At 69.7% G+C, this 168,846-nt stretch carries 172 protein-coding genes, 4 tRNA genes, 1 pseudogene and 1 riboswitch; of the genes and pseudogenes, 56 read left to right on the plus strand and 121 right to left on the minus strand.

Translation table 11 applies throughout. The features are described from left to right. Nucleotides 1-208: 208 nt before the first annotated feature. Both M8J74_RS04095 and M8J74_RS04100 read right to left on the minus strand, forming a co-directional pair. On the minus strand, nt 209-1,681 hold the full coding sequence (locus M8J74_RS04095; protein WP_249835115.1) for an NAD(P)H-hydrate dehydratase: 1,473 nt from the start codon (nt 1,679-1,681) through the stop codon (nt 209-211). A gap of 53 nt (nt 1,682-1,734) precedes the next feature. Further along, nucleotides 1,735-2,106: a holo-ACP synthase gene (locus M8J74_RS04100; protein ID WP_058923746.1), complete on the minus strand. Its 372-nt coding sequence runs from the start codon at nt 2,104-2,106 to the stop codon at nt 1,735-1,737. 189 nt (nt 2,107-2,295) lie between these two features. Here M8J74_RS04100 and M8J74_RS04105 point away from each other — a divergent pair, with 189 nt between their 5' ends. Both M8J74_RS04105 and M8J74_RS04110 read left to right on the plus strand, forming a co-directional pair. After that, on the plus strand, nt 2,296-3,231 hold the full coding sequence (locus M8J74_RS04105) for a hypothetical protein (RefSeq protein ID WP_249835116.1): 936 nt from the start codon (nt 2,296-2,298) through the stop codon (nt 3,229-3,231). Nucleotides 3,232-3,247: 16 nt separating this feature from the next. After that, nucleotides 3,248-5,065: a M16 family metallopeptidase gene (locus M8J74_RS04110; RefSeq protein ID WP_249835117.1), complete on the plus strand. Its 1,818-nt coding sequence runs from the start codon at nt 3,248-3,250 to the stop codon at nt 5,063-5,065. Between the two features lie 7 nt (nt 5,066-5,072). Here the strand turns inward: M8J74_RS04110 and glmS are convergent, their stop codons facing one another. Further along, nucleotides 5,073-6,920: a glutamine--fructose-6-phosphate transaminase (isomerizing) gene (gene glmS, locus M8J74_RS04115; RefSeq protein ID WP_249835118.1), complete on the minus strand. Its 1,848-nt coding sequence runs from the start codon at nt 6,918-6,920 to the stop codon at nt 5,073-5,075. Nucleotides 6,921-7,086: 166 nt separating this feature from the next. On the opposite strand from glmS, the gene coaA reads away from it, so the two are divergent. Next, on the plus strand, nt 7,087-8,055 hold the full coding sequence (gene coaA / locus M8J74_RS04120; RefSeq protein ID WP_249835119.1) for a type I pantothenate kinase: 969 nt from the start codon (nt 7,087-7,089) through the stop codon (nt 8,053-8,055). 16 nt (nt 8,056-8,071) lie between these two features. Further along, on the plus strand, nt 8,072-9,010 hold the full coding sequence (locus M8J74_RS04125) for a DUF389 domain-containing protein (protein WP_249835120.1): 939 nt from the start codon (nt 8,072-8,074) through the stop codon (nt 9,008-9,010). 109 nt (nt 9,011-9,119) lie between these two features. On the opposite strand, the gene glmM is transcribed toward M8J74_RS04125, so the two are convergent. The 3 genes from glmM to rplM all read right to left on the minus strand — a co-directional run bounded on the left by glmM (nt 9,120) and on the right by rplM (nt 11,659). Then, a complete protein-coding gene (gene glmM / locus M8J74_RS04130; RefSeq protein WP_249835121.1) occupies nt 9,120-10,478 on the minus strand; it encodes a phosphoglucosamine mutase in 1,359 nt (452 codons plus the stop codon). Nucleotides 10,479-10,661: 183 nt separating this feature from the next. Then, on the minus strand, nt 10,662-11,174 hold the full coding sequence (gene rpsI / locus M8J74_RS04135) for a 30S ribosomal protein S9 (RefSeq protein WP_058923751.1): 513 nt from the start codon (nt 11,172-11,174) through the stop codon (nt 10,662-10,664). Between the two features lie 41 nt (nt 11,175-11,215). Continuing rightward, nucleotides 11,216-11,659 carry a 50S ribosomal protein L13 gene (gene rplM / locus M8J74_RS04140; RefSeq protein ID WP_058923752.1) on the minus strand — a complete coding sequence of 148 codons (444 nt, stop codon included), beginning with the start codon at nt 11,657-11,659 and terminating at the stop codon, nt 11,216-11,218. Nucleotides 11,660-11,984: 325 nt separating this feature from the next. Here rplM and M8J74_RS04145 point away from each other — a divergent pair, with 325 nt between their 5' ends. Further along, nucleotides 11,985-12,866, plus strand: a complete 882-nt coding sequence (locus M8J74_RS04145) for a hypothetical protein (RefSeq protein ID WP_249835122.1) — start codon at nt 11,985-11,987, stop codon at nt 12,864-12,866. A 24-nt stretch (nt 12,867-12,890) separates the two neighbouring features. Here the strand turns inward: M8J74_RS04145 and truA are convergent, their stop codons facing one another. The 31 genes from truA to rpsJ all read right to left on the minus strand — a co-directional run bounded on the left by truA (nt 12,891) and on the right by rpsJ (nt 30,643). Further along, nucleotides 12,891-13,748, minus strand: a complete 858-nt coding sequence (gene truA, locus M8J74_RS04150) for a tRNA pseudouridine(38-40) synthase TruA (protein ID WP_249835123.1) — start codon at nt 13,746-13,748, stop codon at nt 12,891-12,893. Between the two features lie 151 nt (nt 13,749-13,899). Next, a complete protein-coding gene (gene rplQ / locus M8J74_RS04155; protein ID WP_058923754.1) occupies nt 13,900-14,394 on the minus strand; it encodes a 50S ribosomal protein L17 in 495 nt (164 codons plus the stop codon). A gap of 117 nt (nt 14,395-14,511) precedes the next feature. Beyond that, entirely contained in the window at nt 14,512-15,534 is a 1,023-nt protein-coding gene (locus M8J74_RS04160) for a DNA-directed RNA polymerase subunit alpha (RefSeq protein ID WP_003966937.1), read from the minus strand. A 349-nt stretch (nt 15,535-15,883) separates the two neighbouring features. Beyond that, entirely contained in the window at nt 15,884-16,288 is a 405-nt protein-coding gene (rpsK, locus tag M8J74_RS04165) for a 30S ribosomal protein S11 (RefSeq protein ID WP_003956432.1), read from the minus strand. A 70-nt stretch (nt 16,289-16,358) separates the two neighbouring features. Next, the gene (gene rpsM, locus M8J74_RS04170; protein WP_020135802.1) at nt 16,359-16,739 is read right to left on the minus strand and encodes a 30S ribosomal protein S13; all 381 of its coding nucleotides are present in this window, start codon (nt 16,737-16,739) and stop codon (nt 16,359-16,361) included. Nucleotides 16,740-16,933: 194 nt separating this feature from the next. Further along, complete coding sequence (rpmJ, locus tag M8J74_RS04175) at nt 16,934-17,047, minus strand: 50S ribosomal protein L36 (protein WP_003998809.1); 114 nt, start codon at nt 17,045-17,047, stop codon at nt 16,934-16,936. A gap of 59 nt (nt 17,048-17,106) precedes the next feature. Beyond that, nucleotides 17,107-17,328 (minus strand): translation initiation factor IF-1, encoded by a 222-nt coding sequence (gene infA / locus M8J74_RS04180; protein ID WP_003948620.1) that lies wholly within the window; start codon nt 17,326-17,328, stop codon nt 17,107-17,109. Nucleotides 17,329-17,588: 260 nt separating this feature from the next. Next, complete coding sequence (gene map, locus M8J74_RS04185; protein WP_249835124.1) at nt 17,589-18,425, minus strand: type I methionyl aminopeptidase; 837 nt, start codon at nt 18,423-18,425, stop codon at nt 17,589-17,591. 98 nt (nt 18,426-18,523) lie between these two features. Beyond that, a complete protein-coding gene (locus tag M8J74_RS04190) occupies nt 18,524-19,186 on the minus strand; it encodes an adenylate kinase (protein ID WP_249835125.1) in 663 nt (220 codons plus the stop codon). Next, on the minus strand, nt 19,186-20,499 hold the full coding sequence (gene secY / locus M8J74_RS04195; protein ID WP_249835126.1) for a preprotein translocase subunit SecY: 1,314 nt from the start codon (nt 20,497-20,499) through the stop codon (nt 19,186-19,188). The genes M8J74_RS04190 and secY overlap by 1 nt, the downstream gene beginning before the upstream one ends. A 362-nt stretch (nt 20,500-20,861) precedes the next feature. Further along, nucleotides 20,862-21,317: a 50S ribosomal protein L15 gene (rplO, locus tag M8J74_RS04200; RefSeq protein ID WP_003974249.1), complete on the minus strand. Its 456-nt coding sequence runs from the start codon at nt 21,315-21,317 to the stop codon at nt 20,862-20,864. A 2-nt stretch (nt 21,318-21,319) separates the two neighbouring features. Beyond that, a complete protein-coding gene (gene rpmD, locus M8J74_RS04205) occupies nt 21,320-21,502 on the minus strand; it encodes a 50S ribosomal protein L30 (RefSeq protein WP_003974250.1) in 183 nt (60 codons plus the stop codon). A gap of 2 nt (nt 21,503-21,504) precedes the next feature. Then, nucleotides 21,505-22,110, minus strand: a complete 606-nt coding sequence (rpsE, locus tag M8J74_RS04210) for a 30S ribosomal protein S5 (RefSeq protein WP_058923758.1) — start codon at nt 22,108-22,110, stop codon at nt 21,505-21,507. A gap of 36 nt (nt 22,111-22,146) precedes the next feature. Next, nucleotides 22,147-22,530 (minus strand): 50S ribosomal protein L18, encoded by a 384-nt coding sequence (gene rplR / locus M8J74_RS04215; RefSeq protein ID WP_030745253.1) that lies wholly within the window; start codon nt 22,528-22,530, stop codon nt 22,147-22,149. Between the two features lie 3 nt (nt 22,531-22,533). Further along, nucleotides 22,534-23,073, minus strand: coding sequence for a 50S ribosomal protein L6 (gene rplF / locus M8J74_RS04220; RefSeq protein ID WP_058923759.1), 540 nt, complete (start codon nt 23,071-23,073; stop codon nt 22,534-22,536). 24 nt (nt 23,074-23,097) lie between these two features. After that, nucleotides 23,098-23,496, minus strand: a complete 399-nt coding sequence (gene rpsH / locus M8J74_RS04225) for a 30S ribosomal protein S8 (protein ID WP_014674378.1) — start codon at nt 23,494-23,496, stop codon at nt 23,098-23,100. A 213-nt stretch (nt 23,497-23,709) separates the two neighbouring features. Beyond that, entirely contained in the window at nt 23,710-23,895 is a 186-nt protein-coding gene (locus tag M8J74_RS04230) for a type Z 30S ribosomal protein S14 (RefSeq protein WP_003948630.1), read from the minus strand. Between the two features lie 5 nt (nt 23,896-23,900). Continuing rightward, nucleotides 23,901-24,458, minus strand: coding sequence for a 50S ribosomal protein L5 (gene rplE / locus M8J74_RS04235; RefSeq protein ID WP_007494758.1), 558 nt, complete (start codon nt 24,456-24,458; stop codon nt 23,901-23,903). Next, nucleotides 24,458-24,781: a 50S ribosomal protein L24 gene (gene rplX / locus M8J74_RS04240; RefSeq protein WP_058923760.1), complete on the minus strand. Its 324-nt coding sequence runs from the start codon at nt 24,779-24,781 to the stop codon at nt 24,458-24,460. Before rplX ends, rplE begins: the two co-directional genes overlap by 1 nt. Before the next feature lie 2 nt (nt 24,782-24,783). Continuing rightward, the gene (gene rplN / locus M8J74_RS04245) at nt 24,784-25,152 is read right to left on the minus strand and encodes a 50S ribosomal protein L14 (protein WP_003998823.1); all 369 of its coding nucleotides are present in this window, start codon (nt 25,150-25,152) and stop codon (nt 24,784-24,786) included. A gap of 124 nt (nt 25,153-25,276) precedes the next feature. After that, entirely contained in the window at nt 25,277-25,561 is a 285-nt protein-coding gene (gene rpsQ, locus M8J74_RS04250; RefSeq protein ID WP_058923761.1) for a 30S ribosomal protein S17, read from the minus strand. Then, nucleotides 25,558-25,782, minus strand: coding sequence for a 50S ribosomal protein L29 (gene rpmC, locus M8J74_RS04255; RefSeq protein ID WP_030221001.1), 225 nt, complete (start codon nt 25,780-25,782; stop codon nt 25,558-25,560). Before rpmC ends, rpsQ begins: the two co-directional genes overlap by 4 nt. Beyond that, nucleotides 25,782-26,201, minus strand: coding sequence for a 50S ribosomal protein L16 (gene rplP, locus M8J74_RS04260; RefSeq protein ID WP_007494765.1), 420 nt, complete (start codon nt 26,199-26,201; stop codon nt 25,782-25,784). Before rplP ends, rpmC begins: the two co-directional genes overlap by 1 nt. A gap of 5 nt (nt 26,202-26,206) precedes the next feature. Further along, nucleotides 26,207-27,028 carry a 30S ribosomal protein S3 gene (rpsC, locus tag M8J74_RS04265; RefSeq protein ID WP_003998826.1) on the minus strand — a complete coding sequence of 274 codons (822 nt, stop codon included), beginning with the start codon at nt 27,026-27,028 and terminating at the stop codon, nt 26,207-26,209. Continuing rightward, nucleotides 27,028-27,375, minus strand: a complete 348-nt coding sequence (rplV, locus tag M8J74_RS04270) for a 50S ribosomal protein L22 (protein ID WP_003974262.1) — start codon at nt 27,373-27,375, stop codon at nt 27,028-27,030. Before rplV ends, rpsC begins: the two co-directional genes overlap by 1 nt. A gap of 45 nt (nt 27,376-27,420) precedes the next feature. Further along, a complete protein-coding gene (gene rpsS, locus M8J74_RS04275) occupies nt 27,421-27,702 on the minus strand; it encodes a 30S ribosomal protein S19 (RefSeq protein ID WP_058923762.1) in 282 nt (93 codons plus the stop codon). Nucleotides 27,703-27,714: 12 nt separating this feature from the next. Then, entirely contained in the window at nt 27,715-28,551 is an 837-nt protein-coding gene (rplB, locus tag M8J74_RS04280; RefSeq protein WP_058923763.1) for a 50S ribosomal protein L2, read from the minus strand. A gap of 38 nt (nt 28,552-28,589) precedes the next feature. Then, nucleotides 28,590-29,009 carry a 50S ribosomal protein L23 gene (gene rplW, locus M8J74_RS04285; protein ID WP_058923764.1) on the minus strand — a complete coding sequence of 140 codons (420 nt, stop codon included), beginning with the start codon at nt 29,007-29,009 and terminating at the stop codon, nt 28,590-28,592. Beyond that, nucleotides 29,009-29,665 carry a 50S ribosomal protein L4 gene (gene rplD, locus M8J74_RS04290; protein ID WP_142141938.1) on the minus strand — a complete coding sequence of 219 codons (657 nt, stop codon included), beginning with the start codon at nt 29,663-29,665 and terminating at the stop codon, nt 29,009-29,011. The genes rplW and rplD overlap by 1 nt, the downstream gene beginning before the upstream one ends. A gap of 7 nt (nt 29,666-29,672) precedes the next feature. Beyond that, nucleotides 29,673-30,317, minus strand: coding sequence for a 50S ribosomal protein L3 (gene rplC, locus M8J74_RS04295; protein WP_005481233.1), 645 nt, complete (start codon nt 30,315-30,317; stop codon nt 29,673-29,675). A gap of 17 nt (nt 30,318-30,334) precedes the next feature. After that, the gene (gene rpsJ, locus M8J74_RS04300) at nt 30,335-30,643 is read right to left on the minus strand and encodes a 30S ribosomal protein S10 (RefSeq protein WP_003948644.1); all 309 of its coding nucleotides are present in this window, start codon (nt 30,641-30,643) and stop codon (nt 30,335-30,337) included. Nucleotides 30,644-31,111: 468 nt separating this feature from the next. Here rpsJ and M8J74_RS04305 point away from each other — a divergent pair, with 468 nt between their 5' ends. Next, nucleotides 31,112-33,427, plus strand: a complete 2,316-nt coding sequence (locus M8J74_RS04305; RefSeq protein WP_249835127.1) for a hypothetical protein — start codon at nt 31,112-31,114, stop codon at nt 33,425-33,427. Nucleotides 33,428-33,458: 31 nt separating this feature from the next. Here M8J74_RS04305 and M8J74_RS04310 read toward each other — a convergent pair whose 3' ends face one another. From M8J74_RS04310 to M8J74_RS04335, 6 genes are all read right to left on the minus strand, one after another. Continuing rightward, a complete protein-coding gene (locus tag M8J74_RS04310; RefSeq protein ID WP_249835128.1) occupies nt 33,459-34,568 on the minus strand; it encodes an acyltransferase family protein in 1,110 nt (369 codons plus the stop codon). Between the two features lie 221 nt (nt 34,569-34,789). After that, on the minus strand, nt 34,790-35,983 hold the full coding sequence (tuf, locus tag M8J74_RS04315; protein WP_242772530.1) for an elongation factor Tu: 1,194 nt from the start codon (nt 35,981-35,983) through the stop codon (nt 34,790-34,792). A gap of 156 nt (nt 35,984-36,139) precedes the next feature. After that, nucleotides 36,140-38,266 carry an elongation factor G gene (gene fusA / locus M8J74_RS04320; protein ID WP_249835129.1) on the minus strand — a complete coding sequence of 709 codons (2,127 nt, stop codon included), beginning with the start codon at nt 38,264-38,266 and terminating at the stop codon, nt 36,140-36,142. Between the two features lie 39 nt (nt 38,267-38,305). Further along, nucleotides 38,306-38,776: a 30S ribosomal protein S7 gene (rpsG, locus tag M8J74_RS04325; RefSeq protein ID WP_003992340.1), complete on the minus strand. Its 471-nt coding sequence runs from the start codon at nt 38,774-38,776 to the stop codon at nt 38,306-38,308. Nucleotides 38,777-38,778: 2 nt separating this feature from the next. Beyond that, on the minus strand, nt 38,779-39,150 hold the full coding sequence (gene rpsL, locus M8J74_RS04330; RefSeq protein WP_003948652.1) for a 30S ribosomal protein S12: 372 nt from the start codon (nt 39,148-39,150) through the stop codon (nt 38,779-38,781). A 340-nt stretch (nt 39,151-39,490) separates the two neighbouring features. Beyond that, entirely contained in the window at nt 39,491-40,078 is a 588-nt protein-coding gene (locus M8J74_RS04335; RefSeq protein WP_372500110.1) for a DUF1707 and DUF4190 domain-containing protein, read from the minus strand. 173 nt (nt 40,079-40,251) lie between these two features. On the opposite strand from M8J74_RS04335, the gene M8J74_RS04340 reads away from it, so the two are divergent. Then, on the plus strand, nt 40,252-41,289 hold the full coding sequence (locus M8J74_RS04340) for a hypothetical protein (protein WP_249835131.1): 1,038 nt from the start codon (nt 40,252-40,254) through the stop codon (nt 41,287-41,289). 24 nt (nt 41,290-41,313) lie between these two features. Here M8J74_RS04340 and M8J74_RS04345 read toward each other — a convergent pair whose 3' ends face one another. The 11 genes from M8J74_RS04345 to M8J74_RS04395 form a co-directional block, all read right to left on the minus strand. After that, nucleotides 41,314-45,213 (minus strand): DNA-directed RNA polymerase subunit beta', encoded by a 3,900-nt coding sequence (locus M8J74_RS04345; RefSeq protein ID WP_249835132.1) that lies wholly within the window; start codon nt 45,211-45,213, stop codon nt 41,314-41,316. 101 nt (nt 45,214-45,314) lie between these two features. Further along, a complete protein-coding gene (gene rpoB / locus M8J74_RS04350; RefSeq protein WP_249835133.1) occupies nt 45,315-48,800 on the minus strand; it encodes a DNA-directed RNA polymerase subunit beta in 3,486 nt (1,161 codons plus the stop codon). Nucleotides 48,801-49,325: 525 nt separating this feature from the next. Beyond that, nucleotides 49,326-49,709, minus strand: coding sequence for a 50S ribosomal protein L7/L12 (gene rplL / locus M8J74_RS04355; protein ID WP_093499670.1), 384 nt, complete (start codon nt 49,707-49,709; stop codon nt 49,326-49,328). Nucleotides 49,710-49,832: 123 nt separating this feature from the next. Then, entirely contained in the window at nt 49,833-50,363 is a 531-nt protein-coding gene (rplJ, locus tag M8J74_RS04360) for a 50S ribosomal protein L10 (protein ID WP_058923775.1), read from the minus strand. Nucleotides 50,364-50,641: 278 nt separating this feature from the next. Then, a complete protein-coding gene (locus M8J74_RS04365; RefSeq protein ID WP_249835134.1) occupies nt 50,642-51,496 on the minus strand; it encodes an SCO4651 family lipoprotein in 855 nt (284 codons plus the stop codon). Between the two features lie 124 nt (nt 51,497-51,620). Continuing rightward, on the minus strand, nt 51,621-52,559 hold the full coding sequence (locus M8J74_RS04370; protein ID WP_249835135.1) for an SCO4651 family lipoprotein: 939 nt from the start codon (nt 52,557-52,559) through the stop codon (nt 51,621-51,623). Nucleotides 52,560-52,751: 192 nt separating this feature from the next. Then, nucleotides 52,752-53,477: a 50S ribosomal protein L1 gene (gene rplA, locus M8J74_RS04375; protein ID WP_058923778.1), complete on the minus strand. Its 726-nt coding sequence runs from the start codon at nt 53,475-53,477 to the stop codon at nt 52,752-52,754. Nucleotides 53,478-53,560: 83 nt separating this feature from the next. After that, nucleotides 53,561-53,995, minus strand: coding sequence for a 50S ribosomal protein L11 (gene rplK / locus M8J74_RS04380; RefSeq protein ID WP_055515278.1), 435 nt, complete (start codon nt 53,993-53,995; stop codon nt 53,561-53,563). A 169-nt stretch (nt 53,996-54,164) separates the two neighbouring features. Next, a complete protein-coding gene (nusG, locus tag M8J74_RS04385; RefSeq protein ID WP_249835136.1) occupies nt 54,165-55,019 on the minus strand; it encodes a transcription termination/antitermination protein NusG in 855 nt (284 codons plus the stop codon). An 80-nt stretch (nt 55,020-55,099) separates the two neighbouring features. Continuing rightward, nucleotides 55,100-55,387 carry a preprotein translocase subunit SecE gene (gene secE / locus M8J74_RS04390; protein WP_058923780.1) on the minus strand — a complete coding sequence of 96 codons (288 nt, stop codon included), beginning with the start codon at nt 55,385-55,387 and terminating at the stop codon, nt 55,100-55,102. 105 nt (nt 55,388-55,492) lie between these two features. After that, nucleotides 55,493-55,565: transfer RNA gene (locus M8J74_RS04395), tRNA-Trp, on the minus strand. Nucleotides 55,566-55,849: 284 nt separating this feature from the next. On the opposite strand from M8J74_RS04395, the gene M8J74_RS04400 reads away from it, so the two are divergent. Then, nucleotides 55,850-57,076 carry a pyridoxal phosphate-dependent aminotransferase gene (locus M8J74_RS04400; RefSeq protein WP_058923781.1) on the plus strand — a complete coding sequence of 409 codons (1,227 nt, stop codon included), beginning with the start codon at nt 55,850-55,852 and terminating at the stop codon, nt 57,074-57,076. A 150-nt stretch (nt 57,077-57,226) separates the two neighbouring features. Then, a complete protein-coding gene (locus tag M8J74_RS04405; protein WP_058923782.1) occupies nt 57,227-58,258 on the plus strand; it encodes an adenosine deaminase in 1,032 nt (343 codons plus the stop codon). A gap of 18 nt (nt 58,259-58,276) precedes the next feature. Here M8J74_RS04405 and M8J74_RS04410 read toward each other — a convergent pair whose 3' ends face one another. The 8 genes from M8J74_RS04410 to M8J74_RS04445 all read right to left on the minus strand — a co-directional run bounded on the left by M8J74_RS04410 (nt 58,277) and on the right by M8J74_RS04445 (nt 63,424). After that, on the minus strand, nt 58,277-59,332 hold the full coding sequence (locus tag M8J74_RS04410) for a UDP-N-acetylmuramate dehydrogenase (RefSeq protein WP_249835137.1): 1,056 nt from the start codon (nt 59,330-59,332) through the stop codon (nt 58,277-58,279). A gap of 412 nt (nt 59,333-59,744) precedes the next feature. Continuing rightward, entirely contained in the window at nt 59,745-61,187 is a 1,443-nt protein-coding gene (locus tag M8J74_RS04415; RefSeq protein WP_249835138.1) for a DHA2 family efflux MFS transporter permease subunit, read from the minus strand. 112 nt (nt 61,188-61,299) lie between these two features. After that, nucleotides 61,300-61,869 (minus strand): TetR/AcrR family transcriptional regulator, encoded by a 570-nt coding sequence (locus M8J74_RS04420; protein WP_249835139.1) that lies wholly within the window; start codon nt 61,867-61,869, stop codon nt 61,300-61,302. Between the two features lie 116 nt (nt 61,870-61,985). After that, nucleotides 61,986-62,414 carry a MaoC family dehydratase gene (locus tag M8J74_RS04425; RefSeq protein WP_249835140.1) on the minus strand — a complete coding sequence of 143 codons (429 nt, stop codon included), beginning with the start codon at nt 62,412-62,414 and terminating at the stop codon, nt 61,986-61,988. 8 nt (nt 62,415-62,422) lie between these two features. Then, nucleotides 62,423-62,875 carry a MaoC family dehydratase N-terminal domain-containing protein gene (locus M8J74_RS04430; protein WP_249835141.1) on the minus strand — a complete coding sequence of 151 codons (453 nt, stop codon included), beginning with the start codon at nt 62,873-62,875 and terminating at the stop codon, nt 62,423-62,425. A 103-nt stretch (nt 62,876-62,978) separates the two neighbouring features. Further along, a complete protein-coding gene (gene rpmG / locus M8J74_RS04435) occupies nt 62,979-63,143 on the minus strand; it encodes a 50S ribosomal protein L33 (RefSeq protein WP_003948671.1) in 165 nt (54 codons plus the stop codon). Between the two features lie 89 nt (nt 63,144-63,232). Then, nucleotides 63,233-63,305: transfer RNA gene (locus M8J74_RS04440), tRNA-Met, on the minus strand. Nucleotides 63,306-63,351: 46 nt separating this feature from the next. After that, a tRNA-Thr gene (locus M8J74_RS04445) sits at nt 63,352-63,424 on the minus strand. Nucleotides 63,425-63,667: 243 nt separating this feature from the next. Between M8J74_RS04445 and M8J74_RS04450 the strand changes: the two genes are divergently transcribed. Continuing rightward, on the plus strand, nt 63,668-64,939 hold the full coding sequence (locus M8J74_RS04450) for an amidohydrolase family protein (protein ID WP_249835142.1): 1,272 nt from the start codon (nt 63,668-63,670) through the stop codon (nt 64,937-64,939). 145 nt (nt 64,940-65,084) lie between these two features. Beyond that, nucleotides 65,085-65,741, plus strand: a complete 657-nt coding sequence (locus tag M8J74_RS04455; RefSeq protein ID WP_249835143.1) for an NAD(P)H-binding protein — start codon at nt 65,085-65,087, stop codon at nt 65,739-65,741. A gap of 30 nt (nt 65,742-65,771) precedes the next feature. Here the strand turns inward: M8J74_RS04455 and M8J74_RS04460 are convergent, their stop codons facing one another. Next, entirely contained in the window at nt 65,772-65,984 is a 213-nt protein-coding gene (locus tag M8J74_RS04460) for a hypothetical protein (RefSeq protein ID WP_058923789.1), read from the minus strand. A 235-nt stretch (nt 65,985-66,219) separates the two neighbouring features. On the opposite strand from M8J74_RS04460, the gene M8J74_RS04465 reads away from it, so the two are divergent. The 5 genes from M8J74_RS04465 to M8J74_RS04480 all read left to right on the plus strand — a co-directional run bounded on the left by M8J74_RS04465 (nt 66,220) and on the right by M8J74_RS04480 (nt 70,926). Next, nucleotides 66,220-66,762, plus strand: coding sequence for an MFS transporter (locus M8J74_RS04465; protein WP_249835144.1), 543 nt, complete (start codon nt 66,220-66,222; stop codon nt 66,760-66,762). 447 nt (nt 66,763-67,209) lie between these two features. Continuing rightward, nucleotides 67,210-68,013 (plus strand): 5'-methylthioadenosine/S-adenosylhomocysteine nucleosidase family protein, encoded by an 804-nt coding sequence (locus tag M8J74_RS04470; RefSeq protein ID WP_249835145.1) that lies wholly within the window; start codon nt 67,210-67,212, stop codon nt 68,011-68,013. Beyond that, the gene (locus tag M8J74_RS04475) at nt 68,010-69,956 is read left to right on the plus strand and encodes an NACHT domain-containing protein (RefSeq protein WP_249835146.1); all 1,947 of its coding nucleotides are present in this window, start codon (nt 68,010-68,012) and stop codon (nt 69,954-69,956) included. The genes M8J74_RS04470 and M8J74_RS04475 overlap by 4 nt, the downstream gene beginning before the upstream one ends. Then, nucleotides 69,949-70,344 (plus strand): cytidine deaminase family protein, encoded by a 396-nt coding sequence (locus M8J74_RS44960; RefSeq protein ID WP_372500106.1) that lies wholly within the window; start codon nt 69,949-69,951, stop codon nt 70,342-70,344. Before M8J74_RS04475 ends, M8J74_RS44960 begins: the two co-directional genes overlap by 8 nt. Before the next feature lie 48 nt (nt 70,345-70,392). Beyond that, the gene (locus tag M8J74_RS04480; RefSeq protein ID WP_249835147.1) at nt 70,393-70,926 is read left to right on the plus strand and encodes a hypothetical protein; all 534 of its coding nucleotides are present in this window, start codon (nt 70,393-70,395) and stop codon (nt 70,924-70,926) included. 46 nt (nt 70,927-70,972) lie between these two features. Here the strand turns inward: M8J74_RS04480 and M8J74_RS04485 are convergent, their stop codons facing one another. Next, complete coding sequence (locus M8J74_RS04485; RefSeq protein ID WP_249835148.1) at nt 70,973-71,644, minus strand: P-loop nucleotide/nucleoside kinase family protein; 672 nt, start codon at nt 71,642-71,644, stop codon at nt 70,973-70,975. Further along, on the minus strand, nt 71,641-72,399 hold the full coding sequence (locus M8J74_RS04490; protein WP_249835149.1) for a GntR family transcriptional regulator: 759 nt from the start codon (nt 72,397-72,399) through the stop codon (nt 71,641-71,643). Before M8J74_RS04490 ends, M8J74_RS04485 begins: the two co-directional genes overlap by 4 nt. A gap of 806 nt (nt 72,400-73,205) precedes the next feature. Between M8J74_RS04490 and M8J74_RS04495 the strand changes: the two genes are divergently transcribed. The 8 genes from M8J74_RS04495 to M8J74_RS04530 all read left to right on the plus strand — a co-directional run bounded on the left by M8J74_RS04495 (nt 73,206) and on the right by M8J74_RS04530 (nt 78,519). Next, on the plus strand, nt 73,206-73,469 hold the full coding sequence (locus M8J74_RS04495) for a DUF6284 family protein (RefSeq protein WP_249835150.1): 264 nt from the start codon (nt 73,206-73,208) through the stop codon (nt 73,467-73,469). After that, nucleotides 73,466-73,912, plus strand: a complete 447-nt coding sequence (locus M8J74_RS04500) for a Pycsar system effector family protein (RefSeq protein ID WP_249835151.1) — start codon at nt 73,466-73,468, stop codon at nt 73,910-73,912. The genes M8J74_RS04495 and M8J74_RS04500 overlap by 4 nt, the downstream gene beginning before the upstream one ends. Further along, nucleotides 73,909-74,775, plus strand: coding sequence for a protein spdB (locus M8J74_RS04505; protein ID WP_249835152.1), 867 nt, complete (start codon nt 73,909-73,911; stop codon nt 74,773-74,775). The genes M8J74_RS04500 and M8J74_RS04505 overlap by 4 nt, the downstream gene beginning before the upstream one ends. A 53-nt stretch (nt 74,776-74,828) precedes the next feature. Beyond that, nucleotides 74,829-75,146, plus strand: coding sequence for a hypothetical protein (locus M8J74_RS04510; protein WP_249835153.1), 318 nt, complete (start codon nt 74,829-74,831; stop codon nt 75,144-75,146). A gap of 2 nt (nt 75,147-75,148) precedes the next feature. Then, entirely contained in the window at nt 75,149-75,325 is a 177-nt protein-coding gene (locus M8J74_RS04515; RefSeq protein WP_249835154.1) for a pRL2-8, read from the plus strand. Nucleotides 75,326-75,327: 2 nt separating this feature from the next. Then, nucleotides 75,328-75,627, plus strand: coding sequence for a hypothetical protein (locus tag M8J74_RS04520; RefSeq protein WP_249835155.1), 300 nt, complete (start codon nt 75,328-75,330; stop codon nt 75,625-75,627). A gap of 96 nt (nt 75,628-75,723) precedes the next feature. Beyond that, nucleotides 75,724-77,847 carry an FtsK/SpoIIIE domain-containing protein gene (locus tag M8J74_RS04525; RefSeq protein ID WP_249835156.1) on the plus strand — a complete coding sequence of 708 codons (2,124 nt, stop codon included), beginning with the start codon at nt 75,724-75,726 and terminating at the stop codon, nt 77,845-77,847. A 204-nt stretch (nt 77,848-78,051) separates the two neighbouring features. Continuing rightward, complete coding sequence (locus M8J74_RS04530) at nt 78,052-78,519, plus strand: hypothetical protein (RefSeq protein WP_249835157.1); 468 nt, start codon at nt 78,052-78,054, stop codon at nt 78,517-78,519. A gap of 11 nt (nt 78,520-78,530) precedes the next feature. Here M8J74_RS04530 and M8J74_RS04535 read toward each other — a convergent pair whose 3' ends face one another. After that, the gene (locus M8J74_RS04535; RefSeq protein WP_249835158.1) at nt 78,531-79,085 is read right to left on the minus strand and encodes a hypothetical protein; all 555 of its coding nucleotides are present in this window, start codon (nt 79,083-79,085) and stop codon (nt 78,531-78,533) included. A 129-nt stretch (nt 79,086-79,214) separates the two neighbouring features. On the opposite strand from M8J74_RS04535, the pseudogene M8J74_RS04540 reads away from it, so the two are divergent. The 8 genes and pseudogenes from M8J74_RS04540 to M8J74_RS04575 form a co-directional block, all read left to right on the plus strand. Beyond that, nucleotides 79,215-79,700 (plus strand): annotated as a pseudogene (locus M8J74_RS04540) (DNA cytosine methyltransferase); the annotation flags it as partial. A gap of 136 nt (nt 79,701-79,836) precedes the next feature. After that, on the plus strand, nt 79,837-80,262 hold the full coding sequence (locus M8J74_RS04545; protein WP_249835224.1) for a hypothetical protein: 426 nt from the start codon (nt 79,837-79,839) through the stop codon (nt 80,260-80,262). Between the two features lie 23 nt (nt 80,263-80,285). Further along, nucleotides 80,286-80,444: a hypothetical protein gene (locus tag M8J74_RS04550; protein ID WP_249835225.1), complete on the plus strand. Its 159-nt coding sequence runs from the start codon at nt 80,286-80,288 to the stop codon at nt 80,442-80,444. A 93-nt stretch (nt 80,445-80,537) separates the two neighbouring features. Beyond that, entirely contained in the window at nt 80,538-81,443 is a 906-nt protein-coding gene (locus M8J74_RS04555) for a bifunctional DNA primase/polymerase (protein ID WP_249835159.1), read from the plus strand. Next, complete coding sequence (locus M8J74_RS04560) at nt 81,440-81,799, plus strand: hypothetical protein (RefSeq protein WP_249835160.1); 360 nt, start codon at nt 81,440-81,442, stop codon at nt 81,797-81,799. Before M8J74_RS04555 ends, M8J74_RS04560 begins: the two co-directional genes overlap by 4 nt. Further along, nucleotides 81,796-83,253, plus strand: coding sequence for a DNA primase family protein (locus M8J74_RS04565; protein WP_249835161.1), 1,458 nt, complete (start codon nt 81,796-81,798; stop codon nt 83,251-83,253). Before M8J74_RS04560 ends, M8J74_RS04565 begins: the two co-directional genes overlap by 4 nt. Nucleotides 83,254-83,328: 75 nt before the next feature. Continuing rightward, entirely contained in the window at nt 83,329-83,517 is a 189-nt protein-coding gene (locus M8J74_RS04570) for a helix-turn-helix transcriptional regulator (RefSeq protein WP_249835162.1), read from the plus strand. Nucleotides 83,518-83,578: 61 nt separating this feature from the next. Continuing rightward, nucleotides 83,579-84,958, plus strand: a complete 1,380-nt coding sequence (locus tag M8J74_RS04575; protein WP_249835163.1) for a tyrosine-type recombinase/integrase — start codon at nt 83,579-83,581, stop codon at nt 84,956-84,958. A 176-nt stretch (nt 84,959-85,134) separates the two neighbouring features. Here M8J74_RS04575 and M8J74_RS04580 read toward each other — a convergent pair. Further along, nucleotides 85,135-85,216, minus strand: a tRNA-Tyr gene (locus tag M8J74_RS04580). Nucleotides 85,217-85,441: 225 nt separating this feature from the next. On the opposite strand from M8J74_RS04580, the gene M8J74_RS04585 reads away from it, so the two are divergent. Continuing rightward, nucleotides 85,442-85,930: a YajQ family cyclic di-GMP-binding protein gene (locus tag M8J74_RS04585; protein WP_058923827.1), complete on the plus strand. Its 489-nt coding sequence runs from the start codon at nt 85,442-85,444 to the stop codon at nt 85,928-85,930. A 140-nt stretch (nt 85,931-86,070) separates the two neighbouring features. Here M8J74_RS04585 and M8J74_RS04590 read toward each other — a convergent pair whose 3' ends face one another. Next, nucleotides 86,071-86,337: a GlsB/YeaQ/YmgE family stress response membrane protein gene (locus M8J74_RS04590; protein ID WP_058923828.1), complete on the minus strand. Its 267-nt coding sequence runs from the start codon at nt 86,335-86,337 to the stop codon at nt 86,071-86,073. A 223-nt stretch (nt 86,338-86,560) separates the two neighbouring features. Between M8J74_RS04590 and M8J74_RS04595 the strand changes: the two genes are divergently transcribed. Next, nucleotides 86,561-87,823 (plus strand): APC family permease, encoded by a 1,263-nt coding sequence (locus tag M8J74_RS04595; RefSeq protein ID WP_249835164.1) that lies wholly within the window; start codon nt 86,561-86,563, stop codon nt 87,821-87,823. Between the two features lie 111 nt (nt 87,824-87,934). Here M8J74_RS04595 and M8J74_RS04600 read toward each other — a convergent pair whose 3' ends face one another. The 13 genes from M8J74_RS04600 to M8J74_RS04660 form a co-directional block, all read right to left on the minus strand. Beyond that, nucleotides 87,935-88,501 carry an SMI1/KNR4 family protein gene (locus M8J74_RS04600; protein WP_249835165.1) on the minus strand — a complete coding sequence of 189 codons (567 nt, stop codon included), beginning with the start codon at nt 88,499-88,501 and terminating at the stop codon, nt 87,935-87,937. A 188-nt stretch (nt 88,502-88,689) separates the two neighbouring features. After that, nucleotides 88,690-89,082 (minus strand): YccF domain-containing protein, encoded by a 393-nt coding sequence (locus M8J74_RS04605; protein WP_249835166.1) that lies wholly within the window; start codon nt 89,080-89,082, stop codon nt 88,690-88,692. Continuing rightward, a complete protein-coding gene (htpX, locus tag M8J74_RS04610) occupies nt 89,079-89,942 on the minus strand; it encodes a zinc metalloprotease HtpX (protein WP_058923832.1) in 864 nt (287 codons plus the stop codon). Before htpX ends, M8J74_RS04605 begins: the two co-directional genes overlap by 4 nt. A 195-nt stretch (nt 89,943-90,137) precedes the next feature. Next, nucleotides 90,138-91,658 (minus strand): NADH-quinone oxidoreductase subunit N, encoded by a 1,521-nt coding sequence (locus M8J74_RS04615; protein ID WP_058923833.1) that lies wholly within the window; start codon nt 91,656-91,658, stop codon nt 90,138-90,140. Then, nucleotides 91,655-93,229 (minus strand): NADH-quinone oxidoreductase subunit M, encoded by a 1,575-nt coding sequence (locus tag M8J74_RS04620; protein ID WP_249835167.1) that lies wholly within the window; start codon nt 93,227-93,229, stop codon nt 91,655-91,657. Before M8J74_RS04620 ends, M8J74_RS04615 begins: the two co-directional genes overlap by 4 nt. Nucleotides 93,230-93,235: 6 nt before the next feature. Continuing rightward, nucleotides 93,236-95,230, minus strand: a complete 1,995-nt coding sequence (locus M8J74_RS04625) for an NADH-quinone oxidoreductase subunit 5 family protein (RefSeq protein ID WP_249835168.1) — start codon at nt 95,228-95,230, stop codon at nt 93,236-93,238. Next, nucleotides 95,227-95,625, minus strand: a complete 399-nt coding sequence (gene nuoK / locus M8J74_RS04630) for an NADH-quinone oxidoreductase subunit NuoK (protein ID WP_058923836.1) — start codon at nt 95,623-95,625, stop codon at nt 95,227-95,229. Before nuoK (M8J74_RS04630) ends, M8J74_RS04625 begins: the two co-directional genes overlap by 4 nt. After that, nucleotides 95,625-96,317, minus strand: a complete 693-nt coding sequence (locus M8J74_RS04635; protein ID WP_249835222.1) for an NADH-quinone oxidoreductase subunit J family protein — start codon at nt 96,315-96,317, stop codon at nt 95,625-95,627. The genes nuoK (M8J74_RS04630) and M8J74_RS04635 overlap by 1 nt, the downstream gene beginning before the upstream one ends. A gap of 32 nt (nt 96,318-96,349) precedes the next feature. After that, a complete protein-coding gene (locus M8J74_RS04640; RefSeq protein WP_058923837.1) occupies nt 96,350-96,910 on the minus strand; it encodes a NuoI/complex I 23 kDa subunit family protein in 561 nt (186 codons plus the stop codon). Between the two features lie 2 nt (nt 96,911-96,912). After that, nucleotides 96,913-97,881: a complex I subunit 1/NuoH family protein gene (locus M8J74_RS04645; protein WP_249835169.1), complete on the minus strand. Its 969-nt coding sequence runs from the start codon at nt 97,879-97,881 to the stop codon at nt 96,913-96,915. Next, entirely contained in the window at nt 97,878-99,251 is a 1,374-nt protein-coding gene (locus M8J74_RS04650) for an NADH-quinone oxidoreductase subunit C (RefSeq protein ID WP_249835170.1), read from the minus strand. The genes M8J74_RS04645 and M8J74_RS04650 overlap by 4 nt, the downstream gene beginning before the upstream one ends. After that, nucleotides 99,248-99,979: an NADH-quinone oxidoreductase subunit B gene (locus M8J74_RS04655; RefSeq protein WP_249835171.1), complete on the minus strand. Its 732-nt coding sequence runs from the start codon at nt 99,977-99,979 to the stop codon at nt 99,248-99,250. Before M8J74_RS04655 ends, M8J74_RS04650 begins: the two co-directional genes overlap by 4 nt. Continuing rightward, nucleotides 99,970-100,365: an NADH-quinone oxidoreductase subunit A gene (locus tag M8J74_RS04660; RefSeq protein WP_058923840.1), complete on the minus strand. Its 396-nt coding sequence runs from the start codon at nt 100,363-100,365 to the stop codon at nt 99,970-99,972. Before M8J74_RS04660 ends, M8J74_RS04655 begins: the two co-directional genes overlap by 10 nt. Before the next feature lie 218 nt (nt 100,366-100,583). On the opposite strand from M8J74_RS04660, the gene M8J74_RS04665 reads away from it, so the two are divergent. The 5 genes from M8J74_RS04665 to M8J74_RS04685 all read left to right on the plus strand — a co-directional run bounded on the left by M8J74_RS04665 (nt 100,584) and on the right by M8J74_RS04685 (nt 107,542). Then, the gene (locus M8J74_RS04665; protein WP_249835172.1) at nt 100,584-101,783 is read left to right on the plus strand and encodes a sensor histidine kinase; all 1,200 of its coding nucleotides are present in this window, start codon (nt 100,584-100,586) and stop codon (nt 101,781-101,783) included. A 158-nt stretch (nt 101,784-101,941) separates the two neighbouring features. After that, nucleotides 101,942-103,345 (plus strand): sensor histidine kinase, encoded by a 1,404-nt coding sequence (locus M8J74_RS04670; RefSeq protein ID WP_249835223.1) that lies wholly within the window; start codon nt 101,942-101,944, stop codon nt 103,343-103,345. A gap of 241 nt (nt 103,346-103,586) precedes the next feature. Continuing rightward, a complete protein-coding gene (locus M8J74_RS04675; RefSeq protein WP_308406001.1) occupies nt 103,587-104,246 on the plus strand; it encodes a LuxR C-terminal-related transcriptional regulator in 660 nt (219 codons plus the stop codon). A 298-nt stretch (nt 104,247-104,544) separates the two neighbouring features. Further along, a complete protein-coding gene (locus M8J74_RS04680) occupies nt 104,545-106,470 on the plus strand; it encodes a 2-oxoacid:acceptor oxidoreductase subunit alpha (RefSeq protein WP_249835173.1) in 1,926 nt (641 codons plus the stop codon). Beyond that, the gene (locus tag M8J74_RS04685; protein ID WP_249835174.1) at nt 106,463-107,542 is read left to right on the plus strand and encodes a 2-oxoacid:ferredoxin oxidoreductase subunit beta; all 1,080 of its coding nucleotides are present in this window, start codon (nt 106,463-106,465) and stop codon (nt 107,540-107,542) included. The genes M8J74_RS04680 and M8J74_RS04685 overlap by 8 nt, the downstream gene beginning before the upstream one ends. Before the next feature lie 61 nt (nt 107,543-107,603). Here M8J74_RS04685 and M8J74_RS04690 read toward each other — a convergent pair whose 3' ends face one another. From M8J74_RS04690 to M8J74_RS04700, 3 genes are all read right to left on the minus strand, one after another. Continuing rightward, complete coding sequence (locus M8J74_RS04690; RefSeq protein WP_249835175.1) at nt 107,604-107,861, minus strand: hypothetical protein; 258 nt, start codon at nt 107,859-107,861, stop codon at nt 107,604-107,606. A gap of 225 nt (nt 107,862-108,086) precedes the next feature. Continuing rightward, a complete protein-coding gene (locus tag M8J74_RS04695; protein WP_249835176.1) occupies nt 108,087-108,602 on the minus strand; it encodes a DUF6082 family protein in 516 nt (171 codons plus the stop codon). Between the two features lie 240 nt (nt 108,603-108,842). Continuing rightward, the gene (locus M8J74_RS04700) at nt 108,843-109,265 is read right to left on the minus strand and encodes a winged helix-turn-helix transcriptional regulator (RefSeq protein WP_249835177.1); all 423 of its coding nucleotides are present in this window, start codon (nt 109,263-109,265) and stop codon (nt 108,843-108,845) included. Between the two features lie 90 nt (nt 109,266-109,355). Here M8J74_RS04700 and M8J74_RS04705 point away from each other — a divergent pair, with 90 nt between their 5' ends. The 4 genes from M8J74_RS04705 (at nt 109,356) to M8J74_RS04720 (ending at nt 112,964) form a co-directional block, all read left to right on the plus strand. Continuing rightward, nucleotides 109,356-110,210: an SDR family oxidoreductase gene (locus M8J74_RS04705; RefSeq protein WP_249835178.1), complete on the plus strand. Its 855-nt coding sequence runs from the start codon at nt 109,356-109,358 to the stop codon at nt 110,208-110,210. A gap of 137 nt (nt 110,211-110,347) precedes the next feature. Continuing rightward, nucleotides 110,348-111,304, plus strand: coding sequence for an EamA family transporter RarD (rarD, locus tag M8J74_RS04710; protein ID WP_249835179.1), 957 nt, complete (start codon nt 110,348-110,350; stop codon nt 111,302-111,304). 70 nt (nt 111,305-111,374) lie between these two features. Continuing rightward, complete coding sequence (locus M8J74_RS04715; protein ID WP_249835180.1) at nt 111,375-111,851, plus strand: VOC family protein; 477 nt, start codon at nt 111,375-111,377, stop codon at nt 111,849-111,851. Nucleotides 111,852-111,998: 147 nt separating this feature from the next. Beyond that, nucleotides 111,999-112,964: a M28 family metallopeptidase gene (locus M8J74_RS04720; RefSeq protein WP_249835181.1), complete on the plus strand. Its 966-nt coding sequence runs from the start codon at nt 111,999-112,001 to the stop codon at nt 112,962-112,964. A gap of 16 nt (nt 112,965-112,980) precedes the next feature. Here the strand turns inward: M8J74_RS04720 and M8J74_RS04725 are convergent, their stop codons facing one another. After that, nucleotides 112,981-114,534 (minus strand): tetratricopeptide repeat protein, encoded by a 1,554-nt coding sequence (locus tag M8J74_RS04725; RefSeq protein WP_249835182.1) that lies wholly within the window; start codon nt 114,532-114,534, stop codon nt 112,981-112,983. A gap of 238 nt (nt 114,535-114,772) precedes the next feature. Between M8J74_RS04725 and M8J74_RS04730 the strand changes: the two genes are divergently transcribed. Beyond that, nucleotides 114,773-115,360: a flavodoxin family protein gene (locus tag M8J74_RS04730; protein WP_249835183.1), complete on the plus strand. Its 588-nt coding sequence runs from the start codon at nt 114,773-114,775 to the stop codon at nt 115,358-115,360. Nucleotides 115,361-115,372: 12 nt separating this feature from the next. Here M8J74_RS04730 and M8J74_RS04735 read toward each other — a convergent pair whose 3' ends face one another. The 5 genes from M8J74_RS04735 to M8J74_RS04755 all read right to left on the minus strand — a co-directional run bounded on the left by M8J74_RS04735 (nt 115,373) and on the right by M8J74_RS04755 (nt 120,984). Next, nucleotides 115,373-116,278 (minus strand): ABC transporter permease, encoded by a 906-nt coding sequence (locus M8J74_RS04735; protein ID WP_249835184.1) that lies wholly within the window; start codon nt 116,276-116,278, stop codon nt 115,373-115,375. Then, nucleotides 116,265-117,239 carry an ABC transporter ATP-binding protein gene (locus M8J74_RS04740; protein WP_249835185.1) on the minus strand — a complete coding sequence of 325 codons (975 nt, stop codon included), beginning with the start codon at nt 117,237-117,239 and terminating at the stop codon, nt 116,265-116,267. Before M8J74_RS04740 ends, M8J74_RS04735 begins: the two co-directional genes overlap by 14 nt. Nucleotides 117,240-117,303: 64 nt before the next feature. Further along, complete coding sequence (locus tag M8J74_RS04745; RefSeq protein ID WP_249835186.1) at nt 117,304-118,557, minus strand: LolA family protein; 1,254 nt, start codon at nt 118,555-118,557, stop codon at nt 117,304-117,306. A gap of 305 nt (nt 118,558-118,862) precedes the next feature. After that, entirely contained in the window at nt 118,863-119,816 is a 954-nt protein-coding gene (locus M8J74_RS04750) for a CHRD domain-containing protein (RefSeq protein ID WP_249835187.1), read from the minus strand. A 157-nt stretch (nt 119,817-119,973) separates the two neighbouring features. Continuing rightward, the gene (locus tag M8J74_RS04755; protein WP_058923856.1) at nt 119,974-120,984 is read right to left on the minus strand and encodes a polyprenyl synthetase family protein; all 1,011 of its coding nucleotides are present in this window, start codon (nt 120,982-120,984) and stop codon (nt 119,974-119,976) included. 836 nt (nt 120,985-121,820) lie between these two features. Continuing rightward, nucleotides 121,821-121,999: riboswitch (cyclic di-AMP (ydaO/yuaA leader) on the plus strand. A 5-nt stretch (nt 122,000-122,004) separates the two neighbouring features. Between M8J74_RS04755 and M8J74_RS04760 the strand changes: the two genes are divergently transcribed. After that, a complete protein-coding gene (locus M8J74_RS04760; protein WP_249835188.1) occupies nt 122,005-122,487 on the plus strand; it encodes a transglycosylase SLT domain-containing protein in 483 nt (160 codons plus the stop codon). On the opposite strand, the gene M8J74_RS04765 is transcribed toward M8J74_RS04760, so the two are convergent. From M8J74_RS04765 to M8J74_RS04775, 3 genes are all read right to left on the minus strand, one after another. Next, entirely contained in the window at nt 122,484-123,311 is an 828-nt protein-coding gene (locus M8J74_RS04765; RefSeq protein WP_249835189.1) for an HAD family hydrolase, read from the minus strand. The two genes, M8J74_RS04760 and M8J74_RS04765, sit on opposite strands and share 4 nt — an antisense overlap. Nucleotides 123,312-123,487: 176 nt before the next feature. After that, nucleotides 123,488-124,690, minus strand: coding sequence for an FAD-dependent oxidoreductase (locus tag M8J74_RS04770; protein ID WP_249835190.1), 1,203 nt, complete (start codon nt 124,688-124,690; stop codon nt 123,488-123,490). A gap of 66 nt (nt 124,691-124,756) precedes the next feature. Continuing rightward, nucleotides 124,757-126,004: a carboxylate--amine ligase gene (locus tag M8J74_RS04775; RefSeq protein ID WP_249835191.1), complete on the minus strand. Its 1,248-nt coding sequence runs from the start codon at nt 126,002-126,004 to the stop codon at nt 124,757-124,759. Nucleotides 126,005-126,243: 239 nt separating this feature from the next. Here M8J74_RS04775 and fahA point away from each other — a divergent pair, with 239 nt between their 5' ends. Both fahA and M8J74_RS04785 read left to right on the plus strand, forming a co-directional pair. Then, nucleotides 126,244-127,464, plus strand: coding sequence for a fumarylacetoacetase (fahA, locus tag M8J74_RS04780; RefSeq protein ID WP_249835192.1), 1,221 nt, complete (start codon nt 126,244-126,246; stop codon nt 127,462-127,464). Nucleotides 127,465-127,679: 215 nt separating this feature from the next. Next, nucleotides 127,680-128,621, plus strand: coding sequence for a M56 family metallopeptidase (locus M8J74_RS04785; protein ID WP_249835193.1), 942 nt, complete (start codon nt 127,680-127,682; stop codon nt 128,619-128,621). A 39-nt stretch (nt 128,622-128,660) separates the two neighbouring features. Here the strand turns inward: M8J74_RS04785 and recQ are convergent, their stop codons facing one another. Then, nucleotides 128,661-130,661 (minus strand): DNA helicase RecQ, encoded by a 2,001-nt coding sequence (gene recQ / locus M8J74_RS04790; protein ID WP_249835194.1) that lies wholly within the window; start codon nt 130,659-130,661, stop codon nt 128,661-128,663. 208 nt (nt 130,662-130,869) lie between these two features. Here recQ and M8J74_RS04795 point away from each other — a divergent pair, with 208 nt between their 5' ends. Then, nucleotides 130,870-131,391, plus strand: a complete 522-nt coding sequence (locus tag M8J74_RS04795; RefSeq protein WP_249835195.1) for a hypothetical protein — start codon at nt 130,870-130,872, stop codon at nt 131,389-131,391. A gap of 66 nt (nt 131,392-131,457) precedes the next feature. On the opposite strand, the gene nuoN is transcribed toward M8J74_RS04795, so the two are convergent. Genes nuoN through M8J74_RS04865 form a run of 14 tightly spaced genes read right to left on the minus strand, consistent with a single transcriptional unit; the run spans nt 131,458 to nt 147,531 of the window. Then, the gene (nuoN, locus tag M8J74_RS04800; protein WP_249835196.1) at nt 131,458-133,116 is read right to left on the minus strand and encodes an NADH-quinone oxidoreductase subunit NuoN; all 1,659 of its coding nucleotides are present in this window, start codon (nt 133,114-133,116) and stop codon (nt 131,458-131,460) included. Beyond that, nucleotides 133,113-134,687 carry an NADH-quinone oxidoreductase subunit M gene (locus tag M8J74_RS04805; RefSeq protein ID WP_249835197.1) on the minus strand — a complete coding sequence of 525 codons (1,575 nt, stop codon included), beginning with the start codon at nt 134,685-134,687 and terminating at the stop codon, nt 133,113-133,115. Before M8J74_RS04805 ends, nuoN begins: the two co-directional genes overlap by 4 nt. A 5-nt stretch (nt 134,688-134,692) precedes the next feature. Beyond that, on the minus strand, nt 134,693-136,639 hold the full coding sequence (nuoL, locus tag M8J74_RS04810) for an NADH-quinone oxidoreductase subunit L (RefSeq protein WP_249835198.1): 1,947 nt from the start codon (nt 136,637-136,639) through the stop codon (nt 134,693-134,695). A gap of 16 nt (nt 136,640-136,655) precedes the next feature. Further along, nucleotides 136,656-136,955 (minus strand): NADH-quinone oxidoreductase subunit NuoK, encoded by a 300-nt coding sequence (nuoK, locus tag M8J74_RS04815; protein ID WP_071384283.1) that lies wholly within the window; start codon nt 136,953-136,955, stop codon nt 136,656-136,658. Further along, on the minus strand, nt 136,952-137,791 hold the full coding sequence (locus M8J74_RS04820) for an NADH-quinone oxidoreductase subunit J (protein ID WP_249835199.1): 840 nt from the start codon (nt 137,789-137,791) through the stop codon (nt 136,952-136,954). Before M8J74_RS04820 ends, nuoK (M8J74_RS04815) begins: the two co-directional genes overlap by 4 nt. Next, nucleotides 137,788-138,429: an NADH-quinone oxidoreductase subunit NuoI gene (gene nuoI, locus M8J74_RS04825; protein WP_249835200.1), complete on the minus strand. Its 642-nt coding sequence runs from the start codon at nt 138,427-138,429 to the stop codon at nt 137,788-137,790. The genes M8J74_RS04820 and nuoI overlap by 4 nt, the downstream gene beginning before the upstream one ends. Then, entirely contained in the window at nt 138,422-139,786 is a 1,365-nt protein-coding gene (gene nuoH / locus M8J74_RS04830) for an NADH-quinone oxidoreductase subunit NuoH (RefSeq protein ID WP_058923868.1), read from the minus strand. The genes nuoI and nuoH overlap by 8 nt, the downstream gene beginning before the upstream one ends. Next, nucleotides 139,783-142,287: an NADH-quinone oxidoreductase subunit G gene (locus M8J74_RS04835; protein WP_249835201.1), complete on the minus strand. Its 2,505-nt coding sequence runs from the start codon at nt 142,285-142,287 to the stop codon at nt 139,783-139,785. The genes nuoH and M8J74_RS04835 overlap by 4 nt, the downstream gene beginning before the upstream one ends. Beyond that, nucleotides 142,284-143,630, minus strand: coding sequence for an NADH-quinone oxidoreductase subunit NuoF (nuoF, locus tag M8J74_RS04840; protein WP_283947773.1), 1,347 nt, complete (start codon nt 143,628-143,630; stop codon nt 142,284-142,286). The genes M8J74_RS04835 and nuoF overlap by 4 nt, the downstream gene beginning before the upstream one ends. Next, nucleotides 143,630-144,502 carry an NADH-quinone oxidoreductase subunit NuoE gene (nuoE, locus tag M8J74_RS04845; protein ID WP_249835203.1) on the minus strand — a complete coding sequence of 291 codons (873 nt, stop codon included), beginning with the start codon at nt 144,500-144,502 and terminating at the stop codon, nt 143,630-143,632. Before nuoE ends, nuoF begins: the two co-directional genes overlap by 1 nt. Next, nucleotides 144,499-145,815, minus strand: coding sequence for an NADH-quinone oxidoreductase subunit D (locus M8J74_RS04850; protein WP_249835204.1), 1,317 nt, complete (start codon nt 145,813-145,815; stop codon nt 144,499-144,501). The genes nuoE and M8J74_RS04850 overlap by 4 nt, the downstream gene beginning before the upstream one ends. A 55-nt stretch (nt 145,816-145,870) precedes the next feature. Beyond that, nucleotides 145,871-146,605, minus strand: coding sequence for an NADH-quinone oxidoreductase subunit C (locus tag M8J74_RS04855; protein ID WP_249835205.1), 735 nt, complete (start codon nt 146,603-146,605; stop codon nt 145,871-145,873). Next, nucleotides 146,602-147,156, minus strand: a complete 555-nt coding sequence (locus M8J74_RS04860; protein ID WP_058923874.1) for a NuoB/complex I 20 kDa subunit family protein — start codon at nt 147,154-147,156, stop codon at nt 146,602-146,604. Before M8J74_RS04860 ends, M8J74_RS04855 begins: the two co-directional genes overlap by 4 nt. Nucleotides 147,157-147,171: 15 nt before the next feature. Then, nucleotides 147,172-147,531 carry an NADH-quinone oxidoreductase subunit A gene (locus M8J74_RS04865; protein WP_003992243.1) on the minus strand — a complete coding sequence of 120 codons (360 nt, stop codon included), beginning with the start codon at nt 147,529-147,531 and terminating at the stop codon, nt 147,172-147,174. A 764-nt stretch (nt 147,532-148,295) separates the two neighbouring features. Here M8J74_RS04865 and M8J74_RS04870 point away from each other — a divergent pair. After that, the gene (locus tag M8J74_RS04870) at nt 148,296-149,096 is read left to right on the plus strand and encodes a C40 family peptidase (RefSeq protein WP_058923875.1); all 801 of its coding nucleotides are present in this window, start codon (nt 148,296-148,298) and stop codon (nt 149,094-149,096) included. 212 nt (nt 149,097-149,308) lie between these two features. Here M8J74_RS04870 and M8J74_RS04875 read toward each other — a convergent pair whose 3' ends face one another. Continuing rightward, nucleotides 149,309-150,643 (minus strand): geranylgeranyl reductase family protein, encoded by a 1,335-nt coding sequence (locus M8J74_RS04875; RefSeq protein ID WP_249835206.1) that lies wholly within the window; start codon nt 150,641-150,643, stop codon nt 149,309-149,311. Nucleotides 150,644-150,690: 47 nt separating this feature from the next. Here M8J74_RS04875 and M8J74_RS04880 point away from each other — a divergent pair, with 47 nt between their 5' ends. Next, entirely contained in the window at nt 150,691-151,203 is a 513-nt protein-coding gene (locus M8J74_RS04880; protein ID WP_249835207.1) for a GNAT family N-acetyltransferase, read from the plus strand. Between the two features lie 96 nt (nt 151,204-151,299). Beyond that, on the plus strand, nt 151,300-151,635 hold the full coding sequence (locus M8J74_RS04885) for a PASTA domain-containing protein (protein ID WP_107416110.1): 336 nt from the start codon (nt 151,300-151,302) through the stop codon (nt 151,633-151,635). Here the strand turns inward: M8J74_RS04885 and M8J74_RS04890 are convergent. From M8J74_RS04890 to M8J74_RS04920, 7 genes are all read right to left on the minus strand, one after another. Beyond that, nucleotides 151,622-152,317 (minus strand): demethylmenaquinone methyltransferase, encoded by a 696-nt coding sequence (locus M8J74_RS04890; protein ID WP_058928248.1) that lies wholly within the window; start codon nt 152,315-152,317, stop codon nt 151,622-151,624. The two genes, M8J74_RS04885 and M8J74_RS04890, sit on opposite strands and share 14 nt — an antisense overlap. Before the next feature lie 90 nt (nt 152,318-152,407). Next, a complete protein-coding gene (locus M8J74_RS04895; RefSeq protein WP_249835208.1) occupies nt 152,408-152,854 on the minus strand; it encodes an imidazolonepropionase-like domain-containing protein in 447 nt (148 codons plus the stop codon). Between the two features lie 7 nt (nt 152,855-152,861). Beyond that, nucleotides 152,862-154,076: a cyclic dehypoxanthinyl futalosine synthase gene (mqnC, locus tag M8J74_RS04900; protein ID WP_249835209.1), complete on the minus strand. Its 1,215-nt coding sequence runs from the start codon at nt 154,074-154,076 to the stop codon at nt 152,862-152,864. A gap of 78 nt (nt 154,077-154,154) precedes the next feature. Continuing rightward, the gene (locus M8J74_RS04905; RefSeq protein ID WP_249835210.1) at nt 154,155-154,937 is read right to left on the minus strand and encodes a prepilin peptidase; all 783 of its coding nucleotides are present in this window, start codon (nt 154,935-154,937) and stop codon (nt 154,155-154,157) included. 45 nt (nt 154,938-154,982) lie between these two features. Beyond that, a complete protein-coding gene (locus M8J74_RS04910) occupies nt 154,983-155,396 on the minus strand; it encodes an SsgA family sporulation/cell division regulator (protein ID WP_058923881.1) in 414 nt (137 codons plus the stop codon). A 236-nt stretch (nt 155,397-155,632) separates the two neighbouring features. After that, nucleotides 155,633-157,381, minus strand: a complete 1,749-nt coding sequence (locus M8J74_RS04915; protein ID WP_249835211.1) for a serine/threonine-protein kinase — start codon at nt 157,379-157,381, stop codon at nt 155,633-155,635. 67 nt (nt 157,382-157,448) lie between these two features. Then, on the minus strand, nt 157,449-158,297 hold the full coding sequence (locus tag M8J74_RS04920) for a menaquinone biosynthetic enzyme MqnA/MqnD family protein (protein ID WP_249835212.1): 849 nt from the start codon (nt 158,295-158,297) through the stop codon (nt 157,449-157,451). A 279-nt stretch (nt 158,298-158,576) separates the two neighbouring features. Between M8J74_RS04920 and M8J74_RS04925 the strand changes: the two genes are divergently transcribed. Next, nucleotides 158,577-158,780 carry a cold-shock protein gene (locus tag M8J74_RS04925; RefSeq protein WP_003992177.1) on the plus strand — a complete coding sequence of 68 codons (204 nt, stop codon included), beginning with the start codon at nt 158,577-158,579 and terminating at the stop codon, nt 158,778-158,780. A gap of 89 nt (nt 158,781-158,869) precedes the next feature. Here M8J74_RS04925 and M8J74_RS04930 read toward each other — a convergent pair whose 3' ends face one another. Continuing rightward, entirely contained in the window at nt 158,870-159,442 is a 573-nt protein-coding gene (locus tag M8J74_RS04930) for a helix-turn-helix domain-containing protein (protein ID WP_249835213.1), read from the minus strand. Between the two features lie 68 nt (nt 159,443-159,510). Here M8J74_RS04930 and M8J74_RS04935 point away from each other — a divergent pair, with 68 nt between their 5' ends. Genes M8J74_RS04935 through M8J74_RS04945 form a run of 3 tightly spaced genes read left to right on the plus strand, consistent with a single transcriptional unit; the run spans nt 159,511 to nt 161,273 of the window. After that, nucleotides 159,511-160,212 (plus strand): AzlC family ABC transporter permease, encoded by a 702-nt coding sequence (locus M8J74_RS04935; protein WP_249835214.1) that lies wholly within the window; start codon nt 159,511-159,513, stop codon nt 160,210-160,212. Then, nucleotides 160,209-160,523, plus strand: a complete 315-nt coding sequence (locus M8J74_RS04940) for an AzlD domain-containing protein (protein WP_249835215.1) — start codon at nt 160,209-160,211, stop codon at nt 160,521-160,523. Before M8J74_RS04935 ends, M8J74_RS04940 begins: the two co-directional genes overlap by 4 nt. A 48-nt stretch (nt 160,524-160,571) precedes the next feature. Continuing rightward, complete coding sequence (locus tag M8J74_RS04945) at nt 160,572-161,273, plus strand: class I SAM-dependent methyltransferase (RefSeq protein WP_249835216.1); 702 nt, start codon at nt 160,572-160,574, stop codon at nt 161,271-161,273. Nucleotides 161,274-161,292: 19 nt separating this feature from the next. On the opposite strand, the gene kstD is transcribed toward M8J74_RS04945, so the two are convergent. After that, a complete protein-coding gene (gene kstD, locus M8J74_RS04950) occupies nt 161,293-163,083 on the minus strand; it encodes a 3-oxosteroid 1-dehydrogenase (RefSeq protein WP_283947775.1) in 1,791 nt (596 codons plus the stop codon). Nucleotides 163,084-163,174: 91 nt separating this feature from the next. After that, on the minus strand, nt 163,175-163,735 hold the full coding sequence (locus M8J74_RS04955; protein ID WP_249835218.1) for a DUF6817 domain-containing protein: 561 nt from the start codon (nt 163,733-163,735) through the stop codon (nt 163,175-163,177). A 148-nt stretch (nt 163,736-163,883) separates the two neighbouring features. Here M8J74_RS04955 and M8J74_RS04960 point away from each other — a divergent pair, with 148 nt between their 5' ends. Next, on the plus strand, nt 163,884-164,849 hold the full coding sequence (locus M8J74_RS04960; protein ID WP_249835219.1) for a LysR family transcriptional regulator: 966 nt from the start codon (nt 163,884-163,886) through the stop codon (nt 164,847-164,849). 251 nt (nt 164,850-165,100) lie between these two features. Here M8J74_RS04960 and M8J74_RS04965 read toward each other — a convergent pair whose 3' ends face one another. Continuing rightward, on the minus strand, nt 165,101-167,017 hold the full coding sequence (locus tag M8J74_RS04965) for an AMP-dependent synthetase/ligase (RefSeq protein ID WP_249835220.1): 1,917 nt from the start codon (nt 167,015-167,017) through the stop codon (nt 165,101-165,103). 208 nt (nt 167,018-167,225) lie between these two features. After that, nucleotides 167,226-168,846: AMP-dependent synthetase/ligase (locus tag M8J74_RS04970; RefSeq protein WP_249835221.1), on the minus strand; the 1,621-nt coding region annotated here is incomplete at its 5' end.

Raw genomic sequence — 168,846 nt, forward strand, 5'->3', positions numbered from 1 at the left:
CGGCAGCGGCGGGGAGGCCGGCGCCGACGGACAGGGCGGTGGCCGCGATGAGCAGCACCGCGACGCCTCGGTGGGCGATTCGTCGTCTGATCATCCCATCAGAGAAACGCGGCGATACGGCCGATCGGGGATGCCGCGCGGCCGGGTCACCCTTATTGCGGAGCCGTGCCGCCGGGGCCGCCCTCGCGCTTCCCCGCGGCGCACCGGGTCACCTGCGGACGTCCCGCCAGGCCGCCGGGATCGCCTCCGCGACGTCGTGCGCCCCCGCCGGCGCGCCGTCCGCCGCGAACCGCCCGGCCAGGCCGTGCAGGTACGCCGCCACGCTGCCCGCGTCCAGCGCCGACAGCCCCGAGGCCAGCAGCGACCCGGCGAGTCCCGACAGCACGTCCCCGCTGCCGGCGGTGGCCAGCCAGGACGTGCCGGTCGCGTTGACCCGTACGGGCGCACCCCCCGGGGCGGCGACGAGCGTGGTCGACCCCTTCAGCAGCACGGTCGCCCGGTACTTCGCCGCGAGCTCCCGCACCCACTTCAGCCGGGCCCCCTCGACCTCCTCGCGCGCGACACCGAGCAGGGCGGCGGCCTCCCCGGCGTGCGGGGTCATGAGCGTGGGCGCACGCCGTTCCCGTACGACGTCCAGGTCGGCGAGCCGCAGCCCGTCCGCGTCGATCAGCACCGGCACGTCGGCCTCCAGCACCTCGGCGACGGTCCCGGCGTCGTCCCCGGCGCCGGGTCCGACCACCCACGCCTGCACCCGGCCGGCCTTGTGCGGCCCCTGGTCCGACACGAGCGTCTCGGGGAACCGGGAGACGACGGCGTTCCCGGCGGGCCCGACGTACCGGACGGCGCCCGCGCCGCCGCGCAGCGCACCGGAGACGGCGAGGACGGCGGCGCCCGGATACCGGGCCGACCCGGCGGCGATCCCCACCACTCCGCGCCGGTACTTGTCGCTCTCGGCGCCAGGCGCCGGCAGCAGCGCGGCCACGTCGGCGTGCTGCAAAGCCTCCAGTTCGGGCCGCGCGGGCAGCACAGCGTCCAGTCCGATGTCGACGAGCCGCACGGAACCGGCGTACTCGCGCGCGGGATCGATGAGCAGGCCGGGCTTGTGCGTGCCGAAGGTGACGGTGAGGTCGGCGCGGAGGGCGGCGCCCGGCACCTCCCCGGTGTCGGCGTCGACACCGCTGGGCAGGTCGACGGCGACGACGGACGCCCCGGACTCGGCGACGACCCCGGCCAGCCGCTCCGCCTCCGGCCGCAGTCCGCCCGTGCCGCCGATGCCCACGATGCCGTCGAGGACGAGGTCCGCGCGCAGGACCGCCTCCTCCACCCGGTCGACGCCCGCGGCCGCGGCGGACCCGGTGCCGCTCCCGGCTCCCACGACCCGGCCGCCGGCCCGCCGCAACGCCGCGAGCCCTCCGGCGTGCACACGCTCGGGCGTCAGCAGTACGGCCGCGACCGCCGCCCCGCGCCGGGCGAGCCGCGCACCGGCGTACAGGGTGTCGCCCCCGTTGTCCCCGCTCCCGACGAGCAGCACGACCCGGCTGCCGTAGACCCGCCCGAGCAGTTCGGCCGACGCGGCGGCGAGCCCCGCCGCGGCCCGCTGCATCAACGCGCCTTCCGCAACCCGGGCCATGAGCTCCCGCTCGGCACCCCTGACCGTCTCCACGCAGTACGCAGTACGCATACGCCGAGTCTGCCCCGAACCCCCCACCACCCGCACTCGCCCCCGGGACAGTCCTAGCCCTCCGCGATCACCACCGCCGACGCCACCCCCGCGTCATGGCTCAACGACACGTGCCAGGACCGCACGCCCAGTTCCGCCGCCTTCGCCGCCACGCTCCCCTTCACCCGCAGCCGCGGCCGCCCGCTGTCCTCGACGTACACCTCGGCGTCGGTCCACAGCAGGCCGGCCGGCGCGCCGAGGGCCTTGGCGAGGGCCTCCTTGGCGGCGAACCGGGCGGCGAGCGAGGCGACCCCGCGGCGCTCCCCGCTCGGCAACAGCAACTCGTCCCGCAGGAAAAGCCGTTCGGCCATCCCGGGCGTACGCTTCAGCGACGCCTCGAACCGCTCGATCTCGGCCACGTCGATACCGACCCCGATGATGCTCATGCCGAGCACATTAAGGCGCCGGGCGGCCCGCGCCGGACCACGTCAACTCGAGCCGTCCGAAAGGCCGTAGCGGCTGCGCGAAATCCCGGTCCCCTCCTGTCACACCCCCCTGCTAGCCTGCGAAGCCTCTCGCGCGCCTGGGGGCCGGTTCGCGCGCTCTTTTCATCGATCCGTCAAGGGGGCGCCCGTATGGGCGAAAGCACGGTGAGTGATCCGTTCGACGCGTTGCCCGGGCTGGCGCCGTTGCGGGCCGCCGCGTGGGACGACGACTGGGCGGCCACGCAGGACTTCTTCGCCGGGATCGGGGACAGTGCCGCCGACGTCTCGTTCGCCGCGGGACTCCTCGCGGGCGTGGAGCGCACGGAGGCGTATCTGGAACGGGCAGCGAAGGCGCTGCCCGCCGACCCCCTCCCCCGCACCCTCCTCGCGGAGCGGTACGTCCGCATCGGCTGGCGCATCCGCAGCGGCGCCCGGGCCGAGCGGGTCTCGCGGGACCAGTTCGCCCAGTTCCACGACTGGCTGCGCAAGGCCGAACTGCTGCTGATCGAGGTGTGCGCGCAGCACCCGGAGTACGGCCCCGCCTGGACCGCCCGGCTGCTGACCGCCCGCGGCCTGGAGCTGGGGCAGTCGGAGGCGCGGCGGCGTTACGACCGGCTGGCGGAGCACCATCCGCACCTCTTCCGGGCGCAGTCGCAGCTGTTGCAGCAGCTGTGCCCCAAGTGGAGCGGCTCCTGGGAGGCCGCGCACGGTTTCGCCAGGGACACGGCGGCGGCCGCGCCTCCCGGCTCCCCCGCAGGAGCCCTGATCGCCGAGGCCCACATCGAGCACTGGCTCGACCTGGGCGGCGCCGCGGCCACCGAGTACCTGCGCGACGTGGCGGTCCGCAACGAACTGCGCGAGGCCGCCGGAATGTCCGTACTGCATCCCGGCCACCGGCCGGGATGGCACTCGCTAGGCGGCCACAGCGCCTTCGCGCTCGCCTTCTCGCTCGGCGGTCATCTCCGGGACGCGGCACGGCACTTCACCGCCCTGGGCGACACGGTCTCCGAGTCGTTCTGGCAGTACCTGCCCGACTGGAAGAACCGTTTCGCGACCTACCGCACGGCCGCGTCGGCGACGCTCTGAGGACGGGGACGACGACATGACCACCCAGGACATGACCGCACAGGACACGAGCGCGCCCGACGTGCCCCACGCGCCCGACGCCACGGCGCAGCCGGACCTCGCCGCGCTCGACGGCCTCGTCGGTCACACCACCGTGGACGGCATCCCGGCCCTGTTCGCGCCCCGCCCCGGCCCCCTGACCGCCGGTCTCCTCTTCCGGGTGGGCCGGGCCGACGAGACCCTGCCCACCACCGGCGTCACCCACCTCGTCGAGCACCTCGCCCTGCACCGCCTGGGCCTGTCCGACCTGCACTACAACGGCGCCACGGCGGACGCGTACACCCTCTTCCACGTCACCGGCGACGAGGACGAGGTCGTCACCTACCTCAACGGCGTCCGCGCGGCCCTGCGCGACCTCCCGCTGGAGCGGCTGGAGACCGAGAAGGAGATCCTCCGCACGGAGGCGGGCAGCCGCGGCAACGGCCCGCTGTCACAGATGCCGCTGTGGCGCTACGGCGCCCAGGGCTACGGCCTCGCGAGCTACGACGAACTCGGCACCCGGAGTCTGACGGCCGACCAGGTGCGGCACTGGGCCGAGACCCGCTTCACCCGGGACAACGCCGTGCTGTGGCTCACCGGCGACCGGCTGCCCGAGGGCCTGGACCTCACCCTGCCCGCCGGCCGCCGCTTCCCCGCCCCGGCCGCCACCGACGCGCTGCCCGTCACACCCGCCTACATCCGCGGCGACGACGGCCACGTCGTCTTCACCTCCGTGGTGCGCCGCTCCACCGCCGCCGCCGTGTTCGCCGAGGTCCTGGGCCGCGCCCTCTTCAAGGACCTGCGTCAGCAGGGCGGCTACTCCTACTCCGCGGAGGCCGACTACACCCCGCGGGACGCCGACTTCGCCACCCTCACCGCGTACGCCGACGCGCTGCCGCAGAAGCAGGACGCGGCACTCGGCGGCTTCGTCGACGTCTTCGCCCGGCTGCGCGCGGGCCGCGTCGAGCAAGCCGAACTGGACTCCGCGCGCGGCAAGTTGCGGAGGCGCTACGAGGTGCCCGACCTCGGCGCGGCCCTGCTGCCGTCGTACGCGCACAGCCTGCTGCTCGGCCACCGGCTGCTGACCCCCGAACGGCACCGGGCCGAGCTGGAGGCGGTCACCGTGGAGGACCTGTGCGAGGTGGCCCGCGCGGCCTGGGACGGCGGGCTGCTCCAGGTGCCGACGCGCGGCGCCGAGTGGGCGGGCCCGACCCCGGCCCCGCAGTACTCGGAGACCGGGGTGTCCGGCACCCTGCACCCCTCGCTGGACGACGACGACGTCACTTTGGTCATCGGGGACACCGGTGTGACGCTGTCCCTGCCCGCCGGCCTGGTGACCGTCCGGTACGACGCCTGCGCCGCGATGACCACCCGTCCCGACGGGGCCCGGTACCTCACCGGCCTCGACGGCTTCCGCGTGGCCGTGGAACCGACCCTGTACGGCGATGTCACGCCCGAGCGGATCGCGGTCCTGGACGCGGCCGTGCCCGACGAGGCGGTGGTCCCGCTGCCGGCCCGCAGGGAGGAGGAGATCCCGCGGCCGCGGGAGCGGAGGGCCACTGCGCCGGCCGCCGGCACCGAGACCCCGGCGGCGAAGGAGAAGAGGGCGTGGAAGTGGTCCCTCGGGCTCCTGCTGATACTGGGCGTGGACGCGTTGTTCGGGGCAGGCGTACTGCTCACCGCCGTCCAGCTGGCCGAGTCCGCCGCACCGCGTTGGAGCCGTCTTCTGCCGGCGGTCGTTCCGGGCATCCTGCTCCTGCGCATCACGTACCGGACGTACCTGAGCGCGCAGGGCGCCGCCGAACGGCGCACCTGAACCGCGCCTACTCCACCGTCACCGACTTCGCCAGGTTGCGCGGCTGGTCCACCTCGTTGCCGCGGGCCGTGGCCAGTTCGCAGGCGAAGACCTGCAGGGGGACCGTCGCCACCAGGGGCTGCAGCAGCGTCGGGGTGACCGGGATGCGGATGAGGTGGTCGGCGTACGGCACCACGGCCTCGTCGCCCTCCTCCGCGATGACGATGGTCCGCGCGCCGCGGGCCCGGATCTCCTGGATGTTGGAGACGATCTTGTCGTGGAGGACGGAACGCCCGCGCGGCGAGGGCACGACCACCACCACCGGCAGGTCCTCCTCGATGAGGGCGATCGGGCCGTGCTTCAGCTCCCCCGCCGCGAACCCCTCCGCGTGCATGTAGGCGAGCTCCTTCAGCTTCAGCGCGCCCTCCAGCGCCACCGGGTAGCCCACGTGCCGCCCCAGGAACAGCACCGTGTTCTTGTGGGCCAGGCCGCGCGCCAGCGCCCGCACCGGCTCCATGGTCTCCAGCACCCGCTCGACCTCGCCGGAGATCTGGGACAGGTCCCGGATGACGGCGGTGATCTCGTCGCCCCACTTGGTGCCGCGCACCTGCCCCAGGTACAGCGCCACCAGATAGCAGGCCACCAGCTGGGTCAGGAACGCCTTGGTCGAGGCGACCGCCACCTCCGGACCGGCGTGCGTGTACAGCACCGCGTCCGACTCCCGCGGAATCGTCGAGCCGTTGGTGTTGCAGATCGCCAGCACCTTGGACCCCTGCTGCCGCGCGTGCCGCAGCGCCATCAGCGTGTCCATGGTCTCCCCGGACTGCGAGATGGCGATCACCAGCGAGCGCGCGCCCAGGATCGGGTCCCGGTACCGGAACTCGCTCGCCAGCTCCACCTCGCACGGGATGCGCGTCCAGTGCTCGATGGCGTACTTGGCGATCAGCCCGGCGTGGAAGGCCGTACCGCACGCGACGATGACGACCTTGTCGACCTCGCGCAGCTCGGCGTCGGAGATCCGCACCTCGTCCAGGGTCAGCGAGCCCGCGGCGTCGATGCGCCCCAGCAGTGTGTCGGCGACCGCCTTGGGCTGCTCGGCGATCTCCTTGAGCATGAAGTAGTCGTAGCCACCCTTCTCGGCGGCCGACGCGTCCCAGTCGACGTGGTACGAGCGCACCTCGGCCGGACGCCCGTCGAAGCCGGTCACCGTCACCCCGTCGCGGCGCAGCTCCACGACCTGGTCCTGGCCCAGCTCGATCGCGGAGCGCGTGTGCGCGATGAACGCGGCGACGTCGGAGGCCAGGAACGCCTCGCCCTCGCCGACGCCGACCACCAGCGGGGAGTTCCGCCGCGCCCCCACCACCATGTCCGGCTCGTCGGCGTGCACCGCGACCAGCGTGAACGCCCCCTCCAGGCGCCGGCACACCAGCCGCATCGCCTCCGCCAGGTCCGCGCAGGAGGAGAACTCCTCCGCCAGCAGATGCGCGACCACCTCGGTGTCGGTCTCGGAGGCCAGCTCGTGGCCCCGCTCCTCCAGCTCGGCCCGCAGCACCGCGAAGTTCTCGATGATCCCGTTGTGGACGACGGACACCCGGCCCGCGTTGTCGAGATGGGGGTGGGCGTTGGCGTCGGTCGGTCCGCCGTGCGTGGCCCAGCGGGTGTGCCCGATGCCGGTGGAACCCGTCGGCAGCGGCCGGTCGACCAGCTCCTTCTCCAGGTTCACCAGCTTCCCGGCCCTCTTCGCGGCCGCCAGCCCGCCGTCCGCCAGCACGGCGACACCGGCCGAGTCGTACCCCCGGTACTCCAGCCGCTTCAGTCCGGCCATCACGACATCCAGCGCCGACTGCGACCCCACGTATCCCACGATTCCGCACATGGGCGGCAGCCTACGGGCGAACCGGCGCCCGAAAGAGGCTCAGCGTGCCCGGATTCGGAAATTACCACGGCCATACGAACCCCCGGCGGGAAAAGCGTGACGCACCCCACCCGCCATCGCGTTCAAACTCCGTTAACAATGGACTGTGATCTCTCCGGTCAACTCGATGCCCCGGAGCGCCCACCGGCGAGGGCCGGAGGCGACTCCCTACGTCGACCTCACCCGTTCCGAGTGGAGCGCGTTGCGGGACAAGACGCCGCTGCCGCTGACCGCCGAGGAGGTCGAGAAACTACGCGGCCTCGGTGACGTCATCGACCTCGACGAGGTGCGGGACATCTACCTCCCGCTGTCCCGCCTGCTCAACCTGTACGTGGGCGCCACCGACGGCCTCAGAGGCGCCCTGAACACCTTCCTCGGCGAGCAGGGCTCCCAGTCCGGCACCCCCTTCGTGATAGGGATCGCCGGCTCGGTGGCCTGCGGCAAGTCGACCGTCGCCCGGCTGCTGCAGGCCCTGCTCTCCCGCTGGCCCGAGCACCCGCGCGTCGAGCGCGTCACCACGGACGGCTTCCTGCTGCCGACCCGGGAGCTCCAAGCCCGCGGGCTGATGTCGAGGAAGGGGTTCCCCGAGTCCTACGACCGCCGGGCCCTGACCCGGTTCGTCGCCGACGTCAAGGCGGGCAAGGACGAGGTCACCGCGCCCGTCTACTCCCACCTCATCTACGACATCGTCCCGGGCGAGAAGCTCGTCGTGCGCCGGCCCGACATCCTGATCGTCGAGGGCCTGAACGTCCTCCAGCCCGCCCTGCCCGGCAAGGACGGCCGCACCCGCGTCGGCCTCGCCGACTACTTCGACTTCAGCGTGTACGTCGACGCGAGCGCCGAGGACGTCGAGAGCTGGTACCTCAACCGCTTCAAGAAGCTGCGCCAGACCGCCTTCCAGGACCCCAACTCGTACTTCCGCAAGTACACCCAGGTCTCCGAGGAGGAGGCCCTCGACTACGCCCGCACGCAGTGGCGCACCATCAACAAGCCCAACCTGGTGGAGAACATCGCCCCCACCCGCGGCCGCGCCACCCTGGTGCTGCGCAAGGGCCCGGACCACACGGTGCAGCGGCTGCGACTGCGCAAGCTCTGACCGTTAGTCTGCGCCCATGCTGCACCTGCGCCTGATCACACCGTCCGACACGACGGACGACGTGGTCCGCCTGATCGAGAAGACGGTCGGCACCACCCACCTCGTCGTCGTCCCCGGCGCCGCCCGCAACCCCGCCGGGGACGTCGTGATGTGCGACGTGGCCCGGGAGGCCGGCGACGAACTCCTCAGCGGGCTGCAGAAACTGGGCCTGGACAACACCGGTTCGATCGCCGTGGAGAACATCGACCTGTCGCTGTCGAGGCGGGCCGACAAGGCGGAGGCGGAGGCCCCGGGCGAGGGCGCGGACGCCGTCCTGTGGGAGCACCTGACCGACGCCACCCACGAGGAGTCGACGCTCTCCGCCACCTACCTCGCGTTCATCACGCTCGCCACGATGATCGCGGCCTGCGGTGTCGTCCTGGACAACGCGATCCTCATCGTGGGCGCGATGGCGGTCGGCCCGGAGTTCGGGCCCCTCGCCGGCATCTGCACGGCGATCGTGCAGCGCGCCCCGCGCCTGGCGCTGCGGTCACTCATAGCGCTGCTGGCGGGCTTCGCCGCGGCGATGCTGCTGACGGTCGGCTTCAGCCTGTTCATGGACGCGGTCGGCCTGTTCAGCAAGGCCCAACTGGAGGCGGACCGGCCCAACACGGACTTCATCTACGCCCCGGACTGGTTCTCGTTCGTGGTCGCGGTCCTGGCCGGCGCGGCGGGCACCCTCTCCCTGACCTCCGCCAAGTCGGGCGCCCTGGTCGGCGTCGCCATCTCGGTGACGACGGTCCCGGCCGCCGCCAACGCGGCGGTGGCCCTGATCTACAGCGACACCAACCAGGCGGTGCGCTCCTCGGAACAGCTCCTGCTGAACCTTCTGGGCATCGTCCTGGCAGGCACCCTGACCCTGCTCACCCAGAAGTGGCTGTGGTCCACACAACGCGGGAAGCGCAACGCCGTTTAGGGACGCGGGGCTCTGCTCGATGTGCGGCTCCGCCGCGCGGGCGCGATCAACCACGACCGCGCAGCAGCCCGCGAGGACAGCACCCCCACCCCGAACCCGCCGAACGCCCTTACCCCAGCGCCGACTTCACCGCGTCAGCCAGCCGCCCCGCCACAGACCGAGCCTGCTCGATGTCCGCGGCCTCCACCATCACCCGCACCAGCGGCTCGGTCCCCGACGGCCGCAGCAGCACCCGCCCGGTGGACCCGAGCTCCCGCTCGGCCTCGGCGACGGCGGACGCCAGCTCGGCCGACGTACCGACCCGGGACCTGTCCACGTCCGGCACATTGATCAGTACCTGCGGCAGCCGCTCCATCACGGACGCGAGCTCCTGCAGCGACCGCCCGGTCCGGGCGACCCGAGCGGCGAGCATCAGCCCGGTCAGCGTCCCGTCGCCGGTCGTCGCGTGGTCGAGGATGATCACGTGCCCGGACTGCTCGCCGCCGAGCGCGTACCCGTGCTGCTTCATCTCCTCCAGGACGTAGCGGTCCCCCACCGCCGTCTGGATGAGCTTGAGCCCCTCCCGCTCCAGCGCCAGCTTGAAGCCGAGGTTGGACATGACGGTCGCGACGACCGTGTCGGACCGCAGCACCGAGCGCTCCCGCATGTCGAGCGCGAGCACGGCGAGAATCTGGTCGCCGTCGACCTCGGCCCCCGTGTGGTCCACGGCCAGGCACCGGTCGGCGTCACCGTCGTGGGCGATGCCCAGCGCGGCCCCGTGCTCGACGACGGCCGCCTTCAGCTTGTCCAGGTGGGTGGAGCCGCAGCCGTCGTTGATGTTCAGCCCGTCCGGCTCGGCGCCGATCGTGACGACCTCGGCCCCGGCCCGCGAGAACGCCTCGGGCGACACCCGGGCAGCGGCGCCGTGCGCCTCGTCGAGGACGATCCGCAGCCCGTCCAGCCGGTTCGGCAGTACGGCGATGAGATGGGCGACGTACTGGTCGAACCCCTCGTCGTAACTCCGCACCCGCCCCACGCCCGCGCCGGTCGGCCGCTCCCAGGGCTCACCGTGCCGGTGGGCGTCGTACACCGCCTCGATCCGGTCCTCCAGCTCGTCGGCGAGCTTGTGGCCGCCGCGGGCGAAGAACTTGACGCCGTTGTCGGGCATGGCGTTGTGGCTGGCGGACAGCATGACGCCCAGGTCGGCGCCGAGCGCGCCGGTCAGGTACGCGACGGCGGGCGTGGGCAGCACTCCGACCCGCAGCACGTCGACGCCGGCGCTCGCGAGACCCGCGACCACCGCGGCCTCCAGGAACTCCCCGGACGCACGCGGATCGCGTCCGACGACCGCCGTCGGCCGGTGGCCCTCGAACGTACCCGCCTCGGCCAGCACGTGCGCCGCCGCCACCGACAGACCGAGTGCCATCTCGGCGGTCAGATCCGCGTTGGCGACGCCCCGCACGCCGTCCGTGCCGAAGAGTCGTCCCACTTGTCCTCCTGAGAAAGCGTCAGCTGTTGCAGGCGTACCGGCAGCCCGACATTCCGGCATCCGATCACACAAGCCTCTGAGCATCTTGTGCCGTTATACGCCCACGACGGTGATAAACGAACGCCCCGGTCGGCACTGTGGCGTGCCGCCGGGGCGTTCGGAGTACGTGCAGGCAGCTGGTGATTAGCGCTTGCTGTACTGCGGGGCCTTGCGGGCCTTCTTCAGACCGGCCTTCTTACGCTCGACCGCACGGTCGTCGCGGCGGAGGAAGCCGGCCTTCTTGAGCGGGCCGCGGTTGTTGTCGACGTCGGCCTCGTTCAGCGCGCGGGCGACACCGAGACGGAGCGCACCGGCCTGGCCGGAGACACCGCCACCGGCGATGCGGGCGATGACGTCGTAGCGACCCTCGAGCTCGAGCACCTTGAAGGGCTCGTTGACTTCCTGCTGGTGCACCTTGTTCGGGAAGTAGTCCTCGAGGGTGCGACCGTTGATCTTCCACTTGCCGGAGCCCGGGACGATCCGGACGCGGGCGATGGCGTTCTTGCGACGGCCCAGGCCGGCGGCCGGCTGCGGGTCGCCGAAGCGGGAGGCCATGGACTCGGAGGTGTACTCGCCCTCGACGGGGACGTCCGACTCCGTGGTGTAGCTGTCGATGTCAAGCTCTTCGAGCGGCTGCTCGGCAGTGGTCTCGGCCACGATTCTCCTCAGATTCTCTTCAGGCTTTGGGGTGGCCGGACTTACTGCGCGACCTGGGTGATCTCGAACGGCTGCGGCTGCTGCGCGCCGTGCGGGTGCTGGTCACCCTTGTAGACCTTCAGCTTCGAGAGCATCTGACGGCCCAGCGTGTTCTTGGGGAGCATGCCCTTGACGGCCTTCTCGATGGCCTTCTCGGGGTTCTTGTCCAGCAGCTCGTCGTAACGGACGGAGCGCAGACCACCCGGGTAGCCGGAGTGGCGGTACGCCATCTTCTGGGTCCGCTTGTTGCCGGAGAGGTGCACCTTGTCGGCGTTGATGATGATGACGAAGTCACCGGTGTCGACGTGGGGCGCGTAGATCGGCTTGTGCTTGCCGCGGAGAAGAGACGCGGCGGTCGTGGCCAGACGGCCCAGGACGACGTCCTGAGCGTCGATGACGTGCCACTGGCGAGTCACATCGCCAGGCTTGGGGCTGTATGTACGCACTTCGCAGCCTTAATCTTCAGTGGATGGGTGCTGACACATGGCATCACTGAAGCGATCGTGCAGCTGGGGACGACAATGGCCGGGGACGCTGCCCGTATGCCGCCCACTGGTAACTGCTCCAGGGAACCTAGGTACCGGTCTCTCGCGTGAGAACGAGCGAGCCAATACACAACGAAGATGCAGGATACCGGGGCGCCCCCGGACGGGTCAAAACGAGGCCGCGCCACCCTCGTGCGGCCGAGATGTGCACCCCTGTCGCAAAGGTCCCCGGGAGCCTCGCCGGAGCCACACCGGCCCCCTCCGTACCCCGTCTAAGATGCGCCCCATGAGCTTTGGGCAGCAGGGGGGTCCCCAGTCTCAATGGGATCCCTGGAAACCGAACTCCCAGCAGCCGTGGAGCAGCGGCGGTGACGGCCAGACACCGGACTGGGCGGCGCTCGCGGAGGCGTCCGAGACGCGCAACAAGCGGCGCCGGCTGCTGTTCATCGGCGGCGGGGCACTGGCCACCCTCGCGATAGGCACCGCCGTCGCGATGGCCGTGGTGTCCGCGAACGGCGACAACAAGGCCTCCGGCGACCCGTCGAACCTGCCGGCCAGCGCGTCCATCCCGGGCAGCACCGCCACCGCCCCCTCCTTCGCGCCGACCAGCGCGCCGCCGCCGCTGGACCCGAAGGAGTTCATCTCCAGCAAGGCCAAGGACACGGCGCCGCTCAGCGCGGCCCTGCTCTTCCCGGGCGCCCGGCTGACCATGGGCTCGACGGTCTACCAGAAGGGCGCCACGGCCGACACCAACAACTGCGCCTCGGCCGTCCAGGGCACCTACGTGAATCTCCTCACGGCCGGCAAGTGCACCCGTCTGATGCGCGTGACGTACCAGAAGGACGGCGTCGCGGTGACGGTCGGCGTGGCCGTGTTCGACACGGAGGCCCAGGCGACCAAGGTGAAGGGCACGGCGGACAAGAAGGGCTTCGTCAAGCCGCTCGCGGGCGACGGCGTTAAGGCCTTCTGCAACGCCGCGACCTGCCGCACGACGGTCAACTCCTACGGCCGGTACGCCTACTTCACCACCGGCGGCTTCCTGAACGGCAAGGACGTCACGAACAAGGACACGAAGGTGTTCTCGACCGGCGACGACCTGCAGACGTTCACGTTCCGCCAGATCCGCAGGCGCGGCGAGGCCCAGGCGTCGGCCGCGGCGACCGAGTAGCACGCGAGGCTCCCGGCGCCGCGGTCAGCAGCAGGCCGCCCCCGGGAGCGTCCGCCTGTTGCGGGCCTCCTTGTTCCGGGCGGCCAGCAGCTCGTCGGCCGGATAGCCGACCTCCTCCAGCGTCAGCCCGTGCGGTCGTACGACATGGACGGCCGAGTCCCTGACGCCCGCGGCCAGCACCTTGCCCGGCCACTCCGGGCCCCGGTGCCCGTCGCCGACGAACAGCAGCGCCCCGATCAGCGAGCGCACCATGTTGTGGCAGAAGGCGTCGGCCCGCACGGTGGCGGTGATGATCCCGTCCTCGCCCCGCTCCAGGCTCAGCTTCTGCAGCGTGCGGATGGTGGTCGCGCCCTCCCGCTTCTTGCAGTACGCGGCGAAGTCGTGCTCGCCGAGCAGCCGCAGGGCCGCCTCGTTCATGGCGTCGACGTCGAGCGGCCAGTCGTGCCACAGGACGTGGTTGCGCAGCAGCGGATCGACGCCGCCGGGGTTGTCCGTCACCCGGTACGCGTAGCGCCGCCAGACGGCCGAGAAGCGGGCGTTGAAGCCGCTGGGCGCCTCTCTGAGGGCCCAGACGCGTACGTCCCTGGGCAGCCGCCCGGCGAGCCGCTTGAGCAGCTTCTGGTGGTGTTCACGCCAGACCGGCTCCGGCAGGTCGACGTGCGCCACCTGTCCCCGGGCGTGCACCCCGGCGTCCGTCCGCCCGGCGACGGTCAGCTCGTACGTCGTCTCCCCCGACCGCGTCACCGTCCGCAGGGCGCCCTCGATCTCCCCCTGCACGGTCCGCCGCCCGCCGGCCTGCTTGGCCCAGCCGGAGAAGTCGGTGCCGTCGTAGGACAAGTCGAGGCGTACACGTACGTAACCGGGCTGCACTTCGTCACTCACACGGAGATCCTCTCAGGAACAGCGAGTGGGCCCGTCCCAGAAAGGAACGGGCCCACTGTCGCGCCCCTTCAGGGGCGCGGGGCTGTGCTCATATGCGGCTACCGCCGCGCGAGCGCGACCAGCCACTACGGACCGGCAGCCCCAGGACGGCTTACGCCTCCTCGGCCTCCGGCTTCGCGTCCTCGACGACCTCGTCGGCCTTGGTGTCCTCGGCCTTGGCCTCCTCGGACTCCTTGACCGCACGCTTCGTCGCGGCCTCGGCCTCGCCGGTCGCCTGCTGTGCCACCGTCAGCGCCTCGACCAGCTCGATGACAGCCATGGGCGCGTTGTCGCCACGGCGGTTACCGATCTTGGTGATGCGGGTGTAGCCACCGGGACGGTTCTCGTAGCGCGGGCCGATCTCGGTGAAGAGCGTGTGCACGATGCTCTTGTCCGTGATCACCTGGAGCACCTGACGGCGGTTGTGAAGGTCGCCCTTCTTCGCCTTGGTGACCAGACGCTCGGCGTACGGGCGCAGCTTGCGCGCCTTCGCCTCGGTGGTGGTGATACGGCCGTGCTCGAAGAGCGACTTCGCGAGGTTCGCGAGGAGCAGCTTCTCGTGCGCGGCACTGCCGCCCAGACGGGCACCCTTGGTGGGCTTCGGCATTGTTCTTCTCCTGTGTGTCTGCCCCGGCCGTGTCAGGTACCGGGGTCAGGAACCCGATGAGCGGATGCTCACCGGCATCGACCGATCAAGCACTGATCAGCGCTGATCAGCACTGACTCAGTACTGCTCGGTCTCCACGAAACCCGCGTCCGCGTCGTCGTCGGCGCCGAAGGCGTCGGCGGCGGCCGTGGGGTCGAATCCGGGCGGGCTGTCCTTGAGGGCCAGGCCCATGCCGGCCAGCTTCGCCTTGACCTCGTCGATGGACTTCGCACCGAAGTTGCGGATGTCCAGGAGGTCGGCCTCGGAACGCGCCACGAGCTCACCCACGGAGTGGATGCCCTCGCGCTTGAGGCAGTTGTAGGAGCGGACCGTGAGCTCCAGCTCCTCGATCGGCAGCGCCAGGTCGGCGGCAAGAGCGGCGTCCGTGGGGGACGGGCCCATGTCGATGCCCTCGGCGTCGATGTTCAGCTCGCGGGCGAGACCGAACAGCTCGACCAGGGTCTTGCCGGCGGAGGCCATGGCGTCACGGGGACGCATCGCCTGCTTGGTCTCGACGTCGACGATCAGCTTGTCGAAGTCGGTGCGCTGCTCGACACGGGTCGCCTCGACCTTGTACGTGACCTTCAGCACGGGGCTGTAGATGGAGTCGACCGGGATACGGCCGATCTCCTGGCCCACCTGCTTGTTCTGCACGGCGGAGACGTAACCGCGGCCGCGCTCGACCGTGAGCTCCATCTCCAGCTTGCCCTTGCCGTTGAGCGTGGCGAGGACCAGGTCGGGGTTGTGCACCTCGACACCGGCCGGGGGCGCGATGTCGGCGGCGGTGACCAGACCCGGGCCCTGCTTGCGCAGGTACATCACGACCGGCTCGTCGTGCTCCGAGGAGACGACCAGCTGCTTGATGTTGAGGATCAGGTCGGTGACGTCCTCCTTGACGCCCGGCACGGTGGTGAACTCGTGCAGGACGCCGTCGATGCGGATGCTGGTGACAGCGGCACCGGGGATCGACGACAGGAGGGTGCGGCGGAGGGAGTTGCCGAGGGTGTAGCCGAAGCCCGGCTCCAGCGGCTCGATCACGAACCGGGAGCGGAACTCGTCGACGACCTCTTCGGTCAACGAGGGACGCTGAGCGATCAGCATGTGTGGATCAGATCCTTCTTTCGTGGACGCCCGCTATTTGACGCCCGACGGAAACCGCGCCCGTGAAAAGCGCGGGTACTGCAAGGGTACGGGCGATACCGCCCCTTTACGGAGCCGTACCGCCCGAATCCTGAAAGCGACCGTGCGTCAGACGCGGCGGCGCTTCGGCGGACGGCAGCCGTGCTGCGACTTGTGGGGGACGACCCCCACACCCCCAGCCGACAGCCGAGCCACCGTGAGCCTGCGCGTCAGACGCGGCGGCGCTTCGGCGGACGGCAGCCGTGCTGCGACTTGTGGGGGACGACCCCCACACCCCCAGCCGACAGCCGAGCCACCGTGAGCCTGCGCGTCAGACGCGGCGGCGCTTCGGCGGACGGCAGCCGTTGTGCGGGGTCGGGGTGACGTCCTGGATGGAGCCGACCTCGAGGCCCGTGGCCTGCAGGGAGCGGATCGCGGTCTCACGACCGGAGCCCGGGCCCTTGACGAACACGTCGACCTTGCGCATGCCGTGCTCCTGGGCGCGGCGGGCAGCCGACTCGGCGGCCATCTGCGCGGCGAACGGCGTGGACTTCCGGGAGCCCTTGAAGCCGACGTGGCCGGCGGAGGCCCAGGAGATCACGTTGCCGGACGGGTCCGTGATGGAGACGATCGTGTTGTTGAACGTGCTCTTGATGTGCGCGTGGCCGTGAGCGACGTTCTTCTTTTCCTTGCGGCGCACCTTCTTGGCAGCGCCCTGACGACCCTTGGGGGGCATCTACAAACTCCTACGGGGAGGTGGTCGGTCCTACAGCGAAGACCGCTGATGAAGCGTTGTCCGCTGAGGACTACTTCTTGCCCGGCTTCTTCTTGCCGGCGATGGCGCGACGCGGGCCCTTGCGGGTGCGGGCGTTGGTGCTGGTGCGCTGACCGCGGACGGGCAGACCACGACGGTGACGGAGACCCTGGTAGCAGCCGATCTCGACCTTGCGGCGGATGTCGGCCTGGATCTCGCGACGGAGGTCACCCTCGGTCTTGATGTTGTTGTCCACGTACTCGCGGATCGCGACGAGCTGCTCTTCGCTCAGGTCACGAACTCGGGTGTTCGGGTCGATACCCGTCTCCGCAAGCGTCTGCTGCGAAAGGGTCCGGCCGATGCCGAACACGTAGGTGAGGGCGACCTCCACGCGCTTTTCGCGCGGGATGTCAACACCGGAAACGCGTGCCACTTCAATGGCTCCTGGTGATCTTCGGAGGTCTTCCGCAGAACCGGTTCCCGGCCGCCGTATCAGGTACGAACCGGGTCCCCGGCCTCCGAACCGGGGGTGTCAGGCCGTGTCGGCCTGGGTCCTGCGTATGAACAATTCAGCTCGCGTCGCGCGAATCCCTGCGATGTCGATGCAGAGGGACGGTCGATCGTGCGTCAGCCCTGGCGCTGCTTGTGGCGCGGGTTCTCGCAGATGACCATGACCCGACCGTGACGGCGGATCACCCTGCACTTGTCGCAGATCTTCTTGACGCTCGGCTTGACCTTCATGGGATTGAGGTTCTCCGGGTCAGTGCCACCACCCCGCCGAAGCGGGATGCGGGCAAGATCTACTTGTAGCGGTAGACGATCCGGCCACGCGTCAGGTCGTACGGAGACAGCTCCACCACGACCCGGTCGTCAGGGAGGATGCGGATGTAGTGCATACGCATCTTGCCGCTGATGTGTGCCAGGACCTGGTGGCCGTTCTGGAGCTCGACCTTGAACATGGCGTTCGGAAGAGACTCGACGACAGTGCCCTCGATCTCGATGGCACCTTGCTTCTTGGCCACGCTTCGCCCTTCGAATCGACTACCTTGATCGACTCTCCTGCTTTTCCCCTGAGGGCGCATGCGGACATGCGGGTGCACGAGAGCCGACGAGTCAGTCTACGTCAGCGCCCCCCGAAAGACGAATCGAGGAAGGATGCCCCAAGGGGGAGATCCTTAAGCGCGCCGGGCTGTGGCGCCCCGTAGGGGCGCGGGGAACTGCGCGACGAGCCACGACGGGCCGGCGGCCGCCGACGCACGGCGCACCCCGGCACGGGCAGCGCTCAGCCCAGCGGGTCCGGCGCGGCCGTGACCCCGTGCTCGGCCAGCTTGGCCTTGCCCCCGTCGGGGGCCGTGAGGACCAGCGGGCCCTCCTCGGTCAGCGCGACCGAGTGCTCCCAGTGCGAGGACCAGGTGCCGTCGGTGGTGATGACCGTCCAGTCGTCGGAGAGGACCTCGGTCCTGGGCGTGCCCAGGGACACCATCGGCTCGATGGCCAGGCAGAAGCCGGGGACCAGCTTCGGCCCCTTGCCCCGCCGGCGGTCGACGTAGTTCAGCAGGTGCGGGTCCATGTGCATCTCGGTGCCGATGCCGTGGCCGCCGTAGTCCTCGATGATCCCGTACTTGCCGCCGCCCGGCTTCGGCTGGCGGCGGATGTACGTCTCGATGGCCCGCGAGACGTCGACGAGCCGGTTGCCCTGCTTCATGGCCGCGATGCCGGCCCACATCGACTCCTCCGTGACCCGGGAGAGCTCGATCAGCTCAGGGGCGTGGCCGGAGCCCACGAAGGCCGTGTACGCGGCGTCTCCGTGCCAGCCGTCGATGATGGCGCCGCAGTCGATGGAGATGATGTCGCCGTCCTTGAGGACGACGTCGTCGGAGGGGATGCCGTGGACGACGACCTCGTTGACGGAGGTGCAGATCGTCGCGGGGAAGCCGCCGTAGCCGAGGAAGTTGGGCTTGGCGTTGTGCTCGGCGAGGACCTTGCGGGCGACCTCGTCCAGGTCCTTGGTGGTGGCTCCGGGCACCGCCGCCTCACGGGTGGCCGCGTGGATGGCGGCCACGACCAGGCCCGCCTCACGCATCTTGGCGATCTGCTCGGGGGTCTTGATCTGCACCATGGGGGCCTGCGCTCTCCGTCACTCACGTCGTCCGATTACGTACACAACAGTACGGCCGTGACGCCCGAACGGGTGCCACGGCCGTACCGGACGGGCGTCTACTTGCCGTCGTCCTCGCGCTTGAGCGCCTCCAGGGCGCGCTGCGTGATCTCGTCCACCGGGCCCAGGGAGGAGATCGTCACGACCAGACCCTGTGCCTTGTAGTAGTCGATGATCGGCTCGGTCTGCGTGTGGTAGACCTCGAGCCGCTTGCGCACGGTCTCCTCGGAGTCGTCGTCACGCTGGTACAGCTCGCCGCCGCAGACGTCGCAGACGCCTTCCTTCTTGGCGGGGCTGTAGGAGACGTGGAAGACGTGCGCCGAGTCGTTGCGGCAGATGCGCCGGCCGGCGATCCGCTTCACGACCTCTTCCTCGGGGACTTCGAGGTCGAGGACCGCGTCCAGCTTGATGGTCTCGGTCTTGAGCAGCTCGTCGAGCGCCTCGGCCTGCGAGACGTTGCGCGGGAAACCGTCCAGCAGGAAGCCGTTCTCGGCGTCCGGCTGCTCCATGCGGTCCTTCGCCATCGCGATGGTGACCTCGTCCGGCACCAGGTTGCCGGCGTCCATGTAGGACTTCGCGAGTTTCCCGAGCTCCGTCTGCCGGCTGATGTTGGCGCGGAACAGATCGCCCGTGGAGATGTGCGGGATCGAGAGCTTCCCGGCGAGGCGGGTGGCCTGCGTGCCCTTTCCGGCACCGGGCGGCCCGACGAGGACGATTCGCATCAGCGGAGGAACCCTTCGTAATTGCGCTGCTGGAGCTGGCTCTCGATCTGCTTCACCGTCTCGAGACCGACACCCACGATGATCAGGATGCTGGTCCCGCCGAACGGGAAGTTCTGGCTTGCCCCAAAGCCCACCAACGCCATCGTCGGCACGAGAGCGATCAGTCCCAGATACAGCGAACCCGGCCAGGTGATCCGGTTGAGCACGTAACTGAGGTACTCAGCGGTCGGTCGGCCAGCCCGGATGCCCGGGATGAAGCCACCATACTTCTTCATGTTGTCCGCGACTTCCTCGGGGTTGAAGGAGATCGCCACGTAGAAGAACGCGAAGAACACGATGAGCAAGAAGTACGAAACGATGTAAATCGGGTGGTCGCCCTTGGTCAGATTCTGCTCGACCCAGGTCTTCCAGCCCGACTTGCTGCTGGAGAACTGCGCGACCAGCGCCGGAATGTAGAGCAGCGACGACGCGAAGATGACGGGAATCACACCCGCCTGGTTCACCTTCAGCGGGATGTACGTGGACGTACCGCCGTAGGACCGGCGGCCGATCATGCGCTTCGCGTACTGCACCGGGATGCGGCGCTGGGCCTGCTCGACGAAGACGACCAGGCCGACCATGACCAGGCCGACGAGGATGACGGTGCTGAACTCGATCCAGCCGTCGGCCAGCTTGCCCTGCTTCTTGATGGCCCACAGCGCGGACGGGAAGGTCGCGGCGATCGAGATGAACATCAGGATCGACATGCCGTTGCCGATGCCGCGGTCGGTGATCAGCTCGCCGAGCCACATGACGACGGCGGTGCCGGCGGTCATGCAGATGACCATCGTGATGGTGCTGAAGATCGAGCGGTCCGGCACGATCTGGCCGGCGACCTGGCAGCCGCTGAACAGCGCGCCGCTGCGCGCGGTGGCGACCAGACCGGTGCCCTGCAGGATGGCGAGCGCCACGGTCAGATAACGGGTGTACTGCGTGATCTTCGCGGTACCGGCCTGACCCTCCTTCTTGAGGGCTTCCAGGCGCGGGATGACCACGGTCAGCAGCTGCAGGATGATGCTCGCCGTGATGTAGGGCATGATGCCGAGGGCGAAGACGGTGACCTGGAGCAGCGCGCCACCGCTGAACATGTTGATCATGCCGAAGAGGCCCTGGTTGCCCGAGGCCTCCTTCACGCACTCCTGGACGGCCGTGTAGGACACGCCCGGGATCGGGATGTGGGTACCTACGCGGTAGACCACGATGATGCCCAGCGTGAAGAGCAGCTTCTTGCGCAGGTCGGGCGTCTTGAACGCCCGGGCGAACGCGGTGAGCACGGTTCCTCCTGCGACCCCCGCGCCGCGCGCGGCAGGGACTAGTCGTCTGACATGGCCCAGAGGGCCGAACGATGTTTTCTACCACCCCGACACCGAACGGCATACCTCGCGCGGGCACAGGTGGACTTACGGACTCTAACAGCGCCTGCGCAGCCAGGTGAAGTTCGTGCGGAGGACGGCAGGTCAAGGGTGAGTCAGTTACGGGCCGGTGGAGATCCGCATCATCACCCGGGTGTGGTCACAGCACGTTGACACCCGGGCCTCCGACCGTATGTTTCCGGCCACTTTCTACGGCAGAGGCCGGGCAGCTCCCCGTGGAGAACTGCCCGGCCTCTGTACGTGTGCGACGGTGTCGCCGGAACTCAGACGAGCTCGGTGACCGTACCGCCGGCGGCGGTGATCTTCTCCTTGGCGGAGCCGGAGACGGCGTCGACCGTCACCTGCAGCGCCACGGAGATCTCACCCTGGCCGAGGACCTTGACGAGGCTGTTCTTGCGAACGGCACCCTTGGCCACCAGACCCTCGACGGTGACCTCGCCACCCTCGGGGTAGAGCGCGGCCAGCTTGTCGAGGTTCACGACCTGGAACTCGGTCTTGAACGGGTTCTTGAAGCCCTTCAGCTTCGGAAGACGCATGTGGAGGGGCATCTGGCCACCCTCGAAGCGCTCCGGAACCTGGTAGCGGGCCTTGGTGCCCTTGGTACCACGACCGGCCGTCTTACCCTTCGACGCCTCACCACGACCGACACGGGTCTTGGCGGTCTTGGCGCCCGGGGCGGGACGGAGGTTGTGGATCTTGAGCGGGTTGTTCTCCGCCATGATCAGTCGACCTCCTCGACCGTCACGAGGTGGCGGACGGTGTGCACCATGCCGCGGAACTCGGGGCGGTCCTCCTTGACGACCTGCGTGTTGATGCCCTTGAGACCAAGGGAACGCAGGGTGTCACGGTGGTTCTGCTTGCTGCCGATGTAGGACTTGACCTGCGTGATCTTGAGCTGAGCCATGATCACACACCCGCCCCGGCACGAGCGCGCAGCAGAGCCGCGGGGGCGACGTCCTCCAGCGGCAGACCGCGGCGGGCCGCGATCTCCTCGGGACGCTGCAGACCCTTCAGGGCCTCCACGGTCGCGTGCACGATGTTGATCGCGTTGTCGGAGCCGAGCGACTTCGACAGCACGTCGTGGATACCGGCGCACTCGAGCACGGCGCGCACCGGACCACCGGCGATAACACCGGTACCCGGGGACGCGGGCTTGAGCAGCACGACGCCGGCAGCCTTCTCACCCTGGATGGGGTGCGGGATGGTGCCCTGGATACGGGGGACCTTGAAGAAGTGCTTCTTGGCCTCCTCAACACCCTTGGCGATGGCGGCCGGCACCTCCTTGGCCTTGCCGTAACCGACACCCACGGTGCCGTCACCGTCGCCCACCACGACCAGCGCGGTGAAGCTGAAGCGACGACCACCCTTCACAACCTTGGCGACGCGGTTGATCGCGACGACGCGCTCAACGTACGCGGTCTTCTCGGCGGCAGCAGCGCCGCCGTCACGGCCCTTCCGGTCCCGCCGCTCGCCGCCACCGGCACCGCTTCCGCGGCGCTGGGGTCCAGCCATTGGATTACCTCTCTCTTTCCGCTAGCTACAAGCGGCTCAGAACTTGAGCCCGGCCTCGCGGGCGGCGTCCGCCAGGGCGGCGATGCGCCCGGCGTACTGGTTGCCACCACGGTCGAACACCACGGCCTCGACACCGGCGGCCTTGGCACGCTCGGCGACCAGGGCGCCGACCTGCTTGGCCTGCGCGGACTTGTCGCCCTCGCCACCGCGGATCGAGCTGTCCAGCGTGGACGCCGAAGCCAGGGTGTGGCCCTTCAGGTCGTCGATCACCTGCGCCACGATGTGGCGGTTGGAGCGGGTCACGACCAGACGCGGACGCTCCGCCGTACCGGAGAGGTTCTTGCGAATCCGGATGTGGCGGCGCTTGATCGCGGCGCGCTTGTAGGCGTCGCCCTTGAGGATCTTCTGTCCGTATGCCATGGCTTACTTACCCGCCTTTCCGACCTTGCGGCGGATGACTTCGCCCTCGTACTTGACGCCCTTGGCCTTGTACGGGTCGGGCTTGCGCAGCTTGCGGATGTTGGCCGCAACCTCGCCGACCTTCTGCTTGTCGATGCCCTCGACCTGGAAGCGGGTCGGGGTCTCCACCTTGAAGGTGATTCCCTCGGGCGCCTCGACGGTGATCGGGTGGCTGTAGCCGAGAGCGAACTCGAGGTTCGAACCCTTGGCGGTCACGCGGTAACCGACACCGCTGATCTCGAGCTTCTTCACGTAACCCTGGGTCACGCCGGTGATCATGTTCGCCACCAGCGTGCGGGACAGGCCGTGCAGGGCCTTGCTCTGACGCTCGTCGTTGGGGCGGGTGACGTTCAGAACGCCGTCCTCACCCTTGGCGATCTCGATCGGCGCCACGACGGTGTGGGTCAGCGTGCCCTTGGGGCCCTTGACCGAGACCGTCTGGCCGTCGATGGTGACGTCCACGCCGGCGGGAACCGTGATGGGGAGCTTGCCAATACGCGACATAGCTGTTTCCTCCGTTCCCTTCCGCTACCAGACGTAGGCGAGGACTTCCCCACCCACGCCCTTCTTGCCGGCCTGCTTGTCGGTGAGGAGCCCGTGCGACGTGGAGATGATCGCCACGCCGAGGCCGCCGAGCACCTTCGGCAGGTTGGTGGACTTCGCGTACACCCGGAGACCGGGCTTGGAGATCCGCTTGATGCCCGCGATGGAGCGCTCACGGTTCGGGCCGAACTTCAGCTCGAGGACGAGGTTCTTGCCGACCTCGGCGTCCTCGACCTTCCAGCCCGTGATGAAGCCCTCCTGCTGGAGGATCTCCGCGATGTGGGACTTGATCTTGGAGTGCGGCATCGACACCGAGTCGTGGTACGCCGAGTTCGCATTCCGCAGACGCGTAAGCATGTCTGCGATCGGATCAGTCATGGTCATGAATTGGCCTTCGGCCTCTCTCGCCGGGGTTTCCTGGTGCGCCATCCCTCTCCCCGATCCGAGACGGGACGGGTGCGGCGCGGTGGACCTACGGCGTAGTAAGTCGTACGGGCGGCGACAGACGCCCAACCCCACAAGCCTAAGGCATGCGGAGGTGGGCGTCTGACCGCCCAGTCTGCTTACCGAGAGCTTCAGGAATCCCGAACTACGGGATTACCAGGAGCTCTTGGTCACGCCCGGCAGCTCGCCACGGTGAGCCATCTCACGAAGGCACACGCGGCACAGGCCGAACTTGCGGTACACGGAGTGGGGACGGCCGCAGCGCTGGCAGCGCGTGTAGCCACGCACGCCGAACTTGGGCTTGCGAGCAGCCTTCGCGATCAGAGCCTTCTTCGCCATCTCGCTCACGCCTCCTTGAAGGGGAAGCCGAGGTGACGAAGGAGCGCGCGGCCCTCAGCGTCGTTGGTCGCCGTGGTGACCACGGTGATGTCCATACCCCGGACGCGGTCGATCTTGTCCTGGTCGATCTCGTGGAACATGACCTGCTCCGTGAGACCGAAGGTGTAGTTGCCACGGCCGTCGAACTGCTTGGGGGACAGGCCGCGGAAGTCGCGGATGCGCGGGAGCGCGAGCGACAGGGTGCGGTCCAGGAACTCCCACATGCGGTCGCCACGGAGCGTGACGTGGGCACCGATCGGCTGGCCCTCACGCAGCTTGAACTGCGCGATGGACTTGCGGGCCTTGGTGACGGCCGGCTTCTGACCGGTGATGGTGGTCAGGTCGCGGATCGCGCCCTCGATCAGCTTCGAGTCACGGGCGGCGTCGCCGACACCCATGTTGACCACGATCTTCACGAGGCCGGGGATCTGCATGACGTTCTCGTACTTGAACTCGTCACGCAGCTTGCCCGCGATCTCCTCGCGGTACTTCGTCTTGAGACGCGGAGTGGTGGTGGTAGCCATCAGATGTCCTCACCCGTCCGCTTGGCAACGCGGATCTTGTTGCCCTCGTCGTCGAAGCGGTAACCGACACGCGTGACGACCTTGTTGCCGTCCTTCTCAACGACCAGCTGGACGTTGGAGACGTGGATCGGCGCCTCGGTCGTGACGATGCCGCCGGCCTGCGAACCGCTGGCGGTCGGGCCGGCCTTGGTGTGCTTCTTGACCCGGTTGACACCCTCGACCAGGACGCGCTCCTCGCGCGGGAAAGCGGCAATGACCTTGCCCTGCTTGCCCTTGTCCTTGCCGGTGATGACCTGGACCAGGTCGCCCTTCTTGATCTTCATGCTTACAGCACCTCCGGAGCCAGCGAGATGATCTTCATGAACTTCTTCTCGCGCAGCTCACGCCCGACCGGGCCGAAGATGCGGGTGCCGCGAGGGTCGCCGTCGTTCTTCAGAATGACGGCGGCGTTCTCGTCGAAGCGGATGTACGAGCCGTCCGGACGGCGGCGCTCCTTGACGGTGCGAACGATGACCGCCTTGACGACGTCACCCTTCTTCACGTTGCCACCGGGGATCGCGTCCTTGACGGTGGCGACGATGACGTCACCGATGCCCGCGTAGCGGCGACCGGAGCCACCGAGCACACGGATGCAAAGGATTTCCTTCGCACCAGTGTTGTCGGCGACACGCAGTCGCGACTCCTGCTGGATCACGTCTATCTCCTGATCGTCTGCCGGTTCCCCGGGGGCCGTTCTTCAACGGCCCCCGGAGCCTGGCGGAACTGTCCTGCGGGGTACCCCGCAGGCGTACTTGTTGGAATTCCCTTGCGGGAATTACCTACTTGGCCTTCTCGAGGATCTCGACGACGCGCCAGCGCTTCGTCGCGGACAGCGGCCGGGTCTCCGCGAGGAGGACACGGTCGCCGACACCCGCGGCGTTCTGCTCGTCGTGGGCCTTGAGCTTGTTCGTACGGCGGATGACCTTGCCGTACAGCGCGTGCTTCACGCGGTCCTCGACGGCGACGACGACGGTCTTGTCCATCTTGTCGCTGACGACGAGACCCTCGCGGGTCTTGCGGAAGCCACGGGCCTCTGCGTTCTCAGTCACGTTGCTCTCGCTCATGCGTTCTCCACCGTTTCGATGCCCAGCTCACGCTCGCGCATCAGGGTGTAGATCCGCGCGATGTCCTTACGGACGGCCTTCAGCCGACCGTGGTTTTCGAGCTGACCCGTGGCCGCCTGGAAGCGGAGGTTGAACAGCTCTTCCTTGGCTTCGCGGAGCTTCCCCAGAAGCTCCTCGTCACCCAGTTCGCGCAGCTCGGACGCCTTGGTACCGGCCGACATCACGCTTCACCTGCCTCGCGCTTGACGATCCGGCACTTCATCGGCAGCTTGTGGGCCGCACGGGTCAGCGCCTCACGGGCGATCTTCTCGTTGGGGTACGACAGCTCGAACATCACGCGTCCGGGCTTGACGTTGGCGATCCACCACTCCGGAGAACCCTTACCGGAACCCATGCGGGTCTCGGCGGGCTTCTTGGTGAGGGGACGGTCCGGGTAGATGTTGATCCAGACCTTGCCACCACGCTTGATGTGACGCGTCATGGCGATACGAGCGGCCTCGATCTGACGGTTCGTCACGTACGCCGGGGTGAGCGCCTGGATGCCGTACTCGCCGAACGCAACCGTCGTGCCACCCTTGGCAGCGCCGCTGCGTCCGGGGTGGTGCTGCTTGCGGTGCTTGACCCTACGGGGGATCAGCATGTCGGTCAGGCCTCCGTTCCGGTGCTCTCAGCCGGAGCGGACGCGGGAGCCTCGGCCTTGGGGGCCTCGGCGCCGGCAGCCTGCTGCGGCTTGCGACCGCGCCGCTCGCCACCACGGCCACCACGGGCCGGGCGGTCGGCACCGCCACGGGCCGGGCGGTTACCCGCACGGGCCGCAGCGTTCTCGGCGCGGACCTCGGCGATGTTCTTGACGTCGCCCTTGTAGATCCAGACCTTCACGCCGATGCGGCCGAAGGTCGTCTTGGCCTCGAAGAAGCCGTAGTCCACGTTCGCGCGGAGCGTGTGCAGGGGCACGCGGCCCTCGCGGTAGAACTCCGAGCGGGACATCTCGGCGCCGCCGAGGCGGCCACCGCACTGGATCTTGATGCCCTTGGCGCCGGCCTTCATCGCCGACTGCATGCTCTTACGCATGGCACGACGGAAGGAGACGCGGGAGGAGAGCTGCTCGGCGACGGCCTGAGCGACCAGCTGAGCGTCCGTCTCGGGGTTCTTGACCTCGAGGATGTTCAGCTGGACCTGCTTGCCCGTGAGCTTCTCGAGGTCGCCGCGGATGCGGTCGGCCTCGGCGCCACGGCGGCCGATGACGATGCCCGGACGAGCGGTGTGGATGTCCACACGCACGCGGTCACGGGTGCGCTCGATCTCGACCTTGGAGATGCCGGCGCGCTCCATGCCGGACGTCATCATCCGACGGATGGCGACGTCTTCCTTGACGTAGTCCTTGTACAGCTTGTCGGCGTACCACCGGGACTTGAAGTCCGTGGTGACACCGAGCCGGAACCCATGCGGGTTAACCTTCTGGCCCATTACCGGGTTCCTTCCTTGCTGCTGACGACCACGGTGATGTGGCTGGTCCGCTTGCGGATCCGGTAGGCACGGCCCTGGGCGCGCGGCCGGAACCGCTTCAGGGTCGGGCCCTCGTCGACGTACGCCTCGGAGATGAAGAGGCTGTCGGCGTCGGTGTGGTCGTAGTTGTGCGCGGCGTTGGCAATGGCGCTGTCCAGCACCTTGCCGACCGGAACCGAGGCTGCCTGCGGAGCGAATCGCAGAACAGCCTGGGCCTCCGTGGCGTCCATGCCACGGATGAGGTCCACCACACGGCGGGCCTTCATGGGCGTGACGCGGATGTACCGCGCCTGGGCCCTGGCTTCCATGGTTGTCCCTTCAGAGTTACTTACGTGTCTGAATGCGATCCGCTGTTAGCGGCGCTTCGACTTCCGGTCTTCCTTGACGTGACCCCGGAAGGTGCGCGTCGGCGAGAACTCGCCGAGCTTGTGGCCGACCATCGACTCGGTGACGAACACCGGGATGTGGGTCTTGCCGTTGTGCACCGCGATCGTGTGGCCCAGCATGGCCGGGACGATCATGGAGCGACGGGACCAGGTCTTGATGACGTTCTTGGTGCCGGCTTCGTTCTGGGCGTCCACCTTCTTGATGAGGTGTCCGTCGACGAAGGGCCCCTTCTTGAGACTGCGCGGCATCTAAACCCGCTCCTAGCGCTTCTTGTTCGTCTTGCGGCGGCGGACGATGTACTTGTTCGACGCCTTCTTGGGCGAACGAGTACGACCTTCCTTCTGGCCCCAGGGGCTGACCGGGTGGCGACCACCGGAGGTCTTGCCCTCACCACCACCGTGGGGGTGGTCAACCGGGTTCATCGCCACACCGCGAACGGTCGGGCGGACGCCCAGCCAGCGCTTGCGGCCGGCCTTGCCCCAGTTGATGTTGCTCTGCTCGGCGTTGCCGACCTCGCCGACCGTGGCGCGGCAGCGCTGGTCGACCAGGCGGATCTCACCGGAGGGCATGCGGAGGTGGGCCATCGTGCCCTCCTTCGCGAGCAGCTGCACCGAGGCACCGGCGGAGCGGGCGAACTTGGCGCCGCCGCCCGGACGAAGCTCCACGGAGTGGATCGTCGTACCGACGGGGATGTTGCGCAGCGCCAGGTTGTTGCCGGGCTTGATGTCCGCGCCCGGGCCGTTCTCGATCCGGTCGCCCTGGGTCAGGCCCTTGGGCGCCAGGATGTAGCGCTTCTCGCCGTCCGCGTAGTGGAGCAGCGCGATGCGCGCGGTGCGGTTGGGGTCGTACTCGATGTGCGCGACCTTCGCCGGCACGCCGTCCTTGTCGTGACGACGGAAGTCGATCACTCGGTAGGCGCGCTTGTGTCCGCCACCCTGGTGGCGAACGGTCACACGACCGGCGTTGTTACGGCCGCCCTTGCTGTGCAGCGGGCGGACCAGCGACTTCTCCGGCGTGGACCGCGTGACCTCGACGAAGTCGGCGACGCTGGAACCACGACGGCCCGGCGTAGTCGGCTTGTACTTGCGGATTCCCATTTCTCAGTCCTCGTCCGATATCGGACGATCCGACCCGCTTACGCGGTCGGACCGCCGAAGATGTCGATACGGTCGCCCTCGGCGAGGGTCACGATCGCGCGCTTGGTCGCCGCACGCTGGCCGAAGCCGGTGCGGGTCCGCTTGCGCTTGCCGATGCGGTTGATCGTGTTGACCCCGGTGACCTTGACCGAGAAGACCGCCTGGACGGCCTCCTTGATCTGGGTCTTGTTGGCGCGCGGGTCGACGATGAACGTGTACTTGTTCTCGTCCAGGAGCGCGTAGCTCTTCTCGGAGACGACCGGCTTCAGCAGCACGTCACGGGGGTCCGTGTACGACTTGCTGAGCGGGGTCTCGACCGTGTTCTTGCCCTCGGTGGCGTGGCGACGCGCCTTGGCGACGCGCGCGGCCTTGGCGGCCTTCGCAGCCTTGGAGGCAATGCTCGGGTGACGCGTAGCCATCAGGCCTCGCTCCCTTCGGTGTCGTTGGCCTTCGGGCCGGCGACGAAGGACTCGAGAGCGGCCTGGGTGAAGACCACGTCGTCCGAGACGATCACGTCGTACGTGTTCAGCTGGCCCGGCTCCAGGATGTGGACCTGGGGCAGGTTGCGGGCGGACAGCCACGCGGCCTCGTCGGCGCGCTCGACGACCAGGAGCAGGTTCTTGCGCTCCGAGATCTTGCCGAACAGCGTGCGAGCGGCCTTGGTGCTGGGGGTCTCGCCCTCGATCACGCCGGAGACGACGTGGATGCGGTTGTGGCGGGCCCGGTCGGTGAGGGCGTGACGCAGGGCGGCAGCCTTCATCTTCTTCGGGGTCCGCTGCGAGTAGTCGCGCGGCACGGGACCGTGCACGACGCCACCACCGGCGAACTGGGGCGCGCGGGTCGAGCCCTGACGGGCGCGGCCGGTGCCCTTCTGGCGGTACGGCTTCTTGCCGCCACCGCGAACCTCGCCACGGGTCTTGGTCTTGTGCGTGCCCTGACGGGCAGCGGCGTTCTGCGCGACGACGACCTGGTGGATCAGCGGGATGCTGACCTTCTCCACGCCGAAGATCTCCGCGGGGAGCTCGACGCTACCGGTCTTCTCGCCGGCAGGCGAAAGGATGTCAACAGTGCTCATCGGTACCTCAGGCCCCCTTGGCCGCGGTGCGGACCAGGACGAGGCCGCCGTTCGGACCGGGAACCGCGCCCTTGATGAGCAGCAGACCCTTCTCCGCGTCAACGGCGTGGACGGTCAGGTTCTGGGTGGTGACGCGCTCGTTGCCCATGCGACCCGCCATGCGGAGGCCCTTGAACACACGGCCCGGGGTGGCGCAGCCACCGATGGAACCGGGAGAGCGGTGCTTGCGCTGGGTGCCGTGTCCGGCGCCGAGGCCCTTGAAGTTGTGACGCTTCATGACACCGGCGAAGCCCTTGCCCTTGCTCTTGCCGGTCACGTCCACCTTGACGCCCGCCTCGAAGACCTCAGCGGAGATCTCCTGGCCCAGCGTGTACTCGGAGGCGTCCGCGGTGCGGATCTCGACGAGGTGGCGGCGGGGGGTGACGTCGGCCTTGGCGAAGTGGCCCTTGAGGGGCTTGTTCACCTTGCGCGGGTCGATCTCGCCGAACGCGATCTGGACGGACTCGTAGCCGTCGACGTCGTTCGTGCGGACCTGGGTGACGACGTTGGGGCCGGCCTTGACGACGGTGACCGGAACAACGCGGTTGTTCTCGTCCCACACCTGCGTCATGCCGAGCTTCTCGCCCAGGATGCCCTTGATCTGCTTAGCCATTCTCAGATCACCAGCCCTCAGAGCTTGATCTCGATGTCGACACCGGCCGGGAGGTCGAGTCGCATCAGAGAGTCAACGGTCTTGGGGGTCGGGTCGAGAATGTCGATCAGGCGCTTGTGCGTGCGCATCTCGAAGTGCTCGCGCGAGTCCTTGTACTTGTGCGGCGACTTGATGACGCAGTACACGTTCTTCTCAGTGGGCAGCGGCACCGGGCCCGCGACCGACGCACCAGTACGCGTCACCGTCTCGACGATCTTCTTCGCCGAGCTGTCGATGACCTCGTGGTCGTAGGCCTTGAGCCGGATGCGGATCTTCTGTCCCGCCATGGCTACTCAGTAGTCCTGTCTCTCTACAGCTCTGGTACCTGGTGTCCTCTTGACACTTTCTCCGACCCACGCGGTCGGGCGTGTCGCGCTTCCACTGACACAGATGTCCCTTGTTCGAACATCCCTGATCTTGGGAAAGAGGTTCACCGGGTGCCTGGCCGGTGCCGCACCACACTTCCCGGAAGATTCCCGTACGTCCGCCCCAGCGCTGCCCGAAGGCAGTTAGGGCGACGAGTACTGTGGGACTCGCTTCCGGTCCCCCCGGCGGGAGGCGCGCAGCATCAACACTCGACCGAGCAACTCCGACAGTCTGCCATATGGGGCAGGGGCCTGGCCAATCGGAGCCGGAGACAATACCCCGAGAGTGACGTAGGTCAAACACGGGTGCCCTTCGCACCCACGTGGCGGCGGACGGCAGCGGGGGCTCGCGCTCTGGACCTCTTCGGCACGCGGTGCTGTCATGGCCGTATGCGGACAAGGGGGGCCCGCCGGAGCGGCTGGTTGCTGCTCGTCGCCGTCGCCGTCGGGGCGTCGGTCCTCTCGGCACTGGGCCGGCTGCTGCCGGGTGTGGTGGGCGGAACCCTGCTCGCCGTGGTCGGGGCGCTCGGTGCGGCCCTCTCACAGCGAGGCCAGCAGCTGATCGACCAGGACACGAGACGCGGCCAGGAGACCAGGCGCGCGTTGCTGACGGACGGGCGTGGACGTCTCCACAGGGTCCGCGACATGACCGATCCTCTCCTGGTCGGCGTCCACCCGGCCGCGCCGGAGGGCGATGCCGGCTCGGAAGGGGCGCGGGTTCCTCCGTTCGTACGCCGCGATCGCAGCGGCGACATCGAGGAAGCCCTCCGTACATACCCATTCGTGCTGGTCGTCGGCGAGTCCACGTCCGGCAAGACGCGCGCGGCCTTCGAGGCGGTACGCGCTGTGCTGCCCGACGCTGCCTTCATCGCCCCCGACCCCACCCGTGCCGGAGCGCTGGCGGCGGCGGAAGCCGCGCTCCGACGCGAACGCGACGCGGTCGTGTGGCTGGACGACATCGAGCGCTACCTGGGCGCGGGCGGACTGACCCCTTATCTGCTGCACCTCCACACCTCTGCGCGCGACGGGCACAGGACTGTGGTGGTGGGAACGATCAGGGTGCAGGAGCGGGCTCGCTACACGGACGTCCAGGGTCTGGGCCCGGACGCGGGAGACGCCGCGGGCCGCCGCACCGCACGGGACGTGCTGGCACTGGCGCACGAGATCCGACTCGACCGACGCTGGCACGAGACCGAGCTGGCGAGGGCGCGACGGATGGAAGGGGACCGACGGCTGGCCCAGGCGGTCGTTCAGGCCGACCGGTTCGGAGTGGCCGAGTACCTCGCCGCCGGACCGCAACTGTTCATGGTCTGGCAGGACGCCTGGGCGCCCGAAGGGACGCACGTGCGCGGCGCCGCTCTGGTCGCCGCCGCGGTGGAGGCCCGCCGCGCCGGCTGGCTGCGGCCACTGCCGATCGGCCTTCTGCGGGAACTGCACGAGGAGCAGCTCACCCGGCACGGAGGCCTCGCGCTGCGCCCCGAGAGCTGGGAGGAGGCACTCGCCTGGGCTACGACCCCCTGGTACGCCACGAGCAGCCTGCTCCTTGTCCATGCCTCACAGCCGGACGGCTACCACGTCTTCGACTACTTGCCCGACACGCTGGATGAGGATGCCAGGAACGCCCCTATCGCCGCAGATACCTGGTCCCGGCTGATCACCGCAGCCGATCCGCAGATCTGCGAGGACATCGGATGGTCGGCCCTTCTGCACACCAGGCGCACCGCCGCCAGGGATGCCTTCCAGAAGGCTCTGGACAGCGGAGTCCTCACCGGGGCCATCGGGCTGGCGCTGCTCCTCGGAGAAGAGCTGAGGACAGAGGAAGCCTCCCGGATCCTGCGCGCTGCCCTTCGCCAGGCACCGGTCGACGCGGACCCGGAGACCACCTTCGCGCTGCGCAGGGCCTTGTCCTGGTGGCACGGCGGCTCCGGCCACGCCGAGGAGTCCCTCGCGCTCACGGCGGCTCTCCTCGCGGAGGCTCGACTCAGGTATGGCGACGATCACCAGGAGACCATCAACATCACATTGGACGTCGCCCGCTGGACCGATCACACCGGCAAGCCGGCGGAAGCCCTGGCCCTGGCGCGCGCCGCGTTGGAGCGCTCCGTCCGGCTCTTCGGCCCCGCGTCTCTCACGACTCTCAGCTGCCGGTTCGAGGTCGCGGGGGCAACAGCCTCCAACGGCTCAGCCGAAGCCACCCGGCTCTGGAGCCAGTTGGCGGTCGATGGGGACAGGATGCTGGGTGCGCATCACCCGTTCACCGTCGACGCCCTTTGGAACCAGGCCCACGCGGTCTTCCACGGCGGCGACACCCGGCAGGGGCTGCGACTTCTCTGCACGGTCATCGACGGACGTACCGCCCTCTACGGCAGCGATCACCCGCGAACCTTCGCCTGCCGTCTCCAGCTGACCGGCTGGACCGGGGAGTGCGGCCGGTACGACGAAGCGCTTTCGCTCCTGCTCGACCTGGTTCAGGACATCACGCGGGCCCTCGGTCCTCATCACGTGCTGACTCTGGCCGGGCGGCACCAGCAGGCCATGTGGACCTCCTGCTCGGGTCGAGTCGACCAGGCGAGGACCGCGTTCGCGACGCTGCTGGACGAGTGCGAGCGGCATCTGGGGACGGCGCACGAGCTGGCCGAGGACTGCCGGGCACGGCTCACTCGCCCGGACCGGCCCATCTGGCGTTACCGCGAACCGTCCTGGTGACAGCGACGCGTCGCCGTCACAGCCTGCGGGCTCAGGCCTCGGCCCTCCGCATCCGCCCGAACGCCCCCTCCAACCCCCTCTTCAGCACCCTCGCCACCGGCCGCTCCACGAACCGGTGCACCAGCCAGCTCAGCAGCAGGAAGCCTGCGATGACGGTGGCCACCAGCAGGCGGGCGTCCATGGTGCCCTGCAGGCGGTTGATGACGGTCGTACCGGCGACGTAGTGCAGGAGGTAGAGGGGGTAGGTGAGGCTGCCCGCCGTCGCCAGCCATCTCCAGCGGAGGCGGTCCGTCGCGCCCAGCGCGATCGCGACCATGACCAGCAGGAACCCCGTGAACAGCACGACACTCCCCCGCCAGCCCGACACATGCTCGAAGTCGTCGATCCGGACGCCCAGTTGGCGTTGCCCCATCAGCCACGCCATGGCGAGGATCCCCCACAGCAGCAGGTCCTGGCCGAAGCGGTGCATCAGGTAGAGGGCGAGTCCCGCGATGAAGAACCAGGCGCCCTCGGGGTTCGCAGCGAGGGTCAGCGGGCCGAAGTGCGCCGCCGGCGCGAGCATCGCCGCCGCGCTCCACGCGCAGCAGAAGACCACCACCTTGCGGTAGGTGAGCCCCGTGGCGACGACGGCCAGGAAGAGCAGGTAGAACCGCAGCTCGGACCAGAGCGTCCAGTACACCCCGTCGACGCTGTCCACACCCGAACCGGACTGCAGCATCGTGAAGTTGAGCAGGATGTCGCGGGCCTCCAGACGGTCCCAGACGCCGGGCAGCGCCACCACCACGGCCGTGGTGAAGACGATGGCGAACCAGTACGCCGGGTACAGGCGGATCACCCGCGAGACGAAGAACTCGCGCGGGCCGCGGCCCCAGCAGGACATGCAGATCACGAAGCCGCTGATCACGAAGAAGATCTCGACGCCGATCCAGCCGTAGGCCGCGAGGCGGAACACCGTCGGCATCACCTCCGACACCGGCCGGCCCCACACCGCGTTGCCCGGCTGGTCGACCCGCCGGCTGCCGGCGTAGTGGTGCACGGCGACCATCAGGGCGGCGACGAGACGGATGCCGTCGACGGCGTACAGCCGCGGGCGTTCGCGGCGCGGCGGGGGTCTGTGAGGGTGGACCCGCGCCGTTCGCATCGCTTGCGTCGGTCGGTCGACCACCACGGACATCGACGATCATCCCCTGCCTGGCTGCGCGGACCCCCTCACGCTAGGAGGTCGGAAAGGCCGCGAAGAGGACAGAAAGGGGCAGTTGGGTGGAGGCGTCCCGCAGAGTTCGCCCAGCCTTCACAGGACGTGCGAAAGGGCCCGTACGACCGAAGTCGTACGGGCCCTCTCAGAGGCCTAGCGGCTCAGAGTCACTTGTTGATCTTGGTGACCTGGCCGGCGCCGACCGTCCGGCCACCCTCACGGATGGCGAACTTCAGGCCCTCTTCCATGGCGATGGGCTGGATGAGCTCCACCTTCATCTCGGTGTTGTCACCCGGCATGACCATCTCGGTGCCCTCGGGGAGGGTCACCACGCCGGTCACGTCCGTCGTACGGAAGTAGAACTGCGGACGGTAGTTGTTGAAGAACGGCGTGTGGCGGCCACCCTCGTCCTTGGACAGGATGTAGGCCTGCGCCTCGAACTCGGTGTGCGGGGTGACCGAGCCCGGCTTGATGATGACCTGGCCGCGCTCGACGTCCTCGCGCTTGATGCCGCGGAGCAGCAGACCGACGTTCTCACCGGCCTGGCCCTCGTCGAGCAGCTTGCGGAACATCTCGATGCCGGTGACCGTGGTGGTGGTCTTCTCCGGCTTGATGCCGATGATGTCCACGGTCTCGTTGACCTTGAGGACACCACGCTCGATACGGCCGGTGACGACCGTACCGCGACCGGTGATCGTGAAGACGTCCTCGATCGGCATGAGGAACGGCTTGTCGACGTCGCGCTCCGGCTCCGGGATCGCGGTGTCGACGGCGGCCATCAGGTCCAGGACCGACTGGCCCCACTCCTTGTCGCCCTCGAGCGCCTTGAGCGCGGAGACCTTGACGACCGGAACGTCGTCGCCCGGGAACTCGTACTCGGAGAGCAGCTCACGGACCTCGAGCTCGACGAGCTCCAGGATCTCCTCGTCGTCCACCATGTCGGCCTTGTTCAGGGCGACGACGATGTACGGAACGCCGACCTGGCGGGCCAGGAGCACGTGCTCCTTGGTCTGCGGCATCGGGCCGTCGGTGGCGGCGACAACGAGGATGGCGCCGTCCATCTGCGCCGCACCCGTGATCATGTTCTTGATGTAGTCCGCGTGACCGGGGCAGTCGACGTGGGCGTAGTGACGGGTCTCCGTCTGGTACTCGACGTGCGCGATGGAGATGGTGATACCGCGCTGGCGCTCTTCGGGAGCCTTGTCGATCTGGTCGAACGCCGAGGCCTCGTTCAGGTCCGGGAACGCGTCGTGCAGCACCTTGGTAATGGCGGCCGTGAGGGTCGTCTTACCGTGGTCGATGTGACCGATGGTGCCGATGTTGACGTGCGGCTTAGTCCGCTCGAACTTCGCCTTCGCCACTGGGGTCCTCCTGTGGAGTGGTTCTGAACGCCTTGCTTCATCGGCGCCAGGTGATCTTTGCTGGATGGCCCGGATCCCCGGGGCATTCCTCCGCTCTTGCGGCGGAATGCCCCGTGAGGCTCCGGAGTCAAGCCTACGGCGTGTGAACGCGGTGCGTTACTCGCCCTTGGCCTTCGCGATGATCTCCTCGGCGACGTTCCGCGGAACCTCGGCGTAGGAGTCGAACTGCATGGAGTAGCTGGCACGGCCGGACGTCTTGCTGCGCAGGTCGCCGACGTAGCCGAACATCTCCGAAAGGGGCACGAGGCCCTTCACGACGCGGGCACCGGCCCGCTCCTCCATGGCCTGGATCTGGCCACGGCGGGAGTTGATGTCGCCGATGACCTCGCCCATGTAGTCCTCGGGCGTGGTGACCTCGACGGCCATCATCGGCTCGAGGAGCACGGGGCTGGCCTTGCGCGCGGCCTCCTTGAAGGCCTGCGAGCCGGCGATCTTGAAGGCGAGCTCGGAGGAGTCGACCTCGTGGTAGCCACCGTCGTGCAGGATCACACGGACACCGGTCATCTCGTAACCGGCCAGGATGCCGAACTGCATGGCCTCCTGCGCACCCGCGTCCACCGAAGGGATGTACTCCTTGGGGATACGGCCACCGGTCACCTTGTTGATGAACTCGTACGAGGCGTCGCCGCCCTCGATCGGCTCGATGCCGATCTGGACCTTGGCGAACTGACCCGTACCACCGGTCTGCTTCTTGTGCGTGTAGTCGACGCGCTCGACGGCCTTGCGGATCGTCTCGCGGTACGCGACCTGCGGCTTGCCGACGTTGGCCTCGACCTTGAACTCACGGCGCATACGGTCGACCAGCACCTCGAGGTGCAGCTCGCCCATACCACCGATGATGGTCTGGCCCGTCTCCTCGTCCGAGTGGACCTGGAACGACGGGTCCTCCTCGGCCAGGCGCTGGATCGCGACGCCCAGCTTCTCCTGGTCGCCCTTCGACTTGGGCTCGATGGCGACCTGGATGACCGGCGCCGGGAAGTCCATGGACTCCAGGATCACCGGCTGCTTGTCGTCGCACAGCGTCTCACCGGTCGTGGTCTGCTTCAGACCCATGACGGCGATGATGTCGCCGGCGCCCACCGAGTCGATCTCCTCACGCTTGTTCGCGTGCATGCGGTAGATCTTGCCGATGCGCTCCTTCTTGCCCTTGACGGAGTTCAGCACCGAGGTGCCGGACTCCAGGCGGCCCGAGTAGACCCGGACGAAGGTGAGCTTGCCGAGGTGCGGGTCGCTCATGATCTTGAACGCGAGGGCCGACAGCGGCTCGTCCTCGGACGGCTTGCGCTTGACCACGACCTCCGGGTCCTTCACGTCGTGGCCCTCGATGGCCTCGACGTCCAGGGGGGAGGGGAGGTAGCGCACGACCGCGTCGAGCAGGGGCTGGACGCCCTTGTTCTTGAACGCGGTGCCGCAGAACACCGGGGTGACGGTGGTGTCCTTGGACTTGCCGGACGCGATGGTGATGCGACGGATCGCGGCGTACAGCTGCTCCTCGGTGGGCTCGGTGCCCTCGAGGTACAGCTCCATGATCTCCTCGTCGTTCTCGGCCACGGCCTCCAGAAGCTTGCCGCGGTACTCCTCGGCAGCCTCGGCGTGCGTGTCCGGGATGTCGACGACGTCGTACATCTCGCCCTTGGTGGCCTCGGCGGACCAGACCAGGGCCTTCATCGTCACGAGGTCGACGACGCCCTTGAAGTCGGCCTCGGCACCGATCGGGAGCTGCATGACGATCGGCTGCGCGCCCAGGCGGTCCGAGATCATGTCCACACAGCGGTGGAACTCGGCGCCCGTGCGGTCGAGCTTGTTGACGAAGCAGATACGCGGGACGCCGTAGCGGTCCGCCTGACGCCACACGGTCTCGGACTGGGGCTCGACACCGGCGACGCCGTCGAACACCGTCACGGCACCGTCGAGCACGCGCAGCGAACGCTCCACCTCGACGGTGAAGTCGACGTGGCCCGGCGTGTCGATGATGTTGATGGTGTGATCGACGTCTTCCAGCGGCCAGTGACAGGTGGTGGCAGCAGAGGTGATCGTGATGCCACGCTCCTGCTCCTGCTCCATCCAGTCCATGGTGGCAGCGCCGTCGTGGACCTCACCGATCTTGTAAGACACACCGGTGTAGAACAGGATCCGCTCTGTGGTGGTCGTCTTGCCCGCGTCGATGTGGGCCATGATGCCGATGTTGCGCACCTTGGCCAGGTCAAGTGAAGTGGTAGCCATAAGGCTTCAGTCTTCTCTCGGTCTCGATGTGGGTAGCGACTACCAGCGGTAGTGCGCGAAGGCCTTGTTGGACTCGGCCATCTTGTGGGTGTCCTCGCGCTTCTTCACAGCGGCACCGAGGCCGTTGGACGCGTCGAGAAGCTCGTTGAGCAGACGCTCGGTCATGGTCTTCTCGCGACGGGCGCGGGAGTAACCAACCAGCCAGCGCAGCGCGAGCGTGTTGGCACGACCGGGCTTGACCTCGATCGGAACCTGGTACGTCGCACCACCGACACGGCGGGACTTGACCTCGAGGGTCGGCTTGATGTTCTCCAGTGCGCGCTTCAGCGTGATGATCGGGTCGTTGCCCGTCTTCTCACGCAGACCCTCCATGGCACCGTAGACGATGCGCTCGGCGGTGGAGCGCTTGCCGTTCAGCAGCACCTTGTTGATGAGGGAGGTCACCAGAGGAGAACCGTAGACCGGGTCGATGATGACCGGGCGCTTCGGGGCGGGGCCCTTACGAGGCATTCTTACTTCTCCTTCTTGGCGCCGTAACGGCTGCGAGCCTGCTTGCGGTTCTTGACACCCTGGGTGTCGAGCGAGCCGCGGATGATCTTGTAGCGAACACCCGGCAGGTCCTTCACACGGCCGCCGCGCACGAGCACGATGGAGTGCTCCTGCAGGTTGTGTCCCTCACCCGGAATGTAAGCGGTGACCTCGATCCCGCTGGTCAGACGCACACGCGCGACCTTACGCAGGGCCGAGTTCGGCTTCTTCGGGGTGGTCGTGAACACACGCGTGCAGACGCCACGACGCTGAGGGGAACCCTCGAGTGCGGGCGTCTTGTTCTTCTCGACCTTGTCCTGCCGGCCCTTACGGACCAGCTGCTGGATCGTAGGCACTACTTCTCCGGTTTCTGTGTGCCGAATGGTGAAGCTAACCTGGAACTTCGCCGACCCACGCGGTCGGGTGTGTCGAATCCGGCGGACTCCCGCCGCGAGGCGAAAACAGCGCAGATTACGGTGGCCGGTCTTGACTCGCTATGCGGTTGATGACACGCACAAGAGCCAGGGCACACCCCAGGCACAAGGTCTGAGCGTACCTACCTCAAACGCTACGGTCAAAACAAATGGGCCTCACCCGCATCGCCATGCGGAGCATGTCAAGACCCTGCACCGTGGTTGATCTTCGATTCCACGCCCCGGACCCCTGCCGCGGCCACGTCACCGCAGCTCAAGCCTCTTATGCCCCGGCGACCGCCGCCGCGATGAGGATCGTGATCATGAGCGCCCATCCGGCGACCGACAACCAGCCCAGCGCCAGCCCGGTCACCGCCATCCCGTCGCCGCGCTCGCCGGTGCGCTGCATCTCACTGCGGGCGGTGTGCCCGAGGATGACCGCGGGAAGCCCGGTGAGCCCGGCCGTGAAGAACGTGAGCACCCCGCAGACCAGGGAACCGACGGCCTTGGCGTTCGTGGGCGCCGGGGCCGGCAGGAAGGTGTGGGGCACGGGTCCGACGGGCGGACTGTTGACCGGCATGGGCCCCTGCGGCAGGTCGGCCACCAGCAGCGCCAGCTCCCCCACCGTGCGCGCCTCGTAGGCCCGCGCGACCCGCCGCTCGAACTCGGCGTGCTGCAACCGCCCCTCGCCGTACCCGGCTCTGAGCACGTCGACGGCCCGCTCCCGCTCCGCGTGCGAGGCGAGCATGGAGGGAGTGGCCTGGGCCTGCCACGGCTGCGGAACGCCTTGTCCCGACTGCCACGGCTGCCATGGCGTCGGCTGTGACTGCGACACGTGCGCCTCCCCCCAAAAGCGAATCAACGCCTCCATCATCCTCTAACGCGCTGTTTCCGGCACCGGTTCCCGGACGGACGCATCTCCTTCGGGCCGTTGCCGGAGCCCGGCAACAAGCACCTACCCGATGTGGTACGCCTCACCCCTGACACGCACCCCGGTGCCCGCCCCACGATGGTCCGAGGCAACACACGGGGTGGGGGGGAAAGATGGCCGCAGGCGGAGCTTCGTGGGGACGGTCCCTGGGCTACGGACTGCTCAGCGGGACGGCCGTCTTCGCCCTGCTCGTCCTCGTCCTCGGCCTGCTGCCGGTCGGCGACGGCGGGGTCGCGCTCCTCCTGTACGTCGCCCTGGTGGTGCCGCCGGCCCTGGCGGCCCGCCGCTTCGCCCCCGCGCCGAAACGCGCCCCGGCCCTGCCGAGGACGCCCCTGGAGAAGCGGCCCACCGCCGCTCAGGCCGCCGACCGGGCCGTCACGTCGTACGGCGAGCTCCTCCGCCTGGAGACCTACCGGCCCGGCCCCGGAGCCGACCCCGACGACCTCACCGCCTACCGCACCGCCCTCGACGTGTACGACGAGGCGAAGCGCAGCGCCCCCGCCCGGGTGCCGGAGCTGCTGGAACGCGGCCGGGCCGCCCTGGACCGCCTGGACGCCGCCCGCCTCGCGGGCACCGACATCACCTGGATCCGCGGCACAGGCGACACCCGGGTGCAGGTGCCCGCCCCGGGCGAGGGCCCGGCACTGCTGGTCTTCGAGACCGACGACCGGCACGGCGGCTTCCGCGTGTACGAGGGCGGCGGCCGGGGCGTACGCCCGCGGGAACTGCTCGCTGTCGGGTACGAGGAGTGGGGCCCCGCACCGGGGAAGGCCCGGCTGCTGGTGCCCGGCCGGCGCGGCGGGCGGCTGCTGCTGCTGCTGGACGTCCGCGCGCCGGGCCCCTGGCGGCTCGCCCTGCGCCCGCCCGGCGAGATCCGGCGGCTGGAGAAGGGGCTGCCGCTGAGCGGACAGGGCATCGAGACGGTGCTCAAGGACGAGGGCTGCCGCCTGGTCGAGTTCGAGCACCGCGCCAGGGGCCCGTTCACGCTCCACGCCCTCACCCGCACCCACCGCCCCGGCCCCCTGCTCGCCGAGGGCCACGACAGCGCCCGCCTGACGGTGGCAGTGCCGCAGTCCTGCTCCGCGCTCCGAGTGGACGCCACCGGCGAATGGCGGCTGCGCACGCCGAAGGGCGGCCACCCCACGGGGTGACCGCCCTTCGTGTTGACCTACGCCTTACTGGTTGTACGGACCGTAGTCGTAGTCCTCCAGCGGGACGGCCTGGCCGGAGCCGGTGCCGAACGGCGAGTAGTCGATGTCGTCGTAGCCGACGGCCGAGTACATCGCGGCCTTGGCCTCCTCGGTCGGCTCGACCCGGATGTTGCGGTAGCGGGACAGGCCCGTACCGGCCGGGATGAGCTTACCGATGATGACGTTCTCCTTGAGGCCGATGAGGCTGTCGGACTTGGCGTTGATCGCCGCGTCCGTCAGGACTCGGGTCGTCTCCTGGAAGGAGGCGGCCGACAGCCAGGATTCCGTCGCCAGCGAGGCCTTGGTGATACCCATCAGCTGCGGACGACCGGAGGCCGGGTGACCGCCCTCCTGGACCACACGACGGTTCTCGGTCTCGAACTTCGAGCGCTCGACCAGCTCGCCGGGCAGCAGCTCGGCGTCGCCGGACTCGATGATCGTCACACGGCGCAGCATCTGCCGGATGATGATCTCGATGTGCTTGTCGTGGATCGACACACCCTGCGAGTTGTAGACCTTCTGGACCTCGCCGACCAGGTGGACCTGGACGGCACGCTGGCCCAGGATGCGCAGCACGTCGTGCGGGTTGGTGGCACCCACGGTGAGCTTCTGGCCCACCTCGACGTGCTCGCCCTCGCTGACCAGGAGTCGGGCGCGCTTCGAGATCGGGTACGCCGTCTCGTCGCTGCCGTCGTCCGGCGTGATGACGATCTTCTTGGTCTTCTCGGTCTCCTCGATCCGGACACGGCCGGAGGCCTCGGAGATCGGGGCGACACCCTTCGGAGTACGGGCCTCGAAGAGCTCGACGACACGCGGCAGACCCTGGGTGATGTCGTCACCGGCCACACCACCGGTGTGGAAGGTACGCATCGTCAGCTGGGTACCGGGCTCACCGATGGACTGGGCGGCGATGATGCCGACCGCCTCACCGATGTCGACCAGCTTGCCGGTGGCCAGGGAGCGGCCGTAGCACATGGCGCAGGTGCCGACCTGGGACTCACAGGTCAGGATCGAGCGGGTCTTGACCTCCTCGACACCGTGGTGCACGAGCTGGTCGATGAGCACGTCGCCCAGGTCCACGTTGGCCGGCGCGATCACCTTGCCGTCGATGACGACGTCCTCGGCGAGCATGCGGGCGTAGACGCTGGTCTCGACGTCGTCCGCCTTGCGCAGCACACCGTCGGCGCCGCGGTTGGCGATCCGCAGCTTCAGACCGCGCTCGGTGCCGCAGTCCTCCTCGCGGATGATGACGTCCTGCGAGACGTCCACCAGACGACGGGTCAGGTAACCCGAGTCGGCGGTACGCAGGGCGGTGTCCGCCAGACCCTTACGGGCACCGTGCGTGGAGATGAAGTACTCCAGCACGGACAGGCCCTCACGGAAGGACGCCTTGATCGGACGCGGGATGGTCTCGTTCTTCGCGTTCGACACCAGACCACGCATACCGGCGATCTGCCGCATCTGCATCATGTTTCCTCGGGCACCCGAGTCAACCATCATGAAGATGGGGTTCGTCTTGGGGAAGTTCTCGTTCATCGCCTCGGCGACCTCGTTGGTCGCCTTGGTCCAGATCGCGATGAGCTCCTGCGTGCGCTCTTCCTTGGTGATCAGACCGCGCTCGTACTGCTTCTGGACCTTCTCGTCCTGCGCCTCGTAGCCCTTGACGATCTCCTTCTTCGCCTCGGGAACGACGACGTCGGAGATGGCCACGGTGACGCCGGAACGGGTCGCCCAGTAGAAGCCGGCCGCCTTCAGGTTGTCGAGCGTCGCCGCCACGATGACCTTGGGGTAGCGCTCGGCCAGGTCGTTGACGATCTCGGAGAGCTGCTTCTTGCCCACCGAGTAGTCGACGAACGGGTAGTCCTCGGGCAGCAGCTCGTTGAAGAGCGCGCGGCCCAGGGTGGTGCGCAGGCGGAAGGTGTCCCCCTGCTGCCACTCCGGCTCGCCCTCCTCCTGCGCCGGCGGGGTCCAGCCGCGCGGCGGGATGGTGCCCACCGGGAAGCGGATGTCCACGGCCGACTGCAGCGCGAGCTCGCCGGCGTCGAACGCCATGATCGCCTCGGCCGTGGAGCCGAAGGACCGGCCCTCGCCCTTGGTGTCGCGCAGCTCGCCGTCGGTGGTGAGGAAGAACAGACCGAGGACCATGTCCTGGGTCGGCATCGTCACCGGACGGCCGTCGGCGGGCTTGAGGATGTTGTTCGAGGACAGCATCAGGATGCGGGCCTCGGCCTGCGCCTCCGCGGACAGCGGCAGGTGCACGGCCATCTGGTCACCGTCGAAGTCCGCGTTGAACGCGGTGCAGACGAGCGGGTGGATCTGGATGGCCTTGCCCTCGACCAGCTGCGGCTCGAAGGCCTGGATGCCGAGGCGGTGCAGGGTGGGAGCACGGTTCAGCAGAACCGGGTGCTCGGCGATGACCTCTTCGAGGACGTCGTACACGACCGTGCGGCCGCGCTCCACCATGCGCTTGGCGCTCTTGATGTTCTGCGCGTGGTTCAGGTCGACCAGGCGCTTCATCACGAACGGCTTGAAGAGCTCCAGGGCCATGGCCTTGGGCAGACCGCACTGGTGCAGCTTCAGCTGCGGGCCGACGACGATGACGGAACGCGCCGAGTAGTCGACTCGCTTGCCGAGCAGGTTCTGACGGAATCGGCCCTGCTTGCCCTTCAGCATGTCGCTGAGGGACTTCAGCGGACGGTTGCCGGGGCCCGTCACCGGGCGACCACGACGGCCGTTGTCGAAGAGGGCGTCGACCGCCTCCTGGAGCATGCGCTTCTCGTTGTTGACGATGATCTCGGGGGCACCGAGGTCGAGAAGGCGCTTCAGGCGGTTGTTGCGGTTGATCACGCGGCGGTACAGGTCGTTCAGGTCGGAGGTCGCGAAGCGGCCACCGTCCAGCTGCACCATCGGGCGAAGGTCCGGCGGGATGACCGGCACGCAGTCGAGCACCATGCCCTTGGGGCTGTTGCTGGTCTGCAGGAACGCGGAGACGACCTTCAGGCGCTTGAGCGCACGGGTCTTCTTCTGGCCCTTGCCGGTACGGATGATCTCGCGGAGGCGCTCGGCCTCCTCGTCCAGGTCGAAGGACTCCAGGCGCTTCTGCAGCGCCGCGGCACCCATCGAGCCGTCGAAGTACGTGCCGAAGCGGTCACGCAGCTCGCGGTAGAGGAGCTCGTCGCCCTCCAGGTCCTGGACCTTGAGGTTCTTGAACCGGGTCCACACCTCGTCGAGACGGTCGATCTCGCGCTGCGAACGGTCGCGCAGCTGCTTCATCTCGCGCTCGGCACCCTCGCGCACCTTGCGGCGCACGTCGGCCTTGGCGCCCTCGGCCTCGAGCTCGGCCAGGTCGGACTCGAGCTTCTTGGCGCGGGCCTCCAGGTCGGAGTCGCGGCGGTTCTCGATCTGCTGCCGCTCGACCGAGACGTGCGCCTCCAGGGAGGGCAGGTCGCGGGTACGGCGCTCCTCGTCGACGTACGTGATCATGTACGCCGCGAAGTAGATGACCTTCTCCAGGTCCTTCGGGGCCAGGTCGAGCAGGTAGCCCAGACGCGACGGGACGCCCTTGAAGTACCAGATGTGCGTGACGGGGGCGGCCAGTTCGATGTGGCCCATCCGCTCGCGGCGCACCTTGGCGCGAGTCACCTCGACGCCGCAGCGCTCACAGATGATGCCCTTGAACCGGACACGCTTGTACTTGCCGCAGTAGCACTCCCAGTCCCGGGTCGGACCGAAGATCTTCTCGCAGAAGAGTCCGTCCTTTTCCGGCTTGAGGGTGCGGTAGTTGATGGTCTCGGGCTTCTTGACCTCGCCGTGGCTCCACTGACGGATGTCGTCAGCCGTGGCCAGACCGATCCGGAGCTCATCGAAGAAGTTGACGTCGAGCACTATGCGTCAATCCCTCTCAGGGTTGTAAGTCTTGGGGTCTGAAACGGGGGTCCTGGGGCCGGCCGGAGGTTCCTCACCAGTTCCTCCGGCCGAAACTCCCGTCAGACCTCTTCGACGCTGCTCGGCTCGCGCCGGGACAGGTCGATGCCGAGCTCCTCCGCAGCGCGGAAGACGTCCTCGTCGGTGTCACGCATCTCGATGGACATACCGTCGCTGGACAGCACCTCCACGTTCAGGCAGAGCGACTGCATCTCCTTGATGAGCACCTTGAAGGACTCGGGGATGCCGGGCTCGGGGATGTTCTCGCCCTTGACGATGGCCTCGTAGACCTTCACGCGGCCGGTGACGTCGTCGGACTTGATGGTCAGCAGTTCCTGGAGGGCGTACGCGGCGCCGTAAGCCTCCAGCGCCCACACCTCCATCTCACCGAAGCGCTGGCCACCGAACTGCGCCTTACCACCCAGCGGCTGCTGGGTGATCATCGAGTACGGGCCGGTCGAGCGGGCGTGCAGCTTGTCGTCGACCAGGTGGTGCAGCTTCAGGATGTACATGTAGCCGATCGAGATCGGGTCCGGGAACGGCTCACCGCTACGGCCGTCGAACAGCCGCGCCTTGCCGGTCGGCTGCACCATGCGCTCGCCGTCGCGGTTCGGGATGGTGTGCTGCAGCAGACCCGCGAGCTCGTCCTCGCGCGCACCGTCGAAGACGGGGGTCGCGACGTTCGTGCCCGGGTCGACCTGGTCGGCGCCGATCGCCTGGAGGCGCTGCGCCCACTCCTCGCCGAGGCCGGAGACGTCCCAGCCGCGGCTGGCGAGCCAGCCGAGGTGGATCTCCAGGACCTGTCCCGGGTTCATTCGGGACGGGACACCCAGCGGGTTGAGGATGATGTCGACCGGGGTGCCGTCCTCCAGGAACGGCATGTCCTCGATCGGCAGGATCTTGGAGATGACACCCTTGTTGCCGTGACGGCCGGCGAGCTTGTCACCGTCGGTGATCTTGCGCTTCTGCGCGACGTAGACACGCACCAGCTGGTTCACACCGGGGGGAAGCTCGTCGCCCTCCTCGCGGTCGAAGACGCGGACGCCGATGACCTTGCCGGTCTCGCCGTGCGGCACCTTCAGCGAGGTGTCACGGACCTCACGGGCCTTCTCACCGAAGATCGCGCGCAGCAGGCGCTCCTCCGGCGTCAGCTCGGTCTCACCCTTGGGCGTGACCTTGCCGACGAGGATGTCGCCGGCGATGACCTCGGCGCCGATGCGGATGATGCCGCGCTCGTCGAGGTCGGCGAGGACCTCCTCGGAGACGTTCGGGATGTCCCGGGTGATCTCCTCGGGGCCGAGCTTGGTGTCACGGGCGTCGACCTCGTGCTCCTCGATGTGGATCGAGGAGAGGACGTCGTCCTGCACGAGGCGCTGCGACAGGATGATCGCGTCCTCGTAGTTGTGACCCTCCCACGGCATGAACGCGACCAGCAGGTTCTTGCCGAGGGCCATCTCGCCGTTCTGCGTGGCGGGACCGTCGGCGAGGACCTGGCCGGTGATGATCCGGTCGCCCTCGTTGACGATGACCTTCTGGTTGACCGAGGTGCCCTGGTTGGAGCGCGAGAACTTCGCCAGGCGGTACGTGATGTACGTGCCGTCGTCGTTGGCGGTGGTGATGTAGTCCGCGGAGACCTCCTGGACCACACCGTCCTTCTCGGCCTTGACCACGTCACCGGCGTCGACGGCGGAGCGGTACTCCATGCCGGTGCCGACGAGCGGGGCCTCGCTCTTGATCAGCGGCACGGCCTGGCGCATCATGTTCGCGCCCATGAGGGCACGGTTGGCGTCGTCGTGCTCGAGGAAGGGAATCATGGCGGTCGCGACCGACACCATCTGGCGCGGCGAGACGTCCATGTAGTCCACGTCGTCACCGGCGACGTAGTCGACCTCGCCGCCACGGCGGCGGACCAGCACGCGGTTCTCGGCGAACCGCATGTCGTCGGAGAGCGTGGCGTTGGCCTGCGCGATGACGAAGCGGTCCTCCTCGTCGGCGGTCAGGTAGTCCACCTCGTCGGTGACCTGGCCGTCGACGACCTTGCGGTACGGGGTCTCGACGAAACCGAACGCGTTGACCCGGCCGTAGGAGGCGAGCGAGCCGATCAGACCGATGTTCGGGCCTTCAGGGGTCTCGATCGGGCACATGCGGCCGTAGTGCGAGGGGTGCACGTCACGGACCTCGAAGCCGGCCCGCTCACGGGAGAGACCACCCGGGCCAAGAGCCGACAGACGGCGCTTGTGGGTGAGACCCGACAGCGGGTTGTTCTGGTCCATGAACTGCGACAGCTGGCTGGTGCCGAAGAACTCCTTGATGGAGGCGACGACCGGCCGGATGTTGATCAGGGTCTGCGGCGTGATCGCCTCGACGTCCTGCGTGGTCATGCGCTCGCGGACGACGCGCTCCATACGAGCCAGACCCGTGCGGACCTGGTTCTGGATGAGCTCGCCGACGCTGCGCAGACGACGGTTGCCGAAGTGGTCGATGTCGTCGGTCTCGACGACGATCGTCGTGCCGTTGTCCCCGGCGGTCTCGGTCTCACCGGCGTGCAGCTTCACCAGGTACTTGATCGTCGAGATGATGTCCTCGACGGTCAGGATGCCCGCGTCCAGCGGAGCGTCCGCACCCAGCTTCTTGTTGACCTTGTAGCGGCCGACCTTGGCCAGGTCGTAGCGCTTGGGGTTGAAGTAGAGGTTCTCGAGCAGCGTCTGCGCGGCCTCACGCGTGGGCGGCTCGCCCGGACGCAGCTTGCGGTAGATGTCGAGCAGCGCGTCGTCCTGGCCCTGGGTGTGGTCCTTCTCCAGGGTGGCGCGCATCGACTCGTACTCGCCGAACTCCTCGAGGATCTGCTCGGTGGTCCAGCCGAGCGCCTTCAGAAGGACGGTGACGGACTGCTTGCGCTTGCGGTCGATACGGACACCGACCATGTCGCGCTTGTCGATCTCCATCTCCAGCCAGGCACCCCGGGAGGGGATGATCTTGGCGGAGAAGATGTCCTTGTCGGACGTCTTGTCGATGGAGGAGTCGAAGTAGACGCCGGGCGAGCGGACCAGCTGGGACACCACGACACGCTCGGTGCCGTTGATGACGAAGGTGCCCTTGTTGGTCATGAGCGGGAAGTCGCCCATGAAGACCGTCTGGGACTTGATCTCGCCGGTCTCGTTGTTGGTGAACTCCGCCGTCACGAAGAGCGGGGCGGCGTACGTGAAGTCGCGCTCCTTGCACTCGTCGATGCTGTTCTTCGGCGGCTCGAAGCGGTGGTCGCGGAACGTCAGCGACATCGACCCGGAGAAGTCCTCGATCGGGGAGATCTCCTCGAAGATCTCCTCCAGACCGGACTTGGTGGGGACGTCCTGACCGGACTCCAGAGCCTCCTCGACCCGACTCTGCCAAGCGGTGTTGCCGAGCAGCCAGTCAAAGCTCTCGGTCTGCAGCGCGAGCAGGTTGGGAACCTCGAGGGGCTCCTTGATCTTTGCAAAGGAGATGCGCAGCGGGGCGGTGCTGGCGCCGTTGTTCATATTCGCGTTCGAGGCAGTGCGCGAGGCGGCCAAGAGGGGGTCCTTCCGAGGGCTCGGACTCACTACGCGCTCCCCGGCCCCTCACCCCACACAAGCGACAGGAATCCCAGGTCAGGGATGGTCCGGTCGTAGGTGCCGAGGCGAGGGCAGACCCCTGGTGACGGGCAGGGGACAGCTAACAGGCAGCGCAAAGGGTCAGTGTAGCCACTTGGCGCACTGATGTCCAGCCCCGATTTTCTGTGACCCTCGTTGTCCTCAACGCCCTCGGCATGCTTGCCCTCAACGCACGTTGATACTGCCCTCTTCGTCGCCGATCCATGCCTCGGATTCGGACCGTTCTGGCGACGCGTCCTGAGAATTGCGCGCTGCGTGCGGTTCGTCAAGGCCCCGTAGCCCGAACCGGGGCCGCCGGGAGACACGACGAAGATCACCATACCCCTCGTGCACGAGGCCGCAAGGCAACCGTGGCCACGCCTCCAGGAACGCCGAAGAGCGACCACCCGGATGGATGATCGCTCCTCAGCGCTTGAGCGTTACAGGTCCTTCGGACCCGTGGTGTTACTTGACCTCGACGGAGGCGCCGGCGCCCTTGAGGGACTCGGCGGCCTTCTCGGCAGCGTCCTTGGCGACCTTCTCGAGGACGGGCTTCGGGGCGCCGTCCACGAGGTCCTTGGCCTCCTTCAGACCCAGGGAGGTCAGCTCACGCACGACCTTGATGACCTGGATCTTCTTGTCGCCGGCACCGGTGAGGATGACGTCGAACTCGTCCTTCTCCTCCTCGACCGGGGCGGCGGCGGCCGGACCGGCCGGGCCCGCGACGGCAACCGCGGCGGCGGCGGTGACGTCGAACTTCTCCTCGAAGGCCTTCACGAACTCGGAGAGCTGGATGAGGGTCATGCCCTCGAACTCGGCGAGCAGTTCGTCCTGGGTGAGAGCCACGATGGCTTTCCTTCCACTAATTTCGGCTGGTGCCGTGATGTACATGTCTGGCGGGCGTACGTTCGGCCCGCTACGACCGTTGCCTCGGGCGGACTGCCTCAGGCGGCGGTCATGATGCGAGCCGAGTTACTCGGCACCGCCCTGCTCGTCCTGCTTGGCGCGAAGCGCGTCCACGGTGCGGACGAGCTTCGACGGGAGCGCCTGGAAGACCTGAGCAGCCTGCGTCTGCTTGCCCTTCAGGGCGCCCGCCAGCTTGGCGAGCAGAACCTCGCGGGACTCGAGGTCCGCAAGCTTCTTGATCTCGTCGGCGGACATCGCCTTGCCGTCAAGGACACCGCCCTTGATGACGAGGTTCGGGTTGTCCTTGGCGAAGTCACGAAGACCCTTCGCCGACTCCACCGGGTCACCGGTGACGAAGGCGACCGCCGTCGGACCGTTGAACAGGTCGTCGAGCGTCGTGATCCCGGCCTCGTTGGCCGCAATCTTGGTCAGCGTGTTCTTCACCACGGCGTACTGGGCGTTCTCACCGAGCGAACGGCGCAGCGTCTTGAGCTGCGCCACGGTGAGACCCCGGTACTCGGTCAGCACAGCGGCGTTCGAGCTGCGGAACTGCTCCGTCAGCTCGGCTACCGCGGCAGCCTTGTCGGGCCTTGCCATAGAGCGTCGGCCTCCTTCCGGGTGATGGGACCGCGCGGAAGGGACTAAGAAAACGAAACGCCCCGGCGCAGGCGCACGGGGCGTAGCTCGACCGGAGTTTCCCTTGGACAGGGGCGCACCGGGAGCACTTCCACAGTCACCTGCGCGGGTCGTCCGCAGTTCAGCGGATCCTTCGGCCACCGGGCCCTCTCACGAGCGCACGGCGACGACCAGCGGTCTTTGGCTTCTGTAGGAGAGTACGGGACCCGGTCGCCGTCAGGCAAATCCGCCCGTACGGCTCAGCCCTGGAGGTCCTTCATCATCTCGGCGAGGTCGGCGGTGTCCTTGGCCGGCGGGGCCGCGACCTTCACCGGCTTGTTGAAGTCGAGGAAGGTGATCGTCAGGTCGAGGGGACCCTTGTCGGCGTCTCCGCGCATCCGGAACTGCTTGGTGTGGTCCTGGCCGTCGACCCACATGTCCATGGTGAGCGCGTCCACGCCCATCTTCGTGTACTGGTCGAGGGCCTTCTCCCGCTTCTCCCGGACGGTCTTGCTCTCGCCCTTGAGGGAGGCCTTGATGGCGTCGACGGTGACCGTGCCCCGGTAGTGGGTGGTCTTCACGCCGTCGACGGTCTCGGTGCCGACCTTCTTCACGTCCTTGGAGCCGGTGAGGAAGGTGGAGTCGGCGGCCGGGTTCTGGTCGGCCTGGCCGGCGCCCAGCTGCTGGGTGTTCATCTGCTTGTCGGCGCCGAGCGCGGACATGTCGAACTTGATCCAGCTCTTGCCGTCCATCTCCTTGGCCATGCCGGCGCCGCCGACGTACATGGCCTTGCCGACGACGCGGATCTCGACCGGGCCGTCGGTGGACTGGTCCTGGGCCGTCATCTTCATGCTCATGGCCGGCGGCTTCATGCTCATGGCGGCCTCGCCGGAGATCCGGCCCTCCCCCGGCACCTTGCCGGCCATCCGGTAGTGCATGGACGTGATGTCCTGGGTGTTCTTCGCGGCCTTGGCGACGGCCGCCGCGGGCGTCATCGCCGGCGACTGCCCGGAGCCGCCCTTCTGACAGCCGACGGCACCCGCGGCGAGCAGCAGCGCCACGAGCCCCGCCCCCGTCGCCCCACGGCGCACTGAACCACGTACGGAAGTCTTCATCGGTCCCCCCACGGAACGCATGGCTGATACACAGACTGTCGGCGATCGTAACCCCAAGGGACCGTAAAGCGCCCCTGAATTCCCAGGGGCCCCAGAAACCACAGGGCGCTCGCGAGAAGGCCGTTCAGGAGCTGCTGCCGGAGCCCGTCGCGGTGTCGCCGCTGCCCGGGGTCAGGCCCTGGTTCTTCAGCAGGTCCTTGAAGTCCTCGGTGTCGCCGGCCGGCGGCTCGGGCGCGGAGACCTTCACGCCGTAGTCGCTGTAGTACGCGATCTGGGCGTACTCACCGGTGGCCATGGTGCCCTTCTCCACGGCCTTGACCAGCAGGTTCTTGTCGTTGAGCCAGATGTCCACGGTCTCGGTGCCGACGCCGGCCTGGGTGAGCTGCTTCTTGAGACCGGCGAGCTGGCCGGCGCTCAGGTCGGAGTTCTTACGGGCCAGGTCGGCGACGTCGACGGTGCCCGCGTAGTGCGTGGTGTCCACCCCGCGCACCCGCTCGGTGCCGACCTTCTTCACGTCCCCCGAGGCCAGCAGGAGCTTCACCGACTGGTTCGGGGTCGTGTTCTGCATCTGGTCCTGGAGATAGGCGCCGGAGCTGCCGCCCAGCCGGGCGAGGTCCTTGTAGCCGTAGCGGATCCAGTGCTTGCCGCCCGCCCGCCGGGCGAACTGCTCCCCCATACGCGCGTAGTAGGCGTCGGGGCGATAGCGGGCCTGCATGGACGTCGTGCCCAGCTGCCGCATGGTCGCGGCCATCGTGCCGCCGGTGTACGTGATGACGAGGTTGCCGGTCAGACCCTCGTGCCAGCCGAGGGCGCCGTCGGCCTTCATGGACATCACCGAGCCCATGGTGGTCGTGGACTCGACCCGGGCGGAGTCGGCGCCGTCGGTGGACTTCTCGGCGCTGCGCAGGGCCGCGACCGGGCTGAGGTGCGTGGCACTCCCGCCGGACGTCCCCGCGCCCCTGCCCGAACCGCCGGAGCCCGAGGAATCGCAGGCGGCCGCCCCCGACAGCACGGTCACCACCGTGATCGAACAGGCCACGCGGCGCACGGTCGTGCTCTTCATACGTCCCCCACCCCAATGCGATTGCCGTGCCCGCACGCTAACGCAGCGCACTGACATCCGTACGGAAAGCCCGGACGGAGTGCTCCACGGAACATCCGGACACAGAAAAGACGGGCCCCGCAACCCGGAGGTTGCGGGGCCCGCCCTCGTTTCGACGCGTCCCGGACGCGGCTACCGCGGTGAGCGCTCGGCTCAGACGGCGGCCGGGTCCTCCTCGACGAGGAGGTTGCGGGTGCGGTTCGGGTCGACCGGGATGCCGGGGCCCATCGTGGTGCTGATGGCGGCCTTCTTGATGTAGCGACCCTTGGCGGCGGACGGCTTCAGACGGGTGATCTCGTCCAGCGCCGCGGCGTAGTTCTCCACCAGCTTGTCGTCCTCGAAGGACGTCTTGCCGATGATGAAGTGCAGGTTCGAGTGCTTGTCGACGCGGAACTCGATCTTGCCGCCCTTGATGTCGGTCACGGCCTTCGCCACGTCCGGGGTCACGGTGCCGGTCTTGGGGTTCGGCATGAGACCACGGGGACCGAGCACGCGGCCGAGGCGGCCGACCTTGCCCATGAGGTCCGGGGTGGCGACGACGGCGTCGAAGTCCAGGCGGCCCTTCGAGACCTCGTCGATCAGCTCGTCGGAGCCGACGATGTCGGCGCCCGCGGCCTCCGCGGCCGCAGCACGGTCACCGGTCGCGAAGACCAGGACCCGGGCAGTCTTGCCGGTGCCGTGCGGCAGGTTCACGGTGCCACGGACCATCTGGTCGGCCTTGCGCGGGTCGACACCCAGGCGGAAGGCGACCTCGACGGTGCCGTCGAACTTGGTCGTGGAGGTCTCCTTGGCGAGACGGACGGCCTCGAGCGGGGCGTACAGCTTCTCCCGGTCGATCTTCTCGTCCGCAGCGCGAAGGGCCTTGCTGCGCTTGCTCACTACTTCTCCTGAGGTTTTTAGGAGTCGTGGTACGGGCCGAGCAGGCCCTGCCACTTCTGCTTGATGTACGGGGGAGGTGGGGCTCAGCCCTCGACCGTGATGCCCATGGAACGGGCGGTGCCGGCGATGATCTTCGACGCGGCGTCCAGGTCGTTGGCGTTCAGGTCGGGAAGCTTGGTCTGGGCGATCTCGCGGACCTGCGCCTCGGTGATCTTGGCGACCTTGGTCTTGTGCGGCTCGCCGGAGCCCTTCTCCACGCCCGCGGCCTTGAGGATCATCTTGGCGGCCGGCGGCGTCTTGGTGATGAAGGTGAAGGAGCGGTCCTCGTAGACCGTGATCTCCACCGGGATCACCCAGCCACGCTGCGACTCGGTCGCGGCGTTGTACGCCTTGCAGAACTCCATGATGTTGACGCCGTGCTGGCCCAGCGCGGGGCCGACCGGCGGAGCCGGGTTCGCCGCACCGGCGTTGATCTGGAGCTTGATGAGCCCCGTGACCTTCTTCTTCTTGGGAGGCATAGCTCTCCGCGTCCTTTCGGTTCGGGTCCTGCCTGCACGCGGGGACCACCCGAACGCAGGCATACCGCACAACGATAACGGGTATAGATGCGCGGCCAAAAACCGAGCAGGTCAGGAAGGCTGAGGACAGCCCGCCTGACCTGCTCGGAAGTTCTTTTTCCGGAAGAAGCTAGTTCTTCTGGATCTGGTCGAAGCTCAGCTCGACCGGGGTCTCGCGGCCGAAGATCTCCACCAGGCCCTTGACCTTCTTCGAGTCCGGGTTGATCTCGTTGATCGTCGCCTGCAGCGTGGCGAACGGGCCGTCGGTGACGGTGACCGAGTCGCCCACCTCGAAGTCCAGCACCTGGACCTCGACCTTGCGCTGCGGAGCCGGCTTGCCCTCGGCCTCGGCGGCCTCGCGGGCGGCCTTCTCCTCGGCCTCCGGGGCGAGCATCTTGACGATCTCGTCCAGCGTCAGCGGGTACGGGTCGTAGGCGTTGCCCACGAAGCCGGTGACACCCGGGGTGTTGCGGACGACGCCCCAGGACTCGTTCGTCAGGTCCATGCGGACCAGGACGTAACCCGGGAGCTTGTTCTGCTTGATCGTCTTGCGGTCGCCGTTCTTGATCTGGACGACCTCTTCCTGCGGCACCTCGGCCTGGAAGATGTAGTCCTCGACGTTCAGCGAGACGGCGCGCTGCTCCAGGTTGGTCTTCACGCGGTTCTCGTAACCGGCGTAGGTGTGGATGACGTACCACTCGCCGGGCAGGGTGCGCAGTTCCTCGCGCAGGGCGGCGACGGGGTCGACCGGCTCCGCGGGCTCCGGCTCCTCCTCGGCGGCGGCCTCTTCCTCGGAGCCTTCCTCGGCCTCGGCGGCGTCCTCGTCCACGACGTGGACGGCGTCCTCCTCGGCGGCCTCGCCGGCCTCTGCGTCCGCAGCCTCGAACTCGTCCAGGTCGTCGTCCGCGCCCTCGACGATGTCGAGCTCGTCGTCCACGGACTCGTCCGGCTCGATGGCGTCGTCGTTCAGGTTCGTGTCAGACACGGTGGCTGCTTCTTCCTGGATACATAGGGGTGGAACATGCGAAAGGGGCGCCGGTAACCACGGCGCCCTTCGCTCTCGACTCAGCCGAAGACGTACTTGGCCGCGTGGTTGAGCCCATAGTCAATCACGGTCACCAGGGCGATCATGATGGCGACGAAGAAGATCACCACGGTGGTGTACGAGGTCAGCTGGTTACGCGTCGGCCAGACGACCTTGCGGAGCTCGGCGATGACCTGGCGGTAGAAAAGGGCAAGCCGCTTCAGCGGACCCTTCTTGGCCCGCTTGCCGCCCTTCCGGGCCTTCTTCTTGGTCTCCTGAGCCTCGTCCTGGGCATCAGGCGTGTCGATGGAGCCCACGGCGTCCGCCATTCGTCCTCACCTGTTCCCGGGTCGTGGCCGTGCCGCGCCCGGTCTGAGCCGCACGGCGGTGCATTGCTGTACGTACATGCGCACACCTGGCGAAGGTGTGTGTAGCAGGGCCGGAGGGACTTGAACCCCCAACCGCCGGTTTTGGAGACCGGTGCTCTACCAATTGAGCTACGACCCTTTGGTGTGTCCCCCAACGTACCGCATCCGACCGGGTGCTCGGTGTGCACCGTCTGCGGTGCGGCTGCTGAAGGCCAACGAGGTGAGAGTGTACGTGCTTCGGAGCCCTCCGTCGAACAGAAAGCCCGCGTAGGGGGCTTGGCGGCGGAGGATCGTCACGAAACCCGAGGAAGATCACCCAGGCCATGGCCCGATTCCGGACGGGTGTTCAGTGGCCGACCCCTTCGATGTTCAGTCTGTGAAACCCGCGTGCCCGGCATGTTTCCGGTCTGGAACGATGGGCCCATGAGCCCTGCAACCCCTCCCACCGAGCGCCGGGTCTCCGCCCGAGTCGGCGCGATCTCCGAGTCCGCCACTCTCGCCGTGGACGCCAAGGCCAAGGCCCTAAAGGCAGCCGGGCGTCCGGTGATCGGCTTCGGCGCCGGTGAGCCCGACTTCCCGACCCCGGACTACATCGTCGAGGCGGCCGTCGAGGCCTGCAAGAACCCCAAGTACCACCGGTACACGCCGGCCGGCGGCCTGCCCGAGCTGAAGTCCGCGATCGCCGCGAAGACGCTGCGCGACTCCGGCTGGGAGCCCGACGTCTCGCAGATCCTCGTCACCAACGGCGGCAAGCAGGCCATCTACGAGGCCTTCGCCGCGATCCTCGACCCGGGCGACGAGGTCATCGTCCCCGCGCCCTACTGGACGACGTACCCGGAGTCGATCCGTCTCGCCGGCGGCGTCCCGGTGGAGGTCGTCGCGGACGAGACGACCGGCTACCGCGTCAGCGTGGAGCAGCTGGAGGCCGCCCGCACGGAGAAGACGAAGGTCGTCCTCTTCGTCTCGCCGTCCAACCCCACCGGCGCGGTGTACTCCGAGGCCGAGACCGAGGCGATCGGCCGCTGGGCCGTCGAGCACGGCCTGTGGGTGCTGACCGACGAGATCTACGAACACCTCGTCTACGGCGACGCGGTCTCCGTGTCCCTGCCGGCGCTGCTGCCCGAGCTGCGCGACAAGTGCATCGTGGTCAACGGTGTCGCGAAGACCTATGCGATGACGGGCTGGCGCGTGGGCTGGGTCATCGGCCCGAAGGACGTCGTCAAGGCCGCCACCAACCTGCAGTCGCACGCCACGTCGAACGTGTCCAACGTCGCGCAGGTGGCGGCGCTCGCCGCCGTCTCCGGTGACCTGGAGGCCGTCGCGACGATGCGCGAGGCCTTCGACCGGCGCCGCAAGACGATCGTGCGGATGCTCAACGAGATCGACGGCGTCGTCTGCCCCGAGCCCGAGGGCGCGTTCTACGCCTACCCCTCCGTGAAGGCCCTGCTCGGCAAGGAGATCCGCGGCAAGCGGCCGCAGGACACCGTCGAGCTCGCCGCGCTCATCCTGGAGGAGGCCGAGGTCGCGGTCGTACCCGGCGAGGCGTTCGGCACGCCCGGGTACCTGCGGCTGTCGTACGCGCTGGGCGACGAGGACCTCGTCGAGGGTGTCTCGCGGATCCAGAAGCTGCTGGCGGAGGCCCGGGACTGACGTCCGCGCGGCATCGGCGACTGCTGAGCGACGACTGAGCAACGGCTGAGCGGGCTCCCTCGTGCGAGGGGGTCCGCTTTTTCGTGCGAGCAAGACCACTAACGTGGATTCCGCTACCGGGACGGCGGGCGCGTACGGCAGGATCCTGGGATGGAGCGTGTACGTGATGTCTCTGAGCTGCCGAAGGCCCATCTGCACCTGCACTTCACCGGGTCCATGCGGCCGGGGACCGTCCTGGAACTGGCCGACAAGCACGGCGTGCGGCTGCCCGAAGCCCTGACCGAGGCGCTGACCAGCGGGGAGCCGCCGAGGCTGCGGGCCACGGACGAGCGGGGCTGGTTCCGCTTCCAGCGGTTGTACGACGCCGCCCGGTCCTGTCTGCGCGAGCCAGAGGACATCCAGCGGCTGGTGCGCGAGGCCGCCGAGGAGGACGTCCGGGACGGGTCGGGGTGGCTGGAGATCCAGGTCGATCCGACCTCCTACGCCCCTCGGCTGGGCGGGTTGATCCCCGCGCTGGAGATCATCCTCGACGCGGTCGAGACCACGTCGAGGGAGACGGGGCTCGGGATGCGGGTTCTCGTCGCCGCGAACCGGATGAAGCATCCGCTGGACGCCCGGACGCTGGCCCGGCTCGCCGTGCGGTACGCGGACCGAGGTGTCGTGGGCTTCGGACTGTCGAACGACGAACGGCGGGGCATGGCGCGTGACTTCGACCGGGCCTTCCACATCGCCCGCGAGGGCGGCCTGCTGTCCGCCCCGCACGGCGGGGAGCTGACCGGGCCGTCGTCCGTGCGGGACTGCCTCGACGACCTGCACGCCGACCGGCTGGGGCACGGGGTGCGCGCCGCCGAGGACCCGCGGCTGCTGAAGCGGCTCGCGGACCGGGGCGTGACCTGCGAGGTGTGCCCGGCCTCGAACGTCGCGCTGGGTGTGTACGAGAAGCCCGAGGACGTGCCGCTGCGGACCCTGTACGACGCCGGCGTGCCGATGGCCCTGGGCGCCGACGATCCGCTGCTGTTCGGGTCCCGGCTCGCCGCGCAGTACGAGATCGCTCGGCGCCACCACGGTTTCAGTGATGAGGAGCTGGCGGAGCTGGCCCGGCAGTCGGTGCGGGGGTCGGCGGCGCCGGAGGACGTGAAGGCGAAGCTGCTGGCGGGTGTGGAGGACTGGCTGGCCCTGTAGGGCTGCGGGGCTTGGCTGTTACAGGCTCACGCCGACCGTCACCGGTTCGTTGACCAGCGTGATGCCGAAGGTCTCGTGGACACCTGCCACGACCTCGCGAGCCAGGGCGAGGAGGTCCTCCGTGGTGGCTTCGCCCCTGTTGGTGAGGGCGAGGGTGTGCTTGGTGGAGATGCGGGCGGGGCCGGTGCCGTAGCCCTTGGCGAAGCCCGCCTTGTCGATCAGCCAGGCCGCCGAGGTCTTGGTGTGGCCCTCGCCCGCCGGGTAGGCGGGGGGTTCGGCGTCTTGGCCGAGGTGCTCCTTCACGCGTGCGCGGAAGGCTTCGAAGTCCGTGTGCGTGAGGATCGGGTTGGTGAAGAAGGAGCCCGCCGACCAGGTGTCGTGGTCCTCGGGGTCCAGGACCATGCCCTTGCCCGCGCGGAGCTTGAGGACCGTCTCGCGGGCGGCGGACAGGGGGACGCGGTCGCCGGGCTCGACGCCGAGGGCGCGGGCCGTCTCGGCGTACTTGATGGGACCGGAGAGGCCGTTCGCGTCCTCGAGGTCGTAGCGGACGCGGAGGACGACGTAGCGGTCGGGGTCTGCCTTGAAGCGGCTGTGGCGGTAGGAGAAGGCGCAGTCGGCGTTCGGCAGGGTGACCGTCCGGTGGGTCGTGCGGTCGTACGCGACGACTTCGGTGATCGTCGAGGAGACTTCCTGGCCGTAGGCGCCCACGTTCTGGATGGGGGTCGCGCCGGCGGAGCCGGGGATGCCGGCGAGGCATTCGATGCCGGCGAGGCCGGCGTCGACCGTGCGGGCGACCGCGTCGGTCCACACCTCGCCCGCGGCCAGTTCCAGGCGGGTGCCGTCGAGGGTGAAACCCTTGGTGGCGACGACCAGGGCGGTGCCGGGGAAGCCCCTGTCGCCGATGACCAGGTTCGAGCCGCCGCCGATCAGCAGGAGCGGGGTGCCGGTGTCGTCGGCCTCGCGGACCGCCGCGATGACCTCCGCGTCGGTGGTGGCGGTGATCAGGCGGGCGGCGGGGCCGCCCAGGCGGAAGGTGGTCAGCGGGGCGAGGGGGGCGTCGTGTCGTTCCTGCACGGGCTCAAGGGTAGGGCCTTCGGCTTCGGCCCTTGCGCGGGGTTCGGGTGGGGTGCGGGGGTGTGGTGGGGGGTGTCCGGCCTCGGACGGGCGGTCCCGTCGGCCGAGAGGAGCTGTGCGTTGACGCCCGTCACTGCGGGCGGACACCCCCCACCACACCCCCTCCCCGCCGTACGCGTCTGCGGCCCGGTACAAATCCACCAACAGAGGCTGGAACGGCTGCAGCGCCTCAGCTTGTGCCGGGCGGGCCCCGGGGAGGGCAGCCGCTCCTCAGCCGCGGGCAGTCGTGCCGCTTGGGCGGCACGGGTGGGCGCGGCGGTGCCTCTTGGTGCGGGCCGCGTGGAGCCCACCCGCTGGGGTACGGGGAAATGGCCCCGCCTTTGAGGGTGGGGCCGTTTCCCGGGGGCTGGGGTCAGCCTGCGATGGGGTCCAGGGTCGGGGCCGGGTCCTCCGCCGGGGCGGCCTGCGTCGGGTGGGCTGCGCGGTGCCTGGGGATCAGCAGAGCCGCGGCACCCGCGACCGCGACCACCGCCGCGCCGGTGACCAGGGCCGGCTGGAGGCCGTCGACGAAGGTCTGGGCGGAGTCGTAGCCGCCCTGGGACGAGAAGATCGAGGACATGATCGCGATGCCCAGTGCGCCGCCCACCTCGCGCAGCGCGTTGTTGGCGCCGGAGGCGATGCCCTGCTCCGTGCCGCGGACGCTGGACATGACCAGGTTGGCGGCCGGAGCGAAGAACAGGCCCATGCCGATGCCGCTGATGATCAGCGCGGGGAGCTGGGCGGCGTAGGAGACGCCTGGGTCGACCACCGCGGCCATCCAGCCGAGGCCCGCCGCCTGGAAGAAGAGACCCGCGGCGACCACGGGGCGGCCCCCTATGCGGTCGGACAGGATGCCGGCCACCGGGGCGACGAGCATCGGCATGCCGGTCCAGGGGAGCATCCGCAGGCCCGCCTCGGTGGGCGAGTAGCCGAGGACGCCCTGCATGAACTGGCTGAGCAGGAAGATCGAGCCGAACATGCCGAGGAACATCAGCAGGCTCGCCGCGTTGATGCCGGAGAAGGCCCGGGAGCGGAACAACCGCATCGGCAGCATGGGGTTCTTGGCGCGCAGGCTGTAGAGGACGAAGGCGGTGAGGAGCGCGGCGCCCGCGAACAGGCCGGTGAGGACGAGAGGTGCCGTCCAGCCGTCGGCGGGGCCGCGGACGAGGCCGTAGACGATCCCGAACAGGCCCGTGCTGGCCAGGAGGGTGCCGGGGATGTCCAGCGGGGCACCGGTGCCGTACGACTCGGCCAGGCGGAGGCGGGCGAGGGGCAGTAGGGCGATGCCCAGGGGGACGTTCAGCCAGAAGATCCAGTGCCAGGAGACGTGTTCGGTGAGGCTGCCGCCGATCAGCGGGCCGGAGGCCACGGCCAGGCCGTTGACCGCGCCCCAGATGCCGTACGCCATCCCCCGCTTGGCGGCGGGGACGGCCGCGGTGAGGAGGGTGAGGGTGAGGGGCATCATGATCGCCGCGCCGACTCCCTGGACCGCCCGGGCGGCGATCAGGCCGTTGATGCCGGTCGACATGGCCGCGGCGGCGGAGGCACCGGTGAAGATCGTGAGGCCGGTGAGGAAGAGGCGGCGCCGGCCGAAGCGGTCGCCGAGTGCCGCGCCGAACATGAGCAGGACGGCGAAGGTCAGGGTGTAGGCGCTGACCGTCCATTCCAGGTCGTCCAGGGCTCCGCCCAGATCCTTGCGGATGGAGGGCAGGGCCGTGGTGACCACGAGGTTGTCGAGGGCCGCCATGAATCCGGCGACGCTGGTGATGACGAGGGCCCAGACGGTTCCCCCGCGACGTGCGGTCTGCTCTGACATCGCTCCCCCAGAGGGTCGACGGATGAGATTCAGTGAGTGATTAGTTATTGATGACTAACTTTTGCGGACAGAGAAATCCGCTGTGACGGGCGGGCGTTCGCCCCCTGTCCTTCTACTTCTCCAGCCGGCCCCTGAGGCGCGCTTCCGGGTACAGCCCTTCCCAGATCCTGTGCCCGGGCGGGAAGCCCATCGACACGAGGCAGTTGATGAGCATCCCGTACGCCATGAAAGTCGTCGTCTCGTCGGTGTCGGCGCCCAGCGACAGGTGGACCGTGTCCCACAGGCGCATCCAGCCCGCCCGCACCTGCTCGCCGAGCTCGGGTTCACCGGCCTGTTCGGCGGCGGCGACGGCCACATACATCTGCATCTGCATCAGCAGCCGCTCGGGCTCCTCGGCGATGACCTTGGTGTAGGCGTTCGCCATGGCACGCAGGGCCTCCTCGCCCTCCAGGCCCTCGGCGGCCTCCTGGAAGGTGCGGATCGTGTCCTCCAGGCAGCGCTGGGACGCCGCGAGGAAGATCGCCTTCTTGCCCGGGAAGAGGCGGAAGAGATACGGCTGCGAGACACCCACGCGCTTGGCGATCGCCTCGGTGGAGGTGCCGTAGTAGCCGCCGCGGGCGAACTCGGCCGTCGCCGCGCGGATGACGCTCTCGCGCCTCTCTTCTGCGCTCATCCTGACCATGCGAGAAAGTTAGTACTCAATCACTAACTGCGTCAAGGGAGGCGAGGAGGATGGGTTGAGTAAGGGGCGCCTCGTGATGGAGGGCGCCCCTTACCTCGTCGCCACGCGCGCGTGGCTCACGCCAGGCGGACGACCGCCCGCGACATGCCCAGGACCTTCTGGCCGGCGCTGGTCGCCGTGAGGTCCACGCGGACCGTGTTGTCGTCGAGCTTGGCGGCGACCTTGGCGGCGACCTCGATCACCGCGCCCTGGTCGTCGTTCGGGACGACGACGGGCTTGGTGAAGCGGACGCCGTACTCGACGACCGCCCCCGGGTCGCCGGTCCAGTCGGTGACCACCCGGATCGCCTCGGCCATGGTGAACATGCCGTGCGCGATGACGTCCGGGAGGCCCACCTCCTTGGCGAACTTCTCGTTCCAGTGGATGGGGTTGAAGTCCCCGGAGGCGCCCGCGTACTGGACGAGCGTGGCGCGGGTCACGGGGAAGGTCTGGGCGGGCAGTTCGGTGCCGACCTCGACGTCGTCGTATGCGATCTTCGCCGTCATGTTCTTCCTCACGCCTCCTCTGCCGCGCGGGCGACGAGCTTCGTCCAGGCGGTGACGACGTGTTCGCCCGCCTCGTCGTGAACCTCGCCGCGGATGTCCAGGATGTCGTTGCCCGCCATGGACTTGATCGCCTCGATGGTGGAGGTGACGGTCAGCCGGTCACCGGCCCGCACCGGGCGGGCGTAGGAGAACTTCTGGTCGCCGTGCACGACCCGGCTGTAGTCCAGGCCGAGCTGCGGGTCCTGGACGACCTGTCCCGCCGCCTTGAAGGTGATGGCGAACACAAAGGTCGGCGGGGCGACGACGTCGGGGTGACCGAGCGCCTTGGCGGCCTCCGGGTCCGTGTACGCGGGGTTGGTGTCCCCCACCGCCTCCGCGAACTCACGGATCTTCTCCCGGCCCACCTCGTAGGGGGCGGTGGGCGGGTACGTCCGCCCCACGAAGGACTGGTCGAGCGCCATGGCTCGGCACCTCCTGGTGTCGATGACTTACGTTCACTGCGCCGGCTCAAACGACGCGAGGCCGCCCCCTTGTGGTGGGGGCGGCCTCGTGTACGAGCCTGATTTATCGCGTTTCGCGGTGCGCGGTGTGCGCGTTGCAACGCGGGCAGTGCTTCTTCATCTCAAGACGGTCCGGGTTGTTACGCCGGTTCTTCTTGGTGATGTAGTTCCGCTCCTTGCACTCCACGCAGGCCAGCGTGATCTTCGGGCGGACGTCGGTGGCAGCCACGTGAGTGCTCCTTGACGAACGGATGGGATGGTTTAACGCATAGAAGAGTAGCCGATCGAAGGACCGACCCCGCAATCGGCTACTGTCAGTAGCGGTGACCGGACTTGAACCGGTGACACAGCGATTATGAGCCGCTTGCTCTACCGACTGAGCTACACCGCTGTGATGTGATCCGTTCCCGCCTCGCGACGGGAACCTCTCACACCAGAGCCCCAATACGGAATCGAACCGTAGACCTTCTCCTTACCATGGAGACGCTCTGCCGACTGAGCTATTGGGGCGAGCGATGAAGACATTACACGGTCCGCCGCCGTTCACCCAAATCCGTTTCGCGGCCCCCGTCCCGGTCTCGTCGGCGGGCCGCCGGCGGTCTTCCTGCGGCCTCCCCACCAGCCCCTGAGGTCGCCCCCCGCACGGATGACCACACCGGTACGACTATTGCGCTCCTCCCCGCCGACGACGGATCACCACCCTAGGCTCGACTCACTCTGCGTGATCTTGTGTCCCCTTGTCCCAGGAGCGCGATGCCCGACAGCCAGCCGCAGCCGCCCCACTCGTCACCCTCCGGCTCTTCGGGCTCCTCCGGTCCGGGCGATCCCGCCGCTCTCCTGCTCTGCGGGGCGCGGCTGACCGACGGCCGGACCGTGGACGTACGGCTGGGCGGCGGGCGCATCGAGGCGGTCGGCACGGCGGGAAGCCTGGCGGTGGGCGGCACGCGCGCGTGCGGGGCGCGGGTGGACCTGAGCGGCTATCTGCTCCTGCCGGCCCCGGCCGAGCCGCACGCCCACGGCGACACCGCGCTCTCGGCCGACGGCGACGGCCCCGCCTCCTACGACCCCCAGGACGTCCAGCGACGCGCCACGGAGGCGGCACTGCTGCAACTCGGGCACGGAGCGACGGCGTTGCGGGCACACGTGCGCGTGGGCGACGTGCAGGGGCTCGGCGCGCTGGCCGCCGTACTGCGGGCACGGCGTTCGCTGCGCGGACTGACCGAGCTGACGGCCGTGGCGATGCCGAGGGTGCTGACCGGGGTCGCCGGCGCGGACGGGCTCGCCGTGCTGCGCGACGCGGTCAAGATGGGCGCGTCGGTGGTGGGCGGGTCCCCGGACCTGGACCCCGATCCGACCGGCTACGTGGAAGCCGTCCTGGAGATCGCCTCCGAGTACGGCTGTCCCGTCGACCTGCACACCGACGCCGACGACCCGGCCCGCCTCGCGCGCCTCGCCGCGATGGCCGGCGGGCTGCGCCCCGGCGTGACCCTCGGCCCGTGCGGAGGGCTGGGACGGATGCCCGCCGAGGCGGCCCGGCGCACCGCCGACCAGCTCGCGGCGGCCGGGGTCACCGTGGTGTGCGTGCCGCAGGGCGGCTGCTCCGGCACCGACCGGCGCGGCACGGCCCCGGTACGGCTGCTGCGCGCGGCCGGCGTGCGGGTCGCCGCGGGCAGCGGTGCGCTGCGGGACCTGTCCAACCCCGTGGGACGCGGTGACCCCCTGGAGGCGGCCTACCTGCTCGCCTCCCGCTACGGGCTGCGTCCCGAGGATGCCTACGACGCCGTGAGCGCGTCGGCCCGCGCGGTCCTGGGGCTGCCCGAGGTCCGGGTCGAGGCGGGCTTCCCGGCCGAGTTGCTCGCGGTGCGCGGCGACCGGCTGTCGGGGGCGCTGTCGCTGGCGCACAGCCGGATCGTGGTGCACCGGGGGCGGGTGGTGGCCCGGACGAGCGCGGTACGGGAGTACTGCAACTCCGCCGCCGCGGCCGAGTTGGGGCTGCCTCGGCAGGGGCGGGGCGAGGTGTCGTAGGACGGGTGGCTGCGCGGCGGTGGCGAGGAGTTGCAGAGGGGGGTGCCTGCGGGTGAGGTGTCTTACATAGACGGCAGGCGCACGCTCTTGTGGCGTGGCAGAAGTCGTGCGGCGGATGCGGTCAGCCGGGCGTACGGTCGGAAGCATGCGCATTGTCATCGCTGGTGGTCATGGTCAGATCGCGCTGCGGCTGGAACGGCTGCTCGCCGCGCGCGGGGACGAGGTCGCGGGGATCATCCGCCGCGCCGAGCAGGGCGACGATCTGCGGGAGGCAGGGGCCGAACCGATCGTCCTGGATCTGGAGTCGGCCTCGGTCGAGGAGGTCGCGGAGCAGCTGCGCGGGGCGGACGCGGCCGTGTTCGCGGCGGGCGCCGGCGCGGGCAGCGGTACCGCGCGCAAGGACTCGGTGGACAAGGCGGCGGCGATCCTGTTCGCGGACGCGGCGGTCCGTGCGGGCGTACGCCGGTATGTGGTCGTTTCGTCGATGGGCGCCGACCCCGCGCACGAGGGCGACGACGTGTTCGACGTGTACCTGCGGGCGAAGGGCGAGGCCGACCGGTACATCCAGGGTCTGGACGCACTGGACTGGACGATCCTGCGCCCCGGGATGCTCACGAACGACGCCGGCACGGGTCTTGTACGGCTGGAGGCGCACACCGGCCGCGCCGCGATCCCCCGCGACGATGTGGCCGCCGTGCTCGCCGAGTTGGTGGACTCCGCCGCGACCGCCGGCCTGACGCTCGAACTGGTCGGCGGGTCGACGCCGGTGTCGGTCGCGGTGAAGTCGGTGGCGGGGAACTGAGGTTGGGCGCGCCGCCGGCCTGACCGGCGGTCAGAAGAGGGGCAGTTGGCCCGGCATTTCGGGGACGACGTAGCCGTCCAGCGCGGGTTGGGCGGCGTCGGCCTCGGCCTGGCGGCGGGAGCCGGGGCAGGAGACCAGGGCACCGTGCTCGCGGGCGCCGGGCGGGTCGTGCCGTGCGAAGCGGCCGGCGACGACGGCGATCTCACGACGGCATTCGGGGCAGCGTCTGCGGCGAGTGGACATGGGATCAGTCTCCCCCGCGCGGTGACGAATCCGGCCTACCGGCACAGGTGCGCGCCGTCCGCCGGCCGTCGTCGGCCGGTGCGGGGGCGAGGAGAGCGCGTGCGGGGTCCGGCGAATGGTCGGGTGAATGTGGAGCGACCATGGCGCCCCGTTTCGCGGTCAATACGGTTCGTTGTGCGGGGTATTCGGGATACGTCAGCGGCAACCCCCCGTCGAATACGAGGAGATACGCGCCGTGAGCGCCCTGAAGCGCCGGCTCGACCGCAGTCTGACCGCACAGGCCGTCCTGGCCTTCCTCCTGGCCCTGGCCATCACCGCCCTGTTCTCCCGCCCGGACGAGCATCCGGTGTCCTGGGTGCTGCGCAGCGCGCTCTATACGGGTATCGGCGTCGCGTTCACGGCCGTACAGCGCCGCAGGATCGGCCGCGCGACCGGCACCGATTCGCGCAGGCTCGCCGACCTCGAGCGCAAGATCCGGGACCGCGAGGTGCCCAGCGATCCCGCGGAACGGGCGATCATGCGCCGACTGGTCGCCGAGCACCTGCGGCGGATGGACCGCGCGGGAAGGTGGCTGCCGTACTGGCTGGGGCTGATGACCCTCATCGCGGTCGGAGTGCTCGTCCTCGGCGCCGCCACCGGCTCGCTCTCCCTCCCGATGTTCTGCGCCGTCCTCCTGATCGGCATCGCCTGGTGGACCCTCTGGACGCGCCGCCGTTCCATGGACCGCTGCCGCCACATGCAGTCGGCCCTGCGGGAGCAGGACGAACGGGTGCCGTAACACGAAAAGACCCCCTCCGCGCTGCGTTTCCACAGTTCGGAGGGGGTCTCTTTCTCAGCGTGGCGGCGCCAGGATTCGAACCTGGGAAGGCTGAGCCGGCAGATTTACAGCGGGCTGGCTCAGCAGGCTCTGACCAGCCCACATGGCCGCAGCAGCTCCTGCCGGGGGCCATCTGGGGGAATCAGTCCCCTACAGAGCACCGTCGAGAGCCGCGCTCCGGTGGGCATCTCGGTCTGCACCGACCACGACAGTACAGCCCCCGGGCTCGCCCTCAAGGTGTTGCCAGCACCCTGCTCTCACAGAGAGACACGACCTGTACGGAGACCTCCCTGCCACGTAGTCACCGAAGTAACATCTGCGACTACGGCGCGAGAGCGTTAACCGTGTTGGGGTTGACACCAGGGGGACACGATGCCGCTTACCGGTGGGCGACTTGGCCATGCCCGCGTGGCAGTGCTGACAGCCGTGCAAGAGGAGAGCGAAGCCTTCAGAGAGGTCGGGGGCCTAACGCAGCGCCTACGGGGGAAACCTTATTACGTCGCTGAGGGCAGCGATGCCAAGTACCCGAACGTCGTCCACCGAGAGATCGATCGAAACAACATCCAGTCAGGCGAGAAGGTCAGAGATGTAATCGAGCACTGGCAACCGGAACTCCTCGTGCTTTGCGGTATCGCTGGCGGCATCAATGGGCGCGCCGACGTTTCAGTCGGCGACGTAATCATTCCTCCATATATCCACTACTGCTCCTTCGCTAAACTGAGCAGCCAAGGAGCGCGCCGACGATACATTCCTTTCGATTATCCCTCCATTAATCTGCATCAGGATTATGTGGCCCCGCTAAGAGATGACCACTCGTGGCTCACAGATACGCTAAGGAGCGAGCTCCCCGAAGGCTGCCAACCCAAGGTTCACGTTGAAAGCCTCGTGGCTGGAGATAAGATCTACGGCGACCCCGATTCAGAAGAGCAACAGCGAATCGTGCAGGAATATGATGAAGCTGTAGCCATCGATATGGAGTCTGTGGGGCTCTGTCGCGGGGTAGCCGCTTCTAGAAACAATCCACAATACAATCCACGCCTACTCATCGTGCGAAGCGTGTCAGATATAATCGATGATCCGCAGAACGATGAGAGTCGAAAGCTCTGGCGACCATACGCCTGCGCGATCGCAAGCCACTTCACGTGGCGAGTTGTAACAGATATCGTCGAAATGGAACCAGATCCACGGCGCACTCCGGAGGTTGCGGCATGACCGCCACCAGGGAAGAAGAAGCAACTTGGGCTCGCATGAAACACCATGCCCTCGACTTCTTCGCAAGAATCAGCCGTGGACGCACTCCTTTCAGCCTGACCATCGCACTTCCCCATTCATACGATCAGCTCATCTCCGGTCAATGGGATGAAGTGGCACAAGAAGATGAGCTTGCGCGACTGGCAATTGAGTCTGGTCGAGTTCTGCTCTCTGCGGAAGCTGGCAGCGGTAAGACGCACCTCCTTGCCCGAGCTGGCGCCTCGGCGGCCGCCAGCACCGAAAACGTGATTCCGATCTGGATTCCGTTGAGAGATCTCCCCTCGGCAATCAGAAGCACGGAGCCTGAGTCTTTCGTTCAGGCTCTAATCGGCTTGAGTCGCCCATCATTGAAGCCGGTGCTGACCAGCTCGTCGGAAGTTCCAATGCTATTGCTGCTTGCTGACGGCCTAAACGAGATTCCGAGAGAGCTGTCACAACCCGCACTTGACGCGCTAGACGAGCTAGCCAGAAGGTTCCCCTTCATCAGCGTCATCGTCAGTGAGCGTTTGGTCAGACGGCAAGTACCGCTCGACCGTTGGACGCTTGCAACCGTACTACCCCTTTCCAAAGATCAAGTCGAAGGTTTCTGGAGTACAACCCAAGAAGATAGTAGGCCGTCGGAAGCGGCTCTTGAGTTGTTCAGAAACCCATTTTTCCTCGACAAGGCAACGACTTTTCATCTAACTGATGGAAGCGCTGCCAAAATGATTGAGTCGTACTTTTCGAAGATGGCTCAAGTGAAGGCTGCGGGGCTTAACACTCTAAGTGAGGTCTGTTACGCGTCATATTCCCGCGAAAGAGGAATGCTGATCCCGCTTTCAGACTTTAAGAGCCGAGTAGAAAAACCGCTCTTTCAAGCGCTCGAAGATAACGATCTGATTCGCACAAGCGATACCTTTGTCTGGTTCGCGCATCACCTATTTCATGACTTTCTTGCGTCTCGCCACCTAGTCCAACACAGGGGCACATGGGGACCTGGGGCATTTGATGTCGTCACCACGGGTGCCGCTTCCTTTGATTCTCTACGTCTTGCCGTGGATCAAATTCACGATCCAGCGGTTGCGGACGAGTTCGTGCGATTGGTGTACGATTGGAATTACTTTGGCGCTGCATACTCTCTCGTGCCTGGACGCGTTACGCGCGAAATGCAGGTAGAACTTTTGGCCATGCTTGCCGACAAGCGCTGGGATCCTGTCGCGGCCACTGTTCAGGCGGCTACTGATGCACTCAGGCTAAACGGGTCAGACACTGCTAGGAAAATGCTGACCGCATCAAGCAGAGCGGAACTTTTCCGAGTGGTTGAGGAGGTACCTTCATCCAACCCATCCTTTATCCGCTGGCGAACCATCTTCACATTTGAAGATGGTGAATACGTCGGCGCCGATATAGTCGAAAGCCTAGCTTCCGACGACCCTATCGAGGCTTGGACGCTTGCCAACGTACTCCGGAGGTGCAGGCTTACGGCCGACGGAAGGAAAAGGCTTCTGGCTATAGCTCGACATGATTCGCCCGTGACTCGCTGGCGGGTTGTTCATGTGTTGGGACTCCATCCGAGCCCAGAAACCGCAGCAGTGGTCGAGTCTTTAGTCAACGATCCCGATAAATGGGTGAGGTACGGGGCCGTACGCGCACTGATTGAAGTTGCGGCGAATACCGATGATGCTTCCCTGAGAACCAATATCGTCGCATGGCTAGGGGAACAACTAGCAGCAGAAAATCTCGATGCGAAGATGTTGCAGGAGTTGGCCAGAGTCCTTGATGTTCGGCCGCAACCTCTAAACTGGCCGCAGGCCGTAGCTCCGCTCGTGCAACAGCTGGCCAGCACATCCCGCAATTCGTTCCAACAAGATAGGTGGAATACGCTAATGGCAAGCATTTCAACTGGCGGGGGCTCAAGTGATTGAGCTGACACCGGAGCAACGACAGTCCTTGTCTCTTGCATCCTGGGACGCGCGATCTCACGCCAGAGTTCACGGTCCCACGCCTGTTGGTTGTGCCGCTTTGGCGGATGATGGGCGCATCTTCCAAGGCTGCAACGTCGAGCACAGGTTCAGGTCCCACGACATTCACGCGGAGACCAACGCTATTTCGTCCCTCGTTGCTGCGGGCGCGGGAAGATTGGTAGCTGTCCTAATCGCTGCCGAGCGAGAAAGATTCACGCCCTGCGGAAGTTGCATGGATTGGATTTTCGAGATCGGGGGGGATGATTGCTGGGTCATCAGCGAGAGGCGGCCGGGAGAAGTAAACCACGAGCTTCGCGCAAGTGACCTGATGCCCTACTACCCGCATTGATTAGGTAGAGATGAGGGCCCGCAATCCACTACAAAGAGTGAGCAACGAATGACCTACGAAATCCTCAAAGTTGAGTATGAAAGACTCAAAGAGGAGCAGGTGCGTCGCATCGGCTTTCGAGATAATCTGATCTACGTAGCTCTAGCCACGGCCGGCGCCATTTTTGCCTTCTATTTTGGTGGAGCCGGGCGCGCGTACACGTTGCTCATTCCTCCCTTCGCTATCTCCGTCTTGGGATGGACTTATCTCGTCAACGACGAGAAAATCTCCTCCATTGGTAGGTATATCCGCGAGAAGCTGCTACCTGCACTGAATGGCCATGGGTTTACCGGTGACGCAGTCTTGGGGTGGGAGAGCTACCACCGCTCAGACGTTGATCGCGTATGGAGGAAGAAAGTACAGATCGTGGTCGACATCGCTGCTTTTTGCGTCCCGTCAGCGGTTGCCTTGGCTATCTTCTTCGGAAAGGAATCTCCCAGTGTTGCTGGATGGGTCTTGGGAGCCCTGGAGAGTCTGACAGTAATCCTGCTGATCGGCGCTTTTGTTCGCTTTGCCGACTATTCGCGTGACGGCTCTACCTGAGTCAGCATTTTATAGCAATTGATGTCAGCTCCAGCACCGAGGAAATTCATTCACTGTCCAGTGCCGCGATCACGTCCGCCGGACTGCCGTGGTAAGTGATGTGCGGCTCGGCCGCCCCGGGAGGGACGAAGCGGGTCCGGTAGCGCTGAAGGTCACTCTCGGAAAAGTAGATCGAATTCGGATCGTCGGCGTGGAACTTGTTGCGCTTGTTGACCCTTGACCAGAGTTCGTCATGGCTCGCTTCGAGGTATACCAGCAGCGGAGTGGCGCCAGCGTCGGTCGCAATGGTGCGCCACCGGGCGCGATCGTCCGGTGTCCAGAAGCCATGGTCAACCACGGCGTCACGTCCTGACTGAAGCAGTTCGCGCAACTCAACCGCGACTTCCTCCAGGACCGGTCGCTCAAGGGTGGGGAAAGTACCCCGCGGGAAGTCCACGCCGTACACGCCGTGCCGGCGGTACATTTCCTCGTCCGGGCACAGGCGTACGAACCCGCGATCGGTGAGGACTCGGGACAGCGTGGTCTTGCCGGAGCCAGGAAGCCCGGCCATGAGGACACAGAACGGCGCACGTGCGGTCATTGGTCTCGTGAGGGTCTGGGAGATCGCGGAGATTTCCACTTCGGCTTCGGGCGTGAGCGTGCCGATACGGCGGGCGGTAAGTAGAGCGTCCATCCGATCTTCAAGCACGCTCAAGAGCGTGTCATCCACGGTCGTCACGGGGAAACCTCCGATTCCGTCCGCCATGTGCGACCAGGCCCACCGAGGTCAACGCCGTATTCCACAACGTTGTTCTCAATGTCGATGAACTTCGCGGTCATCACGACAACGGGTTCCGTCGGCGGGTTCTCCGGGTCCAACTCCAAGCGCTCGGTGTCTTCCGTTGTGAGCAGGCGCGCTGACGCAGTGTCGATCCGATGACTGATCGGGAGGCCGGTCGCTTCGGCGATGAGCTGGAGTGAGGTGCCCCCTGTCAATCGCTCGCTGTTCGCCAACTGCGGGATCAGCTTGCCGTATCGAGCCGGGATCCAAGACGTGCTGTGCGCCACGATGCCGTGCCGGTCCCGGTACACCCGGCTCCGGCGAATCACGTCGGATCGCGGCTCGATGCCGAGAGCCTGCGCCACCTCCAGAGGCGCAGGGACCACATCGGCCTTGTGCGAGTCGGACCGCTCACCGGACCCCCAACTTGATCCGGTGCGGCGGCCCCGGTCCTGACGCTGAGATCCCGACGACATCGGGCCCGGCTGGTCTAGGACTTCCGTTCCGATCCCGTGGATGCCCCGAACCATGCCTTCGTTGCGCAGCTTGCGCAACGCCTTCTCAGCCGTGGCCGTGCTCACGCTCCACTCTTCCGACAGGTTCTTGATGCTCGGCAAGAGCGTTCCCGGCGGTAGCTGGCCGGACGTGATCAGCTCCGCGTAGTGGGCGGCAATCTTCGCGTACGGCGCCCGGTTGTCGGCCTGACCGGCCATTTCGCCTGCTCCTTCGTCTTGGTTCCCTGAGGTTCCCTAGCTTACCGCTTGACACCGCAGGGAACCCTAGGGAACCTTAGGGATGTGCCCGCCGGTCGAAACGTCGACCGAGGGCCACCGTGTCCCGGTATGTCCGCATTAAACGCGGGCGCACCGCCTCGGAGCTGCACCAACGCCCGGAGGAAAGCCCCACAGGGGCGAGTACGAAGACAGCGTCAGTTGGTTGAGAATTCAATAGGGATTCAAGTTCGACGGGGTGTGAGTCCCCGTCCCCGTTGCGGCCCGGGTGATGGCCGACGGCGGCCACTTCGTGGCGGGTGAACCTGTCCCGCCCTGCGTGCCAGCTCTGGAGAACAGTCCTCGGGATCATCCTTTCCTTTCGGGAGGTCAACCCGTTGCCTGCCACCTGGTGCGCGCCGCCCTGCTGGCGTCAGAGCAGTGACGATGACGCGCCCGATGTTCCCGGCTCGGGGCCGGTCCGCTGGGGCAACGGCGTACCGGTGGAAGCCGTATCCCTGCTACTCGCGGGAGGTCGGCATGGGCCGACGACATACCTGAGGTGCCGCCGTAACGGACTGACCGACGGCACCTGAACGACTCCCCGGTCCGTCTCTTCCTGGCCTCGCGGCGGTTTCTGTCGCGGCCGGTTGTCTCCCCCGCCCGTCCGACCAGCGCCCCGTGCGTGGTGGTCGTACGGGCGGGGCGCGGGGAGCCGGAATGACCGACTCCAACGGCGCGCGGCTCCCGGGGTGCCACCCGGGAGCCGCTGTTCGGGCCGTTCCCCTGCTGAAAGGAAGCACGACCCAATGGACCACATCGTCACTGTTCAGGACGTTGTTACCGCGTTCGCCGACTTCATGGAGCCGACGGACGCTGAGCTGGACGCCATCGAGCTGGAGTCTCCGCTGATCCTGGCGGAGGTCGACCTGCTCGACGCGCACATCGTCACCCTCGACCGCACTCCGAACGAGCTGGACGCCCGGCGCGTCCGCCGGGCCCGCAACCGGGTGCTGGTCGAACGGCGCGCGCTGGCCAACCGCGCTTTCGGCGTGAGCGGGGGTGCCGCGTGAGCACCCGCGAGCAGCACCTGACGGCCGCGCACGCTGAGGTGAAGGCGGAGATCGCGCGGACCGACAACAAGACGGCGCTGTTGCTGGCGTTCGTCGGCGCGGTGCTGGCCGGCGGCTGGACGCTCGCCCGCGCCCTGCCCCTGAACCCGCCCGCCTGTGCGGTCGGCGGGTTCGGCATGACGCTGCTGGTCATCGCGGCCGGACTGCTGCTGCGGTCGGTGCGGCCGAACCTGTCGGGGCGGCACGGGTTCCCGCTGTGGGCCACCCTCGCCCCCGAGCAGATCACCGACGCCCTCTCCCGCGACCTCGCGGCCGACATCGCCGGTCTGTCCCGGCTCGCGGTCGTCAAGTTCACGGGCCTGCGCCGCGCGGTCGACCTCACCCTTGCCGGCGGCGCCCTGCTCATCCTCGCCGCCGCGCTCGCGCTGGGAGGTGCGGCATGAACACCAAGTCCACCAAGACCGTGCTGCCCGCCGTCGCGATGACGGCCGTGTCGATGGTGCTCACCCTCGCCGTGGTCATGATGTGGCTCGGTACGGCCGTGCCGTGGCCGGTCGCGCTGGTCGTCGGTCTGGGCATCGACGGGGGTTGGCTGGCCACCCTCGCCTACGAACGGCGCCTGGCCGCCCAGGGCGACCACAACCGCATCGTGACCGCCGTCGGCTGGTCGTTCGGCCTCATCGCTTCCGGCGTCCTGGTCGCTCACGCCCTGACCGCTGAGCAGTCGGCGGGGGCGTGGCTGGCCGTTTCCTGGCTGCCGATCGCCGCCAAGGCCCTGTGGCTCGTGCACAGCCTGTGGGAGCGCACCGCGCTGACCACCCTCGCTCTGGACGCGATCTGGGGCATCCAGCAGGAAGCCCGCGACGAAGCCGCCGTGGCCCGTGCCCGCCTGCGGGCCGAAGCCACCACCGAGGAAACCCGACTGGCCGCCGTGACGGCCGCCGGGGCACGCGTCGCACGCGTCCAGGCCAAGACCGCCAAGACCCTCGCGGGTGCCTGGTCGACGCTGGAGAGCGCGCGGCAGGGCGAGGGCACGGGCAGGACGCTGACCAGCGTGACGAGCCCCGTCACGCCCGGCGTCACGCCCCGCTGGGAGCTGCCCGTGTGGGGGCCGGTCGAGCCGGTCGCCGCGCTGGAAGGTCCCGCGCTCAGCGATGCCGAGCTGGACACGCTGGTCGACGAGATCCGCCACAGCCAGGTGCCCGCGCTGTCGTACCGCGAGATGGCCACCCGCTTCCGCGCGTCCGGACACTCCGCTTCCGAGGTGCGCCTGAGGGCGGCCTGGAAGCGCGTGACGGCGGCCTGATGCCCGCCCCCGCACGTGTCGTCCCCGCCATCCCGACCCTTGGAGTGCCTGACATGGGCAAGCCCGACACCCGTCGCCTGGACAAGGAAATCCGGCTGACGGAACGCAAGTTGGAAGCCGTCAGCAACGGCGAGATGTGGCCCCTGACCAGCCAGGAACGCCGTCAGGTGCTCCGGGGCCTGGTCGGCGGTTCCTACCGGGTGGCGCGGGGCAAGAGCGCCGCCCGCGCCGAACAGCAGATGGACTCCGTCTCGGAGTCCGCCCAGATCCGGCTGATCGCCGAACTAACCGCGCTCAAGACCGAGCGGCAGCGCATCGTCAACGAGGCCGCCAAGGAGAAGGCCGCCAAGAAGTCCTCGGGGTGGTGGTGACCATGGCCGCACGCAAGACGCCTCCTGGCCAGTGCCGGCAGTGCTGGCAGCACGCCTACGACCGGAGCATCCACCGCAGGCTCAAGCCTCGCGAGGACTGCAAGCCGTGCCTGGACCACATGCACAACGGCTGCCCCCCGGACCAGATCGTGCCCAAGAAGAAGGCGAGTTGGTGGTGAGCATGAACCAGCGTTGTCGCGCCGCGCACGCGGAAGACCCCACGCCGTGTGTCGGCCCGGTTGTGGTGACCGTGCTGGACGCGGCCTGCAACGGCGCCCACGGGTGCGAGCACCATGGCGCCCGGCTGCTGGCCTCCCTCGCCTCCGGCCGCGTCTACGCCCTCCCGGACGCGCCGTCCGGTGTCGCGCTCCGGGTGTTTAGGGCCGCCGCTGGTCTGCGCCCGTTCTGCTGGGTCGACGGCCCGCGCACCGAGCCGTCCCAGCTCAGCGACATCGAGAACCAGGCCCGTCAGGGCCGCTGATCTGCCCCGGGGTGGCCGTCCCTGCCACGGACCCGGCCACCCCGGCACTCTCCCTCAACTCCCGCCCTGATCAGGGCAGTCAGGAGCACGTTCAGCATGTCCGAGAACGTCGTCAGTCTCCACAAGAGCCCCGACCTGGAACCGTCCGCCGACACGGCCAGCGTGACCACGCTGACCGTCGTCCCCGACCCCGCCCCGGGCAAGCCCGTGCCGCTGTGGGTGCGCTCCGGCCGCGCCGTGCGCACCGTGGTCACGCACGAGACCACCAAGACGACCGTCCGCACGGTGGCCCGCCACGGCCTCTACACGGTCAACGGGGGCCGGATCGTGGCCCGCCGCACCTGGGACGGCAAGACCGGCGCCCGCTACGAGCGCATGCTGCGGGCCGCCGAGGCCGCCGGGAACTACGAGGTGGCCGAAGAGTGGGAGGAGCGTCTTCAGCGCTTCCGTGAGGCACGCCACCGCCGCCGCATGGACCTGCTCCACTCCCCCGTGGACGTGGCCAAGGGCGTCGGGGTCGGCGTCGGAATGAGCATCGGCACGCTGATCGCCCTCGGGGTCGTGATGGCCATCCACAACCACGACGTCACCGACATCATCACCCCACTGAGCGCCACCATCGACTTCATCGGCCTGCTGATCCGGATCGTGCAGATCGTATGGGGTCCCGCCCTCGCCGTCGGCCCGTTCCTGGCCCTGCTGGGCATGTGGGCGGTCGGCAGCAAGCAGCAGGCCGCACCCGCGTGGGCCCTGCCCGCGAATGTTCGGTCGGGCGAGGGTGAGCCGATCACCCCGTCCATCGTCGTCAAGGCGCTGCGCGACCTGGGGGTGCCCGCCCTGCGCAAGGCGATTGCGGAGATGGGGGACGCCGGCGCGGGCATGCTGGGTCCGATCCGGATCGCCGGATGCGGCGTCGAGGTCGACGTCACGCTCCCCTCCGGGGTCTCCACGATCGAGGTGCAGAACCGGCGCCGGAAGCTGGCCGAGAACCTCACCCGGCACGAGCACGAAGTTTTCATCACCATCCCGCAGGCCGCCCGCACGGTGCGGCTGTGGATCGCCGACTCCGGCGCGCTGGACGAGCCGATCGGCCCCTCTCCGCTGGTCACCGACGACACGATGACCGCCGACTACGCCAAGGGTCGCGCCCCTTGGGGACAGGACCTGCGCGGCGATGCGGCAGCGCTGAGCCTGTATCAGCGCCACCTGCTCATCACCGGCCTGTCCAACCAGGGCAAGACCGTCGCCCTGCGCTCCCTCGCGCTGTGGCTGTCGCTGGACAAGTCGGTGCAGTTCCTCATGGGCGACCTCAAGGGCGTGGGCGACTGGGCCATGTTCGACGGCCTCGCCACCACCCTGATCCAGGGTCCGACCGATGAGCACGTGATCCAGGTGACCGAGATGGTTGAAGGCGCCGTCGACGAGATGAACCGCCGCATCCAGGCCCCGCCCGGCACCACCTTCCCGCCGCTGATCGTGCTGGTCGACGAGGCACAGGTCGCGTTCATGTGCCCCGCCAAGGATGACCAGAAGCGCCCCTACGGCGGCTCCAAGGCCAACTCCCGGTACTTCATGGCCGTCCGCAAGATCCACAACCAGGGCCGTGCGGTCAACGTCCTGATGTGGCAGGGCACCCAGGACCCCACCAACGAGAACCTGCCCAAGCTGGTTCGGGAGGGCGCCCACACGCGCGCTTCCCTGGCGCTGGGGACCGAGTCGCAGGCTCGTATGGCACTGGGGGACAAGGCTGTCGACGGTGGGGCCGCGCCGAACCTGCTGCGTCCGGGCCTGGACCGGGGAACCCTGGTCGTCGCCTCCGACGGCATCGCCATCCCCGCCGGACAGTCGTCCATCACGGTGCGCACGCACTACATCGACGACGACGCAGCCGAAGCCATCACCGACCGCGCCAAGGCGCTGCGCGACGGGGTGACCACCCTGCACGCCATCGAGAAGGGTGAGGAGCACGACCCGCTCACCGACATCGCGTCGGTGGTCGGCACGGCGGAGCGGGTGCGCACGAAGGACGTGCTGTCCCGGCTCGGCACGCTCAACGCGGACGCCTACGGCAAGTGGTCGTTCCTCGACCTTAAGCGCGTTCTGGACGGCACGGGGGCCGAGCCGTACAAGTCCGACGGCGTCATGGTCGTCGGCCGCGACCGCCTCGCCCGCGCCCTCGCCAACCGCGACGACGAGGGTTCCGCTTCCGCCTCCGAGTGACAGGGAGGCGACCCCCGCCGGGGCAGGGAGGCAGGGAGAACTCCCTGAACCCCTCCCTGCCCCGCCTCCCTGGCCCTGACCTGCACGAATGATCTTTCAGAGAGGCAGGGAGGCACCCCAGGTCAGGCCCCCGAAACCCCCTCCACGGCACACCCCGAAGGGGGTGCCTCCGCCTCCCTGACCACTCGCCGGAAGGGATTCCGCATGTACCCCGAGCAACCCGGCCACACGGCCGCCGAGCGGGCCGTGACCGCCTACCAGCCGACCCCGATACCGCCCGCCGCCGGCGTCCAGTCGGCGCCGATGGTGCCCGTCCAGCCGGGCGCGGTGCCGTCGGTCGCGAGCATCGTCCTGCCCGACGGCCGCGTCGTCACCGGCTACGCCATCGAGCCCGCCCAACCCGCCCCGCTGGCGGTCAAGCCGCCCGTCTCCCGCGCGGCCGTGAACGTCGCCCTCGGAGGCGTGGGGTTCCTCGCGGTGTGTGGCGGACTGCTGCTGCTCACCACGTTCATCACCGCCCTGACCGCTCTCATCACCCAGCTCATCACCCTCGCCGCCGTCATCTCCGGCGGCTGGATCGCCGTGCAGATCTTCAAGCCCCAGGGTCACCAGAGCGGGACCACGGTCAACATCCGCAAAGCCGTCTTCAAGCGCAACCACTTCCACGGCTGAACATCCCGGCATCACCCGGAGCCAGTCGGCGGTGACCCGCCACTGCTGCCACTCGTACCGAGATCATCGCGCATCGCGCTTCGCATTTCACGCCAGCTTCTCCAAAACTGCCCCAAGTAGTCCCCGATTTCCTCGAAGGAGCCATCCGGGCGCGGATGTCCCTCCTCAAGGTCCTTCGTCATGCCGTAAGCAGTTCCCAGGGCGGTGGACAGTCGATCCAACTGATCGAGAACAGGGTCAGAAGCCATCATCTGCGCTTCGGCGAAAGCCGCGTGACACGCGTGCCGCGCTTCCTCAAGCTCCTGCCTTGCGGTGTCGTCGACCTCGTCGCGACGAACGCGCCATAGATAGATCATCAATTGGACGCGGTACCGCCTCATGGCGGAGTTCGTCGCTATGTAGCACGCACGCCGCTTCTCGAACTCCCTCTGAAAGTGCTCCCGCTGCCACTGACTCTGGGCAGCTCGGTGCTGTCTCTCAAAGTCCGCAGCCAGGGCTTTGGCCTGCGAACGCTGAGACAGGACGGGCGCCAGCAGCGTTCCCGTCACACCGAACACCGCTGCCATCAGCCCGAGTAACGCACTACTCACGGCCCCTCATCCCCCTGGAAAGCAGGGCGGCCCCCGCATCTCGCCAAAGAACCGGGGCCGCCCCTGCCAACCAGTCCTCAACAGACCTGTTGGAGGCCACCCAGCATGCCCCATCCCGACGCCTTGCGTCTCGGCTCGCTGTGCACCGGATACGGCGGCCTCGACATGGCCGCACAGCACGTCTTCGGCGGCTCCCTCGCCTGGGTCGCGGACAACGACCCCGGCGCCTCCCGCATCCTCGCCCACCGCTTCCCCAGCACGCCGAACCTCGGGGACCTCACGGCCGTCGACTGGCGCGCGGTGGAACCCGTCGACATCGTCACGGGCGGCTACCCGTGCCAGCCGTTCAGCTCCGCCGGCAAACGGAAGGGAACCAAGGATGCCCGGCACATCTGGCCCCACATCGCGCGTGCCCTTGGGGTTCTACGACCCCGCATCGCGGTCTTTGAAAACGTCGCAGGGCACCTTTCTCTCGGATTCGACACCGTGCTCGCCGACCTTGCCGCGCTCGGGTTCGATGCGGAATGGCGCTGTGTACGCGCGTCCGACGTCGGCGCCGCTCACCAGCGCAACCGGCTGTTCGTCCTCGCCTGGCCTGCCGACACCGGCAGCGCGGGACTGGCGCGGGGGTGGGCAGCGCGGGCAGCTTCCCACCGCCGTCACCTCCCTGCTGCCGACCCCGTCGACCTCGGAGAACACCGGGCCCGGACACGCCGCACAGGGCGGCATGAACCTGCGCCACGTCGTCTCCCTGCTGCCGACACCCCTGGTCGGGGACTCCAAGGGTGCCCGTCAGGCGACGGCGCCGAACCCTCGCAGCAGCTCACCGACCCTGACCGATCTGACGTTCAGCGGGGCACTGCTGCCGACCCCGCGGGCATCGGAGAACGAGAACCGGCAGACCCGACGCAGCCCCTCGCAGGAAGCCGGGAGTCACGGCAAGAGCCTGGCGGCCGAGGTGGGTTCGCTGTTGCCGACGCCGTGTGCGACGGACGGCAGCAACGGCGGCCCCAACCAGCGCCGGGGCAAGGGGGACTTGACCCTGCCGTCGGCGGCGCACCGGATTGGGGCGTCTACGGCCCGGCCGTCGCCCGCTGGGAACACGCCCTCGGACGGCCCGCTCCCCGGCCAACTGACGCTCTGGGACGGCTGAACCCGCCCTTCGTCGAATGGCTCATGGGACTGCCCACCGGCCACGTCACCGACGTCCCCGGCCTGTCCCGCAGCGCACAGCTCAAGGCGCTCGGCAACGGGGTCATGCCCCCACAGGCCGTACACGCCCTGAATCTGCTGCTGGCCACCGCCCCCGCCGGCGACCTCACCGCCGCCGCGTAGCCCAACGCCAGGGGCGGCCCCCGCATCTCGCCAAAGAACCGGGGCCGCCCCTGCCAACCAGTCCTCAACAGACCTGTTTGGAGGTCCCCCAGCATGACCCATCCCGCCCGGTCCGCGCTGCTGCGCGCGGCCCTGGACGCCGCCGAACGCGGCTGGCCCGTCATCCCGCTCCGCCCCGGCAGCAAGGTCCCCGCCCTGCACGGCGAACGCCGCTGCCCCCGTACCGGCGACTGCGCGGACGGACACCGCACGTTCGAGCGGCGCGCCACCACCGACCCCGACCGCATCGAACGCTGCTGGGCTTCGGGCCCGTTCAACGTCGGTATCGCCACCGGCCCCGCCGGTCTGCTGGTCGTCGACCTCGACACCCTCAAGCCCACAGACACAGAGGGCACGCCTGACGGCGCGGCCAACTTCCAGGCGCTCTGCGAGCGCGCCGGGCAGGCCGCACCCCTCACCCGGCGAATCCGGACCCCCAGCGCGGGAGAGCACCTGTACTTCACCGTCCCCGACGGCGTCCGCTTCACCAACACCACCGGCACGCTCACTCCCAAGGTCGACACCCGCGCATGGGGCGGTCAAGTCGTCGCCCCCGGCAGCATCACGTCACAGGGCCCGTACACGGTCCTGGACGATGAGCCCGTTGCAAACCTGCCCGAATGGCTCCAAAAGGATCTGACGGCCCCACAGAGGCCTGCCACGGCCCCGGTCCTGCCCACCCTCGCCCGTAACACCGACCGGTACGCCGCCGCTGTCCTGCGACGCGAAGTCGCGGCCGTGGCCACCGCAGCCGAGGGCGGACGCCAAGCCGAACTCCTGCGCGCCGTACGGGCCGTGGGCCGGTTCGTCGCCTGGGGAGACCTCGACCGCGCCACCGTCGAAACGGCTTTTACCTGCGGGGGCGAGTCGGCCGGACTGCCGCTGGGCGAGTGCCGCGCCACCATCCGCAAGGCCCTGGACTACTCCCTGCGTACCGCCTGGCCCCGGAGGACGGCATGACCACCCCCGGACACCGCCCCGCAGGTAAAAGCCTCACCCACACCCCGACCGGCCCGCACGCCGCCGACCGGGCCGCGCCCCGTCCGGCCGTGGGCGAGCCGACAGGCGCCGCCCGCAAGGGCGTCCGCACTGCTGTTTGCCCTGACCCGCAGACCGGAGACGGCCGGTACATCGTCGCGTGGCTGCACATCAGCGCCCCGCGCAGCGCCACCCCCACCGCCACGTCCACGTGCCTCTGCGGCCGCGACCGCAGCGCCGTCGGCAACCGCCAGGTACTCGCCCTGATCACCGACCACGAAGACCACCGCGCGAACTGCCCGTTCCGTGCCTCACCGGAAGGGAGGACCGCAGCATGATGGACACCCGCCCCGACAACGGCCCAAGCGAGGAACTCCCGCCGCCGTCCAACCCCCTGGCCGTCGCCCGCCGTCTCCTGCCGGACTGGCAGAGTCATGACGGGCAGTTGGTGTGCCGGCGCTGGCGCGCATCGTGGATGCGCTGGACGGGAACGTGCTGGCGAGAGATGGACGAAGCGCATGTACGCGCGGCCATGTACACCCGCCTCGAACACGCCGTCTACCTTGCCCCGGTCAAGGACGGGGAGTTCGAGGAACGCGACTGGGCCCCGACGAAACAGAAGATCAGCAACCTTCTCGACGCGTTGGGCGCCATCACTCTGCTGCCGACCGAGACCGACGCTCCCGCCTGGATCGAGGGTGGGGACGCGGCGGACGGCGAGCCGATGGTGGCGTGTGAGAACGGCCTGCTCAGGATCGAAGACCGCGCGCTGCTGCCGCACGGACCCGGGTTCTTCAACCTGGTCTCCGTCCCCTTCGCCTACGACCCCGCCGCGAGGGCACCGACGTGGGAACGCTTCCTGGCGCAGATCTGGCCGAATGACCCCGACGCCATCGCCGCTCTTCAGGAGTGGTTCGGCTACGTGCTGTCCGGCCGGACCGACCAGCAAAAGATCCTGCTCATCGTCGGCCCGTCCCGCTCCGGCAAGGGCACTATCGCCCGCGTACTGAAAGAGCTGGTCGGCAAGGAGAACCTGGCCGGACCCACGCTCGCCGGACTCGGCACGAACTTCGGACTGTCCACGCTGGTCGGCAAGCCGCTCGCGGTCATCTCCGACGCGCGTCTGTCCGGCAACGACAACAGCCAAGTCGTCGAACGGCTGCTGACGATTTCCGGTGAGGACACCATCGATATTGACCGCAAATACCGTGCGGTGTGGACCGGCAAACTTCCGACCCGGCTGGTGATCCTGTCCAACGAGCTGCCGCACTTCGGCGATTCCTCCGGCGTGATCGCCCGCCGGTTCGTGCTGCTCAACATGCGGGTGTCGTGGCTGGGCAAGGAAGACCCCACCCTGTTCGACCGGCTCACCGCCGAGATGCCCGGCATCCTCAACTGGGCCCTGGAAGGGCTCGCCCGTCTCCAGCGCACAGGCCGGATCACCGAACCGGCGTCCAGCCGCGAGGCGGTCACCACCATGCAGGACACCGCCTCGCCCACGTCCGCCTTCATCCGTGAACGCTGCACCACCGGGCCCACCTGCTCCGTGCCCGTGGACGCCCTGTGGACGGTCTGGCGGGAGTGGGCCGAGGACAACGGCGTCCGCCCCGGCACGAAGCAGATGTTCGGCCGCAACCTGCTCTCTGTGGTTCCCCAACTCAGCCGTTCCCGGCCCCGCGACGCGTACGGCCGACAGGTGATCACCTACACCGGGATCACGCTGAACCTGTCCGAACCACATTTGCCTGAGTCGCGACTCATCGCGTCTCAAAGCCCCTCTGAGAGCCGCTGAGTGCCGATGAGTCGCGACTCAGAGGAATGTATTTCCAACTTCTCCCCGTCCGCTCCGCCTTCGCTGAGGAGTGCCATGGCTCGCCCCAAGATGCTCAAGCTCCCCGAAGTCCTCGAAGAGATCGAGATGAGCCGCGCCGCCTTCTACCGCATGCGCGCCCGGGGCAAGGCCCCCAAGCTCATCAAGCTGCCGAACGGTCAGCTCCGCTGCCGCCGCACCGACCTCGACGCGTGGTGGTCGTCCATGGAAGACACTGCCGCCTGACCACCTCCCGCACACCCGAGACACGAGGGGCCCGCTTCCGGCGGGCCCCTCTGGAGTTCAAATGGCACTGACCTACGACGTTCGCCTCTACTCCATCGAGGTCCGCAAGGATCGCCCGAAGCCCTACCGCCTGCGCTGGCTGGTCGGGGAGCGCAAGCACTCCAAGAGTTACACGCTCAAGGTGCAGGCGGAGGGCCGCCGTTCGGAACTAATGTCCGCCGTGCGACGCGGCGACCAGTTCGACGAAGAGACGGGCCTGCCCGTATCGGAACTACGCGCCAAACAGGGTTCCATCACCTGGTACGAGCACAGCCGCACGTACGTCGACCGCAAGTGGGCACTGGCGCCGGCGAAGTCGCGGAAGAACTACGCCGATGCACTGGCGACCATCACACCCGCGCTCGTGAAGACGAAGACGGGAATGCCCGATACCGCGCTCATGCGGCGCGCGCTGTACGGGTGGGCGTACAACCGGAACCGTTGGGACGCGACCCCGCCGGACGATGTGGCCCGTGCCCTCGCCTGGATCGCCAAGCACTCCATGCCGGTCTCCGCCATGGAAGACCCTGCGACCGTACGTCTGGCCCTGGACGCATTGTCCCTACGGCTAGACGGGAAAGAAGCATCGCCGCGCACTGCGAAGCGCAAGCGGGCGTGCCTGAGCGACGTTCTCGGACTCGCCGTGGAAGAGCAGTACTTCACCATGCCGGTCAACCCGATCACGGCCGTGAAGTGGACCGCCCCGAAGTCGGTGGAAGCGGTGGACCCCGAGAGCGTCGCCAACCCTCGCCAGGTCCGCGCCCTGCTGGCAGGGGTGCGTGAGCAGGGCCCGCGGGGGCGGCACCTGGAAGCGTTCTTCGGGTGCCTGTACTACGCGGCCATGCGTCCCGCTGAGGCCGCCGGACTGCGGGTGAGCCAGTGCCACCTTCCGGAGACGGGGTGGGGGATGCTCACCCTGCGGCAAGGGGTGGTCCGGGCCGGACGGAGTTGGACCGACGACGGGTCGGCACACGAGATGCGCCACCTCAAAGCCCGCGCCAAGAAGGACTCCCGTCCGGTACCGATCCCGCCGCACTTCGTCCGTATGCTGCGGCAGCACATCGCCGATCACGGCACGGCACCCGATGGTCGGCTCTTCCGGACGAACCGCAATGGCCTGCTACAGGAGACCGGCTATGGGGAGGTGTGGGCCAAGGCCCGGAAGGACGTGCTGACCGAGGCGGAAACATCCTCGCTGCTGGCCCGCCGCCCCTACGACCTCCGGCACGCCGGCGTCTCGTTCTGGCTCAGTTCCGGGGTGGACGCGATGGAGTGCGCACGCCGCGCCGGACACAGCATCGCCGTGCTGCACAAGGTGTACGCCAAGGTGCTTGACCAGACCCGAGAGCGTGCGAACAGCCGGATCGACGCAGCACTTCGGGAGTGGAACGAGCCGGAGTGATCAAGCTCTCCCCCGGGGGACACCTGGGGGACACGCGCTGATCGACGGTGGGATATGGGCGATACGAGGTGAGACACGTCCACGTCCCGTCCACAGTGAAATCGAACGGATGTGATCAACGAAAGACCCCCTCTGATCAGGCCATATCCCTGATCAGAGGGGGTCTTCTCTCAGCGTGGCGGCGCCAGGATTCGAACCTGGGAAGGCTGAGCCGGCAGATTTACAGTCTGCTCCCTTTGGCCGCTCGGGCACACCGCCGGGGTTGCTGCCGGTCGAACCGCTTTTCGGCGGTGCTCTCTGGCAACGACGTAAACAATACCCGATGCCGAGGGGTGCTTCGCCACCCGATTGATCTGCGCTCACGGGAGCCCGGGTGGCTAGGCTTGTCCGGATGCGGCCCGTGCACCGAGCCGGGCTCGGCGGCCACCCCCACGCCCGCCGAACCGCACCCCATACGCACCCCGATACAAGGAGCCACAGGACATGGCCGACTCCAGTTTCGACATCGTCTCGAAGGTCGAGCGGCAGGAGGTCGACAACGCCCTCAACCAGGCCGCCAAGGAGATCTCGCAGCGCTACGACTTCAAGGGCGTGGGAGCCTCGATCTCGTGGTCCGGTGACAAGATCCTGATGGAGGCGAACTCCGAGGACCGCGTCAAGGCCGTCCTCGACGTCTTCCAGTCCAAGTTGATCAAGCGCGGCATCTCGCTGAAGTCCCTGGACGCGGGTGAGCCCCAGCTCTCGGGCAAGGAGTACAAGATCTTCGCGTCCATCGAGGAGGGCATCTCCCAGGAGAACGCCAAGAAGGTGGCGAAGATCATCCGGGACGAGGGCCCCAAGGGGATCAAGGCTCAGGTGCAGGGCGACGAACTGCGCGTCAGCTCCAAGAGCCGTGACGACCTGCAAACCGTGATCGCCCTGCTGAAGGGCAAGGACTTCGACTTCGCGATCCAGTTCGTGAACTACCGGTGAGCCGGATGACGGCGGTTGCCGCGACGAGCTGCTGAGTCACGGCGTACGGGAAAGGGTGGGCACCTCTCGGTGCCCACCCTTTCTCGCCTGCTGGCCGCGGTCCAAGGGTGTGCCCGGCCGTGCCGGGCGGTGCTGCTCGGTCAGTCGCGGGAGTTGCCGAACAGGATGCGGTAGGCGATCAGGAGGACCAGCGAGCCGCCGATCGCCGCCGCCCAGGTCGCGCCGTCGTAGAAGTGCTTGGTGATCGGGTGGTCCAGGAAGCGGGAGGAGATCCAGCCGCCGATGAACGCGCCCGCGATGCCGATGAGCGTCGTGCCGATGAAGCCGCCCGGGTCGCGGCCCGGCAGCAGGAACTTGGCGATGGCTCCGGCCAACAACCCCAGGATGATCCAGCTGATGATCGTCATGCCGTGAACCTGCCCTCCCGCTCTGTGCAATCACTGTCCGAACGGTGAGATTTCGGTGCGGACAGCCACTGCGTCGTGTGCCACGCCTCCACCGCGTCCACCGCGTGGGCCGTATGTCGGTCGGCTCGCACGGCCCGGTCTCGGCGCGCTTGTTCTTGCTGCGTTGCTGGGGAGGACGCCTCCGCGGTGCTCCCCGGTTGCAGCGATCAGTAGGGTGCGAGCCATGACACGGTCCGGCTCCGCCTCCGAACTGCGCCGCACCCTGGGCGTGGGTGACGCCGTGATCATCGGGCTCGGCTCGATGATCGGGGCCGGGATCTTCGCCGCCCTGGGGCCCGCGGCGCGTGCGGCCGGCTCCGGGCTGCTGCTCGGCCTGGCGGTCGCCGCCGTGGTCGCCTACTGCAACGCCACGTCGTCGGCGCGGCTGGCCGCGCTGTATCCGGCCTCCGGCGGCACCTACGTGTACGGGCGTGAGCGGCTCGGCGCGTTCTGGGGTTATCTCGCGGGCTGGTCGTTCGTGGTCGGCAAAACGGCCTCCTGTGCGGCGATGGCGCTCACCGTGGGCGCCTACGTCTGGCCGGGGCAGGCCCATGCCGTGGCGGTCGCGGCCGTGGTGGCGCTGACCGCGGTGAACTACGGCGGCATCCAGAAGTCCGCCTGGCTGACCCGGGTGATCGTGGCGGTGGTGCTGGCCGTCCTCGCTTCCGTCGTGGTCGTGTGTCTGGGGTCGGGTGCGTCCGAGGCCGGGCGCCTGGACGTCGGGGCCTCCGAGGGCGCGGGAGGCGTCCTGCAGGCGGCCGGTCTGCTCTTCTTCGCCTTCGCCGGGTACGCCCGCATCGCGACCCTGGGCGAGGAGGTACGGGACCCCTCGCGCACCATCCCCCGGGCGATCCCGCTGGCACTGGGCATCGCACTGGCCGTGTACGTGTGTGTGGCGGTGGCCGTCCTCTCGGTGCTGGGGGCCGACGGTCTCGGGAGCGCGGCCGCTCCACTGGCCGACGCGGTGCGGGCGGCCGGCGTGGCGTGGCTGGTGCCGGTCGTGCGGGTCGGGGCCGCGGTGGCCGCGCTGGGTTCGCTGCTCGCCTTGATCCTGGGCGTCTCGCGGACGACGCTGGCCATGGCCCGTGACCGGCATCTGCCCGGCGCGCTGTCGGCCGTGCATCCGCGTTTCCAGGTGCCGCACCGGGCCGAGCTGGCCGTGGGCGCGGTCGTCGCCGTCCTCGCCGCCACGGTGGACGTGCGGGGCGCGATCGGGTTCTCCTCCTTCGGTGTGCTCGCCTACTACGCCGTGGCCAACGCCTCGGCCTGGACGCTGAGTCCCGCCCCGGTGGCCCGGCTGCTACCGGCTCTTGGGCTGGTCGGATGTGTGGTGCTGGCGTTCTCGTTGCCGGTGACTTCGGTGGTCGTGGGCACGGGGGTGCTTGCGGTGGGTGTGGTGGCGTACGGCGTTCGGCGGTGGTTGGACGGGCGGCGGCAGCGCGCGTAGGGCCGGAGTTGCGTCCTGCAAGTGCAGAGCGCGGGCGGCGGGGGCGTAAGGGGGCTGCGGCGGTCTCGGGTGAGCTCCGCGCAGGGTGCCGTGCAAGGGTGCGGTGGGCTCTCAGCCGGGCTCTGTCGGCGTCGTGCGTATATGGAAGTCGGGCCACGGGGTCATCTGGAAGTCGTCCGCCATCTCGTCCCACCAGCCGGTGCCCTCGACCCAGGAGCGCAGCCAGTCCGCGAGGGTGGGCGCGTCCACGAACCAGGCGTGGTCGGGGTCGCCCGGGTTGGGCTCGAAGAGCAGGACCGTCGCTTCCGGGGAACGGCAGTCCACGCAGGCGTACATGGCACAGCCCCAGTGGGATATCGGCAGGACGCCCTCCGGCCAGGGCCAGTCCGGGTCCTTGCGGCCGCTCTCGCGGTTGGCCAGGTACTGCGGGACCGCGGCCGGTTCGCCCGCGGGCGAGCTGTCCAGGAGGGGCAGCAGGCCGTACTCCGGGCCGAATCCGCCGTCCCCTATCCGCAGGTACAGGTCGGCGAGCAGGGGCGGCAGGGAGAAGCCCAGAGTGGCCTCGGCCCGGGACAGGGTGTCCGCGGCGACGGGCGCGGGAAGGGAAGCCCAGCCGTAGGAGCGGGTGTTGCGTGCCTTGGCGGCCACCCGTGCCAGCAACTGCTCGTTCTCGGTCATGGGTTCATGATGCAAGGCGGCACTGACAACCGGGCCGGCCTGTGGACAACCGCCGGGTTGTGGAAAACTCCGGGCCGGAGGAGGCCGGAGGAGGCCGGAGGAGACGTGCCGGACTCCGGACCGGCGGAGACGTGTCGCTAGGCCGGCTGCTGGCCTGCGGACCCGGTGGGACTACGTGCGCGGCCGGGTCAGCGTGCCGCGAACGGCTCGTCCGCCCGCACGATTTCACGGCCGAGCGGCAGCAGCGAGACCGGGATCAGCTTGAAGTTGGCGACGCCGAACGGGATCCCGATGATCGTGAGGCACAGGGCGATGCCGGTGACGATGTGCGTCAGCGCCAGCCACCAGCCGGCCAGGACCAGCCACAGGACGTTGCCGACGCACGAGGGCGCACCGGCGTCGCGGCGCTCGACCGTCGTGTACCCGAAGGGCCACAGGGCGTAGACGCCGATGCGGAACGCGGCGATGCCGAACGGGATGCCGATGATCGTGATGCACAGCAGGACTCCGGCGGCCAGGTATCCGAGGAACAGCCAGAAGCCGCTGAGGACGAGCCAGATGACGTTCAGGATGGTTTTCACTGGGGTCGACCTGCCATCTTCTCGAGCCGGGCGATGCGCTCCGCCATCGGCGGATGCGTCGAGAACATCTTTGACAGTCCCTGACCGGGACGGAAGGGGTTCGCGATCATCATGTGGCTCGCCGTCTCGATGCGCGGCTCGGGCGGCAGCGGCAGCTGCTGGGTTCCCGTCTCCAGCTTGCGCAGGGCGCCGGCCAGGGCGAGCGGGTCTCCGGTCAGCTGGGCGCCGGACGCGTCCGCCTCGTACTCCCTCGAACGGCTGATGGCCAGTTGGATGAGGGAGGCCGCGAGCGGGCCCAGGATCATGATGAACAGCATGCCGATGAGGCCGGGGCCGTCATCGTCGTCGGAGCGGCCGATCGGGATGAGCCAGGCGAAGTTGACCAGGAACATGATCACCGAGGCGAGGGCGCCGGCGACCGACGAGATGAGGATGTCGCGGTTGTAGACGTGACTGAGTTCGTGACCGATGACGCCGCGCAGTTCGCGCTCGTCGAGGAGGCGCAGGATGCCTTCCGTGCAGCACACCGCGGCGTTGCGCGGATTGCGGCCCGTCGCGAAGGCGTTCGGCGCCTCTGTCGGCGAGATGTACAGGCGGGGCATGGGCTGACGGGCCTGGGTGGAGAGCTCGCGGACCATGCGGTAGAGGGCGGGGGCCTCGAACTCGCTCACCGGACGCGCGCGCATCGCGCGTAGCGCCAGTTTGTCGCTGTTCCAGTACGCGTAGGCGTTGGTCCCCAGGGCGACGAGAACCGCGACGACGAGCCCCATACGGCCGAAGAAACTGCCGATGACGATGATGAGGGCGGACAGTCCTCCGAGGAGGACTGCGGTCCTTAGCCCGTTGTGCCGGCGGTGCACGGTACGCCCTCCAAGTGATGCAGCAGGGGAACCCTTTGCTTGCGGATCTTGATTGCTGTCTCGGTGCCGCTGGTGCCGCAGTGTCACGTCCAGTGGACCCTCCTGTCCTGGTCAACGCCAGGCGAGGGTCACTAGTTCCCTTGTGCGTACGGCGGCATGCCTGGGCCGTACGGGTGAGCGGCTCGGGGCGGGCGCTCAGAAAAGGCCGGTGTCGGCGAAGCGCAGGACCAGCTGGGGAGCTCCGGAGAGGGCGATGCCGAGGACCCCGGTGAGGGCGATCGCCGCGGTCAGGGGCGCCGGGAGGCGGTGCCGGACGGGTTCGCCCTCCGGGGCCCGGAACAGCAGCGCCGTCCATTGGAGGTAGTAGAAGAGCGCGATCACGACGTTGGCGGCCATGATCACGGCCAGCCAGCCGAGTCCCGCGTCGACGGCCGCCGAGAACACGGTGACCTTGGCGAACAGGCCGATGATGCCGGGCGGCAGTCCGGCCAGGCAGAGCAGGAAGAAGGCCAGGAGCAGGGCGGCGAGCGGGTTCCGGGCGTACAGGCCGCGGTAGTCGGTGAGGCGGTTGGCGGTCTTCGTACGGCCCACCAGTGCGGCGACGGCGAAGGCGCCGAGGTTCACGGCCGCGTACATGAGGGCGTAGGCGACGGTGGAGCCGACGGAGCGCTGCGGGTGGCCGGAGTAGGCGGCCGCGGCGATCGGTACGAGGAGGTAGCCCGCCTGGCCGACCGAGGACCAGGCGAGGAGGCGTACCGCGCTGTACGCGCGCGTGGCCTGCTGGCGCAGGGCGCCGACGTTGCCGACGGTCATGGTGAGCGCGGCCAGGGCGGCGAGGGCGGGCCCCCAGACGTCGGCGTACGACGGGAAGGCCACGACGGTGACGAGGATGAGGCCGGTGAAGCCGACCGCCTTGCCGACGACCGACAGGTAGGCGGCGATCGGCAGGGGCGCGCCGACGTAGGTGTCGGGGACCCAGAAGTGGAAGGGCACGGCCGCCGTCTTGAAGGCGAACCCGACGAGGGTGAGGACGACTCCGGTCTGGGCGAGGGTGTGGAGTTGGCCGTCGACGTGCTGGATGCGGTCGGCGACCTGGGTGAGGTAGAGGGTGCCGGTCGAGGCGTACACGAAGCTGATGCCCATGAGGCTGACGGCGGTCGCGGTGACCGACGACAGGAAGAACTTCAGCGCGGCCTCGGAGGACTTGCGGTCGCCGTGCCGGATGCCGACGAGAGCGAAGGCGGGCAGGGAGGCGACCTCCAGGGCGACGATCAGGGTCGCGAGGTCGCGGGAGGCAGGCAGGAGGGCGGCGCCGGCGGCGGAGGACAGCAGCAGGAACCAGTACTCGCCTTCGGGGAGTTGCCGGTCGGCGTCCTTGAGGGTCGTCACCGACAGCAGGGCCGCGAGGAGCGCGCCGCCGAGCACCAGGAACTGGATGACGAGGGTGAACTCGTCCGCGGTGTAGCTGCACGCGTGCGTGCCGTCGACGCAGAAGGTGCTGCGGTCGTCGCCGAGGAGGGGCAGCAGCGTGAGCGCAGAGGCGGCGAGGCCGGCGACCGAGACCCAGCCCAGGAGCGGCTTCCTGGCCTCGCCGACGAACAGGTCGGCGACGAGGACTACGAGACCGACGACGGCCGTGAGGGTGGGTGGCGCGATGGCGAGCCAGTCCACGGACTGGACGAGGTTCTCGGCCAGCGGCTGGGCCACGGAGCTCATCGGGTGCCTCCTGCGAGGAGCTGCTGCACGGCCGGGTCGGTCAGGCCGAGGAGTGCCTTGGGCCACAGCCCGGCGATGACCGTGAGGGCGACGAGGGGCGTCCAGGCCGCGAACTCGTACGAGCGGACGTCGGCGAGCTGCGGGGCTTCCTGCGGTACGACGCCCATGCACACGCGCCGGACGACGACGAGCATGTAGGCGGCGGTGAGGAGGGTGCCGAAGGCCGCGATGGACATGAAGGTGAGGAAGGCGGGGCGGCTGAGGTCGGCGGCGGGCTTGAACGCGCCGAACAGGGCGAGCATTTCGCCCCAGAAGCCGGCCAGGCCCGGCAGGCCGAGGGAGGCGACGGCGCCGAAGGCGAGCAGGCCGCCGAGGCGCGGGGCCTTGCCGTACAGCGCGGCGCCGGACTCCTCGGCGAGTGTGTCCAGGTCGGTGGTGCCCGTGCGGTCCTTGAGGGCGCCGACCAGGAAGAAGAGCAGGCCGGTGATGAGGCCGTGGGCGATGTTGGCGAACAGGGCGCCGTTGACGCCGGTCGGGGTCATGGTGGCGATGCCCAGCAGGACGAAGCCCATGTGGCCGACGGAGGAGTAGGCGATGAGCCGCTTGAGGTCGCCCTTGGCGCCCTGCTTGGCGAGGCCGAGGCAGGCGAGGGACCCGTAGATGATGCCGACGACCGCGAAGGCCGCCAGGTAGGGCGCGAAGGTGCGGAAGCCGTCGGGTGCGATGGGCAGCAGGATGCGGACGAACCCGTACGTACCCATCTTCAGCAGGACACCGGCGAGGAGCACCGAGCCGACGGTCGGGGCGGAGGTGTGGGCGTCGGGCAGCCAGCTGTGCAACGGCCACATCGGCGTCTTGACCGCGAGCCCGATCCCGATCGCCAGAACGGCGATGAGCTGCACGGATGTGGTCAGGGACCGGCCGTTGTCAGTGGCGAGTGCCACCATGTCGAAGGTGCCGGCCTTGATCCCGATCAGGAGCAGGCCGAGCAGCATGACGACCGAACCGAGCAGGGTGTAGAGGATGAACCGCCAGGCGGCCCGGGTCCGGCCCTCGCCGCCCCAGCGGGCGATGAGGAAGTACATCGGGATGAGCACCGTCTCGAACGCGAGGAAGAACAGCAGCAGATCGAGGACGGCGAAGGTCGCGAGGGTGCCGGACTCGAGGACGAGCAGCAGCGCGACGAAGGCCTTCGGGGTCGGGCCCGCGGGCATTTTGAAGTACGAGTAGAGCGCGCAGAGGAAGGTCAGCAGCGCGGTCAGGACCAGAAGGGGGAGGGAGATGCCGTCGATGCCGAGGTGGATCCGCACGTCGAGTGCGGGGATCCAGCTGATGTCGGTCGTGGCCTGCATCCTCGACGGATGGTCGTGGTCGAAGCCGAGCGCGAGGGCGATCGCCGCGATGAGCACCACACCGGTGACGGTCACGCCGTGGCGCAGCACCGCCTGCTCGGGGGACTTCCCCTTCAGCCCGGGCGGGGCGGGCAGGAGAGCGGCGACCGCGCCGAGGAGCGGTACGACGACGACGAACGCAAGAAGGAACTGCATCACGGACTCGCTGATATCGATCACGCCTGCTCACGCTCCCGTGGCGACGAGGAGGGCGGCGACCGCCAGGACGACGGTGCCGGCGAGCAGCGCGCTCACATAGGTCTGCACATTGCCCGTCTGGGCCCGCCGCACGGCGGCACCCAGCAGCCCGGGCAGGGCACCCGCACCGCGTACGTAGGTCTCGACGACCTCGCGGTCCAGGAACCGGACGAGACTCGCACCGGCCTGGACCGGGCGGACGAAGAGGGCCGCGTACACGGCGTCGAGGTGGAAGCCGACGGCCGCGTGCCGGTGCAGCGGACCGAGCAGCAGCCGCCCGGGGTCGGCGGGGTCGGGCGCGGAGGCCACTCCCCCGTACGCGGGCGCGTGGCTGGCGATGGCCTCGGCCTCGACCTGTCCGGCGTCGCTCTCGGGGTGGGCCGCGACCGCGCCGAGCGGGACGCGGGCCGCGAGGGCGGTGGTGTGGCGCCAGGCCGCGTAGGTGACGATGCCGCCGATCAGGGCGACGCCCGTGCCGACGACGGACGTGGTCAGGGCCGGGGTGAGGTCGCGGCCGTCGAACCAGTCCGGCAGTGACCGGTAGGCGAAGGCGCCGAGCGCGAGGGATGGGACGGCGAGCACCCACAGCACCACGGTCATGGTGAGGGGCTGCCTGCCGTGGTCGGGGGCCTCGGCGCCGCGGCCGTTGAAGGCCAGCAGCCACAGGCGCGTCGCGTAGGCGGCGGTGAGCAGGGCCGCGAGCAGTCCGGCGACGAGGATGATCCAGCCCGAGACACCGGGCGCGCGCTCGGTGTGGCCGGTGGCGACGTGTTCGGCGGCGCCCAGGACGGACTCCTTGGAGAAGAAGCCGCTGAAGGGCGGGATCGCGGCGAGCGCGAGGAGCGCCACGGTCATCGTCCAGAAGGCGTCGGGGACGCGGTCGCGCAGCCCGTGCAGGCGGGACATGGCGGCCAGCGAGTTGGTGCCGGCGGCGTGGATGATCACGCCGGCCGCGAGGAAGAGCAGCGCCTTGAAGGCGCCGTGCGTGAGGAGGTGGAAGACGGCGGCCGAGCGGTCGCCCACGGCGAGGGCGCCGGTCATGTAGCCGAGCTGGCCGATCGTCGAGTACGCGAGGACGCGTTTGATGTCGTCCTGGGCGAGCGCGGCGAGGCCCGAGCCGACCATCGTGACGGCGGCCATGACGGCGAGGACGACCATGGCCGCCTGGGAGGCCTCGAACACCGGCAGGAGGCGGGCGATGAAGTAGACACCGGCGGCGACCATCGTCGCCGCGTGGATCAGGGCGGAGACGGGCGTCGGGCCGGCCATCGCGTCCGGGAGCCAGGTGTGCAGCGGGAACTGCGCCGACTTGCCCGCGGCACCGGCCAGGAGCAGCAGGGCGATCACGGTCGGGTGATCGAGGCCGCCGTGTGCGACGGTGCCGAGGATGGTGGTGATGCGGAAGGAGCCGGCCTGGGTGGCGAGGGCGAACAGGCCGATCAGGAAGGGCACGTCACCGAGCTTGGTGACCAGGAACGCCTTGATGGAGGCGGCGCGGGCCTCCGGGGTCTCCCAGTAGTGGCCGACCAGGAAGTAGGAGCAGATGCCCATGACCTCCCAGCCGACCAGCAGCACGATCAGGTCGCCGGAGTAGACGACGAGCAGCATCGCGGAGGTGAACAGGGAGACGAGCGCGGCATAGGAGGGGTAGCGCGGGTCGTCGCGCAGGTAGCCCGTCGAGTAGATCTGCACGCAGGACGCGACGACGCCGACCAGGATCGCGACGAGGGCGGCGAAGCCGTCGATGTGCAGGGCGAGTTCGATGGGGACCGAGCCGGTGGGCGTCAGTTCGGTGTGGGCGTTCACGGCCTGGCCGCCGCCCTGGCGCACGGCGACCAGCACCGCCAGTACCAGGGAGGTGAGGGCTGGCAGGACAGCGAGCGGGCGGACGAAGCCGGGGGCCGTGCGGCCCAGCAGCAGGCCCGCAGCCGCTCCGAGGAACGGCAGGAGCGGGACGAGGACGGCGAGGGTGGTGGTGGTCACGCGGTGGCCTCGGCCTTCCCGGCCCCGTCGGCCGGCCCGGCCGTGAGGGCGTCGCTGTCGGGGCCGACCGTCTCGTGGCCCTCGGCGGTGTCGCGGAGCTTGTCGATGTCGGAGGTGCCGCGGTTGCGGTGGACGGCGAGGACGATCGCCAGGCCGATGCCGATCTCGGCGGCGGCGATGGCGATGGTGAACAGGGTCAGGGCCTGACCGGAGTGCAGGGTGTCCCGGGCGGCCTTGCTGAGCCATACGTCGAAGGCGACCAGGTTCAGGTTGACGGCGTTGAGCATCAGCTCGACCGACATCAGGACGAGGATCGCGTTGCGGCGGGCGAGGACTCCGTACAGGCCCGTGCAGAAGAGGAGGGCGGCCAGGACCGCGGGATAGGCGAGATGCATCAGCGGGCGCCTTCCTGGTCGGCCGGGTGGGTGCCCGCGACCGGCTTCGCCGCATGACTCCGCGCCGTTCCCCCGATCGGGTGATTACGGGAATCCGGGACAGATGGGGAACCACCGGTCGCCGCCCGGGAGTTCACAGGGGGAAGGCTCGATTCGGCCTTCGCCTTCCGGGACAGGACGATCGCGCCGACCAGAGCGGCGAGGAGGAGGACGGAGAGGGCCTCGAAGGGGAGGACCCAGTTCTGGAAGAGGCTCGCTCCGGTGACGGCGGTGGATCCGGCGGCCGGCCCGTCCAGATCGACCCAGGTGGTACGGAAGGCGTCGACGACCACCCAGACCAGGGCGGCCGCGGCCGCGACGGCAACGGTGAGGGCGGCCCAGCGATTGCCGGAGTCGGCGTCCGGGGAGCGCCCGATGGGGGCCCTGGTGAGCATCAGACCGAACAGAAGGAGGACCACGACGGAACCGACGTAGATGAGGACCTGCACCCAGGCGATGAACTCGGCGGTGAGCAGGAGGTACTCGACGGCGAGGCCGCCGAGGGCGACCACCAGCCACAGGGCGGCGTGCACCAGCTGCCGGGTGGTGACGGTGACCAGCGCGGCGCCGAAGGTGGCCAGGCCGACGAGGAGGAACGCGATCTCGACGCCGGTCGGGGAGAGAAAGCCGTGCTGCGCGGCGGCGAGCGTCACAGCGGCCGGGTGGGTGATGTCGGCCGGGTGGGTCACGGCTGTCCTCCCTGCGGCTCGGTCGGCTCCGTCCGCGCCGCCGCGAGCTTCTCGGCGGACTTGCGGGCGGCGGCGATCTCCTTCGGTTCCTCCGCGCCGGGGTCGAGGGCGGGCGGGGCCGGCACCGTCCACATCCACTCGCGGAGCTTGTCGCGCTCGTGGGTGAGTTCGCGGATGTCGGTCTCGGCGTACTCGAACTCCGGGGACCAGAACAGGGCGTCGAAAGGACAGACCTCGATGCAGATACCGCAGTACATGCACAGGGAGAAGTCGATGGCGAAGCGGTCGAGGACGTTGCGGCTGCGCTCACGCCCGCCGGGGGTGGCCGCCGGGACCGTCTCCTTGTGGGAGTCGATGTAGATGCACCAGTCCGGGCACTCCCGGGCGCACAGCATGCAGACCGTGCAGTTCTCCTCGAACAGGCCGATGACGCCGCGGGTGCGGGGCGGGAGGTCGGGCTGGGTGTCCGGGTACTGCTCGGTGACCGACTTCTTCGTCATCGTGCGGAGGGTGACGGCCAGGCCCTTGGCCAGGCCTGAGCCGGGGATCGGGGACATGGTTACTGGATCACCACCTTGACGATGCCGGTGAGGGCGATCTGAGCGAGGGAGAGGGGGACGAGGAGGGTCCAGGAGAGCTTCTGGAGCTGGTCCTCGCGCAGCCGGGGGTAGGTGACGCGGAGCCAGATCACGAGGAAGGCGAGGACGGCCGTCTTGAGCAGGGTCCAGACCCAGCCGAGGCCGTCGGCGCCCCAGGGGCCGTGCCAGCCGCCCAGGAAGAGGACGGTGGTCAGGCCGCACAGGACGATGATTCCGGCGTACTCGGCGAGGAGGAACAGGGCGAAACGCAGACCGGTGTACTCGGTGTAGGCGCCGAAGATGATCTCCGAGTCGGCGACGGGCATGTCGAAGGGGGGCCGCTGGAGTTCGGCGAGGCCGGCGACGAAGAAGACGACGGCGCCGACGATCTGCCACGGCAGCCACCACCACTGGAAGGCGTCGAGGATGCCGGGCAGGGAGACGGTGCCGGCGGCCATCGCGACGGAGGCGGCGGTCAACAGCATCGGGAGCTCGTAGGCGAGGAGCTGGGCGGCGGTGCGCAGGCCGCCGAGAAGGGAGAACTTGTTGGCGGAGGCCCACCCGGCCATGAGCGAACCGAGGACGCCGACGCCCATCACCGCGAGGACGAAGAAGATGCCGGCGTCCAGGACCTGACCGACGGCGCCCTCGTCCGGGCCGATGGGGATGGCGACCAGGACCAGGAGGTACGGGAGCAGGGCGACGGCCGGAGCGAGCTGGAAGATGCGGCGGTCCGCGCCCGCGGGCACGACGTCTTCCTTCTGCGCGAACTTCACGCCGTCGGCGACGAGTTGGGCCCAGCCGTGGAAACCGCCGGCGTACATCGGACCGAGGCGGCCCTGCATGTGGGCCATGACCTTGTGCTCGGTCTGGCCCACGATCAGGGGGAAGGTGAGGAAGACGACGAAGACGATCAGGAGTCGCAGGGCGACGTCGACAACGTCGGTCACTGCCGGCCTCCTTCAGGGTCTTCCGGGCTGCGGGTGTCGGGGGTGCGGTCGTCGGGATCCGCCGCGGACTCCGACGGCGGGGCGGAGTCCGGGCCCGGTTGCGGGGCGGAGTCCGTGTCGCGTTGCGCGGCGGGCCCGGGGCTCTGGGGTTCCGTGGTGCCGGGCTCCTCGAAGGCCGGGCGAGCGTGATGCCAGGGGGCGTCCGGGCTGTGGGGGGTGGTCGCGGGCTTCGGCGGCGGCGTGGTGGTGGGCGCGGCCTTCGGAGGCGTGGTCCGGGGCGCGTCGGCAGCGGCGTCGGACGCGTCGGCAGCGGTGCGGGCCACGTCAGCCGCGGCCTCGGAGGCGTCCGCCGCAGCACGGGCCTCGTCAGGCGTGGCCGCCGGCCCTTCGCCTGTGGCCGTCGGCCCTTCGCCCGTGGTCGCCGCCCCTTCACCCGTAGATGCCGGACGACCGCCCGTGTTGCCCGCGTCCGCCGCCGTCTGGCTCACGGATCCCTGGGCGGCAGAGCGCGAGCGCCGGGGCCGTGTCGCGGGCGCGCCGCCGCCGGCCGTCCCAGAAGCCGCGCCGGTCTCCGCGACCGCGCCGGAATCCGCAATCGCACCGGAATCCGCAATCGCACCGGTCTCCGAAGCTCCGCCGGTCTCCGAAGGTCCGCCGGCCTCCGAGGCACCGCCGGCCTGGCTCGCCGACCCCTCAGCAGCCGACCGCATGCGCCGAGCCGGACGCTCGCCCACCGCGCGTGCCGGACGCTCACCCACCGCGCGGGCCGGGGCACGCGTGGGGCGGGCGGGGGCCGGGGGGAGCTGGCCCTTCAGGGGGCCCCATTCGTTGGGGTCCGGGACTCCCGGGGGGAGCATCTGGCGGCGCTTGGGACCGCCGTGGTCGGACTCGCCGGGTTCCTTGGCGCCGGGCCAGGCCTTGGCGACGCGGGCGGCGAGGACGAAGTCTTTGCGCAGGGGGTGGCCCTCGAAGGTCTCCGGGAGGAGGAGGTGGTCCAGGGCGGGGTGGCCCTCGAAGTCGACGCCGAACATCTCGTGGGTCTCGCGCTCGTGCCAGGCGGCGCCCGCGTACACGTCGACGGCGGAGGGCAGGACGGGGGCCTGGTGCGGGACGGTCGTGCGCACGAGCAGGCGGCGGACCGGGGAGAGGGCGACGACGTGGGCGGCGACACGGAAACCGGTGCCCGGTTCGTCGACGGCGCTCAGCCAGTCGAAGTAGGTGCAGGCGAGGCGGTCACGGGCCGTTTCCAGCGCGGTGAGCCAGGAGGACGGCGGCACGTCGACCGTCAGGACCTCGTAGGACTCCTCGGCCGTGGCCTCCGTACCGAACAGCTCCTCGACGGGGGCCGGAAGCCAGCCGACCGTGGTCATCGCCCGCCCTCCTCGCCGGTCTTGCCGACGCGGCCGGTCTCAGCCGCGCCGCCGGTGCCGCCGGCGTTCCCAGCCCTGCCGCCCTCGGCAGCCGCACCGGCCGCACCACCCGCATCCGCCCCGAGCGCCGGCGGCTGCACCAGTCCGCTCTGGAGGGCCGCCGCCGACGGACGGGCTCCACCGTCGCCGTACCCGTACCGCTCCCCCAGGGACTCGCGGGCGATCTTCTCCTGGAGTTTGAGGATGCCCTGCAGGAGGGCCTCGGGGCGGGGCGGGCAGCCGGGGACGTAGACGTCGACCGGGATGATCTGGTCGACGCCCTTGGTGACGGAGTAGGAGTCCCAGTAGGGGCCGCCGCAGTTGGAGCAGGCGCCGAAGGAGATGACGTACTTCGGTTCCGGCATCTGCTCGTACAGGCGCTTCACCGCCGGCGCCATCTTGTCCGTCACCGTGCCGGAGACGACCATCAGGTCGGCCTGGCGCGGACCCGGGGCGAAGGGAATGACGCCGAGGCGGATGAAGTCGTGGCGGGCCATGGAGGCGGCGATGAACTCGATCGCGCAGCAGGCGAGGCCGAAGTTGAAGACCCAGAGGGAGTAGCGGCGGCCCCAGTTCAGGACCACCTTCATCGGCTCCGGGGCGAGGCGGGCGAGGGCGCCGAGCCGCTTGGGCTCCGGCAGCAGGACCGGCTGCCCGCCGGTGGTGTCGGTGTCTGGCGTCACGTCCATGCCAGAACGCCCTTCTTGTACGCGTAGAGCAGGCCGACGGTCAGGAAGCCGAGGAAGACGAACATCTCGACGAGGGTCGTCGCGCCGTAGCCGGGGGCGGCGAAGACCGTCGCCCAGGGGAACAGGAAGATCGAGTCGACGGCGAAGATGACGTAGAGGAAGGCGTAGACGTAGTAGCGGACCTGGGTGTGGGCCCAGCCCTCGCCGACGGGGTCGACTCCGCACTCGTACGTCAGGAGCTTCTCGGGGGTGGGGACCACCGGTCGCAGCAGCCGGCCCGCGCCGAAGGCCACGGCGACGAACAGCACGCCGACGACGGCGAGCAGCCCGACGACCGAGTACGACTGGAAGTAGTCCGCCGCGACCACGACGGTCGGTTCCCGCACGTCCGTCCCCTCACTCGTGTCACTCGCTGCTGTTCGACGATCTGTACGCACCGGAGTCTAGGCCCTGATAAAGGGGCGGTAAGCAGCCCGTCACGCCTCGAGATCCCGCGGAGATCCGCCGGGGACGCGCGCGGGGGCGCGGGGGTGGGGTTTTCCCCAGCGGACAGGGGCGGCCGACCTCATGGCGCGGCTGCCCGCCGCGCGGCACGCTAGCCCATATGACCGAAGGATTCTCGCGCCCCGACCGGGCCCCGGAAGGCGCCGACGACCGTCTGCCGCCCGCCCGTTTCGCCTACGACCCGCACACCTGGAAGGAGATCGCCCATCTGCTGGCGAACCTTCCGCTGGCGTTGTTCGGGTTCGTGTACGTCGTGACGGTGCTGTTCACCGGGTTCTGGCTGACCGTGACGGTGATCGGGTTCCCGTTGCTGGCGGCCGGGCTGATGGGGGCGCGGCTGTGGGGGCGGCTGGAGCGGGGGCGGGCCAGGGCGCTGCTCGGGGTGCGCGTCGACGAGCCGAGCCCGTTGCCCGGGCGGGAGGCGGCGGGCGGTTTCCTGCCGCGGCTGTGGATGGCGCTGAAGGATCCGGTCGCCTGGCGCACGGTGCTGTACGACGTCATCCGGCTGCCGTGGGGGATTCTCACCTTCACGGTGACGCTGACGTCGTTGTTCGTGCTGTGGCCGGTGCTGCCGTTCATCGCGCGGGGGCTGGCCAACGCCGACCGGGCGATGGTGCGCGGCCTGCTGTCGCCCTCCGACGAGCTGGAGCGGCGGATCGCGGAGCTGGAGTCGGACCGCGGGGTCGTGGTCGACACGGCGAACGCGGATCTGCGGCGCATCGAGCGCGATCTGCACGACGGGGCTCAGGCCCGTCTGGTCAATCTGGCGATGGGGCTGGGGCTGGCGAAGGAGAAGCTCCTGGAGGATCCCGACTCGGCGGCGGAGATGGTGGCCGAGGCGCACGGCGAGGTGAAGCTGGCGCTGCAGGAGCTGCGGGATCTGGCCCGCGGCATCCATCCCGCCGTGCTGACGGACCGGGGGCTCGACGCGGCGCTCTCGTCGGTCGCCTCGCGCTGCACGGTTCCCGTGAAGGTGACGGTCGATCTCGGCGCCCGGCCGGCCGCGGCGATCGAGGGCATCGCCTACTTCACCGTCTCGGAGCTGCTGCAGAACATCAGCAAGCACAGCGGGGCGAGGACCGCGTCCGTGGAGGTGTGGCGGGCGGACAGCCGGCTGCTCATCCAGGTCGAGGACGACGGCCGCGGCGGCGCCCGCCTGGACGGCGGCAGCGGCATGCGGGGGCTCGCCGACCGGCTGGACGCGGTGGACGGCCTGTTCGTCATCGACTCGCCGCAGGGCGGGCCGACCGTCGTGACGGCCGAGCTGCCGTGGCGGGACCGGCCGGCGGGCGAGAAGTAGCCGGAGACGTGCGCGGGGGTAGGGAAAACCCCCCTTCCAAGAGGCCGACGGACTCCATGGTCCGCGGACCTGCGGCGCAGCAGTGTGGAGGTACGGCGGGACAGCCGCGGCCGAGCAGGTCGGATGGACGAGTGGACGAGCAGAAACGGACGACGTCGATGGCCACGGACTACGAGTACGGGCAGGGTCACGGATCGGGGCACGGATCGGGGCACGGAACCGGCTTCGGAACCGGGTTCGGGTACTCCGGGCCCACCGGTGAGCGGCGGCATCGGCTGCCGGCCGGGCTGCGTGCGCCGTTCGAGGCGCGCAGCTGGCGCGAGTTCGGGTACGTGCTGCTCAGCCTGCCGATCGGCATCCTGCTCTTCGTGTACGCGATCACCATGGTGTCGCTGGGGGCGGGGCTGCTGGTCACCTTTCTGGGGATCCCGGTGCTGGCGGCGGGGCTGGCCGGGTGCCGGGGGTTCGGGGCGCTGGAGCGGGCGCGGGCCCGCGGCATGCTGGGGCTGGAGGTGGCCGACCCCGAGCCGCTGCGGATGAAGAAGTCCGGGGTGATGGCGTGGATGGGGGCGGTGCTGAAGAGCGGCACGTCGTGGCGGACGCTGCTGTACGCGGTGCTGCAGTTCCCCTGGTCGGTGTTCTCGTTCGTGGTCGCCGTGAACTTCTGGGCGTACGGGTGGGCGCTGCTGACGTACCCGCTGTGGTTCTGGGTCTTCCCCGCGTACGTCGGCCAGGGCGGCCTCCAGCTGTACGGCGACGCGCACCACTCGGTCTACCTGGACAACCCCTTCGAGATCACCGTGACGGCGCTGGTGGGGCTGTTGTTCACGCTGGCCACGCCGTGGATCGTGCGGGCGCTGACGACGGTGGACCGGCTGATGGTGCACGGGCTGCTCGGGCCGTCGCGGCTGTCGGCGCGGGTGGTGGAGCTGGAGTCCGACCGGGGCGTCGTGGTGGACACGGCGGCCGCTGACCTGCGGCGCATCGAGCGCGACCTGCACGACGGCGCCCAGGCCCGGCTGGTGGCGCTGGCGATGGATCTGGGGCTGGCGAAGGAGAAGCTGACCGAGGACCCGCAGGCGGCGGCGCGCATGGTGGACGAGGCGCACGGCGAGGTGAAGACGGCGCTGCAGGAGCTGCGGGACCTGGCGCGCGGGATCCACCCGGCGGTACTGACGGACCGGGGGCTGGACGCGGCGCTGTCGGCGGTGGCCTCGCGGTGCACCGTGCCGGTGCAGGTGGAGGTGGATCTCGCCGAGCGGCCGGCGCCCGCCATCGAGGGCATCGCGTACTTCACCGTGTCGGAGCTGCTGCAGAACATCAGCAAGCACTCGCGGGCCACCTGGGCGGCGGTGGACGTGTGGCGGGTGGAGGACCGGCTGATGGTGCAGGTGATGGACAACGGCGTGGGGGGCGCGGACGCCTCCGGCGGGTCGGGGCTGGGAGGGCTCGCGGAGCGGCTGGACGCCGTGGACGGGATCCTCGTGGTGGACTCGCCGGCCGGCGGGCCGACGCGGGTGACCGCGGAGCTGCCGTGGCGCTCGGAGCGGGCGCTGGGCTGACCGCCGACGGTCGTAGGCACCGACGCCCGGGGGCTGGTCCCCCGGGCGTCGTCGGCCCTGAAGGGGCCTCGGGGCCTCGTCCTGTGAGCGCGGGAGGGGCGGAAACCCCCCGGAACCCGTCGTACCGTGCACGCTTTCGGGTTGAATCACGTCGGCCGGGCGCACCCGGGTCCGAATGCTGGAATGCTGGACTACTGGCAGACGGAGTCGGGCTGGGGGGCCGGAGATCGTGGAGGACAGGGTGCGGGTGGTCATCGCCGAGGATTCAGTGCTGCTCAGGGAGGGGCTGACCCGGCTGCTGACCGATCGCGGGCACGAGGTCGTCGCCGGTGTCGGCGACGGGGACGCGCTGATCAAGACCATCACGGAGCTGGACGGACAGGGCGAGCTGCCGGACGTGGTGGTGGCCGACGTCCGCATGCCCCCGACGCACACCGACGAAGGGGTGCGGGCGGCCGTGGAACTGCGCAAGTCGCATCCCGGTCTCGGGGTACTCGTACTGTCGCAATACGTGGAGGAGCGGTACGCCACCGAACTGCTGGCCGGTTCCAGCCACGGCGTCGGCTATCTGCTGAAGGACCGGGTCGCCGAGGTCCGTGAGTTCGTGGACGCGGTCGTGCGGGTGGCCCAGGGCGGAACCGCGCTGGACCCGGAGGTGGTCGCTCAGCTGCTCGGCCGGAGCAGGAAGCAGGACGTCCTGGCCGGGCTGACGCCACGGGAGCGGGAGGTGCTGGGGCTGATGGCCGAGGGACGTACCAACGGGGCGATCGCGCGGCAGCTGGTGGTCAGCGACGGGGCCGTGGAGAAGCACGTCAGCAACATCTTCCTGAAGCTGGGGCTGTCCCAGAGTGACGGGGATCACCGGCGGGTTCTAGCGGTGCTCAGGTACTTGAACTCGTGACGGGACGACACTGAGATCGGTGGTCACGCGTTCGACCGTCGAGCCGGTGTTCCGTCGTCTGTCGTCCGGCGACCGTGCGGCGTCGTGGGCCCAGAACCGAACCGTTCGCGGGGAGCGTCTTCAAAGGCAGCGCCGGGGGGCGAGAAATCATGACAAGTCATGGCGTCGCAGCGTCTCAGAACCGTGTCCATCATGCGAATGACCGAGGGAAGGCGACCCTAACGGACGTAGGGTTGATCCAGGGAAGGCCTGCGGGAAGGCCGGTCCCAGACAGCCGCCTCGAGGGAGGTCCAGTTCAGTGACCAGCCAGGTCAGCAGGACAGCGGAGCAGGCCGAAGAATCCGTACTGGGAGAGCAGCGCAAGCCGGCCGGAACGAAGGACGTACGCAGGCTGGACCGGGTGATCATCCGGTTCGCGGGTGACTCCGGTGACGGGATGCAGCTCACCGGCGACCGCTTCACCTCGGAGACCGCGTCCTTCGGAAACGATCTCTCCACCCTTCCCAACTTCCCGGCCGAGATCCGGGCGCCCGCCGGCACCCTGCCGGGCGTCTCGTCGTTCCAGCTGCACTTCGCCGACCACGACATCCTCACCCCCGGTGACGCGCCGAACGTCCTGGTGGCGATGAACCCGGCCGCTCTGAAGGCGAACATCGGCGATCTGCCGCGGGGCGCGGAGATCATCGTCAACACGGACGAGTTCACCAAACGGGCGATGCAGAAGGTCGGCTACACCGCCTCCCCGCTGGAGGACGGCTCGCTGGACGGCTACAGCCTGCACCCGGTGCCGCTGACGACGCTGACGGTGGAGGCGCTGAAGGACTTCGACCTGTCCCGCAAGGAGGCCGAGCGCAGCAAGAACATGTTCGCGCTGGGTCTGCTGTCGTGGATGTACCACCGGCCCACGGAGGGCACGGAGAAGTTCCTGCGGACGAAGTTCGCGAAGAAGCCGCAGATCGCCGAGGCGAACCTGGCGGCGTACCGGGCGGGCTGGAACTTCGGGGAGACGACGGAGGACTTCGCGGTCTCCTACGAGATCGCGCCCGCGACGACGGCCTTCCCGACCGGCACCTACCGCAACATCTCCGGGAACCTGGCTCTGGCGTACGGCCTGGTCGCGGCCTCCCGCCAGGCGGATCTGCCGCTGTTTTTGGGCTCGTACCCCATCACCCCGGCCTCGGACATCCTGCACGAGCTGAGCAAGCACAAGAACTTCGGCGTACGGACCTTCCAGGCCGAGGACGAGATCGCCGGCATCGGCGCGGCGCTGGGCGCGGCCTTCGGCGGCTCGCTGGGGGTGACGACGACGTCCGGTCCGGGCGTGGCCCTCAAGAGCGAGACGATCGGGCTGGCGGTCTCCCTGGAGCTGCCGCTGCTGATCATCGACATCCAGCGGGGCGGGCCGTCGACCGGTCTGCCGACCAAGACCGAGCAGGCGGACCTGCTGCAGGCGATGTTCGGCCGCAACGGCGAGGCCCCGGTGCCGGTCGTGGCCCCGTGCACGCCGGCGGACTGCTTCGACGCGGCGATGGAGGCGGCCCGGATCGCGCTGACCTACCGCACCCCGGTGATGCTGCTCTCCGACGGCTACCTGGCCAACGGCTCCGAGCCCTGGCGCATCCCCGAGCTGGACGAACTCCCCGATCTGAGCGTGCAGTTCGCTCAGGGCCCGAACCACACCCTGGACGACGGCACCGAGGTGTTCTGGCCCTACAAGCGCGACCCCCAGACGCTCGCGCGCCCCTGGGCCGTCCCCGGCACGCCGGGCCTGGAACACCGCATCGGCGGCATCGAGAAGCAGGACGGCTCGGGCAACATCTCCTACGACCCGGCCAACCACGACTTCATGGTCCGCACCCGCCAGGCCAAGATCGACGGCATCGATGTCCCCGACGTCGAGGTGGACGACCCGCACGGCGCGTCCACCCTGGTGCTGGGCTGGGGCTCGACCTACGGCCCCATCACGGCGGCGGTACGGCGGCTGCGCGCGGGCGAATCCATCGCCCAGGCGCATCTGCGCCACCTCAACCCGTTCCCGAGGAATCTCGGCACGGTGTTGCAGCGCTACGACAAGGTGGTGATCCCCGAGATGAACCTCGGGCAGCTCGCCACGCTGATCCGGGCGAAGTACCTGGTGGACGCCCACTCGTACAACCAGGTGAACGGCATGCCGTTCAAGGCTGAGCAGCTCGCCACGGCTCTCAAGGAGGCCATCGATGGCTGAGACGACCACGGAAGGCACGGGCACGATCGAGGCGCTCTCGCTCGTCCCCAAGGCCGAGGCCCGCCAGTCCATGAAGGACTTCAAGTCCGATCAGGAAGTGCGCTGGTGCCCCGGCTGCGGTGACTACGCGATCCTGGCGGCCGTCCAGGGCTTCATGCCGGAGCTGGGGCTGGCCAAGGAGAACATCGTCTTCGTCTCGGGCATCGGCTGCTCGTCACGCTTCCCGTACTACATGAACACGTACGGCATGCACTCCATCCACGGCCGCGCGCCGGCCATCGCGACGGGTCTGGCCGCCTCGCGCCGGGACCTGTCCGTGTGGGTGGTCACGGGTGACGGCGACGCGCTGTCGATCGGCGGCAACCACCTGATCCACGCGCTGCGCCGCAACGTCAACCTCAAGATCCTGCTGTTCAACAACCGGATCTACGGTCTGACGAAGGGCCAGTACTCCCCGACCTCCGAGGTCGGCAAGATCACCAAGTCGACGCCGATGGGCTCGCTGGACGCGCCGTTCAACCCGGTCTCGCTGGCGCTGGGCGCGGAGGCGTCCTTCGTGGCCCGGACCATCGACTCCGACCGCAAGCACCTGACCGAGGTCCTGCGGCAGGCCGCCGCCCACCCGGGCACGGCCCTGATCGAGATCTACCAGAACTGCAACATCTTCAACGACGGCGCCTTCGACGCGGTGAAGGACAAGCAGCGGGCGGAGGAGGCGGTGATCCGGCTGGAGCACGGGCAGCCGATCCGCTTCGGTGCGGACGGTTCGCGAGGAGTCGTCCGGGACGCGGCGACCGGTGACCTGAAGGTCGTGACGGTGACGCCGGAGAACGAGGCGCAGGTCCTGGTGCACGACGCCCACGCGGCGTCCCCCACCACGGCCTTCGCCCTGTCCCGGCTGGCCGACCCCGACACCCTGCACCACACCCCGATCGGCGTCCTGCGGTCCGTGGACCGCCCGGTCTACGACACCCAGATGGCCGACCAGCTGGACACGGCGATCGAACAACACGGCAAGGGCGACCTGGCGGCACTGCTGGCGGGCGGGGACACGTGGACGGTGGTGGGCTGACACCCGTCGGACGTACCGAGGGGCCCGGACACCGTGCAGGTGTCCGGGCCCCTCGTTCGTTTCACGCGTCGGGGATGTCCTTCTTGGCGCGGATGAGGGTCTCGCGGGTGATCACGACGATGCGCTCGTAGTCGGCCCTTGCGGCGTCCGGGGGGAGATGGGAGTCGAGGGCGGCCGTGGCTTCGGTTCCGATGATGGCGTAGTTTCCGTCGGACAGCTCGAAGATGTCCGGGCAGGTCTCGCCGGTGTGGCTGCCCCGCTGCCGCGGGGAGGCGCCGATGCGGCGGGAGATGCGGACGGACGAGAGCTCATCGTGCAATTCAGCAGCTCCCTCTCGAGGCACTGAGGCCTCGCATCAACAAGGGCGGCAGTGCCTAACGACTGCCACCCTCGGAGGTCACGATGACCCTGCGAAAGTCTCGCCATTCGTGACGCCCCTCACACCTGTTCGCCCCCACACGCCGCGCCGATTCACCCCTGCGCCCCGCGCCCTTTCACCCTCACGCGCCGACAGCGCTCCCTCCTCCACCGGACGGGCTCCGGCTCAGTCGCCCGGCGGCTCGGGCGAGGGTCCGACGATCCACCACTCCTCGGGATCGTCCGCCAGCTCCTCCATGAGGGTGTCCACCGCCTCGCCGACCAGCCGTTCCAGCGATCCGGCGGCGAGACTGCGCCGGTGCTCGACCGTGCGCTCCCAGTACTCGGCGAACACCTCGTTGCGGCACAGCACGCGCAGGTTGCCGAGCAGCTCGCTCCAGTCGATGGTGCCCGTCCGGTGGGACAGCAGGATCGTGGCGTACTCCCGGTTGGCGAACAGCATCTGGCGGCGCTTGTGCTCGGAGATGCCGCTCAGTGTGCTCATCGCGGCGGCGAGGGTGGGGTCGTCTATGGCCCGGTCGAGCTGCTCCGTGAGGAGGCGGTGCACCTGGATCTCGTTGGCCCGGCGCAGTTCCCGCCCGATGGCGTGGAGTTCCTCGCCGAGACGGGCGATCTGGGCCACCAGATCCGGCAGCGTCGTCTCCTGGCGGCGGGTTCCCCTTTTCCCGGGCGACCGGAGCACACCCCATCCCGCCGCCATTGCAGAACCGATCCGCCTAGCGACCGGAGTCAGTGTGACCATGTCAGGGAAACCCCCCGGGTGCGATACCACTCCGCATCCAGCCTGCCCTGCGCGTCACCTCGGCACGGGAGGCGGAGAGGGGGCGCACGGATGGACGTGGCACCCATGCCGCCCGAAGCCCTGACCTCCGTGTGCCCCCTGGCGCCGCCCCCATCCCGTTGACGGCTCCGGCGCGGCGGGTCAGCCCTGCGCAGCGGCGGCCTTTCGCACGTCGTACCGCTCCCGTGCCTCCTGTACCGCCCCCATTCGCCTCTGCGTCCACTCGGCCAGCCCCCGCACCTGTTCGGCGGCCTCTCGGCCCAGGTCGGTGAGGGAGTAGTCGACCCTCGGGGGGATCACCGGCCTTGCGTCGCGGTGGACCAGGCCGTCGCGTTCCAGGGTCTGCAGGGTCTGGGTGAGCATCTTCTCGCTGACCCCTTTGCCCACCCGGCCGATCGCCCGGCGCAGTTCGCTGAAGCGGTAGGGGCGGTCGAGGAGCTCGATCAGGACCAGCACGCCCCAGCGGCTGGTGACGTGTTCCAGGACGAGGCGATGGGGGCACATCGTCTCGCCGGTGTCGTTCCCGGAGACGGCGGGCGGCGAGGTGCTGGTACTTACGGCCATGCCAGTACCTTACTTCAAAGTGGGTACTTTCCAATAGTTAGCGCTTCTCCTAGGGTTAGTGCATCCGCACCCCACAAGGAGTCCCACATCATGAGCATCGTCGTCACCGGAGCAACCGGACACCTCGGCCGTCACGTCGTGGAGCAGCTGCTGGAGAAGGTCCCGGCGGAGCAGATCACGGCCGTCGTCCGCGACGAGGCCAAGGCGGCCGACCTCGCCGCACGCGGCGTGCGGCTCGCGGTCGCCGACTACAACACCCCCGAGACCTTCGACCACGTCTTCTCGGCCGGTGACAAGGTCCTGCTGATCTCCGGCAGCGAGCTCGGCAACGACCGCGTGGGCCAGCACAAGGTCGTCATCAACGCGGCCAAGGCCGCCGGCGTGGCCCTGCTCGCCTACACCAGCGCCCCCGGCACCCTGAAGGCCGCACTCGCCGACGACCACCGCGACACCGAGGCGGCCCTGCTGAACTCCGGCCTGCCCTACGTGCTGCTGCGCAACGGCTGGTACAACGAGAACTACACCGAGCAGCTCGCCCCCGTCCTGCAGTACAACGCCGTCACCCAGGCGGCCGGCGAGGGCCGCGTCTCCTCCGCCGCCCGCGCCGACTACGCGGCCGCCGCCGTCGCCGTACTGACCGGCGAGGGGCACGAGAACAAGACGTACGAGCTGGGCGGCGACGAGGCCTGGAGCTTCGCCGAGTACGCGGCCGAACTGAGCGGGCAGACCGGCAAGGAGATCGCCTACCACCCCGTCTCCGTCGAGGAGTACACCGGCATCCTGACCGGCGCCGGCCTGCCCGGGCCGGTGGCCGCGATCATCGCCGGCGTGGACGCCTCCGTCGAGAAGGGCGAGCTGGTCGTCGACAGCGGTGACCTCAGCCGCCTGATCGGCCGCCCGACCACGCCGATCGCCGAGTCGATCACGGCCGCGCTCAAGGGCTGACCACTCCCCCGCCGAGGGTCTCGCACCCCCACCTCCGCGTGTCATGACCGTATGGCGATACGGGCATGACACGCGGGGGTTTCCGGCGTTACCTTCGTGGCTGCACGGGTGTGCGACGAGGTGAGCGGGAGGTGCCCATGACCGGGAAGTCGAAGAGCGAGCAGCGGATCGGCCTGCTGAACGGCTTCGCGGCGTACGGCATGTGGGGTCTCGTCCCCCTCTTCTGGCCCCTGCTCAAGCCCGCCGGATCGGTCGAGATCCTCGCCCACCGCATGGTCTGGTCGCTGGGGTTCGTGGCCGTCGCACTCGTCGTGATGCGGCGCTGGGCCTGGGCCGGTGAGCTGCTGCGGCAGCCGCGGCGACTGGCCCTGATCACGGTGGCGGCGGCCGTGATCACGGTCAACTGGGGCGTGTACATCTGGTCCGTGAACAACGGGCACGTCGTCGAGGCCTCGCTCGGGTACTTCATCAATCCGCTGGTCACCATCGCCCTGGGCGTGCTCGTCCTCAAGGAGCGGCTGCGGCCCGTGCAGTGGGCGGCGGTCGGCATCGGGTTCGCCGCGGTCGTGGTCCTGACGGTCGGGTACGGGCAGCCGCCGTGGATCTCCCTCACCCTCGCCTTCTCGTTCGCCACGTACGGCTTCGTGAAGAAGAAGGTCGGGCTCGGGGGCATCGAGTCGCTGGCCGCGGAGACCGCGATCCAGTTCCTGCCGGCGCTCGCCTACCTGCTGTGGCTCGGCTCGCGCGGCGACTCGACCTTCGCGACCGAGGGTCCGGGGCACGGCGCACTGCTCGCGGCGACCGGAGTGGTCACCGCGCTGCCGCTCGTCTGCTTCGGGGCGGCGGCCATACGGGTGCCGCTGTCGACGCTGGGGCTGCTGCAGTATCTGGCGCCGGTGTTCCAGTTCCTGCTGGGCATCCTGTACTTCCACGAGGCGATGCCCGTCGAGCGGTGGGCCGGGTTCGCGCTGGTGTGGTTGGCGCTGTGCCTGCTGACGGCCGACGCCTGGCGCGCCGCGCGCAGGGTCGCCCGGGAGCGGGAGGCGGCCGTGCCGACGATCGCGGCGGCACCGTCCGCTCCGGTGGACGCCTGACCCCGACCGGCGCCTCGCGGGAACCGCAGGTCACGGCGGACTGTCGGACCCGGCCGCTATAAGTGGTCCCATGACGCAGACACCCGCCCCGCCCCCGGCCCCCGTCCACTGGAAGGTCGTCGTCGACGCCGGCGACCCGCACGCCCAGGCCGACTTCTGGGCCGCCGCGCTCGGTTACGAGGTCGAGGACAACAGCGTGCTCGTCCGCCGGCTGCTGGAGGCCGGGGCCCTGCCGGCCGAGGCGGCCGTCGACTCCCACGGACGCCCGGCCTTCCTGGATCTGATCGCCGTACGGCACCCGGAGGACCCGTACGACGAGGGCACCGGCGTCGGGCGCGGCCGGCGGCTGCTGTTCCAGCGCGTGCCGGAGGCGAAGACCGTGAAGAACCGGCTGCACCTCGATCTGCACCCCGGCGACGGGCGGCGCGAGGGCGAGGTCGAGCGGCTGGAGGCGCTGGGGGCGAGCGTGCTGCGTCGGGTGAAGGAGCCGGCCGGCGAGTGGGTGGTGATGGCGGACCCGGAGGGGAACGAGTTCTGCGTGTCCTAGGCCGCAGCGGCGGTCCCGGCGGGCGGCCTGTGAAGAAGTGGCTCCGGTATGCGAACCGCGTGTCCTGATAACGCTCTTGACGCGCGGTTGGTAAAAGCTTCACCATCCGGGGACCCCATTCCCTTCAAGGAATTCGGAGCCCCCCACATGAAGTTCTCCGTTTCCGGGCGTGCGGCCGCCGTCTGCGCCGCCACCTCCGCCCTCTCGGCTGTCATGCTCCTGACCAATGGCGCGACGGCCGGCGCGGTCACCGCCCCCACGCCCTCGGCGGCCGCCGCCGCTCCCGACATCAGCGTGGCGAACGTCAAGGCCCACCTCGCCCAGCTGCAGTCCATCGCCACCGCCAACGGCGGCAACCGCGCCCACGGCAGCGCCGGTTACAAGGCCTCGCTCGACTATGTGAAGGCCAAGCTGGACGCGGCCGGATTCACCACGACCGTCCAGCAGTTCACGTCCTCCGGCCGCACCGGCTACAACCTGATAGCCGACTGGCCGGGCGGCGACGCCAACCGGGTCCTGATGGCGGGCTCGCACCTGGACAGCGTCAGCGCCGGGCCCGGCATCAACGACAACGGCTCCGGCTCGGCGGCGATCCTGGAGACCGCGCTCGCCGTCTCCCGGGCGGGCTACCAGCCGGCCAAGCACCTGCGGTTCGCCTGGTGGGGCGCCGAGGAACTGGGCATGGTCGGCTCCCGCTCCTACGTCAACGGCCTCTCCAGCGCCAACCGTTCGAAGATCAGCGGCTACCTGAACTTCGACATGATCGGCTCCCCGAACCCGGGCTACTTCGTCTACGACGACGACCCCACGATCCAGAAGACGTTCCAGGACTACTTCACCGGCCTCGGCGTCTCCACGGAGCCCGAGACGGAGGGCGACGGACGCTCGGACCACGCGCCGTTCAAGAACGCCGGCGTCCCGGTCGGCGGCCTGTTCAGCGGCGCCGACTACATCAAGACCGCGGCGCAGGCGAGCAAGTGGGGCGGCACGTCGGGACGGGCCTTCGACGCCTGCTACCACTCCTCCTGCGACAAGACCTCCAACATCGACGACACCGCGCTGGACCGCAACGGCGACGCGATCGCGTACGCGGTCTGGAAGCTGTCCGCGTAACGGGCCGGCTCCGCGGTCACCGGGCCGAGTTGCGGGCGCGTTCCGCGAGTCGGCCCATCCGCGTGCGGGCCGAGTCCAGCCGCTCGGTCTCCTCGGCGGCCGGGCCGCCCTCCGCGACGAGTTCGCTCCACAGGCCGATCAGGTCGCGCCCCAGGGCGAGCCCCTGCTCCGGGTCGCGCACGGCGCGCCAGGCGGACGCCGCGCTCTGGATGTTCCCGTACGCCCCTTCCGCGTTCCCCAGTCGGCGGTGCAGACGGGCCAGATCGATCGAGAGCCGGTGGGCGCGGACCGGCTCACCGGCCAAGTAGGCGATGTACGCGGCCAGTTCGCGCAGCTTGAGCACCTCCGGGTGCTCCAGCCCGAGTACCGCCGACGCCTCTCCCACCACCCGCGTGGCCAACTGGTCCGCCTCCGCTATCCGTCCCGACCGCACGGCGTCGTTCACCTGGGCCATCGGCTCCAGGAGGAACCCGGGCGCGGTGGGCGGCTCGTCCCCGAGCACGGCTTCGGCCACGGCGTCGAAGCCTCGGGCGGGGGTGGGCGCGGACTTGGGGGCAGGCTCGGGGTCCAGACGCGGCAGGAGGGGGGTGCCGGACGAGCGGGACGTGCCGGCTGCGCGAGGGGTGCCGGAGGCGTCCGCGCCGGGCGGGGTCGTCGAGCCCGGTGTGGCGTCCTCGGGTGCGTCGGCGTCCGCCGGTGACGGCCAGGTGACCGTGTCCGCGCCCGGCGCGGGGCGCGGCGGGACCGCGTCCATCAGCGGGGGCGGGCCGAACACGCCCGTGGGCGGCGCGACCGTGCCGGGCGCCCGCTCGGGTACCGCGCGGATCGCGAACGTCGGTGCCGAACCGGCGGCGGACTCCGCGACGGCCCGCGCAGGGAAGGCGGGCGCGTGCTGCCCGAGCGGCTGCGGTGCGGACACCGCCCGCAGCGAGAAGGTGGGCACGTTCTCCCGCGCCGGTTCCGCCTGCTGCCGCAGAGGGCCGGCGGGGCTGTCCTGCCCACTCCTCGGAGCCTGCGTCGGCGATACGGGCGTGGGGTCGGGGGTGCTCGTCGGCCGACTGGCGGAAGCTGCGGGAGCCGGAGTCGTGGGCTGGACGGCGGAAGCGGCGGAAGCGGCGGGAGCCGGAGTCATGGGCTGGACGGCAGGAGCGTCCGGAGCCGGAGTCGCCGGTCGCGACGGCGATGCTGGCGCCGGGGTCGGAGTCGCCGGTCGCGACGACGGTGCCGGCGCCGGAGGCGGAGTCGCCCGTCGCGGTGCCGGGGTCGGGGAGCCGGTGAGGTGGCTGGAGCCGTCGGGGGCGACCTGGAGGGGGACGACGAAGCCGAGGCGTTCGTCGTGGATCGTGGCCCGGGCCGGGTGGCCGGTGGCGAGGGCGATGCGGCGCAGATGGCCGAGGACGGCCTGCTGGACGTCCTCGCCGTCGGCCACCGAGAGCGGCACCCCGCCGATCGTCGCGACCGCCGCGCCCGTCGGGTCGGCGGGGATGTGCACGTCGATCGGCGCGGCCGCCAGGGCCGAGGGCGCCGTGCCCTGCTGTTCCCGCTGGGTGTCGCCGCTGGGTCGAGACATCTGTGCCCTCACTCGAACGTGCCGGCGAACCGGCGGTCAGCGCGTCACGATCGGGTCGACACGCTCAAGGTGGAGTCTCTCCGCCCACCCACGGTTCTCATGTCACCACGACGTCACAGCATCGTTCCAGTGATCCGGCCCAGCTCCCTGCCTCATCTTGATGCATGTGCATATAATGCAGGTGCTTTCAATTTGCCCGTACCCGTCGTCCGTATCGCATCGAACTCCTGGGGGATCCATGACCGGCCGCCGCTTCCTCTTCGTCCTGGGCAGCAGCCGGGCCGACGGCAACACCGAACTGCTCGCCCGCAAGGCCGCCGAACAACTGCCCGCGGACGTCGAGCGGCGGTGGATCAGCCTCGCCGAACACCCGCTGCCCGACTTCGTGGACCAGCGCCGCGACAGCGACCATGTGCGGCCGCCGGCGGGCAGCACCCCGGCACTCCTCCTGGACGCCACGCTGGCGGCCACCGACCTCGTGATCGTCTCGCCGCTGTACTGGTACTCGGTGTCCGGCCACACCAAGCGCTACCTGGACCACTGGTCCGGCTGGCTGCGCACCCCCGGCATCGACTTCAAGGCCGCCATGGCGGGCCGCACCCTCTGGGGCGTCACCGCCCTCGCGCACGAGGAGACCGAGGTCGCCGCCCCGCTGATCGGCACCCTCAGCAACTCGGCCGCCTACATGGGGATGCGCTTCGGCGGGGTCCTGCTCGGCAACGGCAGCGCGCGCGGCGACGTGCTGAACGACACGGATGCCCTCGCCCGGGCCAAGACCTTCTTCGCCCAGGAGGCCCCGCTCGCCCGCTTCCCCTACGAGGGCTGACGGCCCGGGCGGCTAGGCCGTGATGTCCTTCGCCGTGAACCGGGCCCAGGCCGCCGACCCGAACACGGCCGCGTACAGGGCCTGCAGGCCGAGGTTCTTCGTCAGGTCGTCCCAGTAGACCGGGTCGCGCATCAGGTCGGCGAAGGACAGCCAGTAGTGGGAGAAGAAGTACGGCTGGAGGGCGTGGAGCTGGGGGATCTGGTCGAGGATCTGGACGGTGATCAGCAGGCCCACGGTGGTCGCCATCGCCGCGATGCCGCTGTTCGTGAGCGTGGAGACGAACAGGCCCAGGGCCGCGACGCCCATGAGGGACGCGGCGACGACGAGGGCGATCAGCAGGGCCCGTCCCAGGCCGTCGGCGAAGCTGATCCGGGTGCCGGAGATCGTCGTCAGATCACCCAGCGGGAAGAGGATGGCGCCGACCGTCAGGGCCGAGACGGCGACCACGAGGGTGGCCACGAGGCAGAACACCATGACCGTCGCGTACTTGGTCAGCAGCAGCCGGGTGCGGCCGGCCGGGGCCACCAGGAGGTAGCGCAGGGTTCCGGCGTTCGCCTCGCCGGCGATGGCGTCGCCCGCGACCACGCCGATGGACATCGGCAGGAAGAACGGGAGCGTCGCGGCCAGCGCGGTGAACACCAGGAACAGGCCGTTGTTGGTGATCTGCGAGATGAAGGCCGGGCCGCCGCCCTCACCGGGGCCGGCCGAGGAGCCGTCACCGGTCTCGATCTTCACCGCGATGCCGACGAGGATCGGTACGGCCGCGAGGACGGCGAGCAGGGCGAGGGTGCGCCAGCGGCGGAAGGTGGTGAGCAGTTCGCTGCGCAGCAGCCCGAAGGTCCACAGCGGGCTCACCCCGCGGACCGCCTCGGCCCGCGGCACGGTCTCCTCCGGTGAGGCGGCTTCAGCCCGCGACATCGAACCCCTCCCCCGTCAGCGCCACGAACGCGTCCTCCAGGGAGGCCCGTTCGACTCCGAAGCCGCGGACGCGGACGCCCGCCTTCACCAACGCGGCGTTCACCTCGGCGAGGTCCATGTCCGGCGGCTCGGCCGTCACCCGGTCCTCGGCCGTGACGACGTCACCGGCCCCCTGCTCCTTCAGCACCCGCGCCGCCTCCCCGGTGTCCGGTGTGGTGACGACCAGCCGGCCGCGCGCGCCCGCCGCCAGGTCGGCCACCGCGCCCTGGGTGATCAGCCGGCCCCGCGCCATCACGGCCGCGTGGGTGCACACCTGCTCGATCTCGTCCAGCAAGTGGGAGGAGAGGAAGACGGTGGTGCCGTCCGACGCCAACTCCCGGATCAGGGAGCGGATTTCCCGCATTCCCTGGGGGTCGAGGCCGTTGGTGGGCTCGTCCAGGACGAGCAGTCTACGCGGTTGCAGCAGGGCCGCGGCGAGGCCCAGCCGCTGCTTCATGCCCAGCGAGTACGCCCTGGCCTTCTTGCCGGCCGCCGCCGTCAGCCCGACCCGGTCCAGTGCCGCCGCGACGCGGGTCCGCCGGGTGCGCGGGTCGGCGGTCGGGTCGGCGGCGTCGTAGCGCAGGAGGTTGTCGCGGCCGGAGAGGAAGCCGTACAGGGCGGGGCCCTCGATGAGCGCTCCGACCTGCGGGAGCACGGTGCGTGCGGCTCTGGGCATGGGGCGTCCGAGGACGCGTGCCGAGCCCGACGTCGGCTCGATCAGGCCCATCAGCATGCGGATGGTGGTGGTCTTGCCCGAGCCGTTCGGACCGAGGAAGCCGAAGACGCTGCCCGCCGGGACGGTCAGGTCGAGGCCGTCCACGGCGAGTTGTCCGCCGCGGTAGCGCTTGGTGAGCGCCTGGGTGGCGATGACGCTGTCACCCGGCGCGTCCCGCTTCGGCTCCGGGGCGGACGGTTCGTCCATCGGCTCCCTCGATTCGTGCTCGTGGACCGGCTCTTGTCGTGCCCGTGGACCGGTCTCTCCCCGATCAGCCCGCGTTCGCCGCCTTCACCAGCACGTCCTTGTCGACGGCGCCGACGTAGACCTTGCCGTCGTCGGTGATGAGGGCGTTGATCAGGCGCGTCTTGAAGACCGTGCCCGAGCCGAACTTGCCGGTGACCTTGTCGCCGAGCGAGTCGAGGAACCCGCCGAACTGGCCGCCGGCCTCGGAGCCGGACGGCACGCCCTTGCCACCGGTGTCGAAGGTGGCGATGGAGTCCCAGCCCTCGCCGATGACGTTCATCCCGCCGGGACCCTTGCCGAGGTCCTTGCCGAGGTCCTTGCCGGGCATGCCCTTGCCGAGGTCCTTGCCGGGCGCGCCGTGCCGGCCGTCGCCCTTCAGGGAGCCGTTCTCGTGGCCCTTGTCCTCGGTGACCTTCGCGCCCTTGGGCGTCTTGAAGTCGAAGGTCGAGGCGGCGGGCCGGGCGAAGCTGATCTGGGTGAAGCCGGCGTCGATCACGGCCGCGCCGCCGCTCGCCGGGGTCAGCGTGAACTTCAGCGGCAGACCGGTCTTCGCGTCGACGGCGACGGTGATCTGACCGACCGTCGAACCGGTGTCCTTGGGCTTGATGACCAGCCGGTACGCGTCCCGGCCCGCGACCTGCGCGGTGCCCTGGACGCTGACGGACGTGGTGCCGTCGACCGCCTTCAGGGCCTCCTTGGCCAGCTGGTCCGGGGTCGCGGGGGCCTGCTCCTGCTTCTTCCGCGCGTCGGCGCTGTCGTGCCCGGCCGAGTGGTAGACCGAGTTCGACCGGCTGTCGTAGCCCCAGACGTCCTTGCCGTTGTGGATGAGGCTGTATTCGGCCGCGTTCTCCAGCAGGGACAGCTTCTGCCGGTCCGGGCCGTCGGCCGCGACGCGCACGGTGTGCGTGCCGGTGGCCAGTTCGGTGAGCTTGGCGGAGGGGTCGGCGGACGAGCCGTCACCGGATCCGCGGGTCGCACCGGAGGTCAGGCTGGACTCCAGCCCGCCGAGGTCGGGCAGGCCGAGGTCGGTGCTGATCTTCACCGTGCCGGACATCTGCTGCACGTCCGACTTGGCGATCTTCTCGATGAGTTGCTGTGCGCTGATCTTCGGCAGGTTCGGGTCGCCCGAGTCGGCGAGCGCGGGGACGAGCCCGATGGTCGCCGCGGCCACCCCCACCACCGCGACCGGGACGACGTACCGAGCGGCCTTGCGCCGCCCGGCGCGCAGGTCGTCGGTCTCGCCGGCGCTCGTGCTGTCGTCGGATTCGTACGGTGCCATCTGTGCGCTACCTCCGTCGTCGGCGGCGGCTTCCAACTCCCGTGCATCCACCCCGTAGCCGCCATTCTCACCCGAATCGGTGAGGAGTGGTGTTTTCCGTGGTCTCCAGTTGACCAAATCGGCCAGGAGGAAGCGTCAGACCGCGGAGGCAACTGTGTGTACTCCTGGGGTATGACACGAGCGGGCGGCGCCTCCCCCGACCCGTAGGGGTCGTGGCGCGGGAGGCACCGCCCGGACCCGGCCGAGGCCGGCCCGCGGGTCAGCCCTGCGGGAACGCGCGGGTCAGCCCTGCGGAGCCCCTCGTGTCAGTCCTGCAGGAAGACGTAGTCCGCCCGGTAGGGCACGCCCACGACGCTGCCCGGCTCACAGGCACCGGTCGGGGCGACTCCGCCGACGGTGTTGAGCCGCAGGATCTCCGTGGTGCCGGCGAGCAGGCCGTGGTGCCTGCCGGACGAGGTGGCCCTCAGGTCGAGTTCGGGGATGTTGCCGTCCCCGTTCGGGGTCCTGGACAGCACGGCCCCGGTGACCGCGCTGCCGTCCGGCGCGACCCACTGCGGCGTACCGGAGCCGGGCGCCACGAAGGTGTGGTGGATGCCGCCTTCGAGCAGGGCGTCGACGTCGCGCTGGGCGTAGGCGTAGCCGCCGGCGTCGGTGGCCTTGCACTCGTAGATCTGCCGGCCTCTGACCACCGAGGCACGGAAGTTGTCGAGGGCGTCCCGGAAGTCGAAGGCGGCGACGGTGACTTTGTGGAGGCTGCCGCGGACGGCTCCCCCGGGGAACTCGGCGGTGTGCAGGTTGGCGTAGAACGACCCGGGGTCGTTCCGCAGCGCGTCGAGCAGCGCCGGGTCCTGGACCTCGACCGTGCCGGTGACGCTGTGCCGCCTGCTGTTCTTCAGCAGCCCGCTGAAGTCGATCCGCACGTCGCCGTTGGTGCCCTTGGCGCCCTGGTGGAGGTGGAGCCTGGTCGGCCTGCCGGTGCCGCGCCAGGTGACGGCGACGGACACCCGGTCGCCGTCGATCTTGATGAACTCGAGGGCGGCGCCGTCCTTGTCCCCCGCCGCCGGGCCGCCCGGCACGGGCACCTCGTTGGCGCCGCGCAGACTGGTGGCGAGGAGGGTCACCCCCGTACCGGCGCCCTCGTCGCCTCCGGCGGCGGAGGCGGGAGTCGCCGTGGCGGCGACGCCGCCGAGGGCGGCCACCGTGACAGCGGTCGTGATCAGGCTCTTGCAGCGCTTCGATAACGTCGCGTGAACGCCCATGATTCCGTTTTCTCCCCGCAGACCGGCCGGCACCGCCTGCGCCGGCCTTCTGCGTATGCGTACGGCGGGACCGGAGGCAGGGCTCAGCCCACCCATGTGACGTACGCCACATAGGCATGGTCCTGCCGGCGGGACCGCCAGAGGAAGGGGGGCGAAATCAGCCCGCCCGGTGGACGACGGCGTCGCACATCTCCATGAGCGCCACCTTGGCGTCGCACTCCTTCAGCGGAGCCAGCGCCGCCCGGGCGTCCTGCGCGTACCGCACGGTGTCCCGGCGCGCCTGCTCCAGCGCGGGGTGCGCCCGCAGCCCGGCCAGCGCCTCCGCGTGCCGCGCGTCGTCGCTCAGGTCGGAGTCCAGCAGCTCGCACAGCGCGACGTCCTCGGCCAGCCCGAGCCGCTGCGCCCGCTCCCGCAGCCGCAGCACGGGCAGCGTCGGGATGCCCTCCCGCAGGTCCGTGCCGGGGGTCTTGCCCGACTCGTGCGAGTCGGAGGCGATGTCCAGGACGTCGTCGGCGAGCTGGAAGGCGACGCCCAGCCGCTCTCCGTACTGGGTCAGCACGTCCACGACCGTCTCGTCGGCGCCCGACATCATCGCGCCGAACCGGCAGGACACGGCCACCAGCGACCCCGTCTTGCCGCTGAGCACGTCCAGGTAGTGCTCGACCGGGTCCCGGCCGTCCTGCGGCCCCGCCGTCTCCAGGATCTGCCCGGTGACCAGCCGCTCGAACGCCTCGGCCTGCACCCGTACGGCCTCCGGGCCGAGGTCGGCCAGGATGTGGGAGGCGCGCGCGAACAGGAAGTCGCCGGTCAGGACCGCCACCGAGTTGCCCCAGCGGGTGTTCGCGCTGTCGACCCCGCGGCGCACCGCGGCCTCGTCCATGACGTCGTCGTGGTACAGCGTCGCGAGGTGGGTCAGCTCCACCACCACGGCCGACGGCACCACACCGGGCGCGTACGGGTCGCCGAACTGGGCGGCGAGCATCACCAGCAGGGGGCGGAAGCGCTTTCCACCGGCGCGCACCAGGTGCTGGGCGGCCTCCGTGATGAAGGGGACCTCACTCTTGGTGGCTTCGAGCAGGCCCTCCTCGACGGCCACCAATCCGGCCTGGACATCGGCTTCCAGAGCCTGGTCCCGCACGCTCAGCCCGAACGGCCCGACGACGGTCACGAGGGGTCTCCTGTCTGCTGGTGTCTACTGGCTGGTTACGCGGTTTGTCGATAGGTCGCTGCCCTCACTCAAGTCAGCGTATCCGGTCGCCTTTCGATCACCCATGCCGCCCGCCCGTCCAGGAGGGGCGGTATGGGATCACGCCCGTAATGTTTGTGATCACCTGATAACAGCGTGTATTTAACGACTCGCTCCGACCACCGGACTCCTCCGTCCGCCGCACCCCGCCACCCGGTCCGTCCCGCCGACGGGAAGCCGCGTCGCACACCCCGCACAGGAGTCGGCTTCCCGCCCGGAAGCAGCCCACCCCTGGAGACGGCCACATCGCCCCCGCGCGCATGCGCACCCCGCCGGACGGCCCTCGCACCCGCGCCCCCGGAGCGCCCGACCGCCCCCCTCGCGTCCTCGAGCCCTCGAGCGCGACTGCCGCACCCGTGCGCGCTCCGGGTCACCGCCCCGAAGAGTCCTTTTCCTCCTCCAATGAGACGGTCTGGGGCGGCGGGCGACTGAGCGCGCTCGCATCGCACTTGAGGGAAGCGACCCCCACGAGCATTCGGTTGACTATGAGTTGGGGCCATTGCCCGATTTGGCATGCTTGTGAACGCCCGTGACTTGGCTCACGCGAGACCAAGATCTACATTCCGGGCGATTCCGGCCGATCCGCCTTTCCCGAAGCGCCAGTTGAGGCTTGGCGACCGCAAAGGATCAAGCACCCCAAACGCCCCACACCGAGGTCAAGCGGCCCGAGGTGTGACTCCGCCACTTGTTCCGGACATGTGCTCTCGCATACGTTCCCGCCTTGCCGGGCGGACGCCTAATCCTGCCGCCGCCCGTTCTCCACCCATCGACCAACTCACACGCACGGCAGGAGCGGGGGAACCAGGTAAGCCGCCGGAGGGGCGTCCCACGACGCCCCGGACCGGCTCGGGGTGAAGTCGTGTCGCCGTACGGCGGCACGGCCGGGCAGCTCCCGCCCGAACCCGACAGCTCACCTCGCAGGCGACGGAGAGGAAAACCGCCATGCCCGCAACCGCTCGCCACCGCCAGACCAAGCGCTCCCGCCTCGTCCGCAAGCTCGCCGTCGTCGGCACCGGCGCCGCCGTGCTCGCCCTCCCGGTCATCGGCGCGACCAGCGCCTCCGCGGCGACCGACAGCGTCGTCACCGCCTCCTCGCTCGGCTACAGCAACAACCTCGACGGCTGGATCCGGGCGTCCCTGCAGGTCATGGCCCAGCACGGCATCCCCGGCACGTACGACGGCATCTACCGCAACGTCATGCGCGAGTCCTCGGGCAACCCCTACGCCATCAACAACTGGGACTCCAACGCCCTGGCCGGCACCCCCTCCAAGGGCCTGCTGCAGGTGATCGACCCGACGTTCGCCGCCTACCACGTCGCGGGCACGGCGTACGACCCCTACGACCCGGTCGCCAACATCACCGCCGCCTGCAACTACGCCTACCAGCGCTACGGTTCCATCGACAACGTCTACGGCGCCTACTAGGCCGGCAGGTCACAGACCTCCGCGAACAACCGGTCGAGGACGACGGCGACGCCGTCGTCCTCGTTCGACAGGGTGATCTCGTCGGCCACCGCCTTGAGTTCGGGGTGGGCGTTGGCCATGGCGATGCCCCGGGCCGCCCAGTCGAACATCGGGATGTCGTTGGGCATGTCGCCGAAGGCGAGGGTCTGGGCCGGTCCCAGGCCGAGGTGTTCGGCGGCCAGCGCGAGACCCGTCGCCTTGGTGATGCCGCATGGCTGGAGTTCGACGGTTCCGGGTCCCGACATGGTGACGGTGGCCAGGGAACGGACCACCGAACGCGCCGTCGCCGCCAACTCGTCGTCCGACAGGTAGGGATGGCGCAGCAGCACCTTGCTGATCGGCTCGCACCACAGGTCGTCGCGCCGCCCGACGCGTACGGCGGGCAGGGTCGGGTGCGGCATCAGGTACCCGGGCTCGATGAGCGTGAGCCCGTCGACGCCGTCCTGGTCGACGGCCGCGTACACCTGCCCCACCTCGGCCTCGATCTTGCCGAGGGCCGTCTCGGCCAGTTCCCGGTCCAAGGTGACGGACCACAGCAGACGGTCCGCGCCGGCGTCGTACACCTGCGCGCCCTGCCCGCACACCGCGAGCCCCGTGCTGCCGAGGTCGTCCAGGAGCGGCCGCACTCTGGGGGCCGGGCGGCCGGTCACCACGAGGTGCCGGGCGCCGGACTCCGCCACGCGCGCGAGGGCGGCGAGGGACCGGTCGGACAACGTGTCGTCGCCTCGCAGGAGGGTGCCGTCCAGGTCGGTGGCGATGAGTGCATATGCGGTGGGTGCGGCCATGATCAGAGAATACGGACAGGACGCACCGCCGACTCATCGCGAACCGGACGACCGCCCCGTTCACCGGCGTCACCCGGTCAACTCCCGCACCCGTCCCGGTCCTTGATCACGAGCCGGGACCGTGCGCCGTGGGGCCCGGCGCTCGCCGGACCCCTGCGGCCCTGTCCGTCAGGGTCTCAACCGTGCGCCGCCGCGAGGTGCTCGGCGAGCCGCGGCGAGGCGAAGTCCGTGCCGCACACGAACCGCATCACCGGACCGTACGAGGCCGCCGCCGGCAGACCGGTGAAGTACAGGCCCGGCACCGAGGAGACGTATCCGGCGCCCAGCCGGGGCGCGCCGCGGCTGACGGCGAGACGGGTGCGCAGTTCGTGGCCGAGGAAGTCCATCGCCGCGATGTCCACCCGGTAGCCGGTCGCCGCGATGACGTGGTCGGCGGCCAGCCGGTCCGTCCTCCCGTCGAGGGTGCGGACCGTCAGCTCCGGGCTGCCGCCGTCGGCCTCCGTGCGTACGATCCGCTCGACCTCGCTGACCTGCACCTTGCCCTCGAAGCGGTCGCGCAGCCACCAGGCGCCGAGCGGACCGAGGACACGGCGGACCAGGTAGTGGCGGGTCTGGGCCGGCAGATGACGGAAGGGCTGCGGGTAGTAGCTGAACGCCCACAGCGACCAGGCCCGGCCGAAGGGCGACTCGGGACGCAGCCTGGGCTGCTTCCAGGGCGGCGCGCCGAAGTCGACCTTGCCGCGCCCGCGGGAGACCACCCGCACCCGCGCGCCCGCCTCGGCGGCGAGCACCGCCGTCTCCAGCGCGGACTGGCCGGCGCCGACCACGATCAGGTCCTTGCCGGAGTAGCGCGTGAGGTCGTGGTGCTGGGAGCTGTGGGAGACCGGGCCGGTGGGGGCGGGGCCGTCCGCGGCGGCCACGGCGAGTTCCGCGGGCAGGTGGGAGAGGCCGGACAGGCCGGTCGCCACGACGACCGCGCGGGCGGTGAACAACTCGCCCGAGTCCAGCTTCAGTTCGAAGCCGCCGGTGTCGCGCCGGTCGACCGAGACCACCCGCACCCGCTCCAGCCCGGGCACCAGCTTCTGCTGGAACCACTCGCCGTAGGCGATGAAGGTCTCGACGGGGATGATGTCCTCGTCGGTCACCAGCCGCCGGATGCCGGCGGCGTCGCAGTAGTCGGCCAGGGTGTGGCCCTGCTGCGGGGCGTGGAGGCTGGAGGCGGCCGGCGTCGACTTCAGGAGCATTCCGGCGGGCATGTGGTCGCGCCAGCTGACCATGGGCTCGCCGAACACGCGCACCGGGATGCCCCGGGCGCGCAGATGGGCGGCGGTCGACAGGCCGAAGGGCCCGGCGCCGATGACTGCAACCGGTTGAGTCACGAAGTCCCTCCCCAGGACGTTCACTTGCGTCACTTCGTGTCCGGTTCGGACAGCCGGCGTCGCTGGCTAGCTGTTCGAACGGGCGGTGCCGCCGCGGCGGTTGGTCCGCCACAGCTGATACAGGTGCTTCGCGCCCGGCCGCACGAAGCGCGCGAGCATCGTGAGGAACGGCAGCGGGTCGTCACCCGCGAGCCAGGCCAGCTCCGTCCCGCTGGCGCGCGCCGGTGCGTGCGGCGTCGTATAGCCGCTGCGGCGGTAGGCGAGCAGGGCGGGCAGGTCGATGTTCTCCACGATGTAGCGGTGGCCGGCCCGCTGTTCCCCTTCCGGAACGGGGCGCTCGGTCAGATCGAGGTGCATGGCGCGTACGACGTCCACGGCCGACTCGTTCTCGAACAGCCGGAACTGGGCGCCGATGCGGGGGTTGAAGTCGAGGAGCTTGTACTGTCCGTCGCGCCGGTCGAAGCGCAGGTCGAGGTCGATGATGCCGCTGAAGCCGATCTGCTTGATGAAACGCGCGGCAATGTCGGCGAGTTCGGGGTTGTCGACGACGTACGCGTTCGCCGTCATGCCCGCGTGCGGCGGCCAGGAGCGGACCTTCACGCCCGTGAACAGGGCGAGCGGTGTGGAGTTGCGGTCGAAGTAGGCGTGCACGATCCAGTCCTCGGCGTCCTCCCTGGGCAAATACTCCTGCAGGATCACGCCGGGGCGCTCGCCCCAGTCGCGGGCCAGCCTCAGCAGGCCCTCGCGGGTGGTGATCCGCGTGGTGCCGTTGACCGCCGGCTGGGTGCGCCTGAGGAACGCCTCGCGGTTCTTGGCCACCACCGGGAAGCGGGCCTTCTCGGCGAAGGCGACGATGTCGTCGTAGGACTGCGGGAACGCGGCCGCGGGGCTCGCGATGCCGTGCTCCACGCACAGTTCGTGCAGGCCCTGTTTGCTGGCGAGCCGGCGTGGCAGGGCCGGGTCCACGCGCGGGAAGAGGAAGCGGCCCGCGAGCATGTCCTGGTGTTCGGCGATCAGGACGGCAGCCTCCTCGTCGGTGGGGACGAGGACGGCGGGGCGGCCGATGCGGCGCCCGATCCGCAGCAGGCCCTCGACCAGGTGGCCGGGGTCCTCCGTGCCGGTGGTCGGCCAGACGAAGCACTTCTTCAGATAGCGGGACGAGGCAGCGGGGGTGTAGGGGTCCTCGGTGATCGCGTACATGGGCACGCCGAGGCGTCCCAGGCTGCGGATCGCGCCCACGCCGCCGTGGTGCAGCGGGTAGTCGCCGAACTTGACGATCAGGGCCGGCACGGCACGGTCGGCCTCGAAAGGCACACTGCTCGTGCTCCTGGCCACGGGTCCCCCCACGTGTCCCCCCTACGGACCGGACCCACCCCGTCCGTGTCCCCCAAAGGACGCTAAGCCGGAATTGGGGCCTCCGACAAGGCCAATTCGGACATTGCAAACTCTTTAGACACTGCCCAGGGCAGCGACTCGGCCGTAACGTGTGGCGGGGCCGCACGCCGGTGTGCGGTTCCTGGCTCGTGACACAGGTGAGAGTGAGGCAGCACCCCATGCCCCCCTTCGATGTCCCCGAGGGCGACCCCTTCGGCCCGCACAACCTGCCCTACGGCGTGTTCTCGCTCGCGGCCGCCGGCGAGCGGACCGTCGGCGTCCGGCTCGGCGACCATGTCCTGGACGCGGGCGCCGCGGCCCGGGCGCTCGGCTCGCCGTACGCGCCCCTGCTCGCGCAACCGACCCTGAACACGCTCCTGTCCGCCGGTCGCACCACCTGGTCGGACGTACGCCGTGCGCTGACGGCGTGGGTGACGGTGCACCGCGAGACGATCGCCGAGCACTTCCACCCGCTGTCGCAGGTGACGCTCCACCTGCCGTTCGAGGTCGCCGACTACGTCGACTTCTACTCCTCCGAGCACCACGCGCGGAACGTCGGCCAGATCTTCCGCCCGGACGCGGCGGACTCCCTGACACCGAACTGGAAGCACCTGCCGATCGGCTACCACGGACGGTCGGGGACCGTGGTCGTCTCGGGCACCGATGTCGTACGGCCCAACGGCCAGCGGAAGGCTCCGGGGGACGCGGAGCCGGTCTTCGGGCCGTCGGTCCGCCTCGACATCGAGGCGGAGGTGGGATTCGTGGTGGGCGTGCCCTCCGCCATGGGAACGTCCGTGGGACTCGCGGAGTTCCCCGAGCACGTCTTCGGACTGTGCCTGCTCAACGACTGGTCGGCGCGGGACATCCAGGCCTGGGAGTACGTCCCCCTCGGCCCCTTCCTCGGCAAGTCGTTCGCCACCTCGGTGTCGGCGTGGGTCACCCCCCTGGACGCCCTCGACCACGCGCGCGTGGCACCACCGGAGCGCACCCACGCCCTGCTTCCGTACCTCGACGACACCGCCTCCTCCGGCGCGGCGGTGGAGCCCGGCGGGTACGACCTGCGGATCTCGGTCGCCGTCAACGGTCACGTCGTCTCCGAGCCGCCCTTCTCCACCATGTACTGGACGGCCGCCCAGCAGCTCGCCCAGATGACGGTCAACGGCGCCTCGCTGCGCACCGGCGACCTGTACGGCTCGGGCACGGTGAGCGGTCCGGAGCCCGGGCAGCGCGGCTCCCTGCTGGAGCTGACCTGGAACGGGCGGGACCCGCTGGAACTTCCGGAGGGCAAGCGGACGTTCCTGGAGGACGGGGACGTGGTGACCCTGACGGCGTGGGCGCCGGGCCCGGGCGGGGTCCGGGTGGGCCTCGGCGAGGTCACGGGGCGGATCGTCGCGGGGTGAACGGAAGTTGGGGCCGGGAGCCGGCCGGCGGTCCCGTGCCGGGTGACCGGGGACTCACGTGACGTAGTGGGTCTTCCGCGTCTCCTGACGTGCGCCCCCTTCGCCGTCATACTGGCGGCGGACGACTCGTGCGCGGGGCCCGCCGGACGGCGGGCCCCGCGCCGGCCGCCCCGCCCTCGCCCCTTTCCTCCCGAACAGGAACCGGAGCCCGCGGCATGACCTACTGCCTGCTCCTGCTGACCGTCGTCGCCCTGACGGCCGCCGTGCCGGTACCGCGCGCCCTGGTACGGGCGGCCTGGCCCGAGCGGGAGCCCGTCGTCGCCCTGTGGGTGTGGCAGTGCCTGGTCGCCACGGTCCTGCTGTGCTGCCTGACGGCGCTGACGCTGGGCGCGGCCGCCGTGTTCGGCACGGTGCGCGCCCAGCTCTTCGCGCCCGCGCCACCGGCGGTGACCGCGGCGTACGACCTGTCCGCCGCGCCCTTCTGGGCCGCCGCCCTCACCCTGCTGCTGGCCTGCGGGGCCGCCTGGAGCACCGCGATGCTCACCCGCGAGTTCGTCGAGGCGCGGCGGCGCCGCGGGGTGACCCGGGCGCACCTGCGCGAGCGGGCGCCGGAGCTGCCCGCCGGGCTGGAGGCGGTGGCGCGCGGTCCGCTGCTGGTGCTGGAGGACGAGTATCCGGACGCCTGGTGGATGCCGGGCCACCCGGCGCAGCTGGTCGTCACGACGGGCGCCCTGCACCGGCTCACCGACCACCAGCTGGACGCCGTGCTGACGCACGAGCAGGACCACGCGCGGGCCCACCACGACTGGCTGCTGCATCTGTCGACGGCCCTGGCCACGGGCTTTCCCCGGGTGCCGTTGTTCGCCCACTTCTGCGACCAGACGCACCGGCTGGTGGAGCTGGCCGCCGACGACACGGCGTCCCGGCGGTGCGGGCACCTGACGACCGCGCTGGCGCTGATCGAGCTGAACCAGCACCGGGGCGTGCTGTCCTGCTCCTCCAGCCACCGTCTGCTCGGCGAGCGCGTGGACCGGCTGCTGCAGCCGCCGCGCAGGCTGGGCCGCCGGCACCGGGCGCTCACGGCGACCGTCGCCGCGCTGGTGCCGCTGCTGCCGCTGCTGATCGTCTTCGGCCCCGGGCTGACGGCGCTGGCCTGACCCGCGGCGCCCCCGTCCGCCCCAGCGCCCTGGCCGCCTCTACATCCAGTCGTCCGGCTCCGGCTCCTCCTCCATCTCGGGCCAGTGGTCCTCGGTGCTCGGACCGGTGTCCGCCGCGGGCGTCCCGCCGGGTGTCTCTCCGGGCGTCCCGCCCAGCGCGGCCAGCACCGCCAGCACCCCCTCGCCGTACGTCACCAGCTTCTTCTCGCCGACGCCGCTGACGCCGCCGAGCTGCTGCACGGAGGTCGGCCAGGCCGTGGCGATCTCCCGGAGCGTGGCGTCGTGGAAGATGACGTAGGCCGGGACGCCCTGCTCCCTGGCCTGTTCGGCCCGCCAGGCGCGCAGCGCCTCGAAGGCCGGCTGGAGCGCCTCGGGCAGCTCGGCCGCGGCGGCCTTGGCCTTGGAGCCCTTGGCGGAGGACGCCGACCGCGAGGTCACCGGCTTCTTCGGCTCCTTGCGCAGCGGCACCTCCCGCTCGCGCCGCAGCACCGAGCCGCTCGCCTCGGTGAGCACCAGCGTGCCGTAGTCGCCCTCGACCGCGAGCAGCCCCTGAGCGAGCAACTGCCGCACCACACCGCGCCATTCGCCCTCGGTGAGGTCCTCGCCGATGCCGAACACGGAGAGCTGGTCGTGGTCGAACTGGATGACCTTGGCCGTGCGCCTGCCCAGCAGGATGTCGACGATCTGCACGGCGCCGAACTTCTGTCCCCGTTCCCGCTGCAGCCGCACCACCGTGGACAGCACCTTCTGCGCGGCGACCGTGCCGTCCCAGGTCTCGGGCGGGGTGAGGCAGGTGTCGCAGTTGCCGCAGTCCGCCGCGTCCGGGTCCTGCCCGAAGTAGGCGAGGAGCTGGCCGCGCCGGCACCGGGCGCTCTCGCACAGCGCCAGCATCGCGTCCAGGTGGGCGGCGGCCCGGCGGCGGAACGCCTCGTCGCCCTCCGAGGACTGGATCATCTTGCGCTGCTGTATGACGTCGTTGAGGCCGTAGGCCATCCAGGCCGTGGAGGGCAGGCCGTCGCGCCCGGCGCGGCCCGTCTCCTGGTAGTAGCCCTCGACCGACTTGGGCAGGTCGAGGTGGGCGACGAAGCGGACGTCCGGCTTGTCGATGCCCATGCCGAAGGCGATGGTCGCCACCACGACCAGGCCCTCCTCGCGCAGGAACCGGGACTGGTGCGCCGCGCGGGTGCCCGCGTCCAGACCCGCGTGGTAGGGCACCGCCTCGATGCCGTTGCGGGTCAGGAACTCCGCCGTCGCCTCCACCGACTTGCGGGAGAGGCAGTACACGATGCCCGCGTCCCCCGCGTGCTCCTCGCGCAGGAACGCCAGCAGCTGCTTCTTCGGGTCCGCCTTCGGCACGATCCGGTACTGGATGTTGGGCCGGTCGAAGCTCGCCACGAAGTGCCGGGCGGCCGGCATGTGCAGCCGCTGGGTGAGCTCCTCGTGGGTGGCGCGGGTGGCCGTCGCCGTGAGCGCGACGCGCGGCACGACCGGCCAGCGCTCGCCGAGCAGGGAAAGGGCGAGGTAGTCGGGGCGGAAGTCGTGGCCCCACTGGGAGACGCAGTGGGCCTCGTCGATCGCGAAGAGGGCGATCTTGCCGCGGGAGAGGAGGTCCAGGGTGGTCTCCAGCCGCAGCCGCTCCGGGGCGAGGTAGAGCAGGTCCAGCTCGCCGGCCAGGAACTCGGCCTCGACCACCCGCCGCTCGTCGAAGTCCTGCGTGGAGTTCATGAACCCGGCGCGCACACCGAGCGCCCGCAGCGCGTCCACCTGGTCCTGCATCAGCGCGATGAGCGGGGAGACCACGATTCCCGTGCCGGGTCTGACCAGGGACGGGATCTGGTAGCACAGCGACTTTCCGCCGCCGGTCGGCATGAGGACCACGGCGTCGCCGCCCGCCACCACGTGCTCGATGACCGCTTCCTGCTCGCCGCGGAAGCTGTCGTACCCGAAGACGCGGTGGAGCGTGGCGAGTGCCTCGCTGTCGCCGTGTGCCACAGGCGTGTGTGCCTCGGTCGTCACAACCGTCCCGCCGATCCCGTGCATCGCTCGTCCCCCGTGTGTCGTCCCTCGACCACTGCCTCCACGATAGGGGTCCGGACTGACAGCCACGGAGTTGTCCACAGGCTGCTCCGGTCGGGTTCCGCCGTCAGTCCGATGGCTCTCGTCCCGTGGCGTGCTCCCAGGGACGCGCACATGCTGCTCGCACGGGACGGGGATGGCCCGCCCGTCTGCGATCGCAAGGAGCACCGCGATGGCCCCTCGGCTCCTCAAGTCCGCCGTCACCGTGGCGACGGCCGCCGCCCTCTCGCTCTCCGCCGTGCCCGCCCGGGCCGACACCGACGCCTCCGTGTGGACCGATCTCGTCGCCACGTACGACGCGACGGCCCGGTACGCCTACGAGGGCCTCGCCAAGGACGGTGGCTTCGTGCCCCTCGGCGGGTGTTATGCCACCGCGACGGGAGGCGTGGGCTACCACTACGTCAACAAGGCGAACGTCGGCTCACTCGATCCGGCGAGGCCGGCGGCGCTGGTGTACGCGGACGAGGCCGACGACGGCCTCATGGACACGGACGGGCCCGCCGGCCGCCGCACGCTGGTCGCGGTGGAGTGGATCGTCAAGGACAAGGGACAGGCGGCGCCGACGCTGTTCGGCCAGACCTTCGGCACCAACCCGCGCTCCCAGCAGTTCACACTCCGCGCATGGCTGTACCGGCCCAACGGCGACGGGCTCTTCGCGTCGTACAACCCCGACGTCACCTGCCCGGCCCACTGATCCTGCACGCGCGAGGGCCCCGGCCCCCACGAGGGGAACCGGGGCCCGACGCGCACGCGTCCCGGGTCAGCGCACGAAGACGCTCGCCTGGCTCGCCAGGTCCAGGAAGTACTGCGGTGCCACACCGAGGACCAGCGTGACCACCACACCGAGCCCGATCGCGGTCATCGTCAGCGGGGACGGCACGGCGACCGTCGGGCCCTCCGGCCTGGGCTCGCTGAAGAACATCAGCACGATCACGCGGATGTAGAAGAAGGCCGCGATGGCGGACGAGATCACACCGATCACGACCAGCGGGGCCGCCCCGCCCTCCGCCGCCGCCTTGAACACGGCGAACTTCCCGGCGAAGCCGGAGGTCAGCGGGATACCGGCGAAGGCCAGCAGGAACACCGCGAACACGGCCGCCACCAGCGGCGAACGCCGGCCGAGCCCCGCCCACTTGGACAGGTGTGTCGCCTCGCCGCCCGCGTCGCGCACCAGCGTGACCACGGCGAAGGCACCGATCGTCACGAAGGAGTACGCGGCCAGGTAGAAGAGGACGGACGAGACGCCGTCCTTCGAGGTCGCGATGACACCGGCGAGGATGAATCCGGCGTGCGCGATCGACGAGTACGCCAGCAGCCGCTTGATGTCCGTCTGGGTGATCGCGACGATCGCGCCGCCCAGCATGGTGACGATCGCGACGGCCCACATCACCGGCCGCCAGTCCCAGCGCATGCCCGGCAGGACGACGTACAGCAGGCGCAGCAGCGCACCGAACGCCGCCACCTTCGTCGCCGCCGCCATGAACCCGGTCACCGGGGTCGGCGCGCCCTGGTAGACGTCCGGCGTCCACATGTGGAACGGCACGGCGCCGACCTTGAACAGCAGCCCCATGAGGATCATCGCGCCGCCGATCAGCAGCAGCGCGTCGTTGCCCATGGTGCCCGCGAGCGCCGGGTCGACGTTGGTGACCGTGCCGTCGACGACCTGCGCGATGCGCGCGTACGACACCGAGCCCGCGTAGCCGTACAGCATGGCGATGCCGAACAGGGTGAACGCGGAGGCGAACGCGCCGAGCAGGAAGTACTTGACCGCGGCCTCCTGCGACATGAGCCGCTTGCGGCGGGCCAGGGCGCACATCAGGTAGAGCGGGAGGGAGAAGACCTCCAGGGCCACGAACAGGGTCAGCAGGTCGTTGGCCGAGGGGAAGACCAGCATTCCGGCGATCGCGAAGAGCAGCAGCGGGAACACCTCGGTGGTGGTGAACCCGGCCTTCACGGCCGCCTTCTCGCTGTCGCTGCCCGGCACGGACGCGGCCTGCGCGGCGAAGGAGTCGACCCGGTTGCCGTGCGCCTCCGGGTCCAGGCGCCGCTCGGCGAAGGTGAACAGGCCGACCAGTCCGGCCAGCAGGATCGTGCCCTGCAGGAACAGGGCCGGCCCGTCGACCGCGATCGCGCCCATCGCCGCGATGTGCGCCTTGGTGGTGCCGTATCCGTCCGAGGCGAGCGCGACGACCGCCGCGAAGGCGGCGACGAGCGCGACGAGGGACACGAACACCTGCGCGTAGTAACGGGACTTGCGCGGGACGAACGCCTCGACCAGCACCCCGACGATCGCCGCGCCGACGACGATCAGGGTGGGCGACAGCTGCGCGTACTCGATCTTCGGCGCGTTGATCTTCGAAATCGGGTCGGCTGCGGTCGCCGCCGTTGTCCACAGGCTGTGGACGGCTGCTGCGCTCACTTGGCCACCGCCTCCACCTCAGGCTTGGGGTCCGTCTTGTGTACGTCGGACAGGGTCGACTTCACGGCCGGGTTGACGATGTCCGTCACCGGCTTGGGGTAGACGCCCAGGAAGATCAGCAGAACGATCAGCGGGGCCACCACGAGGAGCTCGCGCACCCTGAGGTCGGGCATCGCGGAGACCTCCGGCTTCACCGGGCCCGTCATCGTCCGCTGGTAGAGGACGAGGGCGTACAGCGCGGCGAGCACGATGCCGAAGGTGCCGATGATGCCGATCGCCGGGTAGCGCGTGAACGTGCCGACCAGGACCAGGAACTCGCTCACGAACGGCGCCAGCCCCGGCAGGGACAGCGTGGCCAGCGTGCCGATCAGGAACGTGCCGGCGAGCACCGGCGCGACCTTCTGCACGCCGCCGTAGTCGGCGATGAGCCGCGAGCCGCGCCGCGAGATGAGGAAGCCGGCCAGCAGCATCCACGCGGCCGTGGAGATGCCGTGGTTGACCATGTAGAGCGTCGCGCCGGACTGGCCCTGGCTGGTCATCGCGAAGATGCCCATGATGATGAAGCCGAAGTGCGAGATCGACGCGTACGCCACCAGGCGCTTGATGTCCCGCTGGCCGACCGCGAGCAGCGCGCCGTAGACGATGCTGACGAGCGCCAGGACGAGGATCACGGGCGTCGCCCACTTGCTGGCCTCCGGGAACAGCTGGAGGCAGAAGCGGAGCATCGCGAAGGTGCCCACCTTGTCGACGACCGCCGTGATGAGGACGGCGACCGGGGCGGTGGACTCCTGCATGGCGTTGGGCAGCCAGGTGTGCAGCGGCCACAGCGGCGCCTTCACCGCGAAGGCGAAGAAGAAGCCGAGGAACAGCCAGCGCTCGGTGCTCGTCGCCATGTGCAGCGAGCCGTTGGCGCGGGCCTGGGCGATCTCCTGGAGGCTGAAGTTCCCCGCGACCACGTACAGGCCGATCACCGCGGCCAGCATGATCAGTCCGCCGACCAGGTTGTAGAGGAGGAACTTCACGGCCGCGTACGACCGTTGCGTGGACGCCGCCTCCTCGCCGTGCTCGTGGGCACGGTCCCCGAAGCCGCCGATGAGGAAGTACATCGGGATGAGCATGGCTTCGAAGAAGATGTAGAAGAGGAAGACGTCGGTGGCCTCGAAGGAGATGATCACCATCGCCTCGACGGCCAGGATCAGGGCGAAGAAGCCCTGCGTCGGCCGCCAGCGGCGGCTTCCGGTCTCCAGCGGGTCGGCGTCGTGCCAGCCCGCGAGGACGATGAACGGGATCAGCAGGGCGGTCAGCGCGATCAGCGCCACCGCGATGCCGTCCACGCCCAGTTCGTAGCGGACTCCGAAGTCCGCGATCCAGGCGTGGGACTCGGTCAGTTGGTAGCGGCCGCCGTTCGGGTCGAAGCGGACCAGGACGGTGATCGCGAGGGCGAGCGTGGCCAGCGAGACGAGCAGTGCCAGCCACTTCGCGGCGGTGCGCTGCGCGGCCGGCACGGCCGCCGTGGCGACCGCCCCGATCGCGGGGAGCACCGCCGTCGCTGTCAGCAGAGGAAAGGACATCGGTATCAGACCGCCCTCATCAGCAGGGTCGCGGCGACGAGGACCGCCGCACCGCCGAACATCGAGACCGCGTAGGAGCGCGCGAAGCCGTTCTGCAGCTTGCGCATCCGTCCGGACAGGCCCCCGACCGAGGCGGCCGTGCCGTTGACGACACCGTCGACCAGGGTGTGGTCGACGTACACCAGGGAGCGCGTGAGGTGTTCGCCGCCGCGGACCAGGACGACGTGGTTGAAGTCGTCCTGCAGCAGGTCGCGCCGGGCGGCCCGGGTGAGCAGCGAACCGCGCGGGGCGACGGACGGCACCGGGCGGCGGCCGTACATGGCGTACGCGATGCCGACGCCGATGACCAGGCAGACCATCGTCGCGCCGGTGACGGTCGCCGCGCTGAGCGGGGAGTCGCCCTCGCTGTGCCCGGTGACCGGCTCCAGCCAGTGCAGGAAGCGGTCGCCGAGGTTGAAGAAGAAACCGGCGAAGACCGAACCGAAAGCCAGCACGATCATGGGGATCGTCATGACCTTCGGGGACTCGTGCGGGTGCGGTTCCGCGTGCTCGCCCTGGTGCTCGGCGGCGGGCTCCGCGCTCGGCGCCTCCGGCGAGCGGGTCGGCTGGTTCTTCCAGCGCTCCTCGCCGAAGAACGTCATCAGCATCACGCGGGTCATGTAAAACGCCGTGATGGCCGCGCCCACCAGGGCGCACGCGCCGAGGATCCAGCCCTCGGTGCCGCCCTTGGCGAAGGCCGCCTCGATGATCTTGTCCTTGGAGAAGAAGCCGGACAGGCCGGGGAAGCCGATGATCGCGAGGTAGCCGAGGCCGAAGGTGATGAAGGTGACCGGCATGTACTTCCTGAGGCCGCCGTACTTGCGCATGTCGACCTCGTCGTTCATGCCGTGCATGACCGAGCCGGCGCCGAGGAAGAGCCCGGCCTTGAAGAAGCCGTGCGTCACCAGGTGCATGATCGCGAAGACGTAGCCGATGGGGCCGAGACCGGCGGCGAGGACCATGTAGCCGATCTGCGACATGGTCGAGCCGGCCAGCGCCTTCTTGATGTCGTCCTTGGCGCAACCGACGATCGCACCGAACAGCAGCGTGACCGCGCCGACCACGGTGACCACGAGCTGTGCGTCGGGCGCCGCGTTGAAGATCGCTCCGGAGCGGACGATCAGGTAGACGCCCGCGGTCACCATCGTCGCGGCGTGGATGAGGGCCGAGACCGGGGTCGGGCCCTCCATCGCGTCCCCGAGCCAGGACTGCAGCGGCACCTGGGCGGACTTGCCGCAGGCGGCGAGCAGGAGCATCAGGGCGATGGCGGTGAGCTTGCCCTCGGAGGCGTCGGTCGCGTGGCCGAGGACCGGGCCGAAGGCGAAGGTCCCGAACGTCGCGAACATCAGCATGATCGCGATGGACAGGCCCATGTCGCCGACGCGGTTGACCAGGAAGGCCTTCTTCGCCGCCGTCGCCGCGCTGGGCTTGTGCTGCCAGAAGCCGATCAGCAGGTAGGACGCCAGACCGACGCCCTCCCAGCCGACGTACAGCAGCAGGTAGTTGTCGGCGAGGACCAGCAGCAGCATCGCCGCGAGGAACAGGTTCAGGTAGCCGAAGAAGCGGCGGCGGCGCTCGTCGTGCTCCATGTACCCGACCGAGTACAGGTGGATCAGCGAGCCGACGCCGGTGATCAGCAGGACGAACGTCATCGACAGCTGGTCCAGGCGGAAGGTGACGTCCGCCTGGAAGCTCTCGACCGGGATCCACGTCCACAGGTGCTGGATCAGCGTGCGGTGTTCGGCGTTCTTGCCGAGCAGGTCGGCGAAGAGGATCACACCGAACACGAAGGAGGCCGTCGACATCAGGGTGCCGATCCAGTGGCCGACGGCATCGAGCCGCCGGCCGCCGCACAGCAGTACGGCCGCTCCGAGCAGTGGCGCCGCCACCAGCAGCGCAATCAGGTTCTCCACGATTCTTTCCGACCCCTCAGAGCTTCATCAGGCTGGCGTCGTCGACCGAGGCCGAGTGGCGGGTGCGGAACAGGGACACGATGATCGCGAGTCCGACCACGACCTCCGCGGCGGCGACGACCATCGTGAAGAACGCGATGATCTGGCCGTCGAGGTTGCCGTGCATCCGGGAGAAGGTGACGAACGCGAGGTTGCAGGCGTTCAGCATCAGCTCGATGCACATGAAGACGACGATCGCGTTGCGCCTGATCAGCACGCCGGTGGCGCCGATCGTGAACAACAGGGCCGAGAGATAGAGGTAGTTGACCGGGTTCACTTCGACGCCTCCTCCCGCTTGAAGGTGGCCGGTTCGATCTCGGTGCGCTCCAGGCGTTCCTCGGCGCGCTGTTCCAGCGCCTTGAGGTCGTTGAGCGCCTGGGCCGACACGTCGCGGATCTGGCCGCGGTCGCGCAGCGTCTTGCTGACCGTGAGCTCCGAGGGGGTGCCGTCGGGCAGCAGGCCCGCGATGTCGACCGCGTTGTGCCGGGCGTACACGCCGGGCGCCGGCAGCGGCGGCACGTGCTTGCCCTCGCGCACGCGCTGCTCGGACAGCTCGCGCTGCGTCTTGGCGCGCTCGGTGCGCTCGCGGTGGGTGAGCACCATCGCGCCGACGGCGGCCGTGATCAGCAGCGCGCCGGTGATCTCGAAGGCGAAGACGTACTTGGTGAAGATGAGGGCCGCGAGGCCCTCCACGTTGCCGTGGGCGTTCGCCTGGCCCGTGCCGTTGAACTCCTTGAGGGAGGCGTTGCCGATCCCGGCGAACAGCAGGACCCCGAAGCCGATGCCGCAGAGAAGGGCCAGCCAGCGCTGGCCCTTGATGGTCTCCTTCAGCGAGTCCGCGGCCGTCACGCCGACGAGCATCACCACGAAGAGGAACAGCATCATGATCGCGCCGGTGTAGACGACGATCTGCACGATGCCCAGGAAGTAGGCGCCGTTGGCGAGGTAGAAGATCGCCAGGACGATCATGGTGCCGGCGAGGGACAGCGCGCTGTGCACGGACTTCTTCATGAAGACGGTGGACAGGGCGCCGATCACCGCGACGGTGCCGAGGACCCAGAACTGGAAGGCCTCTCCGGTGGAGGTGGAGTAGGCGGCGAGTTGCGCGCTCATCGGCCGATCACCTTCTCCGACGCGGGCTCTTCCTCGCCGAAGGTCGAGGCAGCCTCCTGGACGGCCTCGCCCTTGGAGACGGCGGTCTGGCGGACCGTGCCGGGGGCGGCCTCGGTGACCAGGCCCCGGTAGTAGTCCTGCTCGTCCGTCCCCGGGTAGATCGCGTGCGGGGAGTCGACCATGCCCTCTTCCAGACCGGCGAGCAGCTGCTCCTTGGTGTAGATGAGGTTGGCGCGGCTGGAGTCGGCCAGCTCGAACTCGTTGGTCATCGTGAGCGCCCGCGTGGGGCACGCTTCGATGCACAGGCCGCACAGGATGCAGCGGGCGTAGTTGATCTGGTAGACGCGGCCGTACCGCTCGCCCGGCGAGTAGCGCTCCTCGTCGGTGTTGTCGGCGCCCTCCACGTAGATGGCGTCGGCGGGGCAGGCCCAGGCGCACAGCTCGCAGCCGACGCACTTCTCCAGGCCGTCCGGATGGCGGTTGAGCTGGTGCCGTCCGTGGAAACGGGGAGCGGTGGTCTTCTGCTGCTCCGGGTACTGCTCGGTCAGCCGCTTCTTGAACATGGCCTTGAAGGTCACGCCGAAGCCGGCGACGGGGTTCATGAAACCGGGCTTGGTCTCCTTGGGCTCCTCAGCCATCGGACGCCTCCTTTCCATCCGCAGATCCGTCACTGGCAGTATCCGGTCCGCCACTGACAATGAGCTCCCGCTCCCGGCGCGAGCTGCGCCTCGGCACCGGCGGGAGTTCCTGTCCGGGCAGCGGCGGTACGGGGAATCCGCCCGCCATCGGGTCGAACCCGGCGGGCTGCTCGGCCTCCTGCCCGCTCTCCTTGGCCTTCTCGCGGAACATGTCGGCGACGAAGGACAGCAGGAGCAGGGCGAGGACGGCGCCGCCGATGTAGAGGGCGATGTCGGCGAAGTCGTAGTTCTCGTTCTTCAGCGCCCGCACCGTCGCGACCAGCATCAGCCAGACCACGGAGACGGGGATGAGGACCTTCCAGCCGAGCTTCATCAGCTGGTCGTAGCGGACCCGCGGGAGCGTGCCGCGCAGCCAGATGAAGAAGAACAGCAGCAGCTGGACCTTGATCGTGAACCACAGCAGCGGCCACCAGCCGTGGTTGGCGCCCTCCCAGAAGGTGCTGATCGGCCAGGGGGCGCGCCAGCCGCCGAGGAAGAGCGTGGTCGACACGGCCGAGACCGTCACCATGTTGACGTACTCGGCGAGCATGAACATCGCGAACTTGATCGACGAGTACTCGGTGTTGAAGCCGCCGACCAGGTCGCCCTCGGACTCCGGCATGTCGAAGGGGGCTCGGTTGGTCTCGCCCACCATGGTGACGATGTAGAGGATGAAGGAGACCGGCAGCAGCAGGATGTACCAGCGGTCGTGCTGCTGCGCGACGATCGTCGACGTCGACATCGATCCGGAGTAGAGGAACACGGAGGCGAACGCGGCGCCCATGGCGATCTCGTACGAGATCATCTGCGCGCAGGAGCGCAGACCGCCCAGGAGCGGGTAGGTCGAGCCGGAGCTCCAGCCCGCCAGCACGATGCCGTAGATGCCGACCGAGGCGACCGCGAGGATGAAGAGCATCGCGATCGGCAGGTCGGTCAGCTGCATCGCGGTCCGCGTGCCGAAGATCGAGACCTCGTCGTCGGCGGGCCCGAAGGGGATCACCGCGATCGCCATGAAGGCCGGGATGGCCGCGACGATCGGCGCGAGGACGTAGACGACCTTGTCGGCGCGCTTGACGATGAGGTCTTCCTTGAGCATCAGCTTCACACCGTCGGCGAGCGACTGGAGCATGCCCCAGGGGCCGTGCCGGTTGGGTCCGATGCGCAGCTGCATCCAGGCGACGACCTTGCGCTCCCAGACGATGGAGAACAGCACGGTCACCATCAGGAAGGCGAAGCAGAAGACCGCCTTGACGACGACGAGCCACCAGGGGTCGGTGCCGAACATCGAGAGGTCTTCGGCGGCGATGTACGGGCTCATCCCTCCACCTCCTTCGGGGCCTCGCCGACGGTCGTCGCCGGGCCGATGCGGACGAGGTCGCCGGGCAGCGCCCCGGTGTCGGAGGCGACTCCCCCGCCGACGGAGTTCAGCGGGAGCCAGACCACCCGGTCGGGCATCTCGGTGGTCCGCAGCGGGAGTTCGACCGTTCCGGAGGGGCCGGTCACGGCGAGGACGTCGCCGTCCTTGACACCCGCCTCGGCGGCCGTCGCGGCCGACACGCGCGCGTGGGCGGCGTGCCGGGTGCCGGCGAGCGCTTCGTCGCCCTCCTGCAGGACACCCTGGTCGAGCAGGAGGCGATGTCCGGCGAGTACGGCCTCTCCGGCCGCGGGCCGGGGCAACTGGGCCCCGATCCCCAGGGGTTCGGAGGCGCGCGGCCCGTTCCAGGGGCCGAGCCGGTCGATCTCGGAGCGCACGGTGCGCAGGTCCGGCAGACCCAGGTGCACGTCCATGGCGTCGGCCAGCATCTGCAGCACGCGCGCGTCGGTCGGCGCGAGGCGGCGGGTCATCTGCTCGGGCTTGAGCGCGGCGTCGAAGGAGCGCACCCTGCCCTCCCAGTTGAGGAAGGTTCCGGCCTTCTCGGCGACCGCGGCGACCGGCAGGACGACGCTGGCGTGCTCGCTGACCTCACTGGGCCGCAGCTCCAGCGACACCACGAACCCGGCCTCGTGAAGTGCTTCACGCGCGCGTGCCGGGTCGGGCAGGTCGGCGATCTCGACGCCCGCGACCACCAGGGCCTGGAGTTCGCCGCTCGCCGCGGCCTCCACGATCTGGCCGGTGTCGCGGCCGTAGCGGTGCGGGAGTTCCGCGACCCCCCACATGGCGGCGACCTCTTCCCGCGCGCGTGGGTCGGTCGCCGGACGCCCGCCCGGCAGCAGGGACGGCAGCGCGCCGGCCTCCACGGCCGCGCGCTCCCCGGCCCGCCGGGGGATCCAGACCAGCTGGGCCCCGGTGGCGGCGGAGGCCCGTACGGCGGCGGTCAGACCGCCCGCCACGGCGGCGCACCGCTCGCCGACGACGATCACGGCGCCCTCGGCGCGCAGCGCCTCGGCGGCCTTCGCGCCGTCGCCCTCCAGGCCGACCCCGCTCGCGAGCGCGTCCAGCCACTCGGTCTCGGTGCCGGGAGCGGCCGGCAGCAGCGTGCCGCCCGCCTTCTCCAGGCCGCGGGTGGCGTGCGTGGCCAGCGCGAACACCTTCTGTCCGTGCTTGCGCCAGGCCTTGCGCAGCCTCAGGAAGACGCCGGGCGCCTCCTCCTCGGCCTCGAAGCCGACGAGCAGGACGGCGGGCGCCTTCTCCAGGGAGGTGTACGTGACTCCCGTGCCGTCGAGGTCCCGTCCCCGTCCGGCGACCCGCGCCGCCAGGAAGTCGGCCTCCTCGCCGCTGTGCACGCGCGCGCGGAAGTCGATGTCGTTGGTGTCCAGCGCCACGCGCGCGAACTTGCTGTACGCGTAGGCGTCCTCGACGGTGAGCCGGCCGCCGGTCAGGACACCGGTGCGGCCGCGCGAGGCGAGCAGGCCCTGCGCGGCGATCTGCAGCGCCTCCGGCCAGGAGGCCGGTTCGAGGTCACCCTCGGCGTTGCGCACCAGGGGGGTGGTGAGCCGGTCGCGCTGCTGTGCGTAGCGGAACGCGAAGCGGCCCTTGTCGCAGATCCACTCCTGGTTGACCTCGGGGTCGTTGGCCGCCAGGCGCCGCATGACCTTGCCGCGCCGGTGGTCGGTGCGGGTCGCGCAGCCGCCGGAGCAGTGCTCGCACACGCTCGGCGAGGAGACCAGGTCGAAGGGGCGGGAGCGGAATCGGTACGCCGCCGAAGTGAGCGCGCCCACCGGGCAGATCTGGATGGTGTTGCCGGAGAAGTACGACTCGAAGGGGTCGCCCTCGCCGGTGCCGACCTGCTGCAGCGCGCCCCGCTCCAGCAGCTCGATCATCGGGTCGCCGGCGATCTGGTTGGAGAAGCGGGTGCAGCGCGCGCACAGCACGCACCGCTCGCGGTCGAGCAGGACCTGCGTCGAGATCGGGACCGGCTTCTCGTACGTCCGCTTCTTGCCGTCGAAGCGGGACTCGGCCTGGCCGTGCGACATGGCCTGGTTCTGCAGCGGGCACTCGCCGCCCTTGTCGCAGACCGGGCAGTCCAGCGGGTGGTTGATGAGCAGCAACTCCATCACGCCGTGCTGCGCCTTCTCGGCGACCGGCGAGCTGAGCTGCGTCTTGACGACCATGCCGTCGGTGCATGTGATGGTGCAGGACGCCATCGGCTTGCGCTGGCCCTCGACCTCGACGATGCACTGCCGGCAGGCGCCGACCGGGTCGAGGAGGGGGTGGTCGCAGAAGCGGGGGATCTCGACGCCGAGCTGCTCGGCGGCCCGGATGACCAGGGTGCCCTTGGGCACGCTGATCTCGGCGCCGTCGATCGTCAGCGTGACGAGGTCTTCCGGCGGGACCGCCGCCTCTCCCCCTCCCGCGGGAGCGTTGGTGGTCACGGTCATGCGTTCACCTCCGGGCGGTCGGCCCAGGCCGTCGACTTCGCCGGGTCGAAGGGGCAGCCCCGGCCGGTGATGTGCTGCTCGTACTCCTCGCGGAAGTACTTGAGCGAGGAGAAGATCGGCGAGGCGGCGCCGTCGCCGAGGGCGCAGAAGGACTTGCCGTTGATGTTGTCGGCGATGTCGTTGAGCTTGTCGAGGTCGGCCATCGCGCCCTTTCCGGCCTCGATGTCACGCAGCAACTGCACGAGCCAGTAGGTGCCTTCGCGGCACGGCGTGCACTTGCCGCAGGATTCGTGGGCGTAGAACTCGGTCCAGCGGGTGACGGCGCGGACGACGCAGGTGGTCTCGTCGAAGCACTGCAGGGCCTTGGTGCCGAGCATGGAACCGGCGGCGCCGACGCCCTCGTAGTCGAGGGGGACGTCGAGGTGCTCGTCGGTGAACATCGGTGTCGAGGAGCCGCCCGGCGTCCAGAACTTCAGCCGGTGGCCCGGCCGCATGCCGCCGCTCATCTCCAGCAGCTGGCGCAGCGTGATGCCGAGCGGGGCCTCGTACTGGCCGGGGCTCGCGACGTGGCCGCTGAGCGAGTACAGCGTGAAGCCGGGGGACTTCTCGCTGCCCATCGACCGGAACCATTCCTTGCCCCGATGCAGGATCGCGGGAACCGAGGCGATCGATTCGACGTTGTTCACCACAGTGGGGCACGCATAGAGGCCCGCCACGGCGGGGAAGGGGGGACGGAGCCGCGGTTGACCCCGGCGGCCTTCGAGCGAGTCGAGCAGCGCTGTCTCCTCACCGCAGATGTACGCGCCGGCGCCGGCGTGCACGGTGAGTTCCAGGTTCAGCCCGCTGCCCAGGATGTTCTCGCCGAGGTAGCCCGCCGCGTAGGCCTCGCGCACGGCCTCGTGCAACCGCCGCAGGACGGGGACGACTTCACCCCGCAGATAGATGAAGGCATGCGAGGACCTGATGGCGTAGCACGCGATGACGATGCCCTCGATGAGGCTGTGCGGGTTCGCGAAGAGGAGCGGGATGTCCTTGCAGGTCCCCGGCTCCGACTCGTCGGCGTTGACCACCAGATAGTGCGGCTTGCCATCGCCCTGGGGAATGAACTGCCATTTCATTCCCGTCGGGAATCCCGCGCCGCCGCGGCCGCGCAGACCGGAGTCCTTGACGTACGCGATCAGGTCGTCCGGGGACATCGCCAGCGCCTTGCGCAGGCCCTCGTACCCCTCGTGCCTCTTGTAGACGTCGAGCGACCAGGACCGGTCCTCGTCCCAGAAGGCCGACAGCACGGGTGCGAGCAGCTTCTCCGGGCCGGTGTCCTTCAGTTCGGGTGCCAAGGTCATCACTCCCCCTCCTCGGCTGCGGGCCCTGCCGGGTGGGCGGGGTCGGAGGCCGACGTGTCCTGCGGCGCGTCGTGCGAGCTGAGGTGCTCGGTCGGCGACGGCTCGTGCACTTCCCTGTTCTGCGGCTCGTCGTGCGGGCCGCCGTCCCGCGGGTGGACCACGCGCGCGGGTGCGGCCTCTCCCCTTGCCAGGCGGAGGCCCACCAGCGACGCCGGTCCCGCGCTGCCGCTCTCCTCGACGGCGCCGGGCCGCTCGTCGGGGAAGCCGGCCAGGATCCGCGCGGTCTGCTTGAAGGTGCACAGGCGCGCCCCGCGCGTGGGCTCGACGTCCCGTCCCGCGCGCAGGTCGTCGACGAGGCGCTTGGCGCTGGCCGGGGTCTGGTTGTCGAAGAACTCCCAGTTGACCATCACCACCGGCGCGAAGTCGCAGGCCGCGTTGCACTCGATGTGCTCCAGGGTGACCTTGCCGTCGCCGGTGGTCTCGCCGTTGCCGACGCCGAGGTGCTCCTGGAGCTCCTCGAAGATCGCGTCGCCGCCCATCACCGCGCACAGCGTGTTGGTGCAGACACCGACCTGGTAGTCGCCGCTCGGCTTGCGCCGGTACATCGTGTAGAAGGTCGCGACGGCGGTGACCTCGGCCGTGGTCAGCTCCAGCACGTCCGCGCAGAACTGCATCCCGGTGCGCGTGACATGGCCCTCCTCCGACTGCACGAGGTGCAGCAGCGGCAGCAGGGCCGAGCGGGAGTCGGGGTAGCGGGCGATGATCTCGCGCGCATCCCTCTCCAGCCGTTCACGGACGTCGTCCGGGTAGGCGGGCGCGGGCAGTCGGGGCATGCCCAGGCTGACGCCCTGCTCCGAAGAACTGGTGGTCACCGGTCGACGCCTCCCATCACGGGGTCGATGGACGCGACGGCGACGATGACGTCGGCGACCTGGCCGCCTTCGCACATGGCCGCCATGGCCTGCAGGTTGGTGAAGGACGGGTCGCGGAAGTGGACCCGGTAGGGGCGGGTGCCGCCGTCGGAGACGGCGTGCACGCCGAGTTCGCCCTTGGGCGACTCGACGGCCGCGTACGCCTGTCCCGGCGGGACGCGGAAGCCCTCGGTGACCAGCTTGAAGTGGTGGATCAGGGCCTCCATGGAGGTGCCCATGATCTTCTTGATGTGGTCGAGGGAGTTGCCGAGCCCGTCCGGTCCCAGGGCCAGCTGGGCGGGCCAGGCGATCTTCTTGTCGGCGACCATGACCGGGCCGGGCTGCAGCCGGTCCAGGCACTGCTCGACGATGCCCAGCGACTGGCGCATCTCCTCCAGGCGGATCAGGAAGCGCCCGTAGGAGTCGCAGGTGTCGGCGGTCGGGATCTCGAAGTCGTAGGTCTCGTAGTCGCAGTAGGGCTGCGCCTTGCGCAGGTCGTGCGGCAGGCCGGTGGAGCGCAGGATCGGTCCCGTCGCACCGAGGGCCATGCAGCCGGCCAGGTCCAGATAGCCGACGTCCTGCATACGGGCCTTGAAGATGGGGTTCCCGGTGGCGAGCTTGTCGTACTCCGGGAGGTTCTTCTTCATCTTCTTCACGAACTCGCGGATGTGGTCCACCGCGCCGGGCGGCAGGTCCTGGGCGAGTCCGCCGGGCCGGATGTACGCGTGGTTCATGCGCAGGCCCGTGATGAGCTCGTAGATGTCGAGAATCATTTCACGATCACGGAATCCGTAGATCATGATCGTGGTGGCGCCGAGCTCCATGCCGCCGGTGGCGATGCACACCAGGTGGGAGGAGAGCCGGTTCAGCTCCATCAGGAGCACCCGGATGATCTTGGCGCGCTCACTGATCTGGTCCTCGATGCCGAGGAGCTTCTCGACGGCGAGGCAGTAGGCGGTCTCGTTGAAGAAGGACGTCAGGTAGTCCATGCGCGTCACGAACGTGGTGCCCTGCGTCCAGGTCCGGTACTCGAGGTTCTTCTCGATGCCGGTGTGGAGGTAGCCGATGCCGCAGCGGGCCTCGGTGACCGTCTCGCCCTCGATCTCCAGGATCAGGCGCAGCACTCCGTGGGTGGAGGGGTGCTGGGGACCCATGTTGACGACGATGCGCTCGTCGTCGGCACGGGCCGCGGACTGGACGATCTCGTCCCAGTCGCCTCCGGTGACCGTGTAGACGGTGCCTTCGGTGGTCTCGCGCGGAGAGGCCGTGGTCATGACTGCCTCCCGAAGGGAGTCGTTGAGGGGCGGTGGTCGGGCGACGGGTGGGCGCTCACGAGTACGACCTCCGCTGGTCCGGAGCCGGGATCTGGGCGCCCTTGTACTCGACGGCGATGCCGCCGAGGGGGTAGTCCTTGCGCTGCGGATGGCCCTGCCAGTCGTCCGGCATCATGATCCGCGTCAGGGCCGGGTGACCGTCGAAGACGATCCCGAAGAAGTCGTAGGTCTCGCGCTCGTGCCAGTCGTTGGTCGGGTACACCGACACCAGCGAGGGGATCTTCGGGTCGGTGTCCGGGGCGCTGACCTCCAGGCGGATCAGCCTGTTGTGGGTGATCGAGCGCAGGTGGTAGACCGCGTGCAGCTCGCGGCCCTTGTCGTGCGGGTAGTGCACGCCGCTGACGCCGGTGCAGAGCTCGAAGCGCAGGGCCGGGTCGTCGCGCAGGGTGCGGGCGACGCGCAGCAGGTGCTCGCGCTCGACGTGGAAGGTGAGCTCGCCGCGGTCGACGACCGTCTTCTCGATGGCGTTGTCGGGCAGCAGGCCCTGTTCCTCCAGGGCGCCCTCCAGCTCGTCGGCGACCTCGTCGAACCAGCCGCCGTAGGGGCGGGCGGCCGCCCCCGGGAGCCGGATCGAGCGGACCAGGCCGCCGTAGCCGGAGGTGTCGCCGCCGTTGTCGGCGCCGAACATGCCGCGCTGGACGCGGATCTCCTCGCCGCCCTCGCCGCGCTGGCCGGGGAGGTTGGAGGCGCCGAGGTCCTTCTCGGGGTTCACGCCGTTCGCGTCGCTCACCGCAGCAGCCCCTTCATCTCGATCGTGGGCAGGGCCTTGAGCGCCGCCTCCTCCGCCTCGCGGGCCGCTTCCTTGGCGTTCACGCCGAGCTTGGAGGTCTGGATCTTGTGGTGGAGCTTGAGAATGGCGTCCATCAGCATCTCGGGCCGTGGCGGGCAGCCCGGGAGATAGATGTCGACCGGGACGATGTGGTCGACGCCCTGCACGATCGCGTAGTTGTTGAACATGCCGCCCGAGGAGGCGCAGACCCCCATGGAGATCACCCACTTGGGGTTCGGCATCTGGTCGTAGACCTGCCTGAGCACCGGCGCCATCTTCTGGCTGACCCGGCCGGCGACGATCATCAGGTCCGCCTGGCGGGGTGAGCCGCGGAAGACCTCCATGCCGAAGCGCGCCAGGTCGTAACGGCCGGCGCCGGTGGTCATCATCTCGATGGCGCAGCAGGCCAGGCCGAAGGTCGCCGGGAAGACGGACGCCTTGCGCACCCAGCCGGCGGCCTGCTCGACGGTGGTCAGCAGGAAGCCGCTCGGCAGTTTTTCTTCGAGTCCCATGTCGTTAAAGGCCCCTCAGTCCCATTCCAGACCGCCGCGCCGCCATACGTACGCGTAGGCCACGAAGACGGTGAGCACGAAGAGCAGCATCTCCACGAGCCCGAAGATCCCCAGGGCGTCGAAGGTGACGGCCCAGGGGTAGAGGAAGACGATCTCGATGTCGAAGACGATGAAGAGCATCGCCGTCAGGTAGTACTTGATGGGGAAACGCCCGCCGCCGGCCGGCGTGGGGGTCGGCTCGATACCGCACTCGTAGGCCTCGAGCTTGGCCCGGTTGTAGCGCTTCGGACCGATCAGCGTGGCCATGACCACGGAGAAGATCGCAAAGCCTGCCCCGAGGGCTCCCAGTACGAGGATGGGCGCATACGCGTTCACCGCTCCTCGCTCCTCTCAGTCGGCACTGACTGCTGGCGATGGTGAGCTCACACCGGCCTCCTACGCCCCTCTAACCTCCGTTCGTCCCAACGAAGATCGAGAACATGTGAAGCAGGTCACAAGCCCAACTGCCTCGCATCTTATGCCTGCCGCTCTGTGATCTGCGACACGGGGTATTGCTCAACCTTTGTGATCTCCACCACCTGACGAAGGATCATGAAGTCGGATGAGCGGTGATCTTCGTACGCGAAGCGCCAGAGTGATCACCAGAGGTGACATTTTCGCTCGTCGGCGCAGTTGGGAGGGGGCGTCTCCATATCAAGAGAGTTCCGCTGCATGCAAATTGGTGCTGGACCCGGCGTCCTGATAGTGGAGCCGATTCACACCTCGGGGTGAGACCGGGGCGTGATGTGAACGCGTGCATCCGTTCACGAGCGAGTCCGCCCCGCGATCCCGGCGCAATCCCTTCGTGATCTACGCGCGTGACGCACACACTGCCGTGACCGTTGCGTGACCTCCGCCACATCCATGAGAGGCGCCTGAGAACCGGGCTTGGCCAACTGTCCCAACCGATGGTAGGCCGGGGGCAATTCGGGCGTAATGACGAAAGAACGTGATCAAGGGCCCGATGGGTCACGTCCGCAATGTCCGTTACGGCGTCAATAAGGAAACCGGGGCGGGGAATTTGGGGGCCCGATTGAGCAACTGTGGCGCACCACACGTTTCTTGAAGGTATGGAGGAGCCCCTGATACCGGTTGTTCTCATGTCCCACACCGCTCACATACGCAGCCACCGGAAGCCCCGCCGCAGCGCGACGACGAACCTCGCCGTGCGTGCCGGTGTTGCCGGTGGCGTTCTCAGCATGGCGGCGGCGGGTGCGGCCTCGGCGAACGCGGCCGAGACCACTCAGACCCTGCAACTGCCCACCCTGACGGCCGACCTGGCCGCTCAGGTCGCCCAGTCCGCGGACGCCACGCAGCAGGCGGCCGCGAACTACGAGCTGCAGGCCGAGCGTGACGCGGCCGCCGCGAAGGCCGCGAAGCAGGCCAAGGCGGACCTCGCCGAGGCGAAGAAGAAGGCCGAGGCCAAGAAGAAGGCCGAGGAGGCCCGTAAGGCCGCCGCGGAGCGCGCCGCGTCCCGCAGCACCGAGCGGACCACCCTGTCCGCCTCCGTGGGCTCCAGCGCCTCCACGAGCTCGTCGACGGCCACCGGTTCGGCCGCGGCGGTCATCGCCTTCGTGAAGGCGCAGATCGGCGACGCCTACGTCTCCGGCGGCACCGGGCCCAACTCGTGGGACTGCTCCGGCCTGATGCAGACCGCCTTCAAGCAGGTCGGCATCAGCCTGCCGCGCGTCTCGCAGGACCAGTCGACCGCCGGCACCCAGGTCTCGCTGAGCAACCTGCAGCCGGGCGACATCCTGTACTGGGGCAGCGCGGGCAGCGCGTACCACGTGGCGCTGTACGTCGGTGACGGCATGTTCGTCGGCGCGCAGAACCCCTCGACCGGCGTGGTCGAGAAGCCGCTCTCCTACGACCCGCCGACCGGCGCGGTGCGGGTGCTCTGACACCGGGGCACATCAGGACATAGAACACGACACGGAAAGGGCCGCTGCCGCTCGGGGGCAGCGGTCCTTTGCCGTCCCCTCGGCCGGATTCGATCCCACTGCCCGAATTGTTCCCGGTGGGCGGGGGATTGACGGCGCGTCGCGCACACGTGGGCGGCCCGGCGGAACGGAGTGTCCGTCCCGCCGGGCCGCCGACGTGGGAGCCCGGGAGGCTACGCCTTCGGGGCCACCTTGCTCAGGCCGTTGATGATGCGGTCCATCGCGTCGCCGCCCGTGGGGTCGGTGAGGTTGGCGAGCATCTTCAGGGTGAACTTCATCAGCAGCGGGTGGGTGAGGCCGCGCTGCGTCGCGATCTTCATGACCTTCGGGTTGCCGATGAGCTTCACGAAGGCGCGGCCCAGCGTGTAGTAGCCGCCGTAGGTGTCCTTCAGCACGCGCGGGTAGCGCTGCAGGGCGAGTTCGCGGCTCGCGGGGGTCGGGCGGGCGTGGGCCTGCACGATGACGTCGGCGGCGATCTGACCGGACTCCATGGCGTAGGCGATGCCCTCGCCGTTGAAGGGGTTCACCAGACCGCCGGCGTCGCCGACGAGCAGCAGGCCGCGCGTGTAGTGGGGCTGGCGGTTGAAGGCCATGGGGAGGGCGGCGCCGCGGATGGGGCCGGTCATGTGCTCCGGCGTGTAGCCCCAGTCCTCCGGCATCGAGGCGCACCAGGCCTTCAGCACCTCGCGCCAGTCCAGCTCCTTGAAGGAGTCGGAGGTGTTGAGGACGCCGAGGCCGACGTTCGAGGTGCCGTCGCCCATGCCGAAGATCCAGCCGTAGCCGGGGAGCAGCCGGTCCTCGGGGCCGCGGCGGTCCCACAGTTCCAGCCAGGACTCCAGGTAGTCGTCCTCGTGGCGGGGGCTCTCGAAGTACGTCCGGACGGCGACGCCCATCGGGCGGTCCTCCCGGCGGTGCAGGCCCATGGCGAGGGACAGCCGGGTCGAGTTGCCGTCGGCCGCGACGACCAGCGGCGCGTGGAAGGTGACCTCGCGCTTCTCCTCGCCGAGCTTGGCGTGCACGCCGGTGATACGACCGGTGCGGTCGTCGACGATCGGGGCGCCGACGTTGCAGCGCTCGTACAGCCGGGCGCCCGCCTTCTGGGCCTGCCGGGCGAGTTGCTCGTCGAAGTCGTCGCGCTTGCGGACGAGGCCGTAGTCCGGGAAGGAGGCGAGATCCGGCCAGTCCAGCTGGAGGCGGACGCCGCCGCCGATGATGCGCAGGCCCTTGTTGCGCAGCCAGCCGGCCTCCTCGGAGACGTCGATGCCCATGGCCACGAGCTGTTTCACCGCGCGCGGGGTGAGGCCGTCGCCGCAGACCTTCTCGCGCGGGAACTCGGTCTTCTCCAGCAGGAGTACGTCGAGGCCGGCCTTGGCGAGGTGGTACGCGGTCGTGGAGCCGGCTGGCCCCGCGCCGACCACGATCACATCGGCGGTGTTTTCGGAGAGGGGCTCGGTCACGGCGGGATCTCCCCAAGGTTCGGAATCTGCGTGCCGACCGGCACTGGACATGGGCAGTCTATTCAGCAGCATTGATCACCCGGCTGAAGGGCTGCCCCGTGAACCGAGCTCTCCCTGTAGTACGGCTGCGTGTCCCCACCGACGAGGACGCGATCGCCTGGCACCGGGCCTTCGACGACCCGGAGGTCATGGAGTTCCACGGCGGCGCGTCCGCGGAGCTGTCGGTCTACGAGGAACTCACCGCCCGCCAGCGCCGGCACGACGCCGAGCTCGGCTTCTGCCTGTGGACCATGACCGACGAGTCCGGGCGGGTCGCCGGCTTCACCGGCGCCCAGCCGTGGCCCCGTCAGTGGGGTCCGCAGGGCGAGATCGAGATCGGCTGGCGGCTCGGGCGCGCGTACTGGGGCAAGGGGTATGCGACGGCGGCCGCGCGGCTGACCCTGGAGCGGCTGCGGGCGGCCGGGGTGCCGAGCGTGGTGGCGCTGGTCAGGCCCGGGAACGAGCGCTCCGTCGCGGTCACCAGGCGCCTGGGCATGGAACTGGAGCGGACCTTCCCGCATCCGCGGCTCGACGAGGACGTGCTCTGCTTCCGCCTGGACCTCAAGCCGTAGTCACGCACAGTAACCGACTGCTACAGAAAGCCACTTGGAACTTCCGGACGGCACCCCCGGGCGGTTACCCTGCCAGTACCGCTGGGGGTGACATCTGTGCACATAACGCCCAAGACACCCGAAGTAAGAGTTCCGAGGCTGGTCGGACTGATGGCCATGGACGCGCGCGAGGCGGCACGGTCCCGGGGCCTGTTCCTGAACTCCCCCGACCGCCCCGATCTCCATCTGGCCGTCGTGGACTACGTCGTACGCCAGTACCCGCAGCCCGGCGCCGAGGTGCCGCGTGACTCGATGGTCTACGTGTGGTTCGACTTCGGCGAGGGAGAGGGCGGCGGGGGCGTGCGCGAGCCCCGCGTCCCGCGTCCCCCCACGGGCGGACTGCAGCGCGAGCTGGACCGGCCGGGCGACCCGTACGCCGTCAGCTCTGCTTGAAGCCGCGGTGCAGGGCGACGACCCCGCCCGTGAGGTTGCGCCAGGCCACCTTCGACCAGCCCGCCTTCTTGAGGTGCTCGGCCAGGGCCGGCTGGTCGGGCCAGGCGCGGATGGACTCGGCGAGGTAGACGTAGGCGTCGGGGTTGGAGGAGACGGCGCGGGCGACCGGCGGCAGGGCGCGCATCAGGTACTCGGTGTAGACCGTGCGGAAGGGCGCCCAGGTCGGGTGCGAGAACTCGCAGATCACCACCCGGCCGCCGGGCCGGGTCACCCGGTACATCTCGCGCAGCGCCCCGTCGAAGTCCTGGACGTTGCGCAGGCCGAAGGAGATGGTCACGGCGTCGAAGGTGTCGTCCTTGAACGGCAGCCGTGTCGCGTCGCCCGCGGTCAGCGGCAGCCAGGGGTGCTTCTTCTTGCCGACCTGGAGCATGCCGAGCGAGAAGTCGCACGGGACGACGTACGCGCCGGTGCGCGCGAACGGCAGCGACGAGGTGGCCGTCCCGGCGGCCAGGTCCAGGATCTTCTGCGCGGGGCGGGCGTCTACCGCCCTGGCCACCTCCTTGCGCCACACCCGGTCCTGGCCGAGCGACAGCACGTCGTTGGTCAGGTCGTACCGTTCCGCCACGTCGTCGAACATCGAGGCGACTTCGTGCGGCTGCTTGTTCAGGGAAGCGCGGGTCACGCCCGCCATTCTTGCAGTACGGCGTCCAGCGGACCGCTCAGGGGAGGAGCCTCGGCCGCTTCCTCGCACGCGAAGTGCCCCGGACCGCGGCTAGCGGCGTCTGTGCACGAGGCGCCCGGCGCACACCGTCGCGACGCAGACGCCCGACTCGTCGAACACCGCGACGTCGGCGCGGCCCGACTCGACGAGCGCGCGGGGCCGGGCACCGGGCAGGACGAGGACGTCGTTCCGCTCGGCCGCCGCCCGGAGTTCGGGCGAGTCGACGTACTCCTCGACGATCGCGACCGCGCCCAGCTTCAGCACCGCGTGGACGCGTTCGCGCGGCGACGGGGCGTCCGGCAGGGGGCCGTCGTGGACCCGCCCGGGCCCGAGCACTCCCGGCCACGTGCGCACCCGGGCCCCCGGGAACCGCACCTCGAGCTGCGCCAGCGGGCCCACCGCGGCGATCCGGTCGCCCTCGACCACCACGGCACCGTCTCGGACCGGCTCGGCGTCCCAGCCGGACCGGACCTGCGGAGCCGTGTGAATCGTCAGCACGCGTACGTCAGTTGGAAGCCAGCAGCTTCAACTCGGGGTGGGCCGTGCCGCCCTCGATCGCCGTGGACGAGATGTGGGACATCACCCGCTCGTCGACCGGGTCGTTCGCGGGGTCGTCGTGGACGACGAGGTGCTCGTAGGTCGTCGAGCGCTGGGCCGGCACCCGCCCGGCCTTGCGGATCAGGTCGATGATCTCCATGCGGTTGGAGCGGTGCCTGGCACCGGCCGAGGAGACGACGTTCTCCTCCAGCATGATCGAGCCGAGGTCGTCCGCGCCGTAGTGCAGGGAGAGCTGGCCGACCTCCTTGCCGGTCGTCAGCCAGGAGCCCTGGATGTGCTGGACGTTGTCCAGGAACAGCCGGGCGATGGCGATCATCCGCAGGTACTCGAAGAGCGTGGCCTGCGTCCGGCCCTTCAGGTGGTTGTTCTCGGGCTGGTAGGTGTACGGGATGAACGCCCGGAAGCCGCCCGTGCGGTCCTGGACCTCACGGATCATCCGCAGGTGCTCGATGCGCTCGGCGTTGGTCTCGCCCGTGCCCATCAGCATCGTCGACGTGGACTCCACGCCCAGCCGGTGCGCGATCTCCATGATCTCCAGCCAGCGCTCGCCGCTCTCCTTCAGGGGCGCGATGGCCTTGCGGGGCCGCTCCGGCAGCAGTTCGGCACCGGCACCCGCGAAGGAGTCGAGACCGGCCGCGTGGATGCGGGTGATGGCCTCCTCGACCGACACCCCGCTGATCCGGGCCATGTGCTCGACCTCGCTCGCCCCCAGGCTGTGGATGACGAGCTGCGGGAACTCCTTCTTGATGGCGGCGAAGTGCTTCTCGTAGTACTCGACGCCGTAGTCCGGGTGGTGGCCGCCCTGGAACATGATCTGCGTGCCGCCGAGTTCGACCGTCTCGGCGCAGCGGCGCAGGATGTCGTCCAGGTCGCGCGTCCAGCCCTTGTCCTTGTCCTTGGGCGCGGCGTAGAAGGCGCAGAACTTGCACGCCGTGACGCACACGTTCGTGTAGTTGATGTTGCGCTCGATGATGTACGTCGCGATGTGCTCCGTACCCGCGTACTTGCGGCGGCGCACGGCGTCGGCGGCGGCGCCGAGCGCGTGCAGCGGGGCGTCGCGGTAGAGGACGAGCGCCTCCTGTGGGGTGATCCGCCCACCGGCGGCGGCACGGTCGAGGACGGCTGTGACATCAATCGAGGTGAGGTCGGCCTTCTCGGTCACCGGGGTCCCCTTCGCAGGCTTCGTCGAGGCTGTGGACGGACTCGGCCAGCCTACGCCAGCCCTCCGACAAGCCCGACGTCAGGCCGCGTAGGCGCCCGCGAGCAGTCCCAGGAAGGCCCCGCCGATCAGGAACGGCCCGAAGGCGACGGCCGTCTTGCGCCCGGCCCGCCGCGCGAGGACGAGCGCGCCGCCGTACAGGGCGCCGAGCAGGAACGCGGCGAGCGTCCCGAGCATCACCGTGGCCCACCCGTACCACCCGAGCACGGCGCCGAGACCGAGGGCCAGCTTCACGTCCCCGAAGCCCATGCCGCCGGGGTTGACCAGGAACAGCGCGAAGAACCCGGCCCCGAGGGCGAGGGCGCCGTACAGCGCGTGCGGCCAGTCGCCGGCGTGCTCCGGTACGAACGCGACAGCGCCCAGCAGCGCCAGGGCGAGGCCCGCGAGCGGCAACGTCAGGACGTCCGGCAGCCGTTGCACCCGGAAGTCGACCGCGGCGAGCAGGACGCCGACGGGCGCGAGCAGCAGCCACACGGCGAGTTCGGGCCGGGTGCCGGTGGCGGCGGCGAGGGCGGCGCACACCAGGGCGGCGACGAGCGAGAGAGCGGGGGCACCGGGGCCGTACGGCTCGGGCCGTCCCGTGGTTACGGCGGTGCCGCCGGCGTCACCCGCGACGGAGGCGCATGCCCCGCACCGCCCGGACCCGAGCCAGCCGCCGAGCGGATGCCCGTCCGGGCACACCGCGCGCCAGTCCTGTTCGGCGGGCACGGAGAACCGGTAGACCGCCCGCGGCAGCAGCGCGCCCGTCACCGCGCCCCACAGTGCGGCGGCGCCCACGAGCAGCGCGCCCACCAGGTCCCCCATCGGCTCCCCCTCGTCCCCCGGCCGCCTGCCGTGCCGCGCCCAGTGTCAGACACCGCCGAGCATGGACGCCAGGCCGCGGTCGAGGGCGGGGCCCACGGCTTCGCCGCCCGGTGCGGCGATCTCGTACGAGCGGAGCAGGAAGCGGCGCAGGGCGGAGGTGTCGAAGCGGACCACGGCGATGCCGGCGGGGGTGCGGAACTCGACGTAGGTGCGTGCGGGACCGCAGGGGCGGATGCGCACCGAGCCGACACCGGCGGGGGCGCCCAGGCCCTCGTGCAGGAGGACGCGGGCGAAGGTCCAGGTGACCTCTTCGTCGTCGAGCGAGATCCAGGCCGGGAAGACGAAATGGACGGCCAGCGCGTCGGCGCACGTGTAGCGCAGGGTGACGGGGACGGCGAGTTCGTCGCCGTCGGGGGTGAGCAGGTGGGCGCCGGTGGGCTGTTCCAGGGTGATGGGCACGAGGGTCTCCGATGTCGGGCGGGGCTGCGGCCGGTTGGGGCGCCGTACCTCTTCGAGTGCCGGGACGCGGCGGTCATGACGCGGGGTGGGAAAGTTGCCGGAGTGATGTATGTCACTTTCTGTGTCGCGTCCGTTCACAAGGAGCAGCAGCCGCGTCCCGACGCGTATGCCCCCTCGTTCCCATGGAACGCCTGTGCCACCGAAGACCGTGTCTGCGGGGCCGGCCCGGACGTGCCCTATCCGACCCGCGACAGGCGGGCCGTGGGGTTCCCCTCCGCCTCGCTCTCGGCCACGTACTTCAAGTCTCTTCCGACCCGGGACAGCCGGACCGTGTGCGGCGTGGGGTCGCAGCCCGCGTGGTTGGAGCCGGCGCCCGCCGAGGTGACGAGGAGTTCCTTGCTCCGGACGGACTTCAGGGTCAGGACGTCGTCGCAGACGCCCCCCAGCTGGTCGGTCTGGCGGAGCCGGCCCAGTTCCGCGCCCACCGCGGCCTGGTGGACGGTCAGCCGGAAGGTGCCGTCCGGGAGGGTGCCGCCCAGGGCGGTGGCCTCTCCCTGCCAGGTGCCGAGGTAGGCCGCGGGCACGTCACCGGCGGTGCCACCCGGCGTCGTGGGCGAAGGACTCGGGGCGCGGGTGGCGCTGGGCGTGCCGGCGGCGCTGGTGGCCGCACTGGGTTCCGGCGAGTACGCGCCGGGGGAGCTGCCGGCGGCGGAGGAGTCGTCGTTGCCGCGGCCCGGCAGCAGGTCGAACACGAACACCGACCCGACCGTCACCGCCGCCAGGGCCCCCGCGACGGCCAGCGCGACGGTGCAGCTCAGCCGCCGCCCGCGGCCGCCGTCGCCGGGCGCGGAGGTCGCCGCCAGGGAGACGGACAGCTTGCCGGGCGGCTGTCCGGCGGTGTCCGGGGGCGCGTCTCGCGGCTCCGGCTCCGGTGCGCGCAGCGGCGGGCGAGCGGGGGCGGAGGGCGGCCCCATCACCGGCGCCGGCCCGAATTCCCCCGCCGTGGGCTGCCCGGCCCCCTCCCCGCCGACGGTCACCGCGTCCCCGACCGAGGGGCTGCTGAACCCCACCGGCCCGGACGCCGCCTCCCGCACATCGAGGTTCAGCAGGTGTACGGCGCTGCGGCTCACCTGCTCCACCAGCGCCCCCGGCAGCCAGCCGCCCGTCACCAGCCGCGCCGCCCCGTCAGGAGCGAGCCGCCGCGCGACCTCGGCGGGGGCGGGCCGGGCGGCGGGGTCCTTCGCCAGGCACGCCCGCGCCAACTCGCGCAGTTCGCCGTCCAGGGAGCCGAGTTCGGGCTCCTCGTGCACCACCTTGTAGAGCAGGGCCGCGGAGGAGTCCCCCGGGAAGGGCGCCTGCCCGGTCGCCGCGAACACCAGCACCGCGCCCAGCGAGAAGACGTCGGCCGCGCCGGTCGCGCCCTTGCCGACGATCTGCTCGGGGGACATGTAGCCGGGCGAGCCGATCGAGACGCCCGTGGAGGTGAGGGACGCCGTGCCGTCCGTGGCGCGCGCGATGCCGAAGTCGATGAGCAGCGGGCCGTCGAGGGTGAGCAGCACGTTGGAGGGCTTCACGTCCCGGTGCACCAGGCCCAGTTCGTGCACGGCGGTCAGCGCCTCCGCCAGCCCCGCGCCCAGCGCCCGTACCGAAGGGGCGGGCAGCGGCCCGCGGTCGGCGACCGCCGCCGCCAGCGACGGTCCGGCCGCGTACGCCGTCGCCACCCACGGCACCGCCGCCTCCGGGTCGGCGTCGAGCACCGGGGCCGTCCAGGCGCCGCCCACCTTCCGGGCGGCCTCGACCTCGCGCCGGAACCGGGCGCGGAACTCCTCGTCGAGGGCGAAGTGCGGGTGCACGATCTTCACGGCGACCGTGCGGCCGCCCGCGCTGCGGCCCAGGTAGACGCGGCCCATCCCGCCGGAGCCCAGCCGGCCGAGCAGCCGGTAGGGACCCACGACGGTGGGCTCGTCGGCTCCGAGCGGTTGCATGACGTCCACCCCTCCCCCGTATCCCCCGTGACGACGAGAAAAGGGTAGTGCGCCGTTCCCCTGCCGCTCAGGGCTCCAGCAGGTCCACCTTCACGTCCGCCGGGAATCCGGTGGTCGGCCCGACGCGCCGCGCGAACTCCGCGACCGCCGCCAGCTGCGGGGCCCCGAACCGGAAGTCCAGCGTGGTGAAGTAGCGTTCCAGCACCCCCTCGTCGAACTCCTCCCAGCGGGCCGCCTGCTCGGCGACCTTGCCGACCTCCTCCAGGGAGAGGTTGCGGGAGGCGAGGAAGGCCTCGTGGACCCTGCGGGTGATCTCCGGCTCGCGCTCCAGGTAGTCGCGCCGGGCCGCCCACACCGCGAAGACGAACGGCAGCCCCGTCCACTCCTTCCACAGCGTGCCGAGGTCGTGCACGTCGAGGCCGAAGCGCGGACCCTCGTGCAGGTTGGCCCGCAGCGCCGCGTCCCCGATGAGCACGGCCGCGTCGGCCTCCTGCATCATCAGGCTCAGGTCGGGCGGGCAGGTGTAGTAGTCGGGCTGGACGCCGAAGCGCTCGGCCAGCAGCAGCTGGGCGAGACGCACGGACGTGCGCGAGGTCGAGCCGAGGGCGACCCGGCGGCCGTCCAGCTGCTCCAGCGGCACCTGCGAGACGATCACGCAGGACATGACCGGGCCGTCGCAGCCCACGGCGATGTCGGGGAAGGCGACGAGGTCGTCCGCGTTCTTGAGGAACTCGACGAGGGTGATGGGCCCGATGTCGAGGTCTCCCTGCACCAGCTGCTCGCTGAGCTTCTCCGGGGTGTCCTTCGTCAGCTCGAAGTCGAGGAGCGTGCCCGTCCTCGCAAGCCCCCAGTACAGGGGCAGGCAGTTCAGGAACTGGATGTGGCCGACGCGCGGCCGGGTGCGAGAATTGTCCACATCGCGAGGCTAGCCCCTTTGAGGTACGCTCCACTTTCCGGCCCCTCGGTCAACTGGGTGCTGATGTTCAAACGTCCGAGTGACGTGATCTTGGCCTCTATTGCTTTCGGCTGCCCGCGTGCTAGGCTCGCCGCAAGTTGCAGTTTGGTTTCCCTTGCAGTACAGAGCCTGCGGAGCATGTAACCGCGGGCTCTAACGTTTTCAGACGTATGCAGTGCGGCATTAGCTTTCACATGCAGGTTCTGGAGCAGGGCAACCCTTTGGGCCCAAGGAGGGCTTATGGCTACCGGAACCGTTAAGTGGTTCAACGCCGAAAAGGGCTTTGGCTTCATCGCCCAGGAGGGCGGCGGCCCCGACGTCTTCGTCCACTACTCCGCGATCAACGCGAGCGGTTTCCGTTCGCTGGAGGAGAACCAGCAGGTCTCCTTCGACGTGACCCAGGGTCCGAAGGGCCCGCAGGCGGAGAACGTCACCCCCGTCTGAGGCGAGCTTCGTCTCTGATCCGGACCTGATGCAGTACCCAAGGAGCCCCGTGCCGCAAGGCAGCGGGGCTCCTGCCTTTTCCGCGCGTCCTACACGTGCTGCATGACCAGCACGAAGGTCGTCCCCGGCGCCAGCGCCTCGTAGGAGTGCGGCACGTCGCCGCGGTAGGTCATGTAGTCCCCGGGTGCCAGCTCGACCTCCTCCCCCGCGGGCCCGGCTTTCACCCGCCCCGTACTCACGATCAGGTGTTCGACCGTGCCCGGGATGTGCGGCTCCGACTCCCGCGCCGCCCCGGGCTCCGCCCGCAGGTGGTAGAGGTCCCGCCGGGCGCCGGGCGGGCTGGAGGACAGCAGCGTCGCCACGTACTCGGCCTTCTCGGAGGCCACGGTGGGCCCCTGACCGGCGCGGATCACCTGGACCGCGGGCGCGGGCGGCTCCACGAGCACACTGAAGGGCACCCCGAGCGCCACCCCCAGCGCCCAGAGCGTCTCCACGCTGGGATTGCCGCTCGCCGACTCCAGCTGCGACAGCGTGGACTTCGCGATGCCGGCGCGTTTGGCCAGCTCGGACAGGGAGAGCCCGGCGCGCGTGCGCTCGCGGCGCAGGGACGCCGCGATCCAGTCCAGGGGGAGCCGGGCGGGCGGGGGCGGTGCGTCGGACATTCAGCTCGCTCCATCGGTACGATCGTTCGCCTTGACGAACGTGTCCACTGCTGTCCATTGTAGAGAACATGCGTACGGTACAGCGAACACACGGCGGTGCGGCGGACCCGCGCCACCGGGACCTGGTCCGGGACGCCTCACTGGTCTGGGTGGCCGGCGGTGTCGTCGGCGTGTCCTTCGGGGCGATCGCCGTGACCGGCGGTCTGCCGGTCTGGGCCCCGGTCGTCATGTCCCTGGTGGTCTACGCGGGCTCGGCCCAGTTCAGCGCGGTCGGCGTCCTGCTCGCCGGGGGCGGCCCGCTGGCGGCGGCGGCCACCGGCCTGCTCCTGAACACCCGGACGGCCGCCTTCGGCCTCGCCGTCGCCGACGTCCTCGGGCCGGGGCGCCTGGCGCGCCTGGCGGGCGCACACCTGGTGACCGACGAGACGGTGGCCTTCGCCCTCGCCCAGACCGACCCGGTACGGCGGCGGGCCGCGTTCTGGGTGTCGGGGATCGGCCTGTTCGCCGTGTGGAACGTCGGGGTCCTGGCCGGCGCGCTGGCCGGGGACGCGCTGGGCGACACGGCCAGGTACGGCCTGGACGCCGCGTTCCCCGCCGTACTGGTCGCGCTGGTCCTGCCCACGCTGCGCGCCGAGGCCCGCGTGCGGCGGTGCGCGCTGCCCGGCGCGGCGCTCGCCCTCGCCCTCACCCCGGCCGTCCCGGCGGGGGTGCCGGTGCTGGCGGCGCTGGCGGGGCTGGCCCTGTACGGCCGTGGGGAGGCACGGGCGTGAACGCGACGGCCGGCATGATCCTGGCCCTCGCGGTCGGGACGTACGCCTTCCGCCTGGTCGGGCCCGCACTGCACGGGCGCGTCGAACTCCCCGCCCGTGTACGGGAGCTGCTGTCGGCGGGCGCGGTCGTGCTGCTGACGGCCCTGCTGGCGACGGGGGCGCTGACCGAGGGCGGCGGCTTCGCGGGGTGGGCTCGGGCGGCCGGGGTGCTGGTGGGCGGCGTGCTGGCGTGGCGCCGGGCGCCGTTCGCGGTGGTGGTGCTGGGGGCGGCGGGCACGGCGGCGGTACTGCGGCTGGCCGGGGTGACCTGAGGGGCCGGTCCCGGGTCGTTGTCAGTGGCGGCCGCTACGGTCTCGACCATGACCGACATCGAGACCGGGACCGAGACCGGCGGCGGGGCCGACAGCGGGTTCGTGACCAGCACGCGGGTGTTCTACGACGCCATCGCCGAGGACTACGCGGCCATGTTCGCGGGCTACCTCGTGTCCACGCCCCTGGACCGGGCGATACTCGGCGCGTACGCCGAACTCGTCGGCGGCGAGGGCACGGTGGCGGATCTGGGGTGCGGGCCGGGCCGCGTCACCGCCCACCTCGCCTCGCTCGGCCTGCGGGTCTTCGGCCTCGACCTGTCGGAGTCGATGCTGGCGATCGCCCGCCGGGAGAATCCGGGACTGCGGTTCGAGCAGGGCTCGATGCTGGACCTGGACCTCCCCGACGGGTCCCTCGCCGGTGCCGTCTCCTGGTACTCCACCATCCACACGCCCGTGGAGCGGCTGCCCGACGTCTTCGCCGAGTTCCACCGGGTGCTCGCGCCCGGCGGTCACCTGCTGCTCGGCTTCCAGGTCGGCGACCGGCCCCGGCACCACGACCGGCCCTTCGGACACGACGTGTCGCTGGACTTCCTGCGCCGCCGGCCGGACGACGTGGCCGAGCTGCTCCGGGGTGCCGGGTTCGCGCTCCGCTCGCGGACGGTGCGGGAGCCCGAGGAGGCCCTCGGCGAGTCGACCCCCCAGGCCTTCCTGCTCGCCCGCAAGCCGGGCCGCGCCGACCGGGAAGCCTAGCCGCCCGGGCCGACGCCTTCTAGAGCACCCCGGCGATGTCCAGTGCCGCGATGTAGCCGAACGTCATCGCCGGGCCGATGGTCGATCCGGCGCCCGCGTAACTGTGCCCCATCACCGCCGCGCCGGCGTTCCCGGCGGCGTACAGACCGGGGATCACCGAGCCGTCGGCGCGCAGCACGCGCGCCCGCGCGTCGGTGACCATGCCGCCCTTGGTGCCCAGGTCGCCGGGGACGATCCGGAAGGCGTAGTACGGCGGCAGCCACAGCGGCGCCAGGCAGGAGTTCGGCAGGACGGAGGGGTCGGTGTAGTAGTGGTCGTAGGCGCTGTCGCCGCGGTGGAAGTCGGGGTCCGACCCCTTGAGTGCCTGGGAGTTGAAGCGGTCGACGGTGGCGCGCAGGGCGGCGGCCGGGACGCCCACGGCCGTGGCGAGGGCGTCCAGCGTCCAGGCCTTGCGGACGGCTCCCGAGCTGTACCAGCTGTCGGGGAAGGGGAACGTCGGGGCGACGTCCCTGAAGAGGTAGCGGTTGCGGTAGTTCTGGTCGACGATCAGCCAGGCCGGGATGTCGGGGGCGGTGGGGTCGAGCCGGTACATCGTGTGCACGACGTCGCTGTACGGGCCGGCCTCGTTGACGAAGCGCGCGCCGGCCGCGTTGACGAGGAGACCGCCGGGCAAGGTGCGTTCGGCCAGGCAGAAGTAGGGCTGGTCGGGCAGCGGTACGGCCGGCCCCCACCAGGCGTCGTCCATCAGCGCGAGCGCGGCGCCGGCCCGCTGTCCGGCCCGGATGCCGTCCCCCGTGTTCTCCTTCGCACCCACGGTCCACTCGGTACCGATGGGCTGCTGCTGGTACTGGGAGCGCATGGCGGCGTTGTGCTCGAAGCCGCCGGATCCGACGACGACGGCACGGCGGGCGCGCACCAGGGCGGGGCCGCCGTCGCGGGTGACCACGGCCCCCGTGACGGCGCCGCCCTCGACGTACAGGTCGGTGAGCGGGGTGCCGAGCCAGACCGGGACGCCCGCGTCCATCAGTCCCTTGCGCAGGCCGGCCGCGAGCGACTGCCCCATGGTCAGCGGCTTCTGCCCGAGCGCGGCCGCCTTGGTGCCGCGCGCCAGGCACTCGGCGGCGACGGCGGCGCCCCGGACGCTGACCGCGGCGAGGGCGAGCCACTTGTAGTCGGCGCTGAAGACGACCATGCCCGCGGGGACCTGCAGGTACGGCGGGTTGAGCCGGGCGATCTCGGCGCCGAGGAGGTTGCCGTCGAGCTGGTCGGGTTCGATGGAGCGGCCGCCCGGCAGGCCGCCCGGGAGCTCGGGGTAGTAGTCGCTGTACCCCTCCATCCAACGGAAGCGCAGCGGGCTGTTGGCCATGACGAAGGAGATCATGTCCGGACCGTGGGCGAGGAAGGCGCTCTGCCGGGCGGCGGGGACGTCCGATCCCACGACGGCCGCGAGATAGGCGGCGGCCTTGGCGGGCGTGTCCGGGACTCCGGCGGCGAGGAGTACGGGGTTGTTGGGGACCCAGACACCGGCACCGGAGCGGGCGGCCGAGCCGCCGAAGGTGGCGGCCTTCTCCAGCACGACCGTTGTCAGACCCCGCTTGGCGGCGGTGAGGGCGGCGGTCATCCCCGCGGCACCGGAGCCGACGACGACGACGTCGTACGTGCCCAGGAGGGGCAGGTCGGCGGCGCCGGCGGGGCGGGCCCCGGCCGCCAGGGTCAGCCCGGTCGCGGCGGTGGCACCGAGTACCTGTCTACGCGTGGGGCTCACGTCGATGGGCGTGGTACGTCTCGCAGGTTCCGCGCTCGTGGCCATGACAGCTCGCTCCAACCTGGCGGTGGACGGGGTGGGTTGCGCGGTGCGGAAAGGTGCGGGGTGGGGAGAGTGGCGCGGGGGTCTTGGTAAGTCAAGAGGCGTGTCGCCCGGAGCCCAGGGTCGTGAGGCAGTCCTGCCAGGCGCGGTCGCTCAGCAGGGGCCGGAAGCGGGTGAAGAGGCCGAGGAGCTCGGGGCCCCACCGGGCGCGGAAGTCCCGGTCGCGGTGGGCGAGGTCGAGTTCGTTGGCGGCGGTGAGCTCGGCGAAGTCCCGGCGAAGCGGGGTGGGCGGGTCGAGGGTGCGGCCGGTGAAGCGGTCGGCGAAGAGGGAGCCGGGGGTCGCGAGGCCGGGGTAGTCGGCCGCGCGGTCGCAGCTCGCGTAGAGGTACACGATCCCCTCCGCCTCCGGGCCGATCACGGCGGCCAGTTCCGGCCGCCGGTCCAGGGAGAGCAGGGCGGTCGGGAAGCCGTCGGTGCCGTAGGCGGCGTGGCAGAGTCCGGCGAGCTGGAGTGCGGGGCGGGCGCCCCAGCCGGCGAGCCGCTCGCGCACCCGGTCGAGGTGGGCGAGGAGGGTGCCGCCGGGGTGCGGGAGGCGGTCGGCTCCCAGGTCTCTGAGCAGGGTGACGGCCTGGGTGTGGACAGGGGTCCGCGGCACGGTAGGTCCCTTCGCGTGGGGGTCGGCACCCGCTCCGGCGCCTGGAGCGGGTTGCCGCCGTCGGGCCCTGCGACGATCGTCGGACAGGTCGGCGGGCTCAGTCAATCCTTGGGATTTCTCCCTAACTCCAAGGGGTAGCTTGGGTGTTGTGACGTTGGACGATCTTCGGGTGTTCGTCGCGGTGTGCCGGGCCGGGAGCCTGAGCGCGGTGGCCCGGGAGCTCGGGTGCACCCAGTCGGCGGTGAGCCAGCACGTGAAGCGGCTGGAGCGGGAGACGGGCGTGGCCCTGCTGGAGCGGCAGGCGCGCGGGGTCGCGGCGACGCGGGCCGGGCGGGTGCTGGAGGCCGCGGCGGCGGAGGGCCTGTCGGGCCTGGAACTGGCCCTGGGGCAGCTGCGCGACCTGGTCGACGGCGAGGCGGGACACGTACGGGTGGCGACCGGGGCGACGACCGTACGGCACTTCATGTCGGACGCGGTGGTGGAGTTCCGCCGCCGCCACCCCAAGGTCAACCTGGAGTTCCGCACCGTCAGTTCGGGGCGCGGCAGCTTCGAGGCGCTGACGGACGGCACGCTCGACCTGGTGTGGATCACGCTCGGCCCGCCGGCCCGGGGCATCGAGCAGCGGGCGGTGGTGGAGCTGCCGTGGGTGCTGGCCGTACGGGAGGACGATCCGCTCGCCGAGCGGGTGTCCCTGGAGGCCGGGGAGTTGCACGGGCTGCGCCTGATCCGGCTGCCGCCGACCTCCGCCTCGGCCCTGCATCTGGACGCCGCCTGCGAGGAGTCGGGGGTCCGCCTCGGCTACGACACGAGCATCGCCGACTGGGACACGGCCCTGCTGCTGGCGGAGCTCGGCGTGGGCCGCGCCCTCGTGCCCGCCCTGCCCGGCCTTGCGGTGCCCGGCGACGGCCCCTTGCGCCTGATCCCCCTGCCCCGGCTGCGTCCGCTGCCGGTGGGCTGGGCCGTGCGCCGATGGGACGCCCTGAGCCCGGCGGCACGGGCGTTCGCGGACACGGTGATGGACCGGCGGCGCCGAGCGGAAGCCGGACGCGACGACAGCGTCCGCCACCCGGCGAACCGGGGGCGGACGCTGCCGCATGGGGGGTCGGGGGGCTAGGACTCCTTGTGGGCCAGACAGGATGTCCAGGCCGTCCTGGTTGCCGTTCACCGTGACCTGGGTGACGACCGGCGGATAGCCGCCGGCCATCGCCGCACGTCACCGCGCTGGTCGGTGGCCGCCACCAGCGCGCCGGGCAGTGCCTCGCCGTCCCCGCCGCGCACCGTGCCGTCCAGGCCGCCCGGGTTCGGCACGACGACGAGGTCGTGGGAGAGCGGCGCGCCGTTCAGGACCGTGGGCGGGCCCGCGGCTCAGCGCTCGTACAGCCCTTCGATCTCGGTCGCGAAGTCCTTCATCACGGCCTCCCGCCGCAGCTTCATCGACGGCGTCAGATGGCCGTACTCCTCGGTGAAGTCCCGGGGCAGGACGGCGAAGCGGCGGATCGACTCCGGCCGCGACACCAGCTTGTTCGCCTCATCGACCGCCCGCTGCAGGATCGCCCGCAACTCGGGGTCGTCGACCAGGAGTTCCGCGGGCACCGGATGCCTGCCGTTCATCCGGCGCCAGTGGCCGACGCCGTCCATGTCCAGGGTGATGAGGGCGGCGATGTAGGGGCGGTTGTCGCCGACCACCATCACCTGCGAGATCAGCGGGTGGGCGCGCAGCCAGTTCTCCAGCGGGGCCGGCGCCATGTTCTTGCCGCCCGCGGTGATCAGGATCTCCTTCTTGCGGCCGGTGATGGTCAGGTAGCCCTCGTCGTCCAGGCGGCCGATGTCCCCGGTGGCGAACCAGCCGTCCGTGGACGCGGGGATCACTCCGCCGCCGTGCGGGTCCCAGTAGCCGCGGAAGACCTGGCCGCCCTGCAGCAGGATCTCCCCGTCGGCGGCGATCCGGACCTTGGTGCCGGGCATGGGCCAGCCGACCGTGCCCAGACGGGGCTTGAGGGGCGGGGTGACCGTGGCCGCGCCCGTCGTCTCGGTCAGGCCGTAGCCCTCGTAGATCTCCATGCCGGCCCCGGCGTAGAACGCGGCGAGGCGGTGCCCGAGCGGGGAGCCGCCGGAGATGATGTGCCGGATGCGGCCGCCCATGGCGTTGCGGATACGGCGGTAGACCAGCGGGTCATAGAAGGTGCGGGCCGCCTTGAGGGAGGCGCTCGGACCGGGGCCGGTGGCCGCCGCGCGGGCCTCCAGCGCCTCGCCGTAGCGGACGGCCACCTTCGCCGCGCGGTCGAAGACGCCGGCCCGGCCGCCGGCCTCCGCCTTGGCGCGGGCGTTGTTGTAGACCTTCTCCAGCATGTACGGGATGCACAGGAGGAAGGTCGGGCGGAAGGCGCCCAGGTCGTTGAGGAGGTCGTCGGCCTGGAGGCTGGGGGCGTGTCCCAGGCGGACGCGGGCCCGTACGCAGGCGATCGCCACCATGCGGCCGAAGACGTGCGACATCGGCAGGAAGAGCAGGGTGCTGGGGTCGGCCGACTTGGACTTGAAGATCGGGTCGAGGAGCTCGATCGCGTTGTCGACCTCGGACAGGAAGTTGCCGTGGGTCAGGACGCAGCCCTTGGGCCGGCCGGTGGTGCCCGAGGTGTAGATGACCGTGGCGAGCGTGTCGGGCACCAGCATGCCCCGGCGTACGGCGACCTCCTGGTCGGGGACGGCCTGCCCGAGCTCCGCCACCCGCTCCAGGTGCCCCTTCTCCACGATCCACAGGTGCCGCAGGTCCGGGAGCCGGCTGAGCTCCGGGCCCAGCGCGGCGGCCTGCCCGGCCGTCTCCGTCACCAGGGCCACCGCGCCGGAGTCCTGCAGGATCCAGCGGGTCTGGTAGACGGAGGACGTGGGGTAGATGGGGACGGTGACCAGACCGGCGGCCCACGCGGCGAAGTCCAGGAGCGTCCACTCGTAGATCGTCCGGGCCATGACGGCGATCCGGTCGCCGGGGACCAGGCCCTCCTGGATCAGGCCCTTGGCCAGCGCCATGATCTGCTGCGCGAACTCCGTGGCCGACACGTCGGTCCAGTCGCCGTCGTCCCGGCGGCGGCTGAGGACACGGGCGTCCGGCTCCGCCTCGGCGTTGTCGAAGGGCAGGTCGGCGAGCGAGCCGTGGGTGCGCGGCGGAACCAGCGGCGGAACCGACGTCTCGCGCACCTCGCCGTCCAGCCGTCGGATCTCGGGCTCCACCAGCTGGGGGACGCCGTCGTAGTCGGACGCGGACGGGTAGGGCACGGGCACGGACATGACAGCTCTCCTGGGGCGGGCAGCTCGGTACCGCTCTGCAGTGGTACGTGCGGTGCGTACCGAGTTGTTCACCGGCGGCGTGCGGCTGGGATGTTACCGCGGGTTACCCCAGAAAGGGTACGGTGCGCGCATGGCGACTTCGTGATGATTCGGGAAGGTTCCGGAGCCGGGCCTGTGCAACCTTTACGGCGACGCGCCCCCCTTTCCCTCAGGAAGCGTCCGGACGTCCCTGCGCGTAGAGCTCCTCGATCTCGTCCGCGAAGTCCTCGGCGATCGCGTCGCGCCGCAGTTTCATGGACGGCGTCAGATGCCCGGCCTCCTCCGTGAAGTCGACGGGGAGCACGGCGAATCGGCGGATCGACTCCGGGCGGGAGACCAGCTTGTTCGCCTCGTCCACGGCCCGTTGCAGAACCGCCCGCAACTCGGGATCGTCCTGCACGAGTTCGGCCGTGACGGCGGGGTGCTTGCCGTTCATCCGGCGCCAGTGGCCGACGCCCTCCATGTCCAGGGTGATGAGCGCCGCGATGCAGGGACGGCGGTCGCCGACGACCATGACCTGCGAGATCAGGGGGTGGGCACGCAGCCAGTTCTCCAGCGGGGCCGGGGCCACGCTCTTGCCGCCCGCCGTGATCAGCATCTCCTTCTTGCGGCCGGTGATGGTGAGGTAGCCCTCGTCGTCCAGGCGGCCGATGTCGCCGGTGGCGAGCCAGCCGTCGGTGGTCGCCGGGACGACCCCGCCCGCGTTCGGGTCCCAGTACCCGCGCAGCACATGCCCCCCGGACAGCAGGATCTCGCCGTCGGCGGCGATCCGGACCTTGGTGCCGGGCAGCGGCCAGCCCACCGTGCCCAGACGGGGCTTCAAGGGGGGTGTGACGGTGGCGGCGCCGGTCGTCTCGGTCAGGCCGTAGCCCTCGTAGATCTCGATGCCCGCGCCCGCGTAGAAGGAGGCGAGCCGGCGGCCCAGCGGGGAGCCGCCGCAGATCATGTAGCGGACCCGGCCGCCCATGGCGTTGCGGATACGGCGGTAGACCAGCGGGTCGTAGAAGGTCCGGGCCGCTCTCAGCGCGGCGCCCGGGCCGGGGCCGGTGCCGGACTGGCGGGCCTCGCGCGCCTCCCCGTACCGGCGGGCCACGGCGGCCGCGCGGTCGAAGGCGGCGACCCGGCCGCCGGCCTCGGCCTTGGCGCGGGCCACGTTGAAGACCTTCTCCAGCATGTACGGGATGGCGATCAGGCAGGTCGGCCGGAAGCTCGCCAGGTCGGGCAGCAGGTGCTCCGACTTCAGGCTCGGGGCGTGGCCCAGGCGCACCCGCGCGCGGACGCAGGCGACCGCCACCATGCGGCCGAAGATGTGCGACATCGGCAGGAAGTGCAGGACCGACGCCTCTTCGCTGGTCCGCGACCGGAACACCGGGTAGAGGAGTTCGACGGCGTTGTCGACCTCGGCGAGGAAGTTGCCGTGGCTGATCGCGCAGCCCTTGGGGCGGCCGGTGGTGCCGGAGGTGTAGACGACGGTGGCGAGGGTGTCGGGGGCCAGCATCCCGCGCCGCACGTCCACTTCGTGCTCGCGCACGTCCGCCCCGCGTTCCGCCAGCCGCTCCACGTGCCCCTTCTCGATGACCCACAGATGCCGCAGGTCCAGCAGCCTGCTGAGCTCGGGACCGAGGGCGGCCGCCTGGGCCGCGGTCTCGGTGACGAGCGCGACGGCACCGGAGTCCTGCAGGATCCAGCGGGTCTGGAAGACGGAGGAGGTGGGGTAGATGGGGACGACGACCAGGCCGCAGGCCCAGGCGGCGAAGTCCAGCAGCGTCCACTCGTACACGGTCCGCGCC

The sequence above is a fragment of the Streptomyces panaciradicis genome (assembly GCF_023516615.1).
Lineage (GTDB): Bacteria > Actinomycetota > Actinomycetes > Streptomycetales > Streptomycetaceae > Streptomyces > Streptomyces panaciradicis.

Coding starts and splice junctions, on each gene's coding strand:
- M8J74_RS04095 (WP_249835115.1), bottom strand. CDS start 1,681: ATGCGTACTGCGTACTGCGTGGAGACGGTCAGGGGTGCCGAGCGGGAG.
- M8J74_RS04100 (WP_058923746.1), bottom strand. CDS start 2,106: ATGAGCATCATCGGGGTCGGTATCGACGTGGCCGAGATCGAGCGGTTC.
- M8J74_RS04105 (WP_249835116.1), top strand. CDS start 2,296: ATGGGCGAAAGCACGGTGAGTGATCCGTTCGACGCGTTGCCCGGGCTG.
- M8J74_RS04110 (WP_249835117.1), top strand. CDS start 3,248: ATGACCACCCAGGACATGACCGCACAGGACACGAGCGCGCCCGACGTG.
- glmS (WP_249835118.1), bottom strand. CDS start 6,920: ATGTGCGGAATCGTGGGATACGTGGGGTCGCAGTCGGCGCTGGATGTC.
- coaA (WP_249835119.1), top strand. CDS start 7,087: ATGCCCCGGAGCGCCCACCGGCGAGGGCCGGAGGCGACTCCCTACGTC.
- M8J74_RS04125 (WP_249835120.1), top strand. CDS start 8,072: ATGCTGCACCTGCGCCTGATCACACCGTCCGACACGACGGACGACGTG.
- M8J74_RS04145 (WP_249835122.1), top strand. CDS start 11,985: ATGAGCTTTGGGCAGCAGGGGGGTCCCCAGTCTCAATGGGATCCCTGG.
- rplQ (WP_058923754.1), bottom strand. CDS start 14,394: ATGCCGAAGCCCACCAAGGGTGCCCGTCTGGGCGGCAGTGCCGCGCAC.
- M8J74_RS04160 (WP_003966937.1), bottom strand. CDS start 15,534: ATGCTGATCGCTCAGCGTCCCTCGTTGACCGAAGAGGTCGTCGACGAG.
- rpsK (WP_003956432.1), bottom strand. CDS start 16,288: ATGCCCCCCAAGGGTCGTCAGGGCGCTGCCAAGAAGGTGCGCCGCAAG.
- rpmJ (WP_003998809.1), bottom strand. CDS start 17,047: ATGAAGGTCAAGCCGAGCGTCAAGAAGATCTGCGACAAGTGCAGGGTG.
- map (WP_249835124.1), bottom strand. CDS start 18,425: ATGGTGCAGATCAAGACCCCCGAGCAGATCGCCAAGATGCGTGAGGCG.
- M8J74_RS04190 (WP_249835125.1), bottom strand. CDS start 19,186: ATGCGAATCGTCCTCGTCGGGCCGCCCGGTGCCGGAAAGGGCACGCAG.
- rplO (WP_003974249.1), bottom strand. CDS start 21,317: ATGGCGGAGAACAACCCGCTCAAGATCCACAACCTCCGTCCCGCCCCG.
- rpmD (WP_003974250.1), bottom strand. CDS start 21,502: ATGGCTCAGCTCAAGATCACGCAGGTCAAGTCCTACATCGGCAGCAAG.
- rpsE (WP_058923758.1), bottom strand. CDS start 22,110: ATGGCTGGACCCCAGCGCCGCGGAAGCGGTGCCGGTGGCGGCGAGCGG.
- rplR (WP_030745253.1), bottom strand. CDS start 22,530: ATGGCATACGGACAGAAGATCCTCAAGGGCGACGCCTACAAGCGCGCC.
- rplF (WP_058923759.1), bottom strand. CDS start 23,073: ATGTCGCGTATTGGCAAGCTCCCCATCACGGTTCCCGCCGGCGTGGAC.
- rpsH (WP_014674378.1), bottom strand. CDS start 23,496: ATGACCATGACTGATCCGATCGCAGACATGCTTACGCGTCTGCGGAAT.
- M8J74_RS04230 (WP_003948630.1), bottom strand. CDS start 23,895: ATGGCGAAGAAGGCTCTGATCGCGAAGGCTGCTCGCAAGCCCAAGTTC.
- rplE (WP_007494758.1), bottom strand. CDS start 24,458: ATGGCTACCACCACCACTCCGCGTCTCAAGACGAAGTACCGCGAGGAG.
- rplX (WP_058923760.1), bottom strand. CDS start 24,781: ATGAAGATCAAGAAGGGCGACCTGGTCCAGGTCATCACCGGCAAGGAC.
- rpsQ (WP_058923761.1), bottom strand. CDS start 25,561: ATGAGCGAGAGCAACGTGACTGAGAACGCAGAGGCCCGTGGCTTCCGC.
- rpmC (WP_030221001.1), bottom strand. CDS start 25,782: ATGTCGGCCGGTACCAAGGCGTCCGAGCTGCGCGAACTGGGTGACGAG.
- rplP (WP_007494765.1), bottom strand. CDS start 26,201: ATGCTGATCCCCCGTAGGGTCAAGCACCGCAAGCAGCACCACCCCGGA.
- rpsC (WP_003998826.1), bottom strand. CDS start 27,028: ATGGGCCAGAAGGTTAACCCGCATGGGTTCCGGCTCGGTGTCACCACG.
- rplV (WP_003974262.1), bottom strand. CDS start 27,375: ATGGAAGCCAGGGCCCAGGCGCGGTACATCCGCGTCACGCCCATGAAG.
- rpsS (WP_058923762.1), bottom strand. CDS start 27,702: ATGCCGCGCAGTCTCAAGAAGGGGCCCTTCGTCGACGGACACCTCATC.
- rplB (WP_058923763.1), bottom strand. CDS start 28,551: ATGGGAATCCGCAAGTACAAGCCGACTACGCCGGGCCGTCGTGGTTCC.
- rplW (WP_058923764.1), bottom strand. CDS start 29,009: ATGGCTACGCGTCACCCGAGCATTGCCTCCAAGGCTGCGAAGGCCGCC.
- rplD (WP_142141938.1), bottom strand. CDS start 29,665: ATGAGCACTGTTGACATCCTTTCGCCTGCCGGCGAGAAGACCGGTAGC.
- rplC (WP_005481233.1), bottom strand. CDS start 30,317: ATGGCTAAGCAGATCAAGGGCATCCTGGGCGAGAAGCTCGGCATGACG.
- rpsJ (WP_003948644.1), bottom strand. CDS start 30,643: ATGGCGGGACAGAAGATCCGCATCCGGCTCAAGGCCTACGACCACGAG.
- M8J74_RS04305 (WP_249835127.1), top strand. CDS start 31,112: ATGCGGACAAGGGGGGCCCGCCGGAGCGGCTGGTTGCTGCTCGTCGCC.
- M8J74_RS04310 (WP_249835128.1), bottom strand. CDS start 34,568: ATGCGAACGGCGCGGGTCCACCCTCACAGACCCCCGCCGCGCCGCGAA.
- fusA (WP_249835129.1), bottom strand. CDS start 38,266: ATGGCTACCACTTCACTTGACCTGGCCAAGGTGCGCAACATCGGCATC.
- rpsG (WP_003992340.1), bottom strand. CDS start 38,776: ATGCCTCGTAAGGGCCCCGCCCCGAAGCGCCCGGTCATCATCGACCCG.
- M8J74_RS04335 (WP_372500110.1), bottom strand. CDS start 40,078: ATGGAGGCGTTGATTCGCTTTTGGGGGGAGGCGCACGTGTCGCAGTCA.
- M8J74_RS04340 (WP_249835131.1), top strand. CDS start 40,252: ATGGCCGCAGGCGGAGCTTCGTGGGGACGGTCCCTGGGCTACGGACTG.
- rplJ (WP_058923775.1), bottom strand. CDS start 50,363: ATGGCAAGGCCCGACAAGGCTGCCGCGGTAGCCGAGCTGACGGAGCAG.
- M8J74_RS04365 (WP_249835134.1), bottom strand. CDS start 51,496: ATGAAGACTTCCGTACGTGGTTCAGTGCGCCGTGGGGCGACGGGGGCG.
- M8J74_RS04370 (WP_249835135.1), bottom strand. CDS start 52,559: ATGAAGAGCACGACCGTGCGCCGCGTGGCCTGTTCGATCACGGTGGTG.
- rplK (WP_055515278.1), bottom strand. CDS start 53,995: ATGCCTCCCAAGAAGAAGAAGGTCACGGGGCTCATCAAGCTCCAGATC.
- secE (WP_058923780.1), bottom strand. CDS start 55,387: ATGGCGGACGCCGTGGGCTCCATCGACACGCCTGATGCCCAGGACGAG.
- M8J74_RS04400 (WP_058923781.1), top strand. CDS start 55,850: ATGAGCCCTGCAACCCCTCCCACCGAGCGCCGGGTCTCCGCCCGAGTC.
- M8J74_RS04405 (WP_058923782.1), top strand. CDS start 57,227: ATGGAGCGTGTACGTGATGTCTCTGAGCTGCCGAAGGCCCATCTGCAC.
- M8J74_RS04415 (WP_249835138.1), bottom strand. CDS start 61,187: ATGTCAGAGCAGACCGCACGTCGCGGGGGAACCGTCTGGGCCCTCGTC.
- M8J74_RS04420 (WP_249835139.1), bottom strand. CDS start 61,869: ATGGTCAGGATGAGCGCAGAAGAGAGGCGCGAGAGCGTCATCCGCGCG.
- M8J74_RS04425 (WP_249835140.1), bottom strand. CDS start 62,414: ATGACGGCGAAGATCGCATACGACGACGTCGAGGTCGGCACCGAACTG.
- M8J74_RS04430 (WP_249835141.1), bottom strand. CDS start 62,875: ATGGCGCTCGACCAGTCCTTCGTGGGGCGGACGTACCCGCCCACCGCC.
- M8J74_RS04450 (WP_249835142.1), top strand. CDS start 63,668: ATGCCCGACAGCCAGCCGCAGCCGCCCCACTCGTCACCCTCCGGCTCT.
- M8J74_RS04455 (WP_249835143.1), top strand. CDS start 65,085: ATGCGCATTGTCATCGCTGGTGGTCATGGTCAGATCGCGCTGCGGCTG.
- M8J74_RS04460 (WP_058923789.1), bottom strand. CDS start 65,984: ATGTCCACTCGCCGCAGACGCTGCCCCGAATGCCGTCGTGAGATCGCC.
- M8J74_RS04475 (WP_249835146.1), top strand. CDS start 68,010: ATGACCGCCACCAGGGAAGAAGAAGCAACTTGGGCTCGCATGAAACAC.
- M8J74_RS04480 (WP_249835147.1), top strand. CDS start 70,393: ATGACCTACGAAATCCTCAAAGTTGAGTATGAAAGACTCAAAGAGGAG.
- M8J74_RS04490 (WP_249835149.1), bottom strand. CDS start 72,399: ATGGCCGGTCAGGCCGACAACCGGGCGCCGTACGCGAAGATTGCCGCC.
- M8J74_RS04495 (WP_249835150.1), top strand. CDS start 73,206: ATGGACCACATCGTCACTGTTCAGGACGTTGTTACCGCGTTCGCCGAC.
- M8J74_RS04505 (WP_249835152.1), top strand. CDS start 73,909: ATGAACACCAAGTCCACCAAGACCGTGCTGCCCGCCGTCGCGATGACG.
- M8J74_RS04510 (WP_249835153.1), top strand. CDS start 74,829: ATGGGCAAGCCCGACACCCGTCGCCTGGACAAGGAAATCCGGCTGACG.
- M8J74_RS04515 (WP_249835154.1), top strand. CDS start 75,149: ATGGCCGCACGCAAGACGCCTCCTGGCCAGTGCCGGCAGTGCTGGCAG.
- M8J74_RS04520 (WP_249835155.1), top strand. CDS start 75,328: ATGAACCAGCGTTGTCGCGCCGCGCACGCGGAAGACCCCACGCCGTGT.
- M8J74_RS04525 (WP_249835156.1), top strand. CDS start 75,724: ATGTCCGAGAACGTCGTCAGTCTCCACAAGAGCCCCGACCTGGAACCG.
- M8J74_RS04530 (WP_249835157.1), top strand. CDS start 78,052: ATGTACCCCGAGCAACCCGGCCACACGGCCGCCGAGCGGGCCGTGACC.
- M8J74_RS04535 (WP_249835158.1), bottom strand. CDS start 79,085: ATGGCAGCGGTGTTCGGTGTGACGGGAACGCTGCTGGCGCCCGTCCTG.
- M8J74_RS04545 (WP_249835224.1), top strand. CDS start 79,837: ATGAACCTGCGCCACGTCGTCTCCCTGCTGCCGACACCCCTGGTCGGG.
- M8J74_RS04550 (WP_249835225.1), top strand. CDS start 80,286: ATGGGACTGCCCACCGGCCACGTCACCGACGTCCCCGGCCTGTCCCGC.
- M8J74_RS04555 (WP_249835159.1), top strand. CDS start 80,538: ATGACCCATCCCGCCCGGTCCGCGCTGCTGCGCGCGGCCCTGGACGCC.
- M8J74_RS04560 (WP_249835160.1), top strand. CDS start 81,440: ATGACCACCCCCGGACACCGCCCCGCAGGTAAAAGCCTCACCCACACC.
- M8J74_RS04565 (WP_249835161.1), top strand. CDS start 81,796: ATGATGGACACCCGCCCCGACAACGGCCCAAGCGAGGAACTCCCGCCG.
- M8J74_RS04570 (WP_249835162.1), top strand. CDS start 83,329: ATGGCTCGCCCCAAGATGCTCAAGCTCCCCGAAGTCCTCGAAGAGATC.
- M8J74_RS04575 (WP_249835163.1), top strand. CDS start 83,579: ATGGCACTGACCTACGACGTTCGCCTCTACTCCATCGAGGTCCGCAAG.
- M8J74_RS04585 (WP_058923827.1), top strand. CDS start 85,442: ATGGCCGACTCCAGTTTCGACATCGTCTCGAAGGTCGAGCGGCAGGAG.
- M8J74_RS04590 (WP_058923828.1), bottom strand. CDS start 86,337: ATGACGATCATCAGCTGGATCATCCTGGGGTTGTTGGCCGGAGCCATC.
- M8J74_RS04595 (WP_249835164.1), top strand. CDS start 86,561: ATGACACGGTCCGGCTCCGCCTCCGAACTGCGCCGCACCCTGGGCGTG.
- M8J74_RS04600 (WP_249835165.1), bottom strand. CDS start 88,501: ATGACCGAGAACGAGCAGTTGCTGGCACGGGTGGCCGCCAAGGCACGC.
- M8J74_RS04615 (WP_058923833.1), bottom strand. CDS start 91,658: ATGAGCTCCGTGGCCCAGCCGCTGGCCGAGAACCTCGTCCAGTCCGTG.
- nuoK (WP_058923836.1), bottom strand. CDS start 95,625: ATGCATCTCGCCTATCCCGCGGTCCTGGCCGCCCTCCTCTTCTGCACG.
- M8J74_RS04640 (WP_058923837.1), bottom strand. CDS start 96,910: ATGTCCCCGATCCCCGGCTCAGGCCTGGCCAAGGGCCTGGCCGTCACC.
- M8J74_RS04650 (WP_249835170.1), bottom strand. CDS start 99,251: ATGACCACGGTCGGCTGGCTTCCGGCCCCCGTCGAGGAGCTGTTCGGT.
- M8J74_RS04655 (WP_249835171.1), bottom strand. CDS start 99,979: ATGGACGTGACGCCAGACACCGACACCACCGGCGGGCAGCCGGTCCTG.
- M8J74_RS04665 (WP_249835172.1), top strand. CDS start 100,584: ATGACCGAAGGATTCTCGCGCCCCGACCGGGCCCCGGAAGGCGCCGAC.
- M8J74_RS04670 (WP_249835223.1), top strand. CDS start 101,942: ATGGCCACGGACTACGAGTACGGGCAGGGTCACGGATCGGGGCACGGA.
- M8J74_RS04685 (WP_249835174.1), top strand. CDS start 106,463: ATGGCTGAGACGACCACGGAAGGCACGGGCACGATCGAGGCGCTCTCG.
- M8J74_RS04700 (WP_249835177.1), bottom strand. CDS start 109,265: ATGGCCGTAAGTACCAGCACCTCGCCGCCCGCCGTCTCCGGGAACGAC.
- M8J74_RS04705 (WP_249835178.1), top strand. CDS start 109,356: ATGAGCATCGTCGTCACCGGAGCAACCGGACACCTCGGCCGTCACGTC.
- rarD (WP_249835179.1), top strand. CDS start 110,348: ATGACCGGGAAGTCGAAGAGCGAGCAGCGGATCGGCCTGCTGAACGGC.
- M8J74_RS04715 (WP_249835180.1), top strand. CDS start 111,375: ATGACGCAGACACCCGCCCCGCCCCCGGCCCCCGTCCACTGGAAGGTC.
- M8J74_RS04720 (WP_249835181.1), top strand. CDS start 111,999: ATGAAGTTCTCCGTTTCCGGGCGTGCGGCCGCCGTCTGCGCCGCCACC.
- M8J74_RS04725 (WP_249835182.1), bottom strand. CDS start 114,534: ATGTCTCGACCCAGCGGCGACACCCAGCGGGAACAGCAGGGCACGGCG.
- M8J74_RS04730 (WP_249835183.1), top strand. CDS start 114,773: ATGACCGGCCGCCGCTTCCTCTTCGTCCTGGGCAGCAGCCGGGCCGAC.
- M8J74_RS04735 (WP_249835184.1), bottom strand. CDS start 116,278: ATGTCGCGGGCTGAAGCCGCCTCACCGGAGGAGACCGTGCCGCGGGCC.
- M8J74_RS04740 (WP_249835185.1), bottom strand. CDS start 117,239: ATGGACGAACCGTCCGCCCCGGAGCCGAAGCGGGACGCGCCGGGTGAC.
- M8J74_RS04745 (WP_249835186.1), bottom strand. CDS start 118,557: ATGGCACCGTACGAATCCGACGACAGCACGAGCGCCGGCGAGACCGAC.
- M8J74_RS04750 (WP_249835187.1), bottom strand. CDS start 119,816: ATGGGCGTTCACGCGACGTTATCGAAGCGCTGCAAGAGCCTGATCACG.
- M8J74_RS04760 (WP_249835188.1), top strand. CDS start 122,005: ATGCCCGCAACCGCTCGCCACCGCCAGACCAAGCGCTCCCGCCTCGTC.
- M8J74_RS04765 (WP_249835189.1), bottom strand. CDS start 123,311: ATGGCCGCACCCACCGCATATGCACTCATCGCCACCGACCTGGACGGC.
- fahA (WP_249835192.1), top strand. CDS start 126,244: ATGCCCCCCTTCGATGTCCCCGAGGGCGACCCCTTCGGCCCGCACAAC.
- M8J74_RS04785 (WP_249835193.1), top strand. CDS start 127,680: ATGACCTACTGCCTGCTCCTGCTGACCGTCGTCGCCCTGACGGCCGCC.
- recQ (WP_249835194.1), bottom strand. CDS start 130,661: ATGCACGGGATCGGCGGGACGGTTGTGACGACCGAGGCACACACGCCT.
- M8J74_RS04795 (WP_249835195.1), top strand. CDS start 130,870: ATGGCCCCTCGGCTCCTCAAGTCCGCCGTCACCGTGGCGACGGCCGCC.
- M8J74_RS04805 (WP_249835197.1), bottom strand. CDS start 134,687: ATGTCCTTTCCTCTGCTGACAGCGACGGCGGTGCTCCCCGCGATCGGG.
- M8J74_RS04820 (WP_249835199.1), bottom strand. CDS start 137,791: ATGAGCGCGCAACTCGCCGCCTACTCCACCTCCACCGGAGAGGCCTTC.
- nuoI (WP_249835200.1), bottom strand. CDS start 138,429: ATGGCTGAGGAGCCCAAGGAGACCAAGCCCGGTTTCATGAACCCCGTC.
- nuoH (WP_058923868.1), bottom strand. CDS start 139,786: ATGAGCCCGTACATCGCCGCCGAAGACCTCTCGATGTTCGGCACCGAC.
- M8J74_RS04835 (WP_249835201.1), bottom strand. CDS start 142,287: ATGACCGTGACCACCAACGCTCCCGCGGGAGGGGGAGAGGCGGCGGTC.
- nuoF (WP_283947773.1), bottom strand. CDS start 143,630: ATGACCTTGGCACCCGAACTGAAGGACACCGGCCCGGAGAAGCTGCTC.
- M8J74_RS04850 (WP_249835204.1), bottom strand. CDS start 145,815: ATGACCACGGCCTCTCCGCGCGAGACCACCGAAGGCACCGTCTACACG.
- M8J74_RS04860 (WP_058923874.1), bottom strand. CDS start 147,156: ATGGGACTCGAAGAAAAACTGCCGAGCGGCTTCCTGCTGACCACCGTC.
- M8J74_RS04870 (WP_058923875.1), top strand. CDS start 148,296: ATGTCCCACACCGCTCACATACGCAGCCACCGGAAGCCCCGCCGCAGC.
- M8J74_RS04875 (WP_249835206.1), bottom strand. CDS start 150,643: ATGTCCAGTGCCGGTCGGCACGCAGATTCCGAACCTTGGGGAGATCCC.
- M8J74_RS04905 (WP_249835210.1), bottom strand. CDS start 154,937: ATGGGGGACCTGGTGGGCGCGCTGCTCGTGGGCGCCGCCGCACTGTGG.
- M8J74_RS04915 (WP_249835211.1), bottom strand. CDS start 157,381: ATGCAACCGCTCGGAGCCGACGAGCCCACCGTCGTGGGTCCCTACCGG.
- M8J74_RS04925 (WP_003992177.1), top strand. CDS start 158,577: ATGGCTACCGGAACCGTTAAGTGGTTCAACGCCGAAAAGGGCTTTGGC.
- M8J74_RS04930 (WP_249835213.1), bottom strand. CDS start 159,442: ATGTCCGACGCACCGCCCCCGCCCGCCCGGCTCCCCCTGGACTGGATC.
- M8J74_RS04935 (WP_249835214.1), top strand. CDS start 159,511: ATGCGTACGGTACAGCGAACACACGGCGGTGCGGCGGACCCGCGCCAC.
- M8J74_RS04945 (WP_249835216.1), top strand. CDS start 160,572: ATGACCGACATCGAGACCGGGACCGAGACCGGCGGCGGGGCCGACAGC.
- kstD (WP_283947775.1), bottom strand. CDS start 163,083: ATGGCCACGAGCGCGGAACCTGCGAGACGTACCACGCCCATCGACGTG.
- M8J74_RS04965 (WP_249835220.1), bottom strand. CDS start 167,017: ATGTCCGTGCCCGTGCCCTACCCGTCCGCGTCCGACTACGACGGCGTC.